The following is a 230,686-nucleotide window of genomic DNA, read 5'->3' as shown; positions in this document are numbered from 1 at the left end:
TAAATTGATAACCTACTTTTAAACTGGCACGCTTATCTGAAAAGTTATTCTCTAGCGTCGTTGATGTTCGCTCATTTTCACTAAGAGTAAATGCCACACTTAGCTTAGCCGACAACGTGTGGGCGTACGTAAGTGCGTTAGAGCGGTTATCATCCCCCCTACTCTCACTTTCATACTCTACTTCAGAAAAACGGCTGGTAGCTGTAAAGCGGCCGTGTCGTCCCGCTCGCCATTTAAGCGACACACTGTAGCCTTGCGTTTCTTGCAAGAAGTTGCTTTCTAAAAAGTCACGTTCGGTCGTAAATACGCTGGCTGCAATGGTCAATCTTCTAAACTCGTATGACATATTTACTTGCCCGACTTTTTGTAACAACACCTGTTCAGTTAATACAGGCTGTGTCTCAAAAAAGTTAGCGCTAACTTCATTTGGTGCTAATTCATAATCAATCGAGTCAGGCTGAAAACAGTTCGCAATATCAAATGGTTGATCAAAAGGACAGACAAATAAGCCAAGATCGACTTGCGCAAATTGGGTTTGTGAATAACTCGTCACATCATCATTGAAAGTCGCGTTTAAGCGAAAGTGCTTAAGCTTCCAAGACGCATCTAAACGTTTTGATATGCCATAGTATTTCTTCGTATACTCAGCAAAAACAGAAGTTCTTTCGCTTGGAACAAGGTTGATATAATAACTAAAAAAGTCGTCATCGATTTGCCCAGAGTTACGGAAATTATAAAGCACACCTACATAGGAGCGCCTGATATCACCATATTCGAAGCCGAATCCCCAACTGGTAGAGTTAGGATCATTGTCACCAAAGCGATTGCCAGTTAACGATGATTCATTGTGATTTGCCTGTACAACAAAGCGCAAGCGCTCCCATATGGGCGCACCTAAACGTATCGATGCATCTTCAGAGGTGAAGTCTTCAAAGCGTTCACGCTTAGTTTTTCGCTTACTAAGTGTCACACCCCAGTAACTCTTAGAGCCAAATTGGCCACCCGCGGTAAATTCAGCACCATAGCTAGCGCCATCAATAGCAAAAGAGTTATTTTCTAAGCTACCCGCACCCGACTTGGTATCAGTCGCGGTTAATTGCAAAGAGGTATAACGCGACACCTTTGGTTTTGTGCGCATGGTAAGGCTGGCAGAATGAGTGGTTAAATCTGTTAAATTATCAAAAGCGATGCCATCTGAAAAATAACCTAAACGGCTATCAGAGACTCGATGACTCTTCTGGCTGTTAAGCCCGAGCAACACTCGATCAGAGAAAAAAGAGAGTGTATTTCTGAAGTTTATATTAGTGTAGCTTCGATTATCATCCGCTTTATCTAACTCTATATAGCGATTTTTTATTCGTAGTTGAGAGTCAAGATGAGCGCTTTGGTAAGATACACCTAGTATAGAATGCATTTGTAACGCATTGTCATGAGATGGCTGAGATGCGAATTCATTAATCGTTGATGATCCATCAACATCATAAGCAAGTAACTCAAGATCAAATGCAGGCGCAATTTCAAGATTGCCAGCATAAGCGTTACTTAGACATAAGGTAGAAATCGCCATCAACACATGCTGTGTTACTTTAGACTTTTTCCATTTTATTATTATCAAGATTGCATTCCCTTAAACACCGAAATAAATGCTAGGAAGCAAAGCGCTACCTAGCATAATTTAACCTTATTGATTAGGAATTAATAGTAGCCATACCTTTCTGAAGCACTGCGTATTGCTTTGTTAACAATAAAGCCTACAGCTCTATCTTTAGGCAATAGTTCAGTTACTTCAGTTAAGCTACTTAATTGTGTTTTATTCTCTTCTACAACAATTAATATTTGCCCAGAAAATGTTGCTAATACCGCTGACTCATTCACACCTATCATTGGTGGTGCATCAAAAATAACAATACGGTCTGGATAACGTCGGGCAAACTCATTTGCCAAGTTGCGCATTTTGTCACTTGCCAGTAATTCTGTCGTTAAGTGATGCGGATTACCTGCAGGAATGATACGCAATTCTTTGAAATTGGTATCGTAAATAATATTCTCAACAGACTTTTCTTTGCCCCTTAAATACTCAACTAGCCCAACTTCAACGTTAAAATTAAGTACTTTATCTAAAGCAGGACGAATTACATCTGCATCCACTAACAGTACTTTTACGTCTTGTTCAAGCGCAATTGATAAGGCTAAGTTAGCCGCACAAAACGTTTTACCTTCATTCGAGGTAGCACTTGATACCATGATCACATTCGGGCTTTCTACCGTGTCCTTCAGTGGACCAAAAGCATTATTAAGCAGTTTTCGTTTAATAGAGCGAAACTCTTCATTCACCCGCGTTCTTGTGCTAGAACCAGAAACAAACCCGTTTCGCTCTAACTCTTCAATATCAATAAATAGCGTTTTTTTATTAGCCGACGTTATAGATTGATTATTAGAGTCTTTAACTGCTACCTCTTCAGTTGTTGGGACGCTTTCAGCACCGGTATTATGTAATGCATCCGCAGATACATCCTGACTTTCAGGCTCAGGTGGTGCACTTTGCATAGGCTCTTTATGTTCAGCTGGTGAGGTTGATTGCTCAACTTTCACCTCATTACTACTTGCCTCCTTATTGGCAGACATTGTAGCTGAGTGCTGGCCTGCACGTTCAATGGTGCTTTGACCATCTGACGTTTCTTTGCTATCTGTTTGTTTGGCAGCGCTTTCTTTTTTTGCTTTCTCAGCCGCTTCACGCTGCTTCTGCAACGCTCTTTCTATTGTACTCATAAGAACCTCGCAATAAGGTGAGTCGGCATACCGCCAAATATGAACTCAAACGCCATTAAGGTGGCATAAATAAACACTATTGCCGAGCAAGAAACAGCAAACGTAATTAGCTTTCTGCGCATCTGATGCTTAATAAGATCACCATCGGTATGCGAGACAACACCAAACACTGGTAATCCAGTAATTTGTTTAAGTTGACTTGCACGCAGGACCACGGGTTTTAATTGGCTCATAATAAACGCAATTGCGATACCAACTGCAAAACCTGCTACTAATACTACAGTATATAACAAGCCGCGCATTGGGCCACTTGGCTCTTTGGGTAACTTAGGTGGGTCAATGACTCTAAACGTAACATCATCAGTCGAGTTTGCAGCTTCACGAGATAGTCGAGCTGATTCTTTGCGTTGCAATAGCTCTTGATATTTATCTCTGGTAATGCCGTAATCTCGGTTTAATGCTGTTTGTTCCGCTTCCATACTTGGCACTAAATTAATTTTATCTTCTAGCTCAGTAACATTCTTTTGAAATGCTTCCACACGCACTTTTATTGATGCCATTTCGCTGCGAAGATTAGCCACTGTAATTTTCATTTCTTGATAAACAGGGTTGGCATTTAAATCATCGTACATATAACTAGATGTACCGTCAGACTCAGCCATAGATTTTGCTATTTCAGCTAGCTCATCTTTTCGGCTCTTTTTCAAACGTACTAATAGCTTCTGCGTTTCTTGCACTTCAGGATGTTGATCAGTATAACGAATAAGTAACTCATCTAACTTGCTTTCTAGCGCAGAGATACGAGCGTCGAATTGAGTAGTAATCGATGCTCGGCTTGGGCCTGTTGTTTCAGGCGACAACCCAAAAACTGGCTCTTCACCTAATAGCTGGGCTTGCGCAGACTCATAACGAGACTCTAGCTCTCGCAAAATGAGTGTTGCATTAGCTAGCTTCTTCTTTTCTTCTTTAAGTAGCTCGTAGTAATTAGATGATTCAGGAATTATCTTAGATTGCTTACGTTTAAAGTCAGCTAAACGCTGCTCAGCTTCGTACAAGCGCGTTTCGTACTCTTTAATTTGTTGATCTAAGAAGGCTTCAGCAACATCAGAGTCTTCACGGTTTTTACCTAGGGTACTCTCAACAAACTTATCTAACGTTGTTTGTACAATTTTCTGTGCAAGTTCGGGAGACTCGCCTTTATACGAAATAGTAAAAATATTTTCACGCGCAGTAGAGCTTAGGGTTAGATTCGACTTTAACTCATCTACAATTTTTTCAAACTCAGTTTGATTATTTGCTCTCACATCGAGATCAACTTCACGTGCTATATCTTCTAAGTTGTCCCAACTAAATAGCGTTTTTGCAATATGCAATACTTCCTGATCAGGATTAGAAGATAGCGTTAAACCACGTAACAGTGGCTGTAACATGTTTCTCGTATCCGCATATACTTTTGCACTTGAAGAGTATGTGTCTGGTAAAGACACAACATATGCCCACCCAATCGGACATATTAACCAACTAGCGATAATGATATATCGCTTTTTTATCCAAATTCCCTTTAGATAATTGAGAATCAACTCAATCGTCTGATTTAATTCCTGCATTAATACACCTTACAACACCATTACGTAGCTACACAGCCGACTATTATACTGGTTAAAAACGTGAGTTAGAACCACGCTTCAGGAATTATCAAAATATCGCCAGGTAACATATCTACATTCGCAGAAATCTCACCGTCTTTCACAAGGTCGTCAACTCTAACTTTAAACTCCTTTTGAATACCATCAATAATACGTACTACCACCGCATCGTTACCATCAGCGAATTCTGTTAATCCACCTACTTGAATAATAACGTCTAGTAGCGTCATATTTTGTACATAATTAACTGCTTGCGGGTTTGTTGCCTCGCCAATAACTCTAACTTGCTCTGAATAAGGCCCATTAAATGCACTTACGCTAACTGTCACAACAGGATCGCGAATAAACTTAGACAGTGTTTCTTCTACTTTCCTAGCGACTTCTGTGGGTGTTTTTCCCGCCACAGGAATATCTTCAACAAGAGACGTGGTAATCATACCGTCTGGACGAACCGTAAAACTGCCGGAAATGTCTGGATGGCGCCAAACAAATATCTGCACATTGTCACCAGGCCCAATTAAATATTTATAGTTAGACACATGCGTGGTTTGAGATGCTATCGTCGTCGCTGGCGGTAATGTGTTAACACTACAACCTACAAGCGACACTGCCCCAAACAAAACAGAAAAACCCTTAGCAATCAGTTTTTTATCGCACTTACAGATCGGATCAGTCATGAAAATTCCCTTCAACTGTTTTTTTACTTTTAGTTGACTAAAAAAATAATTTAAAATTAATAGAAAAAGCCTTGTGTATAATCTCATCAAAGATAACATAGTAAGCTTCTTTGGTGAAACAAAGATAATTGAATTATTTATGCTAATTAGATTAATTTTATGTTCACATTTTGTGGCTAATTAGTTTTAAAATAATCTTAAAAAAACTTTATAAAACACAGACTTTAGAATAGAGATTTTTGCAGTAGCTTACTAGTAGTTTTCTAGTATTATTGAATAAAAATCATGCTAATTTGAATCTTTCTGAAACTAATTTAGATGTAATTAAGGGACCGCTTTTTATGATAAAAGGAAACAACAGCTCCAATGGGAAATTTAAAAACCATTTGGTTATCCTATTAGAGATTTTGTTGGTCGCATTTGCAGGCCTCAGTTCCTATTTACTACATGTACTTTTCGACTCCTTTAATGCTATTGAAACAATTGATGACTCTATTTTTCGTATAGTGATAAACGTTAGCCTTGTGGCTTTAATGGTCTCACTGTGCAATTTGTCGGTAGGATTGTACGACCCTAAACTTCGCGCATCACAAAGAGACATTGTGAGACGCTTATTTGTAAGCGTTGCAATTAGTTACTTTGTTATTGAGCTTTTCGTTTTTTACATTTTTAAAGGGCTTCCTTTAGCCGCCTCATTTTTACCCGTCACTATTGCTATTGCACTGCTGTTTTTAATCATTTTTCGTGTGTTTTTACCCGATATTAGCCTTAGCCTATTTGCGAAGCCGAAAGTGCTCATTTTAGGCGCTGGAGAAAGAGCCTCAATTATTGAAAAAAGAATGCGCCGTGATAGCGATCGCAAAGGCTTCGAACTTGTTGGTTTTGTGAATACCAAAGGCGACAAGGAAGGAATAAGAAAAGAAAAAATCATTACCATTGATTATCAACACGAACTTTTCAACTATGTTCAACAACATGATATTAGTGAAATTGTCATTGCATCTGACGAACGCCGAAACGATGTACCCGTAGAGCAATTATTTAATTGTAAAATGAGTGGCGTGTATATTTCCGATATTTTGGACTTCATTGAACGTGAAACTGGACAGATTGCCGTCAATCTTATTTATCCAAGTTGGTTTATATACTCCAATGGCTTTGAGTCAAATAACTACCTTCGTAATAGCCTAGACTATGTGCTAAATGCGGTTTTAGCTGTTGTCGTATTCATATTTACATGGCCATTAATGATATTCGCAGCCATCGCTATCATGTTAGAAGATGGATATAGGTTAAAAGCACCTGTTCTTTATCGCCAACAACGTGTGGGACTAGACGGTAATTTATTTAATATTTTAAAGTTTCGCAGCATGAGCCCTGATGCAGAGAAAAACGGTGCAGAATGGTCGCAAAAAGGTGACTCTAGAATTACCAAAGTGGGTGGTTTTATCCGCAAATATCGTATTGATGAACTGCCTCAGTTGTTTAATGTAATTAAAGGTGAAATGGGATTTGTAGGTCCACGACCTGAACGCCCAGAGTTTGTGAAAGAGCTAGCGCAATCTATTCCATATTATAATCACCGTCATAATGTAAAACCGGGCTTAACGGGCTGGGCACAACTAAAGTATCCATATGGTGCAAGTTTTAACGACTCATTTGAAAAAGTTAAGTTTGATTTGTACTACATTAAGCATCAAAGTATTTTGTTAGATTTATTAATCTTGATCCGTACTGTTGAAGTTGTGCTATTTGGTAAGGGGCGCTAACGTGCAATCGATTAATAATAAGAATAAGCCTTTATGCGCACTCACAATAGACGTAGAAGATTACTTTCATGTGTCAGCGTTTGAAAAGGCAATTAGCCGAAAAGATTGGAAAACACTTGAGCCTCGCGTCCAAATTAGTACTGAACAAGTGTTACAACAATACGCTCGCCACAATGTGAAAGGCACCTTTTTCATTTTAGGCTGGGTAGCTGACGCCTTCCCTGAGCTAATTAAAAAGATCCATGCTGAAGGCCATGAAATAGCTTGTCATGGTTACTGGCATCAAAGAGCTACGGATCAAACACGACTGCAATTTCTAGATGACGTATCACGCTCAAAGAATCTACTCGAAGATCTTATCGGTGAACCAATCAGAGGCTACCGAGCACCAAGCTTTTCAATTTCTCCTGAAAACGAGTGGGCATTTGAAGTATTAGCTGAATTAGGGTTCGTTTACAGTTCAAGCACTTACCCTGTACAGCACGACCATTATGGTACACCAGACTGGCCGGATGCCCCCTATATGCGCCCAGAAGGGATTCTTGAAATTCCTATTCCAACCCTAAACGTGCGTGGAAAAAACTTGCCTATCGGCGGCGGCGGTTATTTTAGGTTAGCGCCGTATTGGCTAAGCAAATACTTTATAACGCGTTATTTAGATGAGAAATCAATCCCCTACTCATTTTACTATCACCCTTGGGAGGTAGACCCAAAGCAGCCGCGAATCAATGCAGGTAGTTTGAAGTCTAAATTCAGACACTATGTAAATTTGTCGCGGATGGAAGGTAAAATGGACAAGTTACTTAACGACTTTAATTGGTCAACCATTTATCAAACTTATCAAGATGACATCGAAAAGGGAATCAGAAGTGGCATTTCAAATAAAACAGCTTGATAGCAATTCGCATTCAATTGCTAAACAGTGGGATAACTATGTTGATCAACATGAACAGGGTAGCTTTTTCCATTTAAGTAAATGGCAAGATGTCATTGCGCTCGCATGCGGGCACAAAGGGCATTACATTTATGCATGTGATGATAATAGTGAAATAGTTGGTGTTTTGCCTTTAGTACACTGTAAAAGCTTGTTATTTGGCAACGCACTAGTCAGTACTCCCTTTTGCGTTTATGGTGGTGCTATTGCGAACAATAGCGAGATTCTATCCGCGCTAGAAATCCATGCTCAGCAACTGGCTGATACGCTGAAGGTGGATTATTTAGAGTTACGTTACCAACAGCCACGTGAATTTAGTGCTGAACAACAATCTCATTGGCATGAAAAAAGCGCGCATGCATATTTCGGCTGTGATCTCGCTGACACACCTGAAGAGATTTTAGCGAACGTAAAGAAGAAACAACGCGCTGTCATTCGCCAATCTAAAGCCAGCGAGCTAGATGTCGCCTTCGACGATAACGTAAATCGTTTTTTTAATATTTACTCACAAAGTGTTAGAAACTTAGGTACACCTGTTTTTTCAAAAAAATATTTTAAGTTATTACAACAATACTTCCCTGAACAATGTGAGTTACTTACCATTGAGAAAGATGGTGAGCCTGTTTCAAGCGTAATGAGCTTTTATTATAAACAGCAAGTACTACCTTACTACGGTGGAGGGGCGTATCAAGCCCGCGCACTAAAAAGTAATGACTTTATGTATTACGAATTAATGTGCCATGCCAGTGAAAATAAACATTGTAACTATTTTGACTTTGGTCGTAGTAAAGTAGATTCAGGCGCTTATAAATATAAAAAGCATTGGGGAATGGAGCCAAAGCCATTGCACTATTATTATTACTTAGTAAAAGCTGATGCGGTTCCTAACTTAAGCCCTAATAACCCTAAATACCAAATGTTTATAAAAGCGTGGCAAAAATTACCGCTTGCCGTTAGTCAGTTCATTGGTCCTTTTTTAGCTAAAAACTTAGGGTAACGTTATGCCGTCGTTATTATATTTATGCCATCGTATTCCCTTTCCGCCTAATAAAGGCGATAAAATTCGCTCGTTTAATATATTAAAGTTTTTAAGTCAGCACTTTGATATCTATCTTGGTTGCTTTATTGATGATCCTTTTGACTGGCAATATACCAGCGAGTTAGATAAATACTGCCGTGAAGTAAAATGTATCAACTTAAATAAAAAGTGGGCAACGGTTCGCTCATCTCGCGCTTTGCTTTCTAACGCCCCTCTTTCCGTTCCTTATTATCATGACGGTGAAATGCAAAATTGGGTTAACGATATTTGTGCAAATAATAATATCGAAAAAGCATTTATCTTTTCCTCTTCAATGGCCCAATACATTGACGACAAACAGTTCAGTGCAATCGATCGTATTATTGACTTCGTGGATATTGATTCTGACAAATGGCGCCAATACGCGAAAAACACTTCGGGAATAATGAAGTGGGTTTACCAGCGTGAATTTAAAACCTTAGCAAGGTACGAGCATAAAATAACAGATGCATTTGATCATAGTGTGTTCGTTTCCCCTCAAGAAGCCAGCCAATATCAGCAAAGTTTAACAGCGCCTTTAAAAAATAAAGTGCATGCGGTATTAAACGGTGTAAACCAAGAATATTTTGACATCACTTCTGATTTTGACTCACTGGAACAAAGCGACACTGTCGATGTAGTATTCACTGGTGCAATGGATTATTGGGCAAACGTAGATGCTGTTGTATGGTTTTGTACTCATATATGGCCATCAGTACTTGAACAGCATCCTGATACATCCTTTTACATCGTGGGTGGAAACCCAACAGCCGAAGTTAAAGCGTTAGAAACGCACACTGGGGTCACTGTTACAGGCAGAGTTGCCGATGTGAGGCCATATTTAGCGCAAGCAAAAGTGGCGGTAACCCCGCTGCAAATCGCAAGAGGCATTCAAAATAAGCTGCTAGAAGCAATGTCAATGCAACTACCCGTTGTCACTACATCAATGGCTCTTGAAGGTATTGAAACTAACAGTCCTGATGTATTTTTAGCTGATACTGACGCTGAGTTTGCAGGTTATGTAAATAAATGCTTAGCTCAGCCCAAGAAATCTGCGGTTAACCGCCGCTGGATTGAAGATAATTTTCAATGGAGCGCCAGTTTAGCACCGTTGCAGGAGTTACTTAATGGAACAGCTAGCAGTGCAAACTAAGCAAAGTTCACTGAACCAAGTGTTATTATTGATTGTTGCTACTACCCTCGTTTGGGCTGGCGTTTTTTACCCAACGATAGAGTCTGCTGTACTTATTTGGCAACGTTCAGACACCTTCGCGCATTGCTTTTTAATTTTACCAATAAGTGCGTATTTAATTTGGCAAAAACAACAAGTACTTAGCTACACACAGTCAAAACCTAATTTTTGGGTGAGTATTCCCATTGTTTTGGTACTATTCATTTGGTTATTAGGGATTACGTCTACAACCCTAGCATTAGAGCAACTTGCCGCCTTTACTATATTGCCGTTAATGATTTGGCTAGTCATTGGTAATCAAGCCGTTAAACATATTTGGTTTCCACTTTGTTACATACTTTTCAGTGTGCCTATTGGTGAGTTTCTCATTCCGCAATTACAAAATATCACGGCTGACATCACTGTTTTTTCATTACAGTTAACCAATATCCCTGTTTACCGTGAAGCTCTCTACATTGCCATTCCTGGCGGATTATTTGAAGTTGCAGTTGCTTGCTCAGGTATTCGTTATTTAATCGCCTCTGCTGCATTAGGTACGCTGTATGCCTACCTAACCTATAACAAACTGCATAAGCAAATTATCTTTATTGTTTTTGCGACTTTATTACCTATCATCGCCAATGGCATTCGAGCTTACGGCATCGTCATGATTGCTCATCTATCAGATATGAAGTACGCCACAGGTGTCGACCATCTAATTTATGGTTGGATCTTCTTTGGTATTGTTATTTTTATTATGTTTTGGGTTGGTAATATATGGCGAGATAATTTCGATATTATTGGGCACCCTGATATCGACAAAAATAAAACCACAACCTCTAAAAGTCACATTGTCGCGATTACGGCTAGCATTATCGTTGGTGCTTGTATTGCCATGTATGCAAAACTATTAACAACACCCATGAGCCCTCCAAGTGCGCATTTTTCTCATATCCGCTCGCACGAAGTTAATCTTCATCCTGATATGTGGACGTCAACGTTCAAAAATGCGTCTAAACAATTAATGGGTGAGCAACAAGACTTCTCGTTTTACCTTGCTTATTACCAAGGTAATAGCCAAACCCAAGAGCTAATAAATGCGCAAAATCGCCATTACAATCAGTCCCGTTGGGCTTTTGCGGCCAAGCATCAGCTAACTGTTAACCTTGAAGGTAAAGCTCATACGTTACCCGCTATCGAAATTGCCACCATTAGCGGTGATCGCCGATTAGTCAGCTACTTTTTTTATACACGTTCTATTTTGAGTAGTAATTCGCTAGAAGTAAAATTACGCCAAGCTTTTGATAGAATTTTAACGTTGCCTGAAGATGGACTGTACTTCTCTGGTTCAGTAGCCATTAATAGTGCTGCCTCGAATGCTGAAAGCATTTCACAAGCTAAAGCACAATTAGCAACGTACATGCAAAACTCATTCAATACTCTTGCAAAGCCTGTGCTATATCATGACGAAAGCTAAACCAATCAATATCGTACATATCATCCACAGGTTTGATACAGGTGGGTTAGAAAACGGCGTGGTTAATTTAATTAACCATTTACCTGAAAGTGAGTATCGTCACAGCATAGTAACGCTTATTGGCTACAATGAAGACTTCTGTAAACGCATTAAAAACAACAATGTTAGCTTTTATAATTTAGAAAAAAAATCAGGTAATGACTTTGCAATGTTTTTTAGGCTGAGAAAGCTACTAAAAAAAATAAAACCTGATATTTTGCATACACGCAACACCGCTTCACTAGAATGCCAATTTGTTGGTTGGTTATCTCGGGTGCCGTTTCGTATCCACGGAGAGCATGGCTGGGATATGAATGACTTACATGGCACTAATAAAAAGTATCAGTGGTTAAGAAAAATAATGAGTTTATTTATCCATCGGTATGTAGCACTTTCTTCTGAAGCAGTTGATTATCTCACTGACACTATTGGCATCACGAAAAAGCGTATTCAACATATCTGTAATGGCGTAAATTTAGAAAAGTTTTCTGTAAAGAATACTGCATATGCAAAAACAGGGACTGCCGACACAACTTGCGCTGTACCAAACGTATCTCATTCGATACGAGCAAATGGCAAACTGCGCTTTGCGACTGTCGGGCGACTTGAGTCAGTAAAAAACCAGCAGTTGCTGGTAGAAGCATATATTCAATTATTACAGCAACAGCCAACATTAGCTGACTTAACAGAATTGGTTATTGTGGGAGACGGTAGCCAACGCCTTCAGCTTGAAGCCATTGCCGCGAAAAGTCACTGCCAAAGCAACGTCATTTTTTTAGGCAACCGCAGTGACGTCCCTGCTTTAATGCAAACGTTTGATGTTTTTATCCTACCTTCGCTAGCAGAAGGTATTTCTAACACCATTTTAGAAGCCATGGCATGTGGATTACCAATTATCGCCACTGATGTCGGCGGAAATGCAGATTTAGTAAAACACCAGTATAACGGTGACATAATACCGTCTAATATCCCTAGCGCTTTAACCGCTAGCATGCTCAAATATGCACTATCAGATGATCTTGTTATTGAACATGGTTTAGCCAGTCGACAACGAGCTGAAGAGCACTTCAGCATTCAGGTTATGACGGCAGCATACAATAAATTATATCGCCAAAGCGCGTGCTAAATTAAGGAAAGATGAATGTGTGGTATCGCTGGTATCTTTGATACACAAAACCAAGCACCAATTGAAACATCAGTACTAGAAAAAATGAATGGCTCTCAATTCCATCGAGGGCCAGATGAAGGCAGTACATTTATTGAAGGGCCAATAGGCTTTGCTCACAGACGACTTTCAATCATTGATGTGTCTAGTGGCCAGCAGCCACTCATTAATGCACAACGCTCTGCCGCTATTGTTTTTAATGGCGAAATTTATAACTTCATGGAAATTCGTGAAGAGCTGATTAATGCCGGCTTTACCTTTACTACTCATTCTGATACTGAAGTTATTTTGCAGGCTTGGGCGGCTTGGGGCAAAGAATGCGTTACTAAACTAAGAGGCATGTTTGCGTTTGCCATTTGGGATTTTGCGCAACACACACTTTTTATCGCGCGCGATAGACTGGGGATTAAACCACTTTATTATGCTCAACTTGCTAATGGCCAGTTTATTTTTGGTTCTGAACTGAAAGTATTAGAGCAACACCCTCTTTTAGACAGACAAATAGATCCGCTTGCCGTGGAAGACTATTTTTCATTTGGTTATATCCCAGAACCACGTACTATTTACAAACAAGTACATAAGCTAGAGCCAGGGTTTCATTTAACAATCAAAGCAGGTGAATATCAGCCACAGTTGCAACAATATTGGCAAGCCAGTTTTGCCGAGCAATTAACGCAATCTTCTGACGATATTCAAGAAGAGCTTATTCACCGCTTAAAAGAAGCGGTTGATATTCGCTTAATTTCAGAAGTGCCACTGGGAGCCTTCTTATCAGGCGGGGTCGATTCTAGCGCTATAGTTGCTTTAATGTCTGAGATTCAAGGCGACAAGCCTGTTAATACTTGTTCCATCGGTTTTGATGTAAAAAATTACAATGAAACTGAGTTTGCCGACATGGTGGTTGACCGCTACAAAACAAATCATCAAGTAGAAATTGTAGGTTCTAACGACTTCGACTTAATAGATAAACTTGCCAACATGTACGATGAGCCATTCGCTGACAGCTCTGCCATTCCAACATACCGAGTATGTGAAGTTGCTAAAAAGCGCGTAACGGTATGTTTGTCTGGTGATGGTGGTGACGAATTATTTGCTGGCTACCGACGTCATAAATGGCACATGCTAGAAGAAAAAGTACGTGGTTATGTGCCAAAGGCCATTCGCTCTCCACTATTCAATTTGCTAGGTAACTATTACCCTAAAATGGATTGGGCACCAAAGTTCCTTCGCGCAAAGTCAACTTTCCAAGCTTTGCAGCGTGAAGCACTAGAAGCGTATATGCACACTATTTCTTTGATACCAGAAGCAAGAAGAAATGCACTTTATTCTGACTCGTTTAAAAAAGAATTAGCCGGCTATAACTCATTAAATGTATTCAAACGGCATGCCGATAACTTTGATAGCGAAGACCCGCTTGCGCTTATTCAGTTTCTCGATATGAAAACCTACTTACCGGGCGACATTTTAACCAAAGTTGACCGTGCCAGTATGGCGCACAGCCTAGAGGTGCGAGTTCCGATTCTAGATCATAAATTCCTTGAGTGGGCGAATAAAATTCCAAGCCATCACAAACTACATGGCAGTAACGGTAAGGCCATTTTTAAATCTTCATTAGAATCGCATTTGCCTCATGATGTGCTTTATCGCGATAAAATGGGCTTTGGGGTGCCGATATCGAACTGGTTTAGAGGCCCGCTAAAAGATAAATTAAGGCAACGCGTGTTAAACGGTAAATTAATGGATACGGGCATTTTTGATCCTGCAACGTTAACAAATATGGTTAATGGCCACATCAATGGCACGCAAGAAAACGGCCAAATGTTATGGGCAATGATGATGTTTGAGTCGTTTTTAGAGCGAGCGAAATAATGCTCGCTTTGCGCAGCATTACTCAGCAACAAACAATGTGATGGCGACCATGAAAATACTCACAATCACAACGCTGTTCCCTAATAATGAAGAACCTAAACATGGGGTCTTCATTCGAAACAGGCTTCGTCATTTATTGGACGACTGCCCCGATGTTCAGGCTAAAGTAATTGCGCCTGTACCGTGGTTTCCAATAAAGTTAAAACGAGGCCCTTTTGCTGAATATGCAAAGTATGTAGATGTAAAAGCGCACGAAAAAGTGAATGGCATTGATGTATATCACCCTAGATATTTAGTGATCCCTAAAATTGGTATGTACATTACGCCACTATTTTTATTTATTTCAATCTTGCTGGCTTGTCGTAAAATTAAACGCCAAGGCTATGATTTTGAATTAATCGATAGTCATTACTTTTTTCCTGACGGCGTTGCCACTGCTTTAGCTGCCAAAATACTGAATGTACCACTTGTGATCACGGCAAGGGGCACTGATATTCATACCATTCCTGCTGATCCTATCGCTAAACGCATGATCCGCTGGGCTGCCAACAGCGCGACCGCTGTGTTTACTGTATGCGATGCACTAAAAAACCAACTATTTACTATCGCGCCCGTAAAGAACAAAACGCATACGGTTCGAAATGGTGTAAATCTAACGTTTTTTACACCACTTAGCGAAGCTGAGCGCCAATCTGCAAAACAAACATTTAATGTTGCAAACGAACACCCAACCCTAATTGCAAGTGTTGGTAGGCTTATTGAGCTAAAAGGACATCAGCTCATAATCGAGGCAATGAAAGCACTACCAGAGTGCACCTTACTCATTGCTGGTGACGGCCCTGAGCATTTAAAATTACAGCAACTAATAGACGCAGAAAACTTACAACACAGAGTGAAACTATTGGGAGCTTTATCCCAAGATGAATTGAAAACGCTTTATCAAGCAGCCGACGCACTCGTATTAGCGTCCAGTAAAGAAGGTTGGGCAAACGTATTACTTGAAGCAATGGCATGCGGTACTCCTGTCGTTGCTACAAATTTATGGGGTACCCCAGAAGTTGTCGCCCATGAAGATGCCGGAATGTTAGTTGATCGAACCGTTCCTGCACTTACTGGTGGCATCAAAGCGTTACTCAACAAGAACATTGATAGAACCTTAACACGCAAGTATGCAGAACAGTTTGATTGGTTAAGCACATCACAAAAACAACATGACGTTTTTTCGATGTTAATTAACGCCAATCAAGGTACAGATAATCTGGAGATAGAATAATAATGATAGCATTACTAGGCATGCCAAGATCAGGAACCACTTGGGTTGCTAAGGCCATTGATAGTCACCCTAAAACCTATTATCTGCACGAGCCAGACAGTATTAGGCGACTAAATGTGCCACAGATCGTCAATAGTGATGAGGCCATTCATTATCAGTCTGAATTACAAACATTTCTTAATAACATTGAAAGCGTAAATAGCCTAAAAGTAAAAGGCCGTTTACCCTACTTTCCTAAGCAATATTTAAATTCGTTTCAATTGAACTTTAACCGCATGTCAACTTTTGCAGCTAAGTCGCTTGGTCGTGTATCAGCTAAATTCACAGATACCGCCCCTATGCTATTTAAGCCGAAAAATCATGTGACTTTTTGGAAATCGATCGAATCGATGGGCCGTGTAGCCGCGCTTGCTAAAGCTAAACCCGATTTAAAAATAGTCATGCTGGTTCGTCACCCGTGTGCAGTCATTAACTCAGAGATCAAAGGTGAAGCAAGTAATAAGTTCTCTTCACATACTCATATCTATGAAAACTGGGGCTTATTTGAAAAGATTTTGGGTGCCGACATAGCCAAAGAACATGAATTAACTATTGATAAAATAAAAGCGATGGAACCTGTCGAGCGCTTAGCTTGGCGCTGGCTAATTTATTACAAGCAATTAGAAAAAAGCAGTGAATTGGAAAATTGTAAAATGTTCCATTATGAAGAACTGTGTAATGACCCACTAAATAACTTTACCGAAGTGTTTAACTTTTTAGGCTTACCTTATGATGAACAGGTAAAAGCGTATTTACACGAGTCTACGTCTTCACACTCAGAAAGCTATTATTCAACCTCAAAAGATCCTAAAAAGGCAGCACATAGTTGGAAACAAAAGCTATCAGCTGATGATATCGAAAAAATCCATCGTATTGTTGGCCCATATATTGAGAAGGAGTTCTGGGAACTATGAAAATTCTTTATCATCACCGTATTGCCTCTAAAGATGGTCAATACGTACACATCGAAGAGATCATTCGCTCACTAAGAAAAAATGGTGAAGAAGTAATCGTTGTCGCTCCAAGTGTTGCTGAAAACCAATCTTTTGGAGGTGACGGCGGCTGGGTTTCAAAACTTAAAGCTAAGCTACCGACTGCGTTATATGAAATTCTTGAGCTATTTTATAGTTTCATCGCATTCTTTAAGTTAAGTAAAGCAATCTTAAAGCACAAGCCAGACTTCATTTATGAACGTTATAACCTTTATACACCTGCTGGTATCTGGGCGAAAAAGCTATTCCGCATCCCATTAATTTTAGAAGTAAATGCGCCACTGCTTGAAGAGCGAAATAAATTTAATAGCATTGCATTACCTGCATTAGCGCGCTGGTCTCAACGCTATGTATGGCGACAAGCCGATAAAGTACTTCCTGTTACACAAGTGTTGGCTGACATCGTTAAGTCTTATGGCGTATTGCCTAGCCGTATTGAGGTAATACACAACGGGATTAATCGTGATTACTTTAAGCCTAAAGTAGCAAAAGTGAAGGAACCTGGAGATCAAATTACAATTGGTTTTGTCGGGTTTGTTCGTGAATGGCATAAATTGGAAAACATGGTGAACCTAATCGCCAATGAGCCTGACAAAAATTTAAAGCTATTAATTGTGGGTGACGGCCCTGCTATCCCGGGCATCCGCGAACTCGCAAAAACACTTGGAGTTGCCGAACGTGTTGAGATCACAGGTTTAGTGTCTCGGGAAGAAATGCCAGCACAGCTACAAAAAATTGATATTGCTATCCAACCTTCAGTGGTGCCGTATGCATCGCCACTAAAAATGATTGAATATTTAGGAACAGGGTTAGCTATTGTTGCGCCAGCGCAAGAAAATATTAAAGAGCTGCTTGAGCACAACACAAATGCATTATTGTTTGAACCAGAAAATACCGAAGCATGTGCAGAAAAAATTAGCGAATTTATTGCACAGCCCGATTTAATGCAGCGTTTATCCTATGAAGCTAATCAAACTATTGATGAGAAAGGCTTACTTTGGGATAAAAACGCTTTAAAAATAGTAAACCATGCAAAGCAGTTATGTACTGGCACCATTGAACAGCGTGCAAGTTAAATTATGTATGATGCTTTTCGCAAAATAAATAGTAGTAAATAAGAGATTATGGATCTTCGTAGTTTATTTATCTTTGGGATTATTGCTTATTTCTCAGCAAAGGGATTTAAGCACCCGCATATTGGTTTAATGCTAATGGTATGGGTTGGTTACATGAACCCTCATCGTTTAGTGCCTTGGGGGATTATTTACAGTGCGCCCGTCGCATTTTGGGCATTCTTGGTAACCGTTGTTGGTTATGCTATTTCCAAAGAAAAGTTTAAACTCCCCCCTCAAAAAATCATCCCTGTCTTATTTGTTTTTTGGCTCTGGTGCGGTATTTGTACCATTTTTGCATTCAACCCTGAATCTGCTCAACGTGAGTACATTCGCTTTACGAAAATCCTTCTGGCGACCTTTATGGCGCTACTTTTATTGCAAAAGAAAGAGCGCATTAATTTACTTGTTTGGGTAATGTCACTTTCTATCGCCTTCTACGGCATTAAAGGTGGCCTTTTTGCATTAGCCACTGGCGGTCAATTTCGTGTGTGGGGGCCACCAGACTCATTCATCGAGGGAAATAATGAGTTAGCGTTAGCGCTACTTTCCGCATTCCCCTTGTTATATTACCTGCGCGGACAAGTGGAAAATAAATGGTTAAAACGAGCATTCTTACTGGCAATGGTACTCTGCTTAATTTCGGTGGTTAGTAGTTATTCCCGCGGTGCATTTTTGGCAATGGGTGTTACATCAATATTCCTCTGGTATAAAAGCAAACATAAACTGGCACTTGCGATGCTTGGCTTTGTTTTAGTGTTAGCAGCGGTTCCGTTCATTCCAGAACATTGGTTTAACCGCATGAATACGATTCAAACGTATGAAGAAGATGCTTCTGCAATGGGACGAATTAATGCTTGGACGTTAGCATTTAACATTTCAAAAGCACATATTACGTCTGGCGGATTTAACCACTGGGGACCAATTACTTTTGCGCTTTACGCACCCGTTCCTGACAAAATACATGATGCGCACAGTATTTACTTTGAAGTACTCGGCGAACAAGGGTTTATAGGCCTGTTTCTCTTCCTAACATGCCTATTAATGACATGGTTGCTCTGTAATAAAACCATCAAACTATCCCAAGTTTATGAAGAGCACGCATGGTGCGGAAATTTATGCAAAATGCTTCAGGTAAGTTTGATCGCCTATATGTCTGGCGGCGCCTTTTTAGGGCTAGCTTATTGGGATTGGCCATACCATATTATGGCGTTAGCAATTCTTACCAATCATTATATAAATAAAGAGCTGGAAAAAGGACCACCTTCATCCAGCGGTCAAGATGTAGAAAACGCTCAAGAGCCTAAGCCTACCTTGGATACTACCCATTTAATTAAGAGAAGATAAAGTATGCCAAACGTAGGCTCACAAGTCGCCAGAGGCTCAATATGGATGGTTGGCTTAAGGTTTAGTATCAAGTTCTTAGGCCTGATTAATACCATGATCATTGCTCGTATTTTATTACCGGCTGATTTTGGATTAATTGCCATTGCGATGGCATTTTACGCTCTCGTTAATCTTATCAATTCTTTTGGTTTTGATATGGTGCTTATCCATAATCAAGATGCCGATAAAAAAGATTATGACACTGCATGGACCATGCAAGCCTGCTTCGGACTTTTAGGCGCGTTAGGTATATTTTTTGGCGCAGAACAGCTTGCAACCTTTGCTGAAGATCTACGCTTAACCGCCGTCTTCCAGGTGCTCGCAATTATGTTTTTTATTAACAATATTCGCAATATTGGTGTTGTGGATTTTCGCAAGCAACTAGATTTTAAAAAAGAGTTTAACTTTACAATTGCGCCTAAGTTACTTAGCACCGCCATCACCATCGCATGTGCATTTTGGCTACAAAGTTACTGGGCACTGATTATAGGTATGTTCGCCAAAACGGTTATTAGTGTATTGCTGTCATATTATATGAGTAAATTCAGGCCGCACTTCTCACTTCATTCTTGGCGTCAAACCGTTGGTTTTTCTAAGTGGCTACTATTAAGTAATGTGTTGTTATTTATAAATAACAAATTTCAGGATTTTCTTATTGGTAAAGTGCAAGGGCCGTCCGCACTTGGCTATTTTAATATTGGTAACGAGCTAGCCAATTTACCCACGACTGAACTGATTGCGCCTGTTAATCGTGCCACTTACCCGGGGTATGCTAAAACAGGTGGTGATGTTAATGCCCTTCAACAGCTGTACTTAGATGTACTTTCCAGCATTTCAATTTTGGCATTCCCAATTAGTATTGGCTTATTTTGTTTAGCTAATTTTGCCGTGCCTGTTTTGCTAGGCGACAAATGGACGCCTGCCATTATCATCGTTGAAATTATCGCACTTGCCAGTTTACCTAACTCACTGACAACCAATAATGCCTATGTTTACACCGCATTAGGCAAACCCAAAATTACTACCTATCTCTTTATGGTGAGATTAGCGATTTTAGTGCCTGCATTAATTTATTCCGTCGAACATTATGGTATTGAAGGTGCTGCCTATAGCATTTTAGCGGTTAGTTTGTTTATGTATCCATGTAGTATTGCTGCAGTGTCAAAGCAATTACAATTACCATTTTGGCAAATTATGAAAGTTAAACTGTCTCCTTTTCTAGCAGGGCTTTTAATGTTTATTGTACTTGCTACACTTGAAGCACAATTACCACTTTCTGATTATCACCCATTAATTGTGATGCCTATTTTAGTTGCGATTGGCGGCTTAGTGTATATCAGTGTATTGCTGGGCATGTGGCTATTAAATGGCAAGCCGAATAATAGTATGGAAAAAAAGTGTGTGGATGTTATTTGCCGTAAATTAAAGCTAGTGAACTCGTAATATATTTCCGTAATTCACCCTAAAGAATTTTCAATCACGGCAGATATATAAGTGTATGGCACTGTTAGCCTGTAGTGCATGAAAAGTATTATTTGTTTAATCAGTTTTCATTTGTACGATGATGTATGCGCTTGTTGTTAATTTGCTTGGTTGTTAGTGTGTTAAGTAGCTTAAATTTACGGTCTGAGTTTTACGGTATTGCGCTGACGAAGAAATAACAAAGTTATGTAAGGCTAACACTTGCTATGCGTTGTTTTTTGTAAGATGTAGGGGCTACATCCTACTAAATCTTATACTAGAATAAGTCTTATACTAGAGTAAGACTCATGTAGCCTAAATTATATTTTTATACTACCGCATCGTCATCATGGCTTCGCATTATTCATGTGTTAAGCTTTGCCATGATGACAATTTATCTACCCTATTGCTCCATATAATTGTTCGGTAGATCTATTCCTGCCACTCCCGACTCAACCGCCGCCACTGCAACCGCTTTCGCCACTCGTTTTAATAAACGCGGGTCCATCGGTTTTGGAATAATATAATCAGTACCAAATTCTAAACTATCAGTTTGGCTGGCTTTTAATACCTCTTCAGGTACAGGCTCTTTTGCTAATTCACGAATCGCATGCACCGCAGCAACCTTCATTTCGTCATTAATGCTCGTAGCTCTTACATCAAGTGCGCCGCGGAAAATGAACGGGAAACATAATACGTTATTCACTTGGTTAGGATAGTCAGAGCGCCCTGTGGCCATAATCAAGTCATTACGTGCTTCGTGTGCTAATTCTGGCTTAATTTCAGGATCTGGATTCGAACAAGCAAACACCACCGGATCTTTCGCCATCAACGCTAACGACTCTGGCGGTAATACGTCAGGGCCTGAAACACCAACAAACACATCTGCTCCTTCTAATACATCTTCTAATGTTCGCTTGTCTGTATTATTAGCAAAAAGCATTTTGTATTCATTTAAATCATCTCTGCGAGTATGGATCACACCCTTACGATCTAGCATATAAATACGCTCACGTTGTGCACCACAAGTAATAAGTAGTTCCATACATGCAATCGCCGCTGCGCCAGCCCCCATACAAACAATCGTCACATCGTGTAATTTCTTGTTCTTAATCTCTAACGCATTAAGTAACCCAGCCGCAGTAACAATTGCTGTACCGTGCTGATCATCATGGAAAACCGGCACGCGGCAACGTTTGATCAATTCTTTTTCTATTTCAAAGCATTCAGGCGCTCTAATATCTTCTAAGTTAATTCCACCGAAGGTATCAGCAATATTTGCCACTGTGTTGATAAAGTCTTCTGTTGTGCGGTGTCGCACTTCAATATCGATAGAGTCTAAACCTGCGAACCGTTTAAATAACAAGGCCTTGCCTTCCATTACAGGTTTAGAAGCTAACGGCCCCAAATTCCCTAACCCTAAAATTGCCGTACCATTAGAAATCACAGCCACTAGGTTACCTTTGGCAGTGTACTTATAGGCGTTGTCAGGATCTTCAGCAATTTCACGTACAGGTTCAGCAACGCCAGGACTATACGCTAACGCTAAATCTGTTACCGTTTCAGCCGGCTTCGTTAATTCAATACTAATTTTTCCTGGTACAGGCTCTGCGTGATATTTTAATGCTTGTTCTTTGAAATCTGACATTGGCTTTCAGGTCCTAACATTGATGTGATAAAAATTTGCATACAACTTAACACTCAAACATCAACGCAATTGGAAGATAATTAAACATTGATGACATTTAGCTACAAAATTAATGATTTTAATAACAATATTAAGGCTTTTATAGAATAATAAACGCCGCAAAACTGATTAAAATCACCGACTTTTAAGCTGATTTGAGTTATAAACTGCAACAAAACGAATTGTAACGCGCAACGGCTGCAAGAAAAAAGAAGATCGGCTACAAATCAATACTGTTCATACCAGTTTAGTCAGCAACTTAAGCTTTTTATTAGCTAAGCTGATAATGAAAACGGTAAAACCATTATCCGCATAGCAGTCTAAATTAACAATTCATAATCCTTATTAACAATATAGTTTATGGTAATGGGAAGAGTTGTGAAATGTTGGGATGTTGGAATGAGGGAGGGTGCGATGTTGAGACGAGCTCCTACTAACAGCACAGTGCTCAGCGTAACAAATAGCTTGCCGATGCAGAAAAGCAGTAATGCATATGTAATTCATATAAAGAACAGAGAGCCTAATAATTGACTCATTCAAATTTCAGGCACAAAAAAAGCACCATAAAGGTGCTTTTTCTTCAAATAAACGTAATGCTTATTTTTTACCCAACACGCTGAAACGCTTGTTGAAGCGATCGACACGACCACCAGTATCAACAATCTTTTGCTGACCTGTGTAGAACGGGTGACATGCAGAACATACGTCTAAGTGAATGTCTTTACAAAGCGTAGAACGCGTTGTGAACTTGTTACCACATGAACAAGATGCGTTAATTTCTTCGTACTTAGGATGGATATCTTTTTTCATTTTGGGAAACCTCTAATTAGGCCGCATCGCTAAATGATCTTTGCGAAAGTAACTCAGCTATTCGAGCTAGGCTGCCAAAGCAAAACCAAACACCATACGTTGTTAAAATAAATAATTACTACAATTTAAGGCCGCGTATTCTAAAGCAAAGCAAAAAGTGATTCAATCGATTTTTTGTACAAATGTTCATCTACGTGGTATTTGAAACTTAGTGACTCTCACTTAACCACGTCAGGAGTATGTTTACGCTGCGCACGTTTGATCATTTCTATTTGATTATCAGACAACTTGATCGCGCTGCCTGGAAATGCACGATTAAATTTATAATGCCAATTATCTGGTTGAAAACTGCCTATTAATCGCATAATTTTTTTACACACAGAGCGTTTAGGACGAAAACCTAATTTTTTTACGTAATTATCTAAGTAATTAGGATCAACTTTTTCGCTCTCTAATATACAATAGCCTTCTGTCGAAAAGCTTTCTCTGGATTCATTTGCTAATGAATATGCAGAATACAATAACAAGTAACCTATAAGTACAGCTATAAAAGTTGCTAAATATGTCGATGTTTTCATCACTATTTTCTGCCCTACCTTTCTGTAGCTCTTTAGTAACTAAGCTTTTTTTAGTAAATTTGTTGCCACATTACAAGTTGCAGACCTAATTATTTGTGAAAATTGCAAAAGTAGCACTACCACTTCCCTTGCGCAGGCTATTTGACTATCAAATTCCTGACAACATCACCAATGCAAAAATTGGTCAACGCGTTGTAGTGCCTTATGGTAATCAGCAACGCGTTGGTGTTATTTGGCAATTAACTAATGAATCGAGTTTTGAACCAGCTAAGCTAAAATATATAGCAGAGTGTGTAGAAGACTGTAGCACATTTAACACACAACAAATGCAACTATTAAATTGGGCAGCGCAATACTTTCAACATCCGATTGGCGAAGTTGTGTTTACGGCACTGCCTAACGCATTAAAAAAGCATAAACAAATACAAGCGTATATTTCTGCACAGTACCGCATCACTGCGCTGGGAGCCAATACCACCGAAGATGAGTTAAAGCGTGCCAAAAAGCAGTGGCAAGCCCTTCAACATTTTCAACAACATATCACCTTCACCAAAGCGCAGATTAAAAACCATAACGAGCTGTCTACTGCTCAAATTAAGTCGTTGCTAGAAAAAGGCTTTATTCAAGAAGAAATTGATTTATCCGGCCTAAACAACCACTCCAATACAGAATGCGCTAGTAGCGATTCAAATAACAGCGTAACGCCCAAACATGAGCTACTAAAAGGCAACGAGTTAACCCTTAATACCGAACAAGCCATTGCTGTAACAGCTATTAGTCAACATACCCAGTTTTACCCAGCATTAATTGATGGCATTACCGGAAGCGGCAAAACCGAAGTGTATTTGCAAAGTATTACGCCAATATTGGCGCAGGGAAAACAAATACTCATCCTATTACCTGAAATAGGCTTAACACCGCAAACCGTTACACGCTTTGCACAACGCTTTGAGGTTGACGTTAACGTGTGGCATTCAGGTTTAAATGACACACAACGAATGGCTACTTGGCTACAAGCAAAACGACCAACCCCTAGTATTTTTATTGGCACGCGTTCAGCTATTTTTTTACCATTTTCGCAGCTTGGTATGGTTATCGTGGACGAAGAGCATGACGCCTCACTAAAACAGCAAGAAGGCTTTCGCTATCATGGTAGAGACATGGCTGTTATGTTAGGAAAAATGTGTAATGTACCAACCTTATTAGGCTCTGCAACGCCGTCATTCGAGTCGCTCAATAACGCCCTTGCCGAACGCTATCATTACTTTAAACTGCCTAATCGTGCGGGTAAAAGTGTCCCTCCCAGCTATCACACAATAGATCTTAAAGGGCTACACCTTCGCCAAGGGTTGAGTGAGCCACTGATTACGGCGATAAAAAGTTCGCTTAAAAAACATCAGCAAGTACTACTGTTCTTAAATCGCCGAGGTTTTGCGCCCGCAATAATCTGCCATGAATGCGGCTGGCTTACCGAGTGTCATCGTTGCAATGCATTTTATACCTTTCATAAAGCAAGCAATCGTATGATTTGCCATCACTGTACCGCACAGCGCCCTATTCCTCATCAGTGTGAAGCTTGCGGCAGTTCAAACCTAGTCCCCGTTGGACAAGGCACAGAACAAATTGAAGAAGTACTCACCGAATTATTTCCAGACACCCCAATAACCCGTATTGACCGCGACTCAACCCGTAACAAAGGTAGCCTAGACGCTGCATTTAACGACATTCACCAAGCAGGTAAACGTATTATTGTTGGCACACAAATGCTGGCAAAAGGCCACCACTTTCCCGATGTTACATTGGTAGCCATATTAGATATTGATAGTGCATTATATTGTGCCGACTTTCGTGCACCAGAAAAGCTGGCACAACTTATTACACAAGTAGCGGGGCGTGCTGGTCGAGGTGAACATCCGGGTAAAGTGTTATTGCAAACCCACTATCCGGGCCACCCATTATTGCAAGATCTGATAAACAACGGTTATCATCATTTTGCAAAACTGGGGTTAGACGAACGGCAGCAAACTCAGCTACCACCATTCAGCCACCTTGCTTTAATACGTGTAAACGCAATGGCAATACCCGCTATTAATCACTTTTTTGCAGAAGTGATGCCGCATCTACAGCAATTAACAGATATTTTAATTCTCGGCCCTATCCCTTCACCTGTAGAAAAACGAGCTGGCAAGTTTCGTTATCAAATCCTATTACAGGCCAACGAACGCCGTACACTTGCCATGCAACTTGCTGTTTTATTGCCAGTTATTGAAAGTTTACCTAGTGCCAGAAAAGTACGTTGGCATTTAGACATCGACCCAATTGATTTGATGTAACACGCCTCCAGCGCAATGTCATACTTTACGCATGCATTCTGTGTTCAAGTCAGGTAAAATCGCCGGTCCGTTTCGCGTTTAGTATTATTGACATTAGCGCCGAAATTGGTCTACTTATCCATTAAAAATAAAGTTAATTAATAAGAAGAAAGTGAATAAGAAAAAGCTGTTATGGATTACAAGCTCAGCGCCTTAAGCGCTACTCACAGTAAATTTAAATCTCCAAGCATATAGAGTGTAATTGTAGAATGGCTCACCCAGATTACGTAAACAAAGCTAAACCTCGTAAAAAGAAGGCACAAGCACCACAAAAAGCACCTCTTCCCATTGCGGCCATCATCATTGTTAGTGTTATTGCTGGCGGTTTTGGTTATTTTTTATGGTCAATAAATGGCGCAGCTGAAAAGCAACCTAATAACAATGCCCCCACAACTGTGGTTAAACCTAAACCAGCGGCCCCAGTTGCTCATACAGATAAGGATGCGTTACCCGTTTTACAAGAAGATGAAAATACATTTTATCGCGAACTTGAAAAGAAAGAAGTACCGGTAGAAATTCAAAAACTGAAAAAGCGCGGCCCTTACCTCATGCAATGCGCATCATTTAAAACCGAACAAAAAGCGGAAACATTAAAAGCCCGTATTGCTTTTACCGGCTTAGAATCTCAAATTAGAAAAACAGGTAGTTATTATCGCGTCATTCTAGGCCCATACGAGTCTAAACGAACAGCAGAGCGCGATCGCAACCGTTTACGAAAACAAAACATAAACAACTGCGAAATATGGCTCTGGACTTGAAAATCGGCTAACTGAACCCACATAGTTGCTTATTCGTTTAAGATAAGTCGCGGAGATAAGCAGTGACCACAATTGTTTCAGTAAGACGTGATGACCAAGTCGCGATAGGCGGTGATGGCCAAGTTTCTTTAGGTAATACCATAATGAAAGGTAATGCCAAAAAAGTACGTCGATTATATAACGGTAAAGTACTAGCTGGTTTTGCTGGCGGTACTGCCGACGCATTTACCTTGTTTGAAAAGTTTGAAAGCAAGCTTGAAATGCATCAAGGTCACTTGACCAAAGCAGCAGTAGAATTAGCAAAAGAATGGCGCTCAGACCGAGCATTACGCAAATTAGAAGCATTGCTCGCCGTGGCCGACCACACCGCATCGTTTGTTATTTCTGGCAACGGCGACGTTATCCAACCAGAAAATGACCTTATTGCCATAGGTAGTGGCGGCTCTTTCGCACAAGCCGCAGCAACTGCCCTTCTTGAAAACACAGAGTTACCTGCAAGTGAAATCGTAGAAAAAAGCTTAAAAATTGCTGGTGACATCTGCGTATATACTAATAATTTCCAAACTCTCGAAGTTTTATAACACAGGATATCATTATGTCAGCAATGACCCCTCGTGAAATTGTTCATGAATTAGATAGCCATATTATCGGACAAGACTCAGCAAAGCGCGCAGTTGCCATTGCATTACGTAATCGCTGGCGCAGAATGCAGTTAGAAGAAAACTTGCGTGTAGAAGTTACACCCAAAAATATTCTTATGATTGGCCCTACAGGTGTAGGTAAAACAGAAATTGCGCGCCGTTTAGCAAAACTGGCTAACGCACCGTTTATCAAAGTTGAAGCCACCAAGTTCACTGAAGTTGGTTATGTAGGTAAAGAAGTTGAGACTATTATCCGCGACTTGGCCGACATCTCGATTAAAATGACACGTGAACAAGAAGTGGAAAAAGTACGTTTTCGTGCAGAAGAAGCTGCTGAAGAACGTATTTTAGACGTGTTATTACCACCAGCAAAAAGCAATTGGGGTGAAGAGCAAGAGCCTGAAAACACCAGCACGCGTCAAGCTTTTCGTAAGAAGCTACGCGAAGGCAAGCTTGATGACAAAGAAATTGAAATTGATTTAGCTGCACCACAAATGAGTGTGGAGTTTATGGCACCTCCAGGCATGGAAGACATGACGAATCAATTACAAAGCATGTTCCAAAACTTGGGCACAGAAAAAACCAAAAGCCGTAAAATGAAAATTAGTGAAGCGATTAAACTCGCCACTGAAGAAGAAGCGGCAAAAATGGTTAACCAAGAAGATCTTAAAGAAAAAGCAATCGACATGGTTGAGCAAAACGGCATCGTGTTTATTGATGAAATCGATAAAATTTGTAAGCGCGGTGAAAGCTCAGGTCCAGACGTTTCTCGCGAAGGCGTACAGCGCGACCTACTACCACTAGTAGAAGGCTCTACTGTTACCACTAAGCACGGCATGGTGAAAACGGATCACATCTTGTTTATCGCATCTGGTGCATTTCAAATGTCAAAGCCATCTGACTTAATACCTGAACTTCAAGGCCGTTTACCAATTCGTGTAGAGTTACAAGCGCTAAGCACAAATGACTTTGAGCGTATTTTAACCGAGCCAAATGCCTCGCTAACTGAACAGTACAAAGCACTAATGGCAACAGAAGGATTAGACATTAATTTTGATCAGTCTGGTATTGAGCGTATTGCGAGTTCAGCTTGGCACGTAAACGAGAAAACCGAAAACATTGGTGCACGTCGTTTACACACTGTGCTTGAAAAATTGATGGAAGAGCTATCATTCGACGCGTCTGACAAGTCAGGCGAATCTATCACTATTGACGAAGCTTATGTTGAAAAATACCTAGGCGAGCTAATAGAAGATGAAGATTTAAGTCGCTTCATTTTATAACTCATTCACCAGGCGGTTTACTTATACAGTTGACCGCCTTTTATCACCTACTAGTAATCATTTTGGCGGCCAATAATGACGTCTTCATCTACGCCCACATCAACGCAACTTCCCCCCATTACTAAGTTACATTACCACCAAGTTAGCAAAACCCTTGATATTTATATTAATCATGAGGTTGTAAACTTAACGGCAGAGTTTTTACGGGTGCACTCTCCTTCGGCTGAGGTGCGTGGGCATGGTGCTACCGAGCACAAGCTAGTGATGAATAAACAGCATGTTGCTATTGATGCACTTGTATATGTTGGTAATTACGCGGTTAAATTAATGTTTGATGACGGCCATGACTCTGGTATTTACAGCTGGCGCTATTTAGCAGAACTCGCTGAAAATCATGAAACGCTTTGGTCTGAATACAAACACAAAGTCGCTGAAAAACTGAAGCAGGTAAAAGTAAGTCACGAGCAGGTTATTTCAACAAAGCCACCTTCACATTAGCACTAAACACAAAAACAAAAGCCAGCTATAAAAAGCTGGCTTTTGACTATAGTGTGATATTCGACTTGTAGCCGTATTAACTATTTACTTTAAACTGTTCCACTAACTTATGCAGTACTGTGGCTTGTTCTGATACTTCTTCACTGGTTTGTGCATTTTGCTTAGTCGTTTCGTTAACCATTTCCGCAATGTCACGAATTTTAACCACGTTTTGATTCACTTCTGCGGCTACCGAGCTTTGCTCGTCAATGGCTGTCGCAATTTGGGTGTTCATATCCATAATGTTATTCACATCTTCAGTGATATGATTCAATACATCACCCGCGCTCTTCGCTTGCTCAGCACTTTCTAGCCCTTCATCACGGCACGTTGTCATTACGCCAACAATTTCTGTGGTGCGTGACTGCAAGTTAGCAATAATACTTTCTATTTCTTGAGTCGACTGTTGCGTGCGCATTGCTAAGTTTCTTACTTCGTCTGCAACAACTGCGAAGCCTCTACCTTGCTCGCCCGCTCGCGCTGCCTCAATGGCTGCATTCAATGCTAATAAGTTAGTTTGTTCTGCAATACCGCGTATTACATCAAGCACCGAACCTATCGTTTGACTGTCTGATTCTAATTGCGCTACCACTTCAGAAGCTGCACTTAAGCGTTCAGATAAGCGGTTAATATGAGCTACCGTACTATTTACAACAACTTTCCCTTTTTCGGCATTTTCAGCCGTAGATTCCGCCTTCTGCGCAGCTAAAGTCGTATTGGCTGCTACTTCTTCAATGCTTGCTTGCATTTCGGTGGCAGCCGTCGCTACTAGGTCACTTTCCATTTGCTGTTGTATCATACCATCGCTGGTAGACGTTACATTTTGTGACAACGAGGTTGTTGCACTATCTAATGTATAAAGTGCACCAATCACATTGTGAATTAAGTCTTGGAAATCGTTCATCAATGAATTGAAGTCGTCACTCATTGCGGTCAGCTCGTCACTACCTTCTTTCTTAATTCTTAAGGTTAAGTCGTTATTTTTACGTACTTCTTCAATCGTTTCTTGTACTTTTGTCGTTGGCCCTACAATGCTTTGGCTCGTTAAAATAATCATTGCTACCAGAATAATCACAATAATTAAAAACAGAACCGTTGCAATAAACATGGCTCGTTCTTCGGCTGCTGTGATGCTTTCGTCAGCATCGGTAACTAATGCATCAAGTGCTTTTTCAGACTGATGAATAGTTTGTCGCATTTCACCCAGTAAACCACTTTTATGATCTAGCCCGATGGCTATTTGCGCTTGCACTAATGCATTAAACTTAGTGCGGTATTCACTAAGGTTGTTGGTAAGCTGAGTGGCAAACGCACTGTCGAAACCTTCTTCTTTAATGCTTTGGTCAAACTTGGCAAGGTTAGAATCAAATTTATCTAAGTACTTAGTGTCATTACGTAGCATAAAGTCTTTTTCATTACGACGTAACTGCAACATGTTGGCCAGTAATTTATAGCTTTCTCGTTGCTTTAATAAATCTTCTACGTTGTGAACAGCGCCACGTAGGTCACCATACAAGCCATCTTTAGAGTGCAGGCCGATTGTTTTTTGCATTTCTACTAGCTGGTTAAATTTATTAGCATAGTTTTGCACCACTTTTCCGAATTTTTCTAGCTCGGAAGCATCAAGCCCAACGTTATCTAGTTCCTTCGTAACTTTAGCGATATCAGCTTGTAGCGTCTTAAAGTTCTTATTAAATGAATCGTGATACTTTAAGTCTTTACGTGCAAGAAAGTCTTTTTCATTGCGCCTAAGCGTTAACATTTCACTGTTAAACTGTTCTATATGTTTAGCCGCTTGCCCTAAGTTTATTTCATGCTTTAAGTTATAAAACATCAAACCAAGTAAGGCGATCATACCTGCTATTATCAATATGCCATTCAACCTGAGGCGGTTTTGAATGCTAATTTCACGCAGTAGTTTCATTAAGCTACCTTCCTAATAATTCATACACTTAGTGCATTATCGGCCTAAGACGAAAAATCTTTAATGTATTTCAAAGACTTACTCTGTGTTAAAACACCAGTCCAAGCCACAAATGGATTGCCCCAAATACAACCCGAAACTAAATCACACAACTAAGTTAAATAACCCAGCCATATGAATATTGCATTGTGCTTTAAACGTGCCTATTGAGGACTTTATTCGGAATAAAGCGCTGACTTATATAATAAACCACACGTTTACCGATAAATTCCGAACTGATATTAACTGTAGTATAAAAATTAAATATTTCCTGCAATCGACTTATTTTTATAAGTTTTTTATAAATTTAAAACCAGCTTAGTTCATCAATTAAGTCGTAGAGCGAAGAAAGCGCCATTTTCTTACGCGCTTCGTGAATGGCGCGCTGATCAACGATACCTGCCGCAAGAATCGCTTCACTTTCATCAGACATTTCTTTTAACGAGGTTATTCTTACGGCTTCAGGCCCTGAGTAAAATTTTAGCGGGTTGCTATCAAACATTTTGTGATCAAATTCTAAGCCTGTCCAAAGTTGCAGCTCGGTTGTGGTCACACGGAAAAAACGTAACTGAATACGCTGCTTTCCTTTTTTAGTTTTAAGTGTGTCAATGTCTTGAAAGAGAATATACGCAGCCGTTACTAACTGTTCGGTTTGATTATCAAGATAACTTACGGTTTTCCAAAACCCAGATGGTATACGCACAGGCTCCCAATCAATACGCTTTGCATAATAACGATCACAGGTTGTAAAAATGGGCCCTGTCATCACTATCAATTTGCCATGTTTTGCTAATTGAAAGTCTGCAATGGCTTTTTCCGGCAAACGCCACTCATCCTCATTAAAGCGTTTATGCTGCATACTTGCATTGGCATACGAGCAGCTATCGTTACTTGCCGCTAATGCTGTATCGTAGTCTCCCCATGTTACAGCTGTACGCCGTGTTAAATGCCCCCTATCCCAAGGCGTGCCTACGTACGCATCATTAACAATTTGATTTTGTTTACCTATTCGGCTGTCAACAAACCACCTTCGGCCCGCACTCCCCGAAATCGTTACTTGCGCGTTATTATCAACATTTGCCGCAGAATATAACGCCTGCTTGGTGCTTTTGCTCATAACAATTGAGTAGTGAATATAGGGAATAACCGTTTCATCATCGGGTAGCTCTGGTGGATGCAGTACGTCTCCCGCCAGCGCAAGGCTAATACGTGGGAAGGTTATTGGGGTATTGTTACTTAAAAAGTACTCGTCATAGCCATCACGGCGATCATCTACAGCAATATCCATATTGACTGCCTTTCACAGTTAGGGTGCATAGGCTAAGTGTAGTAGATTATATTTTAGCTCGGTAATAACCGTTAAAAGCGAGAAAAGTCAACTTCTGGTAGTTGTTCAAAAATGGGTTTCGCAAAATAATATCCCTGCATTAGTTCAATGCCTAATTCGCGCAGGGTATCCACCTCTGGCGCAGTTTCAACGCCTTCTGCAAGTATTGTGATATTTAAGTCTTTGCTTAATAGCATCATATTTTTAATGATTTTTTGTCGCGTTGAACATTTATCAATGTTGCGTATTAAATGCATATCTAATTTAATAACGTCGGTTTGAAATTCAGCTAATAAATTCAATCCTGAGTAGCCTGCACCAAAATCATCTGTCGCAGTGCAAAATCCCATTTCCTTGTAGTAACTAATAATATTTTTCAAGTGTTCAGCGTCCAAAATTTGCTCAACTTCGGTAAACTCAAACATAATACGTTCCGTAGGAAAGTTATGCTCTTTGGCTGCGGCTAAGGTGGTTCGGATGCAAAGCTCTGGCCGATAAACAGCATTCGGTAAAAAATTTATACTCACAAAAGAAGGTATTTGTAACTTGGACGCCAATTCAATGGCCTTTACTCGACATTGTTGATCAAAGTAATAGCGATTTTCATCATTAACTTGTTGTATAACGCTATAGGCGGACTCATTATTGACGCCTCTAACCAAAGCCTCATAACCCCAAATACGCTGACGGGCTAAGTCAACCAAAGGTTGAAATGCCATCGTAAAGTCGAAATTTAAGGCCATAGACTTTCTACATTGACTACAGTGTAATTCAGTTTGATGAGACGGCTCAGGCATGCTTATTCCTTCAACATTGGGAAGTATTGCTTTACCAATCAATATTATTTAAAGCTAGTCTGTATTGATAAAGTCGCCAATATTATTGAAGGTATTATTCTGACACCTCACAGCACTTTACTGCCCGCGCTTAACTTCTATAACGTCCTCAACATGCTTAAGTTTCGACATAACGCGTTTAAATGCATCGGTGTTATGTACTTCAAGTTCCATTTCAACAGTGGTGAGCTGCTTTTTATCATCAATACGCATGTTCATGCTGCTGACACTGATTTTTTCATTGGCAAGAATAGCGGTTACATCACGTAACAGGCCATTACGTTCTTGCGCAACAACTTTAATGGTAACCTCATAACCACCTGTGTAACCGTCTCCCCATTGGGCTTCCACAACTCGTTCAGGATGCTGAGCTTGAGACTGTTTAAATTGCTCGCAACTATCTCGGTGAATCGCAATGCCACGCCCTAATGTAATATAGCCATAAATGGTATCACCTGTTACAGGTTGGCAGCATTTCGCCATGTGGCTTAGTAAATTACCAACGCCTTCTATTACCACACTGCTTTTAACGGTTTTTTTCGTTTTTTGACTGTGTTTAAGCCGTGGATCTATTTCACTTTCTTCATCTTGCTGCTTTTTAAACTGACTGTGCAGGTAGTTCGTTACTTGATTTAGGCGCACATCGCCAGCCCCGATAGCCGCCATGAGATCATCTAGCGACTTCATATTGAAACGTTTCACCGCTTGCGAAGCGTCTTTTAGCTTTAACTCTAAACGCGTTAATTCAGCTTCCAGCATTTCACGACCAGCCGCTAAATTTTTATCTTTGTCTTGAGACTTAAACCACGTATGAACTTTTGCCCGCGCACGAGATGAATTGATAAAGCCCGAATTAGGATTCAACCAGTCTCGACTCGGATTTGGCTGCTTAGAGGTTAGAATTTCAACTTGGTCGCCTGTATTTAGCTTATAAGTAAAGGGAACAATTCGACCAAATACTTTGGCACCAATGCAACGGTGCCCTACATTGCTATGAATATAATAGGCAAAATCTAACGGTGTGGAACCAATCGGCAAATCGAAAATATCGCCTTTTGGGGTAAAAACATAGACACGATCTTCAATTACTTGATTGCGCACTTCATCAGCAAAGTCACTACTATCAGCAACATCTTCTTGCCATTGCAGAAGCTGTCTTAGCCAATTAATTTTATCGTCGTAACCACTTGTTTTGCTGGTAAACGAACCTTCTTTGTACTTCCAATGTGCCGCTACCCCTAATTCTGCATCTTCATGCATTTGCTGGGTACGAATTTGAACTTCTACAGACTTGCCATTAGGCCCAAAAACAACGGTATGTATTGACTGATAGCCATTTGCTTTTGGCGTAGCTATATAATCATCAAATTCACTTGGGATATGTTTGTAAGCGGTATGAATAACGCCAAGTGCACCATAACAGTCTTGCACTGAATCCGCGATTATACGTATAGCGCGAATATCATATAGCTGCTCAAAGTTATAATGTTTATTACGCATCTTTTTGAAAATGCTATAAATATGTTTAGGTCGGCCATAGACCTCAGCTTTAACGCCGAGCTGTTTCAGCTTTTCATCCACTGCGCTTACAAAGTCAACCACATATTGTTCACGGTCAAGTCGCTTTTCTTCTAATAAACCCGCAATTTCTTTGTATGTTTTAGGATGCAAATATCGAAAAGATAAATCTTCCAATTCCCACTTTAGCTGCCCAATACCTAAACGGTTAGCAAGCGGAGCGAATACATTGGTGGTCTCTTTTGCCGCTAGTACGCGGGTTTCTTCATCCGCATTTTTTACTTCAATCAGGTAGCAAACCCGTTCGGCCAGCTTAATCACCACCGCGCGCACATCTTCAACCATCGCCATTAACATTTTACGTAGGTTATCAACTTGCGTAGTGGTTTGCTGAGTACCTTTATGGCTTTGAAGCGATTTAATCGCATCCATTTGCTCAACACCAGTGAGTAAGTTGACTAATTCATTACCCAGTTGCTCGCTAATAGTTTCTTTAGTTACCCGCTCATTTTGTAATAGCGGAAATACTAAGGCTGCACACAGTGAGTCAGCATCCATATTCAAACTATGTAAAATATCGACCATTTCTCGGCCTTTATTTAGTAGCTGAGTCTCACTATCCGCCCATTTTTCTACAAGGGTATTAACGCGTGTTAATCGTTGTCGTTTGTCACCATCTACCGCTAATTGCTCAAGCCATTGCTCCGCATTGCAATATGCATTTTCCATTACATGTGACTGACGAACAGATACCATTATCTCACTCTTTATTAATCTGATTTGTTAGTTGAAGTTTTTTCTTGCTTCGTAAAAAGCGCCATCGTTTCAATATGACTAGTTTGTGGGAACATGTCTACTACGCCTAGCTTACTTATTTTATATCCATGTTCAATCATACACTTTGCATCGCGAGCAAATGATGCAGGATTACAAGAAACGTATAACACACGTGAGCTATTAAACTGGCTAATTTGCTTTACAACTTCTTGCGCGCCAGCACGTGCTGGATCTAATAAAATGGCGTTGTATTGTCGGCTATACCAAGGGTTGCTTTTGTTTTTACTTTTTACATTTAACGGCTGGCTTAAATCGGCATGATAAAATTCACAATTGTCGATTTGATTCTGCTTCGCATTCGCTTTAGCCTGTTCCACCATAGCCTCAACACCCTCTATCCCCACTACATTTTTAACTTGCTGTGCTAGCGGTAAGCTAAAGTTGCCTAAGCCACAAAAGAGATCGAGCACGCTGTCATTTTTACTTAGCGTTAACCATGCTAAGGCCTGTGCAACCATGCGCTGATTAATTTTGGCGTTCACTTGAATAAAGTCTGACGGTTTGAAGGCTATGCTAATTTCAATGCCATTGTTGTGACTCTTATCAGCAATATTTTCACTATCTAATTGGTAAACCATTATTGGGATTGACTTGGTGGCACGCGCGGTATCTGCTTCAAACCATTCAAACTGTTTACTTTGTGGCTCGCTGATTAAAATCCAGTCGTGCGCTTGCGCTGCGCGTAATAACACTTGCTGCTCATGGCTGGCAATGGGCGCTGTATGCCTGATAACAACATAATTTCCATTATCCGCAGCAAAAAGCTGTAAGTGCCCTATAACATCCGCACATTTTAAGCCAGTTAGCGTTTCTCTGAATACTTCAAATAACGGTTCGAACTCAGCAGCCAATACCAAGCATTGTTTGATGTTGATTAACTCTTTGCTATTACTGCGTCTAAATCCTACAACTACCGAAGCTGTTTTTTTATCACGCCAAACCCCAATTCGCGCAGAGCGACGATAATGAAACTCGTCCCCAACCACCGCTGGCATTAAAGGAACTGAATCAATATGTGCAGTGCGTTGAAGTTGTTGTAGAACTCCTTGTTGTTTCATGTCAACTTGATTGTCATTATGGGTGTGCTGTAACTGGCACCCGCCACATTGTCTTGCATGCTGGCATGGTTCATTGCGCCTTTCTTGAGACACAGTCAGTACTTTGGTCGTTTCGGCATGAATCAGTTTACTTTGTTCGTGGGTAATTTTAGCTTGAACTGATTCACCTTTTAGCGCGCCTGTTACAAAGCACACTTTGTTGTCTACTTTTGCGATACCAGCGCCTTCATGATCAGTGCCTGTGATGGATAAGGTAAGAACATGATTCTTTCTGCTTTTTGCTTTTTGAGGCTTAAAAAATTGTGCCATTGTTTACTATGCTTCTTAGGTTAGATAAACGTAAAATAAGTTACGCTTTAAGTAAGATAAAAAACGCAACATCACCCATTAGGAAAAATGTAACAACTATGTCATTATAGCCACACTTCAAAAAAGGCTGGCAGGGCAAGTTTATATAACTCAAGCCTTCTGAATGGCAACCTATAATAATAAATAATTAGCGCTATTCATGCAGAAAAAAGGGAAAATAGCACTTTTATGACCAAAATTGGCTTACGCGATTGGGTGATTTTGTTAACGTTAGTACCAACCACTATTATTGGTTTGGTATTAGGCGCTTACTTTACCTTAAATCGCTTTACCGAGCTAACGTATTTTCTTGAAGAACAAGGTACTAACATTGTTGAACCACTTGCCATAGCAAGTGAGTCTGGCCTTGCTGGAAATCGCCGCAGCGAACTAAAACGATTAATCAGCTTAACGCAGTTAAAACACTCCCCATTAGTAAAAAGCATTGCTATTTTTAAGGTTGATCATCAACTTTATGTAACCTCAAATTACCATCGCGAGTTTAATCAATTACGTTTAAAGCCAGGCGAGTCTATCCCCGAAAATACCACGATAGATTATCAGGATAATTACCTAATATTTCGCACCCCTATTCAAGGAATAGGCAGTAATCGCGGGCCGTTACAACTTAATCAAGAAGAGCCTGTCATTGGCTATCTAGTGCTTCAAATTAACAAAGACAAAGCCATTTTAGAGCAGCAAGCAGCCGCTATAACCAGTTTCAGTATTGTTATTTTAGGCATTATTTTAAGTACCTTTTTTACCTTACGATTAGTACGAAAAGTTAACCAACCGATTACTTCTATGGTAAATGCGATTGATCATATTCGTGAAGGAAAGTTAGACACCCGTGTAAGTGGCCAACTAATTGGCGAGTTAGACTTATTAAAAAGCGGGATTAATGCAATGGCAAAGTCGTTAAGTGATTACCGCGAAGAAATGCAAAATAACGTCGACAAAGCCACTAGCGATCTGCGCGAAACGCTCGAACACATTGAAATTCAAAACGTAGAGTTAGATTTAGCTAAGCGACGCGCACAAGACGCCAACCGAGTTAAGTCTGAATTTTTAGCCAATATGAGTCACGAGCTACGAACACCACTAAATGGCGTTATCGGCTTTACCCGCCAATTACTTAAAACGCCGCTGAATATTAATCAGAAGGATTATTTAGAAACCATCGAAAACTCTGCTAACAGTTTATTGTCGATCATCAATGATATTCTTGACTTTTCTAAGCTAGAAGCTGGTCGAATGGCACTTGAAAACATTCCTTTTACGTTACGCGATACGGTTAATGAAGTAATGAGTTTGATGGCACCGAGTGCTCATGAAAAGTCATTAGAACTCTCCTTACGTGTGTCACCTAATACACCTGATGATTTAATTGGCGATCCAACCCGCTTGAAACAAATTTTAGTTAATTTAGTGGGTAATGCCGTTAAGTTTACAAATAAAGGCTCTGTATCTGTCGACATTGAAATTGTTCAAACACAAGGTGATAAAGCCACACTGAAGCTCGCCGTTTCCGATACAGGCATTGGTATTAGCGAAGATCATCAAGCTTCGTTATTTGCCGCTTTTGGTCAGGCAGACTCCAGCATTACTCGTCGCTACGGTGGAACTGGATTAGGTCTCATTATTTCGCAAAAACTGGCACAAGCTATGGGTGGCGACATCGGTTTTAGTAGTCGACTTGAGCAAGGTTCAATGTTTTGGTTTACCATTGATGTTGAGCAAAACTCACTTTCCACTTCGGTCCCGCTTCCTCTCGAAGCCTTATTAAATAAATCTGTATTGTATTATGAAAAAGACGAGCATACTCGTACTGCAACTAACGAGCTACTCCAGTCTTGGGGATTAAATGTCATGCTTTGTGAAAACGAAGCAGCACTTAGCCAACGTGTGAATGATAGTATACATTACGACATTGCTATATTGGGCCATGAAGTATCCCCCAACGTGATCAGTGACATTAAAGCACTCATCAACGATGTATTGAATCATTGTGACCACCTTTACTTAGTCGTGAATACCGTTTCTCCAAATATGCGAGAAGCATTTATCGGCTCTGGCGCTGCTGGATGTTTAAGTAAGCCAATCAACCATCGTAAGTTATGTAATCTACTGGCTACACCTTACTTAGAAGATTCTGAACCTGCATTAGTGGTGCACGAACCAACTCAACAATCACCATTAAAAGTACTGGCTGTAGATGATAACGAAGCCAATTTAAAGCTCATCACTACCCTATTGTATGACTTAGTGACTGAGGTAGAAATTGCACATAATGGTGCAGAAGCCGTAGAGAAGTGTAAAACCACCTCTTACGACATCGTTTTTATGGACATACAAATGCCAATCATGGACGGTATTACTGCATGTCAGAAAATCAAAGAAGCATCACTCAATGAAGAAACGCCAATTATTGCAGTTACCGCACATGCTTTAGCGGGCGAAAAAGAAAAAATGCTCGAAGCTGGGTTTAACGGTTATCTTACTAAGCCAATTGATGATGAAATGTTGCGTCAAGCCATCATAGAGTATGGCCATCAGAGTTTAGCTTCACCTACTACTAAAGAAGAATATATTCAAACAGAAGTTGAATTTCCTGAAAGTCACTCTGTTGACTGGGAGCTTGCGCTACAGCGTGCCGGCGGCAAGCCAGATTTAGCTTTTGAAATGCTTAAAATGTTGGTAGATAGTATTCCCGAGTCAAAGCAAGCCATCCAATCGGCCTTAGATGAAAGCGATCAAGTGGCGACCATCACACATGTTCATAAACTACATGGCGCATGTTGTTATAGCGGAGTCCCAAGGTTAAAACAGCTAACAGAAGCCATTGAAACTCAAATGAAACAAGGCGCAAGTATAGAAGCCGTTGAGCCTGAAATTTTTGAGTTACTTGATGAAATGGAAAACTTATACGATGAAGTCAATCAGTGGGAATTAGCGTAAGGAGCGCACAATGAATGCATTAATATTATTGGGATTGATCTTTGGTGGTGTTGCACTCATGGTGATCCTCACCCAACGATTCGGCAAACCGTTAGAGGCTGAAGAACAAGCTAAGTACTCAAAAATATTCTACATCTTAGTGTTCGTCTTGCTAATAGCCGCATTAATTAAAGCCATGCTAGCTTAGCCATGTACATTAAGAATGGGTATTTATGAATTTACGTTTTGTTTTAGCTTCCGCAGCTGATCGTGACTACCTGCTCATATTAAGAAAAGCAACTTTGGTTGAACATCTTGAGCAAGCAGGTATTTTTCTAAGCGATAGTGAGCATGAAATTAGACTCGATGATCAATATGATTGCAGTTATATCATTTTCAACGGCCCAGACCGCTTAGGCACTTTAAAATATCAAGAATTAGCATCCTGCTTTAATATTCTGCAACTTCAAATAGAGCCTTCACATCAAGGACAAGGCTGGGGAAAACACGTATTACAAATTGTGCAGTCATGGGCAGCACAAAAGTCTAAGTCAGTAACATTAACCGTGTTAAAGGAAAACCCTGCAAAACAGTTATATCAGCGACTAGGTTTTAACATAGTTGGCGAAGACAAATACGAATATCATTTGCGTTACCAACCTTAAACCAGTTCACATCACTTAACAGCTATACACTCCACTTCAAGGCGTGCTTTTAAGGCTAAGCCATTAGCACCAAACGCACTTCTCGCGGGAAAGTGTTTATCAAAGTAAGTAACATAAACGTTATTGAACTCTGCCCACTCTGAAATGTCTGCTAACATCACTGTACACTTTACTAAATGATCCATACTGTAACCATGGTGCGTTAATACCGCTTTTATGTTATCCATGGTTTGTTTCGCTTCAGCCTTAATCCCTCCTTTAACGAGCTTTTTTGTCTTTGGGTCCATGCCTAACTGGCCTGACAAATATAACGTGTTATTCACCTTTACTGCTTCTGAAAACGGTAAATCATCTGGTAATACACCGCTACCGCTAAGATAAGACACTGAGTTGTGATCTTGGCTATGCCCTTTTGCTGCGTTCGCACTGTAAGGTGCCGTACTAGCCATTGCTAATAACGCGAATGTAATACCTAATCGCAGTGGATAACGGTGGCGCACTTTATTTGTCATATAAACCTCTAAATTCTGGCATTAATCTTATATAGCTAAATTGAATGCATTGGCGTAAGCGATCACGTCCTGCTCTCTCACTTTAGAACCTCTTAAGGTAACTTGTAAAGACTGGCCTACCACTACCGTTACTTCAATTTCGCCATCTTCATTTTTAAGTATGGCTTTATGCCCTTGCACATCTATCAAACGAGCACCAGACATGGCAACCCAAGCAGGGTTATTAAACATGGTTAAAAAGGTAGGTAACATAGGAGAGTCGGCCAGTACTTCAATTTCAACTAACTGACTGTCACCACGTTGATAGGCTCGACTGGCGGAAATACCGCCCCCCATTAATAGGCCACTGGTGACGTCGGTTTCTACCTCGCCGCATTGCCAATGCGTTAATGGCTCAGGAAAAAGTGATTTAATAAACAGCGCTTTTTTTTCACGAATTAAGTTAGTGGCATAACTTAGCCTAGCTTCTGCATTTGTTAAGTCGCCTTGTTTGTAGTGATTAAAACCATCACTAATTGCGCTTTCAATCGCACTTTCCATCGCGCCGTCAATCGTGTCGGAAAATAATACGCCTGCGGATTCATCATATAGATCCGCTGCTTTATCATGTGCATAAATAGCAGGTGTAAGGCATATAAAAAAAAGCAGTACACTAGTTATACAAGTGTTGAAATTGAGCTTAATCATTACGACAGTCCTTTCTTCGTAGCTGTACTCTGCTCAGTTAAGCTGAACAGAGTTGTTCATATTAAGTTCACTAGTACCACTTGAGTTAGCCCAATAAAGCACAGGCTAATACAATTACCCCACTAGTTATTGTTAGATATATCTTAATAAGATCAATATCTTATACTGGTTATAAATTCACAGTATTTACCAGAAGTTGAATAGCATAGTTCATAAAAATAAAAATGTAAAAACTTTGTTAAAGTTTATTTTGGAGGGAATATATAACGTTGTCGTGAAAAGCTAACGCTTAAATGCTGAATGTACTGAAGGTGCTAGAGTCTGTTGACCCTAGCACTAGAAGGAATACTCAAACTTAGTCGTACCGGCCTAATGACCTGCTTATCGTAACCCTAACTCTACATCTTTAATAATAAAGTTACCGGTATAAGTCGCGTGATACTCGCCTAGTGTGTCGATATCAAAATATTCGCGTTCAGTGTCTGGCAACCCTTGGTAGCCACCAATTACTTGATACAACCAAACCTCTTGATCAAACGTCAGGGCATTAGAATGGTGATACTCTAGGGCCGAGAGTGGCTTACCTTCTTCAATAATCTGACAAAAATATGCTTCCACATGCTGTTTCATTTTGTCTTCATTAAAAGAAATAGACTCTTGCTCTTCTACTTTTAACGTATTAATCGCACGCGCTTCTAACACGTCGGTTTTGAGGTGATTAATCGCTTTTATTTTGCCAACAATATCAAGTAGCGATGCTTCATGCTCAACATTATGCACATCTATTGCTGCTGGCTTGATTATCGATTTGGCTTGGTTAAACAAGATAGGGACTTGGGTAAGACCGGCGTAATTTGTTGGCGTAAAATCTGGCTTTTGCTCCATGTGTAACATAAAGCCTTTAAGTAATCGCGTTCGTCCTTTGAACTCTCTGAAGCGCCCTAATAACTCTAATAAACGCGATTGAACCAAGCTTAACTCTTGAGTACACCTTGCAAAACTGGCCTGCAAAGTAACAACCAATAAGTGCCGAAGTTCGCGATGGCTGCCTGCTATCTGGCTAAGTAAGTCAAACTGAAACATTTCTAATTGCGACAACAACTCCGATACTTGGCTTTGCGCTAATTCATTTTCACGAATCTTTGCATCGACCGACGCGACATAACCAAACTCATTATTAATCCTGCCCCAAAGTAACCGCACATTTGTGGTGAGGGTTTCGGTCAATCCATATACCAACTCAGTTAAATCAGATAAATGTGCTTCAGACTCATGAAAGCGACCATTTGTGAGCGCTTCTTTGTAGTGCTCTGCCTGAGTTTTCAAACTCGCTAAGGTTGACCCAATATTGGCATCAATTTGTCGGTTATGCTCATCCTGCAAGCTTTCTTCTAACAAAGTACGTAATGACGGTCTTAAGCGCAACTGCACATCTGCATCAGGGCGCCACAGTACTTTGTTATCAATTAAGCTATTAATTACTTTAGCCGAGTAATTAGCTTCGTTAACGCTACCAGAAAAGTATGCTTCCATAATTAAGTCGGCATGATTACTCAACGCATTCAGTAATTTTACGCCAGCTTTATGAAGATTATGATTCATTACTTCGCGTCCTATATCAAACTGGTTTGACTGATAGCTTCTTCGGCACGCTCTGCCAACGATAATGTTTCGGTTTCATCAATAAACTTAATAACATCAAACAAATAATCTACTTTGCCTGTTGCTAAATAAATTTGCTTATCGGGGTTTGGTTTAATTAAATACCCTAGCTCTACCAAACGTTTGAATACCTGCTTTAACTGCGCATCTAACTCATTACTTTTTGAACCAAACATAGCATAACGCGCAATCTTAGCTATTTGCTCAGAAAATGCGGGCGTGTCTTCCACAATAGTTTGAAACTCATTTAAGCGAATACTTGCTCCCTGCGTTAATAACATGTCAGAGCCATTCGCTTCTTGCACGAGTAACAGCCACTCTACTAATGGCATTAAGTGTGATGAAACGTCTTGAAACTGCGATGTGAGTACTTTTCGCTCACTATCGCCTAGCACTTGATAAGCACAATAAAAAACTTCGCCCTCTGCAGCGGTTGCTAACGTTCTATTCATCACATTCAATTGCGCTTCTATCGCGCTTTGATGAGCCGTATTTTGCAAGTAACGATAAGCCTCTTCATCAGAAACTTGGCAAATAAACTGCCCCGACAATAATAATTCCAGTACCTGACCTTGTTGGTTGATCATGCCCCTACTCCTTCTGTCACTTGCTCTGCTTGTTTCTTCTGTTGAATGCGTTTAGCTAGTTCACTGACTTTAGGTTCAACAACCTGTAATCGACGCTCACCGTCTTTCTTCGCAATCAAATAACGATTTTCGAACAAGGTTAACACTTCTGACTCAGGGTTCGGGAAAGCACCAACAACGCGAATATTATTGTTTTGACAGGCATCAAATATTTTCTTGATATTTGTTTGGTGTAACGTGCCTAATTCATCAATTGGCCAGTGAATAATAGTGTCTGAACGACCACGTAGTAGTCGCGTAAAGGCCAGTAAAAACTTACACAAGATTAAGTACGCCATTCCGTGAGACGATGATTCGTTTAACTGGCGGTCTGTGCGAATTATTAAGTCGCTATTGCCCTCATGTATGTGTAATTCAATATCTAATAATTTACTAATGCCACCTTCTAACGCTGCCCGCCCTAAAATGTCCAGCACTCTACGCATACTTTGTGCGTATTCGTCAGACGGCAGTTGGTGTGCACCATCTTCCATCCACTCTGCATACAATTGATTAAATAATTGCAGCTCAGGCCAAAATTCTAAGTCGCTAATGCGGGAGCGAATTTTAACTGCTGAATCAGACACACCATCAAGGAATAATTCTTCATCAACTTCGCGGCTAATACGCTTACTTTGCAAGCCAATATGCGCTTCGATTTCTTTTAAAATTTTGTAGTATTCAGATAAGTCTTTACCAAACGTACGCCCCAGCTCGCGCAGGGTAGTCATACGTTGTGGTACGTGAATATTCAACAATTGATCAAGATGCGTAACTAAACGCACATGATTAATCTGACGAATACCTTGTGCATTACTGGTCATACACTCTTCACGGCTGCGATCCCAAATATCAGACAAGCCTGTGCCTGCTTGCGAGGCAATTTGCTGATCAAAGTGTTCAACATACGCCTTAATATTGGCCTCTAATTCAGCACGGTTACCCAACAACGCTTGCCCTTCATTAATGCGCTGTGCGATCGACGCCTTTTCTTCAACAATCTCAGCCACTGGTAACGTGAGTTTTGCTAACTGCTTAGTAACCGAATCTAAGTTATGGCTTAACTCTTTCGTTTCTTTTAATTGCTGTTCAAAGTACGACTGCTTACTAATAGCAAGTGACTTATCTTGCTTGTACTGTGTTTCTTGGCTTTGCAGTTGGCGTGTGGTGTCGCCTTCAATTGTTTTGGCATCGGCTAAGTGTTGCTGCCACTTCACTTTGTGACCAGTATAATAAGTTTTATACCAATGCTGATATTCGCTCACTAAATGACGATTTTGTTCGGTGTGTTTGATATCTTTTTGTAATGACGAAATTTGTTTTTTAAGCTTGCCAATTTCATCCACATCCACGCCGCGATTTGCTAGTTCATCTTTAAACCATGCTTCGCATTGTTTCTTTTCTAGGGCAACATTGTCTTTCGCTTTACTGCGATGAGCGTCAATTTGATCAACCTGCTGTTGTAAATCGCTTAATACTAGCTGCCAATGACTGCGGCTATCCATTTCCTCTTCATGCTGCGCCTCTTTTACCTGTGCTAAGGCATCATCAAGCTGCATTTTTACCGCTTGTTGCTCGTCTTTAACAGCGGCTAAACGGCTTTGATAGTTTTGCTTTCTTTCTGATAATGCTTGTTGGAATTCTCGCGTTAAGTTGTCTTTATCTTGTTGAGAACGTTTACGGTTTTGCTCTGCGTTATTACATTCCGTTTTGCATTTGGCTAACGCTAACTCCGCTACACGTACCGTATTGTTTTGTTCTGCAAGCGCGCCTTCAATGGTATTTCTAGCCGCTACTGCTTGGCCTAATTCAGCCTGCGCCAATTCTAATTGACGTTGTAAACTATGTTCAGACTGGGCATATTCTGGCTGCTCAATATTATTTAGCTCGAGTAAAAGTCCATATAGCGAGGTATCTGGTTGCGCGAGTAACGGCTTTAAGTCGTTACGGTTTAAAAGTGCTGGGTTTATAACTTTACCAATCGTATCAGCCCATTCAGGTCGCTCTTTTCGTAAATATTCAAGTAACGTGTTATGACCCGGATAAAGCAGTGCTTCCACTTTTTCCACTTGTGTTTGCTTTTCTTGCTCTACACGACGGCTTTGTTCAAGTGAACGAGAGACTTTTTCTCGTGCCGTTTGCGCCTGTATTAATTCAGCTTCACTTTGCTTAAGTTGGTCACGACTCGCATCTTCTATACTGCCAGCTTCTTTGATGGTGGCGTCTAAAATGTCGAGCTGCTGCTGCTCTTGTTCAGTAAACCCTGCAGATTTCACCAGAGTATTTAGTTCAGTTAATTGGTTCTGCAAACTGCTAAGACGTTGTTGATATTCGTCTTTAATTTGATTGATACGTTCTTGGTATTTTTGACGAACAGTTAGTGCTTGAGTTTGTTGTTCTGACTTTTTATCCGCCAGCTGATCACGTAATTCATCACGTTGAACCGCATACGCTTCCATTTCAGCGTTATGCTGCTCCGTTAATTCACTCACCCTTTCATGATAAGCTGCTTTGATATCTTGGTGTTTTTCGGTCAACAGTCGGTAGCTTGATTCAGCACTTTCAAGCTCGCTTTTCCAGCTAGGCAGTGCTTGAATGTGTTGGGTTAGGGTATCAATGTCTTTTTCTTGCCAGTTGTCGTAGTCGCTTTCAACTTGCTCTAGGTTTACTTCTAAGCTGTTAATATCCGCTTTTGCTTGCGATAACGTATTGTTCAGCTCGTCACGTGTTTGGTTCCACGTTTTCTCAAGCTGCTTAATCATCAATTGCACATCATCAAACTGCCCTTGGTTTTCAACGAGTGCTTTATCTAACATGCTTTTATCAAACGCGTATTGATGCTTTAATTCCGCCAAGCGTTTGTTATTACTGATATATTCGTGATGAGTTTGCTCAAGCTTGGTAAATTCGGGACGAATTGCATCAAAGCCTTTAATCAGCTTACATTCTTTAATCCAGTCTTCTACCGTATTTCGGCTAATTTTACTGCTTCCCGGTTGAACCCCGTCTTCTTCTAAAATTGCAGCAACCATCGCCTTGATGGTTTCCATTTTGCCTTCTTTCGAGTGTACTGCCTTGGCTAGTTTTTCAATATGGCGTAAGTGCGCATGGCTTTCACACAATGAAAACGCACTGGCCAACCCAGGCAACTCTCGGTTAGTGTTTAAAATAGCGCGGTCGTTTTGAATAATAGCGCGGTACTCTTTCGTATTAAGTTGGCGAGTACACAAAATGCCTTCACGCCTAAGTGCACGACTAATTTCTATTGGGCTGAGTATTTTTCGCTCACCTGTTGCAAGCGCTTCTGAATAATCTTCTAAATCAAACGGTTTATTAATAAAGCGATAATCCACCCCTTTGCCCGTTGACGTTAACACTGCCTGACATAATTGTTGATTATGTCGCACAAATTCATAAACGATAAAGCTGGTTTCATTGCGCAAATACCAACGCTCAAAACTGTCTCGGGTAGAGGGCACTACGCGGCTAGGGTATTCACCGTAAAACACAGGAATGAGTCGTTGCAGTGTGGTTTTGCCCGAGGCATTAGTACCACAAATATTTGTGTGGCCATCAAGTTTTAGTTCTACAACGCCACTTAGGTGCGTATCTATTAAAATAATTCGATTTAAACTAGACATGAAATTCTTCTGGATGTTTTTGAATACTAAGCGTCATGAGCTGGTAATTGCTTACCTTTTTCTTGTTCAAGCACTATTTAAATTATGAAAGAAGTGTATCAAGCTAGGCACATGCATGCTAGAGCTTAACAACCTGAAGCATGCGTGGCGTAACCAGTATTCTGTTAGCGTATTGTTATGCCGAAACTTTTTAAACTCAATAAATCGGTTACACTTGTTCTGGGCGAGTAAATACTAACTCACCAGCCTTGCTTAAGCTTTGGTCAAATTGATAACCTGCAACATTAAACTCTTGAAGCTTATTAGTCGTTTTTACTTTATTTTCAATAATGTAGCGTGCCATTAATCCACGTGCTTTCTTGGCGTAAAAGCTAATCACTTTTAGCTTGCCATTCTTTTCATCTTTAAAAATGGGGGTGATTATTTGTCCCTTAACTTGCTTCTTCCTCACTGATTTAAAGTACTCGTTCGATGCTAAGTTCACCAGTATGTCGGTTCCACTTTGTGCTAACGCTTCATTCACCTTATCAGTAATAATGTCACCCCAAAACTCATACAAGTTATCACCACGTGGATTAGCTAATTTTTTTCCCATTTCAAGGCGGTAAGGCTTAATTAAATCAAGCGGTTTTAGCAATCCGTATAAACCTGACAAAATACGCAAGTGGTCTTGTGCATAATTAAGTTGCGCGTTAGTTAACGTTGGCGCATCTAGCCCAGAGTACACATCGCCGTTAAAAGCTAGCACTGCCTGTTTCGAATTATCTAAAGTAAATTCAGGCGTCCACTGTTCAAATCGTGCCGCATTTAAGCCAGCCAATTTGTCACTGATCCCCATTAACGAACTTAAGTCTTGTGGAGTGAGTTTTTTGCATACATTGGCTAGTTCTGTTGCATCGTCCACCAGCTCAAGTTGAGTAAACGTTTTAGTTACTGGTGGAGTTTCAAAATCTAAGTTTTTAGCAGGAGAAACGATCGCTAACATTATTCTCTCTTATTAATTAAGCATGTATTTTTAATGGCAAATAGAGTATTCGTATTCATATCAATCGGCAAGGGCAACACGATTAAATAATAATACTGAATTTATTTTCGCGAAGAATAGACTCGAAATTAAGATATTAAAGTATGCAACTCTTCCATGATCAATAAATAGCGGCGCGTGTTACTTTCGCTCAATTCACTTTTTTCAATAATATCTGCACAGCGCTTGGCCAGCTTGACAGATTCCGTGTCTGTGGCACCTGCTTTTACAATCGACTGTACTAAATTAAGCGCAAGACTAGAGTTGCTAGGCATATATTTAAAGGCTTCTTTGAAGTGCGTCATTGCAGTTTGAAATGAGCCATTCTGATAGGCAGTTAAACCTTGGTTATTAAGGTTTCGGATGTTTTCGCGAAGCTCTTCGTGGGACTCTTTTTCTTTATTAATGAGTAACGTGAGCGTGCTTGAAAGTAAATCATCTTTATCCGAGATATTTTCTAACTGCGCCATATACTCATCACTTTTAGACAGATCTCCAGTGGCAAAAAAGGCTTTTGCTTTATCTAAGCAGCTTTCTGCTGATAAATCTCCCGACTCAATCCCATCTTCTTCCATTAAGCGCTCACTTTCTTCTAGCTGACTTCGCGCTTCTTCCATATCTCCTTTCATTGCACTCGCACGTGAATGAATGACTAGCTCTTGATGTTTAATTATCTCGGTATAAAAGCGCTTACCGATATTACCTAGCACCTCCATGGCTTGGCCTATTTGCCGTGCCATTTCTAATTTATTGCTTTCTTGGCTAAGATCAATCAAACATCGTGCAAAATTTAAGTAATTGTCAGGTGTGTCGTAAATAGAGAAGCGTTGAGACTTTAAGATGCGAGAAAAACACCTTACAGCTTCTTCTGTTTCACCATTAACAATGCACAAGTTTGCAATGGCTCTTTGTCTGTCGATATTTCTAGGAGATAACTTACCCGCTTCGGTAAGCACTGAATGGGCTTCAATTGTTTGCTCGCGCTTAATAAGCAATCGCCCCAACCAATCGAGCGCTTCCACTTTCGTTTCTTGTACTTCGCATAATTCACGTAATGTAAACTCGGCCTCATCCCATTGTTCCAAATTTAACCGTGCAATACCTTGGCCCAATTTTGCCCAAGTAAAATCCCGTTTGGTTAAAATTGCGGTGTAAAGCTTGAATGCATCTTCAAACTGTTTATTCCGAATTAATAATTCGCCCTTAAGTCGAAGTGCATGCATGCCATACTCTGGCTCTGCCTCTTTTACGTCCTCACAGGCTTGAATCGCCTTTTCGATATCACCTTCGAAAATCGCCTCATATACCGGCTCCATTGCCTTTTTCTTTAAGAAGGAACGGGCAAGACGGCGCTCTACTCCTGAGTAGGTAAACGGTTTAAGTAAGTAGTCATCTGGCTGGAGTTCAATTAAACCATGAACTATTTGGCGTCGGCTTTCACCGCTAATAATAAAAAAGCAACATTTAGGCGTGATCAGTTCTTTATGTCTTAATTCTTCAAATAATTGATAACCGTCTTTGCCTTCGCCCAAATTAAAGTCGGCTAAAATAAAGTCAAAAACGTTTTGCTCGCACTTCTCTACTGCATCATTACCGTTACCGGCACTAACAATATGCGAAAAACCTATTTTTTGTAGCATGCCTTTGACTGCCGAACGTATTGGCTCGAAATCGTCAACTACTAGTACTTTTTTATCTTTATAAAAACGACTTTGAAATATCATTTAAGCACTCAATTATTCCGCCGTCTGCATAATGGCCGACATGGCGTACCTATTCAACGTACTGATAACTCATTGATAATTAAGCGTGCCCTTTGACACGCTATCTGTCACTATAATAAACAATCACGTATATATGCAATGTTCTGTCATTTATTCGCTATGCTAAAATGTGAGTAGTAGCGTTTGAATACAAAATTAATTTAAATTATGTTGTAAAATTACTTCATTTACTCTGTTATTCTTTATTAATAGCGTTAAAATTGAAGTATTGGTTATTTAATTACGGAATTAAGAGATTATGGCATCTTTATTAGCTCAGTTGAGAAATGTGACAACTGTTGTAGCAGACACTGGTGATATCAGTGCAATCAAAAAGTTTGCGCCGGTTGACGCAACGACAAATCCATCACTTTTATTAAAAGCAGTGCAATCATCTGAATACGATGACCTAATCATTCAATCTGTAGATCTTGCAAAACAACATGCTACTGGCTGCTGGTTAGAAGATGCATGTGACATTTTGTCAGTAAAAATAGGTAAAGAAATTTCAGCCACTATTCCAGGGCGCATTTCTACCGAAGTAGATGCACGTTTATCATTCAACACACAAGCAACGATTGATAAAGCGCATAAATTAATAGAATTATACAAAGCCGCAGGCATCGATAAAGACAAAGTGCTAATTAAAATTGCGTCTACTTGGGAAGGTATCCAAGCAGCGAAGCAATTAGAAGAGGAAGGCATTAATTGTAACCTAACTTTATTGTTTAGCTTTGCTCAAGCCCGTGCCTGTGCAGAGTCTAAGGTTTTCTTAATCTCTCCTTTTGTTGGCCGCATTCTTGACTGGCATAAAGCAAAATCTGGCAAAGACAGTTATGCAGCGGCTGAAGATCCAGGCGTGATCTCTGTAACGAACATTTATAACTACTACAAAGAGCACGGTTATAACACCATTGTGATGGGCGCAAGCTTCAGAAACACGGGTGAAATTATTGAGCTAGCAGGTTGTGATCGCTTAACTATTAGCCCAGCATTATTAGACGAATTAGAAAATGCAGAGGGTGATTTAGCAATTAAATTAAAGGATAATGGCGCCACTCAAGAACAACCAATGCCACTAACGCAGGCTGAATTCAGGTGGATGATGAATGAAGATGCGATGGCAACTGAAAAACTAGCAGAAGGTATTCGTAATTTCGCCGCTGATCAGGTGAAACTAGAACAGCTGTTAGCTGATAAATACGGAAAATAAGCAAGAAGTTTGAACACATGACTGTAACGGCACACTCCATAACACCTGAATTTAAAGCACAATGGCAAACACTGCAATTGCACTTTGAGCAAGTTAAGTCGCAATCTATGCGTGATTTATTTGCCAACGATGCAAGTAGAAGTGCGCGTTTCAGTCTTGATGTAGATGGTTTTTTTCTTGATTACTCTAAAAATATTATTACTCAAGAAACGTTAGATCACTTATTAAAATTAGCCGAGTTAGCAGGGCTAGATAAAAAGCGAAACGCTTTGCTAACGGGCGAAACGGTTAATATCACTGAGCAGCGTTGTGCCTTACATACGGCATTAAGAGCACCACAATCTGCTTCAATTACCATTGATGGTAAAAATGTTGTACCCGAAATACAGCAAACATTAGCGAAAATGAAGCAGCTGGTAGAGCAGCTTGAAGCAGGGAAGGTATTGGGTTTTACAGGGAAGCCTATTAAGCAAGTATTAAGTTTAGGAATTGGTGGTTCTTACTTAGGGCCTAAAATCATGTCGCAGGCGCTTAAGCATTACCAAAATGAAATGGATGTGCATTTTGTCGCGAATATTGACGGGCACCACATACATCAAGTGTTAGATAAACTTGATCCTGAACAAACCTTAGTGATCACTTCTTCAAAGTCTTTCTCTACCCAAGAAACGTTACAAAATAGTTTGGTTGCAAAGCAATGGTTACGAGACGCTGGTGCTTCCCAAGACGATATTGGCAAACATTTTGTGGCTGTTTCATCAAACATAGATGCTGCTGTTCAATTTGGTATTAAGCAAGAAAACATCTTTCCTATGTGGGACTGGGTTGGTGGACGATATTCAGTGTGGTCTGCCATTGGTCTACCACTAGCTATTGCTATTGGCTTTGAAAACTTTAGCCAAATGCTCGCTGGCGGAAATGCAATGGATGATCATTTCGCTACAGCCCCTTTATCTCAAAACATGCCCGTAATTATGGCGCTCATGGGTGTTTGGTATATTAATTTCTTTGGTGCGCAAAGTCATTTACTACTACCGTACCATCATGACCTACGTGGCTTTCCCGCTTATATTCAGCAGCTAGATATGGAAAGTAACGGTAAAACAGTGCAACAAGATGGCAACGACACTTTTGCCGAAACCGGCCCAATTATATGGGGTGGCGAAGGCACAAATGGACAACATGCGTTTCATCAACTTATGCATCAAGGTAGCCCATTAATTCCGTCTGACTTTATTCTGGCTATTGAACCTACTCATTCCTCTCAAGATTTACATAATGCGTTAGCGTCAAATTGTTTTGCACAAAGCCAAGCGTTAATGATGGGCAAAACGCTCGCAGAAGCTAAATCCGAGTTATCTGAAAAAGGGTTAGACAGCAGCGAGATTGAACGCCTAGCACCACATAAAGTGATGCAGGGCAATAAGCCAAGCAATACCCTATTAATGAATGCCTTAACACCATACAATTTAGGCCGTCTAATCGCATTGTATGAACATAAAGTATTCTGCCAAGGTGTGATTTGGAATATTAATTCGTTTGACCAATGGGGTGTCGAATTAGGTAAGACAATGAGTACTGATATACTTAACACGATTGAAGGTGCTGATAATACAGATACTGCTAATCACCAGTACGACTCATCTACCACACAGCTAATTAAACGCTTTTCTTCGCCTTCATAAACGCTCAGTGATGTGTAGCGCCATTCTTATTGGCGCTATAATCTGGCTTTATTTTCTAATTCTGCTTTTTAGTATTGCGCTAACTGATTATGCTTCAGTCAGCTTTACCTAGCGAAAAACCTGAATTTAGATTATTTATCAGTCACCTTAGGTTCATTTTTCATTCATTCAATTGTAATAAAAGTCTTTTACTTTAAATTTTTCTATGATATAGATATTTGTGCAGTAACTAGACAATTGGTAAACAATTGGAGGCCAATATGGAAATGACTGATGATTTAATGAATATAATTGAACGTCCTTCTGCTAAAACGAAAACTAAAACAAAACGCAAATGGCGAGAAATTGAGGCAATCAAAGACAAATATAAACTAAAACAAGAATTGCTTGATATTGACTGGAATTTATCATTAGCATCAGACGATTTAGAACTCTAACAAAAAAGCCCAACTGAAAAGTTTGGGCTTTTTTGTTTTTAGCGCTAAATCACTGACGCCGTGCGATAACCAAGATTCAAGTATTATTAATTAGAGATTAACTGGCAATCGCCAGTTAATCTCTGCTTTACCTTGATTATGCAAAATTTGATTAGTTTGCGAAAAATGACCGCAACCTAAAAAACCACGATGTGCTGATAACGGTGACGGATGTGGAGCCGCTAATACATGGTGCTTTTGTTTATTAATAAACTTGCCTTTCTTTTGCGCATGCGCGCCCCATAACAGAAACACAACCCCCTCTGCATGTTCGTTTAATGCATCAATAACCTTATCAGTGAAACGTTCCCAACCTAAATGCTTATGCGAGTGCGCCTGTCCCTGCTCTACGGTTAAGACCGTATTTAATAACAACACACCTTGTTCTGCCCAACTTGCTAAGTAACCATGCTGAGGTATTGTAAAGCCACTAATATCACTACTTAGCTCTTTATACATATTCATTAGTGACGGTGGCGGCTTGATACCAGGTAACACTGAAAAACATAAGCCATGGGCTTGATTGGGCCCATGATAAGGATCTTGCCCTAAGATCACGACTTTAACCTGATTAAACTCGGTTAGCTTAAAGGCATTAAACACATCCTTTGCTGCAGGGTAAATCACTTTTCCTGCATTACGCGCTTGCTCTACATAGTCTATGGTTTGCTGAAAATACTCTTCGCTTTTTTCCGCCGCGAGTAGATCCCGCCAAGTTATTTTTCCCACTTATCCTCCAGCGAGCTTATTTCTCTATCTTGAATTTCGCTAGGATAACAAAAAGGCTTTAACTTGTTCATAGTCATTCGGTAATGAATGCGAAAGAATAGCTTCGCTTGCATACTCAACGAGTAAAGCCCCCCACAGCAAGTCAAATAAACTTGAAGACTTCTTTTGGCACATTTTTGTAATTTAATCCCATATTCTACTGATGAGGTATTTCCTAATTGATAATGTCGTCATTTTGATTATAAAACAGTTAACATTTGCCATAACTTACGTATTTCTATCCACCTCTAAGACAATCGTTGCAACATGTTTGCTAATATAGTCCCTAAAACTTTATTACAAACTTTATAAATATTTTCTGTAACCATAGACATCATCAAACAACTCAATTAGCTTACGCGCACCAATCTTTTCAATAAAATATCCAACAATTTAAGGAATAAATATGAAAATATATACACACTGTTTTTTATTAGTCTTTGTGCTTTTACCTGTTTTGCTCAAGGCCCAAGTTCCGAATAATGAACACTTTAACATCAAAGAATATTTAGCTGTTAATGATGAAAAGTCTGCAGATGACGCTATAAATGACGCTATATCATTAAATAAGCGTGTAATTTATCTCAGTACGGGAAATTACACCCTTTCTAACTCCATAACTCCCATCAACACGGTCAAAATTTATGGTGATGGTAGAGATAAAGCGACACTTACAATTGATGGCTGCATAAAAGGGATAGACCTGTCTAGCTTATCAGCCAAAAATGGTATCACTTTAGAGGGATTTACATTAAAAAATATTAATTGTAATTCAACTTGGAGTCCAGAATCATATGACGGCGAGTCAAATACCTCTACTCCAAACTCAGTCGGACTCGATTTATTTAATTTCACTAATGGCTCTCGTATCTCCGATCTTTCAATTAACAATTTCGATGTGGGTATTAATTTACAGAGGTCGTGGTATTCCAGTTTCGAAGATATATATATGAAAAACAACACGGTTGGACTTCGAAGCTTGCAAACTAACGAAAATAGTTACCATCAAGTGAATAACGTAAGCTTCTATAACTTCAACGTTTATGGAGGAGTGCATGCTGTATTTATCAGAATGAACTACGGTGTTCCTGGCTCTCCAGGCGTCGGGATTAATTTCAGAGGTGGAATTATAGAAAACACTAGTCGTACTGCTATCTATTTTGCCAATATAAAGAATTTCGGCTTATTTGACATGTCTTTTATCAATAACAACACCAGTAATTGGTCAGTTACCGCCCCTTACTTATTTAATAGCTCTATAAACTCTAACTCACAACAGCAGGTAATAATTACTGACGTATACAACTTTTATGCTGATAGAGGAAACATTGAAGCACAGCAAATGCATCCAATGATACTTATAGATAATACGTTTCTCAGTGAAGCAATTAGTAGCGGAAATCCTTTTCATATAGCAGCTGGAGAAGGGGTTGCTATTGTTGGTAGTGGTAATGTTTTTCAATCAGATATAACCAATTATGGCGTCACAGAAATAATAGACATACATGATTTACCATGCGCTTCAAAAAGCCCCACTACATGTACTCATACAACACTATTTTTCAAGGAATAAAAATGAGATTTAAATTATCAGTAAACACACCTATTTTAGCCCTAATAAGTATATTGCTATTGGCTCCATCTCTTGCTAACTCAAATACAATACCCGTGAATGTCACTACTCCTAATACAGCTGTGAGAGGTGAAGGCTTCAACATCGATTTTGATGACAGTCAACCCACAGGTACTTCTTATGAATTATGGGAGAATGGCAGCCGTTTAACGGGTAGAACTTCTAGCCCAATCTATCGCGTTATTAACAAAGCAGGAGTGTACACACATAAAATCCGCGCATGCAAATATGGTTGTGGGAATTTTGGGGAAACTAATACAATTAAAATACTCCCCCCAACACCAAAAAACTTAACTGCAAGTATTACTGGAAGAGATTCTATCACCGCTAAATGGAGCAGTACCAGTTATGATGATAGTTACTATATTTCTATAAAATTTGGAAGTAATAGATGGAAAGAGTTTGGTCCATACTCTTCAACAGAAGTGACATGGAGTGGGCTCAATAGTGGACTAAGAGGGTATAGAATAAAGTCTTGTAATAATAATGTATGTTCTCCTTATTCTTCAAGAATTTTACTTAACTTAGATACAACTCCCCCCACTCCTGTAAGTATTAATTCGCCGAGCACTTCAGTTAGGGGGCAAAGTTTCGCCTTAACATTTGACAATAATCAGCCAAATGGGACCTCATACCAACTTTGGGAAAATGGGAGTTATTTAACAAGCAACACGTCTGGCACTATTAATCGTACTATTACGACCCCTGGCGTATACAACTACAAAATACGTGCATGTCGTTATGGGTGTGGTGATTTTGGCAATGAAATAACAATAATAGTAAAGCCAGACATTCCTACTAACCTAGTTATTAAAAATATCGAAGGTTACGATGCAACTCTTAGCTGGAATAGTACTGGAGAAGATGATAGTTATTTTATCGATACGAGAGACGAAGCAAATACTTTAACAACTTACGGGCCGTTTATAAAATCTACCGCCACAATTACCGTACTCACAGGCGGCTTATATAAATTTAAAGTAAGGGCATTCAATAACAACGTATCATCAACGGCTTCTACTGAAATAAGTGCTGAAATAAATAACTCTGAGTTTATTAATGTACTGGATTATTATGATGTTAATAAAGGATATGACTCCATGCTTACAAATGCACTTGAAAAAAGTCATAAACTATACTTTCCCTCAGGCGTTAATTATGTTTTCAACCAGCCAATATCTAACTCTAAGGATGGGAAGTTACATTTAGTAGGTGACGGGATGTACAATACAGTATTGAGATTTAATAGTATTGTTGGTTTAGATTTAAGTGATACTACTATAGTCAAAAATGACGTGTTAGTTAAAGATCTCCAAATAAGAACAAATTTCATGGATAAAAGTCAATATAACGAGGAGAGTATTGGAATTAAAATTTATAACGCTACTTCTAATGTAAGCTTTAAAAACATTGCATTAATTGCGTTTGGTAAAGGCTTAGATATCAAAAGATTAGATCAAACTTCTTTTGATAATATACTAATTAAAGCTTCAGAGTTCGGAGTATATGCCAACATTACTCTAAGTCAAAATAAGTTAGGCTTACTGCACTTTAAGCGGTTAAATATCGAGCAAAGCCGCTTTGCTCAGAGCGAATATGGAGATCATGCAATCAAACTAACCAGTTCAAACAATACGCCAGTTGGAAGCAGTTTGATATTAGAAAATTCGGTCATTGAGAATACTGGTGGTGTAGCGATTTGGGCTGGTAACATCACAAATGTTACACTGGATAATGTTCACTTTGAAAAAAATATGCATGAAGATGTCGAGCTTCTCACTGAAAACCTTGCGGTCCAACCTATCAGTTTATATATGGCTAACTCTCTTACTGGCTCTACGTTAAATCTAAGAAATGTATACTCAGCAACAAAAGACAAGTCTAATTGTCGTTCTGTAGTTTACACAAATGAGAATGTGTCAATTAATGCCCGCGGTGTGAGAATTGCTAACTACAATAAAGATGCTGACAGCGAACTACCAAAAATATTACATAGTGTTTTCTCCGCTGAGACATTAAATGGTCACACTAAAGGTTTAGTTACTACTGATGTGAAAGATACTGTTATATGGAGTATTCCTAGTACCCAATGTAATTAATGAATAAAGGGCTATCAAATCTCTTTGTTAGCCCTAATTATTAGCTCATAACTATTAATAAATTATTGTTGTAAAATATTTTACTTAAGTTTAAAAGACACCTTGTAATGATCAACTCATATCGTTCACTAATTTGTATTCAAACAAGTATCTTTTCTCTAATTCAGTGAGTGCCAAACCTACATTTGTAATTGTGCAGCCTAACAAAGCTGTAATATGTAATAAGCAATAATGTAATTTGTCATTTCTGCCTGTAGCGACATAACAAAAAGGCTTTAACTTGTTCATAGTCATTCGGTAATGAATGCGAAAGAATAGCTTCGCTTGCACACTCAACGAGCGCCTCAGGCAACGGGATCATTTCGCCTAGAATATTTTCTACACTGTCTTTAAATTTGGCTGGATGCGCAGTGCCTAAAAAGATCCCTACTTCATCATCTACTAACGCGTGTTTTAATGCTTTATAGGCAATTGCCGCATGTGGTTCAGACAAATAACCTTGTTGATAAAGTTGTTTCATTGCTAACTGCGTTAACTGTTCATCAATGGCGACAGCTGTTAGTGACTCTCTTGCAATAATACCGCGTTCGAACATCGCCTCTATTCTTGGCCAGTTGTTAGGCTCACTTACATCCATTGCATTAGATAACGTTGCTTTAGTCTGATTAGGTGACCATTGCTGTGAGGCTAAATAACGCGGTACTGTGTCGTTTTCATTTGTTGCAGCAATAAACCGTTTAATTGGTAACCCTAACGCTTTGGCAATCAAGCCAGCCGTTAAGTTACCAAAGTTACCGCTAGGAACCGAAATAACAGCTTCTGCTTGCTGCTCTGCTGGCAATTGCGCTATTGCTTCAAAGTAATAACAAACTTGTGCTAACAACCTTGCTATATTGATTGAGTTTGCCGAATTGAGGTTCAATTGCGACATAACCTCATCATCTTGAAATGCTTGTTTCACCATACTTTGACAATCATCAAAATCGCCTTCAATCGCAAGTGTTTTGATATTGTCGCCCAATGTGCAAAAGAGCTTTTCTTGCAATAGGCTAATTTTTCCTTTGGGATATAAAATAACCACTTCAACATCATCTACACCATGAAAAGCATGGGCAACTGCAGCACCCGTATCTCCTGATGTTGCCGTTAAAATCGTTAATTTTTGCCCAGAACAATCAGTACCATCTCGAGCGTCGTTTTCAGTATCATTTTGCAATTCTGAGCCTTTTACCAAAGCGTTATATCGCCCTAAACATTGCGCCATAAAGCGTGCGCCAAAGTCTTTAAATGCTAATGTTGGTCCATGAAAGAGCTCTAAGCAGTATGTATTCTCATTCACTTGATTGAGCGGAGCTGCAAATGTGAAGGCTGCCTCAACAATGCTTTTCATCGTTTCAGCGGGGATCTCATTACCTATCAAATGCGTTAAAATATGACTGCTTCTAGTTACAAAGTCTTCTTTTAGCAAGGCTGGAATATTCTCAATAGGTGCTATATTGCTAGGAAAAAATAACCCCTGCTCTTTTCCTAACCCTAATGTAATGGCGTCTAAAAATGTGACGTCTTGTTTTACTTTTAAATTTTCCAATTTCATATGTCTTAAATCCTTCCCCATCATCTTTTGCTATATTTTTTACGCTTAAGAATGACCACCGAATACGTAGTAACCGATGACATAGCAAAGTTGATATTAAATAGTTATTTCACGAGCGCCAATGTCGTCAATCTGGCAAATATGCGCAAAGCCTGTGTCATGTTGTATGTAATGTTCTTCTAAACACTGCTTAGCAGCGGTTGCTTGCGCTAAACTATGCGCCACGGCAAATATTGTTGGGCCCGAGCCTGAAATACCTACCGTTTTAACGCCTAAATATGACAGTTGTGCTTTTGCTTGCTCGAAGTTGGGTAATAAATGTTGACGATGAGGCTCTGCAATCACATCGTTGAGCATGGCCTCAGCTAAGTGGCTATCTTTGTTATGAACTGCATCAACAAATACCGCTAAATTTTTGGCGAAAGTAATGGCGGTAGATAACTCTACGGTTTTAGGCAATACCTCGCGCGCGGCGGCCGTTGACACAGACGCGCCCGAATAAGCTACAACCCAGTACCAGTTATCAATAATAGGCAAGGTGGAGGTTAATTTATTGGGTTGCTCTACCATTAATTGCATACCGCCTAAATAACTAGGTGCCACATTATCATAATGGATAGAGCCGCTGATCTTGCCTTCGAATTCTCCCATCATCAGAAGCAGCTGATCATCAGAAAATGCATGACCAAATAGCTGATTCAAAGCAGATAAACACGCCACTATTGAACTTGCACTTGAACCAAGCCCACTGCCAATAGGCAAGCGTTTTTCTAGCGTTAAGTGCACGCCACGCTTGTTTTCATATGGGTTATCATGTGAGTTTTCACTTGAACTTGTGTTTGCTCTTTTATGATTAATTCCATCGTCATCAAGTTGCACTAAAAAGTACGCTGCACATTGATAAACAATATTTTGCTGTGCGTCGTCAGGCAGTTTATGAGCAAATCGTCCTGTTGTTGTCACAGTAATGCCACTATCTATGAGAGAGGCGGTCACTACGTCACCAAGCGGCTCGCCATCAATTGGCTTAATGGCAGCGCCTAATAAATCAAATCCTACACTAACATTACCAATGGAAGCTGGCGCAAATACTGACACCATGATTACATCTCCTGTTGCCATGAAAGTGTACGCATAATATCTCCAAATACGCCCGCAGCGGTGACTTCTGCACCTGCACCATAACCTCTAAGCACAAATGGGATGGGTTGGTAGTAATGACTGTGAATTGCGAGTGCATTCTCACCATTTTTAACACTAAATAATGGGTTGTTTGCATCTACCGCTTCAATAGCAACACGACATTGACCATCCTCAATAACCCCTACATAACGTAACACTTTGTGCGACTGTTCTGCTAACGCGACTTTGTCACGGTAGTAATTATTTAACTGCGGTAGTTTATCCATAAACTGCTCTATTGAACCATCTGCATCAAATCCCTCAGGCAAAACAGACTCTACATCAATATCATGTAACTCAAGTTGCAGCCCAGCTTCGCGAGCCATAATCAGCAGCTTTCTTGCTACGTCCATTCCACTTAAATCGTCGCGTGGATCTGGCTCAGTATAGCCGTTTTCACGTGCTACTTTTGTGGCCTCAGCAAGCGACATACCTTCATCTAATTTACCAAAAATATAGGATAATGAGCCTGATAAAATCCCTTCAAAGCGCAGCATTTCATCGCCCGCATTAAATAACCCTTGCAGGGTATCTATTACTGGTAAACCCGCACCTACGTTGGTTTCATATAAAAAGCGGCGGCGGTTTTGTTGTGCTGTTTCTCTAATTTGATTGTAATAAGTAACGGATCCAGTATTGGCTTTTTTATTCGGCGTTACCACATGAAACCCTGCCGCCAAAAAGTCTGCATATTGCACCGCAATATGTTCACTTGACGTGCAGTCGACTAGCACAGGGTTTACCAAATGATTTTCTTCCACAAAACGTGACACATTCACTAATGAAAAGCTAGAGTCAGCTTCTGATAACTGCCTTTCCCAATTGTCTAACGCTATTCCATCGGGTGACAGTAACAAGCGTTTACTGTTCGCAATGCCAAATACGTTTAATTTAATATTTCGATCGGCTAGTAGTGTTTGCTGGCGCTGAATTTGCGCTAACAGCGCTTTACCTACTGTGCCACAGCCTACTAAAAATACATCAATGCTAAGTGCATGAGTAAAAAAGTTTTCATGACATACTTTTAACGCTTCTTCGCACAATGGCGCTTTAATTACAGCTGAAATAGAGCGCTCTGTAGAGTCTTGCGCAATCGCAACCACATTCACTCTGGCTTGCGCTAACGAAGCAAAAAATTTTGCTGCAATGCCACGCTGCTTTTTCATGCCATCACCAACCAAAGACACAATAGATAAGTTCTTTTTAAATTCGATGGGATGCAGCAGTTTGTTTTGTAATTCAAGATCAAATTCTTGTTGCAGCGCGCGTGATGCACGCTCTAGTGCATTAGAGTGCGTACAAAAGCTAATACTAAATTCGCAAGACGATTGGGTAATTAAAATAACCGAAATATTATTTCTAGCCATGGTAGAAAAGACTCTGCCCGCCATGCCAACCACACCTTTCATGCCCGGGCCTGACAATGTAAGCATAGTAAGCTGATCTAAGCTAGAAATCGCTTTAACTGCATCACCCGATTTATCCGCATCATCTATTAGCGTACCCGGCGCTTCAGGATTGAGGGTGTTTTTAATTACGCAAGGAATTTTATATTGTGCTAACGGACCAATTGTTTTGGGATGCAGTACTTTAGCACCAAAATAAGACAGCTCCATTGCTTCGCTGTAAGACAAACGATCAACCAGCATTGCGCTATTAACTAAACGAGGATCCGCGCTATAAACGCCATCAACATCAGTCCAAATCTCACACACTTCAGCATCAACACATGCCGCAGCTACAGCAGCTGAGTAGTCTGATCCGTTGCGTCCTAATGTGGTTAACTCACCACGCTCGTTAGCTGCTGTAAATCCTGCCAATAAATAGACTTGTGCTGGCTTTTTAGCTATTTGCTCAGCAAAAAGCGTTTTACTTGTTGTAATGTTTGCAGAACTGTTTAAGTAGTTTTCCGAACTACGAATACATTGCATTGCATCCAAACTCGTTGCAGCAATAGCGTCGCTTTTCAGTACTTCCTCCATCAAAGCAATACTTAATTTCTCGCCTTGACAAATAATCTGAGCTTTAACGTGATCTGGACAAAAATTTAGAAGCTTAATGCCCTCAAGCAAAGAGAGTAATTTTTCAGATGTTGTTATTAATTGTGCTTTAAGTTTATTTTTTTGTAGCTCGGATAAACATTCGAAAGATTCAACTAACCCAGTTAGCCGCTGCTCTTGTTTTGCGACAGACTCTTTGAAATCGTAACCTAAAAATGCAAGTTCAGACATTTCAACTAGCTCGTTGGTCACCCCCTGTGGTGCCGACAAAACCACCATAATTTTTGCGGCATCTGAGCGTTGTTTTATTAATTGTGCTACAGCAGATATACGTTCTGCATTAGCAAGCGATGAACCACCAAATTTTAATACTTGCATTGTTTAATCCCATAAACGAAAAAACCCGTGACTTGTGAGGTCACGGGTTTTATTAATCTTTCGACAATAGTCCAGCGGCCTCCTACCCTCCCGGGTTGGTGGTTACGGTCATTGTCATCATAATTGAAGAAAAACGGTTAATTTTTATCATAGTAAAATTACAATCGCACAAAAAAGTAAAAACTGTCAACTAAAAAATCGCTCGTAAAAGAAAAAAGTGAGTAAATACTCTAATTTTAAAAAGTTGAATTATCAGCTTACTTAACCATACTTAACAGCAAATTGGCGAAATAAATCAACCAATACATATATTTCGCCTTGCGACACAACCATTCAATACACACATAACGCACAGCCGCTTTCCACAAGCTGCGTAGCATCTCGCACATTAACGATAGAGAAAAGGAGAAGCATTTTTGACTATCAAACAGCTTGTCGATCGCCACTTGAAAGTACACCCGATTGTATTTTTTACTTCCGTTGCTCTTATTTTTATTTTTGTTTTGGGCACATTGCTAAACCTTGAAAAAGCAACCGATTTGTTTAATGCAACCAAAGAGGGAATAACTAGCTACTTTGGCTGGTTTCTAATTTTGTCGGTTCAGTTATTACTCATTTTTGCTATTTACATTTCCATGAGCCGTTATCGCCACGTTCGACTTGGTGGCGCAGAGGCGAAACCTGCTTACTCATTCCTTAGCTGGCTTGCCATGCTGTTCAGTGCAGGTATGGGGATTGGCCTCATGTTTTGGGCAGTAGCCGAACCTATTTTCCACTATGGTAATCCGCCCAGAGGTGAAGGGGGAACAATGCAGGCAGCCTCTCAAGCCATGGATATTACCTTTTTACACTGGGGGCTTCACGCGTGGGCAATTTACGCCGTAATTGGGTTAACACTCGCTTATTTCACCTTTAATCGTGGCATGCCATTATCGATTCGCTCAGCTTTCTATCCCATTTTAGGCGAGAAAATTCATGGTTTTTGGGGAAACCTTGTGGATACTCTTGCCGTGGTAGCAACACTTTTTGGGGTAGCCACTTCATTAGGCTTAGGCGTTGATCAAGTTAATGCTGGCTTGCATCATTTATTTGGCTTAACCCAATCTGTATGGATGAAAGTTCTATTGATTGCCATTATTACTGCCTTTGCCACTATTTCGGTAGTTAGCGGGCTTGATAAAGGGATTAAACGACTTAGCCAATTGAATTTAATTGCAGCCGCGTTATTACTATTGTTTGTGATTTCTCTTGGTCCAACACTGTTTATTTTAAAAAGCTTTGTACAAAGCACTGGACATTATTTACAGAACTTATTTGAGTTATCTAGTTGGGCTGAAGCTTATCAACCAGAAGCCAACTGGCAAGGCAGTTGGACCGTATTTTACTGGGCTTGGTGGATTGGCTGGTCGCCTTTTGTGGGGGTATTTATTGCGCGTATTTCAAAAGGCCGCACTATTAAAGAGTTTGTATTAGGTGTGTTATTAGTGCCATCGCTCATGACATTTCTATGGATGAGTGGCTTTGGTGGTAATGCAATTTACTCAGCAGTATTTGGTAATGCTAGTATTGTTGAAGCCGTGAATAATGATTATGCCATGAGCTTATTTGTCATGCTTGAACAACTTCCTTGGTCAATGATCACCAGTTTAATCGCCATGTTTCTGGTGGTCATTTTCTTTGTTACTTCCTCTGATTCAGGCTCATTAGTTATTGATATGCTAAGTTCTGGCGGCCATTTAAACCCGCCTGTTGCCCAGCGCGTGTTTTGGGCGGTAACCGAAGGCATAGTAGCGGCAGTATTAATGCTTGGAGGTGGACTAGTCGCATTGCAGGCCGCTGCAATATCTACCGGCCTTCCCTTTACCATAGTGCTACTTATGATGGCCTATTGTTTGTATAAAGCATTGCAAGAGGACTATGTCACTCAGCATATTTACCCTCGTGTTGATAAGGAGTCTCCCCATGTTTAAATTCAATATACTTGGTATTAATCGACACTTGTTGGCATTAGGTAGCTTGACCATAATGTCAAACATGGTGCTCAGTACAAACCTGTCTGCACAAGAGTTAACGGTAACTCAAACGGCCAATAATGCAGTTTCTCGCTCAACAACCGACGCTGAGCTAGTGCAAGAAATAAAACTATTGAAGCAACGATTAGCCGCACTAGAACAAAAAATGAAACAGCGAGCTGAAGCACCAACCTCTGATAATCTTAATAGCGAACAGCCTGTTGTCGTGAAATCAAATCAAACTGCGCCAAATACAAATGTTGAGGCGCGACTTGAACAAATCGAACAACAACTTGAAATAGAGTCTGACAACCACGAAACGTGGCCAATAAAAATACATGGTGCAGTACGGTTTCAATATGTATATGAAGACTATAATCCGGACAATGAAAACCGCACAGGTGACTTCGACTTTGACATTTTTAGATTAAATTTTGATGGTGAGATAGGTGATGTCATTCTATCAGCAGAGTATCGATGGTATCAGTATCAAGAAGCCGTCAAACATGCCTATTTTGGCTACAACTTTGATGAATATTGGCAAGCACAAGTAGGTGTGATTGCTGTACCTTTTGGTAACTTACCTTACAATTCTCACAGTTATTTTTTTAATTCAACATTTTATGTCGGGTTAGAAGATGAACACGATAGTGGCATTAAAGTGCGTTATCGAAGTGATACTTGGGATTTAGATGCTGCCTTTTTGAAGTCAGATGAACAAGGCGGTATCGATGGTTTCGTAAGTGACAGAACTGCACGTTACAGCTACGACACTGTGGGTATTAGGCTAGCAGGAGAAGGGATTTACGATGAACCTGTACTCGCTATTGGAGAAAGTAATAGCTGGGCGTTACGTGGAGCGCACACATGGTCTTGGTCGACTGATGAAACACTTGAGCTAGGACTGTCTGCTCAAGGGGGGAACTTATACTCTGGCAGCATTGAACCTGCTAATGCTATGGCGCAATTCGCTAATCAAAATTTAGGCAATCGACTGGCATTGGCAGCACACGGTGTTTACGATCATGGCCCGTGGAACGTTCAGGTGCAACTGGCCGACTATGATTATGATTTAAAAGTTGATCATCAAGGTGTGGTCATGGCTGCCTATTCGTTTTATGACACTATTCCAAGTGAAGCACGTATATATACCGCCAATGTAGCTTACACCCTTCCTGTTTCGGCTGGCCCCTTAACAAGCCTAACCTTTTATAATGATCACAGTGTGATTACAGATAAACGTGATTTAAATAATGATACTTGGATGAATGTACTTGGTGTTGCTGTGGCGGCTGGAAATGGTTTTTATACGTACTTTGACTTTGTGAGAGCAAAAAATCAGCCCTTTATTGGTGGCAGTATCGCGGATGATAATGGTGAAGTAAATAATCGCTTTAATATTAATTTTGGCTATTATTTTTAACCTTCAACCATGCGTTAAAAACCTTAAACACAGCCTTCAAGCTAAAAAAATAAAGCCTTGGTATTACCAAGGCTTTATCCATAATTCATATTGCTAGAGTGCAACTTCTCTTTTTTCTAACTTTTTAAATACGTAATTGTGTGCATTTTTTTCATCTGAGTGATGTGCTTCAGAAAACGTTTCATCCCACACACCAAATTCATTATGATCAGGAAAAAATGTATCGCCATCCGTATCTAGGTCAATGTAGGTAAGGTATAAATTATCTGCGTGTGGTAGCGCTTGTTTATAGATTGCACCACCACCGATAATCATCACTTCATCATGACTTTTGTTAGAGCGACAATAAGTCAGCGCAGCTTCAATACTAGGAAAAACACTCGCACCATCTACTTTGTAATCTTCATTACGCGAAATGATGATATTTTCCCTTCCGGGTAATGGCCTACCAATTGATTCATAGGTATTTCTGCCCATTAAAATAGGCTTACCCATCGTTACATTTTTGAAAAATTTCAAATCTGCTGGTAAGTGCCACGGCATTTGATTATCTTTACCAATCACTCGGTTATTTGCCATCGCTGCAATCATCGATATTTTCATATTATTTAATAACCTACTCTGCTTATCGTTGATTACTCGTGATAAATAACTTCAACATCATAGTCGTCATCATCCCAATCATCATCGTCATCATCATGATCTTCAATGGCTGATTTATGATAATTATCCCACTTAAACTCAACTTCTTCAGTGGCATCATGCTTCGTTTCTTCAGGCGGTAATGACTCAATAAAGTCCATGATCTGGCTACACAGCTCTGCGGTATTAATTTTATCAAACGCAGACATTGCATACGTTGGGCCATCCCAATCTAGCGCTTTCTTAACGTCTTCAATGACTTCTTCTAACTCTTCATCAAGGATCAGGTCAATTTTGTTAAACAATAACCATCTTGGTTTTTCAGCAAGCTTAGGACTGTATTTTTCCAATTCACCTACAATTGCTACTGCATTATCAGCCGGGTTAGAACCATCAGCTGGTAACACATCAATAATATGCATTAATAAGCGGCAACGCTCTAAGTGCTTAAGGAATTGAATACCTAAACCAGCACCTTCTGCTGCACCTTCAATTAATCCCGGAATATCTGCAATAACAAAGGCTTTATGACCACTTGCTTTTACCACGCCTAAATTAGGCACTAAGGTAGTAAACGGATAATCTGCAACTTTTGGTTTTGCTGCTGATACAGAGCGAATAAATGTTGATTTACCAGCATTTGGTAATCCTAATAGGCCAACATCAGCAAGTAGCATCAACTCTAATTTTAAGTTGCGAATTTCACCCGGCGTGCCATTAGTTTTCTGTCTAGGCGCACGGTTTACACTACTTTTAAAACGAGCATTACCAAGCCCGTGGAAACCACCGCGAGCCACTAGTAATTTCTGATTGTGCTTAGTCAAGTCACCGATCACTTCGCCAGTATCTTCGTCTGTTGCACGTGTACCAATTGGCACTTTAATGAAAAGATCTTCACCGCCTTTACCAGTACAGTTAGCACCTTGACCGTTCTGGCCACGCTCAGCACGGTGAAATTTTTCAAACTGATAATCGATAAGCGTATTTAGGTTCTCGTCCGCTTGCAGATAAACACTGCCTCCATCACCGCCATCACCACCATCAGGACCACCTTTAGGGATGTATTTCTCTCGACGAAAGCCAATGACACCGTTACCACCATCACCCGCTTCAACGCGAATGATCGCTTCATCTACAAATTTCATTTAAAATTAGTCTCCGCAAACAGACAAAGTTCAAAAAGTATAGCAAGCCATAGAAACAAAACGACTCACAAAATAGGAATAAAAGAATTATACCAATTGGCTTGATTAACTGAGCTATTTTGGCTTAGCTCTAGTTGATCAAATAATCATGCTAATTGATATTATAGCAATAGAGACGCAATAACTGTCTATTACTTTAAATGATTATACTGAAGGCAATAAAAAACCCCGCATCATGCGGGGTTTTTTTTAAATTTTAACGTTTATTATTCACTAACAATGTTAATGAATTTACGGTTTTTAGGACCACCTACAGAAAACTGAACTTTACCGTCAGTTAATGCAAATAAAGTGTGATCTTTACCAATACCTACGTTTGCGCCAGCGTGGAAACGTGTACCACGTTGACGAACTAAGATATTACCCGCTAATACTGATTCACCACCGAAGCGCTTAACACCTAAGCGTTTACTTTCTGAATCACGACCGTTACGAGTACTACCTGCTGCTTTTTTATGTGCCATTTTTCAGAACTCCTAATTAAGCGCTAATGCCAGTGATTTTAACTTCAGTGAACCACTGACGGTGACCCATTTGCTTACGTGAATGCTTACGACGACGGAACTTAACGACTTTGATTTTGTCGCCACGACCGTGTGTAACAACTTCAGCTGTCACTTTACCACCAGCTACAAAAGGTGCGCCAATTTTAATATCTTCACCGTCTGCAACCATTAATACATTATCAAACTCTAGTGCTACACCAGTTTCAGCATCTAATTTTTCTAGACGAATCGTTTGACCTTCAGTCACACGGTGTTGTTTGCCACCACTTTGGAAAACCGCGTACATAATAACTCCGATATTTATACACCCTCAAATCGGTGTATCTTCAATTTCTACGATAGGGCGCGAATTCTACGCGAATATTTTTTGTGAGGCAAGTCTAAATTAGAAGAAATTTATATTTTTTGTACAGTTTTTAAAGTACCAAATAAATCAATTTAGGAAGTGCCTAATTTGGTGTAGAATTCTGGAAAATTGCCTCTTTATAAACGATTTAATAAGTGAGTCCTATGGATCTTGAGCAGATTCGCCAGTTAACAAAACCTGATATGAACGGCGTAAATAAGTTAATTTTTGATCAACTAAATTCCGATGTAGCCCTCATTAATCAGCTTGGTATGTACATTGTAAACAGCGGCGGAAAACGTATTCGCCCTCTCCTTACCGTACTTGCTGCTCAAGCCATTAATTACCAAGGTCAGGATCATATCAAATTAGCCGCCATCATTGAATTTATTCATACTGCAACGTTATTGCATGATGATGTGGTTGATGAGTCCATGCTGCGTCGCGGCAAAGACACAGCTAATGCATTATTTGGTAATCAAGCCAGTGTGCTAGTTGGTGATTTTTTATACACACGCTCATTTCAAATGATGGTGGAATTAAATCGAATGCCAGTTATGCAAGTGCTTGCAAATGCAACCAATGTAATTGCTGAAGGTGAAGTGTTACAGCTCATGAATTGTAATGATCCCGACACTACAGAAGACAGCTACATGCAGGTTATTTACTGCAAAACTGCAAAATTATTTGAAGCCGCAACAGGCTTAACGGCGGTCATTGCAGATTTACCTGAAGAAGTTAGTCTCGCTTTATCCGCATTTGGCAAGCATTTAGGCACTGCATTTCAATTAATTGATGATGTATTAGACTACACCGCAGATGTTGACGAGTTAGGTAAAAACATCGGTGATGATCTTGCAGAAGGTAAGCCTACACTACCACTTTTATATGCTATGCAACATGGTACTGAACAGCAACGCACTTTAATTCGTGATGCCATTGAACATGCAAATGGTATGGAGCATTTAGATGAGATTTTAACTGCTTTACAGCAAACCGGAGCATTGGCTTATACTCAACAGAAAGCAGAGCAAGAAGCCGATAAAGCGATTGCAGCGTTAGCCATTATTCCTGATAGTGAGCATAAAGAAGCACTAGTTGCACTCGCCCATTTAGCAGTAAACAGAACTAGTTAATAGTTTAAATCAACGCCCTAGTGTTACGTCTAATTAGCCGTATCTGGTTACTCACAGCAGATTGTTTACAATAGGTTGTTTACAGTAGATTGTTCAGATGAGGTTGCAGTACCTAATGCCACTGTGTAGTTGTGTCGCAGCCTAACAGTGCTAAAGCATGTTGAACATTACGATATCCGCTTTATTCAACATGCTTTCATCTAAATAGGGCTTAACGCCCTAAATTTTCTGTACTTTTCACTTTCAACTAGTTCAACGTTATTGGCTGTGTGGTTGAAAGCAAACCTAGCTCTGTCGCTTGGTACTGCTGCTTAAAAGCAGCAACATCGTTAGTTAAGAACTGATTTACCTGCTTAACCCCTTGTTCTAAACTCTTACGCCCTATCGCCAAATACTTTTGTGCTGTAGCAGATGGTTTGCCATATTTGCCACCAATATACCACCCTGCATGGCCTAGCTTACTGGTTACTTTGTAAGAATCGTCTACTATTCCTTTCACATCACTTTGCGAACGTAATTGCTTGTCTAACTCTTCAATACGCTTAATAAGTGTGTCAGCTTGCTCTACAAGCTTTTCTAGCTGTGTGTTTGTTTGATTGGTAGCGTTAGTCTTTGTTTCAGATCCGTGCTTTGCATTATCCAGTGCTCTTTGTGCCATTTCCTTAATAAGCTCAATATCTCTTTGGCTATCTGTTAACGCATGCGTGACATCGCTAACAACGTTATACATAGCTACGATGTCTTGCTGAGACTTAAAGCTTGCAAGCAGATCTGCCTGCGTCACAGTAAAGCGTGGATCTTGCTTAACCTCGGCTTTCGCTTCAATTTGATGCTCATTCAGCGTTACTTTTAGCGTATAAGTTCCAGGCACAATTTCTGGTCCACCAGGCAAGATATCCTTATCATCTTTAGGTTCATTACCTGCCATTGGTTTTGCACCATCACTTTCAAGTCCCCATACAATGCGGTTAATCCCTTGCTTTAGCACAGTTTTAAATGTTCTAACGCGCATGCCATTACTATCAAACACTTCTACTTTAGCTTTGTCAGTTAAATCGCTCTTTTCTTTATCAGTTGCGGCGTCCTGCTTAACTGATTGTTTTGCTTTTAGCGTTCTTTGTTTAATTTGATGCGCTTTATTTAATTTAGGATCTGGATGCGCCAAATGATCGCCCGACGCCATTACCGTTAACTGCACACCATACGCTTCGTTTTCACCTACGTATGCTGCGTCTCCCCAAAACCGAGAAGACGGTGCTCGGCTTTCAACATATTGCTGGCCGTCCATAACTGATAATAATGCCAATGGTTTATTAAATGCTTTTTCATCTAAATTGCGCAGCGCGCTATAGTCATCTAATACAAAAATTGAGCGACCGTGTGTACCTAACACCAAATCATTTTCACGTTGCTGGATTGCCATATCCATAACAGATACGGTAGGCACACCTTGATCCCATTTAAACCACTCTTCGCCACCTGTTGTAGTCACATATAAGCCCAACTCAGTGCCTAAAAATAAAAGGTCTGGATCAATATGATCTTGCTGTACTGACAACGCATACCCACGAAGATCCTTAGTTGCTAAGTTTGTAAAATTCGCTCCATATTTTTCAGCTTTAAAAATATACGGCTTCATATCACCGCTACGGTGCTTATCAAATACAATATAAGCACTATCTGCGTTGTGCAATGATGGCGCAATATGCGGCACAAACGCATTCTTTGGCAGCGTTGTGTCGTTCCCTTCTACACTTGACCAAGATTTACCACCATCTTTAGTAACATGCACTCGGCCATCGTCAGTACCAACCCAAATAACGCCTTGTTTGATTGGACTTGGAGCAATAGTAATGATTGCAGTGTAATTTTCAGCTGCTGTAACATCTGGCGTTAAACCGCCTGAGTCTTTATAACGTTGCCATTCTTTATTATTGGTCGACAAGTCTTCAGATATTACTTGCCATGTTTCACCTCTATCAGTCGATTTATGAACGAACTGGCTGCCATAGTAAATCGTGTTTGCGTCAAACGGATCTTGAGCTAAGCCTGCATTCCAATTAAATCTAAGCTCAACATCATCGCTAGGCGGACTTGGCATAATCAGTTTTTCTTCACCCGTAGTTAAATCCCACTGCCCCAAAAAGCCACCTTGTGATTGGCTATAGCCTTTTGTTACATCGTCAGGAAACGGCATAGAGTCAAACCCATCGCCAAAACCGATTTCTTGCCAGTGTAAATTTCTGATCCCGCCTGAATGCCATACTTCAGCTGGACCACGCCATGAACCATTGTCTTGCAGCCCACCATAAATATTATATGGATGTGCGTCATCCACACGTATGTGGTAGAACTGTGAAATCGGTAAGTTTTGTACGAAGCGCCAGCTATCACCTTTATCCTGTGTAAGTGCTAAACCACCATCGTTTCCCAAAATAATATGTTTAGAGTTGTTAGGATTGATCCACAGTGAATGGCTATCTATATGTATTGTGTTCCCAGTGTCACAACAATCAATTTGCGTTAACTTGCTAAAGTTTTTACCGCCATCAATTGAGCGTGTGATAAACGTTGCGATATTATAAATGGTATCGGGATCATTCGGATCGACTTCGATCTCTGAATAGTAAAACGGCCTATCCGCAATCTTGGTGGTTTCATTAACGGTATACCAACTGTCGCCACCGTCATCTGAACGAATTAACGCACTTTTCTCTGCTTCAACTAATGCATACACAGTGTTTGGCTGACTCTCGGCTATATCTAATGTAATGCGACCTAGCTCACCTTCAGGCAATCCGTCATCTTGTGTTTTTTGCTCCCATGTTTCACCACCGTCATTGGAAATATACAGTCCGGAACCTTCGCCACCAGATTCAAAACGATAAGGCCAGCGGCGAAACTGCCACATAGATGCATATAGTTTATTTGGATTAGTAGGGTCCATCTTAATGTCAGATGCCCCTGTTTTATTATCAACAAAAAGAATTTTTTGCCATGTATTACCGCCATCAACAGTTTTATAAATGCCTCTATCGTTATTTTCTGACCACAAAGTGCCTAAGGCTGCTGCATATGCAATGTTGGGATTAGTTGGGTGTAAGGCTATGCGGTTGATGCGCTCAGTACCTTTCAACCCCATATTTTTCCACGTTTTACCTGCATCAATTGATTTATATATACCGCCACCTATTGATGTAGAATTTCTTACGTTACCTTCACCAGTTCCCACCCATATAATACTTGGATTTTGCTGATTGATTGCTAACACACCAATTGACGCATAATCTTGCTCATCAAATATCGGCTGCCAAGTTAATCCCGCATTTTCTGACTTCCAAATGCCACCTGATGCAGCCGCTGCATAGATAATATTAGGATCGCTGATCACGGCTTCTACATCAGAAATTCGACCACTGGTTGCAGCGGGTCCAATATTTCTCGCTTTCATCCCCGCGAGTAAGCTCGTGTCAATAGACGCGAATGAGGCATGGCTTAGTGCCATCGCACTACATATTAATGATAACGATATGGTTTTTTTAAACATAAAGCTTAGCACCTATATTTTTATTATTGAGACGTGTTGACCGAATAAAACAGTTATCGATGTGACTTAATTAACTCGTAAGCTGATTGAATATCTTGCGTTTTTTGCTTAGCAATTTCCATCATTTGCTTTGGCAACCCTTTAGATACGAGCTTGTCTGGATGATGCTCTGCAATCAGTTTTCGATAAGCTCGTTTAAGCTCCTTGTCGCTACAGCTTTTATTCAGTCCTAATATCTTATACGCACTTTCAATAGCCGCTTGCGATGCGTATCCTGACTGTGAGTAATTATTAGCACGTTCCTGTTGTGATGATTGATGATGTGAGGATCGCTGATTGAAGGAACCTTGTTGTGAAGAATGCGAAGACTGCCTGTGTGAGTGTTGACGACGCGAAGAGGCTGCTTGCTGTTCTTGATGGAAACGATATTCTGCCTGCCAGCGCCGAATAATTTGCTCTAATTCGCCACTAGAGAAATTAAGCTGATGCGCAATTTCTTTTAATATGTCAGCTTCTTCACGCTGAATAACACCATCACAAAATGCAACCTGCACCTGAATTTCTAGGAACAACTGCACTAAATCGCGACGACCTGCAAAGTTATATTTAAATTCTTTTAAATGTTTGACCAAAGGAAAGCCCGCTAACTTTCCCTCTCTAAACGCTTGCTGTGCTTCTTCTCGCTGCTCACCTTGTAAGTTCATACTGTCCATTAACACGGTAGCCGCTTTAATATGAAGCTCTGTGACTCTACCTGTCGCTTTTGCTAAATGCCCCATTACGGCAAACGTGTTGTAGAAAAAGATCGCTTGCTTTTCATTCTCATCAAAATGAAATAATCGACTAAAGCCACCCGCCCGATCAAAATCATTTTTCATGCCTTTATCGAAAAGATGACCTAAATAAAGGCCTAACAGCGCACCAAACCATTTACCAAATAAAAAGCCGAAAAATGCACCGAGTACTTTTCCCCACATAGTGTTATTGCCTTGTTGCTGAATATTAAATTAATGATTAGTCAGTAATAGTTCCAACGCATTTAACCGTGCTGGTGTCCCTATGTCATACCAATGTCCGCTATATTTCTCGGCAGAGATTTTGTTTTGCTCCGCCCAAGTTTTAAGTAATGGCCCTAGTGCGGCTTTATTTGCTGACAAGTTTTTAAATAATGCGGGGTGATACACACCAATGCCGCTAAATGTAAGAGGGGAACTACCTAATAAAGTCAAACGGTCATCATCAATACTGAAGTCTCCATTCGGATTGTGCTCAGGGTTATTCACCATCACCAAATGTGCCATCGTGGTGTTAGCATCAACCTTCACCTTATTAACTAACGAGGCAAAATCAAAGTCAGTCCAAATATCGCTATTGATGACAATAAACGGTTCATTTCCTAGTAGAGATAATGCATTGGCAATGCCACCCGCAGTTTCCAGCGCGTGTTCACCTTCATTTGAGTAGCGAATTTTCACGCCAAATTGCTTACCATTTCCCAAATAATTTTGGATGATATCGCCAAGCCAAGAGATGTTAATAATGATCTCTTTTATACCTGCTGCTGCTAACCGTTCTAAATGGTATTCAATCAAGCTTTGTCCGCCAGCTTCAACTAACGGCTTAGGGCAATAATCGGTTAAAGGGCGTAATCGCTCTCCTCTTCCTGCTGCTAGAATCATTGCCTTCATGCGCTTTTCTCGTTCAATTTTATAGTATTAAGCTTAGGGAGTATGTCTTGTTCCAAAAACGCCGTAAATTGATCAAATGCCGGATATTTTTTAGCCACATCAATGATATAAGTGACAGTCCGTGGAATATCGTTTAAATAACTGGCCTTATGATCGCGATAATTTAATCTCGCAAAAATACCACTGGCTTTTAGATGACGTTGCATCCCCATAAGATCAAACCAGCGCTGGAAGGTAGCTTCAGAAATGTCTGCAGTAAGTTGGTTTTGTTCAATCAATAAATGACGAAAGTGACTCAGCAATTGCTCAACGGTTTCATCGGGCCATACAATATAGCAATCTCGTAATAAAGAAACGGCATCATACGTGATGGGACCTACAACAGCATCTTGATAATCGATAACACCGAGTTCGTTGTTTTCTAGCATCATTAAATTGCGTGAATGATAGTCTCGATGTACTCCCACTTGCGGCTGATTTAATGCATTTTCTTTTAATAAATGAAACGCATGATAAATCACATTACGCTGCGCTTCCGTTAAATCCATATTTAAATGATGCGGTAATAACCAATCCGTAAACAAATGCATTTCCCGAAGTAAAAGCTCACTATCGTACATCGGCAAATCACCTAATCCGGTGGTTTGTACTTGTTGAATATCCGGTAAAATAGCTAATGCATTTGTGTACAACTGCATAACATTATCATTCGTTAATTGTGGTAATAACAAATTATCACCAAAATCTTCTAAACACATAAAGCCTTGCTTTAAGTCGTATTCAATCAATGCGGGTACTCGCACCCCTTGCTTTAAATAAACTTTGGAAATGGCAACAAACGCCTCACTGTTCTCATGAGTAGGAGGTGCATCAACAGCTATTAGTGAGCTTCCATTATGAGTAAAGCGAAAATAACGGCGAAAACTGGCGTCGCCAGATACAGGAATTAATGAAATGGATTCAGTTTCAAACACAGTGCTTAACCAATCGCGTAACTGGGCGCGGCGGCTATCTGTAGGTTGTACTATTTGCGTACTCAAAATTATTGCTCTAATTTGAAATAGTTAGAATAACTAACACTATAACGAAAACACGTTATAGTAAAAAGTCAGGAAATGTAAATTTACTTAGCTAAGGCACAACGTCATTGAACTTTATTATGCACAGGGTTGTCTTTAGGTATTTAAAATAGAGTTTATATAAAAATTGCTATATCATTGCGCGGCTTACTGCATATTAAAAGAATATCGATTATTAAAATCTAAGGTTATTGAGCGTTGTTCGTAAAAAGCATAAAACATTGTGTTTCTCCAGTTGCACTTATTGTTGTGTCCTCCCTCACTGCAACCAAAGCTTATGCAAATGCACTTCAGTGCGAAATCGCTAAACCCAACATCACTATTATTAAACCCGACGTTGCTAACGCCATTAATATTTATTCAAATGAATCAAATATTCTAGAAGACAATTTAGCGTACTTTAAAGGTGATGTTTCAATCATACATAATGATACGCAATTACGTGCAGATACCGCCGAGTTCTCAAAGTTGTCTCAATCTATTAAAGCAAGCGGTAATATTATCTATACCGATGGCTTAACCTTTGTGACTAGCGCAGACTTTTCAGCCGATATTAAAAAAGACAGAGCCCAACTATTACAAGCAGATTACCTACTGGCCAATAATATTGGTCGGGGGCAAGCTTCGGCACTCACCATTTTAGATAAGCAAAACATTACTTTAGAAAATGCGAGTTTTACAACTTGCCCTAAAGGTGATGAAAGCTGGTTACTTGAATCTGAAAAAATCACTATTTCAACTGAAGATGGTTGGGGCACTGCGGAAAACTCCGTGTTGCGTTTGTTTGATACACCTGTTGTTTATATTCCTTATATCACGTTTCCAATTGATGAACGCCGCACGACAGGCTTTTTAAACCCAACCATCAGTTCATCGCTCAAACTAGGCGCAGAAATAGAAACCCCATTTTATTGGAATATTGCACCTAACTATGACGCAACCATCGCACCAAGATACATGTCTAAGCGTGGTTTACAGTTAATCTCTGAGTTTAGATTTCTTACCGAGCAACACCAAGGCCTTGTGCACGTTGAGTATTTGAATAAAGACAATGATGCACCATCGCTTGACCAACGTTATTTAACCCATTGGCAGCAAAAGTCAGACTTTAACGATAAATGGCGACTAAATATTGATTACACCAATGTAAGTGACGACAGCTACTTTGCAGACTTAGGCTCTGATTATGGTAACGCGACTGATACACACATTTATCAAGAAGCTGATCTCAGCTATTTTGGTACTGAAGTTGATGCACAAATTAAACTTCAATCATTTGAGATATTGGGTAATCACCAATCACCTTACAAGTATTTGCCTCAAATAAAGTTACAAAATACTAAACCCTTAGTGTTTTTAGACGCATTATCTGAATTTGACTTCAACTGGGAAGCAGAATACAGCCACTTTGAAAATAGTCGAGCATCGAATAGCTCCATTCCTATTTCTAGCGCCGATCGCTTTCATATTGAACCATCACTGCTCTATCAAAAGCAGGCACCTCAAGGCTCATTTTTATCAGAATTAAGTTTATTGTATAGCTATTACAACCAATCAGTTATCAATAATGTAGATAATGCAGAGCTAACCAATCCGTATGCTAGCAGCGTCAGCAGAACACTGCCAAAATTACGTATTAACACCAAACTGAACTTAGAACGCACAACAAGTTGGTTCAATAAAGAAGCATTACAAACTGTAGAGCCTCAGTTGCAGTATTTGTATATCCCTGAAAAAGATCAATCTAATATAGGACTATACGACACCGCACTCTTACAGGAAGATTACTTTGGCTTGTTCCGAGATCATCGCTTCAGTGGTTTAGATCGCATTGCCGGTGCAAACCAAATAACATTAGGTGCCACAACTAGGTTGTATGATAGCGACAATGAAGAATTGTTTAATTTAAGTATTGGTCAAATATTTTATTTAGATAACCAAACGCGTGACGTGATAAATAACCAAGAAATCACACAAGCAAGTAAATCGTTACTTGCAGCAGAATCGTTTTTTCACTGGCATAAACGTTGGTACATGTATGGTGGTGTGCAATATGATACAAATACTAAAGACTTAATTAAAAGCAACCTTACGCTTGATTATCGCAGTGAGAAAAATAAACTGGTTCAACTGAACCATCGGTACTCTCGCGAGGTCTCAGGTAATGAAATTGAACAAGTTGGGCTGCTAGCAAGTGCACCAATTAATGACTTGGTTCAATTTACTGGCAGTTACCATCGAGATTTAGTACACCATCGTAGTATCGAGAGTTATATTGGCTTGCAATATGAATCTTGCTGTTGGGCGTTGCAAATGAATGCATATCGCACCCTCAATACGAATTTAAGTACCACTAACGATTTAACTGGAAATGATGAATTTGATACAGGCATTAGTATAAGGTTTGTAATCAAAGGATTAGGTGATACCCGTAAGACAAGCGCCACTGAAATGCTTAATAGAGGCATTTTTGGCTATCGTCGTCCTTATTTTTTAAATAACTAATTATTAAGAATATGAAGAAGTTAATATTAATTTTAAGTGCTGTTGTTGCGTTAGCGGTAACCTCGAATGCACATGCTGAAAAGAAAATGCTAGATCAAGTGGTCGCAATTGTAGATCAAAATGTCATTTTACAGTCTGAAGTAGATGCATTAATTCATAATGTAAAAGCCAATGCCGCATTAAAAGGCCAATCTCTACCAAGCGATCGGGTATTACGCACTCAAGCGATTGAACGTTTAATAAATAGCAGCTTACAAGTGCAAATTGCTGATCGTATGGGACTACAAATTTCAGATGCACAGCTTGACCAAACCATCGCTAACATCGCCGCTCAAGACAATATGACCGTTGAAGAGTTAAAACAAGATGTTGAAAAACGCGGTGAGAACTTTGAAAAGTATCGCGAAAATGTACGCGAAGAAATCGTTATTAGTGAAGTAAGACGCGGTAGCGTGCAGCGCCGTGTATATGTAAGCCTACAAGAGGTGGACTCACTATTAAAGCTGATGGCGAAACACGGCCAAACCAACGAAGAGTTTCATATTGGCCATATTCTTATCGACTTCCCAAGCCAGCCAGACGCTAAACAAGTTGAAGAAGCCAAAGATCGTGCGCAAAAAGTACTAGACTTATTAAATAACGGTTCAGACTTTAAACGCATCGCTATTACCTCTTCAGGTGGTGCTAAGGCATTAGAAGGTGGTGATATGGGTTGGTTAAATGAAAATGAAATGCCTACATTATTTGCTGAAGCGATCAAGGGCAAAAAGAAAGGCGATATTATAGGTCCATTCCGCTCTGGTGCAGGTTTCCACATTCTTACCATTTTTGATATTCGTGGCCGTGAAGTGGTAGAAATTAAAGAAGTGAACGCAAGACACATTCTTGTTAAGCCATCGGTCATTTTAAGCGAAGAAAAAGCCAAGCAAACATTGATGGACGCTAAAAAACAAATTGAAAGCGGTGATGCTGAATTTGCAGCACTAGCCAAAGAGCTGTCTGAAGACCCGGGTTCAGCGCTGAAAGGTGGTGAGTTAGGCTTTGCTGAGCCGTCAAAATATGTGCCTGCATTTAAGAATGCTATTGAACGCTTAGAATCAGGCCAAATCAGTGAACCGTTTAGAAGTTCACACGGTTGGCACATTGTTGAAGTATTAGAAAAACGCACTCAAGATGCGACAGAAATTGCGAAAAAAGACAAAGCCTACCGTATTATCTTTAATCGTAAATTTGCAGAAGAGTCAGCTAGTTGGTTACGCGAATTACGCGGCCAAGCTTACATTGAAATTTTAGAAAACGAATAGCATGACATTACGCATTGCAATTACTCCGGGCGAGCCTGCTGGCATCGGCCCGGATCTTGTCATTCAAATCGCACAGCAAAGTTGGCCAGTTGAGTTAGTTGTTTGCAGTAATAAACAATTACTCGTTCAACGCGCTCAACAGCTTAACTTGCCACTCACCATTTTCGATTATCAACCCGACCAAGCTGCAAAACCTCAAGCAGCAGGTACTATTACCCTGTGTGACTTTGCTACTCAAGATGAAGTAATCACAGGTCAGCTGAACGAAAATAATAGCGAGTATGTGTTAAACACCTTAAAGTTTGTTAGTGAAAAAAACATGCGCGGCGACTTTGATGCCGTTGTTACAGGGCCTGTACACAAAGGTATTATTAATAAAGCGGGTATCGCCTTTAGTGGTCACACTGAGTTTTTCGCTCTGCAAGCAAATATTCCCGACGTTGTTATGTTGTTGGCTACCGAAGGGTTAAGAGTCGCGTTAGCAACTACGCACATTCCCCTTGCGTATGTATCTAAAGCCATTACAGAAGAGCGGCTGACTAAAGTACTTAATATTCTTAATGACGACCTGCAATCTAAGTTTGCGATTGCACATCCATGCATTTACGTTTGTGGGTTGAATCCTCACGCAGGGGAAGACGGCCACCTAGGCCGAGAAGAAATTGATTTAATTATCCCTACTCTTGATAAACTCAGAGAGCAAGGGATGAATTTAATCGGCCCTCTACCTGCAGACACCCTGTTTCAAGAAAAGTATTTGCAACATGCTGATGCAGTATTAACCATGTATCACGACCAAGGCTTACCTGTCTTAAAGTACAAAGGCTTTGGCGCATCAGTCAATATTACACTAGGCTTACCTTTTATCCGAACTTCCGTCGATCACGGCACTGCACTAGATTTAGCAGGAACAGGTAAAGCCGATCCGGGCAGCTTTTTAGTCGCCATCAACGAAGCCATTTCACTGGCAACGAAAAAGAGTCAAACATGAGCGATAACGTACACTTAGGGCATCGCGCCCGTAAACGCTTTGGTCAAAACTTCCTTCACGACCAAAGTATTATCAACCATATTGTTGCGGCCATTAACCCGCAACCTGATGAAGTATTAGTAGAGATAGGCCCAGGCCTAGGCGCAATTACCGAGCCCGTTGCCGATCTTACCAACCATCTAAACGTGGTAGAGCTAGATAAAGATTTAGTTGAGCGCCTGAACAATCACCCTGAATTATCGAAGAAGTTATCGGTATATCAATCTGATGCGCTGAAATTTGATTTTTCGCAGCTAATACCTGCAGAAGGCAAAATGAAAGTGTTTGGCAACCTACCATACAATATCTCAACGCCTTTATTATTCCACCTTTTTAACTTTGCAGACCACATAGAGCATATGCACTTTATGTTACAAAAAGAAGTGGTTAAACGCATGGCTGCTGCACCAGGTTCTAAAGCCTTTGGCCGACTGTCTGTGATGACCCAATACTATTGTAATGTAATCCCTGTAGTAGATGTACCACCAGAATGCTTCAAGCCAGCTCCAAAGGTTGACTCTGCTGTTGTACGCTTAGTACCAAAGCCAGCCAACGAACTAACCGCTAAAAGCACTAAGCTACTTAACCAAGTATGCACAGAAGCATTTAATATGCGTAGAAAGACCCTTCGTAACTGTTTGAAAAATATTATGACCAGTGAAGACCTAGAAGCGTTAGATATTTCTCCATCAATTCGCCCTGAAAGTGTCTCTTTACAGCAGTTTATTACCATTGCGAACTGGCTACATGACAAAAAAGAACAATGATAATGGAAGCATTAGACAACTTTTCAAAAGCATTAAGTATTCAAATAAAAACTGAGTATATTGCTAGCCAATCTAATTTAGACAAAGACAGGTATGTTTTTGCCTACACCATTACAATTGCGAATCACGGTGATAAACCGGCTCAATTACTCAGTCGGTACTGGCTAATTAGCGACACCAACGGAAAAAAAATTGAGGTAAGAGGCGACGGGGTTGTTGGCGAGCAGCCTATTATTGCCCCATCTTCACAGTATACCTATAGCAGTGGCTCGGTGCTGGAAACACCTGTTGGTACAATGGAAGGGTATTATGTAATGCAAGATATGGAGTCTAGCGAACAATTTAAACTTAACATCCCTATTTTTCGCCTTGCTCAACCTAATATTTTAAATTAATGGCAACCTATTTTATTGGTGATATTCAGGGTTGCTTTAACGAATTACAAGCAATTCTTGAACGCGTACAATTTTGTCCGGATAAGGATGAAATATGGTTTACGGGCGATCTTGTTGCAAGAGGGCCCGATTCCTTAGCCGTACTTAATTTTGTGCGTTCATTAGGATCTGCCGCAAAAGTTGTACTAGGAAATCACGACCTACATCTTATCGCTATTTATGAAGGCATTAAAAAACCTAAAAAAAGCGACAAGTTAAACGCACTATTAGCTGCTGAAAATTTAGATGAGCTGATTACTTGGCTGAGATCTCAGCCACTCATTCAATACAGCCAAACTCAGCAAATAGTCATGACCCACGCCGGAATTTCACCACAGTGGTCAATTGCTCAAGCATTACAGCATGCAACATGGGCGAGTGATATTATTAAAGGGCCTGATGCTTATCCCTATCTGGCGGACATGTACCACAATACCCCAGCGTTATGGGATGAGTCACTTGAGCAACACGCATTGTTTCGCTACACCATCAATAGTTTCACCCGTATGCGTTACTGTAATCCAGACATGTCGCTAAACCTCACCTGTAAATCTTCGCCTGATCAAGCTGATAAAAACCTGATACCTTGGTTTGAATTTAGTAAGCACAACATAGGCGAACATACACTGGTTTTTGGCCACTGGGCAGCGTTAATGGGTAAAACTGAGCTTAAAAACATGATTGCGCTTGATACAGGCTGCGTTTGGGGCAACCATTTAACGCTCTATCGTCTTGAAGATAAACAGTATTTTACATTGGATGCATTTTAACCAAAACACAGCCAAAAAATTATGATAAATTACCCGCTGTCTCAAAAATATTGCTAAACGTTTCTTTGCGTTAGGCGATAACCATAACAGACAACTTTTATATTTAAATTCAAGGTATTGTGAGGAATTTATGAATTTGACCGTAGCCAATCGTATTTGGGGTGGATTCTTATTCATCTCTTTGTTGTTATTGTTTATTGGCGCCTCGTCATTAACGACATTAGATGATATTGCCGAATCAACTCAGCAAGTTAATGAAAAGTCCATTCCAGCGCTTACAACCAGTTCAACATTACAAGTTGAATTTGTAAAAATGGGACGGGTTGCAGTTGAAAGTTATCACACTCAAGAAATTGCGGAACTTGATCGATTAAAGAAAGATTTCCAGCAAGAACAAGAGCGATTCAATATCGCCGCAGATCGTTTAGAAACAGTCATTAAAGACCTCCCCTCACTGAGATCTAACCTTCAAGCCACTAAAGATACCTATAAAAGTTTTACTAGCAATGTTAATCAACTAACTGACTCTCACCGCCTTGATTTAGAGTTAAGAAATGAACTCATTAGTAAGTTAGAAAACTTAGAAGAAGCAGCTGACGACGGCGCTTCACTGGCGCTCGACTTCACTGATTTAGATGACGCCAATGCACGCTTTCCTGCCGCCGTAAGTGCAGCATTAGAATTAGAGACTAGCTTAAACTCCATCGTAACTATTGCAACCGACCTAGTAAACGCAAAAGCACCACATAGTGTTTCAACCATCACCAAGGAAATTAGCTTTGCAACTGACACCATCGTTGAAAAAATGGATGCGATCACTACCAACACCAAAGGTAAAGATACGGATGGCGTTGTCGATGATTTGACCGAAACAATGATAACACTGCGCCAACTGTTAAATGGTAACGACTCAATTGTAGAACTGAAAAACCAACGACTAACAGCACAAGCGAACGCTCAATCAAAGTTAAACGCCTCAGAAAAAAATATCACCGAAGCTATTGCTGAATTAAATGATTTAGTTGACCAAGCCAAGGATATTGCGGAAAAAATTCAAGACCAAGTTAATGATGATGTAAGCTCGGGTAATATTCAAAATATTATCGTGATGATTGTGTCAGTGACTATTGCCGCTGGCATTGCATACTGGACAGTACACAGCATTACTGAACCATTAGAAGAAGTGAATAACGCATTAGCAGTTGTTGCTTCAGGCGATATGACACATAAAATCACAGTAACTAGAAAAGACGAGTTTGGCCGCTTAGCGAATAACTGTAATACCTTGATTGAAAGCCTAAGAGACTTAATTCAAGGCATTATTTCCCGCTCTACACAGCTAGCAGCTGCATCCGAAGAAACATCTGCAATTACTAAAGAATCTAGCACTGCAATTCAAGAGCAGCGCTCTCAGGTTGAACAAGCGGCTACCGCTACGACGGAAATGAGCAGTACTTCAGTTGGCGTAACGCACAGTGCAAATGAAGCATTAGTAGAAATAAAGAATGCAGATAAAGAAGCTGACCGCGTCAAAAAAATTGGTGAAACAAACAAAGATACCATCCTAATGTTATCCAATGAAGTTGATGAAGCGTCACGTGTTATTCACAAACTGAATCAAGATAGTGCGTCAATTGGTGGCATCTTAGATGTGATCCGCGGAATTGCAGAGCAAACAAACTTATTGGCACTGAATGCAGCAATTGAAGCCGCACGCGCTGGTGAACAAGGGCGAGGTTTTGCGGTAGTTGCTGACGAAGTACGCTCTTTGGCAAGCAAAACACAAGACTCTACCCAAGAAATTCAATCAATGATCCAAGTGCTACAGCAAGGTGCCGAAGAAGCCGTAGAAGTTATGGCTAAGGGTAAACAACAAACTGTAACCTGTGTTGAACAGTCTGAAACTGCTGCTGAAGCACTAGAATCAATCACTCATGCTGTACACCGTGCCCATGACGTTAGTGAACAAATTGCCAGCGCAGCACAAGAACAAAGCCAAGTGTCTGGTGAAATTAGTGAACGCCTTGAGTCAATTGTGGCAATTGCAGAACAAACGGCAAGCGGCGCAGAACAAACGGAACAGTCAAGCCACGAAGTAGCAAGGTTAGCTGAAGAGTTAAGACAATCAGTAGACGCGTTTAAAGTGTAGCGTCAATTAATACAGCAAAACATATCCGGTGCAACATGCATCGGATATGTGATTTATGATGGAAACGCCTGAACTCAAATAGTTAGGCATAAAATCTAACAAACCTGCAAGACACGTTCATAAAAACATTGAAATAAATAAACCTTATGTTAACATCCTGTCGCTAAAATATTACAACCACCACTATAACAACGGAATGTGACATGAGAGACAGCATTTTGGAAGCATTCAGTGGCTCACGTATTCGTGCTAAAGCAGATGCTACCTCAAGTGTAAATTGGGAATTAAACGTTGCAGCACAGATTCCGCCTTCTGAGATTGCCTACGCAAACTGGTTGCTATTCCGTTAACAGATGCACAACGCCAAGCGTTACCACGAGAAATTAAACTACGGCTACATAGTGACAATTGGTGTTTGATCCCTCACAACAACGTTGAACTGTTTCGTTATCGTCGTCATTGTCAGTTCTGGGTGTTGAATAAAAAGCAGTGGTATAAAACTACTTTTTCTGACTTTAAGCGCCAAAGCCGTGATACACAGCGCATTCTATTGGCGCCATTTCAACCTCAATTCAGCTATTATGCAGAAAATGCCAGCACTTCTACTCAGAAAAAGCGCGGCTTGACTCAGCGTGAAGTTCAGCAGTTTTTCCACCATGTACCCGAGTCAGAACCCGTACAACCTACGGTTTATATCAGTTATCCAAGCAATGGCAGCGTTATTACCTTTACGGATAACAAAGCCCACAACGCAGAGCGGCGGGTAGCCGCAAGAGGCTCAGTCAGTGCCTCTCAATGGGTTAACTTAACATGGGAAGGACCTAGCTCAAGTGATGCCGTGGTTGATATAGGCAAAAGACCCTATATGCATGGCGCAATGAGCTGGTCGAAAGAGATATATTTAAGCCCAGGGAAATACACCTTAACCGCAAAAGCTGGCCAGATGACACAAGTAAGCCACTTTGAGGTAATCGCAGAAAACGGTAATGAAAAAATTTCAATCCCCATAGGTATCTACGCTGATGAAAAAGGTGTTTATGGTTACTTACCTAAGCCAGGAAGGCGCTACTCAAGTGAGTTATATGACTTTTCAGATATTGAGTTTGTGCAACGAAATAGAAAAATTCGCCTTGATTATTTGTTAGGCTCAAACGTTTTAGAAAAAGCGATCAGTAAAATGCGTAACGAAGGAGCTTCTTCAGAACAAATAGCAAGTAGAGTTGTATGGCAACGGAACTCTCAGAAAGTTGAAGCAAGGAGCTTAATGACGCAGCAAGAGGTTGATATACTCGAAAGTGGAAATATTAAGAGGTATGGTGATCCAGTAGGACCTACACCCCAGCAGTTATTTGAAAAATATAATGATTGGGATCTGGTGATTGAAAAGTCAATGAAGAAAGATCCAGAGATTAATATGTTATTAGGGATACAAAGCACAAAATGATACTTGAAAAATTTAATCATATAAATGAAAACATATTATGTGACTTAGGAGAAGTTGGTTATCAAGAGATTAAGGCGAATTCCCATAATGAAAAACTAAGGGGAATAGGAGCTATTATTGATAATATGCTCATTGCTTTTGCGGTTGTAGATGAGAAGCTACAATTAGTAATTGATGGAGAGGTATTTGATACTGAAAACCTTTCATTTGAATATGCTCATAACGCTAACTCAACTACAACGTTTTCAGTAACAGGTAGTGAGATGAAGAAATCAATTACTTATCCATCATGGTGGTGTCATTCTCCGATACCAGTCGTGGCGTTTGAGGCTGATGATGACGAAGAGGATTTTTGTGCATATATAATTCTAATGATGCAATCAAGTAAGCGTATTGAACAAATCTGTAAAAAATACAGTTAGAGTTTTTAGTTGATACATGATGCAGGGGAAGACAACGTGTAAGAAATTAACTTCCCTGAACAGACCACCCACAGTTAAAGTTTGTGAAAAATAATAGCCCACTCATAACAGACTTCGCCTATAAATCGGCTCTCCACAACTTTTATAGCTATATAAATGGCAAAGTCAGTGCTTACCTTGCGATTGAAGTGATATTACTGATTGCGACAGCTTTGTTTACCGCAGGCACTGGCACCGCCGCCCGCGCCAGTATGCTGATGGCTAAATTGTCAGCCAGCACCGCCAAAGCCGCAAGTGCAAATAACAAAATACAACACGCTCAATCCGCTATTCATGCATTGAGCAAAACTGTGGATGATTTTGTGCACTGTAGCGAAAAACTAAAAAATTTGGGTGAAAAGCTGATGAAAGCCAGAAACAAAGGCGTTGTCACGTCTTCATCTGGCAAAACCACGTTAGTTAGGAAAAAAGACAGCGAACAACGCAACCAACGTTGCCGTTTGTGCAAAAAAACTGACCATGTAACCCCACGCAGTTTAAGAGGCAATGCGAAGAAAGATAAGCTATACCCCAACAGAATGCAGCGTGCTGTGAAACACGACAAAGACCACCCCATTAATAACGGTATTCACATGGCCGCGCATCATTTGATATCAGCTAAAGCAGTGGAATTATCCGAGCTTGGCGACCTTTTAGAACATCGTGGCTACGATATCAATTTATTAGAAAATTTAGTTTATCTACCAAGCACCTTTGAGGGTGCTTGCCAGTTACGAGTTCAACTACATAAGGGTGACCATACTTATGCGCTACCCGGTGAGAAGCCATATCATGAGCAGGTAAAAAGTATGGTAAAAAAATTAGAGGCTTACCTTGAAAAGTGCCCTGCTAACGGACAAGGTAACAATAACGTGATAGCAAAAATGAATAGGTTAAGTATTGAGGCGTTGATGTTAATAGCTGAATTTAGAGTCCCATTGACTTCTATATTTAGAAATTTTAAGCCCTCCAGCAAAGTAGGCTGTTCAAACCATGTCCGAGTGCCAGATAGTCAGGGAAGCCTAGCTAGATGCCACCATGAACGAAATCACGTAGGGCAAACTCATTTTCTCAACCCGCATGCAGAACACAATAAAGTACCGAAAGAGATAACCTACACAAAATCTTATTATCAACTTAGTGTAAAACGTTAAAACCGGAGAAGCCATGAGCAATTATGACGATGAATACTACATCGTATTAAATGATTATAATGAAAATACAATTTACCTAAAACCATTAAAAAAAACTGCTGACCGACGTTATAGCTACAAAAAATTGACACTAGGACAAGAGCCACTATTTTTTGAGAATGGCTATAAAGAAGAAGCGATTGAAAAAGGTATTAGCTTACCTGTCACGGATGTATTGATGGATGGTGTTACTCCAGTTATTACTACCAAGCTAAGGGATAAGATTAAGCATATCGACTTTAAAGTGATGCAGCTTTATCCCTCAGTGTATATTGATGATATGGAAAAGTGGCATGAAAATTACTGGTGCATGAATTTTTGGGAAGAAGTTGATTACTGGGATAAAGAAAAATCGAAGTTATCAAAAACTAGTCGTGAAGCCTTGGAACTAGACCCTGATGAAATAATAATAAGTATTTATAAATATGTATTAGATGTTGAAAAGTTAGATAAAGTGCCATTAGCAGAAAGGCTTATATTTAAGATGGATAGAGGGATGGGTTATATTTTCATTCACCAATCAATTGCTGACATTCTGATGGCGGAAAATCCAACAGGTATCAAGTTAGTGAAAGTGTCTGATTTTGAAGAAGGTAAACAGTTTTAAGTAATTGCATGTTATTTAGAAACGTTAAACCATCCAGCCCTCTAGTCATGAGGGCTAAGATAAAAAAGTTAAAATATCAGAAGTACAAGACAGAGTGGGTCGCTGTTATCACGATCGCAATCACCAAGGGCAAACGCACTATTTGAGCCCTTATGCTGGCAAGAATAAAAGCCCAAAAGAAATTACCTACACAAAATTTTATTATCAACTTAGCGTAAAGCGTTAATACAGGAGTAATAATGAGCAGTTATAATCACGATTATTTTATTGTACTAAACGATTATCATGAGAATACTATATATGCAAAAGCACTTAAAAAGTCTGCTGATAGAGATTATGAATTTGAAAAGTTAACGCTAGGTCAAGATCCGTTATTTTTTGAAAATGGATATAAAAAAGAAGCAATCGAAAAAGGCATTAATTTATCTGTTACTGACGTGTTAATGAATGGCGTATTTCCAATTATTAACACTAGGCTCCGAGATAAAATTAAACACATAAAATTTAAAGGTATGCAGCTTTATCCTTCAGTTTATATTGATGATAAAGATCAGTGGCACGAAGATTATTGGTGCATGAACTTTTACGAAACAGTTGACTGTTGGGATAAGCAAAAATCTAAAACTGAAAAATTTACTGAAGAGCAAATGCAAAACCCCGATTACTTAGAGTTTGCAGATATATACAAATATGTTTTGGATGAAAAAGTATTAGATGGTATTCCACTTAAAGACCGCCTTATTTTTAAAATGGATGGTGGTGTTGATTACATTTTCATACATCAATCTATCGCTAACATTCTTATGGAAGATAATCCAACAGGTATCAAGTTAGTGAAAGTGTCTGATTTTGAAGAAGGCATGCAGTTTTAGTAATCATGTAAATAATTAATATCGCTAGATGCTACGAGATGCTCCGAACAAAATCACATGCGCGCGCTGGTGATGAATACTAGCACTGCTGCTTGAAGCTATTTCTGAGCATTACAACACTAACACCGATGTATTACGCCCGTTATCTTTCGCTTGATAGAGGGCGGAAGCCGCTGCTTCGATCATCGCTTCATAATCTGAATATTTCGCTTGGTAAGCGGTTACCCCAATGCTCACCGTGGTGTGAATTTCAGCAGATTGATAATGTGTGGGGTGGGCTTGCACAAAATTGCAAATTCGCTCTGCAACTTCAGCAGCACTTGAAGCATCGGTAAGTGGCAATAAAATAGCGAACTCTTCTCCTCCATAACGCCCAACTATATCGCAGTCACGCAGCAATGAGCGAATATGTTGTACTTGATTTTGTAGCACTGAGTCCCCTGCTTGATGACCATATTCATCATTAATGTTTTTAAAGTGATCAAAGTCTAACAAGAGCAAAGCAAGGGGCTGGTTATAACGATAACTTCGCTCAAATTCTTCTTGGCATCGTTGTTCCCAATAACGGCGATTGAACACTTCAGTTAGTGCATCAATACGCTTTGCTTTTTCAAGCTGCTTTAAAGTGTTAATTAACTCTTGCTGGTATCGGCTTTCAGCCGTGGCATTTTCAATAAATATAGTAATATGAGTGACGCTATTATCGTTAATAATAGGGTGAAAATAGCAATTCTGAGTCATTACTACATCTTCACTGAGAGCATCATCTGGTTGTAGCACTTCATTTGCGGAATGGCTAGCGGAGTCATTATTTGGCGTAGCTGGCATTTTAAAAATAAATTGTCGTTGTTCCCACTTACTTTCAACAACATCGTTTATATCGGTGGTTACCCACAGTTGTTCAAATTTTCGTTTTAACCACACTTTTGGTGCCGTTGGAAAAATATCAAAGACCGACTGTCCACTAACATCTTCTTCAGATAAGCCTGTGTACTTAGCAAGGTATGGGTTCCAAAAACAAATCTGATGATTTCGATCGATGATCATAACACCTTGCTTTAATGCGTGATAAATATTGCAGCTTAAATTAGTGTTAAAATCCGTCATCAAATACCGTTACTCGTCATAATCACTTAAGATGTCGTCTAAAACGAGCTGAATACGTTTAATTGCATCGTTTGGAAACAGCAACACCATACGGCAATTAAAGGACAATTTTTCTACTTGATATGCAATTTCGATTTCTAGTGCATAATCCCAAGTAAAGAGTAAATCATTCAGCTGTTGTAATGGTTGGTTAGGATCGACTTGATGTAAACGCGGTGCATTATAAGAAAACGACTGCTCTAACTGCTCACTAAATGTATTTAAGAACGCGGTATTGATGATGGCACTTACATCAAGAAGAATATTATGATTGTCATCTGGTGCTATTTGGTGTTCAGCCGAAGGCAATTGTGTGAAGTCAACGTTGGGGAAAAATAATAAGGTGTCGCCACGTATTTCGTCACTTAAAAAAGATTGGCTAACAGTAGAAAAGTGTTTTTTATCTTCTATTAAAGCGCTGTCATCTTCTGCGTCATGCTCTAATGCCAATTTTTTATACAATAAGGTAGGTTTAACTAAGCGCATTGCGGGAACATTAATATTCACTAGCGCCGAAAGATAGCGAGCTAACGTGTTACTTGCTTGCCCAGTAGCGAGGTTTACAATTTCTTGTAAGCAATCTTTTTGATCGGGTGATAGCTCAACATTCATTAAATTAATCCATACAATTTGAGAATTTCGTGTAACTTCTCGGCATTAACGGGTTTTTGAATAAATGCAAGCGCACCTAACGACATCACTTTCTTTTTCATTTCCGGCTGAATGTCAGCAGAAATAACAACCACAAAGCAGTCCATTTGGTCTTTTTTAACCACCTCTAACACACCAACGCCATCAAGCACTGGCATTGTTAAATCTAAAAATAACACGCCGATTTCTTTCGAGCGTAAAATATCCACAGCTTCTTGCCCATTGGTTGCCATAGAAATATCTACGTCCCAATCTGCTGGCAAGCTCTTCTTAACTTGCTTACGTGCCATATTTGAATCGTCACAAATTAAAATAGGTAACGCCATGAACTTTCTTACCTTTAAATTAAAATCACCACTGGTTTATAACATAAGCACAAAAAGGATAAAACCCAAAAGTAGACAACACGTTAACTAACTTAACTGTGCTGTTTATCTCATGTCTTGTAATGCATACTTAGCAGCGTCTAATAACAGTTGCTCGTTCAGTCTAACTTTATAATTTGGATTTGCATATTGAAAATGTACTAGCCCTTGCCTATCAATAATAAAGACTGCTGGCACTGGTAAAGCAACCCGGCTGTCATTTTTAATATCAACAAAGTCCACACCTAAACGAGAACGGTACATTTGTGCTGTTTTATCATCTAAAAAGTAGGCTAAGCCTAGCGATTTAGCGAGAGTTAATTGGTTATCTGCTAATAATTGATACTTTAATTCACTTTTAGCTTTTGTTTTGTTCTGATTGGGCGCACTTTCAGGTGCTACGCCTATTAACTGGTATCCCATTGCCACCAAATCCGATTCTATTTTTTGCAACCGATTAAGTTGTGCGTTGCAGTAAGGGCACCACCCACCACGATACACAATTAACACTGTTGACTTATTAGCGAACATGTCGTGCAGGCAACTTTTTTTATTATTACTGTCGGGTAAGCAAATATTCTCAACTGTCATTCCCGGTAACAACGGTTTAATATCTGTTGGACTATCATAAATGTTAAACGCTGCTTGCTGCGCATGCACATTAAATGACAGTAAAATAATTATAAAACCAATTACATTTCCAAACAGGTAGGTCGTCGCCTTTCTCATTCTTAACTCCTCATTTTTATCTATCACTCGAACACCTCACCTAAGCGATTAAAGTGTCGATAATCTAATTGTAGTAATGTGAACGTGCTTTCTAAGTTTAAATTTCGAGAATAGGAACTAAATTATGAATTTACCTAGAAAAAAGCGATGATTTATGTCGTATTTTTTGTTTTTTTTAGTAAAGTCAGGCTAATATCTTTAGTATTAGCATTAAAATAATAGCAGCTTAGCGGCAACAGGTTAACGAATGCAATTGACGAGTCTGTCTAAAAAACTACTTACAAACGTATTATCTGTGTATTTTATTCTTACACTTGTCGTAACCTGCGGACAAATTTTTGCTGAATATTTCAATACTAAAAACCATATTTCTGGTGAATTAAATACCTTACAAAAAACATTTAGTGGCAGTTTAACGCGCGCAATATGGGAACTAAACGAGCAACAAGCATTAACAATTGCTGAAGGCTTACTCGCAATTCCTATGATTGAAGGGGTTGTTGTTAGAGATGATAACGGTGTAGTCATGTGGCAATTAGGCCGCACCTTGGAAACCGAATACTACAGCAGTAAAAGTCTTGCGAATGAAGGTGTCACACTAGAAGATCCAACCTCTGGGCTATTTGGCTATACCTTTCCACTTATTTTTGAATTTTCTGAACGCGCAACGTTAGTTGGCGATGTATCTCTATTTTCAAGTAGAGACATTGTTGTCGATCGCATATTAGTTAGTATTTATTTTATGATTGGTAATGCCATGATTAAAACAACCTTTCTGATCTTACTATTTTTACTTGCATTCAGAAGGCTATTAACCGAGCCACTTAAAGAAATAACAGGACAAATTGAAGAGCTTGAAATGGATCATTTGGAAGGCACGCAATTAGTTGTGCATACTGATGAATATAACGAGCTAAAAATTATTGAGCAAGCATTCAATAAATTGATTGGTAAAGTGCTGGAATATAAAGACGACTTGGAAAGCACTCAGCGTAAGTTATTACAAAGTAATGAACAGTTAGATCAACAGAACATCACGCTGGAACAAGAGGTAGCACGCAAAACATCGACACTCAGCCAAGCCATGATGGATTTACAACAGCAAAAGTTTGAGCTAGAAAAAAATCAAAAAGATTTACACAGCGAAATAGATTTACGCTCTAAACGTGAAAATGAACTAACCGATAAACAGGCCGAACTAGAAAAAACAGTAGAAGACTTAAAACGCGCTCAAGACCGCTTAGTACAGTCAGAAAAAATGGCCGCACTAGGAGGGTTAGTAGCAGGCATCACTCATGACGTGAATACACCCGTGGGAATTGGAGTAACAGCTACATCCTACTTAGATGAACGCTTACAGGTAATTGACCGCGAGTTTAAAGATAAAAAACTAACTGCCGTGCAAATGGAAGCTTTTATTGATGATGCCAAACAAAGCGTGCAACTTTTATCAACTAACTTGCAACGCGCTTCCGAGTTAATTGCAAGCTTCAAACAAATAGCGGTGGATCAAACAAGTGAAGCAGTTCGCATGATTAACATGAAGCAATATGTTGAGGAAATCATTCGTTCTCTGCGTCCTAAACTAAAGAAAACCAAACACCATATTACGTTAAATTGTCCTGAAAAATTACAGTTAAGCTTACCAGCTGGTGCCATTTCGCAAATCTTCACCAACCTTATTTTAAACTCATTAATTCATGGCTTTGAAGGTAAAGAAGAGGGACGCATTGAAATTGAAATCGCTGAAATTAATGAACATATTGAGATTAAGTACACAGACGATGGCAATGGCTTAAATCCAAAGCAATTATCTAAATTATTCGACCCTTTCTTTACCACTAAACGCGAACAAGGTGGCAGTGGTTTAGGTACTCATATTATCTATAATTTAGTTAGACAGTCACTTAATGGTGAGATAACGGCTGAAAGTGAACCTAAGAAAGGGTTAACCTACCACATCATTATTCCTAAAAAGCAAAACTAAAAAACAGCACATAAACTAATGCCTTTTACCTTGCGTTGGGCTATGATGCACAGCCTTTTTGTCTACTGGAATATAGCTTATGTGGTTTTCAAATCTTTACTTTTACCGTTTTACTAAACCATTTGAATTATCTGCTGACGAGCTAGATAAACGACTTGAAGCAAATATTTTTTCACCTTGTGGTAGCCAAGATATCGCAAAGTTTGGCTGGGTTAATGCGTTAGGAAAATACGGACAAACTTTATCTCACTCTGCTGCGGGTAACTTATTGTTATGTGCAAAACGAGAAGAAAAAATTCTACCTACCGCAGTTATCAATGATATGCTCGCCGAAAAAGTAGAAGCGATTGAATTAAAAGAGAGCCGCCCTGTTAAAAAGAAAGAAAAAGACACATTAAAAGAAGACATTATTCACCAACTTCTGCCACGTGCTTTTTCTAAATCTAGCTTGTTATATGGCTATATAGCTCCTCAGCATGATTTACTTGTGATAAACAGCTCTAGCGCGACTAAAGCGGAAGAGTTTATGGCCATGTTGCGCAAATGTGTAGGTACATTACCCGTAGTGCCCGTTCAACCAGAGCAACCGTTATCCATTATGATGACAGACTGGTTAAAGTCTCAAAACTTACCAGCCGGATATGAATTTGGCAGTGATGCAGAATTAAAGTCTACTGACGAAGAAGAAGCTGTGGTTAAATATAAACAGCAAGATTTGGGCTCTGATGAAATTCAGTTGCACATTGAACACAATAAACTTGTTACTAAACTAGCACTACTTTGGCATGACAATGTGAACTTTATGCTAGCTGATGACTTCTCGTTAAAACGCATTAAATTTACTGACTTGCTGAAAGAGCAAAATGAGGATATCCCTAAAGAGGATATGGCCACAAAACTGGATGCTGACTTTGCGCTAATGTCTGGCGAAATTAATATGCTATTAAATGAGTTAATTGAAATTACCGGCGCTAAAGAAGTCGATATTACAGCTTAAACCTCAAAGTAAGCACTGCGCTTAGCATAAAAACGTAAAAAGGAGGCTTAGCCTCCTTTTTCATAAATATCATAAAAGCTTACGCAAATACGCTTCTTACATCAGCTAATAACGTCTTGAAATCATCGTCTTCAAATACACTAGGTGAACTAATGACCCCTTTTTCAATGCACGTTTGCATTAATTGCTCGTTGTCTTTCTTTTTCATTACGCCAATACTCATTGCGCCTAATCTAACAAAGTCAACGTAGGCTACTTCATCAGGCTGATAATCCATGTCACGCCAGCATTCCGCCACTACTACAAAGTCTTCTTTAAAGCCCCATTCACGCATGATAGCGCCACCAATTTTACCTGCTAAATTTTTAATTGCTTGCTCAATAAACTCTGGGTTAGCGAATACATCTTCATGGTTTTCGGCTTCGGTAAGAATCGGTAACACACCAATATTATGCACTAACGCTGCAAGCGTAATGGTGTCTAAGTTTAAGGATGTATGTTTATGTTCACGCAAATACAGCTGTAGCATTGTAATCGCCACGGCAGCGGCATCGACTGTTTTCTGCCATGACTTATCTAAATAGGTTTTTACCATGGGATTTTTTGATTCAAACAATTGCTCCATCGCCATCGCAGTAACAATATTTTTAATTTGCTTCAAACCAATGCGAGTTACTGCTTGATTAAGCGACTCAACTTTTACCGAACGCCCCATAAACGCACTGTTTGCTACCTTAATCATGCGAGCCGATAGTGCTGGGTCTTGACTAATTACATCACCAATTTGATTTAAGTTTACATCTGGATCATCGGCGGTCTGTCTTACTTTTACCGCAATTTGCGGCAATGTAGGCAATACTATTGCATCGTTATTAATTTTTTCTACCAAAATCGTAAGTAGCGCATTTTCTGTCGACATAAAACTATCCTTTAGATAAATCAAAACTGACTAACATTGAAACTACTGTTGCTGTTATCGCTTGGGTTTACACATCAAAAAGTCACGCAAACAGCGTCCATTTATGTTCCCCAACTGGTTGAAAAATTCTTGTTCGAATAAAAATATTCCATAACTTTAAGTTAGCTCAGAATCACTCATAAGCCAAGTTAGCGATCAATAATATGTTGTCACTTTATTGATTTTATTATCTTTATATAAATCGCTTTAGTTGGCGATAAAATCTGTGCGCTGAAAGGGGTTCTTTGTTACTTCTTTACAGGATATACTTTTTGGCCAAATCAAAAAGTGGTAGTTAGCTCTGCATACATGCAAGTGAGTTAACGTTTCTAATAAGATTAAATAAACAGGGTTTTTCATGAAATTGTCAAAAATTGCTATCGCAATGACGCTGGCCTCAGGCGTATTTATTACAGCGTGTTCACCAAATAATAAAAACGAAGAAAACACAGCAAACACGAGTATAAGTGCAACGGCCGAACAACATAATAAAAATCCTGCCCCAAAAAAAGAGAATGCAGCAGACAGCCTGGGGTTAAAGGCAGAATTCGAAGACCGCTTAAACATATATAAGTCAGTCACACTTTCTGCATCATTATCAAGCTTAAGTGACAATCAGAAGAAAATGTTGGCAAAGCTAATTGATGCCTCAAAAATTATGGATGATTTATTCTGGAAACAATCTTTTAGCCAAAACAAACAAGACTTTTTAGACAAAGTAGTCGATCCTGAAGTGCGTAACTTTGCCGCTATTAACTACGGCCCTTGGGATAGATTGGCTGGCGATGAAGCATTTTTGCATGGTTTTGAAGAGAAACCACTTGGCGCTCAATTCTATCCTTCAGATATGACTAAAGAAGAATTTGAAGCCGCTGACTTTGCTGACAAAAAAGGCTTATATTCAATTGTTGAACGTGACAAAAATGGCAAGCTTATCAGCGTACCTTATTCACAAAAATACAAGACAGAACTTAAGCAAGCTGCCGACTTATTAAAGCAAGCTGCTAAGCTAGCTGATGATAAATCATTTGCAAACTATCTAAACATGCGTGCGGAAGCGCTTGTTACAGACCAATATCAAGCATCTGATATGGCATGGATGGACATGAAAACCAACCCAATTGATGTGGTGATTGGTCCAATTGAAACATACGAAGATCAGTTATTCGGCTACCGTACTGCATTTGAATCTTATGTACTTGTTAAAGATCTTAGTTGGAGTGAAAAACTAGAAAAGTTTGCCGCTTTCTTACCTGAGCTACAACGCAACTTACCTGTAAAAGAGCAATACAAAACTGAAACACCGGGCTCTGATGCTGATCTAAATGCTTATGATGTTATTTACTATGCAGGACATTCAAATGCAGGCAGTAAAACTATTGCTATTAACCTGCCAAATGACGAACAAGTGCAATTAGAAAAAGGCACTCGTCGCTTACAGCTTAAAAATGCCATGCGCGCTAAATTTGACGAAATTTTAATGCCAATTGCAGACGAGTTAATTGTGCCTGAACAGCGTAAGCACATCACCTTTAATGCATTTTTTGCTAATACTATGTTCCACGAAGTCGCTCATGGCTTAGGGATCAAAAATACAATTAATGACAAAGGCATGGTTCGCCAAGCATTAAAAGAACATGCATCGGCATTAGAAGAAGGTAAAGCAGATGTACTGGGCCTTTATATGATTTCTCAATTGCTAGACAAAGGCGCAATCACTGAAGGTAAACTAGAAGACTACTACGTTACTTTTATGGCTGGCATATTCCGCTCAGTGCGTTTTGGTGCTAGCTCTGCTCACGGTAAAGCAAACATGATCCGCTTTAACTTCTTTAATCAACATGGCGCTTTTAGCCGCGATGAAAATGGATTATACAAAGTTAATATGGAAAAAATGCAGGATGCTGTTAACGCCCTATCAAGCTTGATTCTAACCTTACAAGGGGACGGAAATTATGATGGCGTTGCACAGTTGGTAAAAGATAAAGGTGAGATCAAGCCAGCATTAGCAAGCGACCTTGAGCGCTTAGCAAAAGCAAAAATTCCGGTAGATATTACCTTTGAACAAGGTAAAGAGGTATTGGGCTTAAAGTAAGTTAGAAGCCTTCTTAACGGAAGAAAAGGTGCTAATAACATCAGTTTTAGCACCTTTTCTTATTCTAAGCACTTCAGGTTAAGCAATGTCTGTTGATGCGCGCTTAAAATCTTCTAAATATTGGGCTAGCGGCATAAAAACAATTAACGATACCATAAAGGTCAACCACGTTTGCGTGATCATCTCATAAACGGTATAACCACCGCCTGTATATTCAAAAAACATCACAATAAGCAATAAACTAGGGCGTGTTGACCTTTCTAGGTCAAATTTTGTTCAATCTAAACGTTTTTTGATCGCGGCGTGACAAGTGTAGCTTGGTTATTCCAAGTAAGCGCGTCACAACAAAGAGCAAGAAACGTTTAGATGAACCCAAAGGCAGCGCTTGTTTGCCATTTATACTGCGTTATCGCAGTTGCGTGTGGAATAACCACACTTTACCTGCTCTGTCTTGTATAAATGACAAACAAACTGCTGCAAAAATGACCTCGAAAGGTCAACACGCCCTAATTGAACAACAATAATCACTTTCCATAAAAGCGCATTAAAATAACGCCGCTCAAATGCCACACCAAAAGAAGCTATTAAGCAAAACACATCTATTAACAATATGAATACAGAGATAAATGTTGGATGCGTAGGCCTTAAAATATCAGGCATCGTAAACATGTTATATAGTTCAAATATGCTGAGTAATAATGAAGCTAAGAAGATAATTTTCCATCTGAGGTAGTGTTTAGAAATCTGTGTCATTTCAGTAAAATGTTTAAAACAGGAATGACACATGACTCAAGATTTCGATTTCAATAAAGCTTTAGAGCAACTTCAATCTGGAAAAGGCCTTACTGGTAAAGATGGTGTACTCACCCCACTCATCAAACAACTCACTGAAGCGGCACTCAAGGCCGAACTTGAACAGCACCTCGAAACCGATTCCCAGCCTAATCGTAAGAATGGTAGCAGTAAGAAGACGGTTAAATCGACACTGGTGAATTTGAATTAGAAACGCCTAGAGACCGAGCTGGCTCATTTGAGCCGCAACTCGTCAAGAAAAATCAAACCAAGCTCTCCGACGAAATCGACCGTAAGATCTTATCTATGTTTTCGCGTGGCATGAGTTACCGAGATATTCGTGGCCATGTCGAAGACATGTATGGCATCGAGGTGTCTGAAGCAACCATTACTGGTGTAACCGACCGCTTAATCCCAGAGCTAAAGGAGTGGCAGCAACGCCCCTTAGACACGCTCTATACCTTCGTTTGGCTCGATGCCATTCACTATAAGATTAAAGAAAATGGGCGTTACGTCAGCAAAGCAATCTACACCATCTTGGGCTTAAATGTTGCTGGCAAGAAAGAGCTATTAGGCTTGTACTTATCGGAATCGGAAGGTGCCAATTACTGGCTCTCAGTGTTAACCGACCTGCACAATAGAGGCGTTAAAGATATTCTCATTGCCTGTGTCGATGGGCTTACTGGCTTCCCTGAAGCAATTACAGCTATCTACCCAGATACTGAAGTCCAGCAATGTGTCATCCATCAAATTCGCAATTCGATGAAGTACGTGGCCTCTAAACACCAGAAAGCCTTTATGGCCGATCTCAAGCCCGTATATCGAGCCGTCAGCAAAGAAGCTGCGGAAATAGAATTGGATAAGCTAGAGGCCAAGTGGGGCCAACAATACCCGATTGTCCTCCGCTCTTGGCGCAACAAGTGGCCGAATCTGTCGGTCTACTTCAAGTACCCAGAGTACGTTCGTAAGGCGATTTACACGACGAACGCGATAGAAGCCGTACACCGCCAATTCCGAAAATTGACCAAAACTAAAGGCGGTTTTCCGAATGAAAACAGCTTGCTAAAACTGCTGTATGCTGGGATATTGAACGCGTCTAAGAAGTGGACAATGCCAATCCAAAATTGGAATATGACATTGTCACAGCTGGCGATCCATTTCGATGGTCGCTTGGATGATGTCTTGGATATCTAATAGAGATTAACTGACACAGAATTCTGAACGCTCTCCCATCTGATTCTGCTTTTCATTTCACGCTCACATTTGCCTACTTTCATTAGCATTTAACTTTTCTATATATATTAAACATTTAACCTTATAGGCATGCAATAGCCAATAATGAATTAACAGGATTGAATAAATTCAATAAAAACACTATTGAGAATCATTATCATTTGCACTACAATTCATTTCACGTTGTGCGCATTGGCTTTTTTATTAGCCGTTAAAGTGCAAATTACATTGCTTACATCATTTATAAACAAGCTATAAACTGGAATAACAATAATGGATACGCGTAATACCTTTAAAACTCTTGATGCATCCCCTTCTCTTTCATCAAGCAGTGCTTCTTATTCTCACCTTTCTAAACGCCATGCGTTATCAAAAATTACGGCTTCAATTTTGGGCTTATCGATGCTATCTGCTGCACCTTATGCAATTGCAGACACCGCTAGTGATGAAGAAAAAGACATTGAGCGCATTGAAGTTATTGGCCAACCAAATAAGTTTGGCGCACTTAAAAGCGATACTCCATTACTTGAAACTGCTCGTTCGGTTTCAATTGAAACGTCACAGCAGTTTTATGAAAAAGGCGCGTTAACCTTAGATGATAGCTTAACCTACTCTGCTGGTGTTGTAGCCGACGCCTATGGGTTTAGCACCCGTGGTGACTTTATAAAAATTCGTGGCTTTGACGCACCAGAATACCGAGACGGCATGCAATCACTCAGTGGTAATTACAATAACACTCGTCCAGAACTGTATACGTTAGAGCAAGTTGAAGTATTAAAAGGGCCTGCATCGGTATTATTTGGGCCTGGTTCACCAGGTGGTATTGTTAACATTATTACTAAGCGCCCGGGCACTAAAACGGATAATGAAGTGGTAATGCAAATGGGTAGTTTTGATCGCCAGCAAATCGCAACCGATCTTAACTATTCTACCGACGATAACTTTTTTGATGCACGATTTGTTGGATTATACCGCCAAGGTGATACGCAAATTGAGCAGATTAATGATGATTCGTTAGTGCTGGCGCCTTCTTTTAAATTCAATTTGTCAGATGTGACCCAAATTACTATTCTAACCGACTACGCAAAACGCGATAGTGACTCTGCTCACCAGTTTTTACCTATTTCAGGTTCGTTAACACCTACCGCGTCAGGCCAAACTATTGATCCTCTTTTATTTACTGGTCAGCCCGGCTTTAACCAATACGATACTGAATCTTGGTCTGTTAGCTTGTTAGCAGAGCACCAATTAAACGAAACTTGGGCGTTTGATTTAAGTTCACGCTACCGTGATGGTGAATCGACTTACAAACAGGCGTGGGTTTCGTTTACAGGAACAGGCAACCCACGTTTTGACGCAGCAGGTAATGGCGCCAGAAGCTGGTATCAAGCTAATGGACAATCAGAACAATTTCAGTTTGACGCCAGAGCGCGCGCTAATTTCGATACAGGCGAGATTGAGCATAGAATGTTAATTGGTGCTAGCCATCAGAAAATAGATAATCGTACCGACAAGGTATTTGTTTACGGATATGACCGCGCAACAGGTATGCCAGTTGGAGGGATTTTTAATGTATTTAACCCTACTTACGAAAACGTTGATAACATTATTGAGCAATTACCTGAGCCGATTACAGGAACACCAACGCAAGACAATATCTTAGGTTTATATATTCATAATGAAATGACTTACAATAACTTCATTGTAAATGCAGGCATCCGCTATGACGAAGTTGAAAAAGAAGAAAACAGCGGCACTAGTAACGAATATGCGACCAGTATAAGTTTAAGTGCGTTATATCACTTTGATATTGGTCTTTCACCTTACATTAACTTCTCTGAGTCTTTTACACCCGTTGTAGGTGTAGACAGTACTACAGAGCAAGCCATGCGCTCTCAAGAAGGTGAACAATGGGAAGCTGGTGTTAAATACCAGCCACAAAATACCAGTCACTATATGACGCTAGCGTATTTTGATATTGAATTAAGCAACTTACCTAACCCAAATGCGTTGCCTTACGTGCCCGCATCACAACAGGAAGGCGTTTCTACCGTTACAGGCGTAGAGTTTGAAGCCAACTTAGTATTTAATAATTGGAAAGCGGAAATCAATCTATCAGCATTAGATAGTGAAGAACAGAATGGATTCCAACGCTCAAGTATTCCAGATCAACAAGCCTCTATTTGGGTTCGTCATGATTTTGCACAACCTGCATTAGAAGGGTTATATACTGGTTTTGGTGCTCGCTATATTGGTGAATCTGAAAGTACCGATATTAACAGGCGCACTTCGGAGTATTTAACCGTTACGACTCCAAGTTATACCGTTTTAGACCTAACCGTTGGTTACCAGCTAACTAATTGGGACTTAACGCTAAGTGCACGTAACTTAACTGACAAGCAGTACTATGCAACCTGCCTAGCACGCGGCGACTGTTACCCAGGTGAAAAACGCAGTATTGCTGCTACTGCCAGCTACCGTTTCTAAGCGTTAGACTTACTAATGAAAAAAACAGCGTTTAAATTGCATTCATGGCTTGCCATGAGTGCAATTATTCCTCTGTTAATCATTTCTTTTACAGGCAGTATTTTAGTCTTTAAGAAGGAAATTGACGCGCTATTAATGCCAAATAGCGCGACGCTTTCTGTTCAATCATTTACCCAAAATAGTACGTCCGAACACTTACTGACTTCGCGTCAGTCATTAAACTCATTACACAACACCGTTAAACACGCGTTTCCAGAATACCATTTAGCATCATGGGAACTATTTGATAACCACACCGATCCCGACATTGTCTATTTAGTAAAAAATAATACCTTTGATTTTTACAAAATATTTCTTAATCCTTACCAAGGTACTATTCTCAGTGAACCTGTTTCGCTGACACACTACTTAACTGATTGGCTATTAGAGCTGCATTACACATTCTTGGCAGAAGAAATTGGCGCAGTTATTGGTGCGGCCTATGCGATGATATTAATCATCTTAGGCATCACAGGCATTATTATGCACTCACGTTTTTATAAGACCCTTTTTACGCTGCGCCTTAAGCGTGCTAAAAAAGTGTTGTTTAGTGATATTCATAAATTCATTGGTATAGTCGCCTCGCCAGTGTTGTTGATCTTGGGTTTAACTGGCGCCTACTGGAATGTGGCAGGTGTGATTCATGACTTAGAAGAGCATGAACATCATCACAAATATGTAATGAATACGCCACGTTACAATCACAACCTCTCGCTGGATGCACTGGTAGAAAATGCACAATCTCGCGTGCAAGGTTTGACGGTAACCTATCTATCACTTGCCTATGAACCAGGCAAACAGATTGGGCTTTATGGCCGAGTGCCAACCAGCAACCCGTTACTGAGTGATTATGGCAGTGGCGCTCAGTATCACCGCCAAACAGGTAGCTTTATCTCTTTATGGGACATTCGACAGCGTAATGCAATACCTAAAATACTCGATAGTTTTAGAGCATTACATTACGGTACATTTGGTGGACTAATCACTCGTATTATTTGGTGTGCGCTAGGTGCTGCACCTATTATTTTAGGTATTACTGGCAGTTACTTATGGCTTGCTAGAAGAGCCAGAAAACGAAAAGCGAAACATCAACGAAAACAAATTAATTTACAACAGCAATCTGTTTAACGGTTTCAACACAAAAATAACAAAGGAAAAATCATGAAAATGCGCGCTACACTTATTGGTATGACTACCACCTCATTATTGGCTTCTGCAATGCTATTTATTGGTACCGCTTCAGCTCATGGCGAGTCTGAAAAAGTTTGGGCTAATTATCAAGACTTAGCACAAGAGTTGATGACCGATGTCGACACCAAGCCATTAAATGCAATTAACGAGAAAGCAAAAGACTTAACCAAACTTTCTACTCGTTTATTGCCGCATTTTGTAAAAAGACAAAGTGAGTGTGAGGCTTATATCAATGCAGCCATTGATGCTAGCGACAACATGATGAAGCTGACTCAAGAGGAAATTGAGCGCGATTATCACGCTGACGGCAAACTGCCGCCTATGAAAAAAGCATCGTGCTATCACGCAAAAGACTTATTAGTTCACCCTGCGACAGTAGCGGTAATTTCTGCAACAATGCAAGACTCGGTTTCAACTAGGCAGCAATTAAAAGCAGAATTAGCAGAAGTGCTAGAACATTTTGAAGAGGTTAAACGCGCAGCAGTGCAGCATTAATGCAGCCTTCTGCTAATAAATTAGAGTTAATTAGAGGGTGTTCAACATTCGGAACTCCCTCTAACGCAATTAAATAGGGTGATGTTGCAAATATTCGCTAATCTTATCTGTTATTTTTACTAGCGCGTCATCGGTATACGCAATTACTGGATGTGCTCCCCAAATGGGCGCAGGCCAGCTAATATCTGACTTAAACCTGGCAACATGATGAATGTGTAGCTGACTAACCACATTCCCTAACGCAGCAATGTTTAACTTATCTGGCTCAAACAAACTTGTTAGCATTTGGCTAACGTAATTAGATTCAACTAAAAACTGATGCTGCTGGGCAACCGACAGCGCCATTAATTCTAAGGCATGATCAACTCGCGGTACCAAGATGCACCAAGGGTATTGGCTGTCATTCATCAGTAATAATTCACAAAGCGGGAAAGTAGCAAGTTTTACAGTATCGTTTTCTAAACGGGGATCTAACGAAAAGTTTAAATTCATATAGGTATCTTATTATCTTTTATTACCTAAATGAGTGTATCTTAAAATTTTAATAATGATACCCCTGTTAGTCTTAAAGCTCCGAACCAAATCACATATATAAGTTTCGCTACCTTGAATCCTCCGCAATGCCATTGAATCTAAAGCTATTAAATACTACTATCTGTGGCTGATAATCATAATAACCAGCATTTAGAGTGTACCAATGAAAAACTACTTATCTTGCATTGCGCTAGTCAGCGTAATGGGTTCGAGTTATGCTGAAAACCTAACAATAGAACGCATTTTTTCTGATCCCTCACTGAATGGCAAAGCGCCAAAATCATTAAAATACTCACCTGACGGCTCTCGTGTCACTTACTTACAAGGTAAAAAAGAAGACTACAATCGTTTCGATTTGTGGGAATACAATTTAAAGGAAGGCAAAAATAAAATGCTGGTGGATTCGAAGGATATTTTCAGTGGCCCTGAAAATTTATCTGACGAAGAGAAAGCCCGCCGCGAAAGACAGCGTGTGTTTGGTAGCGGCATTATGGAGTACAGTTGGGATAAAGAAGGAAAGGCACTATTATTTCCATTAAATGGCGACTTGTATCACTATCAATTAGCAACTAAAACCACAAAAAAACTAACCGATACTGACGCGTTTGAAACGGACGCTAAGTTTTCACCTAAAGGCAATTATGTTTCTTTTATTCGCGAGCAAAATATTTTCGTGCTTAATGTCGCCTCAGGTAAAGAATTACAGCTAACAACTGATGGTGGTAACTTAATTAAAAACGGCATGGCCGAATTTGTCGCACAAGAAGAAATGGGCCGCATGACCGGTTACTGGTGGTCGCCCGATGAAACAAAAATTGCCTATACGCGCGTAGATGAAACGCCAGTAGAAGCAGTGACTCGTAGCGAGATTTATGCCGACAATATTAAAATGATCCACCAGCGTTACCCCAGTGCAGGAACGCCAAACGTGTCTATTCAATTAGGTATTAAAGGCCTGAATGACACTAAGACAACGTGGGTAGATATTGGCAAAGAAAAAGATATTTATATTCCTCGTGTAAAATGGATGAACGACAGCCAAACGTTAAGTTATCAATGGCAAGATCGCGCACAACAAACACTGAAGCTAAATGCAGCTAACGCAAACAATGGTAAATCGACCACGTTACTAACAGAAAAAAGTGAAACATGGGTTAACTTACATAAAGATTTACGCTTCCTAAAAGATAATAAACACTTTATTTGGGCCTCTGAACGGGATGGCTTCAAACACCTATACTTATACAAAAACAATGGTGAGCTAGTCACACAGCTTACCAAAGGCGAGTGGGTTGTTGATAAGCTACAAGCCATTGATGAGAAAAACAATAAAGTATATTTCACTGGCCGCGCCGACACACCGTTAGAACGCCACTTATATTCTGCATCGCTTAACGGAAAACATGCAAATAACGTAACACGCATTTCTTCACGTAAAGGCTTCCACAGTATTACCTTTGCTAAGGACGCAACCTCATACATCGACAAATATTCAACCATCAACAGCCCTTCACAGGTAAGCTTACACAACGCTAATGGCAAGCGAATCACTTGGTTAGTTGAAAACGCCGTGAACACAGACCACCCACTTCACCCTTACCTGAGTGATTGGATAGAGCCTGAGTTTGGCAAATTAACTGCGGACGATGGTCAAGCCTTACATTATCGTATGTACAAGCCAGCTAATTTTAACGCTAATAAAAAATACCCTGCTTTAGTTTACTTATACGGTGGGCCGCATGCACAAGTGGTTAATAACAGTTGGTCGCGTTATGTGTTATTTTCACAATTTATGGCGCAGCAAGGCTATGTTGTATTCAGTTTAGATAACCGTGGTTCAAACTATCGCGGCACTAAATTCGAAAATCCAATCTATCGCAAAATGGGCAGTGTTGAAGTAGATGACCAAGTCACCGGCGCTAAATTTCTTCAAAGCCTAGACTTTGTTGATAACGACAAAATTGGCGTATATGGCCACAGCTACGGCGGCTATATGACACTAATGACCATGTTTAAAGCGGGAGATTACTTTAAAGCTGGCGTATCAGGTGCACCTGTTACAGATTGGCGCTTATATGACACGCACTACACTGAGCGTTATATGGGCTTAGTGCCGGGTAATGAAGACGTTTACGAAGCAGCATCAGTGTTTCCATACGTAGACGGTTTAAAAGGCCCACTAATGATTTATCACGGCATGGCTGATGATAACGTATTATTCACGCACAGTACGAAGCTGTACAAAGTGCTGCAAGATAAAACATTAGATTTTGAGATGATGAATTACCCGGGTAAAAAACACAGTTTACGCGGTAAGAAAACCCGTATTCATTGGCACAATATGATGATTAACTTCTTTAATCGCCATTTTGATGTAAACCAAGATTAATCTTACATCGTTAATTCACTATTGAAAAAGGGTGTCTGTAGACACCCTTTTAGTTGTAGTTGTATATTCAGCTTCAAGTAGCTAATTGCTCAATAACGCATTACTGCGTTAACACCTTACTGCGCTAACACCTTACTGCATGATAAAGCCGGTAAAAATCACTTGTTCTACTAACGGTTGCCCTGTTAACTCTTCCAGCTTCGCTCGCACATCGGCCAGCGCTTTTTCTTTTAACGCATCCTTACCTTCTACCGTACGTAGCTCATCACCGTTAGCTTGGCTGAACGTAGTGGCGAGTATGCCTTCAATAAAGGGAACATGCTTTTTGGTTAGCTCTTGCGCCGCGGCTCCGTGCACCATCACTTGCACCTTAATTTGTACCAACTTATCTTCTTTTTTTGCGGGTACATGAAATAAAAAAGGACGACGCATAAACACATAAAGTGGCTGCGCTTCTGGGCCTTCTTGGGCTTTAACGGGGGCGCTAACAAGTAGCGGCACCATTGGTACAGAGGTAACTAAAAGCAAGCTTGCCAAGCTACCTACTAAAAGCGTTTTTATTTGTTTCATTGATTTCCTCAGCCGCTTGTTACAACCGCAAATGATAGGTTATATACGAACGACTTTTGCCTTATTCCAAATGTTTTGATTCTTCTTCATAGAGAAAAATTCCCTTGGATGCCAACATTTAGGGATGAGATCCAATTCTTTTCGCTCTAAATAGTTTGAAGAAAGTATTTTTAATATTTCATGTAATCGTTCTGGCTTTATCCGTTCTAATTTTTTAGCCGTGCCGGGTATGTATAAGTTTTTATCTAAACTAATAATCAAGTCTGAGCCATGACTAATAAACTGCAAATTACGTGTTGCGCTGCGACAAATGGGTTCCCACGGATGTTTAGGGTAAAGGTCGTTGACGATAGCATATTCATAGCGGTCTAACTCTTGAAAATCAGAATTAACAGGAATATAAGTCACCCCAAATCCCTGTGGAAAATGCCCAGTAATTGCTAAAAGTGATTCAACCGCTTGCGGATTACAACCGCCCATTTCAGCATTTTTTCTTAGCACGTTATACACTTTAGGCAGCAGTTCGTAACTATAGCTATTTTTGGTAGACAGAATAATAGAGGTATATAGCTGCGGTACTTTTAGAAAGTTGCCAATTCCCTTATTGGCATTCACCCAACTTTTTAAGAATGTACGTATAAGCGCTAAGCTGGCTTTTTCGTCTTCAATAAATTGATCTCGCTCCGCCTTAGAATTACCAACATATTGACCGACACCAATACCCGATGTCGCGTACCGTAACGTTTCTCGGTAATTTATTTGCAGTAAGGCTTTTCGCTCTTCGGTAGGTAACACTCTGAAGGGATCTAAGTTTTGCTCTGCTCCGGTTAATATGGCTTGCGCATCAGGATGATAGTTACCAATATCTTGTAGCAAAGCCGCCATTAATAATGGTATTTGTATATGATCTTGAAAAACTTTGTAGGCTTTCGGATTTTTTTCCGCGAGAGACTCAATATCCGTCTGTTTCCCACCATTTATTTTTGACCGAATGTACGTGCTTTCAATCAAGTTTTCAGTGTACATTCTATCAACTAAGCGCAAGCATAATACTGCTTTATACAAATGCTTGTGGCGCTCATTAACCGCTGCTATTTTTTTTCCTTCGGTAGGTGAAATTAGCTGAATAGTGCCAAGCAACTTAGCAGATTTCTTTCGAGTATCTTCCGCATTTGCGCCTTCTGTAAGCGCTAGAATTTGATAGCAAACGTCTTTAAGGTGCTCATGACGCACTAACCGCTCTTCATCTTGGGCTGCCTTATACTTTTCTAAATCAGATTGTATTTTCTCTATTTCACTATTTAGTTTGGCAATGTTCTTTTTTTTAGATTCACTTTCAAGCTTTTTCTGTCTTTTGGCGATTTTCTCTTTATAGTCTTTAATGATGGCTTGTATATTTGACCAACTTTCAAAATATGCTGATGCATGTTGATAAACAGAGGGTTTCTGTGGCTTTATATCATCGATTTGAGCCAATAAAGCTTTAACTTCAGTAGTGTAATTTGAATCCCCCACAGAGCTTTTGGCCATATAACGTAATACCTATTTAATTTATCGCCACATAATACTGTGTTATACCTGAATTCAATGTGGCTGGTTTGAACGCAGGGCCTCCCAAGTAAACTTACCTTATAATTTAGTGCAAGTTGGCCTTGAAGGTTAACACGCTGGCATATTAACCTTTTCTAAGTCTAAACTTGATTGAAGCTGTACTTCGAAACAATATATAAAACAAAAATATCGCAGCTGTTTACCGCAACTATTTACCGCAATAGTACTATTTAATTGCATCTGATATTTGCTCAATAATTTTACTTAGCAATGCGTTTGTTTGTTCTTCATTCCCATCGCGTGCAGCAATTTCAAGCTCACCCGCTACATTGGTTATCTCTTGATAACCAAAACTGCCTGCACTCCCTTTAATGGCGTGCGACAGCTTTGCTATTTCCTCTGCATTAGCTGAAATGTCTTTAGCAAAGGTTTCATACTGCTCTTTATACTCTGCTAAAGAGCCTTTATAGCGAGCTTTAAGCGCCTGCATTTCTGGCGACTCTAAAATTTCAGCACTGAGTCCCGTGGTATTTTCATCTGATTTTTCACTATCTTCATTAACCGTTTCTCTGGTTAAGTACTTAGCCAAAATACCAGCAAATTTACTTTGCTCAATGGGTTTACTTAACGTATCGGTACAACCCGCTTCTTTTTGTGCGGCTACATCATCTTTCATCACATTCGCGGTTAATGCCACTATTGGGGTCGACTTATCTAGCTGTCTGATTAACGTCGTTGCTTCCAAGCCACCCATAACAGGCATTTGCATATCCATAAAAATTAAGTCGTAGTGATTACTCATCACGGCTTCTGTTGCTAGTCGCCCATTTTCAACAAAAGTAGTGTCTACATTGTAAGGCTTTAATAACAGCTTAATTAGCAGTTGGTTATTTACATTATCCTCAGCCACTAAAATATCACCTGAAATATTGTGAGTGTCTATCGACTCAGCAGCCTGGCTTTCTTCACCTACAATTGCCCTATCTTTAAACTGCGGCGCTTCAGTTTCCATCTTAGTCCCTTGCACTTCATTAAGTACTAATGTGAAACGGGTGCCAACGCCATGCATACTTTCTACCGTAATATCACCGCCTAGTAAGCGAGCTAACTTTCTTGAAATAGACAGCCCCAACCCTGTACCACCGTACTTTCTGGTGGTGCTAATATCAGCTTGAACAAAGTCCTCGAACAGTTTCGCGAGCTGTGCTTCTGTCATACCTATACCAGTATCTTGAATACCAATACTAAGAGTATCTGTTTGCTGGTTATATATTATCTTTACGGTAACCCCACCTTCATGCGTAAACTTAATGGCGTTTGAGCATAAATTAATAATGATCTGTTTTAACCGAGTAGGATCGCTCACAATAAATCGGGGCAAAGGAAAGTCGTACGCTATTTCTAGGTTAAGCTGTTTTTCTTGCGACATCGGTCTAACAATAGTGTCTATGTCGCCTAATAAGTGGAAGAAATTAAAGTTTGTAAGTTCTAACTCAAGTTTGTCAGCTTCAATTTTAGAAATATCTAAAATATCATTAATTAACTTAAGCAAATGCTCACCACTATGAAGTACTCTATCGAGCAGCTCATGATTTTCAGGATCAATATTTTTGTTTTTTAATGCTTGCTGAGTAAAGCCAATGATTGCGGTAAGTGGCGTTCTAATTTCATGGCTCATGTTTGCCAAAAATGAGGATTTTAACGTGCTCGCTTCTAATGCTTTTAATCTGGCGGTTTCTAATTCTTGGTTTGTATTTTCTAGCTCTTTGTTAGCAAGCTCTAAATCTCGGGTGCGATCGATTACTTTTTCTTCTAGTAATGATTGACTTAGCTTGTCTTTTTCTCGGTACAACTTAAGTTGACGCACCATCACATTAAATGCAGCAAATAATTCACCTAACTCGTTTTTATGCTCAACAGGCAACTTAATATCAAATTCGCCCTTACCCACTCTGCGTTTTGCTGCTGTTAGCTCTCTAATAGGCGTTAATAACATGTAATGTAATAAAGAATATAATAACGCCGGAATAATAATGGCCACAACAAGTGAAATAAGTATGGTCAGCGTAGAAATTAATCGGCTGTCTGCGTATAGCTCTCCATCCTCAATCCCACTAAACAAATAATAATCATTGAATAGCTTGCGCCCCTGAAAGTGCATCACTTTGTCAGCAAAATTAATTTTAACAAGCGCACTTTTCCCAATGGTTTGCTGCAATGCATTTAATGCCTCAATTGATAAGTTAGTTCCTACCGAGTTTGGCAGTTTTGAAAATAAAATTTTGCCCTGTTTGTTGACAATAATTGATTGGCCGCTTTGCCCTACTCCACTAGCTACAGCTTGATTAAATGCAGATGGCGTAACCCCAAGCATTACATATCCCCAATTCTTCTTTTCTACATTTTTATTTACATCTACCAGCTTAGACTCGCTATCTACCCACATTCGTTGTACAGCCAGCACGTTTGTTGGTTGGCCAATTTCAGGGCTAATTAGAATAATATCCCGATTCGCCTCCATATTAATGATACTGTCAAAAAATGGGCGATAGACTTCTTCAACCGCCTCATATTTATCTGGTTGAGGGATAATATAAGCAACTTCTCCCCCTTCTTTTGACACTAATCTAAACTCGTAAAAATCGGGGTAAGATAATGAAAAACGGGTAAAGCCATCTCTTAATGAAGGAATTTGAACAATTAACTCTTCGCTATTAGGCTCATGATAAAGCATGCTTTCAACTATGCGAGAGTTGGCCGCAACACTTAACGCTGACACTGTTGTACTGTAAAAATTGTCGATTAGTTGAATATTTTGCTCTAAGTAGCTATTTATTCGGGTTTCGATTTGCGCTTCTGCGCTAGTTCTAACGTTAACGTATGCAACACCACCCAATAACGCGAGGGGAGTAACAACAAGCGGTACAATGATTAACAGTAATTTTTGGCTTAATTTCATATTTGTTTGAACTTAACCTTGTCGGCAGCAATCAATCATTCGTATCAACTAAAAAATATGTTGATATTTGTTCAGGTCACTAGTGTGCGCTAATGTGTTAGTGTAGTACATTCATAGCAGGTTTCTTAATATATTTATACATAATAAAAGTAAATCTTCAGCCTTAACGAATAATAAAGCCGTAATACAACTATATGATAAATATAGTAGATTTATCCCTTTCAAAGGATAAAAAAGTCAGCATATTGAAATCCCCAATTGCTGACTATCTATAGGTTAATGCGACGAGACCTGAACTACGTATACCTATTCGTAGCTCAGGCATATTAGCATTATTTTATGCTAACGCAGGTAAGTTGCAGCCATCATCAATACCGCTGCCGCAGTTGGTTTACCATGTTGCCAATCACCGTTTTCTACCGCACTGCCAGCAACGTCAATATGTACAAATGGTAATGGCTGGTCGCTATCGTTGCCGTGCTTGTCTAACCCTGACGCTATGGCTAAAAAAGCCAGTGGGAATTGGTGTCCTCTTGCCGTAACAGATGACGGCGCAGTATTACTGCTTAACAAGTCGTCCGCTAACGTTTTTGGTTTTACAAAATCCCAATCTTCGCGACGTGAGCGAGACAACTCAGCTGGGTCACCAAACATATCACCGTAATATGCCATTTTCTGTGACACACCATTACGTCTGGCAGGTCCATTCTCAACCAGTGCCGTATAAGGCCCCATCGCACGTGCTGCATGCCCTGTAAGGGTCGCAACGGTAAATAACTCAGGGTTCACTTCATCCACTGCACGTTCTGCAAGGCGACCTAAAATGTCTCCCATTACCAGCCTACCTTCAGCATCTGTGCAGCCTACACGAATGCGAATACCATTTTTTGCAGTAACAATTTCATCGGTTACAAACGCATCTGAGCCAATGCTATTTCGCACCGCACCTATTTCAGCAATCACCTTTAAGCCTTTTGGCTTTAATTCTGCAACGGCTTTGATAAATCCAGCAACCGCTGCGCCGCCACCTTTATCGCGGCTCATACCAGCCATTGCCCCGCCTACTTTTAGATCTGTTCCGCCGGTATCGTAAACTAAGCCTTTTCCGGAAAACATTAATGTACGATCAATGTCGCCTTCGCCAGTATATTCTAATCGAATTACTCTTGGGTGGTGGCGCTCTACTTGCCAAGATGCACGAGCGACCGCCGATAACAACGGGTAGTCTTGTTCAAGTGTGTCGCGGTCTTTAATAACCTCAACCTTTACTGGCGTCCCTTCAAACAAAGCTTCGCAATATTCAGCAAACTTAGGCGGTGACATACGCTCAGGCTCAGTGCCACATAAGTCACGTGCCGCTCTTCTTCCCAGCTCAACAGCACCTAACCAACAATCACTGACAGAGTGATTTGAAAAAATACCAATTTCTTCAACAGGCTCTATTTCGGCTTCAACTTTAGATTCCCTTGCTTCTAACGGCTGCCATAGTGCTTGGCTAGCCCCAAAATATGCAACTTCGGCCGCAGCTGAAAAGAGCTCAGTGTCAGGAGCACCATTAATATAAAATAAAGGTCTTTTAGCCCCTGATGCTCTAACAAGTTCAGCCGCTTTATTGGCAGCGTCGTAAAAGCGACGACTGTCATCATAATCTCGCGCTAAGGCACCTGTTGGAGAAAAGATAAGGCGGGAGCCCGGCACCAAATCATTTACCATTAATACAGGCTCTTTACCAATGCGTAAGTCCACTTTTCCAGCCGCTGTTAAAAAGTCAGCAACGCTTGTTGCATCTGGTAAATTTAAATCAGGGGAAATAACAACTAAAGCATCCCAGTCATTACTTGAACACGCTTGTTGAAAATCAGTAACCACACTTGGTTTTGGATAAGACATCTAGCATCCTATTTATTATTAAAGAAAAACAAATCGTATTGTTTATACCAAACAATATAGCAATCAACAAATTATCATTTTTAAACTCCGCCTGCTTTTAATAGCGTAGTTAAAGCACGTTAATTGTAACCATATCAGTATTGCCTTGCTGATCTTGTACCATGATTTGTTGTTGGCCTTTTGACGATAGTATATGTTCCTTGCTGTTATTCGCAGGCGTCGTGTATTTGTATTTACCATTGATATACCAATTTTTATCACCAGCACCGCCTATACTTTTGAGCCAAACGCTTGGAAACTGCCCCATCTCACCTGATTTGCGAAAAATACTGTTGGGCACAACGCCTGTAATTTTTAACGTTACTGTTTGCGTTAATGCTGTATTCCTACAGTTATCGTCTAATTCAGGGAGTAATTGATGACGTCGGGCATTGTGGCTTACCCATGGTTCCAACACCTTAGGCCAAACAGCTACCTGCTGTTGCCGCTTGCTTGCCACATTGCAATCCATTGTCACACTTAAGCCCGAATCAGCATTTATCCAATACGTTACAATGCCAGATTGCCATGCATCATTATCAGCTGTGTGCCAAGTTGGCGGTACCACACGATTTATGATCCACGCCATATGCTGTTGCTGACAAAAGCGTGGTGCTTGTTCATGCATAAGTGTACCTAACGGCCAGCAAATTGCGGCTTGCTCTACATTTTCTGGTTTACTAATAGACTCAGGCTGATCACCTAATAAATCTGCCACACTAAATAATAAAGGCCCTGCAGTCACTCTGCCATGATGACCCGGCATAGCAGTGCCGTCGGGTCGACCTAGCCATACACCTACGGTATAGTCTTTATTCACACCTATCGCCCATGAATCTCTGTGTCCATAACTCGTTCCCGTTTTCCAAGCAAGTGGTTGCTTTGGTGCGGTAACGGCTAGGGTATTGATACTGTCGGGTCGGCGAATTTTTGCTAATGCGTCTTGAATGACCCATGCACTTTCTACAGAAAGTAAACGGCGGCTCTGTTTAGGTTTAGCTAACTCGTTTTGTAAAAAACGTAACTCGCTTACCATTCCTTGATTTGCTAACGATGAATAAGCTTGAACTAGCTTTTCTAACGACGTACCCGCACCTCCTAACACAACTGATAGATTGGGGCTGGCTTGTGGGATGGTTAATGGCAGGCCTGCATTGGCTAATTGGGCGACAAAACGGTTAACACCGTACCGTGCTAGTAAGTCTACAGCTGGCATATTCAGTGAGCGTTGTAACGCTTCCGTGGCCGATACAGGTCCATTAAACGCGCCATTGAAGTTTGACGGCCGGTATGCCCCCCAACTTCTTGGTACATCAGCCAACAATGAATGCGAATGTATTAACCCTTCATCCATAGCTAACCCATATAGAAAAGGTTTCAATGTAGAGCCGGGCGAACGCACTGCTTGTATCATGTCGATATACCCAAAGCGACTTTCATCCGCAAAAGCAGCTGTGCCAACATAAGCCTTTACTGACGATGTGTGGTTGTCTACCACCAATACTGCTGCTGAACTGTACTTAGGCTGGTTGCTCATATATGCGGTCAGCACATCTTTAACGGCTTGTTGCAGGTCACTATTTAGGGTGCTTTTAACAACAGATTGACCGTCAGAAAAAGCCAGTAATCTACGGGAAAGTAATGGTGCTATTTCTTCTGGCCGAAAATTAAAACTGTAAACCTGTTCCAACTTAGCGTCATCTACCACCTCTTGTGACCACACACCAAACTTCGCCAATCGCTGCAATACTTTGTCTCTCGCCTGTTGCGCCGCTTGGTTATGCAAATCTGGGCGGTAACGGGTTGGAGCCTGCGGTAAAACAGCAAGTAATGCAGCTTCAGCATGAGTAAGTTGCTTTGCTGATTTATTTAAATAGCTGAAACTTGCCGCTTGAACGCCTTCAATCGTGCCGCCAAACGGAGCGGTGTTAAGGTAAAGCTGCAAAATCTGTGCTTTCTCTAAATGCCACTCTAATTGAATAGTGCGCATCATCTGTTTGAGCTTACCCCACATGCTTCGTTCGTGAGGGTGCAAAATGCGAGCAACTTGCATCGATAACGTTGAACCGCCTGAAACAATGCGACCGCTCAACACATTTTGTTTCATCGCTCGCAATAACGAAAATGGATTAATGCCCGGATGAGACCAAAACCAACGGTCTTCATAATTTATTAACGCTTCAATATAAAGTGGCGACACCTCTGGCAACGCAATCGGATAGCGCCAGATACCTTTCTCATCGGCAAAAGTACGCAAAGGCACGTCATGCTCGTCAACCACTACCCGAGCAAAAAGTTGATTATGCTTGGGCAAATTTAAGGGATAAGCATGATCAAGTAACTTAATGACCATTACTGCAATTACCAGCGTCGCGAATAACACAACAGTCCATTTCGACTTTTTAGTCATTCCCACTTTCTGTTGACGCTGAAACATTGCTAACACACTCCGCCGAAGTAATTCCATATTACTTTTGAATAACGTGTATATCAGGGCTTGCTTTACCTACTCCCCTTATTTCTGGGCGGTACATATCTTCAACTAACGCAGAAGGCACTTTGTATTTGCCGGGAGTTACGGCGCGCACCAAGTAAAATAAATGAGTGTTACGCCCTTTAAGCAACGTTAGCGCTGCCACATAGCGATCATCACGGTATTCCTGATGTTTAACTTGATTGCGTTGTTGCCAGTACTGGATGGTTTTACCGTCTACCTTTATTTCATCAAGTTTAATAGCGTGATCTAAATGTTGGTTTTCCAGTTCAAACCCTGCTGGCAGTAAATCTACAACCAAAGCATCTGGCGTTATTTGTTCTGCCCGCACCTGTAAGTTTACTAACAACAGCTCACCTACTTTTGCCTGCTGTACATTCACCTCTTCCCCTTTTAGGTTTAACCAATGGCGCTGTATCGACATACCATTAGCGACTGCCGCTGGCGGCTTAGTTCCATAACCATTAACACTGATACGAGCTAATACAGGCTGCTCGCTTTTCGCTGTTATCGTTATACCGTTGTTGATGCCGTTGTTGATGGTATTGTTGATGGCATTATCGATTGCCTCAGCATTTAGAGTTTTATGATAAGCAGCGGTTTGATTTAATTTTGTGCTAGCAGCTCCCATAATTATCTCAGCCGACCAAGGCTGGCTCTGTATTTCTGCGAGCGAAAGTCCTGCCAAAAATAATGCGTTACGCTCTTGGGTACTTAAATACTCTCGCACATTAAGCTGCTCTGCTAGCGTGAAACTTAGTGCTATAGCACCTTGCTCGTCCAAATCATGCTTAAGCAATAGATGTATCATCAACGCTAAATCTCGTATTTGGCTGCCATAATCGCCTAAAAACTTGTCGCGTTTTTTGGGCAGATTATTTAATGCATCTGCTAACAGTTTTTCCCCTAACTTTTTATCTCCCATGCGAAATAACGCGATGGCGAGCTGTAACTGCGATAACCCAGAGCGGGCATTAGCACTGTGGTTCTTTGCCAAACTTCGCAATGCTCCCAGCGGCGCTTGATTGACGGCAGCTAGCACATATGCAGCATAGGCTTTATACGCAAAATAGTAATGTTTACTATCTTCGCTCCAGCGTTCATCATAAAAGCTACGTGTTCGGGCTAAGTATCGTTGTAGGCGCTGTAATGTTTTAGCTAACATCTCATCGGGTACTGTAACGCCCATGTCTCTAGCATTAACCAAGAAATCTGCAATATAAGTCGTTAGCCAATGCTCCTCACTTGCAGTGTTACTCCATAGCCCGTACCCGCCATTACCTAACTGCAACATTGCTAATCTTTCGATGCCTTTGTTGATCATGCTTTGCCGCTTTTCTTCACTGATCAAATTAGTACTGAACTGCTTTTGCTTGTCGGGCGTTGCAAAAATGAGCGGATATACTCGGCTACTGGTTTGCTCTAAACATCCATATGGGTATTGTAATAAATGGGTAAGCTGGTTTTTCAGATCGATATTCGCATTCGGTGAAATAGCAACTGATGCCTGAATTGTGTTCGGTAACAACGCGCTAATGTTACTTTGTTCAAGTGTTACACTTTCATTTTGATTCAACACTTTTTGCAAACGGGTATGAACCGCAGGATAAGCAGGACGCAACCCTAAATGCCAACTTTTATCAATGTTTTCAGGTAAGTTATCTCCTGATACCAGCAACGAAAACGTTGCCAGCCCTTCGTGCCCTTCCGCCTTAACATTATAATGTAAGGTAGTCTTAGTCCCCGCTTCCAGCGTAATATCTTGCGAATGGTTAAGTGGTGCTATCGCGCCTGCACCATTAAGCTTAACGAATAAGTCTTGGCGCTGTTCACTTAAGTTTGTCACATCCAATGCGATTGCTGTTTCATCGCCCATAGCTAAAAAGCGTGGCATTGCAATTTGCGTCACCACTGGCGCGGCAATCGTGACCTCAGTGTCTCCATGACCAAACTCTTCATCAGTAAATGCCACCGCCATTAAACGTAGTCGTCCATTAAAGTCAGGAATGTTGAGCGGAATGATGGCTTCTCCATTCTGATTTAAGGGCACTAATCCGCTGAATAAAGAGACTATTTGTACATCAGAAAGTGGCGCCTTGCCTCCACGCGTTAAATCACTATCACCGCCAAATCGCAACCTTGCCTTATCCGCTTGGTTAATCTCAATGACGTTGTTGTATATATCTCGTACATCAACTTCATAGCGTCGCTGCCCAAAAAAAGCATTAAACGGATCTGGCGTGTTAAAGTCACTGATATTAAGTACGCCAACGTCAACCGCCGCCAGCGTAACAAAAGCAGCAGGTAGCGAAGTATCGCCTTGAGCCTTTGTGTTAGCCTCAGCATCACGGTCGGCACTATTCACCATCACCTTTACTGGTAAGGTTTTATTTGGTAACGCTTTGTCTGCCACATCAAACTGCACATTTAGTTTTCGTTGTTCGCGCTGTAAAGGTAAATGAATTAAGCCAAAACTGCGCTTCGGAGTAAGCGCTTTTACTTTATTTCCAGCTTGCAGTACCACTGCGCTAATATAAATATTATGCTGTTGCCAGTCAGCAGATATGGGAATTTCTACAACCGCACCTTCAGCTGGAATATGCAGCCTTTTCATCCAAAGCGGTGCATCGCCTTCAACCAATATAACGGCTTCACCAGCCTGCGGCGGTACAATGGTTACCTTAGCTGTATCACTTGCATTAAATGCTGCTTTATCAAGTGCCATTGTTACTTTATCTGGCCTAGCAGCCCCGCTACCCGCCTGACTATTTTGCCAATCTTCATACCAGTTCCAACCTGCATAAAATCGGGTGCTCGTTTTCAAGTTATGGTTTGTATCCCGCACTTCTAAGCGGTAGTTGCCCCAAGTCACAGGAAATTCAACGCGGCCTACTTCGTCATGGTTAATATCTAGCGATGCTGTTAACTCAACATATTCATTATCATTCCACTCGTAGTGCCAGCCTTGATGGTCAGAGTAAACCCAAAAATAACGGCGATCTTCACGAATTAATTTTATGTCTAAGTCATTTGCTGAATGTTTAACGCCATCTAACGACGCTTTAATAATTTCGAAACTAACTGTTGAATGTGCTGGCGGATTAACATCACCAAAGCTGGTACGAATACCAAGCATTTTCTCACTTGGCCAAACCAACCCTGAATACGTACGAGAAACAGGTCTACCGCCAGACTCGTATAAGCTACTAATAAATTTAACTCGCAGTGGAGAATGCAACTGTGGAGAATGCAACTGTGACCAATTACCTTGATATACAAGCTCGCCAATGCCTTCTTGATCGAGTTGAATATCCTTGAGCGCTAGCCGCTTATTAAATCTTGTTTGTTGAATATCGCCGAACTCAAATGTTGGCAAACTTTTTATCGGATTACGCCACTGTGAAATACTAACCTCTGTTGATAAGCGATTGCCTGCAGCGGGTGCACCAAATAAATACTCCCCCATTACAGGCACTTTCAGCGCTTTTTGATCTGTCATTACCGTTATTTCTTGGGGGTTTTTCGGGTTAAAGGTGAGTTTTAATCGTTCTGGTAAAAATTCTTCTACTTTAAATTGATAAGTAAATGTTTTTCCTGCCACACTCTTCACTTCAAGCTGCCAAGCCCCTACTGGTGCACTGGCAGGGATGTGCCACTGATATTGATAAAAGTTTTGCGTGTTACTGTTCCAGTTAAAGGTTTTAACCTTGGTTCCATCAGGACTTTTAATTGCCGCTTTTAATACACTAGACGTTGTTAATCGACCATCATCATTACGCAGCAATGCATTAAAGTGCACTAACTCTCCGGGGCGGTATAAATCTCTAGGTGCGTATATAAATAATTGTTGTGGTTTGTTGGGCCTTAAACCTATATTGAAATCAGATAAATCTAGCGCTGGCTTGTTAATTTCAATGACAGAAAAGTGCTGTTCATTTTGCGCAACGATAAGAGCAGCCGATGTTAAGTTACTGGTAAAAGAAACTTGCCCATTAGGGGACGTAAGACTTTGTTGCAGAATTTCGCCTTTATTATTGACCAAACTGATATTGACTTGAGCTAATGCCTTCCCAGTTTTCAAAGAGGAGGCATAAACATCCAACTGCGTTTCATAAAATCGCGCATGTAACCCTATATCGGTCACAGAAAACCACATCATCTGATGCTTATTGTACGCACCAGCTTCATTCATAATCGCAAGATAAATACCTGGCAGTTCAAGCTCGCTCACTCCCTCAATATCAATGCTTCTTTCTACACGGGTGTTATCTGGAATATTTAGATCGTATCGGCCGGTATATGCTAAATCCGCAAATTGTGTCACGCGCTCAATGCCCCAATAAGCCCGTCGACTCGACATTTCTTGCAAAAACGGTTCGCGGCTTTTTTCTTTTACACGATAAAAATTAATATCAACTTGCTTTACGTTAACCGACACGATCGGCAAACCATTACCTAGCCCTTGTGTAAGAAATGCACCAGTGGTATCAAAATTTACGCTGGGCGCTAATTGACTGGTTTTAATACGCGCATTTTTAGTCATCGCTAAACGTTGACCATTTGCAGCCACCAGCCCTTCATAAATCGTAATATCGTAAGCTGAATCAGGCTCTACAAAAGGAAACCAAACCGTTTTACCAGACTTAGAAACTATCCAAGCCCCATCGACAGCACCTTGATTTTTCGCACTAATATTAAAAAACGATTGGTGATCTTGTGAAGGGTCTAATGGCACCGATAACGTAATAGCAATTGAGTTTCGTCCTTCGCGACTACGCTCTGAAATATCTAGCACCGTCAGTTGGGTGTTACGGTAAGCCTGTTGTACCTGCTCTAAATTAAATTCGGGTTCTGTTGGCTGTGAGGGCGTCGCTGCGATACCGCTGTTGCCAGAGGATTGAGTATGCGTTTTGCTTGATGCATGAGGTTCGCTGGCATTGTTATTCTCAGCGCCACAACCTGTTAGCGCCAACATAGTAATAACCACTAAGACGATGAAGTTTTTGTGCATCCTGATCCCTTGACGAGTCTAATGGAAGGTTAATTAATACGCTCTATTTTACCTAAATTAAAAACAATGAATATTAAAAAGTATTTTATATCAATGACTTTATCTCAGCCTTAACCGCTCATCACTATTTCAATATCCAACGTGTGGGCTAAATATTAAGTATAAAAAATGACATCAATCAGGTTGAATAATGATGAATTATGGCAATGTTGACTTACTATAGATCAAAGTTTAATTGTTCGAATGTATTCGCATCATCGTCTAACCCAATATGAATACCTAACAATCTCACTGACTTTCCGTTTCCGCGAAAAAACGCTTCTTGTAATAACTCAATCAGGGTGTTTCGTTCTATTTGATTGTGCTTTTGTTCTTTAGTTGTTTGTTGAAAATCTGCGAATTTAACTTTTACACCAAGCTTATTCATACTGCGTGTAGCTAAATGTTTTTGTGCACGCCTTTCTAATTCTGGCAACAACCTTTCAATTAAAATGCGGGACAATTCGTCTAGGCTGCTAACGTTTTTTTCAAAGGTTCGTTCAACCCCCACAGACTTTCTAATTCTTGACACTTCCACTGCTCGGTTATCAATCCCATGACAGCGATCCCATAAAACCCGCCCATATTTACCAAAATGTTCAATTAGAAAGATTTCTTTCGAACGTCTTATATCGCCCCCCGTTTCTAAACCTAAACGTTTTAGTTTCTCCGTCGTCACTTTACCAACACCGGGAATTTTTTTTAGTGGCAGCGTTTCAATAAAATTCAGTACATCATTAGGTGCAATAGTAAATTGGTTATTCGGCTTGTTAATATCAGAAGCTATTTTGGCTAAGAACTTAATAGGTGCAATACCTGCTGATGCAGTCAACATGGTTGTTTTGTATATCTTGGCTCTAATTTCTTGAGCGATAAGCGTAGCAGAGCCTTGGTGCAAACTAGATTCAGAAAGATCTAAATACGCCTCATCAAGCGAAAGCGGCTCAATTTTGCCTGTATACTCTTCAAATATTTCTCGGATTTGCTCACTTGCTTCGCGGTAGGCTTCCATTCTACCGGGTACAACAACTAAGTTGGGGCACTTTTGCTTGGCAATTGCCGTGGGCATCGCCGAACTAACACCATACTGCCTTGCAATATAGTTGCAGGTTGACAATACTCCTCTGCGATCAGACTTCCCCCCAACGGCCACTGGCTTTCCAGCCAAGGAGGGATTATCTCGGATTTCTACGGATACAAAAAACGCATCCATATCTATATGTACAATTTTACGCATAACTGTATATTTATACAGGATTGAGTGTATTTCAAGTTTTTATTGTCTTTTAAGCACGATTTGATTTATTTTTCAGTATAAACTTATCCGCAGTTCAACGATGTTCTGAAGAAATTGAAAATGTTATGATCACTGCCATCTGCAAAACAAACTTCACTACTTTTCGCGCTAGGACATCACTTTTATGCACCCAAGAAACTTACATCAGACTCGCTACCCTATTTCTGAGCTTATAAAGGTTACCCCTGCACTAGCATCTTTCACTAAGTTAAACCCCAAAGGCGAGCAAACCATTGATTTTGCAGATCCTGCTGCTGTAAAGACCCTTAATCAAGCGCTGTTGCATTACTATTACGGAGTTAAGTTTTGGGATATTCCACAAGGCTACTTATGCCCACCGATCCCCGGCCGCGCAGATTACCTCCATCATATCGCTGACTTATTAGCACAAAGTAACGATGGCAACATTCCCAAAGGTAAACATATTATTGGGCTGGATATTGGCACGGGTGCCAATTTGGCGTATCCGCTCATTGGTAACAAGAGTTATGGTTGGCGCTTTATCGCAAGTGATATTGATCCTATTTCAGTACAGTGTGCACAACAACTATGTCAAGCTAATAAGCTCACAAAAGAGATCAGTGTTTTTCATCAGCCTCAAGCTGAGCATTACTTTCTGAATATTTTACAACACCCAAAGGCCAATCTATCTGCAAAACAGCAAAAGCAAATTCAACAGGTTCATTTTACAATGTGTAACCCACCCTTTCACACATCACTTGAAGCGGCACAACAAGGTACGCAACGCAAAATTACTAATTTAGCAGCCAATAAAGCCAAGCGAAAGCCGTCGGGTAAGCATACAGTGCTGTCGAAAAAAGACACTAAGGCGTTGAATTTTGGTGGACAACAAGCAGAGCTATGGTGTGAAGGTGGTGAAGCGAAATTTATTACAGACATGATAATTGAAAGCCAGCAATTTAGTACTCAAAGCCTATGGTTTACGAGTTTAGTGTCAAATAAAGACAACCTAAAAACATTAAAACAAACACTAAAGAAAATAAACGCGAAGCAAGTGAAAGTGGTTGATATGTCGCAAGGTAACAAACAAAGTCGATTCATTGCTTGGAGCTTTTTTACGCTTGAGCAACAGCGCACGCAATTAAGGGCAAGTTGATTTTTTAGCATTGTTTGCTAACCTTTCTTTTATAGTAGGTAGCAATACATGCAGTAATAATAACAATAAAGTTTATCCTCAATGTAAGCTGCTGTGATGCATGTTAGATTGTGCAAAAACATGTGCAAGGGAATAATGGTGTACCTTTTTAAAATCGCACTCAATCCACTTATCGCTCACGTCAAAGCTGGCACTATTTTAGCCTTAAGCTTGCTGATCGCTGCTTATTCAATCACATCTGTCCCTGCCTATGCCACCCAAAGCATCAGTAAAGAGTCGGCACTGAATGCCCCGTTTAAAGTAGCTCAAATTGTTTACATAGAGCGCCCTCCTTTTTATTACACTAAAACAAGCAGTGAATCAGACGGTATTATTATTCAACTGTTAAATCAGATTGCCGAACAACAAAACATCACGCTTGCCTATCAAACAGCGCCCGATTGGGCATCGGTAGTGCACCATTTAAAAGGTAAGGTAAATAGCTGTTTTGCAGGTAGTTATAAAGTGAAAGAAAGGAAAAAATGGTTTCAATTTACTGATGCTATTTATTTAGAAAAGCCTTACGTCATTGCCACGCATAAAAAACTCGCAAATTACTTTAAACGTCCTCCTACCGTAACCGAGCTACTATCAAGTGATTTTATTATGGGGCATCAGCAGGGATTTTCTTACGGCGACAAAATTGATCGCAGTTTGACGAGATATAAAACTCCTGTTGCGGGTCTTTCCTACTTAACCCACAGCTTTGGCGACAATATACAGCGGCATGTGTTTAAGCTTATTTCTCGTCAACGCATTGATTACTATTTAATTAACCCAGTAGAGTTAAGCTGGATTTTAAAGAAAAATCCGAAGTTAAAATATCAAATTTCAGTCCTCAAATTTGCTAATCCACCCGATCCTAACGCTCGGCATTTAATGTGCAGTAAAGATGTAGATAAACGTTTCATTTCGTTTATGAACGCTAGTATAAAACAGCTAAAGAAAAGCAGCGCTTACTCAACCGTGTTAGACAACTTTAACCATAGTTATTAAGAGTTATCGCGCTTTTGGTTTTGTTTTACTTGCTGCCAAACGTTATCCATTTCTTGAAGCGTGGCCGTTTGAAGTGATTGTCCTTTTTCGATAAAAACGTGTTCAACCTGATTAAAGCGCTGTTCAAATTTCCGGTTGGCCTGCCGCATTATTTGTTCAGGATCAGCATTCACATAACGAGAGACATTAACTAAAGAAAAAAATAAATCGCCTAATTCCTCTTCTATGCTTTGTTGCTGTGCTTCATTCACCACTTTGTGTTGTAATTCAGCCCTGAGTTCTTCGACTTCTTCCACCACTTTATCAAGTGCGCCATGAATATCTGGCCATTCAAACCCCACCGTAGCACAGCGCTTTTGAATTTTATTAGCACGAGAGAGCGCAGGTAAATTATGAGGAATATTATCTAGTAAACGAGCCTTGCCTTGTTGATGCCTAATGTCGCGCTCTTGAGACTTTTCACGCTCCCAATTTTCTTTCACCTGCGCTTCAGTAAAGCTAACATTCGTTTGAAATACATGAGGATGGCGACGTATTAGCTTCTCGTGTATCGCATCTACAACATCACTAAATTCAAACCGCCCCTCTTCGCTAGCAAGCTGGGCATAAAACACAACCTGAAAGAGTAAATCTCCTAACTCCCCTTTTAGCTCATCAAAATCGCCTTGCTCAATTGCATCAGCTACTTCGTACGCTTCTTCCAAGGTATAAGGCACAATTGTGGAATAGGTCTGCTTGAGATCCCAAGGGCAGCCAGTTTCAGGATCACGCAATTCGCGCATCACGGCTAATAATTGATCTATTTGAGAGTGACAAGTTGATGTCTTATTTGAGCAGTTATCATTACACTGTGTATCACAGTGTTCGTCACACTCTCCGTGCTCATGGTCATTTTCTATAACAGGTTTAATATTCACTCTCATTTCGCTCTCGATTTTTACTATTGATTAATCACGTACTTGCAGTGGTTCAGGTTACTAGTGACCACTTTTTTATTTCTATTTACCAATTACTTAACAAGGTTTTTATTTACGTACGCAGCTATAAAATTAAAAAGCACAATGCTAACCTGTAAGAAGTAGTAAGGCAGTAATAACTAAATAGATAAATTACTAACTAGGAGAAAACTACATGGAAACACCTACTCAATCTGCTGCTAATGTGTCTGGCTCTTGCTTATGCGGTGCCGTTAACATTACTGCAAATCACGTAGATAATAAAGTTGGCGTGTGCCATTGCAATATGTGCAGAAAGTGGGGCGGCGGACCATTCTTAGCCGTTGACTGTGGCGTTAATGTTACCTTTAATGATGATGCTCCGCTTACCATATATGCTTCATCAGAGTGGGCAGAGCGTGGATTTTGTAAAGCGTGTGGAACCCATTTATTTTACCGCTTAAAAGAAAGCCATAAATATATTATGCCTGTGGGTCTGTTTAACGATTTCAATGCGGAATTAGATCATCAAATATTTATTGACGAAAAGCCTGCATTTTATGACTTCGCCAACAAAACGACGATGATGACAGGTGAGGAGTGCTTTGCTGCCTTTTCCGAGCAACAGTCATAATCTGTATTTGCTCGACTGTTTTTCTCGGCTGTATTTGGATAGCTTAAGATGTAGCATAGCCTTGCTACATCTTCTTATTTGACGCAAACATTATCGCGAACTCGAGTGCTGCCAAGTTGCTTTCACATGCTCGGCAAAACCTGTACCTGCTTCTAAATAAAAGTTAAATGTAGAATCCACGCCCATTTTTTCTAGCTCTCTTTGTTGGTCAGAATAAAACGCTATCGCTGACACTCGCCCATTAAAGCCGGATGCTTTTAATTGTTCTAATGCATACACGTTCTGCGCATGTTTAGGCATACTGAGCAGTACCATTTCAACGTCTGAATGATTTATATTCTGCCAAAAATCTGGATCGGTCGCGTCTGCAAGTACCACAAACCGACCAGCATCAACATGTTTACTCACACAATCTGGGTTAATATCAACACCTGTTACGCGCTGAGGATACGACTCTATTAACGTTTCGTATGCACCTCGCCCTATCCGTCCCATACCAAAAATTAATACCTTTGAACGTGCTAGTGACACAGGCTTTTCTTCAGGTAAGCGCTCTTTCGATTCAAAACTGTCCCAAAAGGGCTCGTACTTCACATAAATTTCATTTGCATGAGCATTGAGGGGAGACGCAATAATAAAGGTAATTGCCACCGCTACCGCAATCACCGCAAGCCAGTCTGACGTAATCCATTGATTACTGGCTGCTAACGCACACACAATCAAGCCAAACTCACTGTAGTTCGAAAGGGAAAATGTAGAGAGTAATGATGTGCGGGCGCGCAATTTAAAACTTTTAAGAAAGTAAAAATACAACCAAGACTTAATTGGTAACAGCAACACCACAATACAAGCCGCAATTAATGCTTCCATACTTAATGATGCATTTAGCCCTATTGTTAAAAAGAATCCCACCAATAAAAAGTCTTTAAAATGCAATAAAGACTTTGCAAGCTCTGACGCTTTATTATGCGAGGCAAATAACATTCCCACTATTAATGCGCCTAAGTCACCTTTGATACCTGCAAACTCAAACGCGTGGTAGCCCACAATCAACGCCAGAAAGAACCCCAGCAAGGGCAACACTTCACCATGTTTAGAACGGTTTAAAACAAGAAATAACACTGGACGTAACACTGGCAATAAAATTAATAAACCAAGGGCGAATACATTAGGAGTTTTACCTGTACTAATCGCTAAAAACAGCACTGCAAATACGTCTTGCATAACCAATATGCCAATCGCAATTTTACCGTGCATACTGGCCATTTCACCGCGTTCTTCTAATACTTTTACAGCGAATACGGTACTAGAAAAACTAAGCGCAAAGCCTAAAATCAACGAGGTTTCAGGGCTTATTTCAGTAAAAAGCGGTAAGCCAACATAGCTCAGCCCTAATATGGCACCAGAAAACAATAAAGTACTAACGGTAATGTGTAAGCTTGCGGGCCCCCATACCTGCACTTTGGCTAAACTTTTTACTTTTAGCTTTAAGCCAATACTAAACAATAAAATAGTCACGCCTAGTGCAGACACTTGTTCAAGTAAGATAGTGCTTTCAAAGCCTGCTAATTTCAGTACAAAACCAGCAACCAAGAAGCCAATTAATGGTGGTAAATTTAGTTGTAAAACAACAAATCCACACACAAATGCGGTGGCAAAGAAAATTAATTCCATAACTTTATTATCAACTTAAGAAGAACCTTGTTTTTTAATAGTTTAGCTAACTACCTGCATTTATAATATAAAAACTTGTAGCTAAACCAAAACCATTAATAGCGCTAAATAATCTCTTCAACTTCAATTAGTTCAGTCTTTGTTCAGCTTCACTGTTGTTTAATTAAGTCATTAAGCGATGGTAAGAATAAGGACGATGAAATGAATAACATCACTCAACATAATAGCGCCACAAAAAGACATAAGCCTAAAATGGGCTTTTGGATAGCTGTATTTGCTGTTTTAATTTTAGCACTCTCATTAGCCACAAAAGCAGCAGAACAAGATGATGAGTCAGTCATATCGGATACTCCTTCACGCACTGAAGGGCTGCGCTCTGCAAAACATGAAGAATATACAGGCGTGTTTAAAACGAGTAAAAATGGCACATTAAATAAGCGTATCCAGCCAGTAAAAAAAGAACCAAAAACTGCGGTAAACACAGCGAAACAACCGTCATTACTTGCTGCTAAAAACGCCAGTCAATTAATGCAAAATAAATCGAGTGCATTGGCAAAAAAAGCGAAAATGAGTAATAAAGAGGTTATTGCACAAAGCCATGACAATGAAGAGTTTTGGATATATGAGTTAGGACTTACTACCTATAGTGACTTTGATTATGATGGGTTTCATAATCAGTTATCGGTTTCAATCGACGTTGATACGGTTTACCAAGATGCTGATGTGTATTTAGTGTATCAGTTGAGTAGCGACGATTTACATTATGACGAACTGTATACATCGTCAATTATTCATCTAAGCCATGAATCAACTAATGATAGCGTTACGGTAGACACACAGTTATCAACTGGTTGGCAGTCTGATTATTACTTGCTAAGAATATTGGTGGTAGATGCTTATAATGACGAAATTTTAGCGCACGCTGATTATGCTTCACACTCGTTTTTAGACTACATGCCGTTAGAAAGTTTAGATTTTGAAGCAGGTTTTTATACTCCTTATTTATTCAGCAGCGATCTTGATTTAACAGTAGATAACGACGCTGATGACTTTTACAGCCAGCTGAAAGTAAAGCTAGATATTGATACGCAAGCACACGAACAAGAAGTCGTGGTAGCGCTGTGGTTAAGTGACTCTGCTGGTCATGCGTTTTTACTACATGAATCATCACCCATGGTCATTGAACACGATACACGTTTTGATAAATACCGGTTAGAGAAAGTCATCCCAGATTATATTCCAACAGACTTATATTCTTTAACAGTTGAAATCATCAATGCGCATGTGCCATCAGAATTGTTATACAGCAGTACTATCGCTAACAACTTACATCTTGAAAATAGCCATAATGACTTAAGAGTAGTGAATGAGTATGTGGTAGAAGAAAAACAAGGTGGCGCACTCTTTGGCACAATGCTATTACTGCTCGGAGTGTTTGGTTACCGGTTTGCACATCGCTTGAAACGTTAAAAGAGAGCGTGAAGCGTTAAAAGAAAGTTTGTGAAGTCGTAGGAAGAGTAGTGATAAAACGAAAAAGGGACACATTTCGCTGTCCCTTTTTATTTCAATTAATTCGCTAAAAACTCAGCACGGGTTTTATCATTTTTCTTAAATAACCCGCCAAGTGCGGTGGTTTGAGTCGATGAGCTTGCATCCATTACACCACGTGCTTTCACGCAATAGTGTGTCGCGTCCATCGTAACGGCAACATTGTCGGTCTCTAATAAAGTTTGCAACGCTACCAATATTTGTTGCGTTAAACGTTCTTGAACTTGAGGGCGCTGCGCAAAAAATCGCACTAAACGATTTACTTTTGATAACCCAATAATTTTATTCTTAGGTATATATGCCACTTTTGCTAAGCCATCAATGGTCACAAAATGATGCTCGCAGGTACTGGTAAAGCTAATATCTTTCACTTTAACCATTTCATCTACATTCATTTTGTTATCAATTACGCTTATCTTTGGAAACGCGCTGTAATCAAGCCCAGAGAAAATTTCAGACACATACATTTTTGCAATTCGATGTGGCGTTTCAGCTAAGCTATCATCACTTAAGTCTAAACCTAATGTTGTAACCACGTCGGTTAGTGATGCTTTGATACGTGCATACTTTTCTTCAGACGTTAAACCATTTTCAATTAACGGGGTTTCTAACCCTTTTTCCAGTAACGCATCGCGTACTTTGCTTGCTTCTGAAGATAAATTCGTTGTTGCTGCCGCGACCTTTTCCGCCAAAGCGATAGTCATAATATTTTCCTAACTCTCATATTGCATGTTACTAGTATGGTTACTACTGTATCTCCCACACTAATAATTTACCGTTTAAAATAAGCGCCTTAATTATGGGGCAATTGCGCGCTGAAAAAACGTAGCGCGTATAATATCAGGAGCGCGTACCCAATTGCCAATTTATTGCGCAAATAACACACAATCACCTATTTGATTTGTGGTTATTCTGTAAATTGAATGACACACATTACCTAATCGTTTCTTTCAGCACTTAGGGTAATTGAAACAGAGTCTGCAAACCTTAGTGCATGGGGTTTATCAACCGTAACCGTTGCTTTTAATACTTGCTCTTCAGCCATAATGATAGTAATTAAGTCTGATGTAAGCTTTTCTAATAAGCGAAACTTCCCCTGCTCGATATGTGCAATAATCGTTTTGGTTAGCACTTTATAGTCAACCGCTTTGTTTTCATCATCTGACTGACTGGCATCATCCGCACAATAGGAAATTTCAGCGTTAACAATAATATCTTGCTGCTTACTTAACTCCTCAGGATTAAAGCCTATATACGTACGTAACCGCAGGTTACTAATTGTGATAATCGCAGGAGCAAGTTGATACGTTGGCGACTGAACCGACAACTTAGAAATTTGAGCCATGTAATTCTCTTAATTATTTTCTTATTGGAACACCTGAGTGATACGTGTAACGAGTGAAGACTGATCACTCAACATTTATCAACACATTAGCTCGTCGCATTCTACTGATTTTTATGTATTTTGCGAAAACTATCTTAGATGTTTTGAGCGTTTCAAGATGCATTTAGTTCTGAGCTTGAGTTGTCAGCAGATAAAATTAGCGAGTTTTTTCTACCTCTTTAATTATCTACTACACTTGTATTTTACCTTATCGATGAATGTAATTAAGGAGACGACATGATTGGTGAAGCATGGCTATTGGTTGCAAATCGCAGTAATGCACGTTTTTTCAAGTATGAAAACAAAGGCTCTGAACTTTGTGAAGTACCTGGACTGGGCAACGCTACAGGTAGAGTATTAGATCAAGACTTAGTGACCGATCGGCCGGGTTCAATGTCTGGTGGCGGCGCGAATATCCCGGGCAGTGATGCAATGGAACCTGCAGAAAGCCCTACAGAGCGAGCAACTGCGGACTTTGCTAAAGAGTTGATCGCCATTTTAGAAAACACCCGCAACACAAGTAAATTACTCAGTGTAGATATTATTGCTGAACCTACTTTTCTAGGTGCACTACGCAAAAAAATGAGTGATCCTCTCGCTAAGTTGGTTGATAAAGAGGTAGCCAAAGATGTCGTAGATGCCTCGCCCGATAAACTACTTAATTACATTAAACACTAGCTGACTTTGTACCTAATAATTTATTAAAGGCCGAATTTACTCTCGGCCTTTTTTTAATCACGATTTAACTTCTTACATGATTTTTAAGCGGTTTTGTAAAGTGTATTTTTGACAAATACACACTTATTAACCACGCTTTAGACTTACAAAATCACGTTTCTAATAACAATACCGTTATTTAGATAAAGTGGGGCGTAACAATCACATGAAATTAAAAAATAAAATTATTCTTAGTGTGTCTAGTTTGGTACTCATTTCTCTTATTGTTACCGCCAGTATTTTATGGTTTATTTCCACTTCACAAGTCGATCAAGTGCTTTCTCAGCAAATAAGTGAGCGCTTAGTTGGCTTAAGAAATGCCAAAAAGAACCAAGTAGAACATTATTTTCAAACCATCAATAACCAAGTAACGTCACTTGCCGCATCAACAATGACCAAAGATGCCGCAAAAGCATTTAGTTATGCTTACACGAATTACGCGAGCAATGCAGCACTGCCATCCGTTGCAGAGCAAAAAAATAAACTGCTTCAATACTATCAAACACAATTTGGAGCAGAATATAAGCGAGTAAATGCTAAGCAATCAGTTAACACTACCGAACTAGTAAACTCCTTATCAAATAACGCGTTAGCATTACAATACAGTTATATTGCAAATAACACGCATCCATTGGGGGGCAAAGATGCCCTCATCAATATTAACGATTCAGCCCCTTACAACACGGTGCATGCTAAATACCACGCGTCTTTCAGGGAATTTTTACAAGCATTTGGTTACTACGATATTTTCATTGTCGACAATACAACTGGTAATGTTATCTACTCCGTCTTTAAGGAGCTTGATTACGCGACTTCACTGATGTCTGGCGCTTACCAAAACTCAGGGTTAGCAACAGCGTTTAACCAAAGTAAAAATAAGCAAAAAGGTGACACTGCATTGGTTGACTTTGCACCTTATACGCCCTCTTACGAAAGCCCGGCCTCTTTTATTGGTACGCCAATATTTAGTGATGGCCAGGCAATCGCAACGCTTATTTTTCAAATGCCCGTTGACCGCATCAACAGCATGATGACTTACGATGGTAAATGGCAACAAAATGGCCTAGGAAACAGTGGTGAAACCTATTTAGTCGGCAGCGATAAAACCATGCGCAGTAATAGCCGATTTTTAATAGAGTCGCCCGAAGACTATTTAAAAGCCATTGCTAATAGCGGTGAAAATGAAGACGTTTTAAATAATATTCGTGACAAAGGTACTTCTATTATTTTTCAAAAGGTTAATTCAGCAACAGCCAATAAAGCGCTAAACGGTAATGAAGGGTTAGAAGTTATCGAAGATTATCGAGGCGTTCCCGTTGTATCAGCATACACACCATTAGATATCAATGGCGTGCAATGGGCGTTATTAAGTGAAATTGACGAAGAGGAAGCGTATGCAGCATTAACGCAGCTTAATCAATCTTTAGCAATCGCATCGTTTGTATTAACGGCAATCATGGCAGGCCTTTCGATCGCTGTTGCAATTTGGCTTTCAACAAAAATTGCAGGCCCTATTAAACGCCTTATCAGCTTTATCGATAGCGTGGCTTCTAGTCTAGATTTTTCAAAACGTTATACACGTAATTCCAATAGCAAACCTGATGATGAAATAGCATCCCTAACCCTATCATTTAACGATATGATGGAAACAATCGAGAAAACCGTGATTGATGTAAAAGAAGCAGCCAATAGGCTAGTCAAAACCGTTGCCATTTTAGAAAACAATTTCCATCATGTTACTCAGAAGTCTGATGAACAGTCCAATCTTACCTTACAAATTTCAGCCGCTATTGAAGAAATGGCATCAACATCTGAAACCGTGGCCGAAATTGCCGTTAGAACAAGTGACTCAAGTAGCGAAGGGGTTGCAAAGTCCAATGAAAGTCAACAACTTGTATCTAAAAACCAATCTGCAAGCGAGCAATTAGCTACCAACATGAATAATACTAGTCAAGTAATGGATAAGCTTGCCGAGCAATCCAATAATATTGGTCAAGTACTTGAAGTAATACGCGCCATTGCAGAACAAACAAACTTGCTTGCACTCAATGCAGCTATTGAAGCGGCACGAGCTGGTGAACAAGGCCGCGGATTTGCTGTAGTGGCTGATGAAGTAAGGACACTAGCAAAACGTACACAAGATTCGACCGAAGAGATTAGCCAAATTATTGGAGACCTACAATCTGGAAGTGCCGAGTCTGTAAAATCCATTTCTAACGCCAACGAACAAGCTGAACTCACCAGTCACATTGCAAGTGATGTAGAAACATCGCTCACAACTATTATTTCTTTAATTCAACAAATTGAAGCGTTTAATAATGAAATAGCGACAGCAGCTTCCGAGCAAAGCACGGTAACTCGTGACATGGCAGAGCAACTTAGCACGGTAACTATCTTAGCTGCCGAGAATCAAGACTTAATCAAAGAAGCGGAACAAAGTGCACAACAAGTATCAACTGAATCTGAAAATTTAAAGCAGGTTGTGGCTAAATACACCGTGTCTAATTAATCGGTTAATTTGCCCGCATTGCTTTAAGTATTTCACGTTGAATTACCACTATTCGTCTGCGATGCTACAAATAATAAAAAAATTTTCATCAAATATTAAATATATATTTGGCTAAACTATCTACATTAAGCGATATTTTAATTTATCCGTTACCATTTTCATTTAGCACTCTTTATAGTGCTGATAGCACATATAAGAATACCCCACCTCCACACTTACATAAGAAAAAGTAATGCAATAAAGGCGTAATTATTAGTTTTTGTATCCCTCTACTACTTTTTGATTACTAAATGAACTATTGACACTGAAAATTTTAATGTTAAAAATGGGCGCCTATTTTAATAAAAATGCCTGCATATACCCATATTGGTATATTAGTTTTAAATAAAAATATTATCATTTAGGCATCACACTAAATGGTTGGAAAATCTCTGGAAGTTAACTCAATGAAAAAATTTTTATTAGCGGCAATTCCTGCTGCTATGGTGCTTGCCGCGCCAACGACTTATGCAAAGAATGTAACTATCTCCCCTGTAAAGCCTAAAATTGTTGGTGGTGAAGAAGCCACAGAAGGTGTATATCCTTGGATGGCAGCTATTGTAGCTACCGCGCCTAGTGTAGCCACCTCTCTTAAAGTAGGCGAAAACTCAATTGAAACCTCTCCATTTAGTTTTAGCCCTGCTGGCGCTGTTTCGGGTGAATTAGCGAGCTGTGAACTGGGTGATGCAGAATGTACCGATGTAGAAGATAAAGTCTGCTTAATAGAACGTGGAACCGTTACTTTCGCTGAAAAAGCAAACAACTGTGAAGCCGGCGGTGGTGTTGGTGTAGTTATTTATAATAACGTTGAAGGACACTTTTCGGGCACATTAGGTGAAGGCTTCGAAGGTACTATTCCTGTGGTTGGTATAACTCAAGCTGACGGCCAAGCCTTACTTGACGAAGTTGCTACAGCAGAAAAAGCAGGTAGCACAGCGGCAATTGAAGTTTCAGCCGAAGAGACCCTGACACAAAACTCTAGCTGTGGTGCTAGCTTTTTAGGCGATCGTTGGGTATTGACAGCTGCACACTGTGTAGATTCACCAAATTCAATTAATATGAAAGTAAATGTTGGCGAGTTTGATTTAGCCGATGGCGCTGAAGATGCTATTGAAATTAAAAACTTATACCTGCACCCAGGTTATGACACTAATACACTACATGACGACATTGCATTAATAGAGTTAGCTGAGTCTGTAGACAAGCCAACGATTAAAATTGCCGATCTAGAGCTAACCAGTCAACTTGCAACTGACAACTCTGTTGCAACATCTATTGGCTGGGGTGGCCGTACTGGTTATCTTCCAGGCGAGGGGCCAACTTCTGACTTCCCTGAGATACTGCATGAAGTGGATTTACAGCTTTATTCGTCCTTACAGTGCCGTACAATTATTGCTGAATCAAGAACCAGAGATACTGATTTTGAATTTACCGAAGCAGATGTAGATGTAACAGAACAAATGATTTGTGCTGGCACACCTGCTGGAGGCTTAAGTACTTGTCAAGGTGATAGTGGTGGCCCACTTATTGTTAATACTAACGATGGTTGGCAACAAGTTGGCGTGGTTAGCTGGGGTCTTGGCTGTGCCGCACCAGGTTATCCAGGTGTTTATACTCGCGCTGGCGCATACCAAGATTGGATGGATGGTATTACTGACGGTATTGCAATCACTCAACTTCACGATTTTACTACTTTACCAGAAACTGACTCTCGTACATTTAAATTAATGGTCGAGAACAACAGTGGAGAAGCAGCATCCGTAACTTATGAAATTGAAGGTAGTAGTACCTTTACCGTTGAAGAAGGTGCGTGTAATACACTAGCTGCAGGTGAAACATGTGAACTAAGTGCAACCTACACACCTGTTGAAGCTGGCGCACACGAAGCATTTGTAGTGATTAAATCAGATAATGCAGCTCTTAAATCTAGTAAAACGAAACTAATGGGGAACGCTCTTGCTTCTGCAAGCGACCTTAAAGATGCTTCAGGTAGCACGTCTGAAGAAGTGAGCTTATTCACTGGTGGTGACGTTAAGTGGGAAGAAAATGCCGAGGGCGGCTTACAAAGTGGTGACATTGATGACGGCCAAGAAAGTATTTTAATGGCTGAAGTTAATGGTGAAGGTAAGCTAACTTTTGAGTGGGGTGTTTCATCTGAGGAAAATGTTGAAGATCCTGCCGAGCCATGGGATGCACTATATTTAACAGTAAATGGCGAGCTTCATAGCTATATTTCTGGAGACGTAGCGTTTGAGTCTGTCGAGCTTGAACTACCAGAAGGCAAGAACTTAATCACTTGGAGCTACATTAAGGATGGCGCAGTTACTGAGCTTGAAGATACTGGCTATGTGCGTAATATTAACTTCGCAAAGAAAGAGCCAATTGTCATTCCACAAATGCCAATTACTGAGCAACCAGATAGAAGAAATGCGGGCGGTAGCTTAGGCTGGTTAAGCTTGTCTTTATTTGGCTTAGCATTATTTAGAAGAAGAAAATAATTAATCGACAAACTTTGATTGATTAAAAATACAATAAAGGCGAGCATAGCTCGCCTTTATTTTACTGATGATTTCAAGCGCAGCTCACGACTTTGCACTCTTAACAAAATTCTTTAGATATCCAATTTTTCATCCACTTTTCTTTCTTTTGATAACTCGATGTCGGGCTCTGGCCATTCATTCATTTCATCTTCAGTACTGGCTATAGTCTCTGCTGGGTTAACGCCTACCCCCGCTTTATTAGAGCGAATATGTAAATCGCGCTGTGGAAATGGTATTTCAATTTTATATTTGCGTAAGGCGTCATCTATTGCCCATAAGTAATCTGATGTTAACGCTGTTGGCCTCTTTACTTGATTAGCAGATACCCACACACCTAGCATAAAATTAATACTGCTATCACCAAATCCTGTCATCCACACTACTGGTTTTCTGCCAATGGTGTTTAAGGTGTAATCCACTTGCTCAGTTGCTTCCAATACCGCTTTCTCAACTAGTCGTTTATCACTACCATAGGCAACACCAAATGGAATACGAAAACGCCTTACACTTTCTGCTAACGTCCAATTAATCACTTTTTGATTAGTTAACTCTGAATTAGGAATAAGAATGTCTACATTATCATTAGTTCTTACCAGTGTAGCGCGCATGTGTATGGCCATCACCTCACCATTAATGCCGGAGTCTAATTCAATAAAATCGCCCACCTTGACAGACTTCTCCAGCAAAATAGCTAACCCAGACACAAAGTTGTTAACAATCCCTTGTAAGCCTAAACCTATGCCAATACCTAATGCACTGGCGACGAGCGCGAGTTTTCCAACATCAATGCCCAATGCTGAAATTGCGAGTAAAATACCTATGACTAGTATGATGTAATGCAGCAAGCGCCCTACAATGTACACTTGCGCTGGAGTTAGGAAGTGCTTCGATAAAGCCACTTTATTTAACGCCATTCGCACTAATTTAGAAAATAAAAATGTTGCAATCAAAATACAAAGGCACACTACTAGCTTGCTCACTTGCAAACTGTAATCACCAATTTCAAAAAGTGAATAATTCCATATTTCATTTGTCATGTGCTGCTGCCTTGTAAAATCATATTTGCAATCAATTTAGTAAGATTCGTCTTACTCATCAAAACCACTTCCTCTTTTTAAATATGGTGATCAGTGCTATAGCGATAAACAGCATGACGAAAAGTAAAACGGGATAACCGTATTGATATTTAAGCTCTGGAATGTTTTCAAAATTCATTCCATATAAGCCTGCTAAAAAGCTGAGCGGAACAAAAATAGCGGTTATCACAGTTAAAACGCGCATTGTGTTATTTAATTTATGTGAAGTAATTGAGATATAACCATCAATTAGATCACTACAGATGTCATGGTACATATTTGACAAACTGTGCAATCGTTCAAATCTATCATGTAAGTCATTGATTGTGTGAAGCGCACTTGCAAAGTCTAAAGTGTCATTGGACTCACTATACTGCTTTAACTGTTGACTAATTTCTTTGTGGTAATTAAATATTCGAATTAATTTAATAAGTGATGACCGATAATTCGTAATTTCAGCCAACATTTGATCGTTACCGTTATCAAATAATCCATCTTCCAAATCGCCTAATTGAGTTTCAAATTGTAGTAATTGTTTAAGATAACAATTTGCACAATTGTGCATAATCACACAGGCCAAATTGAGCGGTGTTTCAATCAGTGAAGTGGTTTTTTGTTTACTTGGGTACACTGAAGCAGTATCAAGCGAAGCAACATGCACAGTAATTAAATATCTATCAGACGCAAAAAAGGCAATTTGTTGATGGTTAAAGTTCAACGTGCTGTTCACCTTTTCAATATCCCTGAAAATCATAAATAAATGATTGTCGAAAAATTCAATTTTAGGAGGATGCCGATAACGCAGCGCGTCTTGCACCGCCATTTCATGACAGCCAAACTCAACTAACCACGCCTTTACATCGCACTCTTGCTCTGGCCGATAGCTAATATTGATCCAAATGCGAGAATCCGCATTCTGCTTCCAAGACGATAATATACCTTCATCTGTTGTTTCCAATTCTTCGTTATTATCTTTATATCGAAAGGAAATCATATTTTTACCTTTATTGGTTAATGCATCGACTGCGTAAATAAATTATATATTGTTCCGTCTAAACTGCGCTGAATTACCTTGTTTACAGCCATATAAATAAAAACCACCGCTTATAAACTTCTGCTAAAAAACTTGTCTATACTCAATAGGTTTATTTAAATCAAATACATATAACAGATTTTTTTACCGTTACCTAAGCTTTTATAGGAATAACATGAACTCAACGCTAACCACGTTTTTTAGGGGAGACTACATGCCCCACGGTCACTGCTATTTGTGGCAACCGGGCATTCTATGGATGAATGTAATTTCTGACTTGTTAATAGCATTAGCTTACTTTTCAATCCCTTGTGCGTTAATTATTATTTTAAAAAAGCGAAAGGATATTGAGTTTCAAGGTATCTTCGTATTATTTGCCTTGTTTATAACTTGTTGCGGCATTACTCACCTATTTGGCATTTATACTGTTTGGCACGGCATTTATGGCCTTCATGGCATAGCTAAGGCAGTTACAGCCACTGTTTCGGTGGTAACAGCCATCGTTTTATTTAAATATATTCCTGCGCTGCTTGCATTGCCTACACCGACTCAACTTGAAGCCGCTCGTTTAAAAGCAACAGAAGAAAAAATCAAAAGAACAAAATTAGAAGTGGAAAAGAAAGCGAACGATATTTTTAAATACGCTACTGAGTTAATTCCCACTGGTTTACTGGTGGTGGATAATAACCAACATATTCGTATTGCGAATACAGCCCTAGGAAAAATGTTTGGTTATGAAAATGATGAACTCGTAGGAAAGCCACTGTCCACCTTATTACCTCAGAACTTAGCCAGCCATCATCAATCACTTGTTGATAGTTATGTCTCGGATCCAAAACAAAACTACGCTATGGCAACGGGACGTGTAGTACGAGGATTAGATAAGAAAGGCAATGATGTTAGCGTAGAAATCAACTTATCCACTTATCGTTTAGATAATCAACCTTACAGCTTTGCAACCGTGTCAGATGTACAAAAAATATTTAATGAAAAAAGCAAAGAGTACGAACAATCTAACCGAATAAAACGCGCAATCGATGCAACAAACGACGGTATTTGGGAGTGGAACTTAAAAACGAATGGTGTTTGGTTCAGCCAACGTATGCTTACCATGATAGGTGCTGACACACAAAAAGACACACCCAACCTAGATTTATGGAAGTCGCACATTCACGAGCGATATATTGATATATTTAAAAAACAACTATCAAGTCACTTTAAACAAAAATCTGAATACGATGTGGTGTATTTAGGTTTAGCCGCATCAGGTAAATATGAATGGTTTAGAAATCGCGGTAACACTATTTTCGATCACAATGACCAGCCTGTATTAATGTCAGGAACATTAACAAATATCCATAAAATTAAGCTGTTAGAGTCAGAGCTTAATACTAAAACACAGTTTCTTGATGCCGTATTAAGTAAATCATTATGCGGGCTTTTCATCTTTGATATTGAAACCCAAAGTAGTAGTTACATTAATAGGCAATACACCAGCATCACAGGCTATACCGCCGACGATTTAAAATATCTAGACTACCTAAAAGGCCCCTCAGCACTGTTTCACCCTGACGATTTAGGCAAAATTGATCAGCATATGGAAACCATTATGAATGCACGGGATGATGACGCTCATACCATTATGTACCGTTTTCTTCATAAAGAAGGACACTATATTTGGTGTTTGTCCAAAGACTCTGTGTACTCCAGAAATGAAGCTGGCGAGGTCAGTGCGATTATCGGTACTTTTTTTGATATTTCAGAACTCAAAGAACGAGAAGAAGAAATTAAACGTCTTGCGCTGGACTTTTCTACCACATTTGAACAAGCAGCAGTGGGCATTGCTCACGTTGCATTAGATGGAACATGGCTGAAAGCGAACAATAAACTGTGTGATATTTTAGGCTATTCACGTGATGAATTACTATCGATGACATTTCAAGAGATTACATACAAAGATGACTTAGATAAAGATTTAGATTATTTAAAAGCCATGCTAGAAGGTAGCATTGAAGAGTTTGTCATGGAGAAACGCTACTATCGCAAAACTGGCCAGCTTATTTGGGCAAACTTAACGGTTTCAATCGTTAAAAGCGATCCGCTAACTCCTAGCCACTTTATTGCAGTGATTGAAGATATAAGCCAACGTAAATACATGCAGCACGCGCTGGCACAATCAAACAAAGCATTGGAGCGCTTTGCCTATTCAGCGTCACACGACTTGCAAGAACCGTTACGGAAAATCAGCGCCTTTTCAGATAGCCTAACACAACGATTAGCTGGCAAGCTCGACGACGAGGATGCAGAATTTGAATTAGAACGTATTTCAGACGCCTCAACTAGAATGCGTGAAATGATCCACAGCCTGCTTCAATTATCTCGTTTTTCTACTCAACCCATTAATAAAAATGCAGTGTTACTATCTGATTTAATCGCAACGATTGCTGAAGACCTATCCCCTTTAATTGACGAAAGCAACGCATGTATTGAGGTGGAGCACGATTGCACCATATATGTCGATGAGCACTGTTTTCATCACGTGTTTAGCAACCTAATTGCAAATAGCATTCGTTACGCTAAAAAAGATCAACCTGCAATTATTAAAATTAAAGGAGAACAACAAGCACTACAAACCATTATTGATGTTACCGATAACGGTGTCGGCTTTGACAGTAAGTACGCATCCGAGATTTTCGCTCCGTTTCGACGATTAGTGGGTAGAAGTATTCCAGGCCATGGCATGGGCTTAGCTATCTGCCAGCGCATCATTGAAGTGCATAACGGCAATATTTCTGCTAAAAGCGATATCAATCAAGGAACCACAATCACTATTTGTTTACCAAATGAAACCACGTAATTTATGCTAATACACTACATTGATGATGATCCAGATGATCAATATTTAATAAAACGCGCAATCAGCACAATATCAACAACCATATCAATATTGTGCTTTGATGATGCTAATGCCTACCTTGAGTACATCCAGCCAGAGCAACTCGACAGTACGACCACGCCTGACTTAGTATTACTCGACATCAATATGCCAATGATAAATGGCTTTGAGTTACTGTCACTTTTGAAAAATTCAACTAAGCTTAATCATGTGCCAGTGTATATTTATACAACATCACAATCGAATGACGATGCTGTCGCTGCACGTGAACTTGGCGCAAAGGACGTTGTTGTTAAGCCAAGTGGTTTACAACAGGCTATCAACACCATAAAGTGTTTGTATGAGCAGCATAGTAGAAAATAGTATTAAGATGTGCTGTCGTAATCGGATACACAATATGCCAACATTCATGTTGGTTTCTTACCTCTTACAGTAGCTGTAGGCTCTAAGAAATAGAGTAATGTAATGGGTTAAATGTAAATCGTAAACCTTAGTTGAACTAATATGTTAACAACGATTAAATCGAAAAATGCAGCTAAAAATCATTACTCAGTCTTGCTTGTTGAAGACGACCCAGATGATATTTATCTTGTTCGTCAAATGCTTAAAAATCACCGTTCAAAAGTGTATGACCTAAAGCATGAAGATAATTTAGAGGATGCTACTGCTTACCTTGAAGAGCACAAGATTGATGTTGTATTGCTAGACTTAGGGCTACGTGAATTACAAGGATTAGACACGCTATCTGAATTTGTTTATAAAAACCCATTCATCCCTGTTATCGTGCTGACAGGTGCTGGTGATAATAGTGTCGGTGAAGAAGCCATTAAATTAGGAGCCGCCGATTTCATCCCAAAACCGGAAGTGAGCGGACAACTACTAAGCCGAGCCATTGTATTCGCTGTTGAAAGGCACGCCCTGCTTAATCAATTACAACGTCAGGCTTTGTTTGATGATTTAACAGGTTTACCCAACCGCACTGCATTATTTGAAAGACTTGATACCTTAATCAGTAACTTTGAGCGGAGCACCAACCGCATGGCCGCTGCCATGTTAGATTTAGATGGTTTTAAAGAAGTTAATGATGAGCTAGGCCATAAAGCTGGTGACGATGTGTTAGTGCAATTTGCCGAGCGCTTAAACGAACATCTACGGAGCTCAGATACAGCCGCACGATTAGGCGGTGACGAGTTTGTGCTAGTGATGACCAACTACAATGAACTAGATGAAATTTTAGAGTTACTGACCCAAAAGCTAGAGGATTTAACCACACCAATTCGTATCAATACTGGAAATACCCATACAGAGCGAGTTATCGGTGTCAGTATCGGCATTGCCGAATGGCGCAAAGGCCAAACCGCCGAGCAATTACTCACCCACGCTGACAAAGCAATGTACCACAGCAAAAAGAATGGCAAAAACCAAGTCAGCATCAATACTGGAATAGAGCTTAAATCAGCTTAAATTTAAGCTTATTAAAAAATAAACACTATAGTTGCCACAACCAGGCCGCCCAGCCTGTGGCTATGGCTAACACAATTAAACATGCCATCACTGGCAACTTATTGCTTTTCTTTGACTGCGTATCATGCAACTGTTGCTCTAGTAATTTCCGTTCGTGTTCGTTTAACGATTCAGGTTGGATCTGTTTATAACCTGTAATCATCGCCTTGGTTAATTTTTGTTGTTTGAAAATACGATAAAATACAATAGCGGCAATATGCAAACCAACTAATACCAATAACACTGTTTCCATAAAACGGTGCACTGAAGTTGCTGAAAGCGCAAACGATTCCGTCACAAATCCATATAGTGGTCCCACTAAATAAATTTCATCAGTACTTACCAGCCCTGTAAATACCGTAACTAGTAAACTCACCAGCATAATGACAACCATCCAGCCACCAGCAGGATTATGACCAATATATTCAGTGCCTGTTTTATGCTTGCGCTTGGTTGAAATTAATGAAGAAAATATATATTGAAACGTGCGCTTGGGCGATGCAATAAAGTGCTGAAATTTAGCATGAAAGCTACCAACTAGCCCCCATAATAGACGAAATACTAAAAGCGCAGAAATAAGAATACCAGATTTAAAGTGCCAATCCATTTCACTGATCTTGACCGATACAAATGAAAAAATAAATAACAACACCAATGACCAGTGAAATAAGCGCAAAGGAAAATCCCAAACTTTTACTTTTTGTGCCAGAGAGTTAGCTTTTGGCGTCTCTGTATCCAGTGCAACTTGTTCATTTACTATTTGCTGATGAGGCCTACTTGCCTGTTCATTTTGTTCAGCAACACTACCGATAGGGTTAGCAGAAAATTGATCGCTCATTGTTGATAGCCACTCTAAAACATGAAAATAGGGGCACTATAACCCCAAATACAGGTTGAATTATACGCAAAGGACAGCGAATGAGAAATAGTTGAAGCTTGGTTTTCACAAACGAAAAAGAGAGCGTATGCTCTCTTCAAAACGTGGTATCACATATACGTGCAACTGCACGCAATACTTCATAACACCGTAAAATGGCCTGCCTAGCGTATAATAAACAAGACACGCACTAATTTAGCTTACTCAGCTTTAAAGTCATCGTGGCAACCTTTACAAGTTTTGCCAACAGCACCAATATATTTGCGTACTTCGCTTAAACCATTACCTGCATGTTTAGCCAAGTTTTCAGACGCTTCTTTCATGTCGCCATTTATTTTCTTAACTTTTGCAAGTTGATCCCAAATAGCGGGTAATGCATCTGTATTTTTTGCATTAGCGTTGTCTGACCCTTTCGGCCACATAAACGCATTGTTCATGCTAGCTGCCAACGCTAAGTTTTGCGCAGCCGCTTTAGCAAGCTCTGCATCGTAAGGCTTTTTACCTTTAGCCATGGCACCAAGTTGACCAATATTATGACGTAAAACTTGCATATAGCTTTGGCGCGCATCAATCTCGTGCTTAAAAGAGTCGTTCGCATTTGCTGTGCTAGATAAAGTCAGTGCACATACACTTGCACACAAAAGAGTTTTTGCTAAAAGCTTCATTGCTTTCTCCAGTTTTTTAACGGTTTTTATTTTTAAGAAAGTTCATGTTGATGTATGACGAGTCGATTGAACTACTTATAAAATACTTATATCTAAAAATCTTTTCTAGTTAGGACAGTATGTTGTGTCACACCGTTCCTAATTTCGTCACCAAAAACTTACTGCATTATGCAGTAAGTTTTTAAATTTGCTAGGGCTTATTAACCTATTACAGCGTTAAAGTTTTTTTATACCCATATTGTATAAAGTAAAGCCAAAGATATCAGCATACTGATCAATGATCTTAGACGTTGGCGTACCTGCACCATGTCCTGCATTGGTTTCAATACGGATTAATGTTGGATTTGTCCCTGCTTGATTTTCTTGCAACTGAGCTGCAAACTTAAATGAATGCGCAGGCACTACGCGGTCATCATGATCACCCGTAGTGATTAGCGTTGCAGGGTACTCAATGCCTTTTTTCACATTATGTACAGGCGAATAACCGTGTAAATAATTAAACATGTCCTTATTATCATTTGCTGTGCCGTAGTCATAAGCCCAGCCAGCACCAGCTGTAAAGGTGTGGTAGCGTAGCATATCCAGTACACCTACTGCAGGTAAAGCAACCTTAAATAAGTCAGGACGTTGTGTCAGTACAGCACCAACTAGTAGACCGCCATTAGAGCCACCACGCACAGCCAAATATTGGCTTGACGTATACTTCTCGGAAATTAGGTGCTCAGCCGCAGCAATAAAGTCATCAAACACATTTTGCTTTTGCATTTTTGTGCCTGCTACATGCCATTTTTTACCGTACTCACCGCCACCACGTAAATTAGGCACCGCGTACACACCACCTTGTTCTAACCATGCCGCCATTGCCGCACTAAAACGCGGGGTTAAGCTTACATTAAAACCACCGTAGCCATATAAAATGGTTGGATTTTTACCATTTAACTCAATGCCTTTCTTATGGGTAAGCATCATTGGCACTTTAGTACCGTCTTTCGACGTGTAAAAAACCTGTTTGGATACATATTCGCTACTATCAAATTTCGCATTTGATTTACGATGTACTTTAGACTCGCCCGTTTTCGCATTCAGACTAAAAATAGTGGTTGGCATTTTGTAGTTAGTAAAGCTGTAGTAAAGCACTTCCTGCTCTTTTTTACCGCCAAACCCAGTAGCAGAACCTGCGCCAGGTAACGCAATTTCGCGCACTAACTTACCCTGCATATCGTATTGTTCAACCTTAGAAATAGCATCAACCATATAACGAGCAAATAGATAACCAGCACCTTCACTAACATTTAGCACATGCTCTGTTTCTGCAATTAAATCTTTCCAATTTTTAGGCGCTGAGTTGTTAGCATCAACCGTCACTACTTTTTTATTCGGCGCATTTCGGTTGGTCACAAAATACAATTTGCTGCCATCATTCGTCAGCAATTCGGTATCAGTATCCGTATTACTAAGCACCGTAATTAGCTTGCTATCTGCTTTTGATAAATCTTTTAAATATAACCGGTTACCAGATGTTGAATCTGCCGCACTAATTAATAAATAGTTTGCATCATCCGTTACATCACCAAATACGTAACGGCTTTTTTGTTCAGCCGATGCGCCAAATACGACTTCATCAGCCGACTGTTTTGTACCTAACTTATGGAAGTACAACTTATGTTGGTCAGTTTTCGCAGAAAGCTCACTGCCTTTAGGTTTGTCGTAACTAGAATAATAAAAACCTGTGTTACCGCGCCATGCCAAGCCACTAAACTTAACATCAACTAACGGTGCTTCTAATTGTTTCTTGGTTTTGGTGTCAATGATAATCACTTTACGCCAGTCACTGCCACCTTCAGAAATTTGATAAGCCGCTAAGCTACCGTCTTTAGAAAAACTAAGACCTGCCAATGACGTTGTGCCGTCTTCACTAAACGTATTCGGATCTAAGAATACTTCAACGGGACCATCGCCTTTTTGACGATATATAACGGCTTGATTTTGCAGTCCATCATTTTTATAGAAATACGTGTAATCACCTTCAACAAATGGTGCACTTACCTTTTCGTAGTCCATTAATTCTGCTAAACGTTTTTCTAACTTGTCACGATATGGAATATTTTCTAAATAGTTAAAGGTGACTTCATTTTGCGCTTTAACCCATTGTGCCGTTTCTTCACTACGGTCATCTTCCAACCAGCGATAGGGATCAACAACTTCAGTACCAAAATATGTATCAACAACCTCTTTCTTAGTGGTAACAGGATAAGTAACCGCTAGAGTTTGTTTTTCAGTTTGTACTTGAGCGTCAGCTGAAGAAGTGGTTTGCGACTGCAATTCACAGCCTGTTAAAGCTAATAGCACACCAGCGGCTACTAAACGATTTATCATGGTAATAGTTTCCCTTAAACTTTTGCGAATACCCTGTAATAAGCTATCTACACACTTGGTGATAATCATGAGTTGAGTTAAATAACTTTTAAGGCACGCGGAATCATATTGTTTTTATTAAAATACGTAAAAATGGATTACACCACTCCAAGCTAAGGGAAAAGCCAGAGTTTGTCTAGATTTATGCGTCAAATAACAAGCCCGAAACGATATTCGGGCTTGAATTAATATAAGAGCTATATTGTTACGCGGCAGTTTGGGAAACTATATTAAAACTTTGCCACCACTTTCACATCACCTGTTACAGCCGATGCATCTACATAACCAATTGCGCTGGGATCAGACTTAACAGCTGCTACAACATCAGCGTCACTCGATACTTCTTTAGGCGGTGTACCTTTGCCAGTAAAAACAAGTTTAGACCAATACGCTTTAAGTTGGCTTGAAGACTTATTTAATACATTAGAGTCAAAAGAACCCCTCGTTGCTGCACCTTCAGAAAGGTTGATTGGCGTTACACTCGTACCATTAGGAAATGACTTTTTCTTGCCTAAGAAGATACGTGATATTTCCCCTTTATCCAAGGAACTGTCATTAGCAGGATTGACTATCACCGCGATTTCAGCTTGAACCTGAGCACTCATTAATGCTGTCGCACAGAGTATGGAGGTCATTATTTTTTTCATCGTTCAATCTCCTAAAAAACCAAGTCAACGCCGAAGGATATTAAAGAGCTAGTTTGATTCATAAACTTATCATCATTCTCAGTATATTGAATTTTAAATGCAGCAGATGGGTGGAAGTTATATCTAACCCCAACTGTCCAAGCATCATTATCAACTTTATCACTAAAAACTAACCCCTGAACTCCAGCCTGTAATGCGGCATAATTTTGTTGAAGCTCGGGTATTGGCAGCGTTAAAGTTGGAAAGTCTTGATATAAAGATTCATCAAGTTCAGAGTCAAAGTGTTCAATAACAATATATGGAGTAAAATCACCGATGCGCTTACCCACAGAAACAAACCACCCTTCACGATCAGCTGAAAAGCTATCGTCGATGGTTAGTTTTGACCACTCAGTATTTATTAAGAAATCGTTGTAATCAATATTTATCGAAACATCTAAAAATGAGGCTGGATCTTCAACCATCTCAACATCTTGAGCCTTTTGCTCTAATCCCAATGGCTGAGCACCTAAACCTATTAACGCCTGATCAAAAGCTCTAAGGCCGTTTAATATTGATGCAACGGCTGGTGAAACAGCTGCGAAATCTGTAGATAAATCGCCCTGTAAATAACCTACTCTAAAATTAAACCAATCACGAGTCATTGATACACTTAAACCAAGAGCATCTTGAATATCAACTGGATAAGCATTTTCATTGTATAAGAAAGGTTTTACCGTATCATTAAAGTTACCATAAATAAATTGAGTAGCTACATCCCAGTCACCGAACATGTCTGAATGATATAAGCTTATTCCCTCAATGGTAGCAAAGCCAATATTATAAATACTTCTTGGTGGCCTCACCCAAGGGTAAGCAAATCCAACATCTAAATAATCTGAATATTTATAAAATGGCGTTCTAATTCTTCCAGCAGACACCTGAAGTGTTTCGGTTAGTTCATATGTCAAAAATGCCCACTCAAACTCAGCTTCAAAGTCATTACGCCCTTTCGCCATAATTTGTGCTGTAGCACTTAACTTATCCCCCATATCTGCCGACGCTTGAATAGCAAATAGGGATTCATTTTTAAAATCAATTTCATCATCATATTCATATAAAATATCATCGCTACTGGCGATGCCTGCTTTAATGCTGGCAAAACCATTAAACCGAATTTCAGCAGAAGCAGAATAAGACTGCATTATGGCGAGTGCCAAGGATGTATAGATTAGTGTTTTCTTCATTGCTAGTTTCTCATATCTTATTAGTGAATCAGCTTATACCGCAGTTCAAAAGCTAGATCGGAACCCTAGATATAAGGTATAGTCGTATTTAAGTAATTGCGCAAAAAACACTGTAAATTTCGGGCGTTATCCTTTAAAAGAGCATTTAAACAGCATAAAAAAAAGCACCTAATTGTGCTCTTCAGTAATTTACAATATAACCTAATTAGTCGCTGTTATAGACGCTACTAAAGGCGCTACTAGCTACCACCAATTTGTAACTCTTCAATCAATATAGAGCCTGTTAAAATGCTGCTTTTCTTTTCAACATCTCCACCAATAGCGGTAATATTATTGAACATATCTTTTAAGTTACCGGCAACGGTAATTTCACTCACAGGATACTGAATTTCGCCATTTTCAACCCAAAACCCTGCGCAACCTCTAGAATAATCGCCCGTTACAATATTAACGCCCTGTCCCATTAATTCGGTTACCAGTAAACCAGTTCCCATTTTTTTTAGTAACGCGGCCAAGTCAGGATCGGTTTTTTCAACTAACCAATTATGAATGCCACCAGCATGGCCGGTATTTTCCATTTTTAATTTACGAGATGAATAAGAAGTTAACAAATAGGTTTGTAATTCACCTTGTTCAAGGATGCTACGATCCCAGGTTTTAACGCCTTCGCTATCAAATGAACTGCTTGCCAAGCCTTTTAGAATATGTGGGCGTTCAATAATATTCACCGTTTTATTGGTGATCTTAGTGCCAAGAGAGTCCAACAAGAAAGAAGATTTTCGATATAAATTACCGCCGCTAATTGCCGCTACTAAATGGCCAAACAAGCCATTTGCCACGTCTGCACGAAATATAACTGGCGCTTTACGTGTGCTTATTTTTCGGCTTCCCAAACGTGAAACTGTTTCCAGCGCCGCTCTTTCACCAATATCTGTGGGCTTATCTAAAGCAGCAAATTCTCGGCTTACTGTGTAGGCGTAGTCACGTTGCATTTCATCATCTTGCTGGCCTATTAGGCTACAGCTTAAACTGTGTCTACTGCTTGGATAACCAACAATTTGCCCATGAGAGTTACCATAAACACGAATACCTTGATGGGAAGAAAACGACGCGCCATCCGAGTTTGTAATTTTTCCACTTGTGCTAAAGCCTTTATCTTCCATTTCTTTACACAATTTAATGCCAAACTCTGGTTCTACATCAATTGGGTGAAATAAATCTAAATCTTTAGGTTCAAATTCCAATAAATCTTTATCAGCCAAGCCTGTGCAGTCATCTTCAGAAGTATACCTTGCAATTTCTACAGCCGCTTTTACTGCTTTATCTAACGCATCGTGACTTAAATCGGAAGTAGATGCAGAACCTTTATGTTGGCCTTTATACACAGATATACCCATGCCGCCATCAAGATTAAATTCTACCGTTTCCACTTCTCCTAAACGAGTAGAAACTGATAGGCCTTTTTGGCGTGTCATGGCAACTTCAGCCGTGCTTGCACCATATTTTTTAGCCAATTCTAATACGGTTTCAACGGCGCCTTTTACTTCATTAATTTCTTGTATTATCTCGTTATTCATAAGCTTTTCATCAATTACGTGTAATGCACAAAGCATAACACAAGATAACGGTGATGTTCCGCAAAACTATGCGTTGACAATGCTGATGTTCAATACGCCTACAGTACGCCAAACTGACATCTAATCGCTCTGTTGTACACGAGCATGAAAGTAATAAATGCGCTTACTTCTCTTACTTGCCTTCAACCTAGTTTTATAAAATATGACCTCATACCAACCTATAAGGTATAATCTTTAGAAGACTGACAATTTTCACAGTGATATTTGAGCGTGTTGACTTGTTAAATAAAGATCATTCCGCCCCAACAAACTGTTTTAAATAATGTGGAAAAGCCATGCGACCAGAGCACGAAGACGAACAAGAAGAAATTATTTACGTAAGCAAAACAGAATTAAAGCGCGATATGGAAGAGCTACAAGCCCTTGGTGAAGAGTTAGTTAGCCTAAGCCCTTCACAACGCAAAAAAGTACCGCTTGATGAAGACTTGCAAGATGCATTGATTTTGGCAGATAAACTTAAGCCTAAAAAAGAAGCGTTTCGCCGTCATTTACAGTTTATTGGAAAACTGATGCGTGGTCGTGATCCAGAGCCAATTAAAGCCGCACTGGAAGTCATTCGTAACCGTCATAACCGTGCAGCAAAATTACTTCATCAACTTGAAGAATTGCGTGATGAGCTTATTACCCAAGGTGACAGTAGAATTAACGAGCTAGTGAGCGAGCATCCTTCTATTGATAGACAGAAGTTGCGTCAACTTGTGCGTAATGCGAAAAAAGAACAAGAAAAAAAATCAGCGCCAAAAGCCTACCGTGAAATATTCCAATATTTAAAAGAAAACATGGCGAAATAATTTAAATATGATCAAAAAAGCCAGCTACGCTGGCTTTTACTTTTTTAGCTGTTATTACTTATAGCTATACGGGTACTAAGCTGTACCGCCTACCGTAATTTCGTCAATTTTTAAGGTTGGCTGACCCACCCCTACTGGCACGCTTTGACCATCTTTACCACAAACACCAACACCTTGGTCGAGCGCTAGGTCGTTACCCACCATTGAGACTTTTTGCATCGATTCTGGTCCATTGCCAATTAAGGTAGCCCCTTTAATTGGTCGCGTAATTTTACCTTTCTCTATTAAATACGCTTCTGAAGCTGAGAACACAAACTTGCCCGAGGTAATATCAACCTGTCCGCCACCAAAATTTGGTGCATAAATGCCTTTTTCAACGGATGCAATAATTTCATCACGCTCATGCTTACCAGCCAACATATAGGTGTTTGTCATACGCGGCATAGGTAAATGCGCATAGGACTCTCTGCGGCCATTGCCTGTTGGTGCCACACCCATCAATTTAGCGTTGTGCTTGTCTTGCATGTAACCTTTTAAAATACCGTTTTCAATTAGTACGTTATATTGACTTGGCGTCCCTTCATCATCCACATTAAGTGAGCCTCGGCGATTTTGCAAAGTGCCATCATCAATAATTGTACAATGCTCAGAAGCCACCTTCTCACCGACTTTGCCGCTAAATGCGGATGCACCTTTACGGTTAAAATCACCTTCTAGACCGTGCCCTACTGCTTCATGTAGTAAAACACCCGGCCAACCTGCACCTAACACAACTGGCATATCGCCAGCAGGCGCTTCTATTGCTTCTAATTGTACTTGCGCTTGACGAATCGCTTCATCAGCGTAATGCATGTGCCTTGGTTTGCCGTCTTCTAACTCTAAAAAGTACTGGTAATCGCTTCGACCACCGCCACCAGCATTACCACGTTCGCGGCGGCCATTTTCTTCAATTAATACCGAGCAGTTTAAACGCGTTAGCGGACGAATATCAGTAGCAAATGTACCGTCAGTTGCTGCAACCAATATTTCTTCATAGACACCCGATAAGCTTACAACAACTTGTGCCGCGCGAGGCTCTTGCTCACGAATGTATGCTTCAATGCTATGTAATAAATCAACTTTTTGCTGTTCTGTTAAACTATCTAAAGGCTGGCATGGCTGGTAAATCACACTGTTTTCACGTTTTTGCCACGCATTCACCGTACCGCTTTGGCCCTGCGACGCTATGCCTCTGGCCGCTTTTGCAGCTTGTTGTAAAGCTGCAAGATTAATTTCGTCTGAATAGGCGAAGCCTGTTTTTTCACCTGTTATCGCTCTAACACCGACACCACGTTCGATATTAAAAGATCCCTCTTTAACTAAACCGTCTTCTAGCACCCATGACTCGTTGTGACTACTTTGAAAATATAAATCGGCGTAATCTACAGAATGCTGATGAATCAATCCTAGTGTTTGTGATAAATCATCTAGCGATAAGCCTGATTGCTCAATCAAATTATGTGTCACTGTCATAATGTTTTTATCTCTGTATTAAATCTGTTATGTGCCTGAATTGGCATCTTAGCTCTAACGGCGTCTAATTCTACTAAATCAATAGTATCACTAATAATAGCTTCTCCATACTCAGCTTGCTGCCTGATCCGCCCCCACGGGTCGATAATGCAACTATGTCCGTATGTTTCTCGGCCATTTTGGTGCTCACCACCTTGGTTAGCAGCCACCATATAGCATTGTGTTTCTATTGCGCGCGCTTGTAATAAAGGTAGCCAATGTGCTTTACCTGTCACGTTGGTAAATGCGCTTGGCAACACAAATAACTCAGCACCTGATTCGCGCATTGATTGAAATAACCCTGAAAAACGCAAATCGTAGCACACCGCCATACCTAATTTACCAAACGGCGTATCCACCACCACTACCTTATTGCCAGCTAGGGTACTATCAGACTCACGATAACTACGGGTATTGTCCGCAACATCTACATCAAACAAATGAATTTTTTGATAATCGGCAACAATGCGCCCATGACTATTAATCAACAACGAGGTAGCCGAAAATTTATCTGGTAATACTTCATCATCTTTTACTGCAGTAGTAGGAATCGTACCTGCAACTATCCAACACTGATAACGCTTAGCGAGTTCAAGTAATTTCTCTTGAATAACCCCTTCGCCAATGTTGCTTTTTATCGATTGATTCTCTTTATCTTTTCCACCAAAAAAAGCAAAACATTCAGGCAGTACGACCAAGTGCTCTCCCTCTACATGATGAGTGGATAACCATTTATCAACCGTTGCTAAGTTTTGGTGTATATCAGGTACCGATACCATTTGCAGAGCAGAAACAGTAGTCATTGTTGTCCTTATACTGTCATTGCGATCACTGATTAATTTTCAACGGCGGCGAATCAATAATAGTGTCGTCAATTGTTTTTGAATTCTTTTTAGGTGTTGCAGTTTTAGGTAAGTTAACATCTTTACTGAAACGTTTAACTTCAACCAAGTTAGGCTTATCAATCGTACCCGTTAATTTGAATTTTATTTCTGAAATCACGTTTGCCGACTCAATCATTTTATCTAACGCGAGTGTTGCTAACCCAGTAATGGGGTTGGTTGTCATAAACGCAACTAATATTGGCAAACTAGAGGTAACTTTAGGTGCCACCGACAAATCATAAGACATCTCCTTACTTTGCAAGTCAGTTTTACCTTTGATTGAGATATCTGCGGCTATGCCATCAATTTTGGTGTCTTTTGTGGATGCGACACCATTAACAACCTGCATCGAGCCATTGAAGCTGTTATAAAACAACCCTTTACTAAATACGTCTCTAAAATCAAAACGCAGCTTTCTAAACAAGGAGTCTAAACTTAAAATTGACAGCAGGCGTGCCCCTTTATCGCTTACTTCTGTTAAATGTCCTTCGCCCATTTTCCACACGGTTTCACCATTTAATTTTTCATAAGCAAATTCATACGGCGCATCCTGCCAAGACGCATTAACACGGATATCTGCATCACTGTCTTTAATCGATGACGTTAGTTGATAACCACTAAGCAGTTCGCCAAAATCGTCACTTAATAATCGAGCCGTAATAGCGGTGTTACTGCCTTGCTCAGTTAACTGCCATTTAAGACGGCCAGCTAATGAGTTTCGTGTACGATAAACCGTTAAATTATCAATCGATAGACTGTTTTTATCGCGCTTCAAAGCAAAATTTACTTTGCCAAGGTCGTATTCTTTCCAACGGCAGTCACGACAACTAAAGGTAATAGGCGGAATCGTAGCCATCAACGCTTGTTGTGCAGCGTGCTTTTCTTGTTGTGATGCTGGCGGGTGAGTGTCAGCAGTGGCTTCGGCAGTTGTGTTAAATTCGCCTAGTTTTAAATAGTCAGCGTTTACCGTGACGCCCTGCTCTAACCAATCTTTACTAAATTCAGCTCTTAATGCGGTTTCACTGGCGTTCAGGTTTAGCTGCCAAAATTTATCAAATTGCTCAGTATCAAATTGCACATTATTAAATGTTTGCCCGTAAACATGCAGTTGCTTTGCTTTTCCTCTTATACGCTCAGGTAACCCTAATACTGATGGAGAATTATCATCCGTCGTAATATTTGATGCTAAATGATTTACAAGCTGCGTCCACGGCACGACATCTACTTCAGGTAAATTAACCGAAATATTAAAGTTTTGCCCTGGTAAACCTAAGTCTTCTTCACCCAGAATTAAATGCGCACGGCTAAACTCTGGTTTATCGTTTGGCAAAATCGCATTGAAATATAACGATTGATCGATATTCGCCGTAATTAAGTTACTTATATCGTCGCCTTTTACCAGCGCCACTAACTGACTTTGCTCATCAGCCAATTTGTTATAAGGCGCAGGTAAATTTGATACAACTTGTGTTAAATCGGCATCTAGCGTAGCAACATAGTTAAACTTTTCATTCGCTAAGCTTAAATCCACATTTGCAACAAACGGCACTGAGCCTTGCAGGTACTGCTGCATAGGTAAATTAAACGATTGATTAACTTGTTCCAACGGCCATAATTGGGACAACGCTATATTCACCTTGTAGTCGTCTCTTAATTGTTGTGACGTAAACTTAATGTCGAGCGGGAGTTGGAGCCACTGGCTGGTGAGATTGGTTGCGTTCAGTTTGTCATTAAAGAAACTTAATTTGCCCGAAACCTGCTCAAGCGTTAACGCTGGGGTTGTAATGTTAATTAAATTATTGTCAAAAAAGACATCACCGTAAGCATCAACATAACTCTCTTCTAAACCGATATCTAAACCTACATGTGCACGTACGATACCTTCCGGAATGATCGTATTAAACACACTGCCTACAGAATCTTTTAATCCGCTTTGTTGTAGCAGCTTTACCACCTTGGTGGCATCTGCTTGCGTTTTTATATCAATTAATAATTTATCGGCAATATATAAGTCTACAATTTGCGCAGTAACCGCTTGCCCTAACTCAATACCTAATAAGTCGCCTGCACGCGATGTGATCAACATATTGGCGTTTTCGAACCGTAATGTAGCAGCAAGTTCTGTGATTTCTGGCCACTCTGAATCAAACTGCATCACGCCATCTTCTACCTCAGCTTGCACTAAAAAGCGCCCATCTTTTTCAGCGTACGGGTAATTGGCAAATGCGCCTTGCCACAAAACATGCGCTTTTTTAATTTTTCCAGATTTTAACGACTTGTTTAAATATTCAATGGTGGAGTCAGGCATGTAGCCAAAAGGATAGTAATTTTTTGCGTTAGCAATATCATTCAGTGCTAGTTCACCATATAAGCCAAGTACTGCCGAAGGCTCAGTTAGATCAAGGCCAAACTCACCTTGAAAAGAAATATCATCACTGACAAGCTGCACTTGAGGAGAAAATACTCGCCAACCCTGTTCACTTTTATGCGCCCCTAATGTGACACCAAGTTTGTTGTAAGCTATGGCTTTACGAAATAAACGGCCAGTCAGTAGGTAGTTGTACTCTCCATTTATATCAACATAAGCGCTGTTTGTATCCGCATAAAATTGCCCAGCTAAATCTTGAGCGCCTGGGATGTCCTCAACATTGTTCCAGCCGACGTTATCTAACTTACCTGCCAATTTCCAATATAGCTCGCTATCACTGTCAACATTTTCAGCTTCAAAATATAAGTCAGATATCACTCCCTCAGGGTGATATTGAGAAATAGCATTATCTAATGCCTCTTCAGAATAAAATAATTGTACGGTAGGTAAAATACGTTCTATATCAATGTTATTTACTGAACCAGTATATAATTGCTGCTTTTTTCTTAACGAAAAATTAAGCGTAGGCCACGCTAAACGTTCTGTGTGCAATGCTAGCTGATGTACTCTTAAATCCCAGCCTGACTCGGTTGGCAACCACTCTACTTGCCCCTGACTAAAATTAACTTGGTGGCGCTTTTGTTGAGCTAACCAAGATAATTGGTTTTCACCTAGCTCAAACTGAACACGCTTAATCACGCCATCATCAATACGCGCCCAACTTTTAAAGCTTAAATTTGAATCATCAATACGGTATTTATCAGCAACCACTTGGCTCAACCAAGGAGACACATCCACATCACTCGCATCAACATACAACTCCCCAAAAAGGGCGTCAGCTTCTGAGCCATATAAATCTAAAATAAAACTTAATGTGTTGTTAGAAAAACCTTTTAAAAAGAATGTTCCAACACCTTGGTGATGGTTTTTATCATTGCGCCAAGCCAGTTCTTCAATTGCGATAGTTTGGCGATTTTGAGGTTGATTGGTCAGAATGACATGGCTATTAATAACAGAAAACTCTTTCAGCTGTCCTAGAAATAGCTTACTAAGCGCTTCTTGAATAGGAGTTTCATCACTGGCTGGTTTACCCGAAACTAAGCGCTGTGGGTCCAATTTTGCAATCACACCATCTAACACAAAAAAGCTCGACTTTATTTTGCGCTCAGTTAACGAGCCCCAAAAGTCAATTTTTAATCTAATTTCTTTGATTGCCAGATCCAGTGGCGCTTCTTCAGTAGGACGAAGGGTTAACTTTTGCAAGACAATTGCTGGCCCTTCTCGTTCCCAGCTCGCGCTAAGATGGCCAATACGAATATTTGCATTGTATTTTTGCTGAATGAATTGCTCTAAATCAACTCGATATTTGTCTGCATAAGGCAAGGTGTACTTTAACACCGAAATAAGCACAGCCACGGTCACTATGGTAATTGCAGACAATTGCCATAGTTTTCTAAAACAATAAAAACAAGCTTTTTTAGCGCGTTGCACTACATCATCACCACATCAAACTGCTCTTGGTTATACAACGATTCAGTTTGAATTTTAATTAACTTACCGATAAAAACCTCTAGCTCCGCTAAATTGTGATATTCATCGTTTATTAATGCCTCAGACACTAACGGCGCACAATAAACAACAAACTTATCAGCGTCGTAGGCGCGATTTACTCTCACAATTTCGCGTAAAATTTCGTAGCAAACTGTCTCCACAGTTTTTAAATTTCCACGTCCCTGACATATAGGACACTCTGAACAGAGAATATGTTCCAAACTTTCTCGTGTTCTTTTTCGAGTCATCTCGACTAATCCCAACGCAGAGAAGCCATGGATATTGGTTTTGGTACGATCTTTAGCTAATGCGTGGTCCAAACTGTGCAATACGCGTCGCTGATGATCTTCATTATTCATATCAATAAAATCGATAATAATAATGCCACCTAGATTACGTAAACGCAGCTGACGAGCTATCGCTTGGGTTGCTTCAATGTTGGTATTAAAAATGGTTTCTTCTAAATTTCGATGCCCTACAAACGCGCCCGTATTTACGTCTACGGTTGTCATTGCTTCGGTTTGATCGATGATGAGATAGCCACCAGATTTGAGCTCCACTTTGCGATTAAGGGCACGTTGAATTTCGTTCTCAACATCAAACAAGTCGAAAATGGGTCTCTCACCGGGGTAATACTCTAATAGCTCACTTAACGCAGGCACAAACTCTTCCGTAAAGGCTTTTAATTGCTGAAAAGTGAATTTTGAGTCAACGCGAACACGCTCTAAATCAGCTCCTACAAAGTCTCGAATAATACGAAATGCTAGGGTTAAGTCTTCATGAATAATGACTTCTTTACGGCTTTTTTTCTTCTTTTTAAGGATTTTTGACCACAGCTTTTTTAGAAACTTCGCATCTTGCTCTAGTTCATCTTCACCAGCCCCTTCAGCAGCGGTGCGAACAATAAAGCTTCCTGTATCATCATTATGTTTTGCTACGCATTGCTTTAAACGATTACGTTCTTCTTCACTTTCAATTCGCTGGCTTACACCGACATGTTTAGCAGCAGGCATGAACACCAAATAACGTGATGGAATAGTAATATCTGTGGTTAAACGTGCGCCTTTGGTACCTAGCGGGTCTTTTACTACTTGCACCATAATGTACTGACCTTCGTGCACTAGCTCACGTATATCAGGCGCATGTTTTTCTGTCGCGCCTTCAACAGGCTCATCAATAGTGTTATTAGAAACAATGTCGGAAGCATGCAAAAAAGCGGCTTTTTCTAAGCCAATATTGATAAACGCAGCCTGCATGCCGGGCAATACACGGCTCACTTTTCCTAAATAAATATTGCCAACAATGCCTCGGTTGCCGATGCGTTCTAGGTGCATTTCTTGTAACACGCCATTTTCAATTAACGCGACTCGCGTTTCGCTAGGTGTTACATTAAGCAATAATTCTGCGCTCATTTTTCATTCACCTTATCTGCAATCACTTGCTTAAGTAAAGTATCTGTTTCGTATAACGGTAGGCCAACAACAGCTGAGTAACTGCCATTCAAACGCATGATAAACTTACCTGCAATTCCTTGAATGCCATAACCGCCAGCCTTATCACAAGGTTCGTTGGTTTGCCAATAACGTGTAATTTCATCTTCCGATAACGCTTTAAATGTCACATCAGATTGCACCACCTCGCATCTCACGTTAGCGTCAGTGCAAATTGCTACAGCAGTCATAACTTGGTGGGTGCTGTTAGATAACAAGCTCATCATGCGTTTAAAATCAGCAAAATCTGTGGGTTTACCTAAGATACGATTGTTACTAACCACAATGGTGTCTGAGCCTAAAACGATATCGGCATCGTTTACTTTTTTCGCACCTGCTAAGGCTTTTTCAGCAGCCATTCTTTCAACATATTCACGAGGCGCTTCATTTGAAAAAGGCGTTTCATCAATACTGGCTGCGATAACTTCAAATTCTACGTCAAGCTGAGCGAGTAATTCTTTTCTTCGTGGAGATTGCGATGCTAAATAAATCATCTTACTTTAAATTGCCGTCTGTATTTGCGTAATAATAAAAACACCCAAGGCCATGCCAAGGTACCAGTGAGTACAGGCCACATATATTGTGGGATAAAGAACACGTCAGTTAAAAAATGACTCAGCCAAAATACCAGCAAATGATAAAGGGCAAGAAATAAACCGATAATGATGGCCTGTTGCCATACCGAGAAGTTTCTAATTTTTTGATAATTTGACGCCGTAATATAAGAAATAATGGCGAAAGTCACTGCATGAATACCCAATACCGTACCCAAGAGTAAATCGAGAATAAAGCCTGCTAACCAAGCCACACCAATATTGACCCGATTTGGTAACGCGATAGACCAGTACATAATTACCAGCAGTGGCCAATCTGGCCTAAAATACTCAAACGCTAAGGGCATCGGCATAATCGCTAATACTAACGACAGCAACAGCGTAAAACTAATAAATAAAGGGGAATTACTGCGTTTAGTAACCATTATTGACTCACCTGTTCTTTGCGCTCAGGCCATAGTAAAAGTACATATCGAACACGATCTAATAGTGCTTCAGGTTCTGCGTAAATTTGTGTAAACGGCAAACTTTCATCACGATTAATAAATGTGACTTTAGCCACTGGGTAGCCTTGTGGAAAACGGTTGCCTAAACCAGACGTCACTAATTTATCGCCCACTTTAATATCCGTGCTGTGAGGAACATGGCTAAGTTTCAGTTGCCTTAGTTTGCCGATACCCTCAACGGTAGTGCGAATATCATTACGCTGAATGCGTACAGGAATTGCATGGGTGGTATCTGAAATTAACAACACTCTGCTTGTAGTAGTGCCTACATATAACACTTGCCCAACTATGCCAGAATCATCAATAACGGGCTGCCCTTCATATACGCCATTGGTAGAGCCGCGGTTAATCACCACTTGATGGCTAAATCTATCACTGTGAACGGCAAGCACTTCCGCAGACAGTTTTTTTACATCAGTACGCACCGGAGAGCTCAACAATGCACGTAGTTTTTCATTTTCATTTTGTAAAAACTTAAAGCGTTGTAATTGTTCGTTTTGAGTAAGGATTCTTTCGCGTAACTGGTTGTTTTCCGACATTAATTGATCACGGGTCATTACTTGTTGAGCAGACCAGTCAAGCATTTGCTGAGGCAAGCTTGCCATGTAAATTAACGGGCTAACGAGTGAATTAAGGTAGGTACGAATTGTCGCTGAACTATTAGTAAAGTGATCTGCAAACATCAGCACAATGCTGAATACAATAGCAATTAGCAACCTTAGTTGCAGGGATGGGCCACGCCCAAAAATTGGATCCATATATAATGTCTAGTTAGGTATCATTAATGTAAAACAAGAACAAATATGAATAACCAGCGTTTGCAGATAAAGCTCCTTGTTCTTGTTGAACATGCTTATTCACTTGTAAAATGGCGGCTAGTGCCGCCATTCATAATTAGTCGTAACTGAACACGTCTCCGCCGTGCATATCAATCATTTCAAGCGCTTTACCGCCACCTCTTGCAACACAAGTAAGTGGATCGTCAGCGATAATGACTGGAATACCCGTTTCTTCCATTAATAATCTATCTAAATCTTTTAGTAGTGCGCCGCCACCGGTTAACACCATACCACGCTCTGAAATGTCAGACGCTAATTCAGGTGGTGACTGCTCAAGCGCTACCATCACAGCACTAACAATCCCCGTTAACGGCTCTTGTAATGCTTCAAGAATTTCATTGCTGTTTAGTGTAAAACTACGAGGCACCCCTTCCGCTAGGTTACGACCACGTACTTCAATTTCTTTCACTTCGTCGCCAGGAAACGCAGAGCCAATCTCATGCTTAATACGTTCTGCTGTTGCTTCACCAATTAAACTACCAAAATTACGTCGTACGTAGTTAATTATTGCATCGTCAAACTTATCGCCACCAATGCGCACAGATGAAGAGTAAACAACACCGTTCAATGAGATAATAGCTACTTCGGTAGTACCACCACCAATATCAACAACCATCGAACCAGTGGCTTCTGATACTGGTAAACCTGCACCTATGGCCGCTGCCATCGGTTCTTCAATTAAATACACTTCACGTGCGCCAGCACCTAAAGCCGATTCACGAATAGCACGTTTTTCAACTTGGGTAGCACCACAAGGAACACAGACCAAAACGCGTGGGCTTGGTCTTAAAAAGTTATTGTTATGAACTTGTTTGATGAAATATTGCAGCATTTTTTCTGTAACATAGAAATCTGCAATAACGCCGTCTTTCATTGGACGGATTGCTTTAATATTGCCAGGCGTTCTACCTAGCATTTGTTTTGCTTCTTGACCTACAGCCGCAACACTTTTTGGGCCGCCAGCACGCTCTTGACGAATCGCAACAACAGAAGGCTCGTTAAGTACGATGCCTTGTTCTTTTACATAAATTAACGTATTCGCTGTACCAAGATCGATAGATAAATCATTAGAGAAAACACCGCGGAGTTTTTTAAACATGGATGTGAGAATCCTTTACAATAATTACCAATAAGTACGACTGCGCTAACTTTACCAACGGACCTACTAATCAGCAAGTGCATATCCTTAATTAAACTGATGTTTATAGGAAATATTGTGTTTTTATCGCATTTTAAAACGAGCATAGACGATAAATGCCAAATTATGCAATTTTTATGTATCAGCTTAAGGAACTTTATTCAGCAAGAATGGCCGAGTGGTTTACTTAATAAACCTGTCGTTATGATCAGCAGTAGGCAACAAACACGTGTCGTAGCGACCAAATAATCTATACCTGTTTAGTGCAATACAATCGTACAACCAATCACGGAGTGAGCGCGGAATTACGCTAAAAATGCACAGTATCTTCCAAGGAAAGCCTAGCTCACTCATAATCTTAAAAAATGCAGTGCTTTGTGCAAAGCAGCGCTCGCTTTCCACATACAGCATCGTACTAAACTCGATTGTTGATAAACCAAAGTGACTTAGTATTTGTTGCCCTTCATCAGACTGCACGCTACACAGTTTAAATTTACGCTTAGTGTCGTAAGCAATAATAAACTTGCTCCACGCATTGCATAACTTACATACACCATCAAATAAGATAACGCGATCACCCCGTTCAACGTTTGGGGGTAACGCTACCAATTTTGCTGTATTTAGGTGCTTATTTGACATGCTCTTTAAACTCAAAACTATCTTACACTCTACTTTACCGTAATCAGCAAAAAAGGGGCAGATAATTGCCCCTTTTTAAACCATGCGGTTGCTTTAATTTTGCTTGTATTTACGCTCTCGTTAGCGCTCTCGGACAACCCTAAAACCGATGTAGTTAGAACGAAAATCGCTTGCCAGCGGAATGCGCGTTGAAACGCGGGCTAAGCGCGGTGCAAAGTTATATGCGCCACCTCTTACAACCCCTTCACTGTTTTCACTTTCCGACAATGTCCATTCCCACACATTACCTACTGTGTCATATAGCCCAAATTGATTGCGCTTAAACGAGGCAACAGGCGAAGAACCTTTGTTTGACCACTGCGTGCCACACCAGCCACAGTTGGCTTTATTAGTGCCAATACTCTCGCCCCACCAATAATCACTTTCTTGGTTGCCTCTTGCTGCATATTCCCACTCAGCTTCAGTTGGCAAACGGTAATTTTTCCCCGTTTCACTGGACAGCCAATCTGTGTAGCGCTGCGCATCTGATAAACTAATACACACTACAGGGTGGCTCGGTTGCTGCTTGAAGCCCGGCTCGCGCCAATTTAACGTTTGATCCCATACTGGTTTGCCCGAATCGTAATATGCACACCCTTTGCCTTGCTCTGCATCTGACACATAACTTGTCGCATGTACAAACTCGTCAAACTGCTCTACCGTTATTTCGTTTTCGCTCACACCAAATGAATTCTCAATTTGATAGCTTACTACGGGGCGCTCATTGTCTAACCCACGTCCAGCTATATCCCCAAATTGAAAGCCACCAGCGGGGATTACAACCAATTGTGGGCCCGGCTTATCATTGGATAAATAATCCAGAATCTTTTCACCCGTAGAAAACTTTTGTGACGACTTGCTTAATTCCGCCTTTATGGTGCTGCCTTCTTTCAGTATTAATTCCTCAAAGTAAGGTTCATACCCTAGCTTGCTGACTTTCACTGTATGTGGACCTGCTGGCAGCATCACTGCCAATTTTGTAGAGCCATAACTTACGCCATCAATAAACACTTCGTCATCATACACGTTTGAGCGCACCGTCAGCTCAAACATTACTGAATCATCAAGTTGCTTATCATCAGCTTTTAATGCCGTTTTTTCAGGCTTATCAAATGAAATACAATATCGAGCGTCTAAATTCAGCAACGAACATGCTTGATGTTTATTTAAGTTACCACGCATGTTTACATTCATTTTCACAAAATAGTCTGCTTGACCACTAAAGCCACTGTCGTTAATTGTGGAACCTAAAATAACAACATTTGCATCTGTCGTCGCACGATAATCTTCAGCCACTTTTGCTTCGGTTAGTTGATGATAAATTTTATCTAAAAAGCGCTTAGAGGCTTTTTGTTTCGTCAACTGCTTTGCTCGTTGCGAACAGCGAGCAATGGTTTCATCTAAGTCACACGATACTTTATTGCTGATAGCTAAATTACCGTCTTGATTAAATTCGCGATATATACGCTCTACACGAGCACTGTTTAATCGCTCTCGCATTCCCTCAAGCGTGTTAAGTAGTGTGTGAATTGACAGCCTAACTTGTTCAATTTCTTCTTTTTTAGTTTGAATAGCAGAAAGCTGGTTAATGATGTCTTCTTTGTTTTGCTTATGGGCGTTGACTGCATCAACATACGCTTTACGGTCTTCAGAAATATCAAGGGAGGGGTTATCGATCATTCGTTGGTATTGGGCGTTCATTTCGTCTAATGCGATAGTTTTCTTTTTATCTAACGCTTTAGACTGTTGTCGCAAGGAAGAGAGTTGTTCCTGCATTGACCGCGATTCATCTAAATAGGTTTGGAGAGAACTTTGGTAAGATTCGAGTTCGGTTTGCCGCGATTGAATCTGAGACTGAATACTCGCTACATCAAGTTGCACAGCGTGAGCGGAAGCACCACCGCAGGTCACGGCGATAATTAACGCCAATCGAGCTAAATTCATATTTTCCATTCCCATTGTTGTATGACTCTTTGCATTAGGCAGCCAGTTGCCATTTTTTATTATAAGTACATGGCGGAATGTGTTTGTTATTACCCTGAACTCAGGTTTTTGTTTTTATTATTTTCACCATGCACAATTTTTACTCTATTGCGTAAATGGCGAAATCTCAAGCATTAAATAGCAACTCACGACATTTTGTTTTATTTATCAATATTGTTTTATTAAATCAGTATAGTCTAAAAGATTAACAAGGGGATTTTTTTGGAACCTACAAAGAAACACAGCAAACAGCTTTTCCCCTTCAGCATGAAGGGTCAATGGATTTTAGGGTAGAACCATTTAACTTGTACAATCCTTACTTTGCATAAGGTGCGCCTAGGCATAATTGAAGCGCGATAATCTTAAGTTTTCTTTTATAATCCATTTTATCTTTTAAACTTTCATCTATTGGCCAGCGCTCCCAAGGACGAATGATTTCTTCATTGGGTATACCTGACTCCCAGCGAAAAGCTGCCTTCTCGTGTAAACACTCATTTTCTATTTGTTTTTGTTGTTTTGTGCCCATTTCAGCCCAGTAGTTTGCTGGGCGGTTATTTTGTTTATCAAACTCTACTGTCACTGGGCATAGATGGCGGTACTTTTCAAATTCAGGAATGTCTGGTAATGGCTTATCTTTTTCCATAAAGCGAACAATGCGTTCCCAAAACTCAGCAACAACACCAGCGCAAGCTACGCTTTCCGCTACAACACCTCTAACTCTAAACCACGGGTATTTCTCAGAATTAACGTGCTTGATTACTGGAACAAATATACTAATACCTCGTCCTGTTTGCATGCTTTTCCAATGACATACGGTATCATCCCAGCTAAAGCAAGGGTTATTAAATTCATCACGTTGTTCAACCTTTTCATCCTTTACCCGCTTTTTTATCGATACTCGCTGTTTTTTCCTATCAAAATACATATACGTTCCCATTGAATATTTTACGATAAATGGGTACAGGTTTAACCAAACTAAGTTCCAACATACCACTGCCGCTGGCAACTCATACGGGAAAGAGTCATCTGTAAGTGGCCACATTACGAGCATAACTATTGAAATTACGATACCCAGTATACCTAACGCCATAGGGATAAAAACAAGACCAGCTAAGTCATCACCATGATCAATAACTAAATATCGACTTTTATCAGTGAATTCATTTGGGGTAGGGCCATCAATATTATAAAAACGAGAAGTAATACAAAAACCATGAAATTGTTCTTTTAGTGTTGATTCTTCAGTGTCAAAGTACCGATTTGCTAACACTTTTTTTTCTATGGGACATGGTGGAAAATATTCTTGTGACATGATTTAACGAATACACTCATTATTTCGCATAAGGTAAGCCTAGGCACAATTGCAGCGCGATAATCTTAAGCTTTCTTTTATAGTCCATTTTGTCTTTTAAGCTTTCATCTATTGGCCAGCGCTCCCAAGGGCGAGTGATTTCTTCATTAGGTTGACCTGATGCCCAACGAAAAACCACATTCTCATGTAAGCACTCACTTTCTATTTGTTTTTGTTGTTTTGTGCCCATTTCTGCCCAATAGTTTGCTGGACGGTTATTTTTTTTATCAAACTCTACCGTCACAGGGCATAAATGGCGGTACTTTTCAAATTCAGGGATGTCTGGTAACGGTTTATCTTTTTCCATAAAACGTACAATACGCTCGTAAAACGACACCGCCACTGATGCACACGCTACGCTTTCAGCCACATCACCACGGATCCTAAACCAGGGGTATTTTGTTTCATCATTATGTTTTATAACAGGCACATACACGGTTGCCCCTCTGCCATTTGGCATACTTTCCCAATAGCCACCTACATCCTGCCAATTAAAACACGGATTATTAAGCTCATCGCGCTGCTCAACATCTTTATCTGCAACTGTTTTTCTAATCGATACACGTTGCATTTTACGGTCAAAATACATATACCTGCGTAAGCTGAATTTATCTAAAAAAGGATATACATTTAGCCAAAAGAGATTTAAACATAGAACAGCAAGGGGTATTTCATACTCAAAAGGGTCATCAACAAATGGCCACATCAAAAGCATCATTAGTGAAATTACTAATCCAACGATACTTACCACTGTTGGTATTAACAATAACTTGCCCAAATCATCACCATGCTGGACAACCAAATAACGGCTTTTATCGGCAAGAGTATTAGGGTAACGCTTCTTCTCTTTATAAAAACGTGAAGTAATACAAAAGCCATGAAACTTTTCGTCAAGCACTGACTCTTCGGCTTTAAAATAACGATTCGCTAACACCCTTTTTTCTATTGGGTTAACAGGAAAATATTCTTGCGACATGATTTAACGAATACACTCATTACTTCGCATAAGGTAGGCCTAGGCATAATTGAAGCGCGATAATCTTAAGCTTTCTTTTATAATCCATTTTATCTTTTAAACTTTCATCAATCGGCCAGCGCTCCCAAGGGCGAATGATTTCTTCATTAGGGCTATCAGGATCCCAGTGAAATGCCAACCTTTCATTCATGCATTCTAACTTAATTTGCTTTTGCTGCTTTGTGCCCATTTCATTCCAGTAGTTTGATGGGCGGTTATTTTGTTTATCAAACTCTACAGTAACGGGACATAAATGACGGTATTTTTCAAATTCAGGAATATCGGGTAATGGCTTGTCTTTTTCCATAAAGCGTACAATGCGTTCCCAAAACTCAGCAACAACACCAGCGCAAGCTACACTTTCAGCGACATCAACACGTACTCTAAACCATGGATATTGCTTGTAATTAATATGCTTTATGATAGGAACATATACCGTTGCCCCTCTGCCATTTGGCACACCTTTCCAACAACAAACAACATCCTTCCAATGAAAACAAGGATTGCCATATTCATCACGTCGTTCGACGTCTTTATCTGCAACTGTTTTTCTAATCGAAACTTGTTGTCGTTTTCTATCAAAAGTCATGTACCTTTGTGAAGTATACTTTGAAATAAATGGGTGGACATTAAGCCAGAATAAATTCCAGCAAAGCACTGCTAAAGCGAACTCGAATGGATAAGGATCATCACCTTCTAAAAAAGGCCACATTAAAAACATCATAATAGAAATAAACGACCCAAAAGCACCTGCAATTAGCGGAATAATCAAAAGCTTACCTAAGTCATCGCCATGACCTACTACTAAATATCGACTTTTATCAGCAAATGTTTGGTCTTGCACGTCTTCGAGAGTATAGAACCGTGAGGTTATACAAAAACCATGAAATTGCTCTTTGAGCGTTGACTCTTGAGTATCAAAATAACGGTTTGCTAACACTTTTTTCTTAATGGGATTTAAAGGAAAGTACTCTTGTGACATGCTTTATCCTTTATCTGTAGCTGTGTGGGTGATAGGCGCCTCTATTGCATCATAATCAATTGGAATAGTAATTTGATTGTTATATCTCAACTCTATCTCAGGTGCTATATGAGCTTTAGGTGTAGCAGGTATACGATCTGTTCGGCTATACATAAATTGCTTTAGTTGTTCTTGTGTAATGCTAGGTACCGCAATTGCAAATTCGTATCTTGCACCTATTAAGCGCTTATTATCATTCGGTTGGTTATTTGAATCGGTAGTGTCACCGTAAAGCGGCTCAAAGTCGTGATGCCCCTTTATCAACACTTGTTTTGCCCCTTTACGCGAGTACACGTCAGAAATTTGGTAAGGCACTTTTAAGACTAACTCTGACTCAAGCGGCGAGAAAATGGCAAGCTGCACTTCAACAATAAAGTAATTAGGAACAGGTTCAGAAAATTCCAATTTAGGTGAATACAGCAACGAGAAAATGTACTGATAATAGGTTTCTGCATCTGCAAAACGCTCAAATATCTCCCCCTTTTCACCGTTAAAAATGCCTCGCTTTTTTTTAGCAAATGGGCCAAATTTCGCCCACTTTTCAGCACGGGTGTCGGTTAGCCAATGGCTTATTAGCGAAAATAAAATAGCCCCTAGCATTAACGGTAAAATAAACGGTGCCCCCATACCAATTGTAAGTAAAATACCGCCCGCAATAGCCATTCCGCCAGCCGTAATAGCTGCAATCGCGGCATCGGTATCATGTTTATTAAGCAACTCTAACCCATCCATTACCACTACAACACCACCGACGGCACCAACAATCCCTCCTGCACTTCTTAATAGTGCAAAACTCATACGTGGGGCATATTGAGAAGAAATGCTTTTAGTTAACCAATGTGTATCTGGCGGCCTTTTAATCGCTTGCCATACATCCCCCCATGCCACCATTACAGCCCCGATTGTTGCAATATGCTTAAATGCTTGATAAATACCGCTCTTGCCTTTAAAGCTTTTCTCATATTCTGCATACGTCATATAGGCATTTATTGTTGCCAAGCTGGCAAATATGCCAGTAATTACGCTGTTTTTAAGAGTGGCGTTTTTTAAACTTTTTTTGGTTAAGGCTTTATATTCAGTATCTTGAGTTATGTTTTTGCTTATTTCAGATCTTAATTCCGCGGGTACGTTGTCCATATCCACACTCAGCCACTCTAACTTAGATAACTTGAGTGACTCTACGGTTTCACCACGGTCTACCGCTTCTTTTATAATTTTTATAATTTGTGTACGCGAGGTAGTGGCAACTTTTGTTACTCCACCCTCTAAAGCAATGGCTTTTGCGCCTTTTCCGATAGGTAGCGCAGCATCATTTAAATGCCCTGCTAATATTTTTAGATTTTGCTTAGACAATTTTCCTGTTGTTTTAAACTCTTCAACACAAGCATTAAAATGCGCTACAGCTGATTTTGTTTTTAGTTTGTCTAAAATGGGCACTTCTTTTAGGTTATGCTTAATAATTACATGATTGTCAGGAATGTTTTTAAATGCACCAAGGCGGGCTTTACTCATTTCAGGTAGGTGATACGCTTTTAACGTATGCACCACTGAGCTAAATAACCACTTATGCTTAGCATGCTCTACAATACCTGTTTGAAAAAAGTTTTCTACAGCCGTTAGTCTTGTACCTGAAATACGCTTTTTTACATCCGCAAAATTCAAGTAAGGAAAAACAAAGTTAGGCCATACATTGAATGGCTCTGCTTGCGCTTTTATGGTTTCCACTTTTAACTTTTCAGGACTAAATGCACCAAGCTCGGTACTTAGCAAGCTTTCATCATACTCTTCACGTGCTAAGTCGGCTCCGTATAAATCGGCAGGTGCAAATAACTGTTTTACGTACCAACTATCATCCGCAATCAATGAACTTAATACGTCTGCATCTTTGCTCACTTGTGTTCTTAATTCTTCCTGTACTTCTTGAACACTGTTTTTATTAATAATCGCGGGTAAGTAAATTGGAATGATTTTTTCTGACTGCGCTAATGAAATAGCCATATTGTCGATAAGCTCGAAGGCCTGCGCATAATTGATGGGCGATAAAGTAGAAAAATCTTTAACTATATACTCCCATTGAGGTGGTGCTTGAATATCATTTTTATCGCATATTTGTGCCAACGTTTGATTTTTAGGTGTACAGGTTAACGATAGTAAGTCATTTAGTCGTGCACGCGCAGCTGTATATTTTTCTATCAACTGTAGCGCGGTTTTCGGGTCACCTACTAAGTATTTTTCTAATTCTTCTCTAGATAGGCAATCTGCAACATCGCGAGCGTCATTACTCTGTTGCCCTTGATTTTTGTACTTTGTAACCAACCCAGCTTTGGGTACGTAATACGATATTTTCTCGTGTAACTCTTCGTTAAAGTAGTTACAGTGCGCAATCACCGCAGATTTATAAAATGGATCTGCGGTGAGCGAGGCTTGTAATGACTGCAAACGAATAAGCGAGACGGTTGATTCTACTGCCGCTTCTTGCGCTAAACCTATAATGTCGTGCAAATATACGGCAATTGAACCATCTCTGGTTATGCCCATATTCGTTTGTTCATCATAGTCAATACGTTGCATGCGGTTGGTTCGATGATTGTCAGCTTCGCATTTATCTTTACAACGGCCTTTAAGCGGCAAAAGTGACAATCTAGGATCTTTTTCATACATGCCGCCTAATGCTGTAATGTACTCCCACGACCATTGAATACGTGAAAATGCCATTTCAACAATAGGTTTTGCAATGCATTGTTCTTCTGTTAGTAGCCCCTTACTTCTGTGCGGTAAAATGATGCAATTGGTAGCTAAATTTAAATGAGGACGAATATCACTACTGTGACACTCCTTTAAATCAACTTCATATAATTCACCATTTGGGCCTGCTGCAATTTCTCGCCACAAATATCCATTAATAAATATGTAGTAGTAGCCTAAGGCGTCGCCTTTTTGTAATTCTACATATTCGTTGTTTAAAGGGATAAATTCTGGTGCGCCTGCTTTATGCCTCAGTAAGCTGGCATCTTTAAATACTTGTGGCACAACCGAGTAACTATGTGGCTTTTCGTCATCACTTACAGGCTCGCTTTCTGTGCCTGTTGCTGCTAGCCCAAAGGGTATATATGCATGCTGCCCTTTAAAGCTTGGCACCTCTAGCTCCATTACGCACACTTGGCTTGCATCAGGTATAGGCTGGTTATACTGCCTAGTTTCGGTGCTCATTCTTCACTTCCTTTGTGAAAAGGTACTTTTTTAGCCGTTGCCCCAGTACGTAATACATAACGTTGCTGCTCTAATTTGAATCCTGTTGCAGTATTATCATGAGTGTAATACGCACTGGCTTGGTCAGACTCATGCGTTTTCTCATCTCTTGGAGAAATAGACAGCCCCTGTGGCGGCGGCCCCGGCGGTTGTACTAAACCAGACGGTGGTGTGTTTTTGTTATTCGACACCATTAAGTCGCCTTGACGCACAGCTGGGTTGCCTTCAATTAGCACATTGAACGATCCCATCAAAAATTCGGCTTTTTCTTTAATGGTACCGCTGGCAACACCCTTTTTGTTTCCGGGTTGATCGCCTGTACTTTTCTTGAAGTTGCTTTTTACATGGCAGGCAGGGTTTCCATTAATTAGCACTGAGCTGGCAGTGGCATCTGCATCGCTGGACATCGCTACATTGGGATAAGGAATGGGCACCACTGAATTACCAATTTGTGTTAAACATACATCTACCGTAGAAAGTACGCCGCCGCTATCTTTATGTACTGCTGTGCGCCCGTTAATCAGTACGTTATTACCCGACACTTTCGCAACTGTTGGGTTAGGTGCATCTGGGTCTTTAACAATTTGCTTTTCTGTACCCGCTTGCCAGCCTATATGAGATTCAACCAAGCTAATAAAATCATCAACATTAATACTACTAACATAGCTTTGCATATCTAAACCAGACTGTTGCTCTATCCATGGCAGTATGGGTTTATTATTTTCTGCGTCCCACTGTGGAGGCTCAACAATATAGTCAGCAATAAACAGGTTGATCATTTCTCCTACTGTTTTAGATTGATGCTTTGGCCTTTGTACCTCTGCTTTAAATGCGTTTTGACTAGATGACTTATCAGGAAAAACGGCTATTCCTGCAACACTGCCAATTGAGCCATTTTGTTTTGCCATTATATTGTTTGGCATCAGAGCGATATTATTGTGGCGCCATGCGGTATTGCCGCCGACTCTTACATCTGCGGTTTTAGCATCGATATCATATTGAATAGAATTGACTTCGTTGCCTTGGATGGCATTAATATATTTTGACATGATTTTTGACATAATAATTCCATTTAATAATCTAGCTACATCCACCACTCCAACAGGGCTTATTAGCAACTATGAGTATGCTTAAAAAGGAAAAGAATTGTAAAATATATGTTTTTAATGTCAAGGAAATAAAAACAGATCTTTTAGAGCAGATTAACCTTTTGAGAGGTTAATTATTTGGCACTTCTCGCCAGTTTATGATGCGGTCGTTGCCTCTAAATTGGCCAAAAGTTGCAATGGCACTTGGGTTTTGTGTCATCGTGCTGCTATTAAGGCTACTAACGCCGCTCCAGTCGTATTTAAGCCAGTTTGGAATGTTAAAGTTTAATTTAACTTCACCTTGGTTGCCCGCCCCGGGCGCGATAAGATTTAGCACTTCACTGTAACCTGCAGTAAATTGGCCTTGGTTAGCGGCGCTGGTAGTTGCTGGAGCTAAGCTAATATCCTCTATATTTAACATGGCGGTTGCGTCAAACTCGGTGACGCTGTCCATTTCATTGGTAATAAATACGCTACCGTTCCAATACTGTAAAAACATAGGAACTGTTAAGTTGCTGGTTTCTGGACCATACGCATGATCAACCCACCAGCGCCCAAAGCGCACTTCAACGCCTGCAGGGCTTAAAGTAGGTAACTGGCTTTCAGGTGCCGATACACCGTCTTGATCGGTTATTTTCATTACTTGTAAAGCAATATCAGCGTTAAACGGTGGAACTTTGCTGTTTGCGTTACGTGTGTAAACAAAATTATCTGCTGCGCTAAATTGATACAGCAATACGCCTGACGATAGCGTTTCTGTTAAGCTGGCTGACGCTAGTTTAGCGGTTAAGGAAAGTCGCTTGGTGTCTAGCCCATTTGTTACTGCGTCAGATGCTGGACTAACGATCTCTACGTTAGAGACAGGTAATTTGATAAAGTCGCCAGTGTAGTTTTTGGTTGTATTATTCGCTGAGTTTTTAGCTGTAATATTAAATTGCGGTGCTGTAACGTAAGTTAACTCGCCATCCTCACTCGTATCAGACTGCATGTGCCCTGTGTATACAAAGTCTGCACTGCCGCCTGTGCCATATGCACCACCTAAACGGCCGTGCTGAGACACGGTGACTTCAAAGTATTTTGGCGTAAACCGCCCCACTCCCGATAACGTTACGGGTAAAATATTCATCCCAAAATACGAGCTAGCTGGCGCAGTAGCCGTTAAATCAAAAATTCCAACTTCTGAAATAGTTTGCGTAACAGAGGCGCTCCCATTGATTGATGTCGCATCCACAGTAACGCTATTAACGCCAAGCGCACCACTTTCTCCGCCAATAGGCGCAACTAACCGATGAGTTAATTCGATAGGTTGCTGGCTACGATAATGCACCGCTATCGAGCCATCACTGCATTGTGCCCCTATTGTTTGAGTGAATTCATCGCCTGCTGCAACTAGCACATTGTCTTGCGCGCCCACAGGTTGTAACCAGTCTGCACCTTGAATTTTCATAAACAATGTTTCCGGTGCGCTTGTAAACGAATCGGTCACGGCAACTAAAGGTTGAGCCTGATAAAAGCCCTGATCATGTTTCAATGTAATATGTGTAACATTCGCAGCGTCTAAATGTGAAAGGTTGATAGCGGCCTGTCCTTGAGCAAACGCTAATGAAAGATTATCACTACTTGGCTCAGCGCTCGCTAAAACGTTATTACCGTTTATCGTAAGTGGTGTAGTTGTACTTTCAAGTTCGCTGGCGTTGCCGTGTAAGTTTGCCCCAAACCATGCTTTTAATGTTTTATCACCCGTAAAGTTGGTTAATATCGCGCAACTTCCGCCAGTTTGGTTATCTTGCTTGCCATACGCCTGAATAACCATATTAGTGCCATTGCCACAAACATGGTTTTGCGGTTGTTGCGTTACCCTAAAGCCTGCGGCATAAAAATTAATGGGTTGTGCCATCGTACTTATAATATTGTCAGCACTATCAGATACCGTTACAGGCACATTTTCTGCCACATTGTTATGGTATAAATACAGCGTTTTCTCGCCTTCATCCGCTAAGGTAAATTGATAGTCAGCGATGGCATTATTGTTCGCTGCATCACTATAAAACGCACTACCTAACACAGAAGCTAAACTCACATTGCCCGTGTAGTCGTTTTTAATAGTGATACCGTCATTACACATCGCTTGAATATTAATCGCCACACGCGTATCAGGGCAGGCTAAACCAGTTGTGGAACTTGGCGTGATATTAAACGCCCCTAATTGACAGCTAATTTGGCAGGCATGCAATTGATTAATATCATCATTTATTTGTGACGCAGTTTGCGCTATTTGATAAATGCGAAGTTCGTCTATTGCGCCGGTGTAATAAGTACTAGGGTTTGCGCTTTTTGTTGTATCGTCCCAACCTGCGGCGATGGCAATTGGCTGCGCTAAATCACTTAGCGTTGTATTTATAAAGGCAGACGCATTAGCAATTCCATTGATGAAAAGGTGCTGCTCTGTTTCCGAGAACGTCGCGGCAATGTGCGTCCATTCATCAACATTCACTGTGTAGTTAGAACGAAGTTCGTGCCCTGCATAACGCCATACCGGATAGGCTGTGCCTCCTTGCACATCTAAAAACAGTGACAGCCCTTCCCCTTTGCTCACTAATGCATTTTCGCCTGCTGTTAATAAGCTAGGCTTTACCCATAGTGATATCGTTACTTGTTTAAAGTCGGTAATAGTGTCGCTGTTATCAGCGGTAAGATATTGATTATTAGTAAATTGGGGGTAGTAACAGGTACTTAAGCCAGAGCCTATCGCGCCATCTTTTGCCCTTAGCTGACTAGTGAATTCGGGGTCAGTACTCGAAGCCACACTAAAGGGAAAACGCTGACTACCATCATCAAGCCAATTTTCTTCAAAATACCACAACCCTAACAGCTCACTAGACACGGAAAAGTCATCTATATAAACCGCACGATCGTTCGTTGCACTGTTCCAGTACTGATTAAAGCGAAAGCGCACCTTTTCACCTTTAAAGGCATTGAGCGATGCAGATACTTGGCGATAACTTAGGTTATTATCACGACTAGTTAGCGTTAGTAACGTTTGCCAATCTCGCTCGCCGTAACGCTGTACTTCTAACATCACTTCGCCGCTGAACATGTTGGCTTGGTAATAAAAACTGACTTTCGGTTCAAACGCAGTGGCAGGAATACCAATAAAGCCTTGCATGCGCACATAATGATTGCGGTGGTAGCGTTGCTGTTCATCTAACGGATTATTATCTAAATACCAATCCCCACTATACGCGCTGCCTGTTGCAGTCGACTGATCAGATATGCCCCAATCACCTTCATGATTCCAGTGATCGCGACCACTTTTGTTATTGTTAGAAGTGGCTTGTTCAAAGTCATTAAAATAGGGGAAGCCATAATCTGGATCGGCTAAATTAGCCACTTTAAAGTTATCAATAGTAAACACTCTTGGGCCGTTTACACCATGCCAGTATTGTCTAAAACGAAACCGTATTGCTTGTCCTTTATAGGCATCTAAAGAGGCAGAAAATTGGGTATATTGCTGATGATTCCACTCTTCATCAAAACGATGTAGTTGTATCCAGTCGTTACGGCCTTGTATTTGAACTTGTAGGTCTATTAAGCCACTAAAAATATCTGAACGATAATCAAAGATCACCGTTGGTAACACCGCGTCATTAGGAATCGGCACAAAACCAAACAAGTCCATAAAGTGTTCACGGTGATATTTTTGATTTTCAAAGCGCTCGTTATTATCAATAAAATATGCGCCGCTATTTGGATAATAAACACTATCGTGAGCAGTCGAAATGCTCCAGTCACCTTGATGATTCCATTGATCTCGGCCATTTATATTTGCTGCTAAGTCACTAGTTGCGTGTTCAAAATCAATTTCATAAGGGTAGCTAAATACACTTAGCCCTTTTTCCGCAATAGACACATCATCTACAGTAAACAATCGCGGATCGCTCACTCCCCCCCAATACTGCCTAAATCGTAAGCGAATACTTTGTCCTTTGTACGCATCTAAACTGTGTTCAAATTTAGTGTATTGGTTATGATTAAGTTGATCATTGAAAGTTACTACATGTGTCCATTCATTACTGCCTAGCGTTTGAATATATAAATATACGCCCCCATTTTGCACATTAGCGCGATACCAAAAGGTGAGCACAGGTGTTTGGGCATCAGCAGGAATAGGCACATAACCATACATTTCAGCATTGTGTTCGCGGTGATAACGCTGAGCCTTGTTATCCGCATTATTATCTAAAAAGTATTGACCACTATTAGCAGAGTAATCATGATGGGGGGTAGAAACGCCCCAGTCGCCTTGATGATTCCATTGATCACGGCCATTCACGTTATTCGCTATATCACTCACTGGCGCTTCAAAGTCATTTACGTATGGAAAGCCATATTCCAAATCACTTTGTTCAGCAAAACTAATATTATCGACAGAGAATAAGCGCGCACCTGTTGTGGCACGCATCGACTGCCGAAATCGGATGCGAATGTTTTTGCCTTTGTAAGCGTCTAGTGCGAACTGAAAACGCGTGTATTCATCATGATTAAATTGCTCATCAAATGTTTGAATGCGTGTCCATTGATTACTGCCTTGTTCTTGAATATACAAATAAATTGCACCATCATGAATATCGGCTTGATACCAAAAGCTAAGCACAGGCACGGTATTACTTGCGGGAATGGGCACAAAACCAAGCATGATTACGTCTTGATTTAAGTGATAACGCTGATCTTCATTAGCTGCGTTATTATCTAAAAAGTAGCTACCTTCGTAAGGAACGAAGTGACTATGATGCTGCTGACTAATATTCCAATCACCTTGATGATTCCAATGATCGCGTCCATTCACCGCCGAGTTTGATGTTTCAGCCTCGAAGTCATTATTGTAAGGGTAGCGATATACTTCACTGGTTTGCTCTGCAATGGCTACATTATCAACTGAAAATAGTCTTGCCCCTGCCTCGCCCTGCCAATACTGACGAAAGCGAATTCGTACACGCTTCCCTTTCCAATCGTCCAACGGATAAAAATACTGTGTATAAGCTTCATGATTGAACGGCTCATCGAATGTATGCACATGCCGCCAACCCGCTTCGCCTTCTTGTTGAATATATACATATACGCCTCCGGTAAATACGTCGGCTTTATAGAAAAACGACAACTCAGGTGCTACCGCATCAGCCGGTATCGGCACAAATCCCATTAAATCAGCCCAATGCTCTTGATGATTAATTTGGTTTTCATCATTGGCGTTATTATCTAAAAAGTATTCACCTGAATAGGGTTGGTAAACATTATGATGTGCTTTTGATAAATACCAATCACCCTGCACATTCCATTGATCGCGACCATTATTAGCAGCCGCAGTGGTGGCACTTTCAAAGTTATTAAGATAGGGAAACGACAATGCTGGCAGTTGTAAATCAGCAACGGAGAAGTCATCTACCATAAAGTATCGGGCGCCTACGGAATTCGTCCAGCGCTGACGAAAACGAAATCTTACTTGCTTACCGCGGTAGGCTGCTAAGCTGTAATAAAATTGGGTATATTTATTATGATTTAATTGCTCGTCAAAACGTTGCAACAGTCGCCACTGACTGTCACCAAGTGTTTGTATCTCAAAGTTTATGCCTCCCGAAAAGGCAAACAGCTGATACCAAAAGCTAACATGCGGAAGCGAGGCATTATTCGGGATCGAGATATAGCCTTGCATCGTCATGTCATGATCGTAGTGATCTTGCTGATTAGTATTTAAATAATTGCTATCTAGAAAATGTTGCCCAGATCGCGCCTGATACACCATGTCGTGGGGAGTCGAAATATTCCAATCACCTTGGCCAATCCATTGATCGCGACCATTAACGCTCGCTGTAGATTCAGCCACTTCAAAATTATTAAAATAGGGATATGCATGCGAGGTAGCGTCGATATTGCCCACGTAAAAATCATCCACGGTAAATGCACGTGCCCCCGCTGCAATTTGCCACGTTTGAAAAAATCGAAAGCGAATACTGTCGCCTTTGTAATTATCTAACGCATGCTCAAATTTAGTGTAACTAACATGGTTATTGGATTGTTCAAAAGTGTGAAGGGTTTGCCATGTAGATTGCCCTTTTCGTTGCACTTGTAACCGCACAGAACCACTGAAAACATCAGCAGCATACCAAAATGTGACGACGGGCAATGCACTACTTGGCGTACCCGGAATAGTAATATAATCGGCCAACGTCGCAGATTGATTTTGATGATAAGACTGGTTAACTGCGTTTTTATTATTGTCGAGAAAATAATTACCCTGATAGGCCTGCCAGCGCGAATCATGTGCTGTACCAGCCGTCCAATCGTCTTCCACCAACCATTGGTCACGACCATTTATATTCGCACTCGGCGATGAAATCGCTGTTTCAAAATCATTAAAGTAAGGAAACGCGTAGTCAGCATAAGCATGGCTGATGCTCATTAAACAGATTAACCACAGTGCTAAAACTTTACTCATCGGATTCAAAACATCACCTTGAAAAACACCACTTTGAAAATCAACCACTTACAATGCACGTGCTTCTACCTCTACCACACGAGAAACATCAAAACTGCCTGCATCACACTGTCCTTGGCTTGTGATCTTATAAAAATGAATATCCTGTACCCCATCATTCACGGTGAAGTCTGTACATGTTGCAGTATAACGACAGCCTACTAGTCCTGCTATGGTCGAAAATGTAGCGTTGCTTGTTAACGTACTTTGATTGTCAACGCCGTCCTGATTAGCGGGAATTTCTAATTCATCACATGACAATGAACCTGCTTGTCCCACCGGAAATATTGACGCGGCTACAGCATCTACGCCCGTGTTAGCCGCCATTAAAGCACGTACACCGTACACTTCTACTGAAACACTTTCCGTTGTACTACTAAACATATTCACAATACTGGCCAACAACATAGAAAAAACAATAATAATAAAGATTGCGACCATTAACGTACTACCGCGCTGCGCGTTGAGTTGGGCAGGCTCTTTCTGAATTTTGCTTCTACTCATGCTGACATTAAGGAACATTCGGTAAGTGCACCTGATTATAGAAAAATAAGGATTCCGCCGTTACCGCTTGCTCTGCAATAGAGCCTGCTAATTCATTTTTTACTCCCGAAAAACGTAAATAAAGCTCAATTAATGCATTGGTGGTTAATGTGGCAGTTTGAAAAATAAAGGGCACTTCGTTGTCCACTAAATTATTAGACACGCCTTCGGCCATCAACACACCTGCAATCCCAGCGCTAGTGAAAGTAGAAATCGTAGGTTGGTTAACTAACACACCATAGTTATCAAAACGCAGTAATTGTCTATTCAATGCGTCAAAACAATAACTTACTGCGCCTCTGCCAATATAAAATCGGCGTTGAGGAGAATGAGCTGCAAATAATACCCCCGCTGAATTAAATGCCACATCCACTTTATTATTGGAAAGGGTGTAACTTTCTAACGTATGTCGCTTTGCACCCGTGCCCGCATAAACATCGCTACTTTGTAGCGGGTATACCACTAACCAATCGCCAGCTTGAAACTGATAATTTGAATTTTGTGCTATTAATTCACCTTCGTCAGCCAATGATTCTGTAGGTAATGTTAGGTAACTGCCGCTCTCAGCAATAGGGACGAATTCGATGCATGCCTCATCATTTGCGACTCGGTTTACCCTTACACTATTTGGGATCACCATGCGTAGTTCACGATTCAGCCTTTCCACCACAAAACGCGATTGGCTGACAAGTGCTTCTCGAATACTTGCATCTTGATAAACTGAAAAGCCAAATCGCATAAAACTGGTGATACCGATACCAACAATACCCAAAATAATAATAACGGTTATTAATTCCATTAACGTAAAGCCATTATTTCGCATTAGTAATTATACCGCTGTCTGGCAAAGGTGAACTGCTCACCGTTAGGCGCTGTGACCGTTACTGAAATTCGCTTTACGTTACTGGCATTCATTGCCGTAGTTGAATCTGGTAACACAGTTACCTCTACCTCAAAGCCATCGTATAAATTGTCAAGTGTTGGGCTGGCTGTGTATAAATTATTTCCCTGCAAGGTTAAGCAGTGGTAATCATCTACATCATCAAAAGCTTGTCGGTTTCCCACACCCTCTTCCACGTAGGTGGGTATTACGCCAGTACAATTTGCTACGGTTGTGGTACAGGTTGTGCCGTTTTCACCACAGCGAATGCGCCCACCATCAACCACGTTCACTTCATCAAATGCTTTCGTCGTTATTTCACTCATCATGGCTTGGCCTAATTCTGCTGCTCTTATTCTGATTGCGGGATCGGCAGTTCGAATGGCTTGAGTGGAAATAAAAGAAGACGCAATTACCATCACGATGGTGAGCACCACCATGCCAATGATGATTTCAATTAACGTAAACCCTTGTTGCCTTGTGCTGACTAGCGGATAAAGTCGCGGATACAAAGTAAGCTTGCTCAATGAATGTATCCTTCTGCCTCAATCGTCACAACTGTGTTGTTAACACCGCTTACTGTTATTTGACAACCACCAACACATTGCTGAGTAGGCCTTCCCCAATAATCGAACCCTATCAAAAAAGGCAACTGGGTTGACGTTGTTGACTGAGTCACCGCAATAGCTACCCCACTATCATCACTCAGTATCTTACCCACACCAGATAGCAACACACCGTCATTACCTGCATCACTCTCATTAATCGCAGGAGAAGCAACGCAGGCTTGGTTAGGTTGAGCCAAGCCAAAACGATCATGTAGGATAAGAAAGTCGTGGCAATTTTGTGATAAATCGCGCTGATTCATCGCCCTAGTTTGCATTAACCTTAAATCAGCAAGTAATTGATCTTTAACGGTGTACTCTTCAATACCTGCATCATCAAAAAAACGTGGCGCCACCGTTACGCTCAGCACACCTAATAGAATTAATACTGTAATCATTTCGATTATAGTGAAGCCGTTTATATTAACTCGTTGCATGCGCTTAACGGTGAACATCATAAACACTCATACTCGCGTTCAGTTCATAACATAAGGGATAGTTAGCAATCACCTACCACTTCAATTTCAGGTCTTTGTGTATTGTTTGCAATATTGTTTTTGTAATAAACAAAGCAAGTATCATTTTCACTATTATTGCGGCTATTATCTGGTGCTTCATACCCTGCAGGGAATATCACTAACGTAGGATTATTTGCGCTGCCTGGAATATTTAAATTCGTTCCATTTTGCCGAGTACTAATGCGCGTAGTTACCACTGTTTGCTGAAATTCGCCTGGTACGTCAATATCAAGTAAATTTTCAAAGCTACCAGTCCATGCAGCGATGGGATAACCAAACCGAGTGGTAACATTGTTCACTCCATCAACTCGCTCTACGGTGCCATTTTGCTGCCCTTGAACGCTTTGAATTAGTGCTTTGCCCTGCACCATTTTACTGGCCGAATCCATTGCAGCTCTAATCCCATTTAACGTAGCTGCTTGCGCATCCGACTGCATGTTCAGAAAGCGAGGGGCTGCCGTAACAGCCAAAATGCCTAAAATAACAATAACAATAATCAGCTCGATTAACGTAAAGCCTTGCTGTTGCTGGCTGGTCTGAAAACCTCTCAATGGGTTACTGTGTTGTTTTGTATTCATCATGTTTTCCTACTACTTATGATTAATATTGGATGTAACTTTTTATCTAAAATCGAATAACCTTACCGCTTGATTCATAGTTTGTGCCGTGTCGTAGCTAAAACCAATTCCGTTGCTGGGTTGCCCTGCTGGCATACTGGTAAGGCTTGCCGCTAAATAATAATGGCAGCGATCTGGATTACTATTTTCAACGCTAATGGCGTAATCTTGTTGCTGTATTTGCGGTAACGACGCTGTACCGTCAATCAAAACGGTGCGAATGTTTGATGTTAAAATTTGCTGCATAATTTCTTCACAGTCTACCGCCGTTATTTCATTTATTGAGTCAACGCCTTCACTGCCCACAGGCAGGCCATTATTTGGGTCAACTGACACAAAAGTGGCGTCTAGCAACACCGGAAAGTCCATGTCAGGAATGCTGTGCTTGCTACTTTTATCTAACCGCCAGCGATGTTGAGTAAACGACACGCCACTATTGAAAGCATCCATAACGCCCTTAACCGCACTTAACTGCGCATGTTCCGTAGTGTTAATAAAACGAGGAAGTGCTACCACCGCAAGCACACCAAGTAATATCACCACAACCACCAGCTCAACTAAGGTAAACCCCGCTTGAACATGGACGCTACGCATTGTATTAAGTGGCTTTTTAACTATCATCAATATCGCTCTTGTCGTTTCACAACTAATCCAATAGCTTAGAGGTATAAACTACCCCCGCTTTGAAGCACCAAAGATTAATTGTCGAATACGGTAACGCCACCCGTTTGCGGATCATAAACAAAGCCATGACCTAATGAGGCATCCGTCGGTACTGGAGAAATAATGCCAGCATTGTTTTTAGCCAACGAATCCATCAAGTAGTAATAACAGTCGTCATTCGCCGCATCTGCATTTGCAAAATACCGATTGTCTTCAATCTCTTGAGCCGTATTCGTCGTGGTTACCGCTGGGGCATTTTGAATAATGGCATTAAAAACACTCAAACAATTAGCGTCATTCATTGATATCGCACGAGAATCATTATCATCAGAAGCTAATTGAGTAGGGTAACCAATGGCACCATCAACACCTACTACAACATTATCGTAGGTAACAGAGGCTAAATTACCTGTACCTGGCGGCCTACCATCTAACTCCCATTGTGCTCTTACCATGCCTACTGCGGCGGCAAAACCACCTGCAACACCTTCTACCGCTGCATCTTCTGCTTGTTCCGTGGCATCAATAAACCTTGGTAATGCTGTAGCGGCCAATAGCCCTAGAATAACCACGACTATTACTAACTCTATCAATGTAAAACCTTGTTGCTGCTTCCTCATTTCAAACACCTCTTAATTTTGACTTATGATTTCTTTGCTTGCTTAACCACGCTTTTACTTAACACTTACCTATCATGCTGTTTTGCATTTAATCCATGCTGCAATGAATACACTAGTTGTAGTGTTTCATCGCTTGACCGCATGCTAATTTGATACACACAACGCCCGTTAAACTGTGATTCAAAACGCGCATCAACGTCAATCGACCTATCCAACTCCGGCAGCGGGTTTAACAACATAAATAATTGCTCACAGCCCTTCCTATCCCGCGTTGGCGGCTGAATCACTCCTTGCTCATTTACTGGTAAGCTAATCCGTTTGCTTAACGTTTGCGCAGATGCATCTAACATCTCTACTGCATCCGGGCGACCATTCATCAACCACTGCGATTTATACAGTGCAAGCTGTTCTTCTAATTTGGGCAACAGCATTTCACTTTGTCGCTCAGCTACAGAGTTTAGCGTATGGCTTAAATAATAGGCTAAAGTGCCTAATAACACGCAAAATACGCAAAACCACACTAAAAACAGTGTTAAGCTTCTTTCTTCTTGCGTGGCATCACTCTCAAACTCGTGCTCCATTGCTTATTTTCACCATGCCCATTAATGTGGCTGCAATAATAGGTTAACCACCTTTGTACGCATTCATCATGTCCCACATTGGTGTGAATATGCCTAATGCCAAAATCAATACCATAATCGCAACGATAATAATCAGTATGGGCTCGATGCGTGCCGTTAATGTTTTTAAGTCAAAGTCGACTTCTCGCTCATAAAACTCAGCTGCTTCTTCAAGTAATTCGTCCACTCGACCGGTTTCTTCGCCTACCGCGATCATTTGCAATACCATGCGCGAAAAAAGTTGGCTGTTGTTCGATGCGCGCAACATGCTGTCTCCCCTTTCAATGTTTCTACGCATCTCAATAATTTTAGCTTCCATATATTTATTATCGACCGCTTCCGCCACTAAGCTTAATCCAGTGGTTAACGGCACGCCTGCACGTAAAATCATCGAAAAACTACGGCAATAACGTCCTAGCAATGAACGCTCGATCACGCTACCAATAATTGGGAAATTTAGTTTGTACTTATCCCACTTGGGCTGCCCCACTTCCGAAGAAATATATTGCCGAAATCCAATGAACGACAGCACAATGGCAACAAACAAAATATGACCATAGTTCACAAAAAAGTCAGACGTAGTAATAAGTAAACGGGTTGACCAAGGTAAGTCAGCGCCGAGCTTACTGAACATGTCGGCAAACTGAGGGATCACTAAGGTATTTAAAATAAACATCGCTGCAATTAAAAAGATAATCACTAAGGTAGGGTAGCGCATCGCCGTTTTAATTCGCTTTCGGGTTTCTTGTTCTCGCTCAAAATATTCTGATAACTGAAGAAACGAGTCATCCAGTTTCCCGGTATTTTCTCCTACATGTACCAGACTCACCATTAACCGAGTAAACACTCGTGGGTGACGGTTCATCGCAGATGATAAAGTGCGACCACGCTCTAACTGCTCAACCACATCATTAAGTGCAGCTTTCAAACGTTGATTGTTTGACGTTTCAGCCAAGCCGGAAATAGCACGAATAATAGGAATACCCGCTTTAACCAACGAGTACATTTGGCGAGTAAAAATGATTAAATGATCTAACCCCACATTGGGCGTCAATAAACCACCCAACAAGCTATTGATTGACAGCCGTGAATCGTCAGTGCTTTTTGCCGGTTCAATTTTAATGGGCGACAGTTGGCGACCCAGTATCATTTCAGCCGCAGCGTCTTCACTTGCCGCTTCAATTGTGCCGGTTTTCAATTCCCCTTGGCTGTTACGAGCACGGTAATCAAACGTTGCCATAATCTACCTGTAGCACTTTGTTATACATAGACTGTCGCCTTACTCCACAACATGTTCAGCCACTTTAAACACTTCATCGAGTGTGGTCATGCCTTGTTTTGCATAACCTAATGCAATTTGTGCCAGTGGCTTAAACCGTGTCGACTGTTTACATATTGTGGCAAATAGGTGGGTGTCTTCTTGCCGTAATGCATCCATCATATCGTCATCTAATTCAAGTAACTCAAATACGCCGATTCGTCCTTTATAGCCCGTATTATTACAGTGTCTACAGCCGGTTCCGGTTACGTAGCCTGTATGCGCTTCTGCGCCAGTTTCCATGCTAGCAAGCCACGTTTGTTGTTGATGATCTGGCTGTGATGCTACGGTGCATTGCGCGCACACACGACGAACTAAACGCTGCGCCATAATGGCACGAAGTGAACTGGCTACTAAATACGGCGCAGCGCCCATATCAATTAAGCGCAGTACACTGCTAATTGCGTCGTTGGTGTGTAAAGTCGATAGCACTAAATGGCCTGTTAACGCACCACGTAAACCAATTTCAACCGTTTCATGGTCGCGCATTTCCCCTACCATAATAATATCGGGATCTTGACGTAGCGTAGTACGTAATACGTTGGAAAAATCGAGCCCAATCTTACTGTTCACCTGAACTTGATTAATTCTTGGTAAACGATATTCAACTGGGTCTTCTACGGTAATAATTTTAGTTTGCGCCTTATTTAGCTCGCTCAAAATACCGTATAAGGTAGTGGTTTTACCTGATCCCGTCGGTCCTGTTACCAAAATCATGCCATGAGGACGTTTAATTAAGCCACTTACCCGAGACAAAATATCATCTGGCATACCAGTTTCAGCAAGCGTAAGCAGCCCTGCGGACTGGTCAAGCAAGCGCATCACTACCGATTCGCCATTTTGAATAGGCATTGTAGAAATACGCACGTCAACATTATGTTTTTTCACTTTAATGTGAAAACGCCCATCTTGCGGCAAGCGTTTTTCAGAAATATCCAAGCCCGCCATTAATTTAAGCCGTAACACTAAGGCCGATGCAATGCTGATTTCATTGAGTAAGCTTTCGTTCAGCACGCCGTCTACTCGCTTGCGGATGCGTAACTGCTTTTCATCAGGCTCAATATGAATATCCGACGCACGCATTTGTACCGCATCTTCAAAGATGGTTTGTAACAGCTTTACCACCGTGGCATCGCTTGTTTCACTTTCATCTGCGATGCGGTTAAAGTCAAAGTCGGCGGTTTCTTCGTATTCCTCTTGCAGCTGATGCGCAAACTCTTCAATTTCGTGCGTTTTGCGATAAAAATTATCGCACGCTTCAAGAATTTGGCTTTCTTTTATAACCGCAAGCTCTAGCTCTTTTGGCGCGAGTAGCGGCCCTAATTGGTCGAGTGCAGCCAAGTTTGCAGGTTCACTAAGCCCTAATAATACACTGTCACCGCGATCTTCTAGCACAATAGCCCGATGCCTGCGAGCATGTACCTCCGGTAACAATTCCACCGCTTTTGAGTCCAAAGCGCGATTAGAAATATCTAAAAAAGGTAAGTTTAATTGCTGTGCTAAAAAGGTAAGTAATTGCTCTTCAGTTAAATAGTTTAAATCAACAAGCGTGGCACCAAGTCGTTTACCCGTCGCTTTTTGGCTTTGTAGAGCATCTTGTAACTGCGTTTCAGAAATAATATCTTCATGAACGAGCAAATCACCTAACCTTAGTTTTAATCGAGGCGCTGCCATATTACTTCTCCAAGCTCGCTATTTTTTGCATCACAAAGCGTTGAGACGCGCTCGACAACCCAGTCAATTGACTTGCTTGACGATATGACTTTACCGCAGCCGCCTGCTCACCAGCTTGTTCTTCCGCTATCGCTTTACCTAACCACCACCTTGCTTGATGAGGTTCTAATTGCGATAACTGAGTAAAGCTTTCTTTGGCTATTTCAGGTTTATTCATTTTCTGAGCAAGCGTGCCACGCAGCGCTAGGTATTCTGCGCCACTTTCCGCTAGAAAAGGGGTCACGTAATACAGAGCAGTATCCTCTTTTTCATTTTCCATAAATAGCTTAGCTAACATAATGCGCCATTGGCTTTGCTCAGGCTTTAGCTGCAACCCGCGCTCTAATATTTTCACTGCTTGTGCTGTTTGGTTTCGGCCAAATAACGTTGCAGCTAAATAAGTGCGCGCTTCAATATGCTCGGGCTGAATAAGCAGAACTTGGTTAAATCCTTCCATAGAATCAACAATAAAACCTTGCTGGTATTGCTCCTGCGCTTGCTCGAACAACAACGCAGCCCGCTGCGCTTTAGTAATTTGAACTTTCTGTACACTAAAGCTCGACTTACTTTCTGGTTGTGGCTGTAATTGACTGTTTGCAGTGTGCTGAATAGGGTTTACCGTGCGTTCAGCCACATGACTTGTTACTTTGGATTTCGCAGCGGTGTGTGTATTTGGGCTTGCAGATGAAGACGTTTGTAGCTGTGCTTGCGACTGCTCAATATATTGCCCATGATTGTTTGATGATTGTGGGTGCGCAGGCTCTGCGTTTACTTCACGTTGCTCATGTTGTGCAACGCCTGTTGTAGGTTTAGCGCGGCTAATTTCCCAGTCGGGTATAGGCACGGTATCCAGTTGTGTATCCGACGCTTGGCTGTCTGAAACTGCACTGGCAGGTACAGTGGATACATCTAATGACGTGCTACCTTCACTTGGCATTGATAAGGGTGCTTGAGCAGCAACTGATTGGGGTATTGCTTGCGATGCTGAATGAGGCGCTGAAGATGACGCTGAGTTTGACGTTAATTGGGATGTTGATTGCTCTGACGCAAACTGCATTCCAATCCATACTAATAAACAAGCCACACTGACTCCAATTAGAGCAAATACCCCAACTACAATCGCTGTGCTTGAATGACTTGTGCTGGTTAATTCGGTTTGTTGGTGCGAGCCAGCGCCTTGCGATGTAGTCGCACTGTTGTGTGCCTCGTTCTCACTATCAGACTGAGTCACCGACTTTCGCTGTTCTATGTCTTTCAACATTTGGTTAATTACACTCATTAACTGCTACTACTCCTGCTGCTGAAATGGCGCCACTCTGTTTTGTTATTATGCTCCCAATCAATACGCTCTTGGCGCTGCCATGCAACTTGATGAATAACCTCGCCACTATGTGAGTTTATTTCGATTTTATTTAGGGTAGTTACTTTCGATTTTTTTGAAATCACTAGCGCCGCAATCAGTAACGCAACCAACACAAACACGCTCATCAGCATGGCAATACTCATTCTGCTACTTACTAATAAACTGGTTAATTGACCGGAAAAATATCGTGCGCGTTGCCACAATGGTAACGTCACGTCATTAGTGTCTTTTATTGCTAGCAGCACATTTTCATTCGTTACTTGCTTTAACCCCTGACCATAGGCAAGCATTAACGCCTTATGGCACAGCACATTTACCAATCGCGGCACACCGCCGCTGGCTTGGGCAATTAGCAGGCAATTCTCAGTGCTAAAAATAGGGCGTGGTTGCTCACCCGCCGCTCGGCTCATTCTATGTTGAATATACGCGACAACTTCTTGGTTATTCATGGTACGAAGTTGATACGAAAAGCTAATGCGCTGCCTAAGTTGGCGCAGTGCTTTGCTAGCAATCCGCTCATCTAATTCTGGTTGGCCAAATAACACAACTTGCAATAACTTGCGTGACTCGGTTTCTAAATTGGTAAATAGCCGCAACGCTTCTAGCGTTTCCGCAGGTAGTGCTTGTGCTTCATCAATAATCAGTACCACCGACTTTCCTTTAGCAGAAAGTGCCATTAAGCGATAATGAATAAGCTGAGTAAGCTGTTGCTGATCTAGCTGTTCGTTATGACTGGGAGATGGATCACTGCCTTCAAAAACTCCTATTTCAGTGGCAAGCGCCCAGCGAATTTCTTCAGGAGTTAAATACGGATTAGGGATATACGCCGTAACAAACGCTTTTGGTAATTCGTTCATTAATTTTCGGCAAATTAATGTTTTACCCGTGCCCACTTCACCCGTTACTTTAATAAAGCCTTCACCCGTTTGCACTGTCGTTTGCAGTACTTGCAGGGCTTCATTATGGCTAGGTAGCCCGTAAAAAAAGTGCGTATTTGGCGTTAGCGTAAAAGGAAGTTCTTGTAGTCCAAAATGATACAGGTACATTGCCTAACTCCGCTGCGAACCATGGTTAACTAACGCACTAAACAACATCATTCTGCTGAATACCATTTTTGCATTAGCTTTGACGAACGCTCTAGTTGCTCTTTCCATGTCCCCGCCCCTACAACGGTTGGGCGAATTAAGATCACTAGCTCTTTTTTATTTTCTTGCTCAGATGTGTTTTTAAAAAGCTCACCAAGATAAGGAATATCGCCCAATAACGGTGTTTTAGACTCTGAATCACTTAACATGCTTTGCATTAAGCCACCAATTACCACAATCTCACCTGACTGCGCTTTAATAATGGTGTCTGTTTCACGAATATTACTTTGCGCTAACGGCAATACAAATTGCTCGTCGTTTAGGCTAATAACTTTATTTTGCTCTGTGGTTTCTGTTACTGACGGATGCACATGCAAAATCACATTACCCTTTGCGTCAATTTGCGGCGTCACATCTAACGCAATCCCTGAGAAAAACGGCGTTAACGAAATTTCTGGGGTCGTTGTCGTTGAAGTACCCGTTACCGTTGTGTTCGACACGTCGGTTACAAAATACTCATCTTGCCCTACTTTAATCACCGCTTTTTGGTTGTTAGTTGCGGTTACGCGAGGGCTAGACAACACCTGTACGTTACCTTGCGTTTGCAGTAAGTTAACTACACCGCTAAAGTCTTGATTGGTAAATGTGATACCCGTTACCCCACCCAGTTGTGCAGTAATGGCATTACCCAAAGTGGCACTGGAGGTTTGAAACACAAAATCGGTTGACCCAACACTGGCTAATGCAGAGTTCCAATCAATACCTTGTTGATATTCATCATTTAAAGACACTTCAATAATTTTAGCTTCTAACACCACCTGACGTTGCAAGCTTTGCTCTGTTAAGCTTAAGAAGTCTTTAACCGCTGCAATTTCACTTGGCATCGCTCTTACCGTAACTAAGCCACTTTGCGGACTAACAATCACATGCCTGCCTTGCTCTTCTCCGATAATGACTTTTAAGTTATCAGTTAAATGCTTCCAAAAGTCGGTATCAGTTTGCGTTTGAATATTACTGCCGTTTGTTTGCTGGCCACCCATCCCACCAAAACCTTGCTGGCCACTTTGATTACCACCTAAATTATTCAGGTTTTGATTGCCAAATTGCTGGCCACTGTTACCGCTAGAGCCGCTGCCACCTAGCTGACTAACACCGCCTGAATTAACGGAAGTCGTTGAGATGCCGTTTCGTTTCATTAATAGGTAATTAATAGGGATGCTTTCTGTGCGAATTTGCGCAGGGTACACTTGATATACATTATCAACACGGCGTACATCTAACTGATAAAGTTGAGACACAATATCAAACACTTGCTCAAGCGTAACATCTCGTAAATCTAACGAGACTTGGCCAGATACACTAGGATGAATAATCACGCTATAAGGTGTATCGCTCACCAATCCTGCAAAAAAGTGATTAATTTCAACATTGTTAGCTGACACCTCAAAGCGTGACGCAATGTCTAGCCCCTTTGCCATAACGGGCCCTTCAAACCCTCTTAATAAATCTTCGGTTACCGACTCTGGAATCGCAATCGTGTGCGCTTCAGCATTCGCAACACTTTGCGCTATTTCTTCATGAACGTCTTCTGCCACCCGAGGCTTACTTTTACAGCCATGCAATAGCAAGGTGAAAGCAAGGAAAGACAAGCAAATGATGGTGTTATTTTTTAATATCATATTTGTACAACGATAAGGTTAAATTTTCATGCTGGTTCTGTAGCATGACGCGGTTTGATTCAATACTAACTAATTTCATACCATTTATTTCATCGCCTATTCGTAGCACTTTGCCCGAAATGACAGCCGATTTTTTATTTTTTCCGGTAAAAATACTTTCTAACTGTAAGCGTTGTGGTGACACTTGCTCTGCGCCAAGGCCATAACTGGTAATACTGGTACTTTGACTGGGTCGCGTTGGATCCAATAAGACTTGCTGTACTGCAAAAGCAGGTAACGCCATACATAGCGTTATCATGCTTAATCCCAGTACCGCATTGACATTAAATGGTAATAATTTTTTCATTTGTGCTCAATGTTGCTAGTTCTAACGACAAAACCGCGACTGGATATTCTGTTACTTGATAATTAAATGTCACGACCTTGAACTTCCTTGGAAGCTCATCCATCGCTTTTAAGTAACGCTGTAAGTCAAAATATTGCCCTGACACTTTCATTGTAATGCGATGTTGATACAACTGTGTGTCGGAGGCTTTTTCTGCATTCACCAAGTCGCTGTCGGTGGCAGTTGTCACGTTACTGTGCACTTGCACTGGTAAGGGTGTTAACGCTTTTAACTCTATCAATTGTAGCTGATTAGCCCGCTCTAACAATGTTGATAGCATCGTTGCCATGGCTTCAGGCGGAATAAAATCCTGGCTCAATGCCGCTAACTCATTACTTTGCTGACGCTGTTGTCGTTTAAGCGCTTCAATTTCCGTGCGCAGTGCAATATTAGGATCATGCGCAACGCGTTGTCTTAACGTATTGAGTTGGTTTGATTTTAGTGACAATTGGTTAAGTTCATCACGCGTTTGCTTTGCTAATGCTTGGTGCTGTTCTATAGCCGGAACAATCAGGTACATCATAGGTAAATATACGATTAAGAATAACACCGCACAAAATATAATCACCTTCTCGCGCTTCGCTAATTGAGAAAAGCGTCGAGTCAGCGCTTTCCACTGCGTAACTTGTGCCATTTATTCTCCTTGCCTCGCAGGTTTTTCGATGCGTGCTTTTTGCAACAGCGATGCAGGCTGAGTCAGTGGTTTGTTTGCCGATGTTGTCGTATTTTCTTCGGCTGCTGAATGCGCAGCGCTTTTAGTGCTGACATTAAAACGGTGAGCGGCACCAGATGATGCTGCGTTTGGAACATCAGCAATCGGCGTTGGGCCGAGTACTTGAATGTCGTTATTTTGTTGCTGAATTAATACTTGCGAAAAGCTTCTGCCACTAAAGTAACTCGACTGTCCCAACCCCTCTAACCAAGCTGGGATGGCTGCAGTCGATACACTCAACCCCGTCAACGAGATTTGTTGATGCTGATTAAATGAAAAATGGGTCAACCAAATATCAGGATGATGATATTTCGCCAACTCTGTCATCACGGTAGCGTAACTGAACGTGATATGTTGTTGATATTGTTTTAAATGAGTTAAGAGATTTTGGCGTGTTGCCAATGATTGGTTTAGCTTCTGCTTTTGTTGTAATAAAAACGGATCAGGTTGCTTAACAGCAAGTTGCTGCTGTGTCAGTTCAATGTCGTCAGTTAACACATCAACCTTTTCTATAAGCACATCTAATCGTTGCTCTTTAATGCTATTTTCCCACATTAAGTAGCCACTCAAACTAAATACGAAAACAAGCACCAAGCTTGCTGTCAGCAGTAGCTTCGGTAGCGTTAAGTAGCTACGATCCGGATGCAGCGCTTTAGTGTATAAATTAATATAGTATTTAGTGTGTTTAGGCTGCATCAAGCAACTCCTTCACACTGACTTTGGCACACGCCGCAGACAGTGCACCAAAGAAACATTGTGGCAAGTGCTCGTCACGTAATAGTGCAGGAGATATCTCTAGCATGTCGTAGTGAATTTGCGAGTCTTGATTAAGCGTCTCTACTAATTGCGGAGTAAAATGCGAATTCAGTGACACCAAGGCTTTACGTACCGGAGGCTGCTTTAATTGTCCTTCAAAATAGTCGACAGAGCGTTGAATTTCTAACGCTAATGTATCTGCTAATCCCGATGTCACTTCTTCTGCGGTGTAGTCACCAATACGGTTAAACCCTCGCAATCGGCGCGTGAAGTACAAAATGCCATCTTTAACTATTTTTAAACTAACCTCTTCCCCTACCCCTTGGGTTACATACATCACAATACTTTCTTCAACCATTGCAATATTTGCACATACCAATTCTTCAATAGTAATAATTTTTAATCTAAGCTTTGCTTGTAGACAGGCGTTAACTATTGATTCTGCAATCGTTTTTGGTGTTGCAATAACATTTAATTTAGCGCTTTCAAGAGCAGGTACCACAGGCTGGCTGTAATAATCGATCACTAAATCTTCTACCGCACTATTGATTAGCGGCTTTATTGCCCACGGAATCGCACTTTGTAACTCATCGTCTTCTACATTGGGAGTGTCTATTTGCACTCGCTGATAACAAAAAGGCGGGATAACAATATTCACAGCGGCTTGTTTGAGTGCTAACTTTTGTGATAAGGCAGCGATTGCTACTGGCCACATGGATTCATTTTCAACAGTTTCAGACGCATGCTCACTAACAAACCAGCCTAACTTATCTTTTTCTAATTTCACTGCATATACACAGTTGGCATGACACGCAAACCCGACAAGTTGTTCGGATTTAGTGCCGAGATATTTCCTTAATTTGTGGGTAAAAGTCGTTAACATGCTAATTCGTCATATCATTAAACGGGTAAGTTGACTAAAATGATTATCAACGTTTACGCCACCTATTCAAGCTTTTATCGATAATATATGTCAGAACATTCAGTTTTTTCGAAAACATTAAAGAATATTTCACAACCTTCGCCTTTAATAAAAATAAATCACAAACTATTTACTTTAAAAAACATAGAGTTATGGGTAAAACGAGACGATTTGATTCACCCGCTAATATCTGGAAATAAGTGGCGTAAGTTACTGTTAAACTTAGAACAAGTTCATCAAAAACACAAAGAAAGTAAGCAAGGTATTGTTAGCTTTGGTGGTCCTTTTTCTAATCATATTCATGCGCTAGCTGCTGCCGGACAGCAGTTAAAAATACCAACAATTGGATTAATTCGCGGCCCAGAATTAGATCTCAATAATCCAACTCTAAAATTAGCCCAGCAACACGGCATGCAATTAAAAGCACTCACTCGTACTGAATACCGACAGCGTAACAACGCCGATTACTTAGCACAACTTAGCCAAACATATCCCAATTGGTTAATTGTGCCAGAAGGGGGCAGCAATGACCTTGCTGTGCAAGGTGTCGCAAAACTAGTTGATGAAATTGATATGAACTTTGATGTGATTTGCACACCGGTTGGCAGTGGTGGCACACTTGCTGGTCTAGCTTCTGCATTAACCTCGCATCAGGCCGCGCTTGGCATATGTGTATTAAAGGGCGCTCAATATTTAGAACAAACTGTGCATGATCTACTGCTCCATAATACACACTGCGATAAGCAACATATTCACCCACAATGGTCGATAAATCATGAGTTTCATTTTGGTGGTTACGCCAAAATCACACCAGCACTAGTCGATTTTTGTAGTGAATTTTATCAGCAGTTTGATATTCCTATTGAGCCCATCTACAGTGGCAAAATGTTTTACGGCTTATTTAAACTCATCGAACAAGATTACTTTGCCCCAAACAGCAAAATTGTAGCGGTGCATACTGGCGGATTACAAGGCATTAAAGGCTTAGAGTATTTAAAACAGATCCCAACCGGAAAATTAGTCACGCAATAATAGCGCTTGGCTAATAACGTGTTTTAAACGGCTCAAACTGTTCAAGTGGCTCAGTAAAATAATGCCCTTGCGCCCCTGTGATCCCAATTTGTTTGAGCGTTTCCCATTCTTGTTCATTTTCTACGCCTAACGCAAAGATCTTAACCTGCGTATTCGCGCACGCACCTTGTAAGCTTCTTATAAATAATTGGTTTTCAGGACGTTGATCAATATTACTAACAATAGAGCGGTGCACTTTCAAATAGTCAATATTATGCTCTTTGATGTATTGAGTGTTAACCACATACAGCCCAACATGATCCACGAGCAGCTTTACTTTAGTCGCTTTAATTCTTGCTAGAATTGATTTTAAGCTCTCTGACTGCTGAACAAGGTAGTACTCTTGAATTTCAACGATCAGTCGCTCACATGCTTTAGGGTGCGCTTCTAGATGTGCAATTAACCAATCCACGAACTCTTTATTATTTAACGAGTCGCAGTGTAAGTTAAAACTGCACATTTCTACGTAACCTTCTTCGTATTCAAGCAGCTTAATCGTTTTTGTAATGATCAGTTTATCTACTTGCGGTACTAAACCGCACTTACGGGCCATCGGTAAAAACACGCTCGCATTAACGAGGTTAGCATGTTCATCACGCATCCGTGCTAATACTTCATTATGATGCGGCAGCTCGTCTTCAATGGCAATCACAGGTTGAAACAGCATAACAAACGCTTCACGCTGCAACGCTTTTTCAATGGCCGTACGCCAACGCACCGAGCCTTTTGCCATGTCTTTAATAATTGCACCTTTATCGTACATAAACCAGTTGGAAGGCCCTTGAAGCTGTGCTGCACGCAGTGCCATGTCAGCCTCTGCAAGTACTTGATAAGGTAAGTCATTCGCTTGAAAGTAGGCGACACCAACGTGGAAGAAGTTATCAGTATCTGCGTATTCGGGAACATTTAATCGATTGCATAACCGCACTAATTTTTCTGCCACCTTTTCGGCTTCAGTCAACGAGATATGCGGCATTAAAATGGCAAAATCTAAATCAGAGCGCCGAGCAAATACGGCGTCTTGATGATCTTTCAAGTATTTGTCGATGATATTAATAAACAAAGCTAAGAGTTGCTCTACTTCGTCATTGCCACCTTGCATTTGCACTAAATCTAACTCTTTCAGCTGAATTAAATAGACCGCGCCATGGCTGTCTATTTCAGGTTCATTAAGCAATGCTTCTAAACGATGATCGAAGAAGATACGATTACCGATCCCTGTATCATTATCTAAAAATGTTTGACCTCGAATGTAAGCATCTACTGTGTGAGGATGTAACTGTGCAGCGTACTTTGCTTGATCGAGCTTCTCTAGCGCGTGCTCTAATAAAAAATCTTCGCTTTGCGCTTTAAAGTGGTGTTGAGGCTCATTTAAATAGCGACGCGCCCACCCTTCAATTCGATTTAAACTTAAAATGCTTGGTAAAAACAGTAGCCTACCAGAAATGTAGCCTAACAAACCAAGCCCTATACCTAGCAAATTAAAACTGATAAATACCCATTTGTATTGAGCATAAAGTGAAATTAGAGCGACATGTACAGTTAGCTTTTGCGCGTCAAAAGAGAAGTGATATAGCGACAAGCTTTGTTCAGATTCAGACAAATTACTTTTATGCCAAATTAATTCTCCATCCACGAGAATCGAGTAATTTGCAACTGTAGGTGTAATGAGCGAGCTTGATTGAGAAGAACTTGATGGCATTATTGCATAACGTTCGGCAAGTTGCTGCGCTACCGTTTTAGCATACGCATATTGTTCAATGCCCGCTATCGTAGTAATTAATAAATTGCCAATGCCGAAGTAAACTATTGCCAGCGCAATCAAAAACCACTTACCTTTTGTAGATAAAATATCGGTGATTTTTCTCATGCGGTATAGATCCCTTTGAGTGCAATGATGCCTAAAATACCATGGCAGAGCCTGGATTCATTATCATTAAAATGTTGTATGCTTCTAGATTGGCGTAATCTAACGCATCATTCACTATATCTTTATCAACCGATAAATCAGCATAACAGTGCTCAGGCAAGACATCATTTGCTTCATAAACGGTTGGATAAACATCACATAATGCTAAATGCACTGCAGCGAATAAGATTTTTGCTTCTTGATCTGTCTCTTTAATATCAAGCTGCTTTGAAAATAAGCGGCTTAACGTATCGAGAGGTGTAATGATTTTTTCTGGTAATTGCCACTCACTTAATAATGCTGCCGTTACCTGAACGTAGGTCATATTTAGTTGTTGCTGTTGCACCTGCCACGGGTAGTTATCAGCGGTAACCGCTTCGCAGTTCAGCGCTGTTGCAGGTGTACTTTCTAGTACAACCAATTCACCTACGTTGTGTAATAACCCCGCGACAAATAGGCGCTCAGGTTCTTCTGTGCGTAACTCTTCACCCAGCTTTTTACACACAAGTGCCGTAAAAACGCTTTGCTGCCAAAATCTATCTAAATCAATCACATTCGTCACTACTTTGCTAAGCGCAGTCGCAACCCCGTCAGCAATAACAAAGTCATACACGCCTTTTAAGCCGATAATCTGTAAGGCTTTAGCGATGGTGTCAACTTGGCTAGGAAAATTATAAAGCGCGCTATTTGCTAACCGCAATAGTTTAGCGGTAAGCGCAGGATCATAATTGATCACCTCGGCAATATCTTCTATATCGCTGGTATCATCATCAATCAACGACTTTATGCGAACGCATGCATCTGGTAATGAGAATACATTCACTGCATTGTTAATATACTCTTCAAGCTCCATTATTTTTAAACTCCAATATATTCAAGCTTACATTTTACAGCTTGTTACTTGCACGCTTAATTGTATATTGTTGACCAATCAACCAAGATTGCAAGAAGAAGTGTCATTTAATCTAATCTATATCGTAAAGATAAGTAAATTAACTACCGATTTAAGTTTGGCATTGCCCACAGTATACCGTGCTACGTTGGCCTAACCGAATTTCTTTAAGTGTCTCTCCGCATTGGTGACACTTTTCACCACCTCTGCCATATACATCTAACTGCTGAGCAAAGTATCCCGGCTTGCCATCTACCTGAGTAAAGTCTTTTAAGGTGGTACCACCTTGTTGAATCGCGGTCTGTAGTGTTTGCTTAATAATCGGGACTAAACGTTGGTAGCGAGCTAAAGACACTTTTCCCGCGGCTCGTTTAGGGTGTATGCCCGCTTTGAACAGGGATTCATTCGCATAGATATTGCCTACCCCAACTACTATCGCATTATCCATGATAAATTGCTTGATCGCGCCGCTACGCCCACGCGACTTATCATAGATATATTCTGCAGTGAATATGTCTGTTAGTGGCTCAGGGCCTAGCTTACTCATCACGGAATGAGTTGGTTCACCTGCACCTTGCCATAGCATTGCACCAAATCGGCGGGGATCGTTTAATCGCAAAACCAAGTGATTATCAAATTCGATATCTACGTGATCATGCTTTTGCACTGGCGTAGTGCTTGGCACAACCCGCAGCTTACCTGACATACCTAAGTGCAAAATAATGCTGCCCTTTTCCGTATTTAATAATAAATACTTAGCCCGACGCGTTACGCTTACCACTTTTTCGTTTTTTGCTAAATGTACATCCTGCGGAATTGGCCAGCGCAGCTGTGGCTGACGAATGATAATATTCGTAATCGTTTTTTGTTCAATATGCGGTTGAATGCCTTGTCGGCTGACTTCAACTTCAGGTAATTCAGGCATAATGTTACTCGGTATTTGAATTAGGTAATTGCGGCGATAAAAGCTGAGCGTGTGAAGGTAAAAATAAACGAGACTGCACTAAACGGGTTAGTTTAAACCAACGTTGCTGCTGTTGGTCATGTAGGTAAACGAAGTCGCCATGCGAATATAAGGCATATACAGCCCCTTGTACTTGACCCGCTAGCCAAATAATCACTAAGTTAGGTTGCTCGCTTAATTCAGCAATAACCGTGCTTTCAGTCGCATCTTCTTCATCGTTAGTTTGCACTAACTCAGCTTGTAAGGTGCGCCAATTATGTGCAAGTTGACTAAATTGTGCTTCATTAAGTAATGCAAGCTGCGTTGCTGTGGGGGGTTGTGTTACGTTAGTGAGTCGCCAGCTTTGGCCAATACGTTCAACTGCATAACCAGGATACTCAAGCTTAAGAATAAAGCTATCAGCAGGTAATACCGCAGTCACTTTTCCTAACTGACTACTTTCCATGATCTTTTTATGCATACCATTAAATAACATAATCATGGCTAGCATGGAAAATATAAGAACATTATTCCAACCTTTCTTACTAAGTCGAATCATGGGCTCTCGGTTCTAGTTCAATGAATAAAGTGATGGTAAAAAATGATTATGGCTTACGCGAGCCAATGTAATTAATCTACATTATGTAGGCTTAAAAAACAAAAAACCCGACCAAGGCCGGGTTTTTAAAAATTAGTGACGAACACTAATTATTTAATTTTTGCTTCTTTGAAAATCACGTGCTTACGAACCTTAGGATCGTACTTTTTGATTTCCATTTTTTCAGGCATGTTACGCTTATTTTTATCAGTAGTATAAAAATAACCAGTACCAGCTGTAGAAACTAAACGAATCTTATCACGCATGACTCAGGTTCCTTAAATTTTTTCACCGCGAGCGCGGATCTCAGTTAGTACCGCGTCGATACCTTTTTTATCAATAACACGCATACCTTTAGTAGATAGACGTAGTTTTACAAAGCGGTTTTCACTTTCAACCCAGAAACGATGGCTCTGTAGGTTAGGCAAAAAACGACGCTTAGTAGCATTTTTCGCGTGCGAACGGTTGTTACCAACCACTGGACGCTTACCTGTTACTTGGCAAACTTTAGACATTTTAAACTTTCCTCAATTACTCTCAGCTTAAGCTAATTCTTTACCCTTATGGCCCACTAAGTCGCCCCGGGAATCTTGAAAGGGCGCAATTTATACTCGAAACGGCCTATAAGATCAAGCTTTATTTGCTTTTAATTTAATCTTTTTACTATCAAAAATGCAGCCTTAAAGCCTCTAAGACTATGGCGTAGCAAGGTTTTTGCTCATCACAAAAGCGCTACTCTTTTTTGACTAAAAAATAATTACATCACGCTTAATTTAACGTGGTAGGTAAATTCCTTTCACCACGTTTTGTACCTAATATATTCAATATAATATGTTCGAAATAAAATCACGTCACATTAAATTAAGCCGCGCTCCGCGAATGATACAATATTTCCGTCCCCAACTACAAAGTGATCAAGCACTCTCACGTCAATTAATTTAAGTGCTTCCTGTAAGCGTCGTGTAATCACTTTATCTGCTTGACTAGGCTCAGCCACACCTGATGGATGATTGTGGCTTAAAATCACGGCTGCTGCGTTCTTTTCCAACACTTTTTGCACGACCACTCTTGGATAAACCGCTGCACTGTCAATCGTGCCGTAAAACAGCGGCTCGAATTTAATCACTCGATGCTGGCTATCTAAATACATACAAGCAAAAACTTCATACGGTTGATCGCGCAGTTGTGCTGATAAATATTGCTTAACCGCATCTGGTGACGTTAACGCGTCTTCTCGTTCAAGGGTTTCATGGTAATAACGACGAGCCATTTCCATCACGGCCTGTAATTGAACAAACTTTGCTTGTCCAAGCCCTTTCTTTTCACAAAAATTGTCATACGGGCTGCTTAATAGTTCGCGTAAACTACCAAACTGTTCTAGCAACTGCATTGCCAACTCAATAGCATTTACGCCTTTAATGCCTGTTCGTAAAAAAATGGCGAGTAACTCAGCATCACTTAATGCATGAGCACCTTTAATTAGTAGCTTTTCTCGAGGACGATCGTGTTGCGGTAATGCGGTAATTTGCATTGCTAATTCCTTTTATTAAATTCCATATCCTAAGACGCACAATTGATTATAAATGTGTTATCTTATGGGCAAATTTTTTCTCGTTATTGTTAGCTAAATTACGCTGTACGCCTTGGTTTTCCTGCTAGTTAGGCACATGACTGTGCAAGCAAGCTTAACCAAGTTTACAGTGTGGTAGCGGGCAATACATTTTAAGAGCTTAACATTAAGTTATGAGCGTGTTAACTAACCGTAATATATTAATTGGAATAAGTGGTGGTATTGCTGCTTATAAATGTGCGGAACTTGTCAGGCGTTTAAAAGATCACCAGACAAATGTACGCGTAGTAATGACAAGCGCAGCGAAATCATTTATTACTCCGCTTACCATGCAAGCAGTATCGGGTAACCCGGTTGCTGATGATTTGCTAGATCCTGCCGCCGAAGCGGCAATGGGACACATAGAGCTGGCAAAATGGGCCGACTTAATTGTGGTTGCGCCAGCGTCTGCTGATGTATTAGCGAGAATTAACGCAGGTATGGCTAATGATTTACTTACTACGCTTATACTCGCCACTGATGCTCCTATAGCATTAGTGCCCGCCATGAACCAACAAATGTACAAAGCGCCTGCTACGGTTCATAACTTAGCTCAATTACAACAAAAACAATTTCATATTTGGGGACCTGCCCAAGGTGAGCAAGCTTGTGGTGATATTGGCCCAGGTCGTATGTTGGAGCCTGCTGAAATTCTTGAACATATCCAACAGCAAATAACCGCTCAGGATGAGGCAACGCAATCGCCCCAGCTATTAGCCAACACAACCGTTACCATCACTGCAGGTCCTACCCGCGAGGCGCTCGACCCTGTACGGTATATTAGCAATCACAGTTCGGGAAAAATGGGCGTTGCGTTAGCTCAAGCCTGTTTAGACTTAGGCGCACAGGTTAATTTAATTCACGGACCGATTCAATTACCTCTCCCAGTGAACGCTAACGCAATCGCAATTGAGTCAGCACAGCAAATGCACGATGAAGCGCTAATACATGCCAAACAAAGCGATATCTTTATTGCGTGTGCGGCGGTAGCAGATTATCGACCTGTAGATATAGCTGATCAAAAAATTAAGAAGTCGACTGACGAAATCACCCTGCGGATGGTTAAAAATCCAGATATTGTTGCAGCTGTTGCAGGGCTAACTGAGCACCGTCCGTTTACTGTTGGCTTTGCAGCCGAGACGCAAGATGTTGAAAAGTACGCAAAAGATAAAATGAAGCGCAAAAAGCTAGACATGATTTGCGCCAATGACGTGTCGATAGCAGGGCAAGGTTTTAACAGCGACAATAATGCATTAAACGTATTTTGGCAGAACGAGCACTGTTCGTTACCATGCGCTTCAAAAACATCCCTCGCTATGTCACTGATGAAAGTGATAAAACAACAATTCGATAACCAAAAATAAAGGCAAAATAGATCGTTATGAGTTTAAATTCTATTGATGTAAAAATTCTTGACTCACGTATTGGCAACGAATTCCCATTACCAGAATACGCCACTCCGGGTTCAGCAGGAATGGATTTAAGAGCATGTCTTGAACAGCCTTTAACAGTACTGCCTGGCGAAACACACTTAATTCCAACTGGACTATCTATTCATATAGAAAACACTGGCTATTGCGCCACTATCCTTCCTCGCTCAGGATTAGGCCATAAACATGGCATCGTGTTAGGCAACTTAGTAGGATTAATTGATTCTGATTACCAAGGCCCACTAATGGTGTCTTTATGGAACCGTGGTAATGAAAGCTTTACTGTTGAAGTGGGTGATCGCATTGCGCAGTTAGTATTTATGCCAGTAGTGCAACCTAGCTTTAATCTAGTAAACAACTTTGATGCCTCGGAACGTGGTGAAGGTGGCTTTGGTCATTCTGGTAAAAAATAAGGATGTATGATGCCAGCAAATAAACGCAGTAACCGTAAAGAAGATATTTTACAAAGTTTAGCTACCATGCTTGAAACAAGCCATGGCCAACGCATCACTACCGCCGCCCTCGCCAAACAGGTTGGTGTATCAGAGGCGGCCTTGTATCGTCATTTTCCGAGTAAAGCTCGGATGTTTGAAGGACTAATCGACTTTATTGAAGATAGCCTTTTATCTCGCATTAATATGATCCTTGAAAAGGAAAAAACCACCATTAATCGCATCTACCAAATTATGCAATTAATTCTGGGTTTTGCTGAAAAGAACCCGGGCATTAGTCGTATTTTAACGGGTGATGCACTAATGGGTGAGCAAGATCGTTTACGAGATCGAATTGCAGCATTATTCGACAAGTTAGAAACTCAGCTTAAGCAAGTGCTGCGTGAGCGAAAGTTACGAGAAAGCAAAACCTTTACAGTAGATGAAGCGCAGTTTGCAAACTTTTTACTGGCTTATGTTGAAGGCAGAATTAATCAATTTGTTCGTTCTGAATTTAAACGTAGCCCATTAGAAAACTTTGCCGAACAATGGAAAGCAATAGAGCTTAGCTGGAACTAGTTAGCCAAGTTTACTACTGACAAAATGAGCAGGTGCTAACCCATATTCACTATGTGTATAGCACCTTTCACTGGTTATAATGCTGAAGTTAATGGTGCTGTGCGTTACACTGCTCAGATCCATTCGTTGGTGCAGCCTCAATTTGTAACACGCTATGTTCAATATTAAACCGCTCTTTTAATAGCGTTTCTACTTCGTAACGACACAATTCATCATGCTTTTCTTTTGTGCAAGTTCCTTTTAGCACTATATGTGCACCAAAATACACTTTACCATCTGCATTTTTCACATAAAGGTTATGCACACTACCAATATGCTCTACCGTTTTAATAATACTTTCTATTCGACCAATCGGTGGTATCCGTTGATCGCTTTTTAACAAGCCAGTGACACATCCATACAGCAATTTGATACCGGTATATAGCACGAATAACGTAATGAGCATACTCGACATCACGTCAATTACAGCCCAGCCGGTGTAATGAATTGCCACTCCCGATACGAACGTAATCACAGTAGACAGCACATCAAAAAAGGTATGCAAAAATACCGCGTACACATTAATACTTTCGTTGCGCCCTTTATAAAGCACAAACGCGGCAGCGGTGTGAAATAAAAACCCAACACCAGAGATGGTAGACATTAGAAATGTGTTTACTTCATGGTGATCGCCATGTTGATGAGCGAACAACCGCTCCCCTCCTTCCCACAAAATAATACCGCTGATTAATAAATATAAAATCGCGTTAATTAATCCTCCGGTCAGTTCTGCTCTTCGAAAACCATCAGAATAGTTATGGGCGATTTTTACGGCTAAATAAGATGCTATCAAGGCAATAAATAATGAGCTGTTATGAACAAACAAGTGACTGGCATCAGCTAATACTGCCAGTGAATTAGAAAAATACGCACCCAACAATTGAATAACCATAAACGTGCAAGTCAGCATTAATGCTATTTGTAGTCTTCTACGAGATGATTTGTGCGTGGTTAAATCGGTCATAAATAAGATCTTGTTTGAAATGTAGCTGCTAACTCACTGTTATTTATAGACAGGTGTAATAAACATTACAACACACATAAAGTAAGTGATTAGCAATAGGATGGAAAACGGTGCTGATTATAGCAGTGGATTTAATAGTAAAACCAGCAAATAAAAATGAGATGACTGCTCATCATCTCATTTACTATTTAAACTTGTCTTTAAATGAAGCGGGTAGCTAGCAATTAGCTAACACCGTATTGCTCACGATACGCCGTCACATTGTCTAGGTGATCTTGCATTTCAGGCTTTTGTGCTAAGTAGCTGATTAAGTCATTCAGTTTAACAATCGAAATAACCTGCGTATTAAAATCACGTTCAACTTCCTGAATGGCAGATAACTCAGCTTTGCCTTTTTCTTGGCGATCTAACGCAATCAATACGCCAGCAAGGGTTGCCCCTTTCGCTTGAATTAATTCCATAGACTCACGAATCGCAGTACCCGCTGTAATAACATCATCAACCAACATAATACGACCTGCTAGGTCAGCACCGACTAAATTGCCACCTTCACCGTGTTCTTTTTTCTCTTTACGGTTAAAGCAATAAGGTGTATCGATGTCATGATGGTCAGCCAATGCAACTGCTGTGGTCGTCGCAATTGGAATGCCCTTATAAGCAGGGCCAAACAATACATCAAACTCGCATTTAGCTTCTATCAACGCTTGTGCGTAAAAGCGTCCGATACGCGCTAAATCTCGTCCCGTATTAAATAATCCCGCATTAAAGAAGTACGGGCTTTTACGGCCAGATTTCAGCGTAAATTCACCAAATTTCAGCACCTGTTTTTCTAGTGCAAATTCTATAAAATCTTTTTTATATTGTTTCATCTTGAATGACTCGGCTTATTTTATTCACATGCTAAGTAATGAGTTAAGCTGTATTCTGCATATAACTAATATGATTTACCTAGCATGCAAGTTATGAAATGGGATAACACTCAATAACCTTTACGGAACCTAGGAGTACAAGGAAGTAGTATAATTTAACCTACTCCCGTGTACGTTAAAAAGCGATTTAAGCTAGTGCTTGACGCTGAGCATCATTAATTTCACGAATCGCATGCTTAGCCAGCTCCATCATGTCGTTCATTTCTTCAAAAGAAAACGGTTCGGCTTCTGCTGTGCCTTGCACTTCAATCAATTTACCGCTTTCAGTCATGATCACGTTCATGTCGGTATCGGCTGAAGAATCTTCATCGTAATCTAAGTCAGCAACGGCTTCACCGTTATAAATACCCACAGATACTGCGGCTACCATTTCTTTTAATGGATTATTTTTTAGCTTGCCTTTTGCACGCATTAAATTAAGCGCATCTATTAATGCTACGCATGCACCTGAAATAGACGCAGTACGTGTACCACCGTCAGCCTGAATAACATCGCAGTCAACAGTAATAGTATGCTCGCCTAATAGCTTTAAATCGACTGCAGCTCGTAAAGAACGTGCTATTAAGCGTTGAATTTCCATTGTACGACCTGACTGCTTACCACGTGCCGCTTCACGATTGTTACGAGTATGTGTTGAACGCGGTAACATGCCATATTCAGCCGTTACCCAACCGCGCCCTTCGCCTTTCATGAATCGAGGTACACCATCTTCTACCGTTGCAGTACATAATACTTTGGTATTGCCAAACTCCACTAATACTGAACCTTCAGCATGCATAGTAAAATTACGAGTAAAGGTTAAAGGACGGATTTGATTTGCAGTACGATTGCTTGGACGCATGAAGATACCTTAGTAAGTTAGAACCAAAATTGCAGGCAATTATAATGGATAGTGCGCAATGATTCATAAAAAATTTACTGATAGCATGTCTTCCTAACCAAAGTAAGGGTATATTCTGTCATTAAAATCCAAATTAAGTGTAGAACGTATGCGCTTATTGTCGTTGTAGATGTAGCTAGGCCGCAAACAAGTCAATCAGTGCCGCCAGTCACACGGTATCTTCAAGTATAAAGGGTATAGTAAAAGGTTAGTAAAATAATAATGGCTGAATCCAATAGCACCTCAATCGGGCGAACTTTCTCAATTATTGCATGGTTACTACTTATGGCAATGCTGTACTTCTTTTTTGAAGATCAAATTGATCAGCAGCTTAATCCCAATCGAGACATCAACAGTTATAGCACCCATTCAACCAATGTCGTTACGCTAAACGCAGATAGATACGGGCACTTTATAACCCCAGGTACAATTAATCAGCAGCCCGTTATTTTTATGCTAGACACAGGCGCAACACACGTAGCAATTCCTGAAAAGATTGCCAATAACCTTGGCCTGATAAAAGGACAGAGTTATCGCGTTAATACTGCTAACGGCCAAACATTGGGCTACGCAACTGAAATAGCTCGACTGCAAATTGGCAATATTACGCTTAATAACGTAAAAGCAAGTATCACCAAAGGGTTTGAAGGCGAGCAAATTTTATTAGGCATGAGCGCGCTAAAACAGTTAGAATTTACCCATGCAAATAAGCAGCTTATTTTAAAGCAGTATCATTAACACAATCAATTAAGGTAGCAATATGTTGGCAAGCGACATTCGCCAAGCAGTAAAAGTAGCCCTAGCAGAAGACTTAGCAAACTTACCTCCTGAACAAGGCGACATTACCGCCTCACTTATTCCTGAACATGAGCAAGCAACTGCAAAAATTATTACACGTGAGCCATGTATTTTTGTAGGTAAGGCATGGGTAGAAGAAGTATTTGCACAACTTAATACCAGCATAACAATTGAGTGGTTTGTAGAAGATGGTCAACAGCTAAATGAAAATGACACCATTTGCACACTATCAGGCAATGCCCGCATCTTATTAACGGGTGAGCGAACAGCGCTCAACTTTGTACAAACATTATCGGGTACCGCCACAACTGTAAGCCATTACGTGCAAAAGCTGCAACATACCAACACCAAATTACTTGATACCCGAAAAACCCTTCCTGGCATGCGCAGCGCTCAAAAATACGCAGTAACCTGTGGTGGTGGCGCTAACCACAGAATCGGCTTATTTGATGCGTTTTTAATTAAAGAAAATCATATAGCTGCCTGCGGTGGAATCGAAGCCGCAATTCAACAAGCAAGAACAAACCACCCTGATAAAACCGTAGAAGTTGAAGTTGAAAACTTTGACGAATTGCAACAAGCACTCGATGCTGGTGCAGATATTATTATGCTGGATAACTTTACCATTCCACAAATTCAACAAGCGGTTGAGCAAACAAGTGGTAAAGCGAAACTTGAAGTGTCTGGCAATATGACATTTGATACGATTGCCGACTACGCCCAAACAGGCGTCGACTTTATCTCGTGTGGTGCGTTAACAAAGCACGTAACAGCCATCGACTTATCAATGCGTTTTCTTAAAGCGTAGCGTAAAACTAACTTCGGCTTGCTAATCTATTAGCATCCAGCATCTTAAGAAAATAATATCACGTTTAGCGTTTACATTAGCGTTAAGCGTGATTTCTTTTTATTACAGTTAATCACTGTTATCTGCCTTATGTTCTCTTAACTGTTCCCGCCATATAACGCTTGGCAAATACTCTATTATTTTTATACCACTTAGCCTTAGTTGTTGGTATTAATTGTTGGTATTAGCTGTTGGTAACAGCCTATTGTTCTGAATCACCTCATACTGAAAGGCATAAAACTGACTTTTTGCTGCTTTCAGCCATAACACCCAGCAAAAGCTCACTTTTCATACTTAAATGTTAACAAAAACAGAAACAGCATAAGCTGCAAGCTATCATTAATAGCATACTATCTAGGCGCTACTAGTGCGTAAATTGGCAAGTAAGCGCCGCACAAATGTACCTAAAAAAGATAAATATTCGTTTTTTCTGCATAACAGCTGTACGCTGAATCACCTAAATCTACTTACTTCCACTCATAACTCTATGTAAAAAGCGTAAAATTTTGCTTGCATAAAAAAAATATCCATTTTTTTTATGCAAAATGCAATTAAAGCTTGAAAACTTAGCTAAAATGTAAAAAACTAGCACTACCCCCACAAAAACAATATTTACTTACAAAATATTTACGTTAAATCTTCGGAGAAGTAAAAATGAAACAAATGAGAACGATGAAGCAAAAAGCCCAAAAGGGTTTCACGCTAATTGAATTAATGATCGTAGTTGCGATTATTGGTATTTTAGCATCAGTAGCATTGCCTGCTTATCAAGACTATACACGTGGTGCTGAAGCGCAGTCTATGGCTCGACAAGCCACAACATTTCAATCCGCAGTCGCTATTTGCTCTCAACTTAATGGTGGCGTTTTCGAACCATGTGATCACGGCAAAGAAAGGATACCGGATATAGCAGCTGGAACCACTCTGGGTGTAACAAAAGTTGTAGATGGCACTATACATATTACGCTAGGTGATATTGATGGCGATGGTACAGCTGAATCCTTTACACTGGAGCCTGACAATGTTGGAGCAGTAGTTGAGTGGGATTATACAAAAGGTGCTACTGGAACCGATGTATGTGCAGCAGGCTTTATCGATATGAATTATTGCTAATAATAAATAGTTTAGTCTGCGAGTTTATCAGCACATCAATATAGCTTTTTGATGTGCTATTTTTGTTTTAATGCCCGCTCTATTGATGGGCATATGATCACGATATATCGCTCTAAGAAACTGCGAGTATTATTAATATGAGATTTAGTACTGCGTCTCCTCTTGCAAGGAGACTTATTGCTGCAAACATAACCTCTGAAGAACACTTAGCAGAAAAAGCGAATAAGCAATCACACTATCATAATCTTACAGATTTTCTAGTATCAGAAAATTTCATTTCAAGTGAAAACCTTGCAAAATTTTGCTGCACTTGCTTTGGCACATCTTATCTAGACATAAACTTATTCGACTTAACAAGCATTGATGATGAACTGAAAAATCAATCTTTAAGCAAAAAACATCACGCTATCCCACTAAAAAAGCATAATAGAACTTTAATGCTTGCAATGTCAGATCCCACTGACATACGTGCTATTGAAGATTTTGAATTTAATACAGGCCTACAAGTAGAGTGTGTTGTAGCAGAAATTGAATATATAAAACTAGCGCTCGAATCTATATATGATAGCCATGAAGAACTCGACGTATCTGAGGTCGATTTTAAAGAGCTTGGGGAATTGGAAGTTGAAGAAGACACTGATGAAGATGACTCATCAGATTCAAGTGACGCCCCTATTATCGTCTACATTAATAAGATATTGATGGATGCAATCCGTAAAGGTGCATCGGATCTACACTTTGAGCCTTATGAAAAAGCTTATCGAATTCGTTTTCGTATAGATGGTGTTTTGAAAGAAGTAGCCCACCCTCCAGTAGCTCTTGCTAATAAATTATCTGCGCGTATTAAAGTAATGTCTCGGTTAGATATTGCTGAAAAACGTTTACCGCAAGACGGCCGTATAAAGCTAAAAATTACTAAAAATAAATCTATCGATTTTCGTGTTTCATCACTTCCTACATTGTGGGGAGAGAAAATTGTAATGCGTATTCTTGACTCATCCAGTGCGCAACTTGGTATTGATGTTTTAGGTTATGAAGAAGCACAAAAACAGCTATATTTAGATGCGCTAGCACAACCTCAAGGTATGATTCTAGTTACAGGCCCGACAGGTTCAGGTAAAACGGTATCACTTTATACTGGCTTAAACATTTTAAATACAGAAGAACGCAATATTTCTACGGCGGAAGACCCAGTTGAAATAAACTTAGAAGGTGTTAATCAGGTTCAAATTAACACGAAAGCAGGTTTAGACTTTGCGTCGGCTTTACGCTCTTTTCTTCGACAAGATCCCGACATAGTAATGGTAGGTGAAATCCGTGATTTAGAAACAGCGGAAATTGCAATAAAAGCAGCACAAACGGGCCACTTAGTTTTATCTACTTTGCATACTAATTCAGCACCAGAAACGTTAACGCGCCTGTTAAATATGGGCGTACCTGCCTACAATGTTGCCAGCTCAGTAACTTTAATTATTGCTCAACGACTTGCAAGAAGATTATGTCCCGAATGTAAAGAGCCAGAACAGCTCCCAAAACAAACCCTACTTGACACAGGCTTTACAGAGCAACAAATGCCACATATACAATTATTTAAGCCCATTGGCTGTGAGAAATGTACAGATGGGTATAAGGGTCGTGTAGGTATTTATGAAACCATGCCAATCACACCTAATATTTCCAAAATCATTATGGAGGGAGGAAATTCATTGGATATAGCTAATCAAGCAGCTCAAGAAGGCATAAATAATTTAAGAAAATCTGGTCTTTTAAAAGCGGCCAATGGTATAACTAGCCTATCTGAAATTAACCGTGTAACTAGCTTCTAATTTGGCTAAAGGTTTCACTCGTTAATTATTTTTATCGTTACATTAGGTGTATTAATGGCAACAACCAAAATAAAAGAGCCAGCAGTCTATCTTTGGGAAGGTGTAAACCGCCGAGGCAACAAAGTTAAAGGCGAAATTCGCGGTAGCTCTTCACTAGAAGTAAAAGCGCAATTACGCAAACAATCAATTATTCCGAGTAAAGTAAAAAAACAGCCTAAATCTTTGTTTGGTACATCGGGTGAAAAGAAATTAAAACCTGCAGATATCGCCGTAATTACCCGTCAAATAGCCACCATGCTAGCTGCAGGTGTGCCCTTAGTTCAAACAATTGAAATGATTGGTTCAGGTGCAGAAAATAAAGCAGTAACCACTTTAATGGGACAAATTAACTTGAAAGTTTCTGCTGGTACCCCCTTATCTGAAGCATTAAAAGATCACCCTCGATATTTTGACGATTTATACTGCGATTTAGTTAAATCTGGTGAGCAATCAGGTGCTCTTGACCGCATTTTTGATCGAATCGCATTGTATAAAGAAAAAGCTGAAGCATTGAAATCAAAGATTAAAAAAGCGATGTTTTACCCTGTCGCTGTTTTAATAATTGCAGGTATTGTAACTTCTGTTCTTTTAATTTTTGTAGTACCTCAATTTGCTGAAATTTTTGCAGGTTTTGGTGCAGAGCTTCCTGCATTTACCCAATTTGTCTTAGGTATTTCAGAAACCATGCAGGAATATTGGTGGATTGTATTAGCAACGCTAGTCGGTGGAGGGTATCTCTTCGGCTATACGAAAAGAAAAAATAAAGCATTCAGTGATAAAGTTGATGCCATGATCCTTAAGCTTCCTATTGTTGGTAACATTTTAGATAAAGCGGCAGTTGCACGTTATGCCAGAACCTTGTCCACTACATTTGCTGCGGGTGTCCCCCTTGTCGAAGCACTCGATTCAGCAGCTGGCGCATCCGGTAATGCCGTTTATCGAGACGCTATTAATGAGGTTAAAACAGAAGTTTCTTCAGGTAATCAAATGAACTATGCAATGAAACATACTAACGTTTTTCCAGATATGGTTTGCCAAATGGTGGCTATCGGTGAAGAGGCGGGCTCTATAGACTCAATGCTGGATAAAGTTGCAAACGTCTATGAACAAGAGGTGGATGATGCCGTTGATGGCCTTACAAGCTTAATTGAGCCACTATTGATGGCTGTGTTAGGTGTCATCATTGGTGGATTAATCATTGCCATGTATCTACCTATCTTTAACATGGGTAAAATTATTTAAGCCATGATAGATAATATAATCACTGCTTTTGAACACTATCCGGTTTTCTTTTATCTGCTAGTGTTCACCTTTTCACTTATAATAGGAAGTTTCCTTAATGTAGTGGTGCACCGCTTACCAATCATGATGGAAAGAGAGTGGCGCTGTGATTGCCGTGAATTCTTGGCCGATGAACTCACTAATGAAGCTAAGCAAAAAGCTAAGGCTGAATCAGCAACGTATAATTTGTCGGTACCGCGTTCAGCCTGCCCAAAATGCAACCATCAAATAAAATGGTATGAAAATATTCCAGTACTTAGCTGGCTAATGCTGAAAGGAAAATGCAGCCAGTGCAATAACCCTATTTCATTTAGGTACCCATTTGTAGAGCTGCTTACCGCAGTTAGCTCGCTAGCTATTGCCCTGCATTTTGGCGTAACCGAATTAGCACTCATATATATTTTATTAACGTGGTGTTTGATTAGCTTAATCTTCATCGATATTGATAAGATGCTTTTGCCAGATCAAATTACCATTCCACTTGTGTGGCTCGGTTTAATCACCAGCTTGCTAGGAATAACAATTGCGCCAAGTGAAGCTATTATAGGGGCAGCAGTTGGTTACTTATCATTATGGTCTGTCTTTTGGTTATTTAAGCTAGCCACTGGCAAAGAAGGTATGGGCTATGGTGACTTTAAGTTAATGGCTGTATTTGGCGCATTTTTAGGCTGGCAAATGGTTCCGTTAATCGTTTTATTATCATCATTTGTAGGCGCCATTGTTGGCATTACCATTTTAACGATTCAGAAAAAAGGCGCTAGCACACCTATTCCTTTCGGACCTTATATTGCAATTGCAGGTTGGTTAGCGATTTTATATGGTGATGAAATTACAAACACCTATTTTAATCTAATCTTATAATTGATTAAGATATTTATAGGGTAAATTTTGACGAATTATATTGTTGGCTTAACAGGTGGCATTGGCAGTGGCAAAACGACCATTGCTAATCAATTTACAGCATTTGGTATCGATATTGTCGATGCTGACTTATCCGCTCGGGAAGTCGTTAAGCCAGACACTAAATGCCTTGATGAGATCAAGCAACATTTTGGTGAGCAGGTTATTTTGCCGTCAGGAGAATTAGACAGAACTGCTCTACGCAATATCGTCTTTCATCAGCCTGAAGAAAAAGCGTGGCTGAATAAACTACTGCATCCTGCAATTCGATTACACATGCAAGAAATGCTTGATAATAGTGGCTCAGCTTATACTTTACTTGTCGCTCCCTTACTCTTTGAAAATGGACTGGAAAAGCTCTGTCATACTACACTTGTCATTGATGTGCCTGAAAGTGTTCAGATCGCTCGTACAGTTAAACGTGATAACAGCAATACCACTACCATTCAAAATATCATTAATGCGCAAATTTCGCGGGATAAACGGCTTACACTTGCTGATCACATCATCGATAACAACAAACCACTTACAGAAATAGCCAGCCAGATTACAAAACTACATCAGCTTTTTCTTCAACAAGCTGCACATCAAGAAAATAAAACTAGAAATTAATTACCTCAATTTATTAAACTGAATAAATAAATTATAAGCACAGGCTAAACATTGAGCACTTTTCAGAGTATGATGAATAAGTGTGATTAAAAAAGTGTATTAATTTATGGCTAAAGTAGTATATGAGCACCCGCTCAATGAAAAAGTACGTGCATATTTACGTTTAGAGCACCTATTTTTGCAGTTAAAAGCCAGTAGTAGTTTTTTACATGCTTACCAACCAATCTCATTCTTTGAATCCATTTTTTCATTAATTGATATTGTTGAGCGCAATGATGTGCGAAACGATATAGTCAAAGATCTAGAGCGATACGAAGCCCTTTTAGTAAAGTGGTCACAACACCCCGATGTACAAGACAACGTCCTGCAAGAATTGCTTCAAAAGGTGGTATCGCTGCAGCAACAAGTTCAGCACATGCCTAAAGTTTGTAATACCTTAAAAAGTGATAAATTTTTAGCCAGCATACGTCAACGTTTCGCGATTCCAGGTGGTAGCTGTGGCTTTGATTTACCGCAGTTACATTACTGGTTACACCAACCTGAAGCACAGCGCAGTGCTGACATTAGCCGCTGGCTGAAGGTAATTGAGCCAATTGAAAGAGCCATTGACGTCATTTTGTCAATGACAAGAGAATATTCGCAATTTTCCACTCATACTGCCGAGAATGGCTTTTTTCAAGATAGCGCTGAAGGCCTAGAGCTACTGCGTATTCGTTATGACTCAACGAAAGGTGTGTACCCAACAGTAAGTGGTAACAAATATCGTTTTGCCATCAAGTTTATGCGTTTTTGTGATGAAAATGGTAGAACAACGGTTGAGGATAATGTTAATTACGACTTTGCCTCTTCCTAGCTATTTCTTTATTTCACATTGCTGGTTAGAATCCACGAATATCTCTATAAGATTTCAGAAACCATTAAATAAGACTTTATGAACAACTCAAATACAACTGATAGTACGATAACAACCGTTAGCTGCCCCACATGTCAAAAGCAGGTACAGTGGTTATCATCAAGCCAATTCAAGCCATTTTGCTCAAACAGATGCAAGTTAATTGACCTAGGAGAATGGGCAAGTGAAGAGCATAAAATATCAACTCCTTTATCAACTACAGATAAAATGTCAGAAATGGACTTAGATAAGCTCGAAGATATGTTATTAGAGAATGAAAACGAGTCGTTCTTTAAATAAACGGTGAGGCGCTAGAGCGGTTGCTTTTCAATTCCTTTATGGCGTAACTGACACCCACTCCCCATACACTAGCCTTTATCTTACCTATTACTATTATCTGTGGGTTGACATATTCTCTTAATAAAAAAGCCTGATTAATCAGGCTTTTTTATTTTAACAAGAAGGGGAAGTCAGGCTTAACTTAATTTGCCATGACACTGCTTATATTTTTTACCCGAACCACATGGACACGGGTCATTACGGCCAACCTTAGGGCCTTCACGCATTGTTGTTGCTTGCGATGGCTTAGCGTCACTTGGTTCTCCAATTGCCTGTGCAGACTCATGCTGGTACTCATGTGGCACGTCTTCAGCTTTACGGCGCTGCTCTTCAACAACTTCAACATCTTCTTCCGCACGCACTTCAACTTTACTAAGAATGCTCACTACATCTGATTTTAAGTTTTCAAGCATATCTGAGAATAGTTCGAATGACTCTTTCTTATACTCTTGCTTAGGATTCTTTTGTGCATAACCACGTAAATGAATGCCTTGACGCAAGTGATCCATTGCCGCCAAATGATCTTTCCAATGCTGGTCAAGACTTTGTAACATGATTGACTTTTCAAACTGACGTAACACACTTTCGCCAACCATTGTTTCTTTCATACGATATACTTCAACGATTTCAGCCAAAATGCGCTCACGCAGCTTTTCTTCAAATAACTTATCGTCTTCATCTAGCCACTTTTGAATAGGCAAATTAACCGCAAAATCAACGCGGATACGCTCTTCAAGGCCTTCAATATTCCACATTTCATGCAATGACTGTGGTGGTATATATTGATCGATAATACTGCTCAGCACATCCTCACGAATTGCACTAATTGTTTCGCTAATATCGCCTTCATCAAGTAGCTCATTACGTTGCTGGTAAACCACTTTACGTTGATCATTAGCAACGTCATCAAACTCCAACAATTGCTTACGAATGTCAAAGTTACGCGTTTCTACTTTACGTTGTGCATTTTCAATTGCTCGGTTAACCCAAGGGTGCTCAATGGCTTCCCCTTTTTCCATACCTAGCTTGCGCATCATATTCGCAACACGTTCTGAAGCAAAGATACGCATTAACGGATCTTCCATTGATAAATAGAAACGAGACGAACCTGCATCACCTTGACGACCAGAACGACCACGTAGCTGATTATCAATACGACGTGATTCATGGCGTTCTGTACCAATAATATGCAAACCGCCAGCATCTAATACTTGCTTGTGACGAGCTTGCCATTCTTCTTTTATCTTCGTAGCTGCTTCAGGCGATGGATTTTCCAGCTGAGATGTTTCAAGTTGCCAATTACCACCTAATACAATATCGGTACCACGACCAGCCATGTTGGTGGCGATCGTTACTGCACCTGGACGACCTGCATCGGCAATAATTTGTGCTTCTTGAGCGTGGAACTTAGCATTTAGCACACTATGTTTGATTTTTGCTTTGTTAAGAATATTTGATAAATACTCTGAAGTTTCAATCGATACCGTACCCACAAGAACAGGCTGGCCGCGTTCTTGGCAGTCACGAATATCTTCGACGATCGCATCGTATTTTTCAGCTGCCGTTAAATAAACCAAATCCGCTCTATCATCTCTAACCATAGGCTTATTGGTAGGCACAATTATCGTTTCTAACCCATAGATCTGCTGAAATTCGACCGCTTCTGTATCAGCTGTTCCTGTCATGCCAGATAGTTTGTTATAAATACGGAAGTAATTCTGGAATGTAATTGATGCAAGTGTTTGGTTTTCATTTTGAATTTTCACACCTTCTTTAGCTTCAACTGCTTGGTGTAAACCTTCAGACCAACGACGACCTTCCATTGTACGGCCAGTATGCTCATCAACAATAATGATTTGATCGTCTTTAACAATGTAGTCAACATCTTTTGTGAATAGCTTATGCGCACGAAGTGCAGCGTATACGTGATGCAATAACGAGATATTTGCTGGCGAATATAAAGAGTCGCCCTCTTCCATTAACTTTCTTTCAACCAAGATTTCTTCAACACGTATTTGGCCACGCTCTGTTAAGAAAACTTGTTTCGCTTTTTCATCTACCGTGAAGTCGCCGTCGCCTTCAACCCCTTCTTCATCTTCTTTTTCTTGCTGCTCTAGCAGTGGAACAATAAGATTAACCGCCTGATAAGATGCAGAGCCGTCTTCAGTAGGCCCTGAAATAATTAATGGAGTACGCGCTTCATCAATTAAAATTGAGTCTACTTCATCAATAACAGCAAAATTAAGTGGGCGCTGTACACGATCATCTGTGCTAAAAGCCATGTTGTCGCGCAAATAGTCAAAACCAAACTCATTATTGGTGCCGTAAGTAATGTCAGCCTGATAAGCCGCTTTCTTATCGCCGCCCATCATGTTCGGGATATTACAACCAACGGTCATACCAAGGAAATCAAACAGCGGTCTGTTTGTATCTGCATCGCGCTGGGCTAAGTAATCATTTACCGTGATAACATGCACACCTTTACCAGACAGGCCATTTAAGTAGGCAGGTAAAGTAGCCGTTAACGTTTTACCTTCACCTGTACGCATTTCAGATATTTTACCTTTATGAAGTACAATACCGCCTATCAGCTGTACGTCAAAGTGGCGCATGCCAAATACACGCTTACTCGCTTCACGTACAACGGCAAATGCTTCAGGCAATATCGCATCTAAGCTTTCGCCTTTGCTAATACGCTCTTTAAATTCTGCGGTTTTTTGCTTTAGCTGATCGTCTGACAGTTTTTCTAAATCTGCTTCTAACGCGTTGATTTGTTCTACAACTTTTCGTAAAGACTTTACGTATCTGTCATTACGACTTCCAAATAATTTTTTAAAAAGTTTACCTATCATGTTTCTCAACCGTTAACCGCTGCACTTTTGGCAAGTGCTTAAAGCATTTTATTAGAGTTATAAATAAAGCAATCGGCCAGTAAGGCCGATTGCAAGATTCTGTCGATAAGGACGATATTAGCGCTGTGTCACGTTATTTCGTTCGTCGGTGTACATATTTCAAAGGATCAAGCTGCTGGCCTTTGCGAATAATCTCGTAATGTACATGAGGACCAGTGGAACGTCCAGTGCTGCCCATTTTAGCGATTGTCTGACCTTTTTCCACTACATCGCCTACATTTACTAAGATTTTTTTGTTATGGCCATAACGAGTTTTCAAACCTTTGCCGTGATCAATCTCGATTAGTTCTCCATAGCCAAACCTTTCGCCAGCCCACGTAACTACTCCAGACCCCGTGGACACTATATCAGCCCCTTCTTTACCTGCAAAGTCGATCCCTTTATGCATCGCTGGCATTTTAGTGAATGGATCTTTACGCATGCCATAATATGATGACAGCCAGCCTGAACTAATTGGCCTACCCGAAATATAAACACCATCTTCAATATGGTGATTGAGGAGGATAGATTCAAGTAGCTGCATCTTTCTTTCTTGATCATCTAGTGTTAAGACCATGTCATCCATTTCAGATATCATCGTAGAAACATCAACCGTAACTTCCTCTGCCGTACTTTGTGCTGGCCCACCTAGTGCAAGTACTTGTTCAAAATTAAATTCATCTTGAGGAATATCTGCCACTTCTGCGAGTTTTTCGCCAAATGCATTAAGTCGGTTAATTTGGCCTTGCACCTCAGCGAGTTTTAGCTTCATGGCTGCAAGTTGATGCTTGGCTTGATTTTTTAAAGCAATGAGGTCATTTTTTTGGATGCTATATTCTTCTTGAGATGCAAGAAGTTGCTGATGAACCCGCTGAGATTCGCGGTAATTTGACAAACCACTACTAGCAGCAATAATGACTGTGATTAGCGCTGCAAAAACGATTAGCGTCTGCGGTTTTGTTAACCTAGACGAAAATCTTAGATTCTTACCACGATAAAAAACTGTTAAACTCATATATATAAACTTGTTGATTCCGCAAGGCTCATCCATGCATAAGCAGAATACACCTCAATCATTAACTCAATTGCTAGGAACAAAAAGCAACACCCTTAGCTCTTTTGCAGTTAAAGGGGCACTATTAAATCGCTTTACTGATTTTCTAGCAAAATATGTGTTCGAAAACACTGGATTAAACATATCTGATACATGTCAGGTTAGCAATTATCGCTCAGGAATGCTAGTTATTGAAACCTTTTCACCCGCCGTTGCAATGCGCCTTAACTACGTAAAAGGCGGAATTTTAACAGCTTTTCGCACTGAATTTATTGCAGAATTAGCTAACATAGAAATTAAAGTGGTACCCAAAGAACAGCTCAAAATAGAAAAAGAACCTGATTTACCACCTAAACACCTTTCTCAAAATGCGGCTAATGCATTACGCGATGCTGCACAACATGTACCTGATAGCTTGAAAGAAAAATTAGAACGATTAGCAGCGCTTGCTGATAAAAATAAATCATAATGAGCAAATACAAAAAAAGGAGCTTTCGCTCCTCTTTATAAGAATCTATAACTCAACAACTAGGCAGTTTGTGCCGCCAGAACCGTTTTAGGTGCATCCGCTGCATTTTCAAAGGTAACAAATTCCCATGCATCTTGCTGGCTCATTAACTCACATAACAACAAGTTGTTTAGGGCATGGCCCGACTTATACGCTGATACTTCACCCAATAGGGGATGGCCCGCCATATACAAGTCGCCAACTGCGTCCAATATTTTATGCTTTACAAACTCATCATCATAACGCAAGCCGTCTGTATTAAGTACCTTGTACTCATCTAGTACAACGGCATTATCCATGCTGCCACCAAGCGCTAAATTATTAGCATGTAAATACTCAATATCATGCATAAAACCAAACGTGCGCGCACGACTAATCTCATTAATAAAGTTTTGCGGTGTTACACTCAATGTCATTACTTGTTGAGACTGCGAAATAACTGGATGATCAAAATCAATCGCAAAATTAATCTTAAACTCGTTTGCTGGTTTGATTTCAGCCCACTTATCGCCTTCTTCCACACGAATAGTGCGCTTAACACGAATGAATCGTTTCGCACTATTTTGCGCTTCAATACCTGCTTGTTGAAGAAGATAAATAAATGGTAATGAGCTGCCATCCATAATAGGGATTTCTGCTGAATCAACATCAATCACTAAGTTATCAATAGCAAGTGCAGATACGGCCGCCAGTAAATGCTCGGTTGTGGATAAACGAACTCCTTGTTCATTAACCAAACACGTACACATGGTCGTATCACCAACTAGCTCAGGCGTTATTTTAAACTCCACGACAGGATCAAGATCAATACGACGGAATACAATACCTGTATTTTCCGGCGCAGGTCGGAGAGTAAGCGTAACCTTTTCTCCCTTATGAAGACCAACTCCTGTTGCTGTTACTGATGTTTCGACTGTACGTTGTTTAATCATACAAACCTTATATAAAAAGTTGTTTATATTTTAAGCATCACTTATAAAGTGGCGGCGTATTATATAAAAAACTGCACCAATCTGCAAATTTACCAATTAATCCGCTTGTTTTCTCAAAAATGCTGGAATATCAAAATAATCCGCATCAGCATTCGGCGACGTTGCTACATTTTGCGAAGACACAGGTTGCGCTTGCATTTGTGGCTGTGCCTGAACTTGTTGCTGAGGCACCGCTGTTGTACGTTCTATAATTGGCGCAGCAGAACTGTTATCGTACGAACCTGTCGCTTTATATTCTGGTACTTTGGTTTCTACTGGCTTTGAAGCCATACCAGACACCAATTGAATATCTGGCTTTGCTTCACCGCCAATTCCCGTTGCAACTACAGTTACGCGCAGTTCATCAGTCATTTCAGGATCGATAACTGCACCTACCACTACCGTTGCATTTTCTGATGAGAATGCTTTAACCGCATTACCAACCGTTTCAAATTCTTCAATGCTAATATCCATACCAGCAGTAATATTAACTAAAATACCTTTCGCACCAGACAAATCAACATCTTCAAGTAATGGGCTAGAGATAGCCGCATCCGCCGCTTCTTCAGCACGATCTGGGCCACTTGCAATACCGGTTCCCATCATTGCGGTGCCCATTTCAGACATAACCGTTCGAACATCCGCAAAGTCGACATTAATTAAGCCTGGGCGGGTAATTAGCTCTGCAATACCTTGTACCGCACCTAGTAATACGTTATTTGCCGCTTTAAACGCATCAAGCAAACTAGTGCCTTTACCTAACACTTTTAAGAGTTTGTCGTTAGGAATGGTGATTAATGAATCAACATGTTGAGAAAGCATATCAATGCCCTGCTCAGCATAATTCATGCGCTTTTTACCTTCGAAAGGAAATGGCTTAGTAACAACGGCAACCGTTAGTATTCCCATTTCACGCGCTACATCAGCAACAACTGGAGCTGCGCCTGTACCTGTTCCACCACCCATGCCTGCGGCGATAAAGATCATATCTGCGCCTTGCAACGTTTGGCGAATTGTTTCACGATCTTCTTCTGCTGACTGACGACCAATTTCCGGGTTTGCACCAGCACCTAATCCTTTAGTAACGTTAGTGCCTAATTGTATAGTGGTGTTTGCATTTGAATTTCTCAATGCTTGCGCATCAGTATTTGCTGTTACAAACTCAACACCTTCGATTGTTTGTTGAACCATATGTTCAACTGCATTACCACCGCCGCCACCGACGCCGACTACTTTGATAATTGCTTCTTCGCTATGATTTTCCATTAACTCAAACATAGACCTACTCTCCGTTACTTTGCTTACTAATTTTATTAAACTTTAATATTCTTATATGCTGTTAGACTGCTCGCTATTAATAGCAGCATCGACTTTCCGTTTAGTTAAAACTCACCTTTAAACCAGCTAGAGATGCGATTAACTAGACCACTCATACCTTCCTGTTGAGTAGCATCCTGACGACTTAATCCTTGCTTTTCTTTGCCATATAGCAGTAAACCGACTGCCGTTGCATAAGACGGGTCATCAACATAGTCGGTTAACCCTACAATGTTGGTTGGTGCTCCTAAACGCACTGGCATTTGGAAGATTTCTTCAGCAAATTCGATTGCGCCTTCCATTTTTGCCGTACCACCTGTTAATACAACGCCCGCTGCAATTTGATCTTCAAGTCCACTGTTACTAATTTCCTCTGCAATCAATTCAAAAATTTCTTGATAGCGCGGCTCCACAACTTCAGCTAGCGTGTGGCGCGACATCGAACGAGCTGGTCGACCGCCTACACTTGGTACTTCAATATTCTCTTCCATGCTAGCCATACTTCTTACTGCACAAGCGTATTGCACTTTAATTTGTTCAGCATGACTGATTGGCGTTCTAAATATTTTGGCAATATCACTGGTAACTTGATTACCTGCTACAGGGATAACTGCAGAATGCCTTAATGCGCCATTTGTAAAAATTGCAATATCAATGGTGCCGCCACCTACATCAACAACGCAGGCACCCAGTTCTTTTTCATCATCGGTTAACACCGCATAGCTTGATGCAAGTGCACTAAATATCAGTTGATCAGCTTGCAACCCACAGCGCTCAATACATTTGACGATGTTTTTTGCCATATCATTGGCACAACTAATAATATGTACTTTGGCTTCCATTCTTACACCAGACATGCCAATTGGGCTTTTAATACCTTCTTGCATATCAACCGAAAACTCTTGTGGTAAAACGTGTAATGTACGTCGCTCAGCCGACATGGGAACTGACTTTGCAGCATGGATCACGCTATCAACATCTTCTTGCGTTACCTCTGCGTCGTTAATGGGTACCATGCCATTTTCGTTTTGGCATCTAACATGTTTACCTGATAGCCCCAAAAACACAGATGAAATACGACAATCAGCCATTAACTCTGCTTCATCAATTGCGCGTTGTACCGACTGAATCACCAAGTTTAAGTCGTTTACACCACCCTTATCCATGCCATGTGACGGATGTGCACCAACTCCCACAATGCTTAGTTTATTGTCGGGCGTAATTTCCCCAACTAACGACACTATCTTCGATGTGCCAATATCTAAGCCAACAATTAAATTTCGTTCAGTCACTTTTGACATGTTTAACTCTTTTGTAATTCTTCATTATTTGACTTCCATTTCACCGCTAATCCTGTGTCGTATCGTAAATCGACAACATCAATTTGCGCATTATTATGCGTGGATATAGTGGGATATAAATCTATAAACCACTGAACCCGCTCTACCGTTTCTTTCTGCCCTAATTGCAATTGAATGCCATTACTTAATACAACTTGCCAAGCAAAACGCTCTGACAATAACAACTCTTTAATCTCAAAATCATTAATTTTGAGTAATGCATTTAACCCTTTAAACTCTCGCCACGCGTCGATTTCACTACCTTCTGGGCCAAACAATTTAGGTAATAAACGTTGCTCTGGTGCAATTGGCGCTGAAAATACTTCACTATTTACGTTTAATAACAAGTCGTTATTCCAAATCGCAACAGCTTGTTGCTCAACCACATAAATATGTAATTTACCCGGCCACTGTTTCCTAATTGAGGCGCTGTAAATCCATGGTAGTGCCTCTACTTGCTGCTGCACCTGATTAACATCTAGGTCAAATAAGCTGGTAAATTGCTCTGGTGTAATGGCTTGTGTGATCATTTCTTCGTTAGTATGGTGCCGTTCACCCATAATAATAATTTCACTAACCGGCGCGTCTCCGCCCTCACCTAACCAAAAAACCACTTTTTGACCAACATAAGTAAGCCCTACCAATACAACAACAAAAAACATCACCCCTAGCCAAAATGACCAGTTTAAGTAACGCGACTTCGCCAATAGCATTGGTAGCTGCTTATCCATCCTTATTTACACTCACTGTTGAGTGGTAATTGCAAAACGTGAATTAAGTTCAATTATTTTTACCTTTAACAATTGCCATACACAGCTCGCTAAACGACAATCCATAAGCCGCCGCTGCCATTGGCACTAATGACTTCTCCGTCATCCCAGGAACTGAATTCACTTCTAATAAGTACATATTTCCTTGTTGATCTTGCATAGCATCAACTCTGCCCCAGCCCTTAGCACCAACCGCTTTAAATGCACGCAATGCATGTTGCTGTAATTGTTTAGATTGTGCGTCTGGTAAGTCACAAGGACAAAAATACTCTGTATTTGATGACTGATACTTAGCACTGTAATCATAAAATTGGTGCGGTGTACGCATCTCGATCACGGGTAGTGCCTCGCCATTGAGGATTGATACAGTAAACTCTCTGCCTTCAATCCATTGCTCAATCAAAACTTCCTCATCAAACTTAAATGCCTGCTCAATTGCTTGATGTAATGAATTCACAGAGTCAGCCATCGCCATGCCAATACTTGATCCTTCATTGGCAGGTTTCACCATCACTTTGCCGCCTAGCTCAGCCAACAATTTAACGCAATCAACGTTTTCATCTTTTAGTGCAATACCGTAATTTGCCGTAGGTAAACCTAGTGCAGTGAAAATATGCTTTGTTCTCACTTTATCCATGGCAATAGCCGAACCAAGTACATTTGAGCCTGTGTACGGTATACCTAAATGTTCCAACGCCCCTTGGATTGAGCCATCCTCGCCCCCACGGCCATGCAAAACGATCATGACTTTATCAACTTTTAAGGCTTTTAATTCTTGTAAATCACGCTCTGCGGGGTCAAATGCAATAGCATCAACACCAACTTTAAGCAGTCCATTTAAGACAGCGTTACCAGACTTTAACGACACTTCTCTTTCAGCAGAGTTTCCACCTAAAAGCACTGCAATTTTGCCAACATTACTCATCGGCCTCTCCTGCTACACGTTTTAACGCTGATTTTTCTAATTTTGCTTGTTCAAGGGTTTGCACAATACCGCCAATATTGCCTGCACCTTGTGTAATTAACATATCGCCATCTTGCAGTACATCAGCCAATACGCCTAATAACTCTTTGGGCGTTTCAATATAAATTGGATCTAACGCACCGCGCTGACGTATCGTTCGGCATAAACTTTTGCTATCGGCATTAGCAATCGGCTCTTCACCCGCAGAATAAACCTCTAACAATAACAGCACATCTACTTGTGATAACACTTTGACAAAGTCTTCATATAAGTCGCGTGTACGGGAAAAACGATGCGGTTGATATGCCATCACTAAACGCTTATCAGGCCAACCGGCGCGTGCAGAAGCGATGGTAGCGGCAACTTCAGTGGGGTGGTGTCCATAATCATCTACTAATACAATATTGCCTTGCTCAGTATTAAATTCTCCGTACTGTTGAAAACGACGGCCAATCCCCTCAAACGATGCTAATGCACTAATAATTTTCTCTACTTTTATTCCTTCATCCAGTGCCACAGCAATAGCTGCGGTAGCATTTAACGCATTATGTGCACCGGGTAAATTTAATACGATATCTAACTTTCCGTGATCTGGAGTTATAACCGTGAATTGACTTTGACTATGTTGCTGACGGTAATTTGTTATTTGAAAGTCAGCATCTTCAGACATGCCATAAGTTACTATTTTACGCCCTACTTGCTCGCGGATGGATTGAATGACCGGACAGTCAATGCACATCACCGCTAAGCCATAGAATGGTAAGTTATGTAAGAACTCTATATAAGTAGACTTTAACTTTTCAAAATCGCCTTCATAGGTATCCATATGATCGGCTTCAATATTTGTGACCACACTGACCATAGGCTGTAAATGCAAAAATGAAGCATCGCTTTCATCCGCTTCTGCAACTAAGTATCGACTTTTACCTAAACGGGCGTTCGTGCCAGCACTGTTCAGTAGCCCACCAATCACAAAAGTAGGATCTAATTCTGCTTCACCAAATATGGTTGCAATTAAGCTTGTTGTGGTGGTTTTTCCGTGTGTTCCCGCAATTGCGATGCCATGACGAAATCGCATTAGCTCAGCCAGCATTTCCGCTCGCCTAATCACAGGGATTCGCTTGGCTTTTGCTGCAACAATTTCATCATTGTCCGATGAAATTGCACTAGACGTTACCACTACACTCGCATTGGTTATATTATCTGCATGGTGACCTAATGCTATCTCAGCTCCTAATCCTTTTAGCCTTCGCACTACACTGTTATTACTCGTATCTGAGCCAGACACTTGGTACCCTTCGTTTAAAATAACCTCAGCAATTCCGCCCATGCCAGCCCCGCCAATTCCAACAAAGTGGATACGGTTTACTCTTTTCATTTCTGGTATAAATTGACTTAACTGCTGACTCATTAACTTGTTATTTCCTCAAGAATTTTAATCTTTTTAAACTAAACGTGTATATTGTTCACAAATATCTGCAACGGTTTCGGTAGCGTTAATCACCGCTAGCGACTTGGCTTTTTTCCCCATTGCTTGAATTAACTTTGGCTCTTTTAGTAGTGGTAAAAACACGGTATTTAAGCCGTTTTTTAATAACTCTGACTGAGGTAAAATAACACCCGCATCATTCTCTACCAACCAATTAGCATTTGCTGTTTGATGATCATCAACTGCATGAGGTAACGGTACAAATACCGCTGCGACTCCTGCGGCTGCTACTTCACTTACGGTTAAAGCGCCTGCTCGACAAATAACGACATCCGCCCATTGATAGGCCGCTGACATATCATCAATAAATTCGTTAACCTGTATATCCGCATTGATATTTTGATAATCTTGACTTACTTGATGCTGATTGCCTTTACCGACCTGATGCCAAACATTGACCTTTATCTCGTCAGGTAACTGACTAAAAAAGCGCGGCAAACTGTCATTAAGTACTTTTGCCCCTAAGCTACCACCAACTACCAGCACGTTGATCGCTGATTGTCCGCTTTTCTCAGTGCTAATAATGTCTGACTCTGATAGGGCTTGTGTTACGGGTTCAGCAGCCTCTGCGATTAACTCGGCACGCACAGGGTTACCTACATATATTGCGTTATCACCCACATCTTTAATGTTTGGGAAGCCTAGTAACACTTGATCCGCTATTTTTGCCAGCATTTTATTCGTGAAGCCCGCAACAGCGTTTTGTTCATGAATGAGTAATGGCACTTTCGATAATTTGGCAGCCACCCCACAAGGCCCAGTTACATAGCCTCCCATACCAAGCATGACATCAGGCTTGTATTGCTTAATCAGTTTCTTTGCTTGCATTACTGCATGCAGCACCATCATTGGTGCTTTAACTAGCTTTTTAAGGCCATTACCACGCACGCCCGACACATTAATATACTCAATATCAAACCCTTGCTGCGGCACAATTCGAGCTTCCATTCTATCTGACGTACCTACCCAGATAACTTGCCAGCCTCGTTGTTCTAATAATTTAGCAACCGCAATACCCGGAAAAATATGCCCGCCAGTGCCACCAGCTACAACCATCACTGTTTTAGAGGATGTTTTAAGCATGGCTTACCTCCTCTTCTTTTTTCGCAGTTTCAGCTTCTTTATCCAACACTGGCTCAGGTGGTAAATCAAAATTAATGTCGCTTTCTTGTGTCATCACGGTTAACTCAGGCTCTTTTCTGCTATTAAGCTTGGTTGCTGTTGTTTGGTGAGCCTCGGTATTATCAGTATGTTTTCCCCTCGTTTTTTCAACGATTGCTAAAGGCTTATCTTCCTGTTTTTTCGATTTATTATTTCTTTTCTTAACCCCAGAAGAAGTGGCTTGCAGCGACATCATTCTAAGTTCGTGATCAATTCTAATAATCACAGCGGTCGCAATACACATAATAATTAAGCTAGAACCACCATAGCTAACCAGTGGTAAAGTTAAGCCTTTAGTTGGCAAGATACCTGCACTCGCACCTACATTGACTGCGGTTTGAAAGCTAAACCAAATGCCAATAGCATATGCAAAATACCCTTCGTATGCTTTGCCAGTTTCAAGCGCTCGCTTACCAATAAGCATTGCTTTAACAACTAAAAACATTAATAACGCAAGCACGCATATTACGCCTATAAAACCCACTTCTTCAGCTAAAATGGCAAAAACAAAGTCGGTATGTGCTTCGGGTAAATACTCTAATTTTTGGACACTATTGCCTAGCCCCTGACCAAACCAATCACCTCTACCATACGCCATAAGAGATTGCGTTAA

Annotated in this window: 182 protein-coding genes and 2 pseudogenes (2 of these 184 only partly in view); 74 read left to right on the top strand and 110 right to left on the bottom strand. The window is 40.4% G+C overall.

Annotation, left to right across the window (positions count from 1 at the left end; genetic code table 11):
• The 4 genes from HUU81_RS03455 to HUU81_RS03440 form a co-directional block, all read right to left on the bottom strand.
• Positions 1-1,615: the 5' portion of a hypothetical protein gene (locus HUU81_RS03455; protein WP_199610881.1), read on the bottom strand. It extends 5 nt beyond the left edge of the window; the window shows 1,615 of its 1,620 coding nt (coding positions 1-1,615); the start codon lies at positions 1,613-1,615; its stop codon lies beyond the left edge, outside the window.
• An 80-nt stretch (positions 1,616-1,695) separates the two neighbouring features.
• Positions 1,696-2,769 carry an XrtA-associated tyrosine autokinase gene (locus HUU81_RS03450; protein WP_199610880.1) on the bottom strand — a complete coding sequence of 358 codons (1,074 nt, stop codon included), beginning with the start codon at positions 2,767-2,769 and terminating at the stop codon, positions 1,696-1,698.
• Positions 2,766-4,376 carry an XrtA system polysaccharide chain length determinant gene (locus HUU81_RS03445; RefSeq protein WP_199610879.1) on the bottom strand — a complete coding sequence of 537 codons (1,611 nt, stop codon included), beginning with the start codon at positions 4,374-4,376 and terminating at the stop codon, positions 2,766-2,768. The genes HUU81_RS03450 and HUU81_RS03445 overlap by 4 nt, the downstream gene beginning before the upstream one ends.
• Before the next feature lie 65 nt (positions 4,377-4,441).
• On the bottom strand, positions 4,442-5,092 hold the full coding sequence (locus HUU81_RS03440; protein ID WP_199610878.1) for an XrtA/PEP-CTERM system exopolysaccharide export protein: 651 nt from the start codon (positions 5,090-5,092) through the stop codon (positions 4,442-4,444).
• A gap of 341 nt (positions 5,093-5,433) precedes the next feature.
• Here HUU81_RS03440 and HUU81_RS03435 point away from each other — a divergent pair, with 341 nt between their 5' ends.
• From HUU81_RS03435 to HUU81_RS03380, 12 genes are read left to right on the top strand one after another with little or no spacing between them, the layout of a single operon-like run.
• Positions 5,434-6,861: a TIGR03013 family XrtA/PEP-CTERM system glycosyltransferase gene (locus tag HUU81_RS03435; RefSeq protein WP_199610877.1), complete on the top strand. Its 1,428-nt coding sequence runs from the start codon at positions 5,434-5,436 to the stop codon at positions 6,859-6,861.
• A 1-nt stretch (position 6,862) separates the two neighbouring features.
• Positions 6,863-7,756, top strand: a complete 894-nt coding sequence (locus HUU81_RS03430) for an XrtA system polysaccharide deacetylase (protein WP_233520564.1) — start codon at positions 6,863-6,865, stop codon at positions 7,754-7,756.
• Positions 7,731-8,792: a FemAB family XrtA/PEP-CTERM system-associated protein gene (locus HUU81_RS03425; protein ID WP_233520563.1), complete on the top strand. Its 1,062-nt coding sequence runs from the start codon at positions 7,731-7,733 to the stop codon at positions 8,790-8,792. The genes HUU81_RS03430 and HUU81_RS03425 overlap by 26 nt, the downstream gene beginning before the upstream one ends.
• A 4-nt stretch (positions 8,793-8,796) precedes the next feature.
• Positions 8,797-10,005: a TIGR03087 family PEP-CTERM/XrtA system glycosyltransferase gene (locus HUU81_RS03420; RefSeq protein ID WP_199610875.1), complete on the top strand. Its 1,209-nt coding sequence runs from the start codon at positions 8,797-8,799 to the stop codon at positions 10,003-10,005.
• Positions 9,980-11,500: an exosortase A gene (gene xrtA, locus HUU81_RS03415; protein ID WP_199610874.1), complete on the top strand. Its 1,521-nt coding sequence runs from the start codon at positions 9,980-9,982 to the stop codon at positions 11,498-11,500. Before HUU81_RS03420 ends, xrtA begins: the two co-directional genes overlap by 26 nt.
• Positions 11,487-12,665 (top strand): TIGR03088 family PEP-CTERM/XrtA system glycosyltransferase, encoded by a 1,179-nt coding sequence (locus HUU81_RS03410; RefSeq protein WP_199610873.1) that lies wholly within the window; start codon positions 11,487-11,489, stop codon positions 12,663-12,665. Before xrtA ends, HUU81_RS03410 begins: the two co-directional genes overlap by 14 nt.
• 15 nt (positions 12,666-12,680) lie before the next feature.
• Positions 12,681-14,573 carry an XrtA/PEP-CTERM system amidotransferase gene (locus HUU81_RS03405; RefSeq protein WP_199610872.1) on the top strand — a complete coding sequence of 631 codons (1,893 nt, stop codon included), beginning with the start codon at positions 12,681-12,683 and terminating at the stop codon, positions 14,571-14,573.
• A 49-nt stretch (positions 14,574-14,622) separates the two neighbouring features.
• On the top strand, positions 14,623-15,846 hold the full coding sequence (locus HUU81_RS03400) for a glycosyltransferase family 4 protein (protein WP_199610871.1): 1,224 nt from the start codon (positions 14,623-14,625) through the stop codon (positions 15,844-15,846).
• Between the two features lie 2 nt (positions 15,847-15,848).
• Positions 15,849-16,799 carry a sulfotransferase gene (locus tag HUU81_RS03395; protein WP_199610870.1) on the top strand — a complete coding sequence of 317 codons (951 nt, stop codon included), beginning with the start codon at positions 15,849-15,851 and terminating at the stop codon, positions 16,797-16,799.
• The gene (locus tag HUU81_RS03390; RefSeq protein ID WP_199610869.1) at positions 16,796-17,953 is read left to right on the top strand and encodes a glycosyltransferase family 4 protein; all 1,158 of its coding nucleotides are present in this window, start codon (positions 16,796-16,798) and stop codon (positions 17,951-17,953) included. Before HUU81_RS03395 ends, HUU81_RS03390 begins: the two co-directional genes overlap by 4 nt.
• A 48-nt stretch (positions 17,954-18,001) precedes the next feature.
• Positions 18,002-19,336 (top strand): putative O-glycosylation ligase, exosortase A system-associated, encoded by a 1,335-nt coding sequence (locus HUU81_RS03385; RefSeq protein ID WP_199610868.1) that lies wholly within the window; start codon positions 18,002-18,004, stop codon positions 19,334-19,336.
• A gap of 3 nt (positions 19,337-19,339) precedes the next feature.
• Entirely contained in the window at positions 19,340-20,818 is a 1,479-nt protein-coding gene (locus tag HUU81_RS03380) for a lipopolysaccharide biosynthesis protein (RefSeq protein WP_199610867.1), read from the top strand.
• Positions 20,819-21,239: 421 nt separating this feature from the next.
• On the opposite strand, the gene HUU81_RS03375 is transcribed toward HUU81_RS03380, so the two are convergent.
• The 3 genes from HUU81_RS03375 to HUU81_RS03365 all read right to left on the bottom strand — a co-directional run bounded on the left by HUU81_RS03375 (position 21,240) and on the right by HUU81_RS03365 (position 23,911).
• Entirely contained in the window at positions 21,240-22,484 is a 1,245-nt protein-coding gene (locus tag HUU81_RS03375; RefSeq protein WP_199610866.1) for a malic enzyme-like NAD(P)-binding protein, read from the bottom strand.
• 636 nt (positions 22,485-23,120) lie between these two features.
• A complete protein-coding gene (gene rpmE / locus HUU81_RS03370; RefSeq protein ID WP_199610865.1) occupies positions 23,121-23,333 on the bottom strand; it encodes a 50S ribosomal protein L31 in 213 nt (70 codons plus the stop codon).
• Positions 23,334-23,551: 218 nt separating this feature from the next.
• A complete protein-coding gene (locus tag HUU81_RS03365) occupies positions 23,552-23,911 on the bottom strand; it encodes a hypothetical protein (RefSeq protein WP_199610864.1) in 360 nt (119 codons plus the stop codon).
• 95 nt (positions 23,912-24,006) lie between these two features.
• On the opposite strand from HUU81_RS03365, the gene priA reads away from it, so the two are divergent.
• The 5 genes from priA to HUU81_RS03340 all read left to right on the top strand — a co-directional run bounded on the left by priA (position 24,007) and on the right by HUU81_RS03340 (position 29,463).
• Positions 24,007-26,244, top strand: coding sequence for a primosomal protein N' (priA, locus tag HUU81_RS03360; protein ID WP_199610863.1), 2,238 nt, complete (start codon positions 24,007-24,009; stop codon positions 26,242-26,244).
• Between the two features lie 248 nt (positions 26,245-26,492).
• Positions 26,493-27,041, top strand: coding sequence for an SPOR domain-containing protein (locus HUU81_RS03355; RefSeq protein WP_199610862.1), 549 nt, complete (start codon positions 26,493-26,495; stop codon positions 27,039-27,041).
• 62 nt (positions 27,042-27,103) lie between these two features.
• Entirely contained in the window at positions 27,104-27,622 is a 519-nt protein-coding gene (gene hslV, locus HUU81_RS03350; RefSeq protein ID WP_199610861.1) for an ATP-dependent protease subunit HslV, read from the top strand.
• A 14-nt stretch (positions 27,623-27,636) separates the two neighbouring features.
• Positions 27,637-28,965: an HslU--HslV peptidase ATPase subunit gene (gene hslU, locus HUU81_RS03345; RefSeq protein ID WP_199610860.1), complete on the top strand. Its 1,329-nt coding sequence runs from the start codon at positions 27,637-27,639 to the stop codon at positions 28,963-28,965.
• A 75-nt stretch (positions 28,966-29,040) separates the two neighbouring features.
• Positions 29,041-29,463 (top strand): gamma-butyrobetaine hydroxylase-like domain-containing protein, encoded by a 423-nt coding sequence (locus tag HUU81_RS03340; protein ID WP_199610859.1) that lies wholly within the window; start codon positions 29,041-29,043, stop codon positions 29,461-29,463.
• A 76-nt stretch (positions 29,464-29,539) separates the two neighbouring features.
• On the opposite strand, the gene HUU81_RS03335 is transcribed toward HUU81_RS03340, so the two are convergent.
• The 5 genes from HUU81_RS03335 to rlmD all read right to left on the bottom strand — a co-directional run bounded on the left by HUU81_RS03335 (position 29,540) and on the right by rlmD (position 37,350).
• Positions 29,540-31,426 carry a methyl-accepting chemotaxis protein gene (locus HUU81_RS03335; protein WP_199610858.1) on the bottom strand — a complete coding sequence of 629 codons (1,887 nt, stop codon included), beginning with the start codon at positions 31,424-31,426 and terminating at the stop codon, positions 29,540-29,542.
• A 346-nt stretch (positions 31,427-31,772) separates the two neighbouring features.
• The gene (locus tag HUU81_RS03330) at positions 31,773-32,753 is read right to left on the bottom strand and encodes a DNA/RNA non-specific endonuclease (RefSeq protein WP_199610857.1); all 981 of its coding nucleotides are present in this window, start codon (positions 32,751-32,753) and stop codon (positions 31,773-31,775) included.
• Positions 32,754-32,824: 71 nt separating this feature from the next.
• The gene (locus HUU81_RS03325; RefSeq protein WP_199610856.1) at positions 32,825-33,589 is read right to left on the bottom strand and encodes an EAL domain-containing protein; all 765 of its coding nucleotides are present in this window, start codon (positions 33,587-33,589) and stop codon (positions 32,825-32,827) included.
• A 117-nt stretch (positions 33,590-33,706) separates the two neighbouring features.
• Positions 33,707-35,902: a GTP diphosphokinase gene (gene relA / locus HUU81_RS03320; RefSeq protein ID WP_199610855.1), complete on the bottom strand. Its 2,196-nt coding sequence runs from the start codon at positions 35,900-35,902 to the stop codon at positions 33,707-33,709.
• A gap of 14 nt (positions 35,903-35,916) precedes the next feature.
• The gene (gene rlmD, locus HUU81_RS03315) at positions 35,917-37,350 is read right to left on the bottom strand and encodes a 23S rRNA (uracil(1939)-C(5))-methyltransferase RlmD (RefSeq protein ID WP_199610854.1); all 1,434 of its coding nucleotides are present in this window, start codon (positions 37,348-37,350) and stop codon (positions 35,917-35,919) included.
• 228 nt (positions 37,351-37,578) lie between these two features.
• Between rlmD and barA the strand changes: the two genes are divergently transcribed.
• Genes barA through HUU81_RS03300 form a run of 3 tightly spaced genes read left to right on the top strand, consistent with a single transcriptional unit; the run spans position 37,579 to position 40,991 of the window.
• Positions 37,579-40,347, top strand: a complete 2,769-nt coding sequence (gene barA, locus HUU81_RS03310) for a two-component sensor histidine kinase BarA (RefSeq protein WP_199610853.1) — start codon at positions 37,579-37,581, stop codon at positions 40,345-40,347.
• A 10-nt stretch (positions 40,348-40,357) separates the two neighbouring features.
• Complete coding sequence (locus tag HUU81_RS03305) at positions 40,358-40,534, top strand: hypothetical protein (protein ID WP_199610852.1); 177 nt, start codon at positions 40,358-40,360, stop codon at positions 40,532-40,534.
• A 25-nt stretch (positions 40,535-40,559) separates the two neighbouring features.
• A complete protein-coding gene (locus HUU81_RS03300) occupies positions 40,560-40,991 on the top strand; it encodes a GNAT family N-acetyltransferase (RefSeq protein ID WP_199610851.1) in 432 nt (143 codons plus the stop codon).
• A gap of 11 nt (positions 40,992-41,002) precedes the next feature.
• On the opposite strand, the gene HUU81_RS03295 is transcribed toward HUU81_RS03300, so the two are convergent.
• From HUU81_RS03295 to HUU81_RS03265, 7 genes are all read right to left on the bottom strand, one after another.
• On the bottom strand, positions 41,003-41,503 hold the full coding sequence (locus HUU81_RS03295; RefSeq protein ID WP_233520562.1) for a Rid family detoxifying hydrolase: 501 nt from the start codon (positions 41,501-41,503) through the stop codon (positions 41,003-41,005).
• Positions 41,504-41,530: 27 nt separating this feature from the next.
• Positions 41,531-42,190 (bottom strand): hypothetical protein, encoded by a 660-nt coding sequence (locus tag HUU81_RS03290; RefSeq protein WP_199610850.1) that lies wholly within the window; start codon positions 42,188-42,190, stop codon positions 41,531-41,533.
• Positions 42,191-42,571: 381 nt separating this feature from the next.
• Positions 42,572-43,792, bottom strand: coding sequence for a phosphoenolpyruvate carboxylase (locus HUU81_RS03285; protein ID WP_199610849.1), 1,221 nt, complete (start codon positions 43,790-43,792; stop codon positions 42,572-42,574).
• 11 nt (positions 43,793-43,803) lie between these two features.
• Positions 43,804-44,439 carry a condensin complex protein MksE gene (locus HUU81_RS03280; protein WP_199610848.1) on the bottom strand — a complete coding sequence of 212 codons (636 nt, stop codon included), beginning with the start codon at positions 44,437-44,439 and terminating at the stop codon, positions 43,804-43,806.
• Entirely contained in the window at positions 44,436-48,119 is a 3,684-nt protein-coding gene (locus HUU81_RS03275) for an ATP-binding protein (RefSeq protein ID WP_199610847.1), read from the bottom strand. Before HUU81_RS03275 ends, HUU81_RS03280 begins: the two co-directional genes overlap by 4 nt.
• A 208-nt stretch (positions 48,120-48,327) precedes the next feature.
• Entirely contained in the window at positions 48,328-49,104 is a 777-nt protein-coding gene (yaaA, locus tag HUU81_RS03270; protein ID WP_199610846.1) for a peroxide stress protein YaaA, read from the bottom strand.
• Between the two features lie 128 nt (positions 49,105-49,232).
• The gene (locus HUU81_RS03265; RefSeq protein WP_199610845.1) at positions 49,233-50,867 is read right to left on the bottom strand and encodes a tetratricopeptide repeat-containing response regulator; all 1,635 of its coding nucleotides are present in this window, start codon (positions 50,865-50,867) and stop codon (positions 49,233-49,235) included.
• 298 nt (positions 50,868-51,165) lie between these two features.
• Here HUU81_RS03265 and tal point away from each other — a divergent pair, with 298 nt between their 5' ends.
• From tal to HUU81_RS03250, 3 genes are all read left to right on the top strand, one after another.
• Positions 51,166-52,119, top strand: coding sequence for a transaldolase (tal, locus tag HUU81_RS03260; RefSeq protein WP_199610844.1), 954 nt, complete (start codon positions 51,166-51,168; stop codon positions 52,117-52,119).
• A gap of 17 nt (positions 52,120-52,136) precedes the next feature.
• Positions 52,137-53,804, top strand: a complete 1,668-nt coding sequence (pgi, locus tag HUU81_RS03255) for a glucose-6-phosphate isomerase (RefSeq protein WP_199610843.1) — start codon at positions 52,137-52,139, stop codon at positions 53,802-53,804.
• 260 nt (positions 53,805-54,064) lie between these two features.
• Positions 54,065-54,241: a DUF3545 family protein gene (locus tag HUU81_RS03250; protein ID WP_199610842.1), complete on the top strand. Its 177-nt coding sequence runs from the start codon at positions 54,065-54,067 to the stop codon at positions 54,239-54,241.
• 90 nt (positions 54,242-54,331) lie between these two features.
• Here HUU81_RS03250 and ung read toward each other — a convergent pair whose 3' ends face one another.
• Positions 54,332-55,000, bottom strand: coding sequence for a uracil-DNA glycosylase (gene ung / locus HUU81_RS03245; RefSeq protein WP_199611947.1), 669 nt, complete (start codon positions 54,998-55,000; stop codon positions 54,332-54,334).
• Positions 55,001-55,454: 454 nt separating this feature from the next.
• On the opposite strand from ung, the gene HUU81_RS03240 reads away from it, so the two are divergent.
• Together HUU81_RS03240 and HUU81_RS03235 are read left to right on the top strand one after the other, a co-directional pair.
• A complete protein-coding gene (locus HUU81_RS03240) occupies positions 55,455-56,621 on the top strand; it encodes a glycosyl hydrolase family 28-related protein (protein WP_199610841.1) in 1,167 nt (388 codons plus the stop codon).
• 2 nt (positions 56,622-56,623) lie between these two features.
• Entirely contained in the window at positions 56,624-58,780 is a 2,157-nt protein-coding gene (locus tag HUU81_RS03235; protein ID WP_199610840.1) for a hypothetical protein, read from the top strand.
• Positions 58,781-59,021: 241 nt separating this feature from the next.
• On the opposite strand, the gene thrC is transcribed toward HUU81_RS03235, so the two are convergent.
• The 3 genes from thrC to thrA form a co-directional block, all read right to left on the bottom strand.
• Positions 59,022-60,374 (bottom strand): threonine synthase, encoded by a 1,353-nt coding sequence (gene thrC, locus HUU81_RS03230; RefSeq protein ID WP_199610839.1) that lies wholly within the window; start codon positions 60,372-60,374, stop codon positions 59,022-59,024.
• Positions 60,375-60,470: 96 nt separating this feature from the next.
• Positions 60,471-61,478 (bottom strand): homoserine kinase, encoded by a 1,008-nt coding sequence (gene thrB, locus HUU81_RS03225; RefSeq protein WP_199611946.1) that lies wholly within the window; start codon positions 61,476-61,478, stop codon positions 60,471-60,473.
• A complete protein-coding gene (thrA, locus tag HUU81_RS03220) occupies positions 61,478-63,934 on the bottom strand; it encodes a bifunctional aspartate kinase/homoserine dehydrogenase I (RefSeq protein WP_199610838.1) in 2,457 nt (818 codons plus the stop codon). Before thrA ends, thrB begins: the two co-directional genes overlap by 1 nt.
• 416 nt (positions 63,935-64,350) lie before the next feature.
• On the opposite strand from thrA, the gene HUU81_RS03215 reads away from it, so the two are divergent.
• Both HUU81_RS03215 and HUU81_RS03210 read left to right on the top strand, forming a co-directional pair.
• Positions 64,351-65,904 carry a BCCT family transporter gene (locus HUU81_RS03215; protein ID WP_199610837.1) on the top strand — a complete coding sequence of 518 codons (1,554 nt, stop codon included), beginning with the start codon at positions 64,351-64,353 and terminating at the stop codon, positions 65,902-65,904.
• The gene (locus tag HUU81_RS03210) at positions 65,897-67,369 is read left to right on the top strand and encodes a porin family protein (protein ID WP_199610836.1); all 1,473 of its coding nucleotides are present in this window, start codon (positions 65,897-65,899) and stop codon (positions 67,367-67,369) included. Before HUU81_RS03215 ends, HUU81_RS03210 begins: the two co-directional genes overlap by 8 nt.
• A 93-nt stretch (positions 67,370-67,462) precedes the next feature.
• On the opposite strand, the gene folA is transcribed toward HUU81_RS03210, so the two are convergent.
• The 4 genes from folA to rplU form a co-directional block, all read right to left on the bottom strand.
• Positions 67,463-67,972 carry a type 3 dihydrofolate reductase gene (gene folA / locus HUU81_RS03205; RefSeq protein WP_233520561.1) on the bottom strand — a complete coding sequence of 170 codons (510 nt, stop codon included), beginning with the start codon at positions 67,970-67,972 and terminating at the stop codon, positions 67,463-67,465.
• A 32-nt stretch (positions 67,973-68,004) separates the two neighbouring features.
• A complete protein-coding gene (cgtA, locus tag HUU81_RS03200; protein WP_199610835.1) occupies positions 68,005-69,156 on the bottom strand; it encodes an Obg family GTPase CgtA in 1,152 nt (383 codons plus the stop codon).
• Positions 69,157-69,422: 266 nt separating this feature from the next.
• Positions 69,423-69,680, bottom strand: coding sequence for a 50S ribosomal protein L27 (gene rpmA / locus HUU81_RS03195; RefSeq protein WP_199610834.1), 258 nt, complete (start codon positions 69,678-69,680; stop codon positions 69,423-69,425).
• Positions 69,681-69,696: 16 nt separating this feature from the next.
• Positions 69,697-70,008, bottom strand: coding sequence for a 50S ribosomal protein L21 (gene rplU / locus HUU81_RS03190; protein ID WP_199610833.1), 312 nt, complete (start codon positions 70,006-70,008; stop codon positions 69,697-69,699).
• Between the two features lie 224 nt (positions 70,009-70,232).
• Between rplU and ispB the strand changes: the two genes are divergently transcribed.
• Positions 70,233-71,204, top strand: coding sequence for an octaprenyl diphosphate synthase (gene ispB, locus HUU81_RS03185; RefSeq protein ID WP_199610832.1), 972 nt, complete (start codon positions 70,233-70,235; stop codon positions 71,202-71,204).
• A 247-nt stretch (positions 71,205-71,451) separates the two neighbouring features.
• On the opposite strand, the gene HUU81_RS03180 is transcribed toward ispB, so the two are convergent.
• Genes HUU81_RS03180 through HUU81_RS03165 form a run of 4 tightly spaced genes read right to left on the bottom strand, consistent with a single transcriptional unit; the run spans position 71,452 to position 77,479 of the window.
• On the bottom strand, positions 71,452-74,751 hold the full coding sequence (locus HUU81_RS03180; protein ID WP_199610831.1) for a WD40/YVTN/BNR-like repeat-containing protein: 3,300 nt from the start codon (positions 74,749-74,751) through the stop codon (positions 71,452-71,454).
• A 53-nt stretch (positions 74,752-74,804) separates the two neighbouring features.
• Entirely contained in the window at positions 74,805-75,728 is a 924-nt protein-coding gene (gene djlA / locus HUU81_RS03175) for a co-chaperone DjlA (protein WP_199610830.1), read from the bottom strand.
• Between the two features lie 30 nt (positions 75,729-75,758).
• A complete protein-coding gene (gene murU / locus HUU81_RS03170) occupies positions 75,759-76,439 on the bottom strand; it encodes an N-acetylmuramate alpha-1-phosphate uridylyltransferase MurU (protein ID WP_199610829.1) in 681 nt (226 codons plus the stop codon).
• Positions 76,436-77,479, bottom strand: a complete 1,044-nt coding sequence (locus tag HUU81_RS03165; protein WP_407644833.1) for an aminoglycoside phosphotransferase family protein — start codon at positions 77,477-77,479, stop codon at positions 76,436-76,438. Before HUU81_RS03165 ends, murU begins: the two co-directional genes overlap by 4 nt.
• A 237-nt stretch (positions 77,480-77,716) precedes the next feature.
• Between HUU81_RS03165 and lptD the strand changes: the two genes are divergently transcribed.
• From lptD to HUU81_RS03100, 13 genes are all read left to right on the top strand, one after another.
• On the top strand, positions 77,717-80,023 hold the full coding sequence (gene lptD, locus HUU81_RS03160; RefSeq protein ID WP_199610828.1) for an LPS assembly protein LptD: 2,307 nt from the start codon (positions 77,717-77,719) through the stop codon (positions 80,021-80,023).
• An 11-nt stretch (positions 80,024-80,034) separates the two neighbouring features.
• Positions 80,035-81,327, top strand: coding sequence for a peptidylprolyl isomerase SurA (gene surA, locus HUU81_RS03155; RefSeq protein ID WP_199610827.1), 1,293 nt, complete (start codon positions 80,035-80,037; stop codon positions 81,325-81,327).
• A gap of 1 nt (position 81,328) precedes the next feature.
• Positions 81,329-82,318, top strand: a complete 990-nt coding sequence (pdxA, locus tag HUU81_RS03150; RefSeq protein ID WP_199610826.1) for a 4-hydroxythreonine-4-phosphate dehydrogenase PdxA — start codon at positions 81,329-81,331, stop codon at positions 82,316-82,318.
• Positions 82,315-83,124: a 16S rRNA (adenine(1518)-N(6)/adenine(1519)-N(6))-dimethyltransferase RsmA gene (rsmA, locus tag HUU81_RS03145; RefSeq protein ID WP_199610825.1), complete on the top strand. Its 810-nt coding sequence runs from the start codon at positions 82,315-82,317 to the stop codon at positions 83,122-83,124. Before pdxA ends, rsmA begins: the two co-directional genes overlap by 4 nt.
• Positions 83,125-83,126: 2 nt before the next feature.
• Positions 83,127-83,519: a Co2+/Mg2+ efflux protein ApaG gene (gene apaG / locus HUU81_RS03140; protein ID WP_199610824.1), complete on the top strand. Its 393-nt coding sequence runs from the start codon at positions 83,127-83,129 to the stop codon at positions 83,517-83,519.
• Positions 83,519-84,328: a symmetrical bis(5'-nucleosyl)-tetraphosphatase gene (locus tag HUU81_RS03135; RefSeq protein ID WP_199610823.1), complete on the top strand. Its 810-nt coding sequence runs from the start codon at positions 83,519-83,521 to the stop codon at positions 84,326-84,328. The genes apaG and HUU81_RS03135 overlap by 1 nt, the downstream gene beginning before the upstream one ends.
• A gap of 130 nt (positions 84,329-84,458) precedes the next feature.
• Complete coding sequence (locus HUU81_RS03130; protein ID WP_199610822.1) at positions 84,459-86,477, top strand: methyl-accepting chemotaxis protein; 2,019 nt, start codon at positions 84,459-84,461, stop codon at positions 86,475-86,477.
• Between the two features lie 203 nt (positions 86,478-86,680).
• Positions 86,681-86,827 carry a hypothetical protein gene (locus HUU81_RS03125; RefSeq protein ID WP_199610821.1) on the top strand — a complete coding sequence of 49 codons (147 nt, stop codon included), beginning with the start codon at positions 86,681-86,683 and terminating at the stop codon, positions 86,825-86,827.
• 65 nt (positions 86,828-86,892) lie between these two features.
• Positions 86,893-87,921, top strand: coding sequence for a hypothetical protein (locus tag HUU81_RS03120; protein WP_199610820.1), 1,029 nt, complete (start codon positions 86,893-86,895; stop codon positions 87,919-87,921).
• Positions 87,918-88,343, top strand: a complete 426-nt coding sequence (locus HUU81_RS03115) for a hypothetical protein (protein WP_199610819.1) — start codon at positions 87,918-87,920, stop codon at positions 88,341-88,343. The genes HUU81_RS03120 and HUU81_RS03115 overlap by 4 nt, the downstream gene beginning before the upstream one ends.
• Positions 88,344-88,426: 83 nt before the next feature.
• Complete coding sequence (locus HUU81_RS03110; RefSeq protein ID WP_199610818.1) at positions 88,427-89,536, top strand: AHH domain-containing protein; 1,110 nt, start codon at positions 88,427-88,429, stop codon at positions 89,534-89,536.
• Positions 89,537-89,549: 13 nt separating this feature from the next.
• Complete coding sequence (locus HUU81_RS03105; protein WP_199610817.1) at positions 89,550-90,182, top strand: imm11 family protein; 633 nt, start codon at positions 89,550-89,552, stop codon at positions 90,180-90,182.
• Positions 90,183-90,421: 239 nt separating this feature from the next.
• Positions 90,422-91,054 carry an imm11 family protein gene (locus HUU81_RS03100; protein WP_233520560.1) on the top strand — a complete coding sequence of 211 codons (633 nt, stop codon included), beginning with the start codon at positions 90,422-90,424 and terminating at the stop codon, positions 91,052-91,054.
• Positions 91,055-91,165: 111 nt separating this feature from the next.
• Here the strand turns inward: HUU81_RS03100 and HUU81_RS03095 are convergent, their stop codons facing one another.
• From HUU81_RS03095 to HUU81_RS03080, 4 genes are all read right to left on the bottom strand, one after another.
• A complete protein-coding gene (locus HUU81_RS03095; RefSeq protein ID WP_199610816.1) occupies positions 91,166-92,161 on the bottom strand; it encodes a sensor domain-containing diguanylate cyclase in 996 nt (331 codons plus the stop codon).
• Between the two features lie 9 nt (positions 92,162-92,170).
• Complete coding sequence (locus tag HUU81_RS03090; RefSeq protein ID WP_199610815.1) at positions 92,171-92,812, bottom strand: chemotaxis protein; 642 nt, start codon at positions 92,810-92,812, stop codon at positions 92,171-92,173.
• Positions 92,812-93,177, bottom strand: a complete 366-nt coding sequence (locus tag HUU81_RS03085; RefSeq protein ID WP_199610814.1) for a response regulator — start codon at positions 93,175-93,177, stop codon at positions 92,812-92,814. Before HUU81_RS03085 ends, HUU81_RS03090 begins: the two co-directional genes overlap by 1 nt.
• A 105-nt stretch (positions 93,178-93,282) precedes the next feature.
• Entirely contained in the window at positions 93,283-93,945 is a 663-nt protein-coding gene (locus HUU81_RS03080; RefSeq protein WP_199610813.1) for a peroxiredoxin-like family protein, read from the bottom strand.
• A gap of 247 nt (positions 93,946-94,192) precedes the next feature.
• Between HUU81_RS03080 and HUU81_RS03075 the strand changes: the two genes are divergently transcribed.
• Both HUU81_RS03075 and rdgC read left to right on the top strand, forming a co-directional pair.
• Positions 94,193-95,932 carry an ATP-binding protein gene (locus HUU81_RS03075; RefSeq protein WP_199610812.1) on the top strand — a complete coding sequence of 580 codons (1,740 nt, stop codon included), beginning with the start codon at positions 94,193-94,195 and terminating at the stop codon, positions 95,930-95,932.
• 79 nt (positions 95,933-96,011) lie between these two features.
• Positions 96,012-96,929: a recombination-associated protein RdgC gene (rdgC, locus tag HUU81_RS03070; RefSeq protein WP_199610811.1), complete on the top strand. Its 918-nt coding sequence runs from the start codon at positions 96,012-96,014 to the stop codon at positions 96,927-96,929.
• Positions 96,930-97,008: 79 nt separating this feature from the next.
• Here the strand turns inward: rdgC and HUU81_RS03065 are convergent, their stop codons facing one another.
• On the bottom strand, positions 97,009-97,848 hold the full coding sequence (locus tag HUU81_RS03065) for an HDOD domain-containing protein (protein ID WP_199610810.1): 840 nt from the start codon (positions 97,846-97,848) through the stop codon (positions 97,009-97,011).
• Between the two features lie 397 nt (positions 97,849-98,245).
• Between HUU81_RS03065 and HUU81_RS03060 the strand changes: the two genes are divergently transcribed.
• On the top strand, positions 98,246-99,982 hold the full coding sequence (locus tag HUU81_RS03060) for a dipeptidyl-peptidase 3 family protein (RefSeq protein ID WP_199610809.1): 1,737 nt from the start codon (positions 98,246-98,248) through the stop codon (positions 99,980-99,982).
• 78 nt (positions 99,983-100,060) lie between these two features.
• Here the strand turns inward: HUU81_RS03060 and HUU81_RS03055 are convergent, their stop codons facing one another.
• The gene (locus tag HUU81_RS03055; RefSeq protein WP_199610808.1) at positions 100,061-100,210 is read right to left on the bottom strand and encodes a hypothetical protein; all 150 of its coding nucleotides are present in this window, start codon (positions 100,208-100,210) and stop codon (positions 100,061-100,063) included.
• Between the two features lie 556 nt (positions 100,211-100,766).
• Between HUU81_RS03055 and HUU81_RS03050 the strand changes: the two are divergent.
• The 4 genes and pseudogenes from HUU81_RS03050 (at position 100,767) to HUU81_RS03035 (ending at position 106,219) form a co-directional block, all read left to right on the top strand.
• Positions 100,767-101,968: pseudogene (locus HUU81_RS03050) on the top strand (IS256 family transposase).
• A 312-nt stretch (positions 101,969-102,280) separates the two neighbouring features.
• Complete coding sequence (locus HUU81_RS03045) at positions 102,281-104,494, top strand: TonB-dependent siderophore receptor (protein ID WP_199610807.1); 2,214 nt, start codon at positions 102,281-102,283, stop codon at positions 104,492-104,494.
• Between the two features lie 15 nt (positions 104,495-104,509).
• On the top strand, positions 104,510-105,661 hold the full coding sequence (locus HUU81_RS03040; RefSeq protein WP_199610806.1) for a PepSY-associated TM helix domain-containing protein: 1,152 nt from the start codon (positions 104,510-104,512) through the stop codon (positions 105,659-105,661).
• A gap of 33 nt (positions 105,662-105,694) precedes the next feature.
• Positions 105,695-106,219 carry a hypothetical protein gene (locus tag HUU81_RS03035; protein ID WP_199610805.1) on the top strand — a complete coding sequence of 175 codons (525 nt, stop codon included), beginning with the start codon at positions 105,695-105,697 and terminating at the stop codon, positions 106,217-106,219.
• 69 nt (positions 106,220-106,288) lie between these two features.
• Here the strand turns inward: HUU81_RS03035 and HUU81_RS03030 are convergent, their stop codons facing one another.
• Complete coding sequence (locus HUU81_RS03030) at positions 106,289-106,711, bottom strand: HIT domain-containing protein (RefSeq protein WP_199610804.1); 423 nt, start codon at positions 106,709-106,711, stop codon at positions 106,289-106,291.
• A 205-nt stretch (positions 106,712-106,916) separates the two neighbouring features.
• On the opposite strand from HUU81_RS03030, the gene HUU81_RS03025 reads away from it, so the two are divergent.
• A complete protein-coding gene (locus HUU81_RS03025; protein WP_199610803.1) occupies positions 106,917-109,142 on the top strand; it encodes a S9 family peptidase in 2,226 nt (741 codons plus the stop codon).
• Between the two features lie 132 nt (positions 109,143-109,274).
• Here the strand turns inward: HUU81_RS03025 and HUU81_RS03020 are convergent, their stop codons facing one another.
• The 7 genes from HUU81_RS03020 to dinB all read right to left on the bottom strand — a co-directional run bounded on the left by HUU81_RS03020 (position 109,275) and on the right by dinB (position 124,932).
• Positions 109,275-109,712: a flagellar basal body-associated FliL family protein gene (locus HUU81_RS03020; protein ID WP_199610802.1), complete on the bottom strand. Its 438-nt coding sequence runs from the start codon at positions 109,710-109,712 to the stop codon at positions 109,275-109,277.
• A gap of 39 nt (positions 109,713-109,751) precedes the next feature.
• On the bottom strand, positions 109,752-111,242 hold the full coding sequence (locus tag HUU81_RS03015; protein ID WP_199610801.1) for a hypothetical protein: 1,491 nt from the start codon (positions 111,240-111,242) through the stop codon (positions 109,752-109,754).
• A gap of 247 nt (positions 111,243-111,489) precedes the next feature.
• Positions 111,490-114,222, bottom strand: coding sequence for a hybrid sensor histidine kinase/response regulator (locus HUU81_RS03010; RefSeq protein ID WP_199610800.1), 2,733 nt, complete (start codon positions 114,220-114,222; stop codon positions 111,490-111,492).
• 342 nt (positions 114,223-114,564) lie between these two features.
• Positions 114,565-116,112, bottom strand: a complete 1,548-nt coding sequence (locus tag HUU81_RS03005) for a M17 family metallopeptidase (RefSeq protein WP_199610799.1) — start codon at positions 116,110-116,112, stop codon at positions 114,565-114,567.
• A 109-nt stretch (positions 116,113-116,221) separates the two neighbouring features.
• A complete protein-coding gene (pbpC, locus tag HUU81_RS03000) occupies positions 116,222-118,588 on the bottom strand; it encodes a penicillin-binding protein 1C (protein ID WP_199610798.1) in 2,367 nt (788 codons plus the stop codon).
• A 31-nt stretch (positions 118,589-118,619) separates the two neighbouring features.
• Positions 118,620-123,656 carry an alpha-2-macroglobulin family protein gene (locus HUU81_RS02995; protein ID WP_199610797.1) on the bottom strand — a complete coding sequence of 1,679 codons (5,037 nt, stop codon included), beginning with the start codon at positions 123,654-123,656 and terminating at the stop codon, positions 118,620-118,622.
• 217 nt (positions 123,657-123,873) lie between these two features.
• On the bottom strand, positions 123,874-124,932 hold the full coding sequence (gene dinB, locus HUU81_RS02990; protein ID WP_199610796.1) for a DNA polymerase IV: 1,059 nt from the start codon (positions 124,930-124,932) through the stop codon (positions 123,874-123,876).
• Positions 124,933-125,116: 184 nt separating this feature from the next.
• On the opposite strand from dinB, the gene rlmF reads away from it, so the two are divergent.
• Positions 125,117-126,109 (top strand): 23S rRNA (adenine(1618)-N(6))-methyltransferase RlmF, encoded by a 993-nt coding sequence (gene rlmF / locus HUU81_RS02985; RefSeq protein ID WP_199610795.1) that lies wholly within the window; start codon positions 125,117-125,119, stop codon positions 126,107-126,109.
• Positions 126,110-126,244: 135 nt separating this feature from the next.
• Positions 126,245-127,144, top strand: coding sequence for a substrate-binding periplasmic protein (locus tag HUU81_RS02980; protein ID WP_199610794.1), 900 nt, complete (start codon positions 126,245-126,247; stop codon positions 127,142-127,144).
• Here the strand turns inward: HUU81_RS02980 and mazG are convergent.
• Complete coding sequence (mazG, locus tag HUU81_RS02975) at positions 127,141-128,061, bottom strand: nucleoside triphosphate pyrophosphohydrolase (RefSeq protein WP_325071761.1); 921 nt, start codon at positions 128,059-128,061, stop codon at positions 127,141-127,143. The two genes, HUU81_RS02980 and mazG, sit on opposite strands and share 4 nt — an antisense overlap.
• A 214-nt stretch (positions 128,062-128,275) precedes the next feature.
• Between mazG and HUU81_RS02970 the strand changes: the two genes are divergently transcribed.
• Positions 128,276-128,713 carry a GFA family protein gene (locus HUU81_RS02970; RefSeq protein WP_199610792.1) on the top strand — a complete coding sequence of 146 codons (438 nt, stop codon included), beginning with the start codon at positions 128,276-128,278 and terminating at the stop codon, positions 128,711-128,713.
• 90 nt (positions 128,714-128,803) lie between these two features.
• Here the strand turns inward: HUU81_RS02970 and HUU81_RS02965 are convergent, their stop codons facing one another.
• The gene (locus HUU81_RS02965) at positions 128,804-130,387 is read right to left on the bottom strand and encodes a cation:proton antiporter family protein (protein WP_199610791.1); all 1,584 of its coding nucleotides are present in this window, start codon (positions 130,385-130,387) and stop codon (positions 128,804-128,806) included.
• Positions 130,388-130,588: 201 nt separating this feature from the next.
• Here HUU81_RS02965 and HUU81_RS02960 point away from each other — a divergent pair, with 201 nt between their 5' ends.
• Positions 130,589-131,857, top strand: coding sequence for a choice-of-anchor H family protein (locus HUU81_RS02960; RefSeq protein ID WP_199610790.1), 1,269 nt, complete (start codon positions 130,589-130,591; stop codon positions 131,855-131,857).
• 98 nt (positions 131,858-131,955) lie between these two features.
• Here HUU81_RS02960 and folE read toward each other — a convergent pair whose 3' ends face one another.
• Both folE and folX read right to left on the bottom strand, forming a co-directional pair.
• Positions 131,956-132,639 (bottom strand): GTP cyclohydrolase I FolE, encoded by a 684-nt coding sequence (gene folE / locus HUU81_RS02955; protein ID WP_199610789.1) that lies wholly within the window; start codon positions 132,637-132,639, stop codon positions 131,956-131,958.
• 233 nt (positions 132,640-132,872) lie between these two features.
• The gene (gene folX, locus HUU81_RS02950) at positions 132,873-133,280 is read right to left on the bottom strand and encodes a dihydroneopterin triphosphate 2'-epimerase (protein ID WP_199610788.1); all 408 of its coding nucleotides are present in this window, start codon (positions 133,278-133,280) and stop codon (positions 132,873-132,875) included.
• A gap of 276 nt (positions 133,281-133,556) precedes the next feature.
• Here folX and HUU81_RS02945 point away from each other — a divergent pair, with 276 nt between their 5' ends.
• From HUU81_RS02945 to HUU81_RS02935, 3 genes are all read left to right on the top strand, one after another.
• Positions 133,557-133,997 (top strand): host attachment protein, encoded by a 441-nt coding sequence (locus HUU81_RS02945; protein WP_199610787.1) that lies wholly within the window; start codon positions 133,557-133,559, stop codon positions 133,995-133,997.
• Between the two features lie 205 nt (positions 133,998-134,202).
• Positions 134,203-136,545: a methyl-accepting chemotaxis protein gene (locus HUU81_RS02940; protein WP_199610786.1), complete on the top strand. Its 2,343-nt coding sequence runs from the start codon at positions 134,203-134,205 to the stop codon at positions 136,543-136,545.
• Positions 136,546-136,991: 446 nt separating this feature from the next.
• Complete coding sequence (locus HUU81_RS02935) at positions 136,992-139,082, top strand: trypsin-like serine protease (RefSeq protein ID WP_199610785.1); 2,091 nt, start codon at positions 136,992-136,994, stop codon at positions 139,080-139,082.
• A 113-nt stretch (positions 139,083-139,195) separates the two neighbouring features.
• Here the strand turns inward: HUU81_RS02935 and HUU81_RS02930 are convergent, their stop codons facing one another.
• Positions 139,196-140,161 (bottom strand): mechanosensitive ion channel family protein, encoded by a 966-nt coding sequence (locus HUU81_RS02930; RefSeq protein WP_199610784.1) that lies wholly within the window; start codon positions 140,159-140,161, stop codon positions 139,196-139,198.
• 58 nt (positions 140,162-140,219) lie between these two features.
• Entirely contained in the window at positions 140,220-141,194 is a 975-nt protein-coding gene (locus tag HUU81_RS02925) for a magnesium transporter CorA family protein (RefSeq protein WP_199610783.1), read from the bottom strand.
• Positions 141,195-141,408: 214 nt separating this feature from the next.
• Here HUU81_RS02925 and HUU81_RS02920 point away from each other — a divergent pair, with 214 nt between their 5' ends.
• The 3 genes from HUU81_RS02920 to HUU81_RS02910 all read left to right on the top strand — a co-directional run bounded on the left by HUU81_RS02920 (position 141,409) and on the right by HUU81_RS02910 (position 145,593).
• A complete protein-coding gene (locus tag HUU81_RS02920) occupies positions 141,409-144,090 on the top strand; it encodes a PAS domain-containing sensor histidine kinase (protein ID WP_199610782.1) in 2,682 nt (893 codons plus the stop codon).
• A gap of 3 nt (positions 144,091-144,093) precedes the next feature.
• A complete protein-coding gene (locus tag HUU81_RS02915; protein ID WP_199610781.1) occupies positions 144,094-144,492 on the top strand; it encodes a response regulator in 399 nt (132 codons plus the stop codon).
• Positions 144,493-144,633: 141 nt separating this feature from the next.
• Entirely contained in the window at positions 144,634-145,593 is a 960-nt protein-coding gene (locus HUU81_RS02910) for a two-component system response regulator (RefSeq protein ID WP_199610780.1), read from the top strand.
• 25 nt (positions 145,594-145,618) lie between these two features.
• On the opposite strand, the gene HUU81_RS02905 is transcribed toward HUU81_RS02910, so the two are convergent.
• The 6 genes from HUU81_RS02905 to pmbA form a co-directional block, all read right to left on the bottom strand.
• Positions 145,619-146,470 (bottom strand): cytochrome b/b6 domain-containing protein, encoded by an 852-nt coding sequence (locus HUU81_RS02905; protein ID WP_199610779.1) that lies wholly within the window; start codon positions 146,468-146,470, stop codon positions 145,619-145,621.
• A gap of 239 nt (positions 146,471-146,709) precedes the next feature.
• Entirely contained in the window at positions 146,710-147,174 is a 465-nt protein-coding gene (locus HUU81_RS02900; RefSeq protein ID WP_199610778.1) for a c-type cytochrome, read from the bottom strand.
• 216 nt (positions 147,175-147,390) lie between these two features.
• The gene (locus HUU81_RS02895) at positions 147,391-149,550 is read right to left on the bottom strand and encodes a prolyl oligopeptidase family serine peptidase (RefSeq protein ID WP_199610777.1); all 2,160 of its coding nucleotides are present in this window, start codon (positions 149,548-149,550) and stop codon (positions 147,391-147,393) included.
• A gap of 269 nt (positions 149,551-149,819) precedes the next feature.
• Positions 149,820-150,236: a type 2 periplasmic-binding domain-containing protein gene (locus HUU81_RS02890; protein ID WP_199610776.1), complete on the bottom strand. Its 417-nt coding sequence runs from the start codon at positions 150,234-150,236 to the stop codon at positions 149,820-149,822.
• Positions 150,237-150,247: 11 nt separating this feature from the next.
• A complete protein-coding gene (locus tag HUU81_RS02885; RefSeq protein ID WP_199610775.1) occupies positions 150,248-151,462 on the bottom strand; it encodes a porin in 1,215 nt (404 codons plus the stop codon).
• A gap of 239 nt (positions 151,463-151,701) precedes the next feature.
• Positions 151,702-153,039: a metalloprotease PmbA gene (gene pmbA / locus HUU81_RS02880; protein WP_199610774.1), complete on the bottom strand. Its 1,338-nt coding sequence runs from the start codon at positions 153,037-153,039 to the stop codon at positions 151,702-151,704.
• A gap of 335 nt (positions 153,040-153,374) precedes the next feature.
• On the opposite strand from pmbA, the gene yjgA reads away from it, so the two are divergent.
• Positions 153,375-153,890 (top strand): ribosome biogenesis factor YjgA, encoded by a 516-nt coding sequence (gene yjgA / locus HUU81_RS02875; protein WP_199610773.1) that lies wholly within the window; start codon positions 153,375-153,377, stop codon positions 153,888-153,890.
• A 75-nt stretch (positions 153,891-153,965) separates the two neighbouring features.
• On the opposite strand, the gene tldD is transcribed toward yjgA, so the two are convergent.
• The 33 genes and pseudogenes from tldD to HUU81_RS02710 form a co-directional block, all read right to left on the bottom strand.
• Positions 153,966-155,402: a metalloprotease TldD gene (gene tldD, locus HUU81_RS02870; protein ID WP_407644832.1), complete on the bottom strand. Its 1,437-nt coding sequence runs from the start codon at positions 155,400-155,402 to the stop codon at positions 153,966-153,968.
• Entirely contained in the window at positions 155,399-156,244 is an 846-nt protein-coding gene (locus tag HUU81_RS02865; protein ID WP_199610772.1) for a carbon-nitrogen hydrolase family protein, read from the bottom strand. The genes tldD and HUU81_RS02865 overlap by 4 nt, the downstream gene beginning before the upstream one ends.
• A gap of 25 nt (positions 156,245-156,269) precedes the next feature.
• Positions 156,270-160,184 (bottom strand): YhdP family protein, encoded by a 3,915-nt coding sequence (locus HUU81_RS02860; RefSeq protein WP_199610771.1) that lies wholly within the window; start codon positions 160,182-160,184, stop codon positions 156,270-156,272.
• Positions 160,184-161,656, bottom strand: coding sequence for a ribonuclease G (gene rng, locus HUU81_RS02855; RefSeq protein ID WP_199610770.1), 1,473 nt, complete (start codon positions 161,654-161,656; stop codon positions 160,184-160,186). The genes HUU81_RS02860 and rng overlap by 1 nt, the downstream gene beginning before the upstream one ends.
• Complete coding sequence (locus HUU81_RS02850) at positions 161,653-162,228, bottom strand: Maf family protein (protein ID WP_199610769.1); 576 nt, start codon at positions 162,226-162,228, stop codon at positions 161,653-161,655. Before HUU81_RS02850 ends, rng begins: the two co-directional genes overlap by 4 nt.
• Complete coding sequence (gene mreD, locus HUU81_RS02845; protein ID WP_199610768.1) at positions 162,225-162,713, bottom strand: rod shape-determining protein MreD; 489 nt, start codon at positions 162,711-162,713, stop codon at positions 162,225-162,227. Before mreD ends, HUU81_RS02850 begins: the two co-directional genes overlap by 4 nt.
• Positions 162,713-163,552 carry a rod shape-determining protein MreC gene (gene mreC, locus HUU81_RS02840; protein ID WP_199610767.1) on the bottom strand — a complete coding sequence of 280 codons (840 nt, stop codon included), beginning with the start codon at positions 163,550-163,552 and terminating at the stop codon, positions 162,713-162,715. Before mreC ends, mreD begins: the two co-directional genes overlap by 1 nt.
• 136 nt (positions 163,553-163,688) lie before the next feature.
• Entirely contained in the window at positions 163,689-164,732 is a 1,044-nt protein-coding gene (locus HUU81_RS02835; RefSeq protein WP_199610766.1) for a rod shape-determining protein, read from the bottom strand.
• A gap of 222 nt (positions 164,733-164,954) precedes the next feature.
• Entirely contained in the window at positions 164,955-165,410 is a 456-nt protein-coding gene (locus tag HUU81_RS02830) for a thiol-disulfide oxidoreductase DCC family protein (RefSeq protein WP_199610765.1), read from the bottom strand.
• A gap of 120 nt (positions 165,411-165,530) precedes the next feature.
• Entirely contained in the window at positions 165,531-167,393 is a 1,863-nt protein-coding gene (locus HUU81_RS02825; RefSeq protein ID WP_199610764.1) for a formylglycine-generating enzyme family protein, read from the bottom strand.
• A gap of 355 nt (positions 167,394-167,748) precedes the next feature.
• The gene (locus HUU81_RS02820; protein ID WP_199610763.1) at positions 167,749-168,744 is read right to left on the bottom strand and encodes a hypothetical protein; all 996 of its coding nucleotides are present in this window, start codon (positions 168,742-168,744) and stop codon (positions 167,749-167,751) included.
• Between the two features lie 19 nt (positions 168,745-168,763).
• On the bottom strand, positions 168,764-169,759 hold the full coding sequence (locus HUU81_RS02815) for a hypothetical protein (protein ID WP_199610762.1): 996 nt from the start codon (positions 169,757-169,759) through the stop codon (positions 168,764-168,766).
• Positions 169,760-169,778: 19 nt separating this feature from the next.
• Positions 169,779-170,780, bottom strand: coding sequence for a hypothetical protein (locus tag HUU81_RS02810; protein WP_199610761.1), 1,002 nt, complete (start codon positions 170,778-170,780; stop codon positions 169,779-169,781).
• 3 nt (positions 170,781-170,783) lie between these two features.
• Positions 170,784-174,029: a hypothetical protein gene (locus tag HUU81_RS02805; protein ID WP_199610760.1), complete on the bottom strand. Its 3,246-nt coding sequence runs from the start codon at positions 174,027-174,029 to the stop codon at positions 170,784-170,786.
• The gene (locus tag HUU81_RS02800) at positions 174,026-175,129 is read right to left on the bottom strand and encodes a DUF4150 domain-containing protein (RefSeq protein WP_233520559.1); all 1,104 of its coding nucleotides are present in this window, start codon (positions 175,127-175,129) and stop codon (positions 174,026-174,028) included. The genes HUU81_RS02805 and HUU81_RS02800 overlap by 4 nt, the downstream gene beginning before the upstream one ends.
• A gap of 157 nt (positions 175,130-175,286) precedes the next feature.
• On the bottom strand, positions 175,287-181,649 hold the full coding sequence (locus HUU81_RS02795) for a DUF6701 domain-containing protein (protein WP_199610759.1): 6,363 nt from the start codon (positions 181,647-181,649) through the stop codon (positions 175,287-175,289).
• Between the two features lie 48 nt (positions 181,650-181,697).
• Positions 181,698-182,210, bottom strand: coding sequence for a type II secretory pathway protein (locus HUU81_RS02790; protein WP_199610758.1), 513 nt, complete (start codon positions 182,208-182,210; stop codon positions 181,698-181,700).
• Positions 182,200-183,054: a prepilin-type N-terminal cleavage/methylation domain-containing protein gene (locus HUU81_RS02785; protein ID WP_199610757.1), complete on the bottom strand. Its 855-nt coding sequence runs from the start codon at positions 183,052-183,054 to the stop codon at positions 182,200-182,202. The genes HUU81_RS02790 and HUU81_RS02785 overlap by 11 nt, the downstream gene beginning before the upstream one ends.
• Positions 183,054-183,638: a prepilin-type N-terminal cleavage/methylation domain-containing protein gene (locus HUU81_RS02780; protein ID WP_199610756.1), complete on the bottom strand. Its 585-nt coding sequence runs from the start codon at positions 183,636-183,638 to the stop codon at positions 183,054-183,056. Before HUU81_RS02780 ends, HUU81_RS02785 begins: the two co-directional genes overlap by 1 nt.
• Entirely contained in the window at positions 183,635-184,174 is a 540-nt protein-coding gene (locus tag HUU81_RS02775; protein ID WP_199610755.1) for a pilus assembly FimT family protein, read from the bottom strand. The genes HUU81_RS02780 and HUU81_RS02775 overlap by 4 nt, the downstream gene beginning before the upstream one ends.
• A 41-nt stretch (positions 184,175-184,215) precedes the next feature.
• The gene (locus HUU81_RS17555) at positions 184,216-184,815 is read right to left on the bottom strand and encodes a prepilin-type N-terminal cleavage/methylation domain-containing protein (protein ID WP_325071760.1); all 600 of its coding nucleotides are present in this window, start codon (positions 184,813-184,815) and stop codon (positions 184,216-184,218) included.
• Positions 184,816-184,854: 39 nt separating this feature from the next.
• Positions 184,855-185,472 carry a prepilin-type N-terminal cleavage/methylation domain-containing protein gene (locus HUU81_RS02765; protein ID WP_199610754.1) on the bottom strand — a complete coding sequence of 206 codons (618 nt, stop codon included), beginning with the start codon at positions 185,470-185,472 and terminating at the stop codon, positions 184,855-184,857.
• A gap of 77 nt (positions 185,473-185,549) precedes the next feature.
• Positions 185,550-186,134 (bottom strand): prepilin-type N-terminal cleavage/methylation domain-containing protein, encoded by a 585-nt coding sequence (locus tag HUU81_RS02760; RefSeq protein WP_199610753.1) that lies wholly within the window; start codon positions 186,132-186,134, stop codon positions 185,550-185,552.
• A gap of 65 nt (positions 186,135-186,199) precedes the next feature.
• Complete coding sequence (locus tag HUU81_RS02755; RefSeq protein ID WP_199610752.1) at positions 186,200-186,715, bottom strand: hypothetical protein; 516 nt, start codon at positions 186,713-186,715, stop codon at positions 186,200-186,202.
• Positions 186,716-186,758: 43 nt separating this feature from the next.
• A complete protein-coding gene (locus HUU81_RS02750) occupies positions 186,759-187,994 on the bottom strand; it encodes a type II secretion system F family protein (RefSeq protein WP_199610751.1) in 1,236 nt (411 codons plus the stop codon).
• Between the two features lie 39 nt (positions 187,995-188,033).
• A complete protein-coding gene (locus HUU81_RS02745; protein ID WP_199610750.1) occupies positions 188,034-189,746 on the bottom strand; it encodes a GspE/PulE family protein in 1,713 nt (570 codons plus the stop codon).
• 1 nt (position 189,747) lies between these two features.
• Positions 189,748-191,064: a tetratricopeptide repeat protein gene (locus tag HUU81_RS02740; protein ID WP_199610749.1), complete on the bottom strand. Its 1,317-nt coding sequence runs from the start codon at positions 191,062-191,064 to the stop codon at positions 189,748-189,750.
• Positions 191,065-191,363: 299 nt separating this feature from the next.
• Positions 191,364-192,194 (bottom strand): annotated as a pseudogene (locus tag HUU81_RS02735) (ExeA family protein); the annotation flags it as partial.
• A 47-nt stretch (positions 192,195-192,241) separates the two neighbouring features.
• Positions 192,242-193,912, bottom strand: coding sequence for a pilus (MSHA type) biogenesis protein MshL (gene mshL, locus HUU81_RS02730; protein WP_199610747.1), 1,671 nt, complete (start codon positions 193,910-193,912; stop codon positions 192,242-192,244).
• A complete protein-coding gene (locus HUU81_RS02725) occupies positions 193,896-194,258 on the bottom strand; it encodes a hypothetical protein (protein ID WP_199610746.1) in 363 nt (120 codons plus the stop codon). Before HUU81_RS02725 ends, mshL begins: the two co-directional genes overlap by 17 nt.
• Positions 194,236-194,931, bottom strand: a complete 696-nt coding sequence (locus HUU81_RS02720; RefSeq protein WP_199610745.1) for a hypothetical protein — start codon at positions 194,929-194,931, stop codon at positions 194,236-194,238. Before HUU81_RS02720 ends, HUU81_RS02725 begins: the two co-directional genes overlap by 23 nt.
• Positions 194,932-195,705 (bottom strand): PilN domain-containing protein, encoded by a 774-nt coding sequence (locus HUU81_RS02715; RefSeq protein ID WP_199610744.1) that lies wholly within the window; start codon positions 195,703-195,705, stop codon positions 194,932-194,934.
• A complete protein-coding gene (locus HUU81_RS02710; protein WP_199610743.1) occupies positions 195,695-196,648 on the bottom strand; it encodes a hypothetical protein in 954 nt (317 codons plus the stop codon). Before HUU81_RS02710 ends, HUU81_RS02715 begins: the two co-directional genes overlap by 11 nt.
• Positions 196,649-196,735: 87 nt before the next feature.
• Here HUU81_RS02710 and HUU81_RS02705 point away from each other — a divergent pair, with 87 nt between their 5' ends.
• Positions 196,736-197,719, top strand: coding sequence for a 1-aminocyclopropane-1-carboxylate deaminase/D-cysteine desulfhydrase (locus tag HUU81_RS02705; RefSeq protein ID WP_199610742.1), 984 nt, complete (start codon positions 196,736-196,738; stop codon positions 197,717-197,719).
• 10 nt (positions 197,720-197,729) lie between these two features.
• Here HUU81_RS02705 and HUU81_RS02700 read toward each other — a convergent pair whose 3' ends face one another.
• The 7 genes from HUU81_RS02700 to radC form a co-directional block, all read right to left on the bottom strand.
• Positions 197,730-199,628, bottom strand: coding sequence for an EAL domain-containing protein (locus tag HUU81_RS02700; protein WP_199610741.1), 1,899 nt, complete (start codon positions 199,626-199,628; stop codon positions 197,730-197,732).
• 31 nt (positions 199,629-199,659) lie between these two features.
• Complete coding sequence (locus HUU81_RS02695) at positions 199,660-200,520, bottom strand: HDOD domain-containing protein (RefSeq protein ID WP_199610740.1); 861 nt, start codon at positions 200,518-200,520, stop codon at positions 199,660-199,662.
• A gap of 151 nt (positions 200,521-200,671) precedes the next feature.
• On the bottom strand, positions 200,672-201,484 hold the full coding sequence (gene mutM / locus HUU81_RS02690) for a bifunctional DNA-formamidopyrimidine glycosylase/DNA-(apurinic or apyrimidinic site) lyase (RefSeq protein WP_199610739.1): 813 nt from the start codon (positions 201,482-201,484) through the stop codon (positions 200,672-200,674).
• A 4-nt stretch (positions 201,485-201,488) separates the two neighbouring features.
• Positions 201,489-202,061 (bottom strand): hypothetical protein, encoded by a 573-nt coding sequence (locus HUU81_RS02685; RefSeq protein ID WP_199610738.1) that lies wholly within the window; start codon positions 202,059-202,061, stop codon positions 201,489-201,491.
• A gap of 149 nt (positions 202,062-202,210) precedes the next feature.
• Positions 202,211-202,366: a 50S ribosomal protein L33 gene (rpmG, locus tag HUU81_RS02680; protein ID WP_005493124.1), complete on the bottom strand. Its 156-nt coding sequence runs from the start codon at positions 202,364-202,366 to the stop codon at positions 202,211-202,213.
• Positions 202,367-202,378: 12 nt separating this feature from the next.
• Entirely contained in the window at positions 202,379-202,615 is a 237-nt protein-coding gene (rpmB, locus tag HUU81_RS02675; RefSeq protein ID WP_199610737.1) for a 50S ribosomal protein L28, read from the bottom strand.
• 341 nt (positions 202,616-202,956) lie between these two features.
• Positions 202,957-203,631 (bottom strand): RadC family protein, encoded by a 675-nt coding sequence (gene radC, locus HUU81_RS02670; protein WP_199610736.1) that lies wholly within the window; start codon positions 203,629-203,631, stop codon positions 202,957-202,959.
• 212 nt (positions 203,632-203,843) lie between these two features.
• Here radC and coaBC point away from each other — a divergent pair, with 212 nt between their 5' ends.
• Genes coaBC through slmA form a run of 3 tightly spaced genes read left to right on the top strand, consistent with a single transcriptional unit; the run spans position 203,844 to position 206,149 of the window.
• Entirely contained in the window at positions 203,844-205,073 is a 1,230-nt protein-coding gene (gene coaBC, locus HUU81_RS02665) for a bifunctional phosphopantothenoylcysteine decarboxylase/phosphopantothenate--cysteine ligase CoaBC (RefSeq protein ID WP_199610735.1), read from the top strand.
• 17 nt (positions 205,074-205,090) lie between these two features.
• Positions 205,091-205,552 (top strand): dUTP diphosphatase, encoded by a 462-nt coding sequence (gene dut, locus HUU81_RS02660; RefSeq protein ID WP_199610734.1) that lies wholly within the window; start codon positions 205,091-205,093, stop codon positions 205,550-205,552.
• Positions 205,553-205,561: 9 nt separating this feature from the next.
• Positions 205,562-206,149, top strand: coding sequence for a nucleoid occlusion factor SlmA (slmA, locus tag HUU81_RS02655; RefSeq protein WP_199611939.1), 588 nt, complete (start codon positions 205,562-205,564; stop codon positions 206,147-206,149).
• A gap of 88 nt (positions 206,150-206,237) precedes the next feature.
• Here slmA and HUU81_RS02650 read toward each other — a convergent pair whose 3' ends face one another.
• From HUU81_RS02650 to rph, 3 genes are all read right to left on the bottom strand, one after another.
• The gene (locus tag HUU81_RS02650) at positions 206,238-207,152 is read right to left on the bottom strand and encodes a cation diffusion facilitator family transporter (protein ID WP_199610733.1); all 915 of its coding nucleotides are present in this window, start codon (positions 207,150-207,152) and stop codon (positions 206,238-206,240) included.
• 224 nt (positions 207,153-207,376) lie between these two features.
• Complete coding sequence (gene pyrE / locus HUU81_RS02645; protein ID WP_199610732.1) at positions 207,377-208,021, bottom strand: orotate phosphoribosyltransferase; 645 nt, start codon at positions 208,019-208,021, stop codon at positions 207,377-207,379.
• 187 nt (positions 208,022-208,208) lie between these two features.
• Positions 208,209-208,922, bottom strand: coding sequence for a ribonuclease PH (gene rph, locus HUU81_RS02640; protein ID WP_199610731.1), 714 nt, complete (start codon positions 208,920-208,922; stop codon positions 208,209-208,211).
• Between the two features lie 261 nt (positions 208,923-209,183).
• Here rph and HUU81_RS02635 point away from each other — a divergent pair, with 261 nt between their 5' ends.
• From HUU81_RS02635 to yacG, 9 genes are all read left to right on the top strand, one after another.
• Entirely contained in the window at positions 209,184-209,699 is a 516-nt protein-coding gene (locus HUU81_RS02635) for a retropepsin-like aspartic protease family protein (protein WP_199610730.1), read from the top strand.
• A gap of 22 nt (positions 209,700-209,721) precedes the next feature.
• Entirely contained in the window at positions 209,722-210,567 is an 846-nt protein-coding gene (gene nadC / locus HUU81_RS02630; protein WP_199610729.1) for a carboxylating nicotinate-nucleotide diphosphorylase, read from the top strand.
• Between the two features lie 693 nt (positions 210,568-211,260).
• Entirely contained in the window at positions 211,261-211,719 is a 459-nt protein-coding gene (locus tag HUU81_RS17550; RefSeq protein ID WP_407644831.1) for a pilin, read from the top strand.
• Between the two features lie 137 nt (positions 211,720-211,856).
• Complete coding sequence (gene pilB, locus HUU81_RS02620) at positions 211,857-213,545, top strand: type IV-A pilus assembly ATPase PilB (protein WP_199610728.1); 1,689 nt, start codon at positions 211,857-211,859, stop codon at positions 213,543-213,545.
• Between the two features lie 54 nt (positions 213,546-213,599).
• A complete protein-coding gene (locus tag HUU81_RS02615) occupies positions 213,600-214,826 on the top strand; it encodes a type II secretion system F family protein (protein WP_199610727.1) in 1,227 nt (408 codons plus the stop codon).
• Positions 214,827-214,832: 6 nt separating this feature from the next.
• Positions 214,833-215,726, top strand: a complete 894-nt coding sequence (locus HUU81_RS02610) for a prepilin peptidase (protein ID WP_407644844.1) — start codon at positions 214,833-214,835, stop codon at positions 215,724-215,726.
• A gap of 27 nt (positions 215,727-215,753) precedes the next feature.
• Complete coding sequence (coaE, locus tag HUU81_RS02605; RefSeq protein ID WP_199610725.1) at positions 215,754-216,377, top strand: dephospho-CoA kinase; 624 nt, start codon at positions 215,754-215,756, stop codon at positions 216,375-216,377.
• A gap of 106 nt (positions 216,378-216,483) precedes the next feature.
• Positions 216,484-217,230 carry a cell division protein ZapD gene (gene zapD / locus HUU81_RS02600; protein WP_199610724.1) on the top strand — a complete coding sequence of 249 codons (747 nt, stop codon included), beginning with the start codon at positions 216,484-216,486 and terminating at the stop codon, positions 217,228-217,230.
• Positions 217,231-217,308: 78 nt separating this feature from the next.
• On the top strand, positions 217,309-217,569 hold the full coding sequence (yacG, locus tag HUU81_RS02595) for a DNA gyrase inhibitor YacG (protein ID WP_199610723.1): 261 nt from the start codon (positions 217,309-217,311) through the stop codon (positions 217,567-217,569).
• A 176-nt stretch (positions 217,570-217,745) separates the two neighbouring features.
• Here yacG and secA read toward each other — a convergent pair whose 3' ends face one another.
• Together secA and HUU81_RS02585 are read right to left on the bottom strand one after the other, a co-directional pair.
• Entirely contained in the window at positions 217,746-220,460 is a 2,715-nt protein-coding gene (secA, locus tag HUU81_RS02590) for a preprotein translocase subunit SecA (RefSeq protein WP_199610722.1), read from the bottom strand.
• A gap of 133 nt (positions 220,461-220,593) precedes the next feature.
• Positions 220,594-221,514 carry a M23 family metallopeptidase gene (locus tag HUU81_RS02585; protein WP_199610721.1) on the bottom strand — a complete coding sequence of 307 codons (921 nt, stop codon included), beginning with the start codon at positions 221,512-221,514 and terminating at the stop codon, positions 220,594-220,596.
• A 34-nt stretch (positions 221,515-221,548) separates the two neighbouring features.
• Here HUU81_RS02585 and HUU81_RS02580 point away from each other — a divergent pair, with 34 nt between their 5' ends.
• On the top strand, positions 221,549-222,022 hold the full coding sequence (locus tag HUU81_RS02580; RefSeq protein ID WP_199610720.1) for a DUF721 domain-containing protein: 474 nt from the start codon (positions 221,549-221,551) through the stop codon (positions 222,020-222,022).
• Positions 222,023-222,081: 59 nt separating this feature from the next.
• Here the strand turns inward: HUU81_RS02580 and lpxC are convergent, their stop codons facing one another.
• From lpxC to ftsW, 8 genes are all read right to left on the bottom strand, one after another.
• The gene (gene lpxC / locus HUU81_RS02575) at positions 222,082-222,993 is read right to left on the bottom strand and encodes a UDP-3-O-acyl-N-acetylglucosamine deacetylase (RefSeq protein WP_199610719.1); all 912 of its coding nucleotides are present in this window, start codon (positions 222,991-222,993) and stop codon (positions 222,082-222,084) included.
• A 96-nt stretch (positions 222,994-223,089) separates the two neighbouring features.
• Positions 223,090-224,310: a cell division protein FtsZ gene (gene ftsZ / locus HUU81_RS02570; protein ID WP_199610718.1), complete on the bottom strand. Its 1,221-nt coding sequence runs from the start codon at positions 224,308-224,310 to the stop codon at positions 223,090-223,092.
• Positions 224,311-224,414: 104 nt separating this feature from the next.
• Entirely contained in the window at positions 224,415-225,650 is a 1,236-nt protein-coding gene (gene ftsA, locus HUU81_RS02565; protein ID WP_199610717.1) for a cell division protein FtsA, read from the bottom strand.
• 2 nt (positions 225,651-225,652) lie between these two features.
• Positions 225,653-226,420, bottom strand: coding sequence for a cell division protein FtsQ/DivIB (locus tag HUU81_RS02560; RefSeq protein ID WP_199610716.1), 768 nt, complete (start codon positions 226,418-226,420; stop codon positions 225,653-225,655).
• 49 nt (positions 226,421-226,469) lie between these two features.
• Entirely contained in the window at positions 226,470-227,384 is a 915-nt protein-coding gene (locus HUU81_RS02555) for a D-alanine--D-alanine ligase (RefSeq protein ID WP_199610715.1), read from the bottom strand.
• A complete protein-coding gene (gene murC, locus HUU81_RS02550) occupies positions 227,377-228,834 on the bottom strand; it encodes a UDP-N-acetylmuramate--L-alanine ligase (RefSeq protein WP_199610714.1) in 1,458 nt (485 codons plus the stop codon). Before murC ends, HUU81_RS02555 begins: the two co-directional genes overlap by 8 nt.
• 33 nt (positions 228,835-228,867) lie before the next feature.
• On the bottom strand, positions 228,868-229,995 hold the full coding sequence (gene murG / locus HUU81_RS02545) for an undecaprenyldiphospho-muramoylpentapeptide beta-N-acetylglucosaminyltransferase (RefSeq protein ID WP_199610713.1): 1,128 nt from the start codon (positions 229,993-229,995) through the stop codon (positions 228,868-228,870).
• A protein-coding gene (gene ftsW, locus HUU81_RS02540) for a cell division protein FtsW (protein ID WP_199610712.1) crosses the window boundary here: on the bottom strand, positions 229,988-230,686 show its 3' end. The gene runs 786 nt beyond the window's last position; the window shows 699 of its 1,485 coding nt (coding positions 787-1,485); its start codon lies beyond the right edge, outside the window; the stop codon is at positions 229,988-229,990. Before ftsW ends, murG begins: the two co-directional genes overlap by 8 nt.

This window comes from Flocculibacter collagenilyticus (assembly GCF_016469335.1).
Classification (GTDB): domain Bacteria; phylum Pseudomonadota; class Gammaproteobacteria; order Enterobacterales; family Alteromonadaceae; genus Flocculibacter; species Flocculibacter collagenilyticus.
Note: the sequence above shows the minus strand (reverse complement) of the source record. Positions and strands in the feature narration are given on the sequence as shown.

What these genes read in the sequence shown, in the direction of transcription:
- folA (WP_233520561.1), bottom strand. Translation starts at nt 67,972, where the DNA reads ATGAAAATATCGATGATTGCAGCGATGGCAAATAACCGAGTGATTGGT.
- HUU81_RS03450 (WP_199610880.1), bottom strand. Translation starts at nt 2,769, where the DNA reads ATGAGTACAATAGAAAGAGCGTTGCAGAAGCAGCGTGAAGCGGCTGAG.
- HUU81_RS03045 (WP_199610807.1), top strand. Translation starts at nt 102,281, where the DNA reads ATGGATACGCGTAATACCTTTAAAACTCTTGATGCATCCCCTTCTCTT.
- HUU81_RS03210 (WP_199610836.1), top strand. Translation starts at nt 65,897, where the DNA reads ATGTTTAAATTCAATATACTTGGTATTAATCGACACTTGTTGGCATTA.
- mreD (WP_199610768.1), bottom strand. Translation starts at nt 162,713, where the DNA reads ATGGTTACTAAACGCAGTAATTCCCCTTTATTTATTAGTTTTACGCTG.
- pbpC (WP_199610798.1), bottom strand. Translation starts at nt 118,588, where the DNA reads ATGTTTCAGCGTCAACAGAAAGTGGGAATGACTAAAAAGTCGAAATGG.
- HUU81_RS02710 (WP_199610743.1), bottom strand. Translation starts at nt 196,648, where the DNA reads ATGTTAACGACTTTTACCCACAAATTAAGGAAATATCTCGGCACTAAA.
- HUU81_RS03040 (WP_199610806.1), top strand. Translation starts at nt 104,510, where the DNA reads ATGAAAAAAACAGCGTTTAAATTGCATTCATGGCTTGCCATGAGTGCA.
- HUU81_RS03295 (WP_233520562.1), bottom strand. Translation starts at nt 41,503, where the DNA reads ATGACAAATAAAGTGCGCCACCGTTATCCACTGCGATTAGGTATTACA.
- HUU81_RS02685 (WP_199610738.1), bottom strand. Translation starts at nt 202,061, where the DNA reads ATGATTCGACTTAGTAAGAAAGGTTGGAATAATGTTCTTATATTTTCC.
- HUU81_RS17555 (WP_325071760.1), bottom strand. Translation starts at nt 184,815, where the DNA reads ATGATGAATACAAAACAACACAGTAACCCATTGAGAGGTTTTCAGACC.
- HUU81_RS02850 (WP_199610769.1), bottom strand. Translation starts at nt 162,228, where the DNA reads ATGATTTATTTAGCATCGCAATCTCCACGAAGAAAAGAATTACTCGCT.
- lpxC (WP_199610719.1), bottom strand. Translation starts at nt 222,993, where the DNA reads ATGATTAAACAACGTACAGTCGAAACATCAGTAACAGCAACAGGAGTT.
- murU (WP_199610829.1), bottom strand. Translation starts at nt 76,439, where the DNA reads ATGAAGGCAATGATTCTAGCAGCAGGAAGAGGAGAGCGATTACGCCCT.
- HUU81_RS02745 (WP_199610750.1), bottom strand. Translation starts at nt 189,746, where the DNA reads ATGGCAGCGCCTCGATTAAAACTAAGGTTAGGTGATTTGCTCGTTCAT.
- yjgA (WP_199610773.1), top strand. Translation starts at nt 153,375, where the DNA reads ATGCGACCAGAGCACGAAGACGAACAAGAAGAAATTATTTACGTAAGC.
- HUU81_RS02920 (WP_199610782.1), top strand. Translation starts at nt 141,409, where the DNA reads ATGAACTCAACGCTAACCACGTTTTTTAGGGGAGACTACATGCCCCAC.
- HUU81_RS02650 (WP_199610733.1), bottom strand. Translation starts at nt 207,152, where the DNA reads ATGACCGATTTAACCACGCACAAATCATCTCGTAGAAGACTACAAATA.
- HUU81_RS02830 (WP_199610765.1), bottom strand. Translation starts at nt 165,410, where the DNA reads ATGTCAAATAAGCACCTAAATACAGCAAAATTGGTAGCGTTACCCCCA.
- radC (WP_199610736.1), bottom strand. Translation starts at nt 203,631, where the DNA reads ATGCAAATTACCGCATTACCGCAACACGATCGTCCTCGAGAAAAGCTA.
- HUU81_RS03420 (WP_199610875.1), top strand. Translation starts at nt 8,797, where the DNA reads ATGCCGTCGTTATTATATTTATGCCATCGTATTCCCTTTCCGCCTAAT.
- pgi (WP_199610843.1), top strand. Translation starts at nt 52,137, where the DNA reads ATGACTGTAACGGCACACTCCATAACACCTGAATTTAAAGCACAATGG.
- HUU81_RS02790 (WP_199610758.1), bottom strand. Translation starts at nt 182,210, where the DNA reads ATGTTCCTTAATGTCAGCATGAGTAGAAGCAAAATTCAGAAAGAGCCT.
- rng (WP_199610770.1), bottom strand. Translation starts at nt 161,656, where the DNA reads ATGAGCGCAGAATTATTGCTTAATGTAACACCTAGCGAAACGCGAGTC.
- mshL (WP_199610747.1), bottom strand. Translation starts at nt 193,912, where the DNA reads ATGATATTAAAAAATAACACCATCATTTGCTTGTCTTTCCTTGCTTTC.
- HUU81_RS03280 (WP_199610848.1), bottom strand. Translation starts at nt 44,439, where the DNA reads ATGATCAACCAACAAGGTCAGGTACTGGAATTATTATTGTCGGGGCAG.
- HUU81_RS02825 (WP_199610764.1), bottom strand. Translation starts at nt 167,393, where the DNA reads ATGAATTTAGCTCGATTGGCGTTAATTATCGCCGTGACCTGCGGTGGT.
- HUU81_RS03445 (WP_199610879.1), bottom strand. Translation starts at nt 4,376, where the DNA reads ATGCAGGAATTAAATCAGACGATTGAGTTGATTCTCAATTATCTAAAG.
- HUU81_RS03265 (WP_199610845.1), bottom strand. Translation starts at nt 50,867, where the DNA reads ATGATATTTCAAAGTCGTTTTTATAAAGATAAAAAAGTACTAGTAGTT.
- HUU81_RS03250 (WP_199610842.1), top strand. Translation starts at nt 54,065, where the DNA reads ATGGAAATGACTGATGATTTAATGAATATAATTGAACGTCCTTCTGCT.
- HUU81_RS03115 (WP_199610819.1), top strand. Translation starts at nt 87,918, where the DNA reads ATGATACTTGAAAAATTTAATCATATAAATGAAAACATATTATGTGAC.
- secA (WP_199610722.1), bottom strand. Translation starts at nt 220,460, where the DNA reads ATGATAGGTAAACTTTTTAAAAAATTATTTGGAAGTCGTAATGACAGA.
- HUU81_RS02585 (WP_199610721.1), bottom strand. Translation starts at nt 221,514, where the DNA reads ATGAGTTTAACAGTTTTTTATCGTGGTAAGAATCTAAGATTTTCGTCT.
- HUU81_RS02890 (WP_199610776.1), bottom strand. Translation starts at nt 150,236, where the DNA reads ATGAAAAAAATAATGACCTCCATACTCTGTGCGACAGCATTAATGAGT.
- HUU81_RS03290 (WP_199610850.1), bottom strand. Translation starts at nt 42,190, where the DNA reads ATGATTAAGCTCAATTTCAACACTTGTATAACTAGTGTACTGCTTTTT.
- HUU81_RS02580 (WP_199610720.1), top strand. Translation starts at nt 221,549, where the DNA reads ATGCATAAGCAGAATACACCTCAATCATTAACTCAATTGCTAGGAACA.
- HUU81_RS02970 (WP_199610792.1), top strand. Translation starts at nt 128,276, where the DNA reads ATGGAAACACCTACTCAATCTGCTGCTAATGTGTCTGGCTCTTGCTTA.
- HUU81_RS02930 (WP_199610784.1), bottom strand. Translation starts at nt 140,161, where the DNA reads ATGACAAATGAAATATGGAATTATTCACTTTTTGAAATTGGTGATTAC.
- HUU81_RS02635 (WP_199610730.1), top strand. Translation starts at nt 209,184, where the DNA reads ATGGCTGAATCCAATAGCACCTCAATCGGGCGAACTTTCTCAATTATT.
- HUU81_RS02560 (WP_199610716.1), bottom strand. Translation starts at nt 226,420, where the DNA reads ATGGATAAGCAGCTACCAATGCTATTGGCGAAGTCGCGTTACTTAAAC.
- HUU81_RS02915 (WP_199610781.1), top strand. Translation starts at nt 144,094, where the DNA reads ATGCTAATACACTACATTGATGATGATCCAGATGATCAATATTTAATA.
- HUU81_RS03285 (WP_199610849.1), bottom strand. Translation starts at nt 43,792, where the DNA reads ATGAATCATAATCTTCATAAAGCTGGCGTAAAATTACTGAATGCGTTG.
- ftsZ (WP_199610718.1), bottom strand. Translation starts at nt 224,310, where the DNA reads ATGTTTGAGTTAATGGAAAATCATAGCGAAGAAGCAATTATCAAAGTA.
- HUU81_RS02820 (WP_199610763.1), bottom strand. Translation starts at nt 168,744, where the DNA reads ATGTCACAAGAATATTTTCCACCATGTCCCATAGAAAAAAAAGTGTTA.
- HUU81_RS02965 (WP_199610791.1), bottom strand. Translation starts at nt 130,387, where the DNA reads ATGGAATTAATTTTCTTTGCCACCGCATTTGTGTGTGGATTTGTTGTT.
- HUU81_RS03325 (WP_199610856.1), bottom strand. Translation starts at nt 33,589, where the DNA reads ATGCCTGAGCCGTCTCATCAAACTGAATTACACTGTAGTCAATGTAGA.
- surA (WP_199610827.1), top strand. Translation starts at nt 80,035, where the DNA reads ATGAAGAAGTTAATATTAATTTTAAGTGCTGTTGTTGCGTTAGCGGTA.
- HUU81_RS03095 (WP_199610816.1), bottom strand. Translation starts at nt 92,161, where the DNA reads ATGACGGATTTTAACACTAATTTAAGCTGCAATATTTATCACGCATTA.
- tldD (WP_407644832.1), bottom strand. Translation starts at nt 155,402, where the DNA reads ATGACAGTGACACATAATTTGATTGAGCAATCAGGCTTATCGCTAGAT.
- HUU81_RS03395 (WP_199610870.1), top strand. Translation starts at nt 15,849, where the DNA reads ATGATAGCATTACTAGGCATGCCAAGATCAGGAACCACTTGGGTTGCT.
- HUU81_RS02765 (WP_199610754.1), bottom strand. Translation starts at nt 185,472, where the DNA reads ATGATAGTTAAAAAGCCACTTAATACAATGCGTAGCGTCCATGTTCAA.
- HUU81_RS02835 (WP_199610766.1), bottom strand. Translation starts at nt 164,732, where the DNA reads ATGTTTAAAAAACTCCGCGGTGTTTTCTCTAATGATTTATCTATCGAT.
- HUU81_RS02775 (WP_199610755.1), bottom strand. Translation starts at nt 184,174, where the DNA reads ATGATGTTCACCGTTAAGCGCATGCAACGAGTTAATATAAACGGCTTC.
- HUU81_RS02800 (WP_233520559.1), bottom strand. Translation starts at nt 175,129, where the DNA reads ATGTCAAAAATCATGTCAAAATATATTAATGCCATCCAAGGCAACGAA.
- tal (WP_199610844.1), top strand. Translation starts at nt 51,166, where the DNA reads ATGGCATCTTTATTAGCTCAGTTGAGAAATGTGACAACTGTTGTAGCA.
- HUU81_RS03010 (WP_199610800.1), bottom strand. Translation starts at nt 114,222, where the DNA reads ATGAAATTAAGCCAAAAATTACTGTTAATCATTGTACCGCTTGTTGTT.
- HUU81_RS03130 (WP_199610822.1), top strand. Translation starts at nt 84,459, where the DNA reads ATGAATTTGACCGTAGCCAATCGTATTTGGGGTGGATTCTTATTCATC.
- rph (WP_199610731.1), bottom strand. Translation starts at nt 208,922, where the DNA reads ATGCGTCCAAGCAATCGTACTGCAAATCAAATCCGTCCTTTAACCTTT.
- HUU81_RS03305 (WP_199610852.1), top strand. Translation starts at nt 40,358, where the DNA reads ATGAATGCATTAATATTATTGGGATTGATCTTTGGTGGTGTTGCACTC.
- HUU81_RS03025 (WP_199610803.1), top strand. Translation starts at nt 106,917, where the DNA reads ATGAAAAACTACTTATCTTGCATTGCGCTAGTCAGCGTAATGGGTTCG.
- HUU81_RS03180 (WP_199610831.1), bottom strand. Translation starts at nt 74,751, where the DNA reads ATGTTTAAAAAAACCATATCGTTATCATTAATATGTAGTGCGATGGCA.
- HUU81_RS03090 (WP_199610815.1), bottom strand. Translation starts at nt 92,812, where the DNA reads ATGAATGTTGAGCTATCACCCGATCAAAAAGATTGCTTACAAGAAATT.
- HUU81_RS02705 (WP_199610742.1), top strand. Translation starts at nt 196,736, where the DNA reads ATGTCAGAACATTCAGTTTTTTCGAAAACATTAAAGAATATTTCACAA.
- hslU (WP_199610860.1), top strand. Translation starts at nt 27,637, where the DNA reads ATGTCAGCAATGACCCCTCGTGAAATTGTTCATGAATTAGATAGCCAT.
- HUU81_RS02720 (WP_199610745.1), bottom strand. Translation starts at nt 194,931, where the DNA reads ATGGCACAAGTTACGCAGTGGAAAGCGCTGACTCGACGCTTTTCTCAA.
- yaaA (WP_199610846.1), bottom strand. Translation starts at nt 49,104, where the DNA reads ATGTTAGCGATCGTTTCTCCTGCTAAAAACTTAGATTTTGAAACTCCA.
- HUU81_RS03240 (WP_199610841.1), top strand. Translation starts at nt 55,455, where the DNA reads ATGAAAATATATACACACTGTTTTTTATTAGTCTTTGTGCTTTTACCT.
- HUU81_RS02925 (WP_199610783.1), bottom strand. Translation starts at nt 141,194, where the DNA reads ATGATTTCCTTTCGATATAAAGATAATAACGAAGAATTGGAAACAACA.
- HUU81_RS03275 (WP_199610847.1), bottom strand. Translation starts at nt 48,119, where the DNA reads ATGTCTAGTTTAAATCGAATTATTTTAATAGATACGCACCTAAGTGGC.
- HUU81_RS02815 (WP_199610762.1), bottom strand. Translation starts at nt 169,759, where the DNA reads ATGTCGCAAGAATATTTTCCTGTTAACCCAATAGAAAAAAGGGTGTTA.
- HUU81_RS03300 (WP_199610851.1), top strand. Translation starts at nt 40,560, where the DNA reads ATGAATTTACGTTTTGTTTTAGCTTCCGCAGCTGATCGTGACTACCTG.
- HUU81_RS02555 (WP_199610715.1), bottom strand. Translation starts at nt 227,384, where the DNA reads ATGAGTAATGTTGGCAAAATTGCAGTGCTTTTAGGTGGAAACTCTGCT.
- ispB (WP_199610832.1), top strand. Translation starts at nt 70,233, where the DNA reads ATGGATCTTGAGCAGATTCGCCAGTTAACAAAACCTGATATGAACGGC.
- murC (WP_199610714.1), bottom strand. Translation starts at nt 228,834, where the DNA reads ATGAGTCAGCAGTTAAGTCAATTTATACCAGAAATGAAAAGAGTAAAC.
- murG (WP_199610713.1), bottom strand. Translation starts at nt 229,995, where the DNA reads ATGCTTAAAACATCCTCTAAAACAGTGATGGTTGTAGCTGGTGGCACT.
- HUU81_RS17550 (WP_407644831.1), top strand. Translation starts at nt 211,261, where the DNA reads ATGAAACAAATGAGAACGATGAAGCAAAAAGCCCAAAAGGGTTTCACG.
- folE (WP_199610789.1), bottom strand. Translation starts at nt 132,639, where the DNA reads ATGACTATCGCTTTGGCGGAAAAGGTCGCGGCAGCAACAACGAATTTA.
- HUU81_RS03080 (WP_199610813.1), bottom strand. Translation starts at nt 93,945, where the DNA reads ATGAGAAAGGCGACGACCTACCTGTTTGGAAATGTAATTGGTTTTATA.
- HUU81_RS03340 (WP_199610859.1), top strand. Translation starts at nt 29,041, where the DNA reads ATGACGTCTTCATCTACGCCCACATCAACGCAACTTCCCCCCATTACT.
- HUU81_RS03020 (WP_199610802.1), bottom strand. Translation starts at nt 109,712, where the DNA reads ATGAAACAAATAAAAACGCTTTTAGTAGGTAGCTTGGCAAGCTTGCTT.
- HUU81_RS03400 (WP_199610871.1), top strand. Translation starts at nt 14,623, where the DNA reads ATGAAAATACTCACAATCACAACGCTGTTCCCTAATAATGAAGAACCT.
- pyrE (WP_199610732.1), bottom strand. Translation starts at nt 208,021, where the DNA reads ATGAAACAATATAAAAAAGATTTTATAGAATTTGCACTAGAAAAACAG.
- HUU81_RS02935 (WP_199610785.1), top strand. Translation starts at nt 136,992, where the DNA reads ATGAAAAAATTTTTATTAGCGGCAATTCCTGCTGCTATGGTGCTTGCC.
- HUU81_RS02755 (WP_199610752.1), bottom strand. Translation starts at nt 186,715, where the DNA reads ATGGAGCACGAGTTTGAGAGTGATGCCACGCAAGAAGAAAGAAGCTTA.
- HUU81_RS02865 (WP_199610772.1), bottom strand. Translation starts at nt 156,244, where the DNA reads ATGACTACTGTTTCTGCTCTGCAAATGGTATCGGTACCTGATATACAC.
- HUU81_RS02615 (WP_199610727.1), top strand. Translation starts at nt 213,600, where the DNA reads ATGGCAACAACCAAAATAAAAGAGCCAGCAGTCTATCTTTGGGAAGGT.
- HUU81_RS03065 (WP_199610810.1), bottom strand. Translation starts at nt 97,848, where the DNA reads ATGTCGACAGAAAATGCGCTACTTACGATTTTGGTAGAAAAAATTAAT.
- HUU81_RS02995 (WP_199610797.1), bottom strand. Translation starts at nt 123,656, where the DNA reads ATGCACAAAAACTTCATCGTCTTAGTGGTTATTACTATGTTGGCGCTA.
- HUU81_RS02910 (WP_199610780.1), top strand. Translation starts at nt 144,634, where the DNA reads ATGTTAACAACGATTAAATCGAAAAATGCAGCTAAAAATCATTACTCA.
- mutM (WP_199610739.1), bottom strand. Translation starts at nt 201,484, where the DNA reads ATGCCTGAATTACCTGAAGTTGAAGTCAGCCGACAAGGCATTCAACCG.
- thrA (WP_199610838.1), bottom strand. Translation starts at nt 63,934, where the DNA reads ATGCAAGTATTAAAATTTGGTGGTTCATCGCTTGCTAATGCAGAACGT.
- HUU81_RS02695 (WP_199610740.1), bottom strand. Translation starts at nt 200,520, where the DNA reads ATGGAGCTTGAAGAGTATATTAACAATGCAGTGAATGTATTCTCATTA.
- HUU81_RS03035 (WP_199610805.1), top strand. Translation starts at nt 105,695, where the DNA reads ATGAAAATGCGCGCTACACTTATTGGTATGACTACCACCTCATTATTG.
- HUU81_RS02805 (WP_199610760.1), bottom strand. Translation starts at nt 174,029, where the DNA reads ATGAGCACCGAAACTAGGCAGTATAACCAGCCTATACCTGATGCAAGC.
- HUU81_RS03105 (WP_199610817.1), top strand. Translation starts at nt 89,550, where the DNA reads ATGAGCAATTATGACGATGAATACTACATCGTATTAAATGATTATAAT.
- rdgC (WP_199610811.1), top strand. Translation starts at nt 96,012, where the DNA reads ATGTGGTTTTCAAATCTTTACTTTTACCGTTTTACTAAACCATTTGAA.
- HUU81_RS02940 (WP_199610786.1), top strand. Translation starts at nt 134,203, where the DNA reads ATGAAATTAAAAAATAAAATTATTCTTAGTGTGTCTAGTTTGGTACTC.
- HUU81_RS02945 (WP_199610787.1), top strand. Translation starts at nt 133,557, where the DNA reads ATGATTGGTGAAGCATGGCTATTGGTTGCAAATCGCAGTAATGCACGT.
- HUU81_RS02885 (WP_199610775.1), bottom strand. Translation starts at nt 151,462, where the DNA reads ATGAAGAAAACACTAATCTATACATCCTTGGCACTCGCCATAATGCAG.
- HUU81_RS03335 (WP_199610858.1), bottom strand. Translation starts at nt 31,426, where the DNA reads ATGAAACTACTGCGTGAAATTAGCATTCAAAACCGCCTCAGGTTGAAT.
- HUU81_RS03390 (WP_199610869.1), top strand. Translation starts at nt 16,796, where the DNA reads ATGAAAATTCTTTATCATCACCGTATTGCCTCTAAAGATGGTCAATAC.
- relA (WP_199610855.1), bottom strand. Translation starts at nt 35,902, where the DNA reads ATGGTATCTGTTCGTCAGTCACATGTAATGGAAAATGCATATTGCAAT.
- rpmE (WP_199610865.1), bottom strand. Translation starts at nt 23,333, where the DNA reads ATGAAAAAAGATATCCATCCTAAGTACGAAGAAATTAACGCATCTTGT.
- HUU81_RS02750 (WP_199610751.1), bottom strand. Translation starts at nt 187,994, where the DNA reads ATGGCAACGTTTGATTACCGTGCTCGTAACAGCCAAGGGGAATTGAAA.
- HUU81_RS02715 (WP_199610744.1), bottom strand. Translation starts at nt 195,705, where the DNA reads ATGCAGCCTAAACACACTAAATACTATATTAATTTATACACTAAAGCG.
- folX (WP_199610788.1), bottom strand. Translation starts at nt 133,280, where the DNA reads ATGGCTCAAATTTCTAAGTTGTCGGTTCAGTCGCCAACGTATCAACTT.
- rpmA (WP_199610834.1), bottom strand. Translation starts at nt 69,680, where the DNA reads ATGGCACATAAAAAAGCAGCAGGTAGTACTCGTAACGGTCGTGATTCA.
- dinB (WP_199610796.1), bottom strand. Translation starts at nt 124,932, where the DNA reads ATGCGTAAAATTGTACATATAGATATGGATGCGTTTTTTGTATCCGTA.
- ftsA (WP_199610717.1), bottom strand. Translation starts at nt 225,650, where the DNA reads ATGTCAAAAGTGACTGAACGAAATTTAATTGTTGGCTTAGATATTGGC.
- HUU81_RS03100 (WP_233520560.1), top strand. Translation starts at nt 90,422, where the DNA reads ATGAGCAGTTATAATCACGATTATTTTATTGTACTAAACGATTATCAT.
- HUU81_RS02725 (WP_199610746.1), bottom strand. Translation starts at nt 194,258, where the DNA reads ATGAAAAAATTATTACCATTTAATGTCAATGCGGTACTGGGATTAAGC.
- HUU81_RS03405 (WP_199610872.1), top strand. Translation starts at nt 12,681, where the DNA reads ATGTGTGGTATCGCTGGTATCTTTGATACACAAAACCAAGCACCAATT.
- HUU81_RS03380 (WP_199610867.1), top strand. Translation starts at nt 19,340, where the DNA reads ATGCCAAACGTAGGCTCACAAGTCGCCAGAGGCTCAATATGGATGGTT.
- apaG (WP_199610824.1), top strand. Translation starts at nt 83,127, where the DNA reads ATGGAAGCATTAGACAACTTTTCAAAAGCATTAAGTATTCAAATAAAA.
- barA (WP_199610853.1), top strand. Translation starts at nt 37,579, where the DNA reads ATGACCAAAATTGGCTTACGCGATTGGGTGATTTTGTTAACGTTAGTA.
- HUU81_RS02795 (WP_199610759.1), bottom strand. Translation starts at nt 181,649, where the DNA reads ATGAGTAAAGTTTTAGCACTGTGGTTAATCTGTTTAATGAGCATCAGC.
- HUU81_RS02900 (WP_199610778.1), bottom strand. Translation starts at nt 147,174, where the DNA reads ATGAAGCTTTTAGCAAAAACTCTTTTGTGTGCAAGTGTATGTGCACTG.
- slmA (WP_199611939.1), top strand. Translation starts at nt 205,562, where the DNA reads ATGCCAGCAAATAAACGCAGTAACCGTAAAGAAGATATTTTACAAAGT.
- HUU81_RS03135 (WP_199610823.1), top strand. Translation starts at nt 83,519, where the DNA reads ATGGCAACCTATTTTATTGGTGATATTCAGGGTTGCTTTAACGAATTA.
- rpmB (WP_199610737.1), bottom strand. Translation starts at nt 202,615, where the DNA reads ATGTCTAAAGTTTGCCAAGTAACAGGTAAGCGTCCAGTGGTTGGTAAC.
- nadC (WP_199610729.1), top strand. Translation starts at nt 209,722, where the DNA reads ATGTTGGCAAGCGACATTCGCCAAGCAGTAAAAGTAGCCCTAGCAGAA.
- thrC (WP_199610839.1), bottom strand. Translation starts at nt 60,374, where the DNA reads ATGAAATTGGAAAATTTAAAAGTAAAACAAGACGTCACATTTTTAGAC.
- HUU81_RS03005 (WP_199610799.1), bottom strand. Translation starts at nt 116,112, where the DNA reads ATGTCTTATCCAAAACCAAGTGTGGTTACTGATTTTCAACAAGCGTGT.
- HUU81_RS02740 (WP_199610749.1), bottom strand. Translation starts at nt 191,064, where the DNA reads ATGAGTGTAATTAACCAAATGTTGAAAGACATAGAACAGCGAAAGTCG.
- HUU81_RS02785 (WP_199610757.1), bottom strand. Translation starts at nt 183,054, where the DNA reads ATGCGAAATAATGGCTTTACGTTAATGGAATTAATAACCGTTATTATT.
- HUU81_RS03235 (WP_199610840.1), top strand. Translation starts at nt 56,624, where the DNA reads ATGAGATTTAAATTATCAGTAAACACACCTATTTTAGCCCTAATAAGT.
- yacG (WP_199610723.1), top strand. Translation starts at nt 217,309, where the DNA reads ATGAACAACTCAAATACAACTGATAGTACGATAACAACCGTTAGCTGC.
- mreC (WP_199610767.1), bottom strand. Translation starts at nt 163,552, where the DNA reads ATGGATCCAATTTTTGGGCGTGGCCCATCCCTGCAACTAAGGTTGCTA.
- HUU81_RS03330 (WP_199610857.1), bottom strand. Translation starts at nt 32,753, where the DNA reads ATGGATATTGCTGTAGATGATCGCCGTGATGGCTATGACGAGTACTTT.
- HUU81_RS03125 (WP_199610821.1), top strand. Translation starts at nt 86,681, where the DNA reads ATGAGAGACAGCATTTTGGAAGCATTCAGTGGCTCACGTATTCGTGCT.
- rpmG (WP_005493124.1), bottom strand. Translation starts at nt 202,366, where the DNA reads ATGCGTGATAAGATTCGTTTAGTTTCTACAGCTGGTACTGGTTATTTT.
- HUU81_RS03355 (WP_199610862.1), top strand. Translation starts at nt 26,493, where the DNA reads ATGGCTCACCCAGATTACGTAAACAAAGCTAAACCTCGTAAAAAGAAG.
- HUU81_RS03375 (WP_199610866.1), bottom strand. Translation starts at nt 22,484, where the DNA reads ATGTCAGATTTCAAAGAACAAGCATTAAAATATCACGCAGAGCCTGTA.
- HUU81_RS03410 (WP_199610873.1), top strand. Translation starts at nt 11,487, where the DNA reads ATGACGAAAGCTAAACCAATCAATATCGTACATATCATCCACAGGTTT.
- HUU81_RS02895 (WP_199610777.1), bottom strand. Translation starts at nt 149,550, where the DNA reads ATGATAAATCGTTTAGTAGCCGCTGGTGTGCTATTAGCTTTAACAGGC.
- HUU81_RS03015 (WP_199610801.1), bottom strand. Translation starts at nt 111,242, where the DNA reads ATGGCCAAAAGCTCTGTGGGGGATTCAAATTACACTACTGAAGTTAAA.
- HUU81_RS02760 (WP_199610753.1), bottom strand. Translation starts at nt 186,134, where the DNA reads ATGAGGAAGCAGCAACAAGGTTTTACATTGATAGAGTTAGTAATAGTC.
- xrtA (WP_199610874.1), top strand. Translation starts at nt 9,980, where the DNA reads ATGGAACAGCTAGCAGTGCAAACTAAGCAAAGTTCACTGAACCAAGTG.
- HUU81_RS03085 (WP_199610814.1), bottom strand. Translation starts at nt 93,177, where the DNA reads ATGGCGTTACCTATTTTAATTTGTGACGATTCAAATATGGCACGTAAG.
- HUU81_RS03435 (WP_199610877.1), top strand. Translation starts at nt 5,434, where the DNA reads ATGATAAAAGGAAACAACAGCTCCAATGGGAAATTTAAAAACCATTTG.
- rplU (WP_199610833.1), bottom strand. Translation starts at nt 70,008, where the DNA reads ATGTACGCGGTTTTCCAAAGTGGTGGCAAACAACACCGTGTGACTGAA.
- HUU81_RS03060 (WP_199610809.1), top strand. Translation starts at nt 98,246, where the DNA reads ATGAAATTGTCAAAAATTGCTATCGCAATGACGCTGGCCTCAGGCGTA.
- zapD (WP_199610724.1), top strand. Translation starts at nt 216,484, where the DNA reads ATGGCTAAAGTAGTATATGAGCACCCGCTCAATGAAAAAGTACGTGCA.
- cgtA (WP_199610835.1), bottom strand. Translation starts at nt 69,156, where the DNA reads ATGAAATTTGTAGATGAAGCGATCATTCGCGTTGAAGCGGGTGATGGT.
- HUU81_RS02960 (WP_199610790.1), top strand. Translation starts at nt 130,589, where the DNA reads ATGAATAACATCACTCAACATAATAGCGCCACAAAAAGACATAAGCCT.
- HUU81_RS02905 (WP_199610779.1), bottom strand. Translation starts at nt 146,470, where the DNA reads ATGAGCGATCAATTTTCTGCTAACCCTATCGGTAGTGTTGCTGAACAA.
- HUU81_RS03075 (WP_199610812.1), top strand. Translation starts at nt 94,193, where the DNA reads ATGCAATTGACGAGTCTGTCTAAAAAACTACTTACAAACGTATTATCT.
- HUU81_RS03440 (WP_199610878.1), bottom strand. Translation starts at nt 5,092, where the DNA reads ATGACTGATCCGATCTGTAAGTGCGATAAAAAACTGATTGCTAAGGGT.
- pmbA (WP_199610774.1), bottom strand. Translation starts at nt 153,039, where the DNA reads ATGAATAACGAGATAATACAAGAAATTAATGAAGTAAAAGGCGCCGTT.
- rlmF (WP_199610795.1), top strand. Translation starts at nt 125,117, where the DNA reads ATGCACCCAAGAAACTTACATCAGACTCGCTACCCTATTTCTGAGCTT.
- HUU81_RS03365 (WP_199610864.1), bottom strand. Translation starts at nt 23,911, where the DNA reads ATGAAAACATCGACATATTTAGCAACTTTTATAGCTGTACTTATAGGT.
- HUU81_RS02810 (WP_199610761.1), bottom strand. Translation starts at nt 170,780, where the DNA reads ATGTCACAAGAGTACTTTCCTTTAAATCCCATTAAGAAAAAAGTGTTA.
- HUU81_RS02700 (WP_199610741.1), bottom strand. Translation starts at nt 199,628, where the DNA reads ATGAGAAAAATCACCGATATTTTATCTACAAAAGGTAAGTGGTTTTTG.
- coaBC (WP_199610735.1), top strand. Translation starts at nt 203,844, where the DNA reads ATGAGCGTGTTAACTAACCGTAATATATTAATTGGAATAAGTGGTGGT.
- rlmD (WP_199610854.1), bottom strand. Translation starts at nt 37,350, where the DNA reads ATGGCACAATTTTTTAAGCCTCAAAAAGCAAAAAGCAGAAAGAATCAT.
- HUU81_RS02980 (WP_199610794.1), top strand. Translation starts at nt 126,245, where the DNA reads ATGGTGTACCTTTTTAAAATCGCACTCAATCCACTTATCGCTCACGTC.
- djlA (WP_199610830.1), bottom strand. Translation starts at nt 75,728, where the DNA reads ATGTGGGGAAAAGTACTCGGTGCATTTTTCGGCTTTTTATTTGGTAAA.
- pdxA (WP_199610826.1), top strand. Translation starts at nt 81,329, where the DNA reads ATGACATTACGCATTGCAATTACTCCGGGCGAGCCTGCTGGCATCGGC.
- HUU81_RS03385 (WP_199610868.1), top strand. Translation starts at nt 18,002, where the DNA reads ATGGATCTTCGTAGTTTATTTATCTTTGGGATTATTGCTTATTTCTCA.
- dut (WP_199610734.1), top strand. Translation starts at nt 205,091, where the DNA reads ATGAGTTTAAATTCTATTGATGTAAAAATTCTTGACTCACGTATTGGC.
- rsmA (WP_199610825.1), top strand. Translation starts at nt 82,315, where the DNA reads ATGAGCGATAACGTACACTTAGGGCATCGCGCCCGTAAACGCTTTGGT.
- pilB (WP_199610728.1), top strand. Translation starts at nt 211,857, where the DNA reads ATGAGATTTAGTACTGCGTCTCCTCTTGCAAGGAGACTTATTGCTGCA.
- HUU81_RS03030 (WP_199610804.1), bottom strand. Translation starts at nt 106,711, where the DNA reads ATGAATTTAAACTTTTCGTTAGATCCCCGTTTAGAAAACGATACTGTA.